This window comes from Nocardia sp. NPDC051900 (genome assembly GCF_044452545.1).
In the GTDB taxonomy this organism is placed as follows: domain Bacteria; phylum Actinomycetota; class Actinomycetes; order Mycobacteriales; family Mycobacteriaceae; genus Nocardia; species Nocardia sichangensis.
This window is the reverse complement of sequence record NZ_JBITBU010000003.1, coordinates 285,247-510,567: the sequence shown is the minus strand read 5'-3', so window position 1 is coordinate 510,567 and position 225,321 is coordinate 285,247. Positions and strand designations below refer to the sequence as shown.

Below are 225,321 nucleotides of genomic sequence, written 5' to 3'. Positions count from 1 at the left end.
CTCAGGGAAATGCCCGCGTGGACCCGGGATATCTAAAAGGGAGGAATGCGCATGTCCACAAACTATGCAGTGGCAATAGTCTAGTTAACATGAATCTAATCCTCTTTATTCGGCCGGGGTGAAGCGGCGGCATTCCACTGGGAGGTCTCCCAACCCTCCCAGCGTGCGCGCTGGCAAGGTCGACAATTGGTCACATGTCCGACTCTGCGCCGTCACGAATCGAGCGGCGCGTCCGCACCAGCGGACAGTTCGGCGAGTACGGCGGTGAGCAGGCGCGCCGCTGCCGCCTTGTCCAGTGGGTGGTTCCCGTTGCCGCACTTGGGTGATTGGACGCAGGAGGGGCAGCCCGCCGCGCAGCCGCACGACTCGATGGCCGACAAGGTCGCCGTAAGCCACTGGCGCAGTTGGGCGAACCCGCGCTCGGCGAATCCCGCCCCGCCGGCTTGGCCGTCGTAGACGAAGACGGTGGGCAGTCCGGTATCCGGGTGCTCGGCGGTGGAGACACCGCCGATGTCCCACCGGTCGCAGGTCGCCACCAGGGGCAACAGCCCGATCGCCGCGTGCTCGGCCGCGTGCAGCGCCCCGGGGACGTCCTGAGGCGCGATCCCCGCCAGCGCCAGCAATTCCGGTGTCACCGTGTACATGACCGCCTTGGTCGGCAGCGTCTGCGGCGGCAGGTCGAGTTCGACCAGGTCGAGCACTTCGCCGGTGAGCAGCGTGCGCAGATAGCCGATCACCTGGCTGGTGACCCGCACCCGGGCCAGGCCGGCCGTCACGTGACCGTGGGCACGGTGCTCGGTCACCGCGTCGATCACGATCGAGGTCACCTGGCGCGCGCTGGTGGTCCACCCGGGCTCGGCGGTGTGCACGAAGGCCACGCCGTCAACGAGATCCAGCTCGTCGACGACATAGGTCTCGCCCTGGTGCAGGTGCACGGCGCCCGGGTGCAGCGTCGCCCTGGCCCGCCCCGCATCGGCGGTGCCGAGCAGCCTGCCGGTCTCGCCGTCCACGATGGCCACCGGTGCGCCGATTCCGCCCCGGACGTCCACCGCGTCGTGCGGCTGCGTCTCCGCGGTCACGTACCAGCGCGCGCGATCTCCCGTTCCACGCCGCCTGATCAGTCCTTTCACGGTCAGCTCGGCCAGTACTTCGCGGGCGCCCAGTTCGTCCACCTCGGCGTCGGTGAGCGGCAACTCCAGCGCGGCGCACAGTAGTTGCGGACCCAGCACATAGGGGTTGCGCGGGTCGGTGATGGTGGCCTCGACGGGCTTGCCGAGCAGCGCTTCGGGGTGATGGACCAGGTAGGTGTCCAACGGATCGTCCCGCGCCACGAGCAGCACCAGTGACCCTTGGGTGCGCCGTCCCGCCCGCCCGGCCTGCTGCCAGAACGACGCGACCGTTCCGGGAAAACCCGAGATGACCACGGCATCCAGTCCCGCGATGTCGACGCCGAGTTCCAGGGCGCTGGTCGTCGCGGCGCCGAGCAGCGATCCGTCCGACAAGGCGGCTTCCAGCTCACGCCGATCCTCCGCGAGATAACCCGCCCGGTAGGACGCCACGCGTGCGGCGAGGTCCGGATCGACCTCGCCCAAGAGCCTTTTGGCATCCATCGCGGTCAGCTCCGCGGCTCGGCGGGAGCGCACGAAGGTCAAGGTCCGCGCGCCTTCGGCCACCAGATCCGCCATGATCCGCGCCGCCTCCGCGGTGGCGGACCTGCGTACCGGCGCACCGTTCTCGCCGGTCACGGCGGTGAGCAACGGTGGCTCCCAGAGCGCGATCGTCCGCGGTCCCTGCGGCGATCCGTCGCGAGTGACCGCGGTGCACGGCGCGCCGATCAGGCGCGACGCGGCCTCCGCCGGTTCGGCGGAGGTCGCCGAGCAGAGCACGAACACGGGATCGGCGCCGTATCGTGCGGCGATCCGCCGCAGCCTGCGCAACACCAGCGCGACGTGCGAGCCGAAAACACCGCGATAGGCGTGGCATTCGTCGACCACCACGTAACGCAGCCTGCGCAGCACCCGCGCCCAGCGCTGGTGCGATCGAAGTATGCCGAGGTGGAGCATGTCCGGATTGGTGAAGATCCAGCGCGCGTTGGCGCGTACCCACTGCCGGATCTCGGCAGGCGTATCGCCGTCGTAAGTGGCCGGATGTATATCGCGCAACGGACCTTCGTGGGTGAGCTCGCCGACCGCGCGCAGCTGATCGGCGCCGAGCGCCTTCGTCGGCGACAGATACAACGCGGTGGCCTTCGGATCGGCTTGCAGCGTCGTGAGCACCGGAAGCTGATAGCCGAGCGATTTGCCCGAGGCGGTCCCGGTGCTCACGACGACGTGCCGTCCGCGGAACGCCTGCTCCGCGGTGTCCACCTGATGCCGCCATGGCGCCGCCACGCCCGTCTCACGCAATGCCGCAATCACTTCCGGCGATGCCCAGACGGGCCATTCGGAGTGTTCGGCGGCTCGTGCGGGCAACTCGGCCACATGCGTGAGCCGGGGGTCGCCATCGAGGCCTCCGGCTAGGACACGATTCAGCAACGATGTCCCGTAGCCGAGCTCGGTTCCCGGCCGTCCGCGCAGCGCGAAGTCGGGCGGATTCACGATCGGAACCCCGCAACACGCTCGGGGAGTGTGAAACGTGTGTGTCCGGGAACCTCCACCTGCCTTTTCGATACCAAATAGCGACCTGGGTCACAGCTTCTTTGCTGAACGTCGACTCGGTTATCACCAGGCAAACGAACCCCAAGTCTGGATTCCGCCATTGTGTCCCTCACCTGCGCATTCGCAAGATCAACTTTTTTGCAAATTGTCGGTAACTCGACTGTTGAATTGCCCGAAGACATGGTTCACTGGTTCCTGGTCGCAAGCTTCTGTGTTCGAGGGACGGATCCAAAGTCCAAACCGTCAGCAGGATCGATGTTGCGAACGGTGTGCTTGGTGCTTTCCTGCAGGGGGAACCAACAGTACAGCGGTCACAACGGACCCGGTGGACGAACCCAGTTGTCCGCCGTTCCGGTAAGAAAAGAGAAGGAACAGAATGGCACAGGGAACTGTGAAGTGGTTCAACGCGGAGAAGGGGTTCGGCTTCATCGCGCCGGAGGACGGCTCCGCTGACGTCTTCGTCCACTACTCCGAGATCCAGGGTTCGGGTTTCCGCACCCTCGAGGAGAACCAGAAGGTCGAGTTCGAGGTCGGCCAGGGCACCAAGGGCCCGCAGGCCACCGGAGTGCGTGCGCTCAGCTGAGCGGCGCAAGGATCCACAGCTCGTCCCTCACCACCGGCAACGGGGTGAGGGACGAGCTATATCTGGGGTAGTCACGGCCCGTGTGCGCCGGCGGAAGGGGCCGCCGAGCATGCCGCGGCGCAGGTGTGGCGAAACGGCAAGGCATACTGATTCGAACTCACGGGCGTACGCTCGGTGGTTCGAGTCGCAAGCACTCGACCACACGCGGCGTCACGGTATAAACGTGTCTGGTGCGATGTTCAGCCGTCGCAGCCGCTCACCCCAGCCGCGCGCAGCGGGAAAAGACGCAGCGCGGGTCGATCAGGAAAGGTGTATTCGCCGGTGGCAACACGAGACCTCGGTGCAGCCGACCAGGGCCGTCCCCTGCGTCGTCTCGTGATCGTCGAGTCCCCGACCAAGGCCCGCAAGATCGCGCCGTACCTCGGTCGTAACTACACGGTCGAGGCGTCGGTCGGCCATATCCGGGATCTGCCGCGTGGTGCGGCCGATGTCCCGGCCAAGTACAAGGGCCAGTCCTGGGCGCGTCTCGGCGTGGACGTCGACAACGACTTCGAACCCATCTACGTCGTGAGCCCGGACAAGAAGGCCAAGGTCACCGAGCTCAAGAGTCTGCTGAAGGACGCCGACGAGCTCTACCTGGCCACCGACCCCGACCGCGAGGGCGAGGCGATCGCCTGGCACCTGCTGGAGACGCTCAAACCCAAGGTGCCGGTCCGGCGGATGGTTTTCCACGAGATCACCGAACCCGCCATCCAAGCCGCCGCCGCGGACACCCGTGACCTCGACAACGATCTGGTCGACGCCCAGGAGACCCGCCGCATCCTGGACCGGCTCTACGGCTACGAGGTCAGTCCCGTGCTGTGGAAGAAGGTCATGCCGCGGCTGTCGGCCGGTCGCGTGCAGTCGGTGGCCACCCGGGTGATCGTGCAGCGTGAACGCGAGCGGATGTCGTTCCGTTCGGCCGAGTACTGGGACATCGCCGCCAAGCTCGACGCGGGCAACGGCCAGGCGAGCGACGCCACCAACCCGAGAACCTTCGGCGCGCGACTGGTCACCGTCGACGGCGCACGGGTCGCCACCGGACGCGATTTCGGATCGGACGGACGGCTCAAGTCCACCAACGGCGTCGTCGTGCTGGACGAGGGCTACGCGCGGCGGCTGGCCGAGGCGCTGGACGGCGCCGACCTGGTGGTCTCCTCGGCGGAGGCCAAGCCGTACACCCGCAAGCCCTATCCGCCGTTCATGACCTCGACGTTGCAGCAGGAGGCGGGGCGCAAACTCCGTTTCACCTCCGAGCGGACCATGCGGGTGGCGCAGCGACTGTACGAGAACGGCTATATCACCTATATGCGCACCGACTCGACGACGCTGTCGGAGTCGGCCATCGCGGCGGCGCGCGCGCAGGCGACCCAGCTCTACGGCTCGGAGTACGTGCACCCGACCGCGCGGCAATACAACCGCAAGGTGAAGAACGCGCAGGAGGCGCACGAGGCCATCCGCCCAGCGGGCGACACCTTCGCCACGCCCGGCCAACTGCACGCGCGGTTGGACAACGACGAGTTCCGCCTCTACGAACTCATCTGGCAGCGCACGGTCGCCTCCCAGATGGCCGACGCCAGGGGCACCACGCTGACGTTGCGCATAACCGGCGTCGCTGGCACCGGCGAAGAGTGCGTGTTCTCCGCTTCCGGCCGCACCATCACGTTCCCCGGCTTCCTGAAGGCCTATGTGGAGAGCGTCGACGAGGAGGCGGGCGGCCAGTCCGACGACGCCGAGTCCAGGCTGCCCGCACTCGAGGAAGGCCAGGCGGTCACCGCGGTCGAGCTGAATCCCGATGGGCACAGCACGAATCCGCCCGCGCGCTACACCGAGGCGTCGCTGATCAAGACGCTCGAAGAGCTCGGCATCGGCCGCCCGTCGACGTATTCGTCGATCATCAAGACGATCCTCGATCGCGGCTACGTCTACAAGCGCGGCAGCGCACTGGTGCCGTCGTGGGTGGCGTTCGCGGTGATTGGCCTGCTCGAAGAGCATTTCGGCCGACTGGTCGATTTCGACTTCACCGCCGCCATGGAGGACGACCTCGACGCCATCGCCGGCGGCCGCGAGCAGCGCGGAAACTGGTTGTCCAGCTTCTACTTCGGCGGCGATCACGGCGTGGAGGGTTCGGTCGCGCGGTCCGGCGGTCTGAAGAAGATGGTGGGGGAGCGGCTCGATGACATCGACGCCCGCGAGATCAACTCCATCAAGCTGTTCAGCGATGCCGCCGATCGAGACGTCGTCGTCCGGGTCGGCAAGTATGGGCCCTATCTGGAGCGGATGGTCACCGATCCCGATGACCCCGAAGGCAATGCGGTGTCTCAGCGGGCCAATCTCCCCGACGATCTCCCGCCGGACGAGCTGACCCCTGAGGTCGCCGAAAAGCTGTTCGCCACTCCGCAGGAGGGCCGTTCGCTCGGCGTCGATCCCGAGTCCGGGCACGAAATCGTCGCCAAGGAAGGACGTTTCGGTCCGTACGTCACCGAGGTCCTGCCCGAACCGCAGGCCGAGGAGGGACAAGAGCCCGCCAAGAAGACCGCGAAGAAGGCCGCGGCGCCCAAGCCGCGCACCGGTTCGCTGTTCAAGTCCATGGATCTGGCCACCATCACACTCGACGACGCGCTGAAGTTGCTGTCGTTGCCGCGTGTGGTCGGCACCGACCCGGCCAGCGGCGAGGAAATCACCGCGCAGAACGGACGTTACGGGCCGTACCTGAAGAAGGGCACCGACTCGCGTTCGCTGAACACCGAGGATCAGATCTTCACCGTCACGCTGGACGAGGCGCTGAAGATCTACGCCGAGCCGAAGCGCCGTGGACGGCAGGCATCGAGCGCCGCTCCGCTGCGGGAACTCGGAAACGACTCCGCCACCGGCAAGCCGATGGTGATCAAGGACGGCCGCTTCGGCCCGTACGTCACCGACGGCGAGACCAACGCGACACTGCGCAAGGGTGACGAGATCGAATCGATCACCCCGGAGCGGGCGATGGAACTGCTCGCCGACCGGCGTGCGCGCGGACCGGTGAAGAAGACCGCGAAGAAGGCCGCGGCGAAGAAGGCGCCCGCCAAGAAGACCGCGGCGAAGAAGACCGCCGCCAAGAAGGCGACCACCACCAAGACGGTGGCCAAGAAGACCACGGCGCAGAAGGCGGCGGCGAAGAAGACCGGCGTCGGGAAGTCGTGAGTTCCCGGCTCGTGACCACAGCCGTAGCCTGAGCGCCATGAGTACCGAACAGGAGCGCGAGGATCTGATCGCGATGCTCGCCGACCAGCGCGAGCTTTTCCGGATCACGCTGCGCGGCATCGATGACGAGCAGGCGCGGCGGCGGACCACGGTCAGCGAGCTGACCCTCGGCGGGCTGTTGCACCACTTGGTCAGCTGCGAACGGCACTGGACCTCGGTGATCGTGCGACGGGACGAGAACGCGCAGCTGGATGTCTCGAAGTTCGGCGGCGAGTACGTCATGGCGGAAGCGGAGACCGTGACCGGCCTGCTGGCCAGCTGGGACGAGGTGGCGGCGGAGACGGCCGAGCTGATCCGTTCGGTGGACAGTCTCGACACCTCGATTCCCACGCCCACGGCGCCGTGGGCTCCGGAGCGGATCTGGCAGTCGGTGCGCTACACGGTGCTGCACATCTTGCGGGAGATCGCGCATCACTCCGGGCACGCCGACATCATCCGGGAGGAGCTGGACGGGGCGAACAGCACGCAGCAGCGCGCCTCCTAGTTCCGGAACAGGGCTTGCGGCCGCATGGGCCGACAAGTAGGTAGCGGTCCGACTCAGCCCGCTCCCGCCGAGCTGCGTGTGCACGGCTCAGTCGGACAGCGTGTGACCGGCCGAGCGGTGCGTGGCGGAGTCGGGTGGTGTGGGCTGGCCGGGCCGTGCGGGGGCGAGCCGGACGGTGTGTCCGGGCCTGGTGTATGTGGGCCGTCGACGGTGGCGAGCGTGGTGTCCGAGACCGTCCGGGATCTGTCGGGAGGGGCGGCTAGGGTGTACGACGTGGCGGGAGTCTTCGATCGGTTGGTCGGCCAGGAGGCGGTCGAGTCCGAGTTGACGGCTGCCGCGGTCGCTGCGCGCGGGGGCGTGGTCGAGGGCGCGATGACGCACTCCTGGTTGTTCACCGGCCCGCCCGGATCGGGCAGATCCGTTGCCGCGCTGTGTTTCGCGGCGGCGCTGCAGTGCACGGATCCGGCGACGCCCGGGTGCGGTAGGTGTCACGCCTGCACCACGACTATGGCGGGCACGCACGGCGACGTTCGCCGGGTGGTGCCGGAGGGGCTGAGCATCAGTACCAAGGAGATGCGCGAGATCGTGCAGGTGGCCTCGCGCAGGCCCAGCACGGGGCGCTGGCAGGTGGTGGTCATCGAGGATGCCGACCGCTTGACCGAGGCGGCGGGCAACGTGCTGCTCAAGGTCGTCGAGGAGCCGCCGGACCGGACGGTGTTCCTGCTCTGTGCACCCTCGGTGGACCCGGAGGACATCTCGATCACGTTGCGTTCCCGCTGCCGCCACGTGCATCTGGTGACGCCATCGGTGCCCGCCATCGCGCGAGTGCTCCGCGAGCGCGACAACCTCGACGAGAAGACCGCTACCTGGGCCGCGTCCATCAGCGGCGGACATGTCGGCCGTGCCCGCAGGCTCGCCACCGACGAGGAGGCACGCGCCCGCCGTCAGCGTGCCCTGGCCTTGGTCACCGCGGCCGGGAAGCCCGGTGCGGCCTATGCCGCCGCCGACGAACTGGTGCGCGCGGCCGACGACGAGGCCAAGCAGATGAGCGCGGCCCGCGACGAACGCGAGCGCGAGGAACTCGCGACCGCGCTGGGCGCGGGCGGCACCGGCAAGGGCGCGGCGAGCGCCACCCGCGGTTCCGCGGGCGTACTCAAGGATCTCGAGCGGCGGCAGAAGTCCCGCGCGACCCGCACCGGCCGTGACGCCCTCGATCGTGCCCTGATCGATGTCGCGGGCGTCTATCGGGACGCGCTGGCCGTGCGGTTCGGGGCCACCCGGCTCGGCTCCGGCGTCGCGCTCACCCACCCCGACCTGTCCGACGAGATTCACGATCTGGCCGACCGCGTGCGCCCGGAGGGCCTGCTGAAGTCCATCGAGGCCGTTCTGGCCTGCCGCACCGCGCTCGACCAGAACGTCAAACCCCGTTTCGCCCTCGCGGCCATGGCCGCCGCGCTCATCGCGGCCCGCGCCCAGTGACCGTGACCACCCGTTTTCGCGATCGGGCCCGCGAGACGATAGACTTCCCTGGCCGAAAGGCACGCCGCCTTAGCTCAGTCGGTAGAGCGCTTCACTCGTAATGAAAAGGTCGGGGGTTCGATTCCCCCAGGCGGCTCCATAATTCCTGGTACAAGACGTTTTCTTCGCTTGCGGGATCAACCCTGACTGCCTCGACCCGAATGGTAGTGCCGCAGCCAACACGGCCTCGTTGCCCGAGAACCGTTGTGGTCCTGGTTCGGTCGTCGCCGTACGTCGAGCTTCTGCGCAGTGCGGGGTGAGGAAGCAGCCACCTGCTGCGGGTACCGGGCAGCCGCCGAATAACCTCGGGTACACCGACGATACCGCCTGACTATCGAGCCTCGGCCTGGCTGAATCGATTAGTGTGGAGCTACCTGCTCGCGGGTGCAACTGCAAGCGAGTACGCCGTTAGCCAGACAAGTGGTCACGGGACGGCATCATGGATGACACGTCAGTGAATGGCGGGGACACCGCCCGGGGGTCGGGGCCAGCCGAGGTGTTCGGGCGCTATCGGCTGTTATCGCTGCTGGGTCAGGGCGGCATGGGTCAGGTGTGGCGGGCGCATGATTCGCTGACCAATCGGGTGGTGGCGCTGAAGGTGTTGCCCGAGCGCTTCGCCGATGACGAGCAGCTGCGCGAGCGGTTCCGCCGGGAGTGCCGGGCGGTGGCGCAGTTGACCGAGCCGCATGTGATACCCATCCACGACTTCGGCGATATCGACGGTCGGCTCTATCTGAATATGCGCCTGATCGAGGGCACCGACCTGCGCACGTTGATCGCGCGGGAAGGCGCCTTGTCGCCGCGGCGGGCAGTGGCGATCATCGTCCAGGTGGCCGGTGCGCTGCAGGCGGCTCACGACGCCGGGCTGGTCCACCGCGATGTCAAACCCACCAATATCCTGCTCGGGACCGATGAGTTCGCCTCCCTGATCGACTTCGGGATCGCCCACGCCGCCGATGACCGTACGCTGACCGCGACCGGCGAGACCATCGGCACCCTCGCCTACATGGCGCCGGAGGAGATCGATGCCCAGGTCAAGGCCGACGCCCGAGTGGACGTGTACGCGTTGACGTGCGTGTTGTTCGAATGCCTGACCGGCAGGCCGCCGTTCGCGAGCGAATTCGGGATGCAGGGTGTGATCGCCCATCACCTGCACAGCCCGCCGCCGCGTCCCAGCGCCACCACACCCGACGTACCGACTGCGTTCGATGCGGTCATCGCGAAGGGGATGGCCAAGAACCCCCGCGATCGTTACCAGACTGTGCGTGAACTGGCCGCGGCCGCCCGCGCCGCGCTGGGCGATTCGCTTGTCAGTCCCACCGTGGGCGTGGCTACGCGCGATGGGCGGCGAATCAGGTTGTCGCGCCAGACCGCCGGACTGCTCGCGGTCGCGGTCGCCGTGGTGGTGGCCGCCGTAGCTGTCGTCGTCGGTGTCCAACGGGGATCAGGCGGCGGTGGCAACTCGCCCACACCTATCGCCCCGGGCTATTCAGCACAGACTGTGCTGCCGTTCACCGGCGTCAGCCTGCCTACCGGTGTGGCGGTCGACCCGGCGGGCAACGTATACGTCACCGACATGGGTAGCGATCGGGTGCTGAAATTGGCGGTGGGCGCGTCGACGCCGACCCCGCTGCCCATCACCGGCCTGAAGAATCCCCAGGATGTGGCGGTCGACCCGGCGGGCAATGTATACGTCAGCGACACGAGTAACGATCGGGTGCTGAAATTGGCGGTGGGCGCGTCGACACCTGCCCCGCTGCCGTTCACCGGGCTGAAGGATCCCCATGGTGTGGCGGTCGACAACGCTGGCGACGTATACGTCGCCGACCGGGGGAATGATCGGGTGCTGAAATTGGCGGCGGGCGCGGCGGCGCCGACGACGCTGCCGTTGACGGGGCTCCAAGGTCCCGATGGTGTGGCGGTCGACCCGGCGGGCAACCTATACGTCACCGAATTGGGTACCGAGCAGGTGAGGATGTTGGCCGCGGGCGCGTCGGCACCGACCATGTTGCCATTCACCGGTCTCAAAGATCCCCAGGGCTTGGCGGTCGACACGGCGGGAGATGTGTACGTCGTGGACTGGGGTAACAAATGGGTGGTGAGGTTGGCGGCCGGCGCGTCGACGCCCACCCCACTGCCGTTCACCGGCTTGAAGAATCCCCAGGGCGTGGCGGTCGACTCGGCGGGCAACGTATACATCACCGATCTGGGCCTCGATCCGGTGGTGAAACTTCAGGCCGGCTGACCCCCAGACCGTCCAACGCGGATTCCACCAACCAGAAGCCGAAGCGCCTCACTCCTTCGACGACCCCGCCGGACAGGACCGACGCCGTCGCAGAACCCGGTATCTAGTCGACAAGGAGCTTGGCGGGCATGGAGCGGTAGGCGTGCAGATTCCGCAAGGGATGGGGGACCGGCGGGCCGTCCAGGCTCAAATTCGGGTACCTCTCGAAAAGGGTTCGCAGCGCGACGGCGCCTTCCAGCCGGGCCAGCCTGGCTCCCAGGCAGCCGTGTATCCCGCTGCTGAACGCGAGATGTTCCGTGGCGTTGTCCCTGGTCACGTCGAATTGCTGGGGATCTGGGAAGACCGCGGGGTCGTTGTTGGCGCCGGCCAACGACAGCAGGACCAGGGAACCCGATTTGATGCGCTCACCGGCGATGTCGACGTCGCAGTTCGCAACCCGGCCGGTCATCCGCACGGGACCGTCGTAGCGCAGGATTTCCTCGACTGCGTTAGGCCACAAGTCCGGCTGCGCGATGAGCGATTCCAGCTGGTCTGGATGGCCTGTCAGTAGGACGATTCCGTTGCCGAGCATATTCACTGTCGTCAAGAAGCCGGCGTCCAGCAGCAGGGCCGCGTTGGCCACCTGCTCGCGACGGGTGGTTTCGCCGTCTGTCGCCAGCATGCTGAGTACGTCGTTGTTCGGTTCGGCGGCGAGTTCGTCGAGGTAGTGGTCGAAGTACTGATTGACCTCGACCAAGTCTTCGATGGCGTGGCGGTAGGTGTTCCAGCTCAGGCCACGTTCGAGCAGTGGCGCACCCGTGTCTCCCCATTTCAGCAGGGTCGGATGCATGTCGGCGGGCAATCCGAGGATCTCGGCGATGACCGTGACGGGCAGCTGTGCGGAAAAGTCCTCGATCAGATCAGGGTGAGGCTTCGATTCCAGGCGATCGAGTAAGTCGTTGGTCGCTTCGGTGACTCGTCCCTCCAGCGCCGCGATCGCCTTCGGGCCGAATGCGTGCCGGACCAGGCGTCGGTACCGGGTGTGATCCGGCGGATCGGTCACGAGCATCGAAGGCGGCTCCCCGAGGTTGGGAAGCCCCAGATCCGTTTTGTCCAGCGCCCGGCGGATCGGCTTCGGCAGGGCTGGATGGAATGGGGTGACCACACCGAAGCGTCGATCGCGCAAGATGAGGCGGCACAGTTCGTAGTCTGCCGTCACGTGTACGCCCGACATGCTGGGAATACGGCCGCGCCGCCGGATCTCCTCGATATATGGCGATGAGCCGAGCAAGCGATCCTGGCCGACAGCGATTTGCCCGAGCGGGTCACCCCGGCGTGCCGCCCATCGGAGATAGGTCCGTAACAGGCCATGAGTGAGTAGCCACCGAATCCAGGCGCGAGTCAACATCGCCACCTCCTCACTCCCGACCCACTCCTCATGATAAAGAGTAGCTATTACATTGCTGAACTATTAGCGTTAACGGATGTCGCCGACTAGGCGGTGCCGATGAGCTGGGCCAGGAACGTACTGCGCATGGTCGTCCATGCGGATGCTGAAGTGTTGTGGAGCGACGTTCGGATCGAACGAGGGGCACGATGGACCGGCGTGGTTTCGTCAAGAGTGCCGGCTTGGCCGCGACGATGCTCGGTGTCGCCGGTGCGAGCACGGCCGCGTCTGCGGCGTGGGCCGACGATTTCAGCCCGAGCCCGAGAACATCGATGTACCGCATGTTGGTGCCGGAGATCTTCGCGCCGCTGCCGGATCCCGCCGACCATGTACCCGCGATCGTCATCGGATCGGGGTTCGGGGCGTCGGTCACCGCGCTGCGTCTGGCGCAGTCCGGGATCGAGGTCGCGGTGCTCGAGCGCGGGTCGCGCTGGCCGAACGATCCGTGGCGTGACATCTTCGCCACCGACACGATTCCCGATGGCCGCGGCTTCTGGCATCGCACGACTTTTACCGGGGTGAACCGAATCCCACTGCAGATCGATCCGTTCGGTGGGGTCCTCGATGTCACGAATTACCCGGGCATCGACGTGTGGCGCGGTGCGTGTGTGGGCGGTGGCTCGGTGGTGTTCACCGGGGTGATGATCGAGCCGGAGCAGCGATTCTTCGACCATGTGTTCCGCGGCGTGGTCGACTATCGCGAGATGCACGACGTCTATTACCCCAAGGTCCGAGAAGTATTGCGGCCCAGCGTGATACCCGACGATGTCTACAACTCTTTCGCGTTCGTGCACTCGCGGGCCTGGGACGAACAGGTCCGCGTGGCCGGTTATACGCCGCAACGCATCGACGGCACCTGGAATTGGGATGTCATCCGCGCCGAACTGGCCGGGCGATCGAGGCCGTCGGCGACGGTCGGCTGCTCGAACCTGGGCAACTCCAACGGCGCGAAATTCGATCTGAACCAGAATTACCTGCGCTACGCCGAGGGCACCGGCCGTGCCCGGATCTACCCCGGCCATCGCGTGGATGCCATCGCCGAGGAACCGGGAGCGTCGGGTCGCTATAGCGTCGCGGTGACCAAACTGGACCCGACCGGTGAAGTGCTCCGCACCCGGACGCTGACCTGCGACATGCTGTTCCTGGCCGCGGGCTCCATCGGCACCTCCGAACTGCTGGTGCGTGCGCGGGAAACCGGCGCGCTGCCGAACCTGAACGAGCACGTCGGGGAAGGCTGGGGCAGCAACGGCGATGTCGCCTTGGCGCGGCCGCTCAGCACGCTCGAGGTGGGCACGCAGGGCACACCGTCGGCGAGCCGAATTCTGGATGAGGCGGGCACACCCGTGTCGCTGGAGAACTGGTACATCCCCGGCACGACGCCCTTCGACACCACCCTTCTCGCATCGTTGGGCATCGTGCTCGACGACACCCGCGGCCGGTTCGTCTGCGACCCGGCCGACGGGCGCGTGGATCTGCGGTGGCCGGCCGACGGCGCTGCCGGCTATCTCGCGCGAGCGAGGGAAGTCAACAACAACGCGGCCTGCAACTGTCAGCCCATCTCTCGACCCGCCTTCGACGCGGACGCCTCGTTCACCTCCCATCCGTTGGGCGGAGCGGTGATCGGGCGCGCAACGGACGGATACGGCCGGGTGCGTGGCTATCGGAACCTGTACGTAATGGACGGAGCAGCAGTGCCGGGTAGCACCGGAACGGTGAATCCTTCATTGACGATCAGCGCGCTGGCTGAGCGCAATATCGAAGAGATCATTCGTTCCGGGGGGTAAAGGGCGAGCGCGCCTATCGACGCCGACTCGGGTCCAGTTCGCCATGACACGTGAGTTCTCGGATCAGCCCTTATACAGTCGAGCTGTGAACGAGACTCCGGCCACGAACAGTGGACGGTCACTCGCCGAACGGCTGGCGATCCGGTTGCTGTATCCGACAGCCCGGCCCACCGAGGAAGCGCTGCGGGCGGCTGTCGCAGGCAAGGTGGTGCTGGTGACCGGGGCCTCGCACGGTATCGGCAAGGCCAGTGCGCGGAAGCTGGCCGCGGCGGGCGCGGTGGTGCCGCTGGTGGCCCGGTCCCGCCCGGAACTGGAACAGCTGGCCGCCGACATCGCGGCCGACGGTGGCACGGCCCACGCGTACACGACCGACCTGACCGACCTGGATGCCGTCGACCTGCTCGGCCGCACACTGCTGACCGAGTACGGACGCATAGATGCCGTGATCAGCAATGCGGGAAAGTCGATTCGGCGCCCCATCGCCGAGTCCTACGATCGCTTCCACGATTTCACCCGCACCATCGACATCAACTATCTCGGCCCGGTGCGGCTGCTGCTTACTCTGTTGCCCCATATGCGTGCACGCAAGCAGGGGCATATCGTGAATATCTCCACTTGGGGCGTGCTCCTGCCGCCGAGTCCACGCTGGTCGGCCTACATCGCCTCGAAAGCGGCCTTCGACGTCTGGCTGCGCAGCGTGGCCGCCGAAATCGCCTGCGACGATGTCACCACTACATCGATCTACATGCCCCTGGTCCACACCAGGATGAGCGCCCCCACCGACTTCAGCCGCACCCCCGGTCTGACCGTCGACGAAGCCTCCGACCTCGTCTCGCACGCCGTCACGACCAAACCCCGCGACATCGCCCCCTGGTGGGCGATCCGGGTCCAAGCCTGGTCTGCCGTCCACCGCAACCAAGCCCAGCGCATTCTGGAACGTAGGTTCCGCCGCTGAACACCGGACCGGAGGTGCGGGCCGGGCCTCGGGTGCTACGAACGGGTCACCGAGATCTCGCCCTGGTCGCTGATCACTTCGACAAGCACATCCTTCGAGTGAAGGTACGTCCAGGCCTGACATTTGAACTGGTTGCCTACCTGGACCACAACAGAACCGGGGCAGGTCACTCGACCGGCAGGTTGATCCCCCACGCCTTGCAGCCTGTTCGCCACCTGCTGCTCCAACGCTGTCTGATCGAACACCCGCGGTTGTTGGACCGGGTCGAGATCGGCGCCCATCAGCTTCACCGTCACCGCCACCGCGCAGACGGCGACCACGGCCGAGGAAACCGCTATGACAGTGCGGGCTACGTTCTGTTGATCAACCACGCCGATAGTCCTATCCACCCCTGAAGGACTTGGCAAGACCATCGATTGATCAGTCAGAAAGCGGCCGATCGCGCCAGTGCGCGAGGCGGCGGTCCGCCGTGCCGGATGTCATCCACTCCGCTGCTGCCCGGGAGCCTCACCCGAGCGGGAAAGTATTCCGGCAACCCGGCAAATGATCGGTGGTGGGCGTCAGCGCAGATTTTCTGCGAAGGTGTCTGTGTGGCGGTGTTGAGCAGGAACCACGTGATCGTGCGCGGCAAGATCGGCGCACCGGTGGTCGTGCTCGCCCACGGATTCGGGTGTGACCAGCACATGTGGCGCCTGGTCACACCGGTTCTGGAGCGTGACTTCACCGTCGTCCTGTTCGACCACGTGGGTGCGGGCCGCTCGGATCTCTCGGCGTGGACGCCGTCGCGTTACTCCAGCATGGACGGCTACGTGGAGGATGTGCTGGCGCTACTTCGCGAGCTGGAACTGGGGCCGGTGGTCTTCGTAGGGCATTCGGTCAGTGCGACGATGGGAGTGCTGGCTGCCGCACGCGAGCCCGCGGCATTCGCCGGACTGGTACTGGTGACTCCCTCGCCGTGTTTCATCGATGATCCGGCCACCGGGTACCGAGGCGGTTTCAGCGCCGCCGACATCGAGGAACTGCTGGAGGCGCTCGATGCGAACTATCTGGGCTGGTCGGGCGCGATGGCGCCGGTAATCATGGGCAACCCGGACCGGCCGGAGCTGGCCGAGGAACTCACCAATAGTTTCTGCCGCACCGACCCCGAGATCGCGCGCGTCTTCGCACGCGTCACGTTCCTCTCCGACAACCGGGACGATCTGGACGCGGTGGGTGTACCCACGCTGGTTCTGCAGTGCTCGGCCGACGCCATCGCCCCACCCGAGGTCGGGGCGTTCGTCCATGAACGGATCAGGGGCAGTCGGCTGGTCACGCTCGCCGCGACCGGACACTGCCCGCAGCTCAGTTCTCCCGACGAGACCGCCGCCGCCATCGCCGCCTTCGCTGCGGAAACCGGATGACGAGCGCGGCGGGCGACCGAGACGGCGCCAGCGCTCTCGGAGCGGGGGCGGATGACGACGCGGTGTTCGCCGCGCTACTGGAGGACAGCGCCGAGGACCTGTACGAGAACGCCCCCTGCGGATACCTCTCCACCTCGCTGGACGGCCGCATCGCCAAAGTGAACGCCACGCTGCTGGACTGGCTTGGCTGGCGGCGCGACGAACTGGTGGGACGCAAACACTTCTCCGACCTGCTCACCGTGGGCGGTCGCCTCTATCACGAAACCCACTTCGCGCCTCTGCTGCGGATGCAGGGCGATATCAGTGGCATTGCCCTGGAAATGAAGACCGCCGACGGTCGGCGACTACCGGTCCTGGTGAGCTCACATGTCAAGACCGGCGGTGAGGGGCAACCGCTACTGATTCGCACCACCGTCTTCGACGCCCGCGAGCGCCGGGCTTATGAGACGGAGCTGCTGCGGGCACGGCGCGAAGCCGAGCAAGAGCGCGAACGCCTCCAGCGTCTGAACGCCACTTTGCAGACCACCCTGCTACCGCCCGAACTGCCTCAGGTTCCCGGCGTCGAAGTCGCCGCGTACTACCACATCGCCTCTGCCGACGAGGTCGGCGGCGACTTCTACGATCTGTTCCCCATCACTGCCGACACCTGGGGAATGTTCCTGGGCGACGTCTGTGGCAAAGGAGCTCCTGCCGCGGCACTCACTTCACTGGCCCGTTACACACTGCGCACGGCCACCGCCTACACCCACGACCCGGCCGCAGTGCTGGACACGCTCAACACCACGCTCACCGAGCGATACCACGGTCACAGGCCCCGGTTCTGCACGATCATCTTCGGGCTCATCCGTCCCACTGCCGATCGCGGCGGTTGCGACATCACATTGGCAGGCGGCGGGCACCCGCCGGCGCTGCTCCTGCGTTCCGACGGCGATGTGGAAGAGATGCACACCCAGGGTGGCCAGCTGATCGGGGCGATCCCGCACGCCCGGATCGTCACAAGAAGCTTCCGGCTGGAGGCCGGGGACACGCTGCTGCTCTATACGGACGGACTCACCGAAGCTCGCGTCACGGAGAACGGCGGTCGTTACGGCGACCAAGCCCTCGTCGAATTCGTTCGCGCGCTGGCGCCCGTGACGGCGTCCGGCGGTATCGAAGCCATCCGGGAATTGCTCGACTCTTTCGGACCAGGGGTGGAGGACGACACCGCCCTCCTCGCCATCCACGCGCTACCTCCGCCCCAGGCGTGACGCACTGGAACGCTGCCGCACAGCGCCTGGAAAGTAGGGTCGGCACCGCAATGACAGAATGACGGGCCGGCCATCACAGACCAGAGGAGTTATCTCGGGTGGAACTGCCCGTCGAACTTGTCGAGGCCCTCGACCGGGCATGCGCGGGCGTTCCCCAGCGGCAGCTTGCCACCTCGGTCGACCGGCTGATCTCGCGCTACCGGGACCCGCGTCCGGCGGCGGCGCCGATTCTCGCTTCGACCGCAGATGTCACCGCCTACGCCGCTTATCGCATGCCCGCGACGTGGGCCGCTGTGCACAGTGCGCTCGAGCGGTTCGCCGAGCGGGCGCCCGGCTTTCGGCCGGAGACACTGCTCGACGTCGGCGGGGGCACCGGCGCGGCGCTATGGGCAGCGAGCGAACTGTTCCCCTCCCTGGCCGAGGCGACCGTACTGGATCAGGTGGACGAAGCACTGCTTCTAGGGCGCAAGCTCGCGTCCGACGCCACCTCCGCGGCGATGCGTTCCGCCGTGTGGCGGCGGACCTCCTTCGCCGCTCAGGAAGCATTCGGCGGAGCGGACCTCGTCACGATTTCCTATGTGCTGAGCGAACTCTCCGAGGCAGACCAAGCCGATCTGGTGGCCCGGGCGACCGAGGGGGCGGAAGTGGTAGCCGTCATCGAGCCGGGAACTCCGGACGGCCATCGCAGAATCCTCGCCGCCCGCGACGTCTTGATCGAAGCCGGTCTGACGGTCGTGGCCCCCTGCCCGCACCAACAGATGTGCCCGCTCGCCGCGGGGACGGACTGGTGCCATTTCAGCACGCGAATCAACCGGACGTCCCTGCACCGGCGGTTGAAGGGCGGCGAACTCGGCCATGAAGACGAGAAGTTCTCCTATGTGATCGCCTCTCGGACCGCGCACGCCCCCGCCGCGGGTCGAATCCTGCGACATCCGCTCAAACGTAAGGGCCTGGTCACGCTGGAAGTCTGCACGGCCGATGACGGCGTGCGGCAAACCCTCGTCTCGAAGCGACAGGGCGAGGCGTACCGCGAGGCAAGGAACGCGGAATGGGGCGACGCCTGGCCACCATCCCACCGCTCGGCGGACTGATCGCCACTGCTCGAAGATTGATCCCCGCCTGACCCGCCGCTCGGCAAGCCGCGCCGAGCGTCGCCTGGGGGCCGGAAGGATGCCGGGCTTTAATGAGCCGCCAACTAGTGGCACAATTCACAACGATCCAATATTTACGTAAATCGGGCGTAACCGTGTTCCGCTCAGGCCGTTGAGGAGCGACACCAGTGCAGATGTCGAGGCGCGATCCCGGCTCACGACCGCGCTGTGCTGGGGCTTCCGCGTTCCGGGCGTCGGTCCCGCCCACTGGTCGAGTTCGTGAGGGGGCGAGGTGATCCCTATGTGGCGCTCGGTCGGGGGCTCGGCGCAGGCCCCTCGACGGTCCGGCCTTCTTCTGAAATCGAGGTGATCCGTCAAGTGCTGGAAACGCAAACCAAGGTCGTACGAAGTCTGGTTCCCGCTCGGATGGACCGGCTTCCGTGGACCAAGTTCCACTGGCTCATCGTCGTCGGGCTCGGGGTCTCCTGGGTCCTGGACGGAATCGAGATCCAGATCGTCAGCAGCATGGGTGGACCGCTGCAAGACGTCGAAACGCTGCATCTGACCTCCGGGCAGGTCGGCGCGATGGCCTCGTGGTATCTGGCCGGTCAGGTCGTCGGCGCACTCGTGTTCGGCAGGCTCACCGACCGGCTCGGTCGCAAGAAGCTGTTCATACTGACCCTGGCGATCTATCTGATCGGTAGTGGGTTGGCCGGTTTCTCCTGGAACGCATGGTCGCTGTACTTGTTCCGCTTCATCGCGGGCACCGGAATCGGTGGCGAATACACGGCGATCAATTCGGCGATCGACGAAATCATGCCCTCCAGATATCGGGGCCGGGTCGACATCGCGATCAACGGCACCTACTGGGGTGGCGCGGCATTGGGAGCGGCGGCGAGCCTGATCCTGTTCAACGAGCGATTCGTCCCGACCGGCTGGGGATGGCGTATCGGATTCTTCATCGGACCCGTCCTCGGCTTCATCATCATCTTCCTGCGCAGGCACATTCCGGAGAGCCCGCGCTGGCTGCTCACCCACGGGCGGGCCGAGGAAGCGGAGCGGACCGTCGACGAGATCGAAGGGCAGTTGCGGAGTCGGGGGATCGAGCTCCCCGCGGTCGACGAGAGCAAAGCCTTGGACATCGTGGACGCGGATCGGCTCTCCTACCTGCGGATGGCCCGGATCTTCTTCGGACGATACCCATCGCGTTCCTTTCTCGGATTCACGATGATGGCTACGCAGGCTTTTCTCTACAATGCGATCTTCTTCACCGTCGGCCTGGTGCTGATCAATTTCTACAACGTGCCGGCCGATCACACGGGCTATTATTTCTTCCCGTTCGCGGTCGGCAATCTGATCGGCCCACTGGTACTCGGCCCGCTCTTCGACAGTATCGGCCGCCGGAAGATGATCTGTGCCACCTATGTGGGCTCCGGTTTGTTGCTCTTCGTTTCCGCGTGGGCATTCAATGCGGGCATTCTCAACGCCACCACCCAGACCATCTTCTGGTGTGTCATCTTCTTCTTCGCCTCGGCGGGCGCGTCGTCTGCTTATCTCACGGTCAGCGAGATCTTCCCGCTGGAACTGCGTGGTCAGGCCATCTCGTTCTTCTTCGCCATCGCGCAGGGCGCGGGCGGAGTCGTCGCGCCGTTCCTCTTCGGGCATCTGGTCGGCGGCGCGGACAACCCGAGCCCCGACCGGTTCCCGCTCACGGTGGGGTACCTCATCGGCGCCGGGTTCATGATCTTCGGTGGCCTGGTCGCCTGGTTCTTCGGAGTGAACGCCGAGGGGCAGTCCTTGGAGGACATCGCGGATCCGCTGTCCGTGGCGAAACCAACGGCGACTGCCCCAGGGGTGGCCGTCGACGGTCGACACGAGGAGCCGCCCACGCAAGAGCCGCTGCTCAGCGAGCCGATATCTGGCGGTCCATCAGTTGTCGAATCGATGAAGGGCGATTAGCGACATGGTGCAGCCAACTCCTTGGCGAGCGAATCGAGATCGGCAGCAACAGGCGGGGGCGACGAGCCGCTCGCCGGGCGGTACTCGGAAACGCCGGGTAGACGTCGCCAGACTCCGGTCGCGGTTGCCGAAACTTCGGGGGCGGCCGCCGAAACTCCAGACCCGGTTGCCGCAAATCCGGGCGGCAGCGCAACCGCTGGTGGTCTTGCTCCGGGACAACTCGGGTTATCTGTGTGCCGCGGTCGGAAGCATCGTCACGTTCACCCTGCTGTTCAAGCCGTGGCTCGCCACCGGCGGACCGGATGGCACGATCTGGAGCAACGCCTTCGGCCAGACCCACATCACCACCACGCTCGTGGGGCTCTGGTCGAAGAATCCGCCCGCGCACTCCAATCTCAGCGGTACATGGGCCATTTTCGCCACCATCGCGATCTTCCTCACGGTGCTCGCGGCGTTGGCCAATCTATGGTCCCGCACCGAGGCACTCGCGCGTCTGACGACCGGTTCGGCGGTGGCGGTGGCGCTTTTCATCGCCTTCACGCTGGTCTATCTCAACAGCAAGGGGCCGGAGTTGCGCTCCATGATCGGCTCCGGCCCGCCCACCGACCTCGGCACGCAGGTCGGCTACGTGATCCGATGGGCTTCAGGCAACGGGCAATATCCGCTGCCAGGGCTGCGAAAGGTCGAGTTCGAGACCGCGAAACTCACCGGTACCGCGCTGTTCGCCGGTGCGACGGCGATGTTCTCGGCCGTGGCGGCCATCGCCCAATGGGTTCGGAAAATGAAGTCACGCCGCGGCACCGGCTGAGCCGCCGACTACGTCACGACGAAGACTCCCTTTCCGGGAACGTGGGGAGCGTCCGTCGCGATCAGGACTTCCACGCGGCCCAGACCGGAGGGAATGGGCACCGGTATCCATGAGCCTGCCACGTTCTCCTCGGCCGGTGTGCTGTCGTCGACCCGGATCGGTGGCAGGGTGCCGTACACGCCGGTGTCGGAATTTCGCCAGGAAACCGTGACTTCCACGCCGCAGGAGCCGCCGGGCCGGTCGGGCGCGAAGACGAACTCGGGGCGGATCCACAGCGTGGGCAGACCGGAGTAGTTGCGGTCGGGGTCGTAGTAGGCGGCGATCATGCCGATGCCCGCGCCGCCACCGTCGCAGAGCGTTCGTGCCGGGGGGACGCCGAGAGGAAGCGCGGATACCACCGGGGCGGTCACACCGAGTGTGCCGATGGCCAGAGCTATGACCGCTACACCATGCCGGACATCCACCGCTGCTCCCTTCGTCGGACTCGAACTGTCTGCCTGCTGTGTCGACATGAGTTCGCCGAGTGTTAACGGGAGCGTACGAAGGGTGCGGTGGGCGGCGGCGATCTGGTGTCGGCGCGCCGGAAATTCACGATGCGCGACAGCGTTTTTCGCGGGCGCGAGTCTCCGGGGTCAGCCGACGGCTGCGGAGCGCAGGTGGGCGCGCTCGGCGATGGCGGCCAATTCCGCGTTGAAGCGGTCGGCGGCTTCGATATTGCCCAGATGCCCGGTGGGCCAGACGTGGTAGGCGGCCAAATGACCGGCTTCCGCGAGCGCGTCGGCGATGCGGCGCGACATGCGCTCGGGCAGCAAACGGTCGTGGGCGCCCGCGATCACCGTGGTGGGCACGGTGAGGGAGGCGGCCGCTTCGGCGAGATCCATGTCGGCGAGTGCGGCGGCGTGCCTGCCCCGGGTGAGCGGTCGGCACGAGCGCACGATGCCGAGCGCGAACTCGACCTGGTCCGCGGTTGCGTGCGGGTTCATCACGCGCGCCTTGAGCAGCGCGCTCGTCGGCCAGCCGCCGGGCAGCGGGACGGGGGCGGTGAGCAGCGTCTCGGCGACGATCATGGGCATCCGTACCGTTGCACCGAACACCGTGATCGGGCGGTCCGCCAAGGTCAACGGCTTGTTCAGCAGGGGAAGCAGATCGGTGTCGTAGCGGATGTTGCCCGACGTACTGTTCAACAGGACGGCGGCCGCAGCCTGCTTGCGGACCTGCTCCGGATAGCGAGCGGCCCACGCCTGCACGGTGATACCGCCCATGCTGTGGCCGACCAGCACGGCCCGCTGTCCGGGACGCAGCGTGGCGTTCAGCACGGCCGACAGATCGTCGGCCAGCGACTCCTTGCTGAGGACGGACTTGCCGAGTTCGCTCGCGCCGTGCCCGCGCTGGTCGTAGCAGACCACGCGGTACCGGTCGGCGAACGCGTTGATCTGCGGGTTCCAGTACTCGATGCTGCAACTCCAGCCGTGGATCAGGACGATGACATCGCCCTGTGCCGGGCCGTACGCGTGTACTCGCAAGCGAGCGCCGTCTTTGGTGGTGACCGGAATGACCGCGTGGCGAGCGGTCGGCGCGTTCAACGACGCGGTACGGAAGGTACGGGACCGCAGTCCGGCACGGTAATCGGCGGTGAGCGCACCGTTATGCGCGTCCGCCAGCGTCCTCATCGACTTCACCAGCATCAGGCACTCCTTTGTGTCCACCGTCACCGTACAGTGCAAGCAGCGGTGCTTGCTAGTGTTAGCGCCGTACGACGGTATTCCTGGTCTATATCGGGGAGTACCCCCGGATTCGGTACGGCAAAAGATCATTTCGAAAGAAAAAGTCAGACGCGCTTCGTTTGGGCTGTCGGACCGCGATGCCAAGATCGCGGCATGACCGCTATCGAGTTCGCCGCGCCGATTCCCGTGCTGCGCATGTTCGACGTCGTGCGGACCTACGAGTTCTACCGGGACTACCTGGGCTTCGCAGTGGACTGGGAGCATCGATTCGGTGCTGACTTCCCGCTCTACGCGCAGTTCTCCCGGGCCGAGGCGACCCTTCACCTGAGCGAACACCACGGGGACGGCACCCCGGGCAGCGTCGTGTGGATCGCGGTCGGCGATGTCTTCGCCTGGCATGCCGAGCTCGCCGCGAAGAGTTATCGCTACGCCGACCCTGGTCGTCCGGAAGACGGTCCGGGCGGTCCGGGATTCGACCTTGCCGACCCGTCCGGCAATGTGCTGCGGTTCGCGCAGCCGAAGTAGCGGGGCGCTGCCGTGGCGGCGCGCCTCATCGCCCGGTTACGGTTGACTCGTGGACATCGCGCACCCTGCCTCCGGGCCCGTGACGGACCCGGGAACCGAGCCGAAGACCGGGTGGCGCGGGGCGGCGCTTCCGCTGTTGGTGGCGGGTGTCGGGGTGGGCGTCGGCGTATTGCTGCACCTGCGCGATCCGCACGTCGAGGGCTCCTACGGCACCTGTCCGGTGTACGCGCTGACCGGCTTTTACTGCCCCGGCTGCGGCGGGATGCGCGCCGTGCACAACCTCACCGACGGGCACGTCATCGATGCTCTGCACAGCAACTTGCTCGCGCTTCCGCTGGTTCTCGCGTTCGCGGTGTGGGTGCTGGACTGGACGGTTCAGGGGTGGCGCGGCCGGAAGATGCGGTTGCCGTCGATCAGCCGGACGACCATGTGGACGTTCTTCGCATTGCTGGCGATCTACACGGTGGTACGCAATACGCCGTGGGGAACCCTGTTCACACCGGTGTAACACGCGAATGTACGGGCAGCCCCCAGGTATGAGAGATTCGCTGAAGACCAGGGTGCAGCAGAAACTGCTGCGCCAGCTCATCGAGGACCCGCGGGACACCGAGCACGACGACCCCCGGCAGATCGCCGTGGAGACCGATCTGGACGCGCTGGCCAACGTGCCGGAGGACGATCCGCTGGTCGAGGAACTCGCCGCGCGTTATCTGGTCTTCTGATCAGGCCGTCGATGCGCCGCCGTAGGGAGGCAGCTGCGGTAGTCGCTCGGCGAGCAGCCAGCTGTCCCACAGTGGGCGTAGCGACACCAGGCTGTAGTGCCCGGCCAGGTCGGTGAATTCCTCGGTGGTCACCGACGAGTGGCGGTAGCGAATGGTCCATTCCCGGAGCAGGTCGAAGAAGGTCGAGTCGCCGAGTTCCAGGCGCAAAGCGTGCAGGGTGAGCGCACCCCGCTTGTAGACGCGGTCATCGAACATCCGCTGCGGTCCAGGATCGCCGATGACGATGTCCTGGGGCTCGCGGGCCAGGTTGTGCCGTGCGGCGCGGGCCAGCTGATCGGCGGTCGGCCCGCCCGCGGCCTCCGACCAGATCCATTCCGCGTAGCAGGCGAAGCCTTCGTGCAGCCAGATGTCCCGCCACTGCCGGATGGTCAGGCTGTTGCCGAACCACTGGTGGGCCAGCTCGTGCGCGACCAGCCGTTCCGCGCCGCGGCGGCCGTCGCAGTGGTTGGCGCCGAAGATGGAGATGCCCTGCGCCTCGATCGGGATCTCCAGTTCGTCGTCGGTGACGACGACGGTGTAGTCCGCGAAAGGGTAGGGGCCGAATTTCTCGCTGAAGACCTCGAGCATCCTCGGCTGACGAGCGAAGTCGTGGTCGAAGTTGGCGCGCAGCCGCGCAGGCAGGATCGCCTGCATCGGCACCGCGTGCGAAGGACCGATGCGGTGCTTGCGATAGTGACCGATCTGGATGGTGGCCAAGTAGCTCGACATCGGCTCGGCCTGCTCGTACACCCACGTGGTCTGACTGGACTTCGTCTGCTTGCGCAGCAAGGTTCCGTTGGCCACCGCGTAGTAGGGCGAATCGGTGGTGATCGAGATCCGGTAGCTGGCCTTGGAACTCGGGTGGTCGTCACACGGGAACCAGGACGCCGCGCCATTGGGCTGACTGGCCACGATCGCGCCTTCGGTGAGTTCTTCCCACCCGACCTCGCCCCACGGCCCGCGCACCGGTTTCGGGGTGCCGCCGTACTGCACCACCAGCGCGAGCACGCCGCCCGCCGGAATCCGCTGTTGCGGCGTCACGACCAACTTGCCGTGCTGATGGGCGAATTTCGCGGCCTTGATCCCGTTGACGGACACCTTCGACACGCTCAGCGCCTGGCCGAGATCGAGTGCGAACCTGGTGCGCGCCTCGGTGGTCACGGCGGTGATCTCGGCGCGCCCGGTGAGCCGGTTGGCGGACACCCGATAGGCCAGTTCCAGCTCGTACCGGGAAACGCGATACCCCCGGTTGCCGTTCTGCGGGAGGTACTCGTCGATGGGGGCTTCGTAGAACTTGCCCGCCATCAGCGTGCCCCGGGATCGCCCGTGAACCAGGGCGCGATCGGGTTGCCCCACCAGCGCGTCGAGGCGGGCACCGCGTCGCCGCGCATGACCAGGGAAGCCGGGCCGATGGTCGCGCCGTCGCCGAGCGTCGAGGCGGGCAGTGCCACGCAGTGCGGACCGAGGGTGGCGCCCGCGCCGAGGGTGACGGAGTCCATGGCCATGATCCGGTCGTGGAACAGGTGGGTCTGCACCACACATCCGCGTTCCACGGTCGCGCCGTCGCCGAGAGTCACCAGGTCCGCCTCCGGTAGCCAGTAGGACTCGCACCATACCCCGCGCCCGATGCCCGCGCCGAGACCGCGAAGCCAGAGGTTCAGGACGGGCGTCCCGGTCGCCGCGCGCGCGAACCATGGTGCGGCAACCGTTTCCACGAACGTGTCGGAGACCTCGTTGCGCCAGACGAACGAACTCCACAGCGGATGCTCCTCGGCGCGGATCCGCCCCACCAGCAACCACTTGGCGGCCACCGAGGTCGCCCCCGCGACGCCGCCCGCCGCCAGCAGCACCAGTCCGCTGAGCAGCCCGGCGGTCAGGTGGCCGAAGGTTTGCGCGAGCCACGCGAGGGTGCACAGCACGCCGAGACCGATCGCGAAGGTCACCAGAACCGGGATCAAGCGGCACGTCTCGACGATGCCGCGGGCGACGCGCAGGCGGGCAGGCGGATCGAAGGTGCGCGCCGTGTCGGCGTTCTCCGCGGCGCGGCGCAGCCGGACCGGTGGGCTGCCCAGCCAGGACGAGCCGGGTTTCGCCTTGGACGGCGCCGCCGACAGCACCGCGACCAGCCCGTTCTTCGGGACCCGTCGCCCGGGGGCGGTCATGCCGGAGTTGCCGAGGAAGGCGCGCTTGCCGACCTTGGCCGCACCGATGTGCAGCCAGCCGCCGCCGAGTTCGTAACCGGCGATCATGGTGTCGTCGGCCAGGAACGCCCCGTCGGCGACGGTGGTGAACTTCGGCAGCAGCAGCACCGTGGAGGCCTCGACGCTCTTGCCCACCTTCGCGCCGAGCAAGCGCAGCCACAGCGGGGTGAGCAGGCTGGCATACAGCGGGAACAGGAAAGTGCGTGCGGAATCCAGCAGGCGCTCGGTGGCCCATGCCTGCCAGCCGACCCGGCTGCGCACCGGGTGATAGCCCTCGGTCAGGCCGATGCTCAGCAGCCGGACCGCGACGATGGTCGCCGCGGCGTAGACGCCCAGGCTGAGCAGGGTCGCGAAAGGAAGCACGACGAATGCGCGCGCGACGCCGCCCGCGAGCGTGCGGGTGTCGCGAACGAACCAGGCGAGGAACGCGCCACCGGCGCCGATGCCGAGAATCGGCATGGCGGCCAGCGCCATCGATGTGACACCGAAGACGCCGACCCAGCGCCGGGCTCGAGCCGGCGTGTGCGCGGGCCAGCGGTGCTGGGCCTTGCCCACCTTCACCGCGGGCGAACCGGCCCACTCCTGTTCCGCCTTCACCTTGCCCGCCACCGCGGAGCCGGGCGCCACCTCGGCGTTCCTGCCGATCTTCGTGCCGGGCAACAAGATCGAGCGCGAGCCGACCACCGCGCCGGGGCCGACGGTGATCGGGCCGAGATGCACCACGTCGCCGTCGATCCAGTAGCCGGACAGGTCGACCTCCGGCTCCACGCTGCAACCGTCGCCCAGTTCGAGCATCCCCGTCACCGGCGGGAGGCTGTGCAGGTCGACCCCCTTGCCGATCTTCGCGCCGAGCGCGCGGGCGAACGGCACCATCCAGGGGGCGCCGGACAGATTCTCCGCGCCGCTGGCCTCGGACAGGCGCACGGCCGCCCACAACCGCAGATGCACCGAGCCCCCGCGCGGATAGCGCCCCGGCCGGACGCCGCGCAGCAGCAGCCGCGCGCCGGCCACGCAGATCGTCATCCGGCCGAGCGGCGAGATGAACAGCAGGAACGCGACCACCGTCCACCACCAGGACAGCTGTGGCAGCCATGGCAGCGACCCGGACCAGGCCGCGATGTTGCCGACGATCGCCAGCCAGGTGAGCCACTGCAGGCCGGTGAGGGTGGTGAGCGGGATGGTGGCGAGTACCTGCGCGGCTTGCGCGAGCGGTGGCGTCGGCCGCACCGTCCGGTCGGCGACGGCCACGGTGGGCGTGGTCTGCTCCAGCAGCTCGGCGAGCGCGCCCAGGCGGGGATGGTCGTAGACGTCCGCGACGGCGATCTGCGGATACCGTTCGCGCAAGGCGGTGACCAGCTGGGCCGCCGCGAGTGAACCGCCGCCCAGGTCGAAGAAGTCCGCGTCGAGATCGCCGACCTCCGCGCCGAGGATGGCGTCCCAGAGTCCGGCGATCCACAGGGCCGTGCCGGTCAGGTCGTTGTCGTCGTCGTCCTCGGCGGCGTTGGGCAGCGGCCAGGGCAGCGCGTCGCGGTCGACCTTGCCGGAGGTGCGGGTGGGCAGTTCGTCGACCACCGCGAGCCGGGGCACCAGCGGCGCGGGCAACTGTCCGGCGAGGACCGCGCGCGCGGCCTTGGCATCGAAATCCGGTCCGGGTCCGGTCAGATAGCCGACCAGTAGCTTGTTGCCCGCTTTTGTCGTGCGGATGGCCGTCGCGGCGCCGGTGACTCCGGGCAGGTGTTGCAGAGCGTTATCGATCTCGCCGAGTTCGATGCGCCGCCCGCCCAGCTTGATCTGATCGTCGGCGCGGCCCAGGAAGACCAGACCGGCGCTGTCGTTGCGCACCAGGTCGCCGCTGCGATACGCGCGTTCCCAGCCGACGGAGGCCAGCGGCGCGTACTTCTCGGCGTCCTTGGCCGGGTCGAGGTAGCGGGCCAGCCCGACGCCGCCGATCACCAGTTCGCCGGATTCCCCCTCGGCCACCGGGTTACCCGCCGCATCGACGACGACCAGATCCCAGCCGTTGAGCGGCAATCCGATTCGGATCGGCCACTGGCCGTCCAACCGCGCGGCGCAGGCGACGACCGTGGCTTCGGTGGGGCCGTAGGTGTTCCACACCTCGCGCGCCACATCACCGTTTCCGGCGAGACGCTCGGCGAGTTCCGGCGGGACGGCCTCGCCGCCGAAGATGAGCAGGCGCACCGCCTCCAGCGCCTCGACCGGCCAGGTCGCCGCCAGGGTCGGGACGGTCGAGACCACGGTGATCCGCCGCCGCACCAGCCAGGGACCGAGATCGGCGCCGGTGCGCACCAGCTCACGCGGGGCGGGCACCAAGCAGGCGCCGTTGCGCCAGGCCAGCCACATCTCCTCGCAGGACGCGTCGAAGGCGACCGACAATCCGGCGAGCACACGGTCACTCGGGCCGATCGGGGCGTCCTGAAGGAACAGGTCGGCTTCCGCGTCGACGAAGGCGGCCGCGTTGCGGTGGGTGACGGCAACGCCTTTCGGGGTGCCGGTGGAACCCGAGGTGAAGATGATCCAGGCGTCGTCGCGGGGAGTCGGCAGCGTCGACCAGCTTTCCTCGCGCTGCTCTTCCGCCGCGCGTATGCCCGCGGCGGTGGTCTCGATGCCCGCCGCGGTCACGATCGCGGTGACCTGCGCCTCGCCGAAGACCAGTTGGGCGCGCTCGTCCGGGTCGTCCGCGTCGACCGGCACGTAGGCCGCGCCGGAGTACAGGACGGCGAGGATGGTCACGTAGAGCTCACGGGTGCCCGACGGTATGCGTACGCCGACCCGGTCGCCCGGTCGCACACCAGCGGTGGCGAGACGGGCCATGGTCTTCTCGATCTCGACGACCAGCTCCAGGTAGGAGAGCACTACTCGGCCGTCATCGATGGCAGGGGCGTCGGGGTGGGCGAGCGCCGTCGCGGTCAGGATGTCGACCAGTGTCCTGGCCTCCGGCGCGCGGTCACCGCGCGACAACGGGCCCGCGGGCGCGTCGACGTCTATCTCGAGCATGGTGCTCTGCGCACCTCCCATCGACTCGCCTCACACTTTCCCGTTGTTGTGTCATAGCTGGGTTACCAAAGGGCAAACGCCACGATGGCCAGTTGTCCACGGTACCCGGGGTTGTCGTCGTTCGTTGTTCACCGGAGCGGACGCCGGATCGGCGGGCGCCGTGCGCGTTGTTGCAGGTGGGATCGATATTCGCCGCCGCCACAGGGCAATCGCTGGTCGGTCCGTCGACCCTCGGGTTCGCCGGGAGATCGCTCGTGTGCGGGTGTGATTCCGCTCATCGAAGCGGTGCGGACCTCGGGATGGGCGCGTGCGGCGTCGAGGCTCGTGGCGCCTGCGACCGGTCCGCCGCCTCGGAGCGCGGTCGAAGGCGTCAGTTGCCGAGGGGCGGGTGGGATCCCGAGGCAGCGGCGCGCGTGCTGTCGTCGGGATGCTTGTAAAGGCGCACGCCTGGTGGTTATCTCCACGCGGTGCTCCTGGGGACTCGGGGTCGAACGTGGTTGACAGCGCCGGGGCGCTTCTGCCACCCTCGGGTCAGGTCATGAGTGCCAGCGCGAAGCCCCGGCTTGCTGGCCGGCAACCCTCCTCCGCGGTGGGGTGCTCCGGGTGACGACCCGGCCGCCGCCCGACCGGGCGCGGCAAGCGCGGACTCGACGAATCATGCGATTGCGGGTCCCTGAGCCGACGGGATTCACGTGATGACTACCACTGTCGACAACACCTGTGCCGCTCTCGCCCGGGTCTCCGGCGACGAATTGCTCGTTCCGCTGGTGCAAGGCGGAACGGCCACCTACGCCAACTTCGACTACGCGGCGAGCGCACCGGCGTTGACGCAGGTCACCGACCGGGTGCAGCAGTTGCTGCCGTACTACGCGAGCGTGCATCGCGGCGCGGGCTACGCCTCCCGGATCTCCACCGAGTGCTACGAGGCCGCCCGCGGATCGGTCTCCCGGTTCCTCGACGCCGCCGACGATCAAGTGGTGGTGTTCACCCGCAACACCACCGACTCGCTGAACCTGCTCGCGTCCTGCGTGCCCGGCGACACCGTGGTGCTCGACATCGAGCACCACGCCAACTTCCTGCCCTGGACCAGGCAGGGCAGACGGGTCGTGCAGGCCGCCGACACGGTGGAGGAGACCATCGGCAGGCTGGTGGCCGAACTGTGTAGCAGGCCCGCCGCACTGCTCGCGGTGACCGGTGCGTCGAATGTGACCGGCGAGGTGCTTCCGCTGGAGCGACTGGCCACCGTCGCGCACCAGTGCGGCGCCCGAATCCTGGTGGACGCGGCCCAGCTGGCTCCGCATCGTCGAATCAGCCTGCGCGCCAGCGGAATCGACTATCTGGCGTTCTCCGGCCACAAGCTGTACGCGCCGTTCGGCTCGGGTGTGCTGGTGGGCAGACGGGATTGGCTCGACACGGCGCGGCCCTACCTCGCGGGCGGGGGCGCGGTGCGTGAGGTGAGTACCGACGCGGCCGAGTGGGCGCCCGCTCCGCAGCGGCACGAAGCCGGGTCGCCGAACGTGCTCGGCGCCGCCGCGCTGGCCGCCGCCTGCGACGCGCTCAGCGCCATCGACGCCGAAACCCTTGCCGCGCACGAACATAGGCTCGCCGACCGTCTCCGCGACGGCTTGGCCGAGATTCCTGGCGTTCGGCTGTTGCGCATTTGGACCGACAGCCCCGACTCCGTCGGCATCGTCGCGTTCACGCTGGACGATTTCGCCCCCGGCCAGGTCGCCGCCTATCTTTCCGCCGAACACGGTATCGGTGTCCGCGACGGACGCTTCTGCGCCCACCCGCTGCTCACCCGCCTCGGCTTGGACGGCGCACTGCGCGCGAGCATCGGCCTCGGCACCACCTCCGCCGACGTGGACCGCCTGATCGATGCGATCGCCACCCTCGTGACGACGGGCCCCACCTGGGACTACGCCGCCGAGAACGGCGTATGGAACCCGACCCCGGAAACGCGCCCCTTCACCTCCACCGCCCCCACCGGCGCGGCTCCCTGCCTGGTGGGCTGAAACCACACCGCACCTGATCCGCGCGGTCACGGCGGATACTATCGCCGTATCCGGCAACCCGACCTCGAGGCGGACTCATGAGCACCCTGCCCGTGTGGGCCACCGATCCGGGCGCCCTTCTCATCACAGAGGAGGGCTACACCGCGCTCCCGGAGGACATCCAGCGGCAGATCGAGGTGGTGGACGGCCACGTGATCGTCTGCCGCAGCGGAACTTTCGAGCACAACAATGTGGCCAGGCGACTAGCGAACGCGTTGGAGCAGGCCGCCCCCGAGGAGCCGTGCACCGGTGTGGTGACCGACTTCGAGATGCATTACGTGCGGAGTCGTCCGGCGAGCCCCGGGTTCTCTTTTCGCCGCCCGGACGTCGCCTTACATCGCTGTATCGACGGGGACCGGAAATTGGCGACGGCGGATGTGCTGCTGGTGGTCGAGGTGGTCTTGCCCGGGTCCGAATACACCGACACCGTGGACAAGTGCGCGGAGTACGCGAACGAGGGAATCCCGATCTATCTGATCGTGCATTTGGCCGCTGATCGCAAGGTCAAGATCATCCAGGAATATCGCCTCGACTGGGCCAGCCGAAGCTATCGATTGGCGGAGACGCACCAGGAAGTGCTTCGTCTGACCGACCCGTTCCCGGTCAACGTCGATTTCGCCGTGCTGGACGGGGCCTGAGACGCCCGGCGAGCACAGCCCATCGATGCGTGAAATGGTGCCGAGTCTTCCTGTGGTGAATCAGCTGGCCCGTGTGCTCGACCCGGAGCCGACGGTGCAAGTACGCAAAGAGGGAGCGGAACTTCGGGATCAGTCGCCGAGGGCGGTCGGCCGGTAGTAGCGCCCGTTGTAGTACAGCAGCGGCGCGGCGGACGGCTTCTCGTCGGTGTTGTCATGTACCCGGGTGACCAACCCGACTACGAAGGTGTGGTCGCCGATGGGGATCAGTTGGTGCACGGTGGCGCGCAGCCAGATCGGGGTGCCGTGCAGGACCGGTTCGCCGGTGTCGAGGGCGGTCCACAGCGATCGGTCGGTGAAACGCTCCTCCGCGGTTCGGGAGAACCGGTGGGCCAGGTGCTGCTGGTGTTCGCCGAGGAAATGGATGACGACGGACTCGGCGTCCAGCATGCCGGACAGGCTGGAGGAGGTGTGCGCGATGTTGAACGACACCAGCGGCGGGTCCAGCGACAGCGAGGCGAAGGAAGTCGCGGTGAAGCCGACCGGCCCCTGCGGAGAACGCAGCGTGACGACGGTGACGCCGGCCGGATAGTGGCGCATCGACGCGCGATATTGCTCCGCGGTGATGCCGCTCAGATCGTCCGGAACCTGTAGTTCCGTCTCGGGCCGCGGTGCTTCGGTCACAACACGAAACTACGCGGGTCTCACGGCCCGCGGCGGTGGCACATGTCGAACGCGACCCCGGTCGTCGCTGGACCGGGCGGACATCGAGTATCGAAGTTTCGCGGCCTCCGGCGCGATCTCGCGACGCCGGCGCCAGTTAGTCGACGTCGATCGGCAAGCCCGCGGTGATCCGCAGCAATTCCGGGAACGACGTGCGGAAAATGGTGTTCGGATGCCCGCCCGCCGCCCATACCTCCCGATGGTGCGCCAGCGCGTTGTCGACCCAAGTGGGCAGGTTGGTCGGGTGGCCGACCGGCGCGACGCCGCCGATGGGCTGACCGGTCACCTGGCGCACCATGTCGGCGGGGGCGCGGGTCAGCGTCCCTTCCAGACGCGCGCCGGTCTTCACCAGGTCGACCTGGTGCGCCCCCGAGACCAGCAGCAACACCGGGTCGTCGTCGAGCAGGAACACCAGTGACTTCGTGATCGCGCCCACGTCGACGCCGAGCGCCCGCGCGGCGTCGTCGGCGGTGTGGGTGGGCTCCGGCTGGGCCACGATGAGACCGTGATGGCCCCGGGAGATGAGGGTGTCCGCGACCCGGCAGGCGACCGGTGGCAATGACGACCTGCGCATCCCACCAGGGTAGAGCGATTGCGGTCGGGACGCCGGGGAAGTCACGCGGTCGGCTCAGTATTCCGGATAGCCCTCGGCCGGGCCGAGCATCCCGGCGATCCGCCCACGGGTTATCCGCGCGAGTTCGGTCACGTCTCGCGCCGAGACCGGTTCGTGCGCAATCCCTTCGAAGGCGCGGTCGACGTCCCGCTGGGACAGCGCGAGCAGTTCGACATCGGCCTTGCTCAGCAGCGCGTCCCGATCGGAATAGGGGCGAGCGTCGGCCAGTGTCGCGGCCCACGTGACGTTGCAGCAGCACTCGTACAGCGCGTGCACCGCGCGGCCGCGTGGCATTTCGTTGAAGCGGTCGAGACCGATCCCGCGATGCATCAGCATGACGTCCTCCGAAGCCGGTGAATGAGGTTTGCTGACTTGCTCATGATCCGCTGTTCTGTCCACCGCGGACCAGTACACCATTGCGAATTTGCGCAGGGTTTACACGCGGCGGGGTTTTCTTTCCGAGTCGCGCATTACCGGGTCGGGACACGGGCTCCGATTTGTCTCGATACGCTGTACAAATGACAGATTGGCAGGCTTTCACCGTCGAAACGAAGGATCACGTCGCGCAGGTGACGTTGATCGGCCCCGGCAAGGGCAACGCGATGGGTCCCGACTTCTGGCGCGAGCTGCCGGAAGTGTTCCAGGCGCTGGACGCCGATCCGGAGGTGCGCGCGATCGTGCTGACCGGCTCCGGCAAACACTTCTCCTACGGTCTGGACCTGCCCGCGATGAGCGGCACGTTCGGCCCGTTGCTGGCCGATCGCGCGCTGGCCGCCCCTCGCACCGACTTCCTCGTCGACGTGCGCAAGATGCAGGCCGCGATCACGGCCGTGGCGGACTGCCACAAGCCGGTGATCGCGGCGGTGTCCGGCTGGTGCATCGGAGGCGGGCTGGATCTCATCGCGGCGGCCGACATCCGCTACGCCAGCGCGGAGGCGAAGTTCAGTCTGCGCGAGGCGAAGGTCGCGATCGTCGCCGACGTCGGCTCGCTGCAACGGCTGCCCGGCATCATCGGTGAGGGACACCTGCGCGAACTCGCCTACACCGCCAAGGACATCGACGCCGCGCGCGCGGAGAAGATCGGCCTGGTCAACGACGTCTTCCCCGACCAAGAGGCGGTGCTGGACGCGGCGCACGCCACCGCGCGGGAGATCGCAGCGAACCCGCCGCTGGTGGTGCAGGGCGTCAAGGACGTGCTGGAGCAGCGGCGCAAGGACGAGATCGCCGCGGGCCTGCGCTACGTCTCCGCGTGGAACGCCGCGTTCCTGCCGTCGGAGGACCTCGCCGAGGCGGTCAAGGCCGTCTTCGAGAAGCGCGCGCCCGAATTCCGCGGCCACTGACACCGGCGGCGCGCTCGCATCCGGGCGAGTGCGCCGCCACCGACCCCAAGGGTGGGTATCGAGGGTGGGCAAGGTGATTCGCCTCAGGGTTGCGTTGCCCTCACCCTAGGGGTGGCTGTGCGAGATGCCGATCGCCCATATCGTTTGAGGTGTCAAAAATTTCATCTCGCATTCAGGAGCAAGAGCGATGCGTATCAAGTCCTTCTTCGCCGCTGGTCTGCTGGCCACCGCTGCCGTCGCCGGGGTGTCGACGGCCGCTTCGGCCTCCGCCGCACCGGTTTACCAGGAGGTCGCCTACGGCGGCACCTACGTCGGCACCTACGCCACGCTGAGCGCGTGCCGGGCCGACGGCGAGTCGCCGAGCACCGGCGGCTACTACTGGGAGTGCATCGAGACCTGGGACGGCTACGACCTGTACATCTACTACTGAGCCACCTGTCACAGAGAAGGGGCATCCGGATTCCGGGTGTCCCTTTTCGCCTTTCGTGACCCCGACCGCGAAGCGGGGAGTCCGGTATCTGCCGGACTCCCCGCTTTCGTTGTGCCCGAAGGGCTTCAGTGCCCGCCCTGGTCCTTCAACCGCTGGATGGACGCCTGCACCTCGGCCTCGGCCTCGGCCCGCCCGACCCACTCCGAGCCCTTGACGAACTTGCCGGGCTCGAGATCCTTGTAGCGCTCGAAGAAGTGCTTGATCGCGGCCAGCTCGAACTCCGGGACATCCTTCAGATCCTGGATGTGGTCCCAGCGCGGGTCGCCCGCGGGCACGCACAGGATCTTGTCGTCGCCGCCCGCCTCGTCGGTCATCTTGTACATGGCGACCGGCCTGGCCTCCACGATCACGCCGGGGAACACCGAATCGGGCAGCAGGACCAGCGCGTCCAGCGGGTCGCCGTCCTCGCCGAGGGTGTTCTCGATGTAGCCGTAGTCGGCGGGATAGACCATGGACGTGTACAGGAACCGGTCGAGCCGGACCCGGCCGGTCTCGTGATCGACCTCGTACTTGTTCCGGGAACCCTTGGGGATCTCGATCGTGACGTCGAACTCCACGCCATCTCCTTCGTGCATCGGTGCCGAGTTCTGCCACTCGGCTGCTATTCGGCGACTGCCGACTCGGCCGCTGCGGAGTGCGCCGACTCGCCAGGTTGTTCAGGGGAACGGTTGCGCAACGAGGATAGTGTGGTCGTCGGGGACATGGGTGCGGCAGGCGGCTGCTGCGGGAATCGGTCAGGAGAGCGGCGGCGACGTGTTTGGTGGCAACGAGAACATCGGTGGGCTGGCCGCCCGGCGGCGCCGCAACAGATGGCTGTTGATCTCGACCGTGCTTGTCGTGCTGGCCGTGGCCGCCGCGGTGGCACTGCTCGCGGTGCGGCCGTGGACCGAGGAGTTCCGGCACGGTGGCCTGACCATCGCCGCCCCGCCCGCGCCGACCGAGCCGTCCGGGCAGGTCGCCCCGGCCCGGCCCACCGGTTCCGCGCCGAGTTCCGCCGGGATCGCCGCCGCGCTGGCCCCGGTGATCGCCAATCCGGACCTCGGCGCGTTCGCGGGCCAGGTGACCGACGCCGACAGCGGCACGGTGCTGTGGAGCGGTGACGCGAACCGGCCGATGATCCCGTCGTCCACCGCCAAGATCCTCACCACCGCCGCCGCTCTGCTCACGCTGCCCGCCGAGCAACGGGTGACCACGAAGGTGGTCGCCGGTGCCGCGCCGAACGAACTGGTGCTGGTCGGCGGCGGCGATCCGACGCTCACCGCGCAGCCGGACGGCAAGGGGTACTACCCGAACGGACCGCGTCTGTCCGACCTGGTCACCCAGATCAAGTCCGCGGGCCGCGCGGTGGACACGATCGTCGTCGACCTCTCCGCCTACACCGGCCCGACCATGGCGCAGGGCTGGGACCCGGTCGACATCCCCGAGGGTTCCATCGCCCCGATCGAGCCGGTGATGATCGACGGCGGCCGGTTGCAACCGCTCGTCGAGTACTCGCCGCGCACCGCGACGCCCGCTCTGGACGCGGGACGGCGGCTGGCCACCGAACTGGGGCTCGACCCGGCGCGGGTCCGGGCGGGCGCCGCACCCGCGGGCGCGGCCGAGGTCGCCTCGGTGCGTTCGGCGCCGCTGCGCGACCGGCTGCGCGACATGATGGTCTACTCCGACAACGTGCTCGCCGAGGCGATCGGCCGGGAGATCGCGACCGCCACCGGCGGCGAGGCCTCCTTCACCGGCGGGGTCACCGCAGTGCGCACGGCGCTGAGCAAGGCCGGTTTCGATCTGTCCGGCCTGGATATGCACGACAGCAGCGGGCTTTCGGTAGACGACCGGATTCCCGCGCGCTTGCTCGACCGGGTCGTGGCGACCGCGGCCCAGCCCACCGGCGCCGCGGCGGTGCGACCGGCAGGCGCCAAGGCCCAGCCCGAGAACGGCCGGGTCGTGGCGACCTTGACGCCGATGCTCGACAACCTGCCGGTCGCCGGCGCCACGGGCTCGCTGACCAGCCGCTACGTCACCCGGGATCGTCAGGCGGCGGGCTGGGTGCGAGCCAAGACCGGAACTCTGTCGGTCTCCAGCGCGTTGGTCGGATATGTGCTGGACGCCGATGGGCGGGTGCTGACCTTCGCACTGATGTCGAACGATCGACCACCGGAGGTGAGCAGGCCCGCGTTGGACGCGATCGCAGGCACGCTGCGAAACTGTGGATGCTCGTGACGGGTGGTTGATCATGACCCAGCAAGGTTCCGAGACAGCCGATTTCGGCTCCGCCGGTGCGGTCGAGCGGCGAAAACTCCGCTCGGGCCTGTCCGGCGTGGTCGACTGGCGTTTGGCCGCGCGGACCGGCTCCGTTCTGGTGCCCGCGGGTCCGCGCACGTCGCGCTATTCGGCCGAGCAGGTGGTCGCCGAGCTCGCCGATGCCTCCGTGCGGGCCGAGGCGCCGGTGCGCGAGGTCAGCGGGTTGCTGGACGACCGGCCGGTCCCGGCGGCCAGAATCGTCGACCGGCCGGGGTGGATCACGGCCGCCGCCGACTCGATGGCCCAGCTCACCGGGGCGGATGAGGCACAGGGCGACCGCAAGCTCTTCGCGGGCAAACCCGCCGGGGTGCAGGCGGGCGCCATGCTCGCCTTCCTGTCCACCGCGATCCTCGGTCAATACGACCCGTTCACGGGGCCGGACGGCACTCTGTTGCTTGTCGCGCCGAACATCGTCGCGGTGGAGCGGGCGCTCGGGGTGTCGGCGAGCGATTTCCGGCTGTGGGTGTGCCTGCACGAGGTGACCCACCGGGTGCAGTTCTCCTCCGCGCCCTGGCTCGGCGAATACATGCGCGCGAACGTCGAGGTGCTCGGTGAGGCAGGTGACGAGCCGGTGAGCGACATGCTGTCCCGGCTGGTCGACGAGGTGCGCGACCGCCGTCGCGGAACCGCACCCGACGATCCGGCCGCGCGCGGTGTGGTCGGGCTGCTGCGTGCCACCCAGGCGCCGCCGCAGCGTGCGGCGCTGGACCGGCTGCTCATGCTCGGCACCCTGTTGGAGGGGCACGCCGATCACGTCATGGACGCGGTCGGTCCCGCGGTCGTCCCGTCGGTCGAGCAGATCCGCACCGCGTTCGACCAGCGCCGCAGGCGTCCGACCAACCCGGTGCAGCGACTCCTGCGCGCGCTGCTCGGCGTGGACGCGAAGGTCGCCCAGTACGTGCGTGGCAAGAAATTCGTCGATGAGGTGGTCGCCACCGTCGGGATGACGCGGTTCAACACGGTGTGGACCGAAGCCGACACGCTGCCGCGCACCGACGAGATCGAGCAGCCGCAGCGCTGGATCGAACGAGTACTCGACTGAACGAGGGTTTCCGGCTCGGCGGCGACTCGCCGTGCGCGGTCGGCCGGTAGGCTGCGCCCATGGGGCGTGCGCCAGGAACGACACCCGGGCGCTTCGGGCCGGAGAGCGGGACATCCGGATCCGGGCGGCCGTCCGCCGCCCGGCGATTGCCCGAGACCGCCGCTGTGCTGGCCGTCCGTAGAGCGGTCCGGGATTGGCTGAGCAGGTTCGGGCCGCGTGAGACCGAGGAGCAGGCGGTCGCGGTGGCGCTGTCCGGCGGCGCGGATTCGCTGGCCCTCACCGCAGCGGCAGTGGTCGAGACGAGCGCGGTCGACGCCTTGGTGGTGGATCATCGCCTGCAACCCGGTTCCGGCGCCGTCGCCGCCGAGGCCGCGGCACACGCGCTCGCCCTCGGCTGCCGGTCCGCGCGCGTGCTCGCGGTCCGAGTCGGCACCGAGGGCGGTGTGGAAGCCGCCGCGCGCCGGGCGCGCTATGCCGCGCTGGACTCCGCGCGCCACGGTCTTCCGGTGCTGCTCGGGCACACCCTCGACGACCAGGCCGAAACGGTGCTGCTCGGGCTCGCACGCGGCTCCGGTGGCCGCTCGATCCAAGGGATGTCCGCGTACGCCGAGCCGTGGGGGCGGCCGTTGCTCGGCTTGCGCCGGGAGACCACCCGGCGCGTTTGCGCCGATCTGGGCGTGACGCCGCACGACGACCCGCACAACGCGGCGCCGGAGTTCACCAGGGTCCGGCTACGCACCGAGGCGTTGCCGCTGTTGGAGCAGATCCTCGGCGGCGGGGTGGCCCCGGCGCTGGCGCGTACGGCCGAACAACTGCGGGAGGACGGGGCGGTTCTCGACGCGCTCGCCGCCGAGCTGCGGCACACCGCCGGTGATGGGCGGGCGCTGGTGATCGAGACCCTCGCCACTGCACCCGCGGCTCTGCGGAAACGGGCGATTCGGGCATGGCTGCTCGAGCATGGTGCGAAAGCCCTGACCACCAAGCATTTACAGGCAGTCGACGAACTGGTTACGGCTTGGCGCGGGCAGGGCGGCGTCGCGGTCGGCGGCGGCAGGCCGGGTAGCAGGTTGGTCGCGGGGCGCGAACATGGCAGGCTGACACTGCGGCTGGGTGAGGTTGGCATCGGACCGATGACGCAGACCGAACCGGCCGAACGGGCTCACCACCACGGAAGGAATCCAGCTGACGTGTACGGGGATGACATCGCGTCGGTGCTGATCACCGCGGAACAGATCGCCGCCAAGACCCAGGAGCTGGCCGAACTCATCGCCAAGCGGTATCCACCCGACGCTCCGGAGGGCGATCTGCTGTTGGTGGGCGTGCTCAAGGGCGCGATCTTCTTCATGACCGACCTGGCCAAGGCCCTGCCGATCCCGACCCAGATGGAGTTCATGGCCGTCTCGTCCTACGGGTCGTCGACCTCGTCCTCGGGTGTGGTGCGCATCATGAAGGACTTGGACAAGGACATCGCGGGCCGCAACGTCCTGATCGTCGAGGACATCATCGACTCCGGGCTCACGCTGTCGTGGCTCAAGCGCAACCTGTCCACCCGTAACCCGGCTTCGCTCGAGGTGGTCACCTTGCTACGCAAGCCCGACGCGCTACGCACGCCGGTGGAGGTCGCGCACGTCGGCTTCGACATCCCGAACGAATTCGTCGTCGGCTACGGCCTCGACTACGCGGAGCGCTACCGCGACCTGCCCTACATCGGCACCCTCAACCCCAAGGTCTACGGCGGCTGAGACCTCATCCGGGCAGGATGCCGAAAATCGTTGCCGGCGAACCGGAACCGCCGCGATAGAGCGGTCCGCCCACCAGCACCCACGCCCCGGTTGCGGGCAGCGCCGCCAGGTTCGCCAAGCATTCCAAGCTGATCCGGTGCTCGCCGTAGAGCAGCTTCGACACCGCGTACGTCTCGTCGGTGCCCACGTCGGGGCCGAACGTGTCGATGCCCAGCGCGCCGCGGCGACCGAGCCTGCCGCCGCGCAGCAGCCATTCCACCGTCTGCACCGCGAAACCGGGTTGCCGACCGGCTGATTCGCCCGTGCCGACGAACTCCGGCGTGCCCCACTTGGCGTCCCACCCGGTCCAGGCGACGATCGCGGCGCTGTCCGGGATCCGGCCGTGCTCGGCCTCCCACCGCTTCAGATCGTCGACCGTGATCGCGTAGTCGCGATCGTTCGCGCAGCGCTGCCGGAGATCGATCTTCACCGCGGGCAGCAGCAGATCGTCGAGGTCGAGTTCGTCGGCGGCCAGTCCGTCCGCACGGAAATGAATCGGCGCACCCCAATGGGTTCCGGTGTGTTCGCCCTGCTGGATATAGCGCAGGAGGTAGCCGTCGTTCGCGATCGTGGCCACGATGTCGGTGCGGAATTCCGGATCCTCCGGGTACAGCGGTGTGGTGACCGGATCGTGGACGTGCGACAGGTTCACCAGCCGTCCCAGCGGGCGGGGTGTGGTCATCGCGTCCGCTGGGGAATCGCCCTGGCCAGAGCGAGCAGATCCGCTTCCAGGAGCCGGAACAGTCGATAGGTCAGCACGAATGCCAGGATGCCACCCACGCTCAGCACACGCACCGGAACGATCACCAGCTCCAGGTCGTCGGCCTCGACGAAGGTCGCGCTCGCCACGCCGAGCAGCGGAACCGATGCCGCCACACCGAGGTAGAAGCTGCCGCGCCTGGCCAGCGCGCGGAGCTGGCGTTCGTCGTCGGGACCGATACCGCCGCGCACCAGCAACTGTGGATAGATCGCGCGCACCGAGTAGACCATGATCGGAAAGAACGGATAGGCGAGCGCGATCGCCGCGCACACGATCTGCGCGGCGAAGAAGTGCAAAAAGGTGCCGCGCGGCAGGTCGACACCGGAGAAAGCCAGCCCGAGCGGCCAGACGATGCCCGCGACCAGCCAGAAGCCGAAGGGTATCCACACCGCCCAGTCACCCATCAGCAAGGTGTCGCGGCGTGCTTTCGCGAGCGTGCGCGCGGAGTAGCCGTCGCCACGGCCGAGGCGGTAGGAGATGGCGAGCGGCCGCCGGGTCATGAACAACAGCAGCAGCGCGGCGACCGGGAACGCGATGAGGTTGTTGATCAATCCGACCGCCGTGAACTTCTCCTGGTCCGCGGTCGACATCCGGTCGATGATCAGGGTCTGGTTCAGCTGGATGTTGTAGAAGCTGGCCAGCACGTTCGGCACGCCGACGCACAGCGCCGCGACCGGAAGCAGCCACCCGCGGGCGCGATGGGCGAGACTGCCGGGCGGGGGATCGACCAGGTCGCGCGCGCGGGTGTCCAGGCAGAGGTCGAGTTGTCCCGCGAGTTCGGCGCCGCCGCGCCAGCGCCGCTGCGGGTCTTCGTGCAGACAGTCCAGCAGTACGCGACGCAGCGTGGCCGGCGTGTCTTCCGGCAGGCGCGCGAGCGCCGCGGCCGAGACGCCGCCGCGGCGCTCCGCGAGCATCCGCGTGTACGTCTCGGTGCCGGGGCCGCCCTGCTCCGGTGGCGGATCGTCGAAGGGGGTTGCGCCCGTGAGCATTTCCCAGAGCAGCACACCGAGGGAGTAGACGTCGCTGGCGTCGCCGGGGGCTGGCGCGTCGGGGTCGAGGTAGCGGCTCAGCTGCTCCGGAGAGCGGTAGACCAGTGCGTCGGTCCCGCCGGGGCCGTGCGACGCGGTGCGCCCAGGTACCTCACCGAGGGCGAAATCGGCCAGCTTGGGAATGCCCTCCGCGGTGAACAGCACGTTCGCCGGTTTGATGTCGTGGTGCAGCACGCCATGGTGTGCGGCGTAATCCAGCGCGTCGGCCAGCCGCCTGCCCACCCACGCCACGGTCTCCGGCCAGTTCAGCCGCGCGATCTCGGCGCGCACGCTCGAATCCGACGGCCGGATCTCGCCCTTGGCCTCCATGGCGGTGTCCACCGCGCGCAGCAGCAGGGCGCCGCCGTCGGTCACGGGGCCGCGACGGCGTTGCTCGAGCAGGTCGACCGCCGTGCCGCCGGGGAGGTATTGCATGTAGACCAGACGCGGGAGGGCGGTCGTCCTGGAATCCGGTGCGAGGGGCGGTCGCGGGGGCGCGGATGCGATGTCGTCCGGAGGGACCGCGATGGTCGCGTCCGGATCGCTCGATCGCTCGGTCACCGCGTCCGGATGAGCCGGAACCGCGGCGGCGTCACGAGGTTCGGCCGATCGTCCGGAATCGGGAATCAGAGCACTGCGTGGGCGGACCGCAGCGGTCGTATCGGGCGCGCTGACCACGGTCTCGTCATCGATACCTTCTGGCGCGGTGGCTGTCGCATCACCCGTGACGGTCGGGGCGCGCCTCTCGGCGCCGTGCGTGCGCGGGCCGGGGACCGTTTCGTCGTCGCTAGGGTGGCTCGTCGTTCGGGTTGTCGGCGCCACGATGGTGTCGTCGTCGCCGGGGCGGCTCGTCCGGCTGGACGGGACGGCCGCGGCGTCGAGGTCGCGGCGCGGCGCGGCGATGGCGGCGTTCGCCGCGGTGTGGCGGCCGTTCGCGGGAGGACCCGCGATGGTCAGGGCCTGCGCGGCGTCGGCGCTGAGTACTCGCTGGTCGAAGACCCGCACGATGTGGGCGTGGTCGAGCTGGGCCATCGTGTGCGCCGCGCCCGCCCGGCCCGCCGAGAACCGGACGGCGACCAGCCGTTGCATGGAACGCTGCCTGGCCAGGAAGACCCGGCCGAGCAGTCCCGCGCCCAGGTCGGTGAGCAGGTCGAAGTCATCGATCCGCAGGCCCGGCGCGAGATCGGCGAGCGCGGCGACGGCTTCGCTCGAGTCGGCGTCCGGGTGGGCGTCGTCGGCGGCGAGATCGGCGAGGTGCTCGCGGACCGCGCCGGCGAGGTCCGGGTATTCGGCGAGGAAGTCCTCCAGCGGCAGCGGTCCGCGTCCGCGACGCGCCAGAAATTCCTCGCACAACAGATCGACCAACTCGGGGCTGGTCTCCACATCGGGGAATTCCTCGCGATAGTCGGCGATCCGTTTGCCGATCCCTTCGCGCTCCCAGCGTCGCCGCAGATCCACCCGGATCAGATCGACGAGTACCCCCAAGCGAACTTGCGTGCCGTCGGGTACGTAGTCGCGGATCTGCGGCGGCAAGCGATCACCATGGAGACTGCGCTGCCAGTCGGCGGAGAAACGGGCGACGGCATCGGTGCGGGGCAAACTCACCTGTCGGTCTCCACGACGGTCGCGTGAGCGGTCGATCGGGCGGATCGGCCCTCGTCGGCCCCCGATTCGGCGGATTCCGGATCGACCACCCGCTCCAGCGCCCGTAGGTCCGCTTCCAGCGCACGGAACAGCAGATAGGTGCCCACGAACGCGATTATGCCGCCCACACAGAGCAACCGAACCGCGACGATGACCGAGGGGATGTCGGACGGGGGCAGGAAGGTCACTCCGGTGACCGCGAGCAGCGGCACCGAGGCGGCCACCGCGAGGTAACCGTTGCAGCGCCGGTCCAGGCCGCGCAGCCAGACCGCGTCCTCAGGGCTGATGTCCCCGTGCCGGAGGAACAGGGGATAGACGCACCGCACCAGGTAGAACGTCAGCAGGAAGAAGGGATAGGCGAGCGCGATCGCGCCGCACACCACCAACGAGGAGAAGAAGTGCACCACGGCCTGTGCCGATATATCTCCCGTCGACACCTGTAGCGCGATCGGGAAGATCAGTCCCGCCAGCACCCACAGCGAGAAGGCCACGGCCACGGCCCGATCGCCCATCAGCAACGCGTCGCGTCTGGCGCGCCGCAGGGTTCCCGGATCGTATCTTCGTCCTTTGCGTAGACCGCGCGTCACCGTCAGCACGTATCTCGCCATATACAGCACGAGCGCGATGCCGGTCGGGAAGAAGATCGCGTTCACCACGCCGGTGATGATGAGGAAGGTCTGCTGGGCCTCCTCGGTCATCCGGCTGATGATCAGGTGCTGGTTGTGCTGGATGTTGTACAGCGAGGCGAGCACATTCGGCAGCGCCATCGCCACCAGCGCCACCGGAACGATGTAGGGGCGCAGCCGCAGCCGCCAGCTGTTCGGCGCGGGGTCGACCAATTCTCGCGCGCGTTCGTCCAGGCACATCTCCAGCTGCCTGGCCAGGATCGCGCCGCTGGACCACCGGTCGGCCCGCTCGGGGGCCAGGCAGGTCAGAAGGATGCGCCGCAACGCGGCGGGACAGTCGGCCGGAACCCGCTGCAGCGCGGCCTCGTCCACGCCGCTGCTGCGCCGCTCCAGCATGGCCTCCAGCGTGGTGTCGTCGCCTTGGTCGCCCGCCCCCGCCGTGCGGTCGTCGAACGGCTTCGCACCGGTGAGCAGCTCCCACAGCACCACGCCGAGCGAATAGATGTCGGCGCGGGTATCCAGGTCGGCGGCACTGCGGCCGAAACTGGGGTGGCAGGCCTCCAGTTGTTCCGGTGACATGTAGGCCAGTGATCCGCCGAAGTAGGCCACCGGGCTGGTGCCCTCCACGTTGCGGCTGAAGCTGATATTGAAGTCGGCGAGTTTCGGCACGCCCTCGGCGGTGAGCAGGACATTGGCCGGTTTGACGTCGCGGTGCAACACGCCGTGCGAGGAGGCGTAGTCCAGCGCCTCGGCCAGCCTGCGGCCCAGCCACGCCACCGTCTCCGGCCAGCTCAGCGCCGCGATCTCGGCGCGAACGCTGGAGTCGGTCGGCCGGATCTCGCCCTTCTCCTCCATCGCCGCGTCCACGGCGTCCAGCAGAAGCCTGCCGCTGCGCTCCTCGGGTGGGGTCGCGCGCACCCAGCGCAGCACGCCGAGCAGCGTGCCTCCGGGCAGGAACTGCATGTAGAGGAGCCGCAGCCGGCGCGCGGCGCCCTCGGCGTCGTCCAGCAGCCGCTGGTCGAAGACCCGCACGATGTAGTCGTGGTCGAGCTGGGCCAGCGTCTGCGGCTCGGTGCCGTGATCGCTGGAGATCTTCACCGCGACCAGCCGTTGCAGCGAGCGCTGCCGCGCGAGGAAGACCCGGGCGAACGCACCGCTGCCCAGACCGGTCAGCAGATCGAAGTCGTCGATCCGCTGACCGATCTCGATCCGGTCGAGCGGGTCGGAGCGGCCCGGCCCGGTCCCGATCGTCGTGGGCACGGCGGTGGCCGTACCCGTCAGATCGGCGGCGGTCGTTCTGGTCACCTCGGAATCACGAGCAGACCCCGCGGTTCGGTTCAATACGGTGTCGGCGAGAACGGAGTCGCTGTGCGCGACCGCGGTCAAGACGGAATCCTCCGGCGTCGCGCGACGGGTGCTCTGGTCGATTTCGTCGGCGTTCAGCAACTCGCGCAGTTGCTCCGCCTGCCGCGGATATTCGCGCAGGCATTCGCGCGGATCGACCCGCTCGCCGCTCTGGCGGCGGATGACGAACTCCTCGTACACCAAGCCGGCCGGAATATCGTCGGAAGCGAGTTCGGGGAATTCGGCGCAGTAATCGGTCAGGCGCATGCGCGCGGCCGGTTCCGGCGCGGTGCCCGCGCCTTTACCGCGGCGAAGCAGCCAGCGATGGCGCAGGTCGACGCGGATCAGCTCCAGCAATGCCTCACGACGCAAGGTACTGGCGTCCGGTAGATATTCGGCGATCGCCGGTGGGCGCCGGGTGGATTCCCACTCCGCTGTGAACGCGGCCACCGCGTCGGATTCGGCACGCGACAGGTCGCCACTCCTCGGCCGGGTGGAAATACCCGTGTCGGGGTCGGACCTTCTCTCAGAGTTCGCACTCATGCTCGGACCTAGTGGCTCGGCGGACGCCGCGGAATCCGCACCGGTTGTCGTCCGATGTGCCGAAAATTTTCGCCACACCCGACACCATCATCCCCCGTGCCGTATTCGAAATGATAACTTGCGGCTCGACAGTGGATCACCCGATTTCGACAACGACGCGACGGGGGATGACCAGCACATGTCCGACGAGGCCGCAATCATGGCGGACGGCTCGATCTCAGCGGGAAACGCCGCTCCGCACACCGCCGTTCCGAACGCGAAGACCAGCGAGCCGATGCCCGCCCGACTGCTGGGAGCCGTCGCAGACGCGCGGCCCGACGGAGCTCCGGAAGCCGAGACCGCACTCGAACGCGGCCCGGCCGCCACGATCGCGGCGTGCGTGCGAGACGGCCTGCTGCACCCCGGGCAAGTGGCCGCGGATGCCGGGACGCGGATCGCGGCGGCGGACCGGAAACGACATGCCTTCAGCGTCCTGCGTGCCGAACAGGCGACGGCCGATTCGGTCGGCCTGATGGAACGCGACGACCTCGATGTGCTGCCCTTGGCCGGTGTACCGGTCGTGGTCGAGCACGGTGTTCCCCTCGCGGGCGAGCCGATGCCGTGGGGGCCGGTGGCCGCCGCGGATCACCCCGTGGTGGCCAGGCTGCGCGCCGCGGGAGCGGTGGTCATGGGCCTCGTCGCGGCTCCCGAGCCGAGTCGGTGGGTGACCAGCGCGGGCACCGAGCGTGTCATCCGCAATCCGTGGAACCCCACGCGCTACGCGGGTAGCGCGGCCGGAGCCGCGATCGCGGCCGGACTGGTTCCGGTGGCGCACGGCTGCGACGGCCTCGGGGAGGTGCGGGTCGCGGCCGCGTGCTGTGGGATCTTCGGGATCAAGCCGGGGCAGTACACGGTCCCCGCTGCGGGCCCGTGGTCGAGCCTGGTCGAGCACGGTGTCCTCGCGACAAGCGTGGACGACGCCGCGCTGGCGTTGTCGGTCCTGGCGGCGCGACCGGACCTAGCCGAGGTGGATCCACCCGGCCGACTACGTATCGGGCTGGCGGTGGATCCACCTTCTCGCCTGTTGCGCGTCGACCGCCGCTGGACCGCCGCGGCGCGCAGGGCGGCCTCGGTGGCCGCGGCGGCAGGCCATTCAGTGGAACCGACCGCGCTACCGTACGGAAACGCCCTGCTCGCGGCCTCGCTACGCTGGCTGGCCCTCGGCGCCCGTGAGGCCCCCGCGCTACTCCAACCCGGCCGACTATCGCGGAGAGCCCGGCACCGCCTGGCTCTGGGCCGGACGGTGCATCGGTTGAGGCTCGCGCGTCCCGCCCAGATCGACGGGGTGGAGGCGCGACTACTGGAGTTCTTCGAGCGTTACGACGTGGTGATCACTCCCACGCTCGCCGCCCCGCCGCCGACGGCGCGGGCCTGGCACTTCCGCAATCGTCCGGCCACTCTGCTCGCCGGCGCGCGGTTCGCACCCTTCACTCCGCTGTGGAATCTGGTCGGCTGGCCCGCCGCCTCCGTTCCCATGGGCATGCACTCCTGGTCGGGTACGCCGGTGGCCGCTCAGCTGGCGGGACCACCCGGTAGCGAATCCACCCTGCTACGGCTGGCCGCCCAATTGGAGACGCGCCGTCCGTGGCAGCGCACCGCCCCCGAGACCCCGCCGGGCCGGTTCAGACGCTGACCGGCGACTGCTGCGCCGCGAACCCGCCATCGACGGCCCGTCCGGCGAACTCCAGGATGGTCGGCCGGTTGTCGTCGGCCCGCCAGGCCACGGCGAGCTCGCACGGCGCCAACCCCGACACGGGACGCGCGGTCAGCCCGGGCCAGCGGTACATCGGCACGTTGTTCTCGGCGAGCAGGCACACGCCGAGGCCGAGGCTCACGGCTTCCAGTTTGTCCTCCGCGGTCGCGGCTTCGGCGCCGATCTTCGGCGGACGGCCGCCGCGTCCGTCGTTGCCGAGCCAGAAATCGCGCACCGCACCGGCTTCGGTGGGCAGTGCGACGAACGGTTCGTCGAGCAGATCGGCGAATTCGATGGTCTCCGAGATCGCCAGCGGGTGGTTTTCCGGAAGCAGCACCCAGCGCGGTTCGGTGCGCAGCACCTGCCACCGGTAGCGGCTCTGGTCCGGCAACGGCAGCCAGACCAGGGCGAGATCGGCCTGCCGGCCCGCCAGGCCGCTGGAGGGATCGGTCCAGGAAGCCGCGTGCAGTGCGAGACGATGTCCGCTCGCGCTCTCCAGATCGCTGAGCAGACCGCGCCCGAGTGTGGATTGGATGCCGACGCGCAACACCTCGCCCGCCTCCTGCAGCGAGACGTTGGTGACCTCCCACAACTCCAGGATCTTGCGTGCGCCTTCGAGCAGTTCCTTGCCCGCGACGGTCAGCGCGACACTGCGCTGGTTGCGGTCGAACAGGACCACGTCGAGCTGACGTTCCAGCTGCCGGATCTGACGCGACAGGGTGGGTTGAGCGATGTGCAGCCGCTGGGCGGCGTTGGTGAAATGCAGTTCCTCAGCGACGGCGACGAAATACCGCAGGTCGCGCAAATGCGGGTCCATAGCCCCTTGCTATCAGAATCGGTCCGGAATTTCCAGCCTTATCAGGCCGAAAAGTTCGGATACGGGCGCCGAAACAGTCGGCAGGTTTGTTAGGGACAGCATATTGCCTGCGATGGTGCTGCGCACCAGGCGGATAGCGAATTTTCGGCATGCCGTGGCCGTTTACCGTCGGGTTCTTCGATTTGGGCAGTTGACCAGCATGAACGAGAGTGAACCGGGAGTCTTTGTGGCGGATTGTGGACACGTTTGTGGCCGCCGAGTATGGGCTGAGAATTTGCCGCTGACCGGCTTCGCGATGTCAGCGAGTGCGCGCGTGATTTTCATCACAATGCCGTCGGTGTGTGGGGCTCCCGATGTGCCCCCGAACACGACGGGGCGCCGCGGCCGAGACGAATCCCAGCCGCGGCGCTCCTGCTTCCCGCCGCGCTCACGCGCCGCGCACGCGCTCCTCGTAGGCCTTGCGCTTCTCGGCGTCGACGTCGTCGAGGAAGGCGCGTCCGGATCCGAGCGCGCGGCCGATGCCGTCACCGAGCGATTCCGGCAGCAGGCCGACGAACTGTGCGATGAACCCGGCCACCGCGGTCACCCTGACCTTCGACTTCGGCGCGACGATCAGCTTCGCGACGGCGTCGGCGATCTCCTCCGGCTCCGCGGCCCGCAGCAGCTTGGGCGCGGTGACGCCGGATCCGAGCTCGGTGTTGGTCAGCGTGGGCAGTACCGAGGAGAAGCGCACGCCGGTGCCGCGGTACTCCTCCCGCAGCGTGTCGGTGAAGCCGAGCACCGCGTGCTTGCTGGCGTTGTAGGTGGCCAGGCCGGGGATATGGGTCTCGCCGGCCAGTGAGGCGATGTTGATGATGTGCCCGCCGCCGCGCGGCAGCATCCGGCGCAGCGCCAGCTTGCAGCCCAGGATCACGCCGTAGACGTTGATGTCCAGGATCCGGCGGGTCAGCGGGTCCGGCTCGTCCACCAGCTTGCCGGTCGGCATGATGCCCGCGTTGTTGATCAGCACGTCGATCGGGCCGAGGGTGCGCTCCACCTCGTCGAGGAAGCCGTCGAACGACTCCTGATCGGTAACGTCGAGCTTGCCGTAGAGCTCGAAACCTCGTGCCGTGCCCGACTCCTTCACCGTGGTCTCGTCGATATCGCCGATCGCGATCTGCGCGCCGAGAGCCTGTAGCGCGGTCGCGGTGGCGAGTCCGATGCCGCGTGCACCACCGGTGATCACCACGACCTTGCCGCGGATCTGCTTCGCTTCGGTCACTTGTCGCCCCCTTTGAGCTTCAGCAGGGCCGGAAAGTCGAGGCGGCGCAGCCCGCGGGCGCCTGCCGCGCGCATGGCGCCGAGCGCGAACAGCAGCTTCGGCATCGAGTACGGGTACCAGAACAGTTCCTTCTGCTGCGTCGGCAGGATCGGCGTGGTGATCGCCTGCTGGCGGCAGTACTTGCGCACGCCGTTCGCGCCGCCCCAGCGGGCGCCGACGCCGGACAGCCCCCAGCCGCCCATGGGCAGGGCGTAGCTGAACAGGTTGGCGAAGACGTCGTTGATGTTGACCGCGCCCGCGTTCAGCTGCCGTGCGATCCGTTCGCCCCGCTCTTTGTCGCCGGTCCACACCGAGGCCGACAGGCCGTACACCGAGTCGTTGGCCAGCCGGATCGCCTCGGACTCGTCGGCCACCTTCATCACCGGCAGCGTCGGGCCGAAGGTCTCCTCGGTGACGCAGGACATGGTGTGGTCGACATCGACCAGCACGGTCGGCTCGAAGGCGGTGCCGAATCCGGCCCGCTTGCCCCCGGTGAGCACCTTGGCGCCCGCCGCGACGGCCTCGTCGACGTGGCGCTGCACGATGGCCGCCTGATTCTCGTTGGCCAGCGCTCCCACGTCGTATTTCGACTCGCGCCCGTCCAGGCCTTGGCGTAGCGCCTGCACATTGGCGGTGAGTTTGGCGACGAACTCGTCGTACACCGGCGCTTCGACGTACACCCGCTCCACGGAGATGCAGACCTGGCCGGAGTTGAACATGCCACCGAAGGCGATGCCGTGCGCGGCGCGATCCAGGTCGGCGTCGGCCAGGACGATCGCCGGATCCTTGCCGCCGAGTTCCAGGCTGTAGGGCACCATCCGTTCCACGCAGGCGGCGGCGATCTTGCGGCCGGTCGCGGTGGAACCGGTGAACTGGATGTAGTCGGCGTTGCCCACCACGGCCGCTCCGGTCGCGCCCGCGCCGGTGACCACCGCGAAGATCGGCGGCGCGCCGATCTCCGCCCAGCCTTTGGCCAGTTCGATCGCGGAGAGCGGGGTCACCTCGGAGGGCTTGAGGATGACGGCCGCCCCGGCCGCGAGCGCCGGGATCACGTCCATCACCGGCATGGCCAGCGGGAAGTTCCACGGCGTGATGACGCCGACCACCGGATAGGGTCGGTAGACAGTGGTCAAGCGCTTGACGCGGGCCAGCGGGCTGTGCGGCGACGGGTGGTCGTCGGCGAGGAACTTGGCCGCGCGGCGGGCGTAGTAGCCGATCAGATCGGTCGCGAAACCCGGATCGATCAGGGCGTCCACCCGGGGCTTGGCGGTCTCCGACTGCAGCACGGCGGCAAGGCGGTCGGTGTTGTCGATCAACCAGTCCTGAAACTTCAGCAGCCAGACCTTGCGCCCTTCGGGGCCGATCGCCTCCCACTCCGGCTGGTACAGCCGCAGTTCGCGGACCTTGGCCGCGACCGCGTCCGCGGTCTCGTCCGGCACCGTGCCGACGACCTCGCCCGTGCCGGGATTGCGCACTTCGATGACGGCGGGACCGTCTTTCTTCGCGGTCGTTTCGCGTGCCCGCGCCTTCTCGGTCGCGGGCGCTGGTTCGGTGTTGGTCACTGCTGTTCTCCCACTGACGTCGTGTTGAACCGCGGTCTGCTGACTGCTGTGAGGCAGGCCACTGAACTATGATCGTGACACAATCCGAACAGACTTTCTTGGCCCAGATCGTCAAGGAAAACGGGTGATTTTGTGTCCGTGAGACAAGCGGTGGTTCGGTATCCGCCGAGCCGAAGGAGAGGGCGATGACCGCTGGGCCTTCGCCGGGCGCCGCGGCCAGGCCGAGCCCCGCATCCGACGAAGTTCGCGACTGGCTCGCGGAGTACGTCTACGAGACGACGCGCGCCGAAGTGCTCGAACGCATCGTCACCCGGCTCGACGACGTGATCGTCGCGCGCATCCCCGAACTCGCCGATCGCGATATGCGCCGCGACCTCGCGGCCAGCACCAGGGCGCACGCCAGGATCGTGCTCAGCCGCCTGGCCAGCGATACCTTCGAGTTCTCACTCCCGGAGGAGGCGCACGCGTTCGCGCGCAGCGTGGCCAGGCGTGGTTTCGAGCTGCGGTTGCTGCTGCGGGTCTATCACGTGGGCATGGAGGCGGTGCTGGACTACATGACCGAGGTCGTCGAGCAGCGGCGGGCGACGCCGGAACTCGAACGCATGGTGCTGCTGCGGCTGTTCGAGCGGGCCACCAAGTGGATCAGCACGTCGGTCGAGTTGCTCACCGACACCTACATGGAGGAGCGCGAGCAGGTGCTGCGCGCCGCCTTCAACCGTCGCGCCGAGACCGTCCGAGCGCTGCTGGACGGCGAGCACGTGGACGTCGATCAGGCATCGGTGCGGCTCGGCTACCGGCTCTCCCAGCGGCACCTGGCCTTCGTGCTGTGGACCGACGAGCCGACCGGAGAACCCGCAGGCGCGGAGGCGGAGGCGACCGGACTGCTGGATCGGGTCGCGGCGCGGCTGGCCGCGGCACTTGGCAGCGCGCGGCTGCTCACCGTTCCCTCCGGCGCCAGCGCGATGTGGGCGTGGGCCGGATCGGACGACGGGGAACACGGCGCCGAACTCGCGGTGCCGGGCGAAGCGGAGCGGCTCACCGCGGCGCAGGTCGAGGCGCCGGTACGGGTGGCGTTCGGTGTGCCCGCCGCGGGGATCGCCGGTTTCCGTCGCAGTCATCGCGAAGCGGTCGCCGCGCGGCAGGTCGCGGAGCGCGCACCCGCGGGCGGGCGGCGCGTCACCGGGTATCGAACGGTGGAGATCGCCTATCTGGCCGGTGCGGACGAAGCGGCCATGCGAGGACTGGTCGAGCGGGAACTGGGCGCGCTGGCGGCGCGCGACGGGAACGCCGCACGGCTGCGCGAGACGCTGCACGCCTATCTGCGCAGCCAACGCAGCCCGGAGGCCACCGCGAAGGTGCTCGGCGTACACAAGAACACGGTCCGCTACCGCGTGCAGCGGATCGAACAGCTATTGGGATATCCGATCGAAGAGCGCGGGCTGCCGCTGGAGATCGCGCTGGTGTGCGTCGCCGTCTACGGCGCCGACGCACTGCCCTGAACCGGCCGCCTGTCTACTCTCCCGCCGCGGCCTCCCGTGCGGCGATCCGGCGCAGCGGCGGTTCGGTGGTCGGGGCCACCCTGCGGTCGGGTAACTCGGCGAGCAAGGTGGTGGTCGCGTTTGCGATGGCCGCGACGGCCTTGTCGACGGCCGGTTTGGTGGTCGAGCTCAGGCCGGACACGCCACCGACCTTGCGCACGTACTGCAGTGCGGCGGCATAGATTTCCTGCTCGGTTGCGGCAGGCTCCAGACCACGCAGGACGGTGATGTTTCTACACATGCGAGCACACTAGCCCCAGATCACGACATGCGTCAGCGCAAGAACCAACCGAGTCCGAAATCGATTCGCCCGGCGGACGCGCCCACGGTCCGGCGTCGCGACCGACATAGGTGGCCATCCGCGAATCCCGCGCGTACCCCGCGCGGGATGGGGAACAATCGGGGCATGTCTTCGCGCGGCGTACCCACCTTGACGACCTTTCCGTACGCGGAGCTGGACGAGCGGGAGGAAGACCACTGGTCCGGCGCCGCGGTATCCGACGACGAACTGCGGGCGCTGGCCCTCGGCGCCTTCTACTCCGCGCGCTGGGACGCCTTCCACGACGCGCTGCTGCTCGGCCCGGAACGCGCGCATCCGCTCGGTGACCGGCGTGAACTGGCCATCGACACGCTCACCGGGGCATGGGGCATCACCGATGGCACCGAGGCGCAGGCGTCGATGGAGCAGTTGCTCGACGGCATGCACGCCCCGCTCTACGCGCTGGTGCACCCGCTGGTGACGGCCTCGATCAACGCAAGTGAGCGCGATCGCTTCGGTGAGCGCGCCGACCGGCACCGGGCGTTCCTGCGGCAGGTCGGAGCGTTCCGGGGGATGGACAATCCCGAGGCGCTGGTCCGCGACTACGACATCTGGTCGCAGGCGATCAAGATCGGATTCACCGACCATCTGGCCCGGCCGCTGCCGGGCGACATCCACGCCTGGGATCTGGCCAGGGTCGTCGCGGTGGCCAGGATGGCCTACACGGCCGGGTACCTCGACGCCGACGTGGCCTGGAGTTATCTGGCGCGCGCCCTGCCGCTGGCTCAGAGCAAGTACCGCAACTGGCGCCAGTTCGGCGACGCCTACCTCACCGGCTGGACCTATTGGCAGGCCTGCGAGGACTTGGCCGAGCTGAAGAACGGCGGCGTCGACCGCCGCAAGGAGCTGCTGCGGCTGTGGCTGCGTCCGACCAGCCCGTGGCGGCGGATCGCGCTGAACTCAGCTCCCGTCGGGGAGTGAACGCAGGATTCCGCGACCGTAACGTTGGAACTGCGCGTCGTCGACCATGCCGAGGGAGTGTCGCTCGACCAGCAGTTCCCACTCCGAATACAGCTGCGCCACACCGGGATCCGCAGGGCCCGCGGCGCCGTCGGCGGACTCCCGGCGTACCGCGAAGTTCACCGCGCAGATGACCCGCTCGGTGTCGGCGCGGTCGGCGCCCGCGAATTGCAGCGTGCGACTGCCGTCGTGTACCTCGGCGCCGGTCGCGCCGCGCCCGGGGCCGATCTCGCCGCGCCCCGCGGTGGGGGTATCGGTCACGCGCGCCCATAAGACCACGGGAATCGGGAGTTCGTACGCGTACCGGCTGTCGCCGATCGCGATGAACAGCAACCGCGTCGTCGTGGCGGCGAGCAGGCCGGAGCCGCTGCCCGCCGGAGGGTGCGCGACCGCGACGGCGGTCTCCAGGACGTACTCGTCCGGCGTCACGTAACGATGCAGAGCCGCTATCGCATGCTTCGCCTCACGGCGCGGCGACATCCTGCGCGTCGCCCGTTCCACGTCCGCGCGGGTGGGGCCGCCACGTCCCCAGGTGGGGGTGGGCGGGCGCAGGTCCGGCGCCGCCACGTCGATGCGCTGGGTGGCCAGGATGTGCGCGTTGATGCGGTCGACGATCTCGGTGGCCGCGGGAACGTCGTGCTCGGCGATGATCACCGGAAGGGGCGTGCGGTCCGCGGGGACGCCGGTGAGCACGGGCGTCGGGTAGCGCAGATAGATCTCGATCACCACCGCGTCGTCCGCGCGCCGGTTCAGCCGGACCTTCAGCAGGTCGGAGACCGGGACATCGAGCACGCGCTCGCCGTCGGACCCGGGTCGCAAGACGATCAACCTGCCGCGGCCGTGACGCAGTATCGCTGTGGGTGTTCGTAACTCGACTATGTCCATACCCCCTGCGCTCGTGTCTGGTCTGCGGCGCTCCCGGGGCCTTTCGTGGTGTGCGAGCTACCGCCTACGTGCCCGTCGCTCGCGCCGCGATGTTGTGTCGTCGCTCACGATAGGCCGAACATGCCATGATTGTTGCCACTTGGAGGAAGCCGAACCGGAGACATCGGGAACCACCGTCGATCCCCGGCCGTTTACCTCTTTAACTGCACCTGCAGCCGAACTACGCGATGTATCGAGTAGACCGTACGCGGTAACGTGGCTTGTCCGCATCCGAACCCCTGCGGAACCGGACGCGCCAGACGCATCGCTAGGCAAGAACCGGAGACACCGGAAAGGACTGGCCGCCCCGGCCGACGCTCTATGAACCGCAAGACAGTGTTTCGCACCCTGGCCATAGTCTCGGGCATCTTGCTCGTGATCTATGCGTTCAGCTACTTCGGCAACGACACGCGGGGCTGGAAGAGCGTCGATACATCGGTTGCCCTGAGCCAGCTCGAGAACAAGAGCAACGTCCAGAACGTCCAGATCGATGATCGCGAGCAGCAGCTGCGCATCGAGCTGAAGGACGGCAACGACGCCACCGGCGGACAGAACAAGATCATCGCGAAGTATCCGGGCGGTAGCGAGACCTCCGCCCAGATCTTCTCGGCCGTGAAGAACTCCGGCGCCCCGTACAACACCGTGGTCAAGCAGGAGAGCTGGTTCACCCAGATCCTGCTGTTCGTGCTGCCGATGGTCATCCTGCTCGGCCTGTTCATCTTCGTGATGGCCCGCATGCAGGGCGGCGGCCGCGGCGGCATGATGGGCTTCGGCAAGTCGAAGGCCAAGCAGCTGTCCAAGGACATGCCCAAGACCACGTTCGCCGACGTGGCCGGAGCCGACGAGGCGGTCGAGGAACTCTACGAGATCAAGGACTTCCTGCAGAACCCGGTCCGCTACCAGGCCCTCGGCGCCAAGATCCCCAAGGGCGTGCTGCTCTACGGTCCGCCAGGCACCGGTAAGACCCTGCTGGCCCGTGCCGTCGCGGGCGAGGCAGGCGTGCCGTTCTTCACCATCTCCGGTTCGGACTTCGTGGAGATGTTCGTCGGCGTCGGCGCCTCCCGCGTGCGCGACCTGTTCGAGCAGGCCAAGCAGAACAGCCCCTGCATCATCTTCGTCGACGAGATCGACGCGGTCGGCCGCCAGCGCGGCGCGGGCCTCGGCGGCGGTCACGACGAGCGCGAGCAGACCCTCAACCAGCTGCTGGTGGAGATGGACGGCTTCGGCGACCGCACCGGCATCATCCTGATCGCCGCCACCAACCGCCCCGACATCCTCGACCCGGCGCTGCTGCGTCCCGGCCGCTTCGACCGGCAGATCCCGGTCGGCAATCCGGACCTCGCCGGTCGCCGCGCCATCCTGCGCGTGCACTCGCAGGGCAAGCCGATCTCCCCGGATGCCGATCTGGACGGCCTGGCCAAGCGCACCGTCGGCATGTCCGGCGCGGACCTCGCCAACGTCATCAACGAGGCCGCGCTGCTCACCGCCCGGGAGCACGGCGCGGTGATCACCGGCGAATCGCTGGAGGAGTCGGTCGACCGCGTGATCGGCGGCCCGCGCCGCAAGAGCCGGATCATCAGCGAGCACGAGAAGAAGATCACCGCTTATCACGAGGGCGGCCACACCTTGGCCGCCTGGGCGATGCCGGACATCGAGCCGGTCTACAAGGTCACCATCCTGGCGCGCGGTCGCACCGGCGGCCACGCCATGACGGTGCCCGAGGACGACAAGGGCCTGATGACCCGCTCGGAGATGATCGCCCGCCTGGTCATGGCGATGGGCGGCCGCGCGGCCGAGGAACTGGTGTTCCACGAGCCGACCACCGGCGCGTCCTCCGATATCGACCAGGCAACCAAGATCGCCCGGGCGATGGTCACCGAGTACGGGATGAGCGCCCGGCTCGGCGCGGTCCGCTACGGCCAGGAGCAGGGCGACCCGTTCCTCGGCCGCTCGATGGGCATGGGTTCGGAGTACTCGCACGAGGTGGCGGGCGCGATCGACGTGGAGGTGCGCAACCTGATCGAGGCCGCGCACACCGAGGCGTGGGCGATCCTGAACGAGTACCGCGACGTGCTCGACGACCTGGCCACCGCGTTGTTGGAGCGGGAGACGCTGCACCGCAAGGATCTCGAGCAGATCCTCGCCTCCGTGCAGAAGCGCCCGCGGATCACCGCGTTCAACGATTTCGGCGAGCGCGTCCCCTCGGACAAGCCGCCGGTGAAGACCCCGGGCGAGCTGGCCGCCGAGCGCGGCGAGTCGTGGCCGCCGGAGCCGGTGGTGAAGCCGGTGGCCGCGTCCGCGCAGCGCGAGCCGCAGCCCGCCAACGGGTATCCGCCGCACGAGAGCGGTTACGGCGCTCCGCCGCAGTACCCCCGCCCGTCCGCGCCCGGCTACCCGCTGCCGCAGGCGCCCGCTCCGGCCTATCCGCGCCAGGGCACGCACGGTTCGCGGCCGGACTACGGCGCTCCGGCGGGCTGGTCCGCTCCCGGCTGGCCGCCGCGCGACGAGCCACAGCAGGGTCAGCCCGGCTGGGGCGATCCGCAGCAGCCGCGGCACGGCTATCAGCCGTGGGGTCCGCAGGGTTCGCCCGAAGGCGGCTACGACAGGGACGGGTACGGCGACCACGGCGGTTACGACGAGCCGCGCCGGACGAATCCGAACGGCGAGGGCGACGGTGATTGGGATGGACCGAACGGTCGTCACTGACCTGTGACGATTAGGCTCGACCATCTGGGGTGCCGAGAGATTGCCGGCGCCCGGGGAGTTTGGAGGTGTCCTCGATTGTCGGCCAACGAGTATGGCGGTGGTCACACCCTCGCCGAACTGGACAGTGCGGAGCACAACGGCATCGACATCGGCCTGTCGGAGCCGGGCCTCGTGGCACTGGAAACGGGCAGGTCGTTCGATCAGGCGCGAGCCGAAGCGGCGGTACGGGAGTTGCTGATCGCCGTCGGTGAGGACCCGGACCGGCCCGGCCTGCTCGACACGCCCGCCCGGGTCGCGCGGGCCTACCGGGAGACGTTCGCCGGGCTCTATGTGGAACCGGATTCCGTGCTCAACACCACGTTCGACGAGGGCCATCAGGAACTCGTACTGGTCAGGGACATTCCGATGTACTCCACCTGTGAGCACCACTTGGTGTCCTTCCACGGTGTCGCCCATGTCGGGTACATCCCCGGTCCGCACGGCCGGGTCACCGGCCTGTCCAAACTCGCCCGCCTGGTCGACCTGTACGCCAAGCGCCCGCAGGTGCAGGAGCGGCTGACCAGCCAGATCGCCGACGCGGTGATGCGCAAGCTGGACCCGAGGGGAGCGATCGTCGTGGTCGAGGCCGAGCACCTCTGCATGGCGATGCGCGGCATCCGCAAGCCGGGCGCGAGCACGACCACCTCCGCGGTGCGTGGACTGCTGCAGTCCAACGCCGCCTCGCGCGCCGAGGCGCTCGATCTGATCCTGCGGAAGTGAGCGGGCCCGCGGTGTCCGAACCGAGGCGCTTCGAGAGCCTCGCCGCCCGCGACGGGCGCTCGTGTGTGGTGATGGGTGTGGTGAACGTCACCAGCGATTCGTTCTCCGACGGCGGGCGATACCTCGATCCCGAGCTGGCCATCGCGCACGGCGTTCGGCTGCACGCCGCGGGCGCGGACGTCATCGACGTCGGCGGCGAGTCGACCAGGCCGGGCGCGGTCCGCGTCGACGCGGCGACCGAGACCGCACGGGTGACACCGGTCATCCGCGGACTGGTCGCGGCGGGCGTGCCGACCAGCGTGGACACCATGCGCGCCGCCGTCGCCGAAGCCGCGATCGAAGCCGGGGTGTCGGTGGTGAACGACGTCTCCGGCGGCCGCGCCGATGCCGACATGGTGCGCGTGGTCGCCTCCGCGCGGGTCCCGTGGATCCTCATGCACTGGCGGGCGGGCGCCGACTACCGGCACACCGGACCGGCGGACCACTACGACGACGTGGTCGCGGAAGTGCTCGCCGAGTTGACCGCGCAAGTGGACTCGGCCGTCGCCGCGGGCGTGGAGTCGTCCCGGCTGATTCTCGACCCCGGCTTGGGCTTCGCGAAGAACGCCGAACACAACTGGGCTCTGCTCGGCGCGCTGCCGGAATTGGTCGCGCAGGGGCTCCCGGTCCTGATCGGGGCGTCTCGCAAGCGTTTTCTCGGCTCCCTGCTCGCCGACGAGGCGGGGCCGCGTCCACCGGACGGCAGGGAGACGGCCACCGCGACCATCTCGGCGCTCGCCGCGGTGCACGGCGCGTGGGGTGTGCGGGTGCACGACGTGCGCGCCTCGCTGGACGCCATCACGGTCACCGACGCGTGGCAGAATGCCGCACGGCAGCGCGCCGAACAGCACGACACCGCCCGATCCAGTGCGCAAGGAGCTCGACGATGAGCCGGTCCCCGATCCACGCCGAAGACGAGGCGCCGCCGGGTGATTCGGCGATCCGGCGCGGCGCCGACCGCATCGAGTTGCGCGGCCTGCGCGCCTACGGGCACCACGGCGTGTTCGAGCACGAGCGCCGCGACGGCCAGGAGTTCCTGGTCGACCTGACGGTATGGGTGGACTTCGACGTGGCCGCGGCGTCCGACGACCTGGCGGCCACCGTGGACTACGGCGCGTTGGCCGAACGCGCGGTGCGCATCGTCCAGGGTCCGCCGCGCAATCTCATCGAGACGGTGGTCTCGGAGATCGCCGACGATGTCATGACCGATCCGCGGATCCGGTCGGTCGAGGTGGTGTTGCACAAGCCGTCCGCGCCGATCCCGCACACGTTCGCCGATGTGCGGGTGATCACCTCGCGTCACCGGGGGGAGCCCGTCGGATGAGCGAGCGGAACTGCGGCGCGGTGTTTTTCACCGTGCCGGGCGCCGCGGAGGTGCGCCGATGACCCGTGCCGTGCTGTCCATCGGTTCCAATCTGGGTGATCGGCTCGCGCATCTGCGCAGCGTCCTGGACGGGTTCGGCCATCGCGTGCTGGCGGTCTCCGCCGTGTATTCGACCGCGCCCTGGGGTGGTGTCCCGCAGGGGGACTATCTCAATGCCGCTGTGCTGGTAGAGGATCCGGCCTTCGGCTGCGCCGACTGGCTGCGTCGCGGGCAGGAGCTGGAGCAGGCCTCGGGACGGGTGCGTGAAGTGCGCTGGGGCGCACGCACACTCGACGTGGACGTGGTGTGGTGCGCCGAACTGCGCGGCGGTGAGCCGGTCGCGTGCCGTAGCGCCGACCCGGATCTCATCCTGCCGCACCCGCAGGCGCATCGGCGCGCCTTCGTGCTGGCGCCGTGGCTGGACGTGATGCCGGACGCGGTGCTCGAGGTCGACGGCGTGCCGCACGCTGTCGCGGATCTGCTGGCCGGGCTCGATCCGGACGAACGCGCCGGGGTGCGTCGCACCGAGTTCTCGCTGACGGGCGCGCCGTCGTGAAACTGAAGCCGACTCGCGTACTCGACCTCGTGGCGAACGTGCTGATCGCCGCGATCGTCGCGTGGATCGCCACCCGGGTGGCCTATGACAGCTTCCCGCCGATCTCGATCTTCGCGGGCGCCTCGCTGTATCCGGTGGCCGCGATCGAAGCTGTGCTCGCTTTCGTCATCCGGGCGCGGGTCAACGATCACCAGATCGGCGATGGACGTCACCAGTTGCATCCGATCACGGCGGCCCGCGCCGTCGCGTTGGCCAAGGCGTCGGCGCAGGTCGGTTCGATCGCCGCGGGTATCTGGCTCGGATTCCTGTGCTGGGTCCTCCCGCAGCGCGGCACCTTGCGCGCGGCCGCGGCCGACAGTCCCGGCGCGATCGTCGGGATGCTGGCGGGCTTCGCTTTGGTTGCTGCGGCCCTCTGGCTGGAGTACTGCTGCCGGGCGCCGGAGGATCCCACCGACGATGCGGCAACTACATAGCTAGTTTCACGAACTTAATCACAAAACCGGAATCTGGGCGTGGCCGAAGCAATTGGCTACCCTGGCTGGCATGGTTTCACCCTCCCGTAGCAGCACTTCCCGTGGACGGCGGGACGACGCGGGAAAATTATTCGTCGGCGTCCTGATCGTGCTCGGTCTGGTTGCCAGTGTTTTCCTGATCTTCAGCAACAGTGTCGAGTTCGTACGGGTAGGTCTGGTCGCGGCCCTGTGGGCCGCGGCGATCGGGGCTCTTGCTGCGACGAAGTACCGCAAAGAGGCGACGATCGACAAGGCGAAGGTCCGCGATCTGCAAACCGTCTACGCGTTGCAGCTGGAGCGTGAGGTCACCGCGCGCCGCGAGTACGAGCTCGGTGTGGAGGCGCGGGTCCGCGAGGAGGTGGGCGCCGACGCGACCGAACTCGCGGCCTTGCGCGCGGAGCTCACCGTGCTGCGGCAGAGCCTGCAGCGGCTGTTCGACGGCGATCTGCCGATGGATCGCCCCGCGTTGCGCGCCGACGCGACCAGGATCCAGGAGCTGACCAGCTCCGGCACGGAATCGGGGAACAATAGCTCCGCGAATGCCGGGATGTGGTCGATGTTCGCCGACCAGCAACCGCGTAGCAGTATGACGCCGATCTTCGAGCCCGACCATCCCGAGCCACCGGTCTTCGCCAGCCCCTTCGATGATCCGGTCACCGCGGAGACCGCCGTCGTCTCCCTCGACGACGCCGACCAGGCCGACGCTGAGCGGGCGCGCTACGCCGAGCCGCGCGGCTGGGCCGACGCCTTCACCGAGACGGTGGACGAGGAGCCGCTGGACGAGCCACCCACCCAGCCCGCCGCACGGCCCCAGCCGACGCCGGAACCGGCCTCTCGGCCGGCCTCAGCGCCCGCCATGGGCACGCCGAGCGCGCGCAGGCGCCGCCGGGCGGAAAGCGACGACGAGACGCCGTCGCGTCGTCTCTCGGTCGCGGAGATCATGGCCAACCTGCAATCGGAGGAGCGGGACCGCCGGTGAGCGGAGCCGGGGCCCGGCCCGGTACTGCGGCCTAGATCACGCGGACACCCCGTGGCGGCGGCGAAGCACCTGTAGATATCCTCTTGGCGTACCGTCCGGTACCCGCATGGCGGGACTGGAACGACATCGAGAGGACAACGTTGACCTCGAGAAGCGTGAATTCCGACAACGCTGATTCGGGCTACGACCCCGCGCCCGCACGCCTGACGGTGGGAATCGTCTCGGCGGGACGCGTGGGCTCGGCATTGGGCGTCGCACTCGAGCGAGCCGGACACGTCGTGTTCGGCGTCTGCGCGATCTCCGACGCGTCGGTGCGGCGTGCCCGGACCCGGCTGCCCGATTCGGAGATCCTGCCGATCGAACAGGTGGCCGCCCGCAGCGAGCTGCTGTTGCTGGCCGTGCCCGACGCCGAGCTTCCCGGCCTGGTTCGCGGTCTGGCCGGTGCGGAAGTCGTCCGTCCCGGCACCATCGTCGCGCACACGTCCGGCGCGAACGGCGTCGGCGTACTCGCGCCCCTGGCCGAGATCGGCGCGCTTCCGCTGGCCATCCACCCGGCCATGACCTTCACCGGACACGACGAGGACGTGAACCGCCTCGGCAACGCGTGCTTCGGCATCACCGCCGCCGATGAGGTCGGCTACGCCATCGCGCAGTCGCTGGTGATCGAGATGGGCGGCGAGCCGGTGCGGGTGCCGGAGGAGAACCGGCCGCTGTACCACGCCGCGCTCGCGCACGGCAGCAATCACCTGGTCACGGTGATCGTCGACGCGGTGGCCGCGTTGCGCGCCGCCCTGGCCGGCCCCGGCTTGATGGGCCAGCAGCTGGTGGACGAGCAGCCCAACGGCCTGGCCGAGCGTCTGCTCGCGCCCCTGGCATCGGCGGCGCTGGACAACGCGTTGCGGCGCGGCCAGTCCGCGCTGACCGGCCCGGTCGCCCGTGGTGACGCGGACGCGGTGGCCGCGCACCTGACCGCGCTGGCGTCGGTCGACGCCAGGCTGGCCGAGGCGTATCGCGCGCTGTCGCTGCGCACGGCGGAACGCGCGGGCACCGCCCCCGCCGTCATCGAACTGCTGGAAGGACGCTGATGTTGGACCCGAAACTGCGCGGCGCCTACCGGCCCGGTGCGCTGACCGTCCACCACGATCCCGCCGTGCTCGGCGCGGTGTCCGCCGCGCTGCGCGGCGTCGGCCGTACCGTCGCGCTGGTGCCGACCATGGGTGCGCTGCACGAGGGCCACCTGGAGATCGTGCGGCTGGCCAAGCGGACCAACCAGGTGGTCATCGTCTCGATCTTCGTCAACCCGTTGCAGTTCGGGGCGAACGAAGACCTGGACAAGTACCCACGCACGCTGGACGCCGACGTCGAGTTGTTGCGCGCGGAGGGTGTCGAGCTGGTGTTCGCGCCCAGCGCGTCCGACATGTATCCGGACGGCCCGCGGACCACGGTGCAGCCAGGCCCGCTCGGCGCGGAGCTGGAAGGGGCGAGCCGCCCGACCCATTTCGCGGGCATGCTCACCGTGGTCGCCAAGCTCCTGCAGATCGCGCGGCCGACCGAGGCGTTCTTCGGCGAGAAGGACTACCAGCAGCTCACGTTGATCCGGCAGATGGTCCGCGACCTGAACTTCGACGTGAAGATCACGCCGGTGGTCACCGTCCGTGAGGCCGACGGCCTGGCCATGTCCTCGCGGAACCGTTATCTCGACCCCGTGCAGCGCGAATCGGCGCTCGCCTTGTCGGCCGCCCTGTCGGCGGGCAAGCACGCGGGCGGACTCGGCGGCGACGCGGTGCTCGCGGCCGCCCGTCAGGTGCTCGACGCCGTGCCCGGCGTGGACGTCGACTACCTGGAATTGCGCTCGGCCACCCTGGGCCCCGCCCCGGCCGCGGGCAACGCCAGATTGCTGATCGCGGCCAGGGTGGGCACTACCCGGCTCATCGACAACATCGCCGTCACGCTCGGCGCTCCGATCGACGGCCATCCCAACGTCTCCGGTTCGCGGCCCGCCGTGGACCCCCGGTCCGTTCCGGCGGTGTCGAATCCCGCCCCGCTTCCTCCCGCGAACTAGAAAGGTCGACGCAATGCTGCGCACCATGATGAAGTCGAAGATCCACCGTGCCACCGTGACGCACGCCGACCTGCACTACGTCGGTTCGGTCACCGTGGACCAGGACCTGCTCGACGCCGCCGATCTGCTGGAAGGCGAGCAGGTCTGCATCGTCGACATCGACAACGGCGCCCGCCTGGAGACCTACGTGATCGCCGGTGAGCGGGGTTCGGGGGTGATCGGGATCAACGGCGCCGCGGCCCACCTGGTGCATCCCGGCGACCTCGTCATCCTGATCGCCTACGGCCAGCTGAACGAGCAGGAGCTGAAGGAATACGACCCCAAGGTCGTCTTCGTCGACGAGCGCAACCGCCCGGTCGAGCTCGGTTCGGACCCGGCGCACGCACCGGAGGGCTCGGGCCTGACCTCGCCGCGCTCGCTGTCGTTCGTCTGAACAGCGGCGACCGGACATGTTGCTGACCATCGATGTCCGCAATACGAGTATCGAACTCGGCTTGTTCTCCGGTTCCGGAGAGCATTCGAAACTGGTGCGCCACTGGCGTATCCACACCAATCCGTTGCTGACCGCCGACGAATTCGCCATGCAGGTGCGCGGGTTGGTCGGCGCGCAACTGGACGAGGTGATCGGCGTCTCGGCGCTTTCGACGGTGCCGCCCGTGCTGCGCGAACTGCGCGGCATGCTCGGCCAATACTGGGCACACGTTCCGCACGTGTTGGTGGAACCCGGTGTGCGCACCGGGATTCCGCTGCTGGTGGACAATCCGAAAGAAGTCGGCGCCGACCGCATCGTCAATTGCCTGGCCGCCTACCAGCGGTATTCCGGGCCCGCGATCGTCGTCGATTTCGGCACGGCGATCTGCGTCGATCTGGTGTCGAAGAAGGGTGAGTTTCTCGGCGGGATCATCGCACCCGGTGTGGAGATCTCCACGGAAGCCCTGGTAGAACGCAGTGCGCTGCGGCGGGCGGAGTTGACCAGGCCACGGTCGGTGCTGGGGAAGAACAGCATGGAATGCATGCAGTCCGGCGCGGTATTCGGTTTCGCCGGACTGGTCGACGGCCTGATCGATCGGATTCGTGACGAGTTCGACGCCTTTGCCGGCGACGATGTCGCGGTGGTGGCGACCGGCGCGACCGCGCCGCTGATCGTCCCGGAATCGGAAACGATCGACGACCACGATCCGCATCTCACGTTGACCGGCCTGCGGCTCGTATACGAACGCAACCAGCGGCGCAAGGGAAATGTCTGATATGCGCGGTGTTGGATTCGTCGCAGGCCAGGGACTTGTCGACACCGCGTCGCATGCTGTTAAACTCCCTCTCGTGACTTTCTTCGTGAGCACCCAGGAGTGTTGTCGAGGCTGACGTGCCTCGACCGATCGAGGCTGAGTTCCCGCCCTCGACCGTTACCTTCCTCCTGGAGATTCGCTCATGCGTTCTTCTGTTCTTTCCCTTTCTTCCGCGCGTACGGCGCTGTCGGCTACTCCGCCGGTGGAACGCTCGGTGGCACCCGCTCTGCCCACTCGGCTGCGCCCGGCCGATCTGCTGCGGCTGACCGACGAGGGCGCCGAGGACGTGCTCGCCGGTCGCTATGACCACCTGCTTCCAGCTGACGGGACATGGCCGCACGACGAGCGCTGGGCGACCAGGCTGCTCTCCGACGACGAGGTCGACGTCTGGTTGATCAGCTGGACGCCGGGCAAGTCGACCGAGCTGCACGACCATGCCGGGTCGCTCGGCGCGCTCACTGTGCTCAGCGGCGCGTTATCCGAATACCGCTGGAACGGAACGGAATTGCGTTGCCGTACGCTCGCGGCGGGTGACCAGGCCTCGTTCCCGATCGGCTGGGTGCACGACGTCATGCGGGCGCCCGCCGACGTGCCCGGCGCCGTCGAATCCGCGGGCCCGCTCGATCCGACGCTCAGCGTGCACGCCTATTCCCCGCCGCTCACCGCCATGTCGTATTACGAGGTGACCGGCCACGGCACCCTGCGGCGCACCCGAACCGTCCTCACCGACCAGCCCGAAGGTGACATGTGATGACCCGTTTGACCATCGATCAGATGCTCGAGAACGCACGGGCGCAACTCGACCGGATCTATGCCTTCGAATTGCCGGAAGCCATCGAGCGGGGCGCCATTCTGGTGGATATCCGGCCGCAGGCGCAACGCGGACGCGAGGGCACCTTGCCCGGCGCCTTGGTGATCGAGCGCAATGTCCTGGAATGGCGGCTGGACCCCACCAGTTCGGCCCGCTTGGCGCTGGCCGCCGATCACGACGTGGAATGGATCGTCGTCTGCTCCGAGGGCTATACCTCCAGCTTGGCCGCCGCCGCCCTGCAGCAACTCGGGCTGCACCGGGCGACCGATCTGGTGGGTGGTTACCAGGCGTTGAAGGCGGCCGGGCTGTTGAACGTCGCCGTCGGGGCGTCGCACTTCGTGCGTGAGGCCGAGGCGCTCGCCTCGCTGTAATTTCCCCGCCAACACTTCCATCTCGAAATAGCCGGGCGCGCAGGTGTTTTCGCACACACTATGATGCGCACCGGCTATTTCGGGTCTCCGGGACGTGGACCGGGACGTCCCGGGCGGTGCGCCGCATCGATACCGTTTCGTTACTCCGGGTCGGAGTCCGGGCGGCGCGCAAAACGATTTCCGGTGCACGCTAGGGTTGTTCGATGTGAGCACCCCGAACTCTGCCTCTTCGACCGCATCGACATCGGATTCGCGGCCCGCTGTGGCGCCCGCCGCCGACGATGCCCCGGAGCAGATACGGATTCGCCGGGAGAAGCGGGAGCGGCTGCTCGCGGCCGGTGGCGAGGCGTATCCCGTCGTCGTGCCGCGTACGCATACCCTGGCGGAAATTCGGGCCGCATATCCGGACCTGGCCGCCGACACCTCCACCGGACAAGAGGTGGGCGTCGCCGGGCGCGTCATATTCCTGCGTAATACCGGCAAGTTGTGTTTCGCGACACTGCAGGAAGGCGACGGCACCAAGCTGCAGGCGATGATCAGTCTGAACGGGGTCGGCGCGGACGCGCTTGCCGCCTGGAAGGCGGACGTCGACCTCGGTGACTTCGTTTTCGTGCACGGTGAGGTCATCTCTTCGCGAACCGGGGAACTGAGCGTCATGGCCGATTCCTGGTTCATGGCGGCGAAGGCTCTGCGGCCGCTGCCGGTGGCGCACAAGGAGATGAACGAGGAGTCGCGGGTCCGGCAGCGTTATGTCGACTTGATCGTGCGCCCTGAGGCCAGGGAGATGGCCCGTACCCGCATCGCCGTGGTGCGCGCGCTGCGCAACGCGCTCGAGCGCAGGGGCTTTCTCGAGGTGGAGACGCCGATGCTGCAGACGCTGCACGGCGGCGCCGCGGCCCGGCCGTTCGTCACCCATTCCAATGCCCTCGACATGGACCTCTTCCTGCGCATCGCGCCCGAGTTGTTCCTGAAGCGCTGCGTGGTCGGCGGCTTGGAGCGGGTCTTCGAGATCAACCGGAACTTCCGCAACGAGGGGGCGGACTCCACGCATTCCCCCGAGTTCGCGATGCTGGAGACGTACCAGGCTTACGGCACCTATGACGACTCGGCGGTGATGACCCGGGAATTGGTGCAGGAAGTGGCGCAGGAGGCGTTCGGCACGCAGGTGGTGACCCTGGCCGACGGCACCGAATACGATCTCCGTGGCGAGTGGGCCACCGTCGAGATGTACCCGTCGCTGTCCGATGCGCTGGGTGTGCAGGTCACTCCGGAAACATCGGTCGCCGAATTGCGCGCACTCGCGGATCGGGTCGGTCTGGAAATTCCGGAGGGCAAGGGCTACGGTCACGGGAAACTCGTCGAGGAACTTTGGGAACACCAGTATGGTGACAAGCTGTACGCACCGACTTTCGTGCGCGACTTCCCGGTGGAGACATCCCCGTTGACCAGGCAGCATCGCAGCACCGCCGGCGTCACGGAGAAGTGGGACCTCTATGTGCGCGGCTTCGAGTTGGCCACGGGCTATTCGGAGTTGGTCGACCCGGTGATCCAGCGGGAGCGGTTCGTCGACCAGGCCAGGTTGGCCGCGCAGGGTGACGACGAGGCGATGGTGCTGGACGAGGACTTCCTCGCCGCGATGGAGCACGGCATGCCGCCGACGACCGGAACGGGTATGGGAATCGATCGGTTGTTGATGGCGTTGACGGGTTTGGGAATCCGAGAAACGATACTGTTCCCAATTGTGCGTCCGGTCACCAGGTGACCACTGGATTGCAAAGCAGCGGCTCCGTCTTGGAATTTCCGGAATTCGAGGTATTCTTGCCTCGGGTAATCGGCCTAGTATGCGGGTCGCACGATTTCGAGAGGACGTTCATCTCATGGCAAAGAAGGTCACCGTTAGCCTGATCGACGATGTCGACGGTGAGTCCATCGCAGACGAGACCATCGAGTTTGCGATCGACGGTGTGTCGTACGAGATCGACCTGTCGTCGGCAAATGCGGCTAAGCTGCGCGACGGTTTGGAGGAGTGGGTTTCGAATGCGCGCCGGGTCAGCGGCCGGCGCCGGGTCAAGGCCGCCGCGGCCGCAACGGGCACGCCGAAGAGCCGGGTCTCGATCGATCGGGAACAAAGCGCCGCAATTCGTGAGTGGGCGCGCCGTAATGGACACAAGGTGTCCGCGCGGGGCCGCATCTCCGCCGACATCACCGACGCGTACAACAAGGCCGCGAAGGGATAGTTCTTTTTCCGGCCGCCGTCCCGGCGAATCGTGCGACGTCGGGACGGCGGTCTTGTTTGTGATAGGGCTTCGATATAGCAGCGAGACCGGTTCGCACGGTGGCCCGTCACGGCGGATGAATCGATCTTGCTCGTGGTACCGGGAAGCGGCACCATGGAAGCGTGCGAAGGTCACTGGCGGTATGGAGAGGTGAGGTATCGGCGCAGTGACAGGATTCGTCGGATCATTCTTGCGGTTCACCGATGACGCCGGTCGGCAGCAGGAGCTCACGCTCACGCCCGACCGCGGCCGCGTCACCATCGGTCGCTCCCCGCATGCCGATCTCGCCCTGAGCTGGGACGCAGAAGTGTCCCGGCTACACGCCGCGGTCGAATACCTGGGTGCGCACTGGACCATCGTGGACGACGGCCTCTCCCGCAACGGCACTTTCGTCAACGGGGACCGGCTGGTCGGCCGCCGCAGACTGATGGCGGGCGACGTCATCCGGGTCGGTACGTCTCGGGTGTCCTTTCACGACTTCGGCGGCGTGTCCGACGACATCACCCGCACCTCCACCGGCTCGATACCCACCGCGCGGTCGCTCACCGAAACGCAGCGCTCGGTCCTGGTCGCGCTGTGCCGCCCGTACAAGCACGGCGCGGGTTTCGCCACTCCCGCCTCGAATCAGCAGATCGCCGAGGAGTTGTTCCTCAGCGTCGACGCGATCAAGACCCATCTACGCGCGTTGTTCGCCAAGTTCGGGGTGGAGGATCTGCCGCAGAACCAGAAGCGGGTGCGGCTGGCTGGACTGGCCATGCAGAGTGGGCTCATTTCCGATCGGGACCTGTGAGACGTCCACCGTAGACGCTCGCTCATCCGATCGAGCTTCTCGACCATGGAGAGTCACGGCGGCGACGGCTTGACTCGGAGACGAGCGACCGGGGCGATGGCTCCGGCCGGTTTCCGAAGCAGGAGGAAGTCATGACCGCCACACGTCTCGCCGCACTGGTGCTCGCCACACTGGCTACGGGCCTGGTCGCGGGCCTTTTCTACGCGTACGCCAATTCGGTGATGCCCGCGCTGGCCCGCACCGACGATCGCGCGATGATCGACGCGATGCAGAAGATCAACGTGGTGATCATCAATCCCTGGTTCATGATCGGCTTCCTCGGCACGGTGGGGTTCACCATCCTGGCCGCGGCGCTGCATCTGGGACGTGAGCACCGGAGCACGCTGATCTGGATCGGCCTGGCTCTGGTGCTCAACGTGATCGCCTTCGCCGTGACCTCCGGGCTGAATGTTCCGCTCAACGACCAACTGGCCGCCGCCGGCGACCCGGCGTCGATCGCCGACCCGGCGGCGGTGCGCGCCGATTTCGAATCCGCCTGGGTGCGTTGGAACATCGTGCGTGGCGTCTTCCACACGCTGGCCTTCCTGGTGCTGTGCGGTGCGCTGTTCGTCGCGGGAATCCAGCAGGGGAAGGCATCCGCCGCGGCGGCGCCGGGCCGGATCGCCGCAGGCGAGTACGCGGCGCCGTACCCGTCCGGCGCGTCGGCCTTCGGTCAGAGCTAGTTTCCGCAACGACCCGCCGGAATCTGCGCCGTCTGGGCCACTCCGTGCGGTAGCTTCCCCGAAGACGATCCGGACCGGGAGGCTATCGTGCGGCGTGTCCCAGGCTTTTCGTTGTTCATCGTTCTGCTCGCCGCGGTGTGCGCCACCGCGGGCGCTGCGCACGCGCAGGAGCGATATCCGGTCGAGTTCAACTTCTTCGCGGGCATTCCCGCCGAACTGTCCAATCCGGGTGGTTCGCTGCCCGGCACCAACGACTGGTCGTGCCGGCCGAACTCCGAGCACCCGAACCCCGTGGTCCTCGTCCACGGCACGGGCGGTGGCGCACAGACGAATTGGGGCGTGTACGCGCCGCTGCTGGCCAACGAGGGCTACTGCGTGTACTCGGCCACGTTCGGCGCTTACGACCTGCCGTGGCCCGCGTCGGCCATCGGGGGCATGCTCCCGATCGAGCAGAGCGCGGCCCAGCTCGCCGCCTTCGTAGACCGGGTGCGCGCCGCGACCGGTGCGCACAAGGTCGACCTCATCGGCCATTCCCAGGGCAACTTCATCGGCAACTACTTCGTCAAACGGCTCGCGGGCGCGGGCAAGGTGGACAAGATGGTCGGTCTGGCCCCGCCGTGGCAAGGCTCGAACGCGTACGGCATGGCGGACCTGAACGCGTTCGGCACACGCCTCGGCCTCGGTCCGCTGTTCGACGCCGTGGCCGGATCGCCGTGCAATGCCTGCAGGCAGGTGTTGCAAGGGTCGGAGTTCGTTCGCGAACTCAACGCGGACGGCGTCTACCACCCCGACGTGACCTACACCAATATCGCGACCCAGCTGGACGAACTGGTGGTGCCGTACACCTCCGGCCTGGTCACCGGCCCCCATGTGACCAACATCGTGGTTCAGGACGGCTGCGCGACGGACTACTCTGGGCATACGGGCATAGCGGGCAGCAAGAGGGCCGCGACCTACGTGCTCAACGCGCTCGATCCCGCTCATCAACGCCCGGTGCCCTGCGGTTTCGTCGACCCGTACACGGGGTAGGCAGCCGAGGTCGTACGTGTGCGGCGCAGATCCGGTCGGCGGACGGTTTGTTCGCTGAGGGCAAAACCCGGCCGGAAACGAATCCCGCGACGCCCACGTTATGAGTGAATGACCGTGCTGTCGCCGGTCGGCAATAGGGTGGACCGGCGGCGGTGGCATCCCCCGCCAACTAGAGTGGAGGCGGGGGCCGCAACCCCCGGGCTTCATGGCAGGCTGACGCCCACGGTTGTTGTACACAGCACACTGCGGCGTCTGTTGCCAGAATGTCGGAGCAGGAGAGTGAGGGAGCGATGTTCGAGAGGTTCACCGACCGCGCGAGGCGTGTCGTTGTCCTGGCCCAGGAAGAGGCCCGGATGCTCAACCACAACTACATCGGCACCGAGCACATCCTGCTGGGGCTGATTCACGAGGGTGAGGGCGTCGCGGCCAAGTCGCTGGAGTCGCTCGGCATTTCGCTGGAAGGCGTGCGTAGCCAGGTGGAGGAGATCATCGGCCAGGGCCAGCAGGCCCCGTCCGGTCATATCCCGTTCACCCCGCGCGCCAAGAAGGTGCTGGAGCTGAGCCTTCGCGAAGCGCTGCAGCTCGGCCACAACTACATCGGCACCGAGCACATCCTGCTCGGCCTCATCCGTGAGGGCGAGGGCGTGGCGGCGCAGGTGCTGGTGAAGCTGGGCGCCGATCTCAACCGTGTGCGCCAGCAGGTCATCCAGTTGCTGTCGGGATATCAGGGCAAGGAGCCGGTCGAATCCGGTTCGCGCGGCGAGGCGGGCACACCGTCGACCTCGCTCGTGCTCGACCAGTTCGGTCGCAACCTGACCCAGGCCGCGCTCGAGGGCAAGCTCGATCCGGTCATCGGCCGCTCGAAAGAGATCGAGCGGGTCATGCAGGTGCTCAGCCGCCGTACCAAGAACAACCCGGTGCTGATCGGCGAGCCCGGCGTCGGCAAGACCGCCGTCGTCGAAGGGCTCGCGCAGGCCATCGTCAACGGCGAGGTCCCCGAGACGCTGAAGGACAAGCAGCTCTACACCCTCGACCTGGGCTCCCTGGTCGCGGGCAGCCGCTACCGCGGTGACTTCGAAGAGCGCCTGAAGAAGGTGCTCAAGGAGATCAACACCCGCGGCGACATCATCCTGTTCATCGACGAGCTGCACACGCTGGTCGGTGCGGGCGCCGCCGAGGGCGCCATCGACGCGGCCTCGATCCTGAAGCCGAAGCTGGCCCGCGGCGAGCTGCAGACCATCGGCGCGACCACCCTCGACGAGTACCGCAAGTACATCGAGAAGGACGCCGCCCTGGAGCGCCGGTTCCAGCCGGTGCAGGTGGGCGAGCCGACCGTCGAGCACACCATCAACATCCTCAAGGGTCTGCGCGACCGCTACGAGGCGCACCACCGGGTCTCCATCACCGACGGCGCGTTGGTGGCCGCCGCCACCCTGGCCGACCGCTACATCAACGACCGGTTCCTGCCGGACAAGGCGATCGACCTGATCGACGAGGCGGGCGCGCGGATGCGCATCCGTCGCATGACCGCTCCGCCGGACCTGCGCGAGTTCGACGACAAGATCGCCGAGGCGCGCCGGGAGAAGGAGTCCGCGATCGACGCGCAGGACTTCGAGAAGGCCGCGCGGCTGCGCGACAAGGAGAAGCAGCTCGTCGCCAAGCGGGCAGAGCGGGAGAAGCAGTGGCGTTCGGGTGATCTGGACGTCGTGGCCGAGGTCGACGACGAGCAGATCGCCGAGGTGCTGGCGAACTGGACCGGTATTCCGGTGTTCAAGCTCACCGAGGAGGAGACCACCCGTCTGCTCCGTATGGAAGACGAGCTGCACAAGCGGATCATCGGCCAGGAGGACGCGGTCAAGGCCGTCTCCAAGGCCATCCGCCGCACTCGTGCCGGCCTGAAGGATCCGAAGCGTCCGTCCGGCTCGTTCATCTTCGCCGGCCCGTCCGGCGTCGGTAAGACCGAGCTGTCCAAGGCGCTGGCGAACTTCCTGTTCGGCGACGACGACGCGCTCATCCAGATCGACATGGGCGAGTTCCACGACCGCTTCACCGCTTCGCGGCTGTTCGGTGCCCCTCCGGGCTACGTCGGCTACGAAGAGGGCGGCCAGCTCACCGAGAAGGTGCGCCGCAAGCCGTTCTCGGTCGTGCTGTTCGACGAGATCGAGAAGGCCCACCAGGAGATCTACAACACCCTGTTGCAGGTCCTGGAGGACGGTCGCCTGACCGATGGCCAGGGCCGTACCGTGGACTTCAAGAACACGGTGCTGATCTTCACCTCGAACCTCGGCACCTCGGACATCTCGAAGGCCGTCGGTCTCGGGTTCACCCAGTCGAACAACGAGGGCTCGAACTACGAGCGGATGAAGCTCAAGGTCAACGACGAGCTGAAGAAGCACTTCCGGCCGGAGTTCCTCAACCGCATCGACGACGTGATCGTCTTCCACCAGCTCACCAACGAGCAGATCGTCGAGATGGTGGACCTGATGATCGGCCGCGTCGCCACGCAGCTGAAGAACAAGGACATGGCGATCGAGCTCACCCCGAACGCCAAGAACCTGCTGGCGAAGCGTGGCTTCGATCCCGTGCTCGGTGCCCGGCCGCTGCGCCGCACCATCCAGCGCGAGATCGAGGACCAGCTGTCGGAGAAGATCCTCTTCGGCGAGATCGGGCCGGGCCAGACCATCCAGGTCGACGTCGAGGGCTGGGACGGCGAGGGCTCCGGCGAAGACGCGAAGTTCACCTTCACCGGTAAGGCGAAGCTGACCAAGGCCGCGAGCGAGGAGAAGCCCGAAGTCGTGCTGACGGGCGCGACGGAAGGCTCCACCGAGGCCGCCTCGGGCGAGTAAGCCGCAACCGAAAAGCCCGTGCCCACCTGTGGGCACGGGCTTTTTCGTATTCGGTGTCGCTCGCTGCGCCGGGTCAGGAATCGTGGTCGGCGAAGTAGGCGAGGATCGGTGCGAAGTCAGCGGCGAGTTCAGCGGGCACGATCAGCTCGTCGATGCCGTACTTTTCCCGGCGTCGCTCGAGGATTTCGGCGGCGGCGGACGGTTCCGCGGGAATCATGCCCGCTGCGCCCGCGTCCGCGAGGGCGGCGGCGGTCAGGCCGAGCTTCGTCGCGGTCCAGATCGGTAGCCGTTGCCCGATGCCGACCACCTGATGGGTGAAGCGCAGGGTGCGGTCGGTACCGTCCCGTGCGGTGCGGACCAGCTCGGCCAGCTCCGACTCGGTGGCCCCGGGTGCCGCGGCCAGCAGGATGCAGTCGGCGAATTCCGCCGCGGTCGCCAGCATTCTGGGTCCGTTGGCGGCGACCACGACCGGTGGGGTGGGGTTCACTCCAGCCCGCACGGCGGCGATGGTGGCGACCAGCTGCGCGCGCCGTTGCGCGGGCGAACCCCAGGACGTGCCGAGCCACTGTGCTTCGGCGGCGGCGTCCGGGCGTCCCGAGCCGATTCCGAGTTCGAAACGTCCGTCCGACAGCAGCTGCAATGCCGCGGTCTCCCTGACCGTGGCGGCCGCTGTGCGCAGCGGTGCGGCGAGTACGTTCGGGCGCAGCCGAATGGTGGTGGTGACGGCGGCCGCCGCGGCGAGGGCCGGAAACGGCGAGGGGGTGAACCGGGTGTCCGGCAACAGGATGGTCCGGTAGCCCTGCTGTTCGACGGCGGCTGCCTCGCGCGCCCAGTCCGCTCCCGAACGCGGAGTGAGAACGATGCCGAAGGTCATGCTCATGGTGGGATCTCCCGATCGTGAAGGCAGGCCGGTCAGCGCTTGCGTCGCGGTTCGCTCAGGACGGCGAGCCTGCTGCGGTACTGCTCCTCGGTGATCTCGCCACGGGCGAACGCGATGCGCAGCGCGCCGATACCGCTCACACGTCCGATGAACCGCCTCCGGGCGAAGACCAGCACCGTGACAACGGTCAGCCAGAACAACAGCGGGAAAATCCAGAAGAACGGCCAGGGGTGCCATCCGCCGTCGTAATGGTCGGCCAGAAAACTCACGGCCTCGGGTCGAGTGAAAATATTCATGACGAAAGACTGCGCCGAAGGGCATGCCGGGGGCATCGGTCGCGCGTCGGCACTCGGAATACGCCTGGATACGTACGCCCAGAGCCCGAAGGCTCTGCCCGCGGTGATTTACCAGTTATTTGCTAATCGGCAGCAGGCCGGACAATTAGTGTTCGCTGAGAAATTGCTATCGGCTGATACCGGGAGAAGTCGGACCGTGTCGCCCTGCGCTGGCGCGCCGCGCGAGGAGGAAGAATCTCCGGCTGGGCTGCGGCTGCGCCTGGTCCTGGCCGTAGTCGCGCGCCGAAGAACACGCAAGAAGGGGCGGGACGTTCATTCTGCCGGATGGTCCCACCGCGAATCACGGAATTCGGCGTGGGTTTGCCCACTGACTGGTCGCCGTGCTGCGTCTTTATTCGGAGGATGGGTGCCTGGGTCGCTTGGTTGACGTTCCCATGGCAGTGCGGCGAAGCAGTCCGGCTCCTGGGCAACGATCGGCGGCTCACTGCCAGCCTGGGCGGACGAGTCCGGATTCGTAGGCCATGACCACCAGTTGGGTGCGGTCTCTGGCGTGCAGTTTGGTGAGAATGCGGCTGACATGGGTACGGGCGGTCGCCGGGCTCATGTAGAGCCGTTCGCCGATCTCGGCGTTGGTGAGACCCTCGGCGACCAGCGTCATCACCTCGCGTTCGCGGTCGGTGAGTTCGGCGAGCGTGGCCGTCGGCGGCGTTTTCGCGCGTGTGGAGAATTCCGCGATCAGCTTGCGGGTCACGCCGGGGGACAGCAGCGCGTCGCCGGCGGCGACCACCCGGACGGCGCGAACCAGATCGGCCGGTTCGGTGTGCTTCACCAGGAACCCGGTCGCGCCGGAGCGCATCGCCTCGAAGACGTACTCGTCGAGTTCGAAAGTGGTCAGCACGACCACGCGCACCGCGGCCAGCAGGGGGTCCTCGGCGATCACGCGGGTGGCGGCCAAACCGTCCAGAACGGGCATGCGGATGTCCATCAGCACCACGTCGGGACGCAGATCGCGGGTCATGCGCACGGCCTGCTCCCCGTTGTCCGCCTCGCCGACCACTTCGATGCCGTCCTGGGCATCCAGCAACGCCACGAACCCGCCACGCACCAACGCCTGGTCGTCGGCCACCAGCACCCGGATGCCGCCGGATGGAGCGTGGGCTGGAACCGAATCGTGGTGGTCGTGCATCGGATCTCCTCTGCCGTCGGCCGGCGATCCCGTCAGCGCTGCGCGCGACCGGCCGAGGTGCTCGGTCGTTCGGCCGTATCAGCGGGTCGGTCCGGTGTGGCACGCGACTCGCTCTCGCTCGGGCCGGTCGTGCTCGATGTGGCCTTGCCGGCAGTCTTCGATCCCGCGGCGCTCGATTCGGGTGCGTCTGATGTCGTGCCGCTCTGTTCGGTTTTCGTCGCGGCCGCGACGCCGCGTCTCGGCGTACTCGTCGTCGCGGTGTCCTGATCCGGTGCTTGCGCTGCCGCGTTGTTCCGGCTCGCTGCTGCCGCCCCGGCGCCTCGCACTCCCGGTGACGCCGTGGCCGCGTCGGGTCCGGGTGTTCGCGTGGGCAGCCGGGCGGCGACGCGGAACCCGCCGCTGGGGCGGGGGCCCGCGGTGAGGGCGCCGCCGAGGGCGTGCGTGCGCTCGCGCATGCCGATGATGCCGTTGCCGCCGCCGTTGCCGGAGCGCGACGGGGCACTGGTCGGGCGGCTGTTGTCGACGGTGATGTCGACCGAGTCCGGGGTGTAGCGCACGGTCACCGTTGCGTCGGCGCCGGGTGCGTGCCGGAGCACGTTGGTCAGCGACTCCTGGATGATTCGCGCCGCTGCCACGTCGATGACGCTGGGCAATTGCTGCGGGGTGCCGAGCACTCGCGTGGTGACGGTCAGTCCGGTGCTGCGCGGGCGCTGCAACAGGTCGTCCAAATCGCCGATGCTCGGCGCGGGGGTACGCGGGGCGGGTGGCGGCTCGGCCTCGGTCGTGCGGCCGGTCTCCTCGGCATTCGCCTCGGCTGTGGGTGATTGCTCGCTGGGCGTCGCGGGTGCGCTTCCGGACCGAATCGTGTGCAGGAGCGCGTGCACCTCGGCGAGGGCGTCGCGACTGGCGTTCTTGATCGCCGTGAGCGCCGTCTCGGCCTGCTCCGGGCGCTTGTCGAGCAGTTCCAGCGCCACCGAGGACTGCACGTTGATCATCGACAGACTGTGCGCCAGCACGTCGTGCAGCTCGCGGGCGATGGCGAGCCGCTCTTCGCTGGCCCGCCGCTCACGCTGCGCTTCCTCGTCCCGGCGCGCGGCCTCGGCGCGCTGCCCGCGCGCGACGAGCACGGCCTTGCGCTGCCGGATGCCCTCGGCCACCAGCAGCAGCACGGCCAGCCACGCCATCAGCGCGAACACCTGCCACAGGTTCGCGGGGCGGTCGAGCAGTGCGGGCAGCGGCCAGACCAGCGCCAGGTACCCGAGCGGGACGAGCGGATAAGTCCACCATCGTGATCCGCTGCTCGCGGCGGTCAAGAAGGCGACGACCAACGAGACGAAGATCGGACCGTATCCGTAGCCGCGCAGGAAGTACGCCAGGCACACGGCGAGCACGACGATCAGCACGGGCAGTGGCTGCGCGCGCCGCCGGATCAGCGCCACCGGGCCGGCGAGCAACAGCAGGTAACCGAGCGCGTCGAGGGAGTGCACTCCGGTCTGCCGCATGTTCGCGAAAGTGCCTCCGACCAACTGAACCGCGGCGACGACGAGCGCGACGCCCCAATCCCAGCCGACCGAACTCCGATCTGTCATCCCTGCCACCCGCACCCACGTAGCCTATGCGGCTCGGTCGTGATTCGACGTCCGCCTGGAAACGTATTTCGCGGAAATTGCACCGATTCGGGTGTTCGCAGACCATGGAAGCGGCTGCGCACCAGCTGATCCGACACGGCCACGGATCGATCCGTCGTTCCAGCTACGTATGCGGATCGTCGCCCGGCGACGGATGTCCGCAGGGGGTCGGCGGCGGATTCTCGGTGCATGGCAGATTCGATCGTGGTCACCCGAGGGCTGACCAAACGCTACGGGGAGCACACCGCTGTCGACGACGTGAGCATGAGCGTCACGTACGGCGAGATCTATGGCTTCCTCGGCCCGAACGGTGCGGGCAAGACCACCACCCTGCGGATGCTGGCCGGGCTGATCCGTCCGAGCGAGGGTACGGCCACCGTCGCGGGGCATCGGCCCGGCGATCCAGCGGTGGTGCGCCGGATCGGCGTGCTCATCGAGGGTCCCGGGTTCTATCCCTACCTTTCCGGCCGGGACAACCTGCGCGTGCTCGCCGAATATCGCGGGCTCGGGCGCCCGGAGGTGGAGGACGCGCTCGAGCGAGTCGGGCTGGCGGACCGCGCCGAGGACAAGTACCGGACCTACTCGCTGGGTATGAAACAGCGCCTCGGCGTGGGCGCGGCATTGCTGGGCAACCCCGACCTGCTCATCCTGGACGAGCCGACCAACGGCCTCGACCCCGCCGGTATGGCCGAGATGCGGGAGTTGATCACCGCTTTGGCCGCCGAGGGGCGCACGGTGCTGCTGTCGAGTCACATGCTCAGCGAAGTCCAGGCGATCTGCGACCGGGTCGGCGTGATCTCGCAGGGCAGGCTGCGCACCGAGGCGACGGTCGCGCAGTTGCGCGGCAACTCGTCGCTGGTGGTGCGGGCCGAGCCGGTGGAGGTGGCCCTGCCCGCGGTGCGCGGGCTGGTGGGTGGACGTTCGGCGCTGTTGACCGCGAGCGGCATCCGGATCGAGTCGGACACCGTCACCGCGCCCGCCGTGGCGCGTGCGGTCGTGGCGGCGGGCGCGGATCTACTGGAGCTGCGGGTCGAGGAGAAGTCCTTGGAAGAAGTGTTCTTCGAGATGACGCGACGGGAGGCAGTGCGATGAACGGCATGGCGATCCGGGACCTGATCGCGAGCACGAATGCCGAAATGCTGCGGCTGCGAAAGTGGCCGGCATTCTGGATCGTTCTCGGAACCTGGATTCTGCTGAACCTCACGTTCGCGTATCTGTTCAACTATCTGGCCTACACCTCCGGGGAATCGAGCCGGATGTCCAACGGGCTGCCGCGCGAGGCATTGCTGCGACAGCTGCTGCCCGCGGCGGTTCCCGAAGTATTCACCCAAGGCATGGCCATGTTCGGCGGCGCGCTGATGCTCATCCTCGGCGCGCTGACCGTGGGTAGCGGATACGGCTGGGGAACCTGGAAAACCATTTACACCCAAGGGCCTTCGCGCGTGCAAGCGGTCGCCGCGTTGGTGGTGAGTCTCGCGACCGTGGTGGTGGCGCTGGTGTGTGCGGCATTCGTCGTCGACATCGCGGTCGCCGCGCTGATCGCGGCGTCCCAGTCGCAGGCGCTCACCATGCCCGCACTGGATCGGTCGCTGCTCGGAATTTCCACCGGCGTGGCCATTCTCGGTATGTGGACGTTGGCGGGGGCGCTGATCGGCGCGATCGCCCGTGGGCCCGCGCTCGCGGTGGGGCTCGGCCTGGTCTGGGTGCTGGTGGTGGAGAACCTGTTGCGCGGCGTGGCCGGGATCTTCGCGCCGATCCAGGTGGTGACCGATCATCTGCCCGGCACGGCGGCCGGGTCGCTGGCCGGAGCGATGCGCACCGTTGACGGTCCCGCCACGCCCGGTGTGCTGCAGATTCTTTCGCGGACGGAATCGCTGGTCGTGCTGGCCGTCTATTCGGTGCTGTTCGCGGTCGGCACGATTCGGCTGATGCGCAGACGCGATCTGGTGTGAGCGACGAGGGGTTTCGAAGCCGGTGGTTGTCCACCGCCGGTTTCGTTTTTTCGTGGAATCACCCTGGACCGAGAACGGTTTCGGCGATCATTCGCAACGCGTGGGCGATCTGTCCGGAGGTCAAGCCGCGCTCACGTTGTTGCCGGTAGACCTCCGCTGCCAGCGGCGCGAGCAGCGGGTCGACCAATGCGTCCGGTTCGTGCAGGCCCGCCGCGACCAGCAGTCCTCGTACATGCGCGTACCAGAAGCCGTAAGCACCGGTCGTGAAGCGTGCGCCGCCGATCTCGGCGCCCAGCACCAGATGCGCGTGTGTGTCGAGCAATTCGACCATCGCGGCGTAGAACGCGGCCAGCCGCTGTGCGGGGGGAGCTCCGGGACCGAGCGGCGGAGGACCGGAAAGCAGTTTCTCTTGCAACGCTCGTTCGTGTTCGTCCAGCAGGGCCACCGCCACCGAGTTGGTGTCCGGATAACGCCGGTAGAGGGTGCCTCGGCCGACGCAGGCGGCCTTCGCGATGTCGTCCATCGTCACCGTGCGGGGATCTCGGGCGGCGAACAACTCCGCGGCGGCGGCGAGCACTTTGGCCCGGTTGCGTGCGGCGTCCGCGCGTTCCGGCGGGGTCGCCGACCGGCCCGGCCCGTGACCGGCGAGCAGGTCGGATCGGGGTTCCATGCCCGTGACTGTAGCCGATCCGGCAATAAGTGGACAATCTGTCCACATTCACCGTATCGTCGATCCCGGAAGAAATCGGACGCTATGTCCACTTAATCGGAGGTCGGTCATGAGAACCTTGTTGCATCTGGATGCCAGCGCCCGGCGACGGTCGATCAGCCGGGAATTGAGCGCCGCCTTCGCGGACGCGTGGCGCGCACGGCACCCGGACGGCGGCTACCACTACCGTGACCTCGCGGCCGAGCCGGTGCCGTTCATCGGGGAGGGGTGGACTCAGCTGTGCGACGCTGTGCTCACCCTGCCGAACACGGATGTCGAACGTATCGGTGAATTGGTGCGCACTCCCGAACATGCCGCCGCGTGGGAGATCGTCGAGCCACTGCTTGCCGAGTTGCTTGCGGCGGATGTGATCCTGATCGGCACCCCGATGTACAACTACTCGATTCCGGCTTCGCTCAAGGCCTGGCTGGACCAGGTGACATTTCCGCGAATGTCGCTCGGCCACCGAAAGTTCGTCGTGACCAGCGCACGCGGCGGCGCCTACTCGCCCGGCGCTCCGAAAGCGGCCTACGACTATCAAGAGCGCTTCCTGCGCGACTTCTTCGCGGGCCATTTCGCGGTTTCCGACACCGTTTTCGTGCACGCGGAGCTAGCCAATTCCCGCCAGGACCCAGCGCTGGCACACCTGCGTGCCGAGCACGACACGTCCTACGTCCGCGCTCTGGCCGCCGCGCGCGCTCTGGCCGGGGAGCACTGACGTGAACTGGGTAGTCCTCGCCGCCGCCGGAGTGGTGGAGATCGTCTGGTCGCAGAGCATCAAACCGACCGAGAACTTCACCAGGCTCGTCCCGACCCTGATCTGCTTCGTTCTCGGCGTCACCGCCGTGTATCTGCTGTCGCGCGCCATGCAGACGTTGCCGGTGGGCACCGCCTACGCCGTGTTCACCGGCATCGGCGCGCTCGGCGCGATCACCCTCGGCATCGTCGTCCACAAGGACCCGCTCGGTGCGGGGCGCTTGCTGGCCCTGGCGTTGATCCTCGGCGGCATCGTGCTGGCGAGGATCACGAATCCGGAGTAGAACTCCGCGCGGATTCGTTTGGCGCGCCGCTGCTTTACCGCGCGGCGCGCGTGCCCGGAGCGTCGGGCGAACCCGATCGGCGAACAGGTGGGCCGGGACGAATCGGCCGGGGTAGGTTCGTGCTGAATCGTGAAACGATCATCGGCGAAAGGACCGTGATGCCCACACGTACCGCGCGTACCGCCTGGACCGGCACCCTGCAGGAGGGTTCGGGGCAGGTCGAACTGGCCAGTTCGGGGGTCGGTAAGTACGACGTGTCGTTCCCCAAGCGCTCCGCCGAGGAGGCCGACGGCACCACCAGCCCGGAGGAACTGATCGCGGCCGCGCACTCCTCGTGCTACGCGATGGCGCTGTCGGCGCAGATCGGCAACGCGGGCGGCACCCCGGACAGCCTGGACGTCACCGCCGACGTGACCCTCGGCCCCGATCCGGCGGGCGGCTTTCGGATCACCGGGATCAAGCTGACCGTTCGCGGTCGCGTCTCCGGCATCGACGCCGACGCCTTCCAGGCCGCCGCCGAGGCCGCCAAGGCGGGCTGCCCCGTCAGCAAGGCCCTCGCCGGCGTCGACCACATCACCCTCGACGCCGCCCTCGCGTAGTCCGCGCAGGCTTCGTGCCCCGCACCGTGACAGGTGCGGGGCACGAAACCGTTGGGGGCAGTCAGCGTTTGCGGAAGTAGCGCCGGGCGTGGCGGGTGTAGAGAGCCGGGATGGCGATCAGCACGGCTGTGACGTGCACGGTGCGGAACGTCGCGAGCAGCAAGGACGCGGGTGCGGCGTCCCGGACCAGATCGCGCAATTGGTTCGCGGACATGGCCGCGGCCAGCGGCTCGATGATCAGGGACAGCAGGCCGAACACGCCGATGCCGACGGTGATCAGCAGGCGTGCCCAGCGGTCGCCGTAGGTCATGCGCACCGCGACGGCCAGCACCAGAAGGTAGAGCGCCGCGCGGAACCCCAACCCCGTCGCGAGGCTCGCCGGGTCGGCAGTCGAGAAGGCGCGGACGGCTCGCGTGATCGCCTCGGCGCCACCCGCGACCAACGCGACGACCAGCGCGACGAACGCGACGCGGACGGCGCGCGGCGGTCCACCCGGGTGGACACGCGGCGAAGCGGGCCAGACGGAAAAGGCAGTGCCGGTCATGGGACCGACACTGCCTGAAGGTTTCCGGACGCGAATCACTCCCCGGTAGCGGCGGCTACCGGTACCCGGGTATCGGTCCGCGTCGCGAACTCGGTGAGCGCCGCGAAACCGAGAGCAAGGCAGGCCCACAGGGTCGCGGTCTCGGCCAGCGACGCCACCCGGAACTGCCACAGCAGGGTGGCCGGGAAATCCGCGCTCACCTCGTTCACGCCGGGCAGCAGGACATAGCCGAGGGTGGTGACCAGTACGAACGCGGCGACGCCACCGATCAGCCGGAAAGTGGGCAGTTGCGCGCGCAGCGCGGTGAACGCCGCCACCGCCGCACCGACCGCCACGATGCCGAGCACGACGGCCGCCACCCACAGCAGGGTGCGTTCGTTGATGGTGTCCGGGTCGCCCACCGCCGGTGGGTTGGCCGGGTACTTGAAGAAAGGCACCGCGACGATCGCGGCCCAACCGGCCACACCGAGCGTCAGCGCGAGCCGCGGCCCGGACAGCGTGGTGTGGCGCCGCGCGAAATGCGCGACCGAGGCGTAGATGGCGCCGAGAGCGAGACCGGCCAACCCCAGGGCGAGAAACTGTCCGAACTTCTGGCCGCCGCGGCTCACCAGCGGTTCTTCCTCGTCACCGTGGGAATGCCCGCCAGGAGATTCGGCGTGCTCGCCGTGAGAGTGCCCGTCAGGGGCTCCGGCGTGTTCGCTGTGCGCTTCCTCAATGGCGATGGCCGCTTCCACCTTGGGTTCGCCGACGAAATAACCGACTGTGGCGGCCAGCAGCCCGGCGATCAGACCGGCCAGCAGGCCGCGCAACAGCAGTGTTCGGAGTGAACCGATCAGTGGCACGGAAGCCCCAGCAGGTGGCGTCCGTCGTGCATCAGCTCATGCAGATACATCCCGCTGCGCGAGATGACGCCCTGGTCGAAACCGACCAGGTACAGCGTGAGCAGTGCGAGAAGAACGACACCGACCGTGACGAGCACGGTGGCCAGGGAATCGGTTGCCCGGCTGGGTGAATGCGCGATGGCCATTCGAGTCCTCCTTGGGATACGCGTCCCGTAGGGTGGTGGCGCGACGGTGCCGGTGTCTGGCTTTCCGGCACCGGACTCGGTGCGTGGAACACAGTGGCGCGACCGCTCCGGAATCGCACCGGAATTACCGCGTCACCCTCGCGTTTGTCCTTCGAACTGTGACACCCGCACACCCTCGGCGTCAACCGGGTCCGGCACGGGCGTACCACGGCGTCGGGCGAGTCGCCGGGCAGGCGGGCCTGCCCGGCGGTGAGCCCCGGACTCAGTCGGCGGGCTTCGCGTCCACGTCGAGCACGACCTCGAACTCGAGCAGCGAAGCACCCGTCGATACCGGCTTCTGGCGCTCGCCCGCGTGCGCCTCGCGCGCAGGTCCGTCCCGCCAGGCCGCGAAGGACTCTTCCGAATCCCATTGGGTGACCACGAAATACCGCTTCTCTCCGGCCACCGGGCGCAGCAGCTGGAAGCCGAGGAAGCCGGGGGAGTTCTCGACCGCGTGCGCACGGTGGGCGAACCGCTTCTCCAGCTCGGGGCCCGCGCCCTCGGGAACCTCGATCGCGTTGATCTTCACAACAGCCATGTGTCCAAGCTAGCGGCTGATGCCGAGCAGATGCTCGGTGCCTCGTATTGTCGAACCGATGTTGCACGACGAAGGCGGAGCAGGCGCGCCGATCCTGCTGTTGCACGGCCTGATGGGCAGCGCGCGCACCTGGCGCGATCAGCTGGACTGGCTGCGCGAGCACGGCCACGTCTACACCTTCGACGCCGCCGGGCACGGCAGGCCCGCACCCGAGGAACTGACGACCGAGGCCTTCATCGCGGACCTCGCCGCGGGCACCGCCGCGATCGCGGAACCGATGGTGGTGATCGGGCATTCGATGGGTGCGCTGCACGGCTGGGTGTTCGCGGCGACTCACCCCGACCGGGTGCGGGCGCTGGTGATCGAGGACATCGCGCCGGATTTCACCGGCCGCACCGCGACGCACTGGGCGGCGATGATCGAGGCCTGGCCGCAGCCGTTCCCTGACGACGAAGCCGTGCTGTCCTTCTTCGGGCCGGTCGCCGGGCGATATTTCCTGAACTCTTTCGAACGCGGGCCGGAGGGATACCGGCTGCACGGGCCGGTCGCCACTTTCCGCGATATCTCCGAGGAGTGGGGGACGCGGGATTTCTGGCAGCACTGGCATGCGGTGCGGGTGCCCGCCCTGCTGCTGGAGGGCGAGCACAGCATCACACCGCCGGGGCAGATGCGGCAGATGGCCGCCGCCCATCCGGGCGCCGACTATGTCTTGGTGCCCGGTGCGGGACACCTCGTGCACGACGACCAACCGGAGCGCTACCGAGCGGAGGTCGAGCGCTTCCTGCGGCGGGTCCTGGGCAGCTAGGGCAGGAACCCGTCTCGACGTTCAGCTGTCGGCCCCGGGAGTCCCGCCCTCGCCCGCCAGTGCGAACAACCCGCCGGGCGTTTGTTCGATCAGTCCGTCCACCAGCAGCGAGTCCAACGCGCGGTCGCGCTGGCCCGGGTCGCGAGTCCAGGCCAGATCCAGGCGCACCCGCTCCACCGGACCGCTCGCGGCGCGCAGCACGTCCAACAGCCGACCGCGCGCTTGGCGATCGGTGCCCTCGTACTTCTGCGTGCGGCGGACCACTTCGCTCACCGGCCGCCCGGCGGTGACCCACGCGCAGCTCGGCAGCGGGCAGCGCGAGCAATCGGGGGTGCGGGCGGTGCACACGGTCGCACCCAGTTCCATGAGGGCGGCGGAGAACACCGCGGCGCGATCGATCCGCAGCGGCAGCAGCGCCTCGGTCTCGGGGAGATCGCGCGACGACGGGTTGCCCGCCTCCGCGCGCCCGTGCACCGCCCTGGCAACCACCCGGCGGACGTTCGTGTCCACCACCGGAACGCGTTGTCCGTAGGCGAAACAGGCGACGGCGCGCGCGGTGTACGCGCCGATGCCCGGTAGCCCGAGCAGTACCTCCACGTCGGCGGGCACCTCGTCGCCGTGCTCGCTCGCCAGCACCCTCGCGCACTCGTGCAGCCGCAGCGCACGGCGCGGGTACCCGAGCTTGCCCCAGGCACGCAGCACTTCCGCCTGCGACGAGGCGGCCATCGCCGAAGGGACCGGCCAGCGCGCCACCCATTCCCGCCAGATCGGCTCGACCCGGACCACGGGCGTTTGCTGAAGCATGATCTCGCTCATCAGGATCTGCCACGCCGTGACGCCGGGGCGGCGCCACGGCAGATCCCGGGCGGTCTCCTGGTACCAGTCCAGCAACGTGTCGGCGTCGATGCCGTTCGGTGCGCCGTTCCGCACTGTCCTCACCATCCCCGTACTACTGCCGCCAGACGGTATTTGCCCGCCTGTAACCGGCCGAACTCGCTGGTAACCGTAACTGTCCTGCACAATGGTCGGTATGCCGGATTCCAACCCGATCAGTGCCTGGAAGTCCCTGCGCGAAGGCAACGAGCGCTTCGTCAGCGGTGCGCTGCTGCATCCTAGCCAGGGTGCCGCAGACCGGGCCAAACTCGTCAGCGGCCAGCACCCGCACGCGATCCTGTTCGGTTGCGGTGACTCCAGGGTCGCCGCCGAATTGATCTTCGACCAGGGCCTCGGCGACATGTTCGTGGTGCGTACCGCGGGCCATGTGGTCGACAGCTCGGTGCTCGGCTCGATCGAGTACGGGGTGCAGGTGCTCAACGTGCCGCTCATCGTAGTGCTCGGGCACGACAGCTGCGGAGCCGTGAAGGCCACCATCGACGCGCTCGACGGCGGCGAGGTGCCCGGCGGATTCATCCGCAGCGTGGTCGAGCGGGTCGCGCCGTCCATCCTGGTCGGACGGCGCGAAGGCCTGTCCACCGTCGACGAGATGGAGGCCAGGCACGTGGTGGAGACCAGCCGCCTGCTCATGCAGCGGTCGATGATCATCTCGCAGCGGGTCGCGACCGGTGAGTGCGCCATCGCCTGCGTGACCTACAAGCTGGCCGAGGGCAAAGTGCAGCTGCACCGGGTTGTCGGCAACATCGGCGAGGTGGTCTGAGGCTGCCGCGCGCCCGCCATCGGCCCAGCGTGCCGGCGGAATGTACTCGTCGCCCTCGGGTGCGGGCGGCCGACACGCCGTGCCCCTGAGACGATGCGCCCGATGGTGCCCTTACCGTTGAGGCGTGCTGGAACCGAATGGACCGCTGCCACCGGAGATCTACTGGCGTCGACGCGTGTTCGCCATCGGGATCCTGGTGGTGGCCCTGGCGCTGGTGATCTGGGTCGTGCTCGCGGTCGCGCGTGGCGGCGACTCGCCCGGTGACACCGCGGCCGCCGGGACCAGCTCGGTCGTGACCAAGTCCGCCGACGCGGCGGCCAAGCCGTCGGGCGAGTCCGGCGCGCCGAAGTCCTCCGCGGCGGCCACCAGCGTCGCGGCAGGCCCGTGCCCGGACCAATCGCTGGCGATCAAGGTGACCGTCGAGCAGCCCACCTACAAGACGGGCGAGCAGCCGGTGTTCGGGATCGTCATCACCAACATCTCGGCGGTGGCCTGCACCCGCGATATGGGTTCCGGCCTGCAACAGGTGTCGGTGCACACGCTAGACGGCCAGCGGCGCCTGTGGTCGAGCACCGACTGCTACCCGGACGGCCAGCCCGACGTCCGCACGATGAGCCGCGGCGAGCAGGCCGCGTTCACGGTGACCTGGTCGGGCACCACATCCCAGCCCAACTGCGCGGGCGAACGCGTCCAAGTCCCACCGGGTGCGTACAGCGTTGTCGCGCAATTGGGTTCGGTACGCAGCATGGCCGAGCCGTTCAACATCGCGTGAGAGGGTAGGTCAGCTGGCGGCCTCCTCAGGGGCGGCGCGTAGTTTGCGCAGGCCCGCTATGCGGATGGCGGAGCGGAGGTCGGTGACCTCGTGAATCTTCATGGTGCTTTTCACTGGGGCGAGGCCGGGGGGTACCAGGGCGGTGGTGAAGCCGAGGCGTTCGGCTTCGGCCAGTCTGCGGTTGAGGCCGGTTACCTTGCGGACCTCACCGGCGAGTCCGACCTCCCCGAGGATCACCCAGCCCGGGGGGATCGGGGCGTCGGACTCGGCGCTGGCGATGGCGAGCGCGATGGCCAGGTCGGCGGACGGCTCGACCAGGCGCATGCCGCCGACCGTCGCGGCGTAGACGTCGCTCTTGCCGAGGAACACCCGGCCGCGGCTCTGCAGGACGGCCAGCACCATGGCGACCCGGTTGTAGTCGAGACCGCTCACCGCGCGGCGCGGCTGCGGAATCTCGGTCTTCACGGTCAGGCCCTGCACCTCACCGACCAGTGGACGCTTGCCGTCCATCGCGACGGTCACCGCCGTGCCCGGCACGGAATCCGTTCGATGGTGCAGGAACAGGCCGGACGGGTCGTCGACACAGGCGATGCCGTCCTCGTGCAGCTCGAAGCAGCCCACCTCGTCGGCGCTGCCGAAGCGGTTCTTGATGCCGCGCACCATGCGCAGCGTGGAGTTCTTGTCGCCTTCGAACTGGAGGACGACGTCGACCAGGTGCTCGAGCGTGCGCGGGCCCGCGACGTTGCCGTCCTTGGTGACGTGCCCGACCAGCAGCACCGCGATCCCGCTCGCCTTGGCCAGCGAGGTCAGCGCGGCGGTCACCTCGCGCACCTGGGTGACGCCGCCGATCACGCCGTCCACCTCCGGGGCGAGCATGGTCTGCACCGAGTCGACCACCAGGAGCGTCGGCCGCACCTGCTCGACGTGTCCCAGCACGATCGACAGGTCCGATTCCGCCGCCAGATAGACCCGGTCGTGCACCGCGCCGGTGCGATCGGCCCGCAGCCGGACCTGCCCCGCCGACTCCTCGGCGGTGACGTACAGCGACTTCTCGTCGCGCTGAGCCGCCCAGCGATGCGCCACCTCGAGCAGCAGCGTCGACTTGCCCACCCCCGGCTCGCCGGACAGCAACACCACCGATCCCGGCACCACCCCGCCGCCCAGCACGCGGTCCAACTCGGTGACGCCCGTCGGCCGCGCTCTGGTGACCTTGGAATCGATCTGCGAAATCGGCGCGGCCGCGGTGCTCGGCAACATCGCCTTGCGCCCAGGAGACCCGACCGCGCCCGCCGCGGCGACTACTTCGTCGACGGTGCCCCAAGCCCCGCATTCGGGGCACTTGCCCACCCATTTGGCGACTTCATGCGAACAGGCGGAGCAGCGGAAGGTCGGCTTGGTCTTTGCCACATGGGCACCATACGCACCAGGGCCGACAGTGTTGGATTTGCCGCGACTGCGTCGCGAACACGCAGCGCCGCAGGCGCTGCGAATCGGACACAGCCTCAGTGACCGCCGGTGTGCTCGGCTTCGGCCGGGCCCGACTTATCGGACTCGTGGCGCTCGGTGTGCTGGCCCGCGTCGACCGGGACCTGGACCTGGACGGTGCCGTTCTGCTTGAAGTTGAACGAGACGTTGTAGGTCAGGCCGGGGGCGATGTCCTTGGTCAGGCCGGTGATCTCGATCAGGATCGGGTTGGCCTCCGGGTCCTCGGCGGCGGCCGGGGAGCCGTGCGACTCGGCGGTGGTGGTCGGCGCGGCGGAGCGCGGCGCCGAGGTGGGCGCACCGGCGCTCGTGGTCGGCGCGGCGCTGGTGGTGGTCGAAGCGGCCTCGCGCTTGACCGGCTGGCTCGCCGCGACGACGGTCTGCTGCGGGGCGAGTTCGACGACCGACTTGCCGGAGGCGGGGGTGATCTTGACGGTGCCGAGGTCGGTCGTGATGCTGGTCAGCTCGTCGGGGACGGACTCGCCGTTGTTGATGATGGACAGCGCGATGAGCGCCTTGCCGCCCTTGGCGTTGTTGTACGCGGTGCCCTCGGACGGGTACACGATGTGCACGTTGCGCAGCGCGATGCGGCCCACGTCGGCGTGGTTGCCGTTCACGGCGGCGACCTGTTCGGCGGTCTGCGCGATCTGGCCCGCGCCGCAGCCGGACAGCGCGATCGCCGCTCCGGCGGCGAGTGCGGCAACCGTCACCATGCGACGTCGCGCCCCCTTCGGGGCGGTCACAGCTTTCAGGGCAGTCACGGGTTGTCCCTCCATGTCGACCGGGCTCTGGCTCCGCGCGGGAGCGTAGTAACTAGGCAGCGTAGTAGTTCCCTCGAGAGCCCGGGCGCGGGGGCCGGGTCGAACTCGGGGTTCGGCCCGGGCGCATGCGACGGGGCCACGGGGACGTCCGCGCCGACACCCGGCGTGTCGATAACGGTTCGATCGAACTTCGGAGGTTGCCACGAAGGTGCCAGCGTGTGGGCGGCGAGCGGCGCCGACTCCAGCCGGGAGATAACCCGTTCTGGCACAACGTAATGCACACAGCCTGGCATCTGTCAAGCCCCACGGTTGCCTCGTTGTGGCCCTGACCTGCACAGTTGATCGCGCCGTTATCGAGTCGCATGTTAAACTGTGAACATCGAAAGGGGCACGGGACACATGATTTTTAAGGTCGGAGACACCGTCGTTTACCCCCACCACGGAGCGGCGCTGATCGAAGCAATCGAGACTCGCACCATCAAGGGTGAGCAAAAAGAGTATCTGGTCCTGAAGGTCGCCCAAGGCGATCTCACTGTTCGGGTTCCCGCGGAGAACGCCGAATACGTCGGCGTGCGTGACGTCGTGGGTCAGGAGGGTCTCGATCGGGTCTTCCAGGTGCTTCGCGCGCCGCATACGGAGGAGCCGACCAACTGGTCCCGCCGCTACAAGGCCAACCTCGAGAAGCTCGCTTCCGGCGATGTGAACAAGGTGGCCGAGGTCGTCCGCGATCTGTGGCGCCGGGAACAGGACCGCGGCCTGTCCGCGGGTGAGAAGCGCATGCTCGCCAAGGCTCGGCAGATTCTTGTCGGTGAGCTCGCGCTGGCCGAAGGCACCGATGACGGCAAGGCTGAGACCCTGCTCGATGAGGTCCTCGCAGCGGCTTCCTGACCGTGAACACACCTGACAACGGTGTCCGTTCCACCGACGGACCCGTCGTTGCTCTGGTGCCTGCCGCCGGTCGTGGCGTGCGTCTGGGTGAATCCGCACCCAAGGCGTTCGTCCCGGTCGGCGGCACACCCATGGTCCGGCTCGCCGTCGAAGGCTTGATCGCCTCCGGCGCGGTCGAGCGGATCATCGTGATGGTTCCCGCCGAACTCGTCGACAGCGCCGTTGCCCTGCTGCCGCCCACGAATTCGGTCCAGGTGGTCGTCGGCGGCGCCGAACGCATCGACTCGGTGCGGGCGGGTATCGCCGCGGCGCCCGACGCCGCCTACTTTCTGGTGCACGACGCCGCCCGAGCTCTCACGCCGCCCGAGCTCATCGCCCGGGTCGCGGCGGAACTGCGGGCGGGCCGCCCCGCCGTGGTCCCCGGGCTCCCGGTGGCCGACACCATCAAGTCCGTCGACGCGGTCGGCGCGGTGACCGGCACGCCCGACCGCGCCCGGTTGCGCGCGGTCCAGACGCCGCAGGGTTTCGCGGCCGACTTGCTGCGCTCCGCCTACGCGCCCGAGGGCATCCAGGCGACCGATGACGCGGGCCTGGTCGAGCGGCTGGGCGTCGCGGTCCACACAATTCCCGGCGATCCGCTCGCCTTCAAGATCACCACTCCACTCGACCTCCGGCTCGCTGACGCGGTACTCGACGGCGCGGGCATCGGACGGGCGGTGACGCCGTGACCATGCGCGTCGGCATCGGCAGCGACGTCCATCCGATCGAAGCGGGCAGGCCCTGCTGGATGGCCGGTCTTCTGTTCGACGGCGACGACGGCTGCGCGGGCCACTCGGACGGCGACGTCGCCGCGCACGCCCTCTGCGACGCGCTGCTGTCCGCGGCGGGCCTCGGCGATGTCGGCGCGGTATTCGGCACCGGACGCCCCGAATGGGCGGGCGTCTCCGGCGCGGCCATGCTGAAGGAAGTGCGCAGGCTGCTGGACGAGGCGGGCTTCGAGGTGGTCAATGCCGCGGTGCAGGTGATCGGCAATCGCCCCAAGATCGGGCCTCGGCGCGCCGAGGCGCAACAGGTACTCGGCGAGCTGCTCGACGCCCCGGTCTCGGTGTCCGGCACCACCACCGACGGGCTCGGCCTGACCGGTCGCGGCGAGGGCGTCGCCGCCGTGGCGACGGCCTTGCTGCAAGCCTGTCGTTGATCCAGCTCCGACGGACCCGAGCCGGTCCGTGAACGACCTTATACACCAGCTAGGATCGACTGCCGTGACGCTGCGCCTCTTTGACACCGACACGCGGACCGTGCGCGATTTCGCGCCCTTGGTCCCCGGCCGTGCTTCGGTGTACCTCTGTGGCGCTACCGTGCAGGGCGAGCCGCACATCGGCCATGTGCGTAGCGGAGTCGCGTTCGACGTGCTGCGACGCTGGCTGCTCGCGCATGACATCGACGTCTTCTTCATCCGCAACGTCACCGATATCGAGGACAAGATCCTCACCAAGGCCGCCGAGGCGGGCAGGCCGTGGTGGGAGTGGGCCGCCACGCACGAGCGCGCTTTCGATCGCGCCTACGAACGGCTCGGTGTGCTGCCGCCGTCCGCGGAGCCCAGGGCCACCGGCCACATCACGCAGATGGTCGAGATGATGCAGCGGCTGATCGATCGCGGTCACGCCTACGCTTCGGAGGGCAACGTCTACTTCGACGTGGTCAGTTACCCCGATTACGGCAAGCTGTCCGGCCACAAGCTCGACGACGTGCATCAAGGCGAGAGCGCGGGCGAAGGCAAACGCGATCCGCGTGACTTCACCTTGTGGAAGGCGGCCAAGCCGGGCGAGCCGACCTGGCCGTCCCCGTGGGGCCCCGGCCGCCCCGGCTGGCACCTGGAGTGCTCCGCGATGGCCGAGTTCTATCTCGGTGCGGAGTTCGACATCCATTGCGGCGGAATGGATCTGGTGTTCCCGCACCACGAGAACGAGATCGCTCAGTCGAAGGGCGCCGGTGACGGCTTCGCCAGGTACTGGCTGCACAACGGCTGGGTGACCATGGGCGGGGAGAAGATGTCCAAGTCGCTGGGCAACGTGCTCTCCGTGCCGAACGTGCTGAAGCAGGTGCGGGCCGTCGAACTGCGGTTCTACCTGGGCAGCGCGCACTACCGCTCGATGCTGGAGTACTCGGACAAGGCGCTGCACGACGCGGCGCAGTCCTATCAGCGCATCGAGGCGTTCGTGAACCGGGTGGTGGACCGGGCCGGTGAGCTCCCGGTGGGCAAGTGGACCGACGCGTTCGCCGCCGCACTCGACGACGATCTCGCGGTGCCGAAGGCGCTGGCGGAGATCCATCGCGCGGTGCACGAGGGCAACAAGGCGCTGGAGGTCGGCGCGATCGACTCCGCGCGCGACCTGGCGAGCCAGGTGCGCGCCATGCTCGCCATTCTCGGTGTCGACCCGCTCGATCCGCATTGGTACGCCCCGAGCGATTCCTCGGCCGCGCTCGGCGCTCTTGACGTGCTGGTGCGTGCGGAACTCGACCGCCGCCAGGAGGCGCGGGCCGCGAAGGACTGGGCGGCCGCCGACGCCGTGCGCGATCGTCTACAGTCCGCGGGGATCGAGGTCACCGACACGGCCGGCGGTCCCGAATGGGCGCTCGGTGCGCCGCAATCCGGAAAGGCCAAGTGATGGCAGGCAATTCACAGCGCCGCGGCGCGGTCCGCAAGAGCGGCAGCAAGAAGGGCGCCGTGGTCGGCTCCGGCGGCAAGCGCAGGCGCGGACTGGAGGGGCGTGGCGCCACCCCGCCCGCGGAGATGCGCACCAAGCATCCCGCCGCCAAGCGCGCGGCCGCGAAAACCAAAGCCGCGCAGGGCCGTCCGTCCGCTCGTGGCGCGGCGGCACGGCCCGCCGGACGCAAGACCGAGGACGGGCCGGAGTTGGTGCTCGGGCGCAACCCGGTGGTCGAGTGCTTGCGTGCCGGCGTGCCCGCGACGGCACTGTACGTCGCGGTCGGCACCGAGAACGACGACCGGCTGACCGAGAGCGTGCGGCTGGCCGCCGACACCGGTATCTCCATCCTGGAGGTGCCGCGCACCGACTTGGATCGGTTGAGCGCCAACGGTTTGCACCAGGGTGTGGCGCTCCAAGTGCCGCCGTATCGCTACGCCCACCCGGACGATCTGCTCGACCGGGTGCGCAACGCCGCCGAGCCCGCGTTGCTGGTGGCGCTGGACAACATCTCCGATCCGCGCAATCTGGGCGCGGTGGTGCGTTCCGTGGCGGCTTTCGGTGGCCACGGCGTCCTGATCCCGCAGCGGCGCAGCGCGAGCGTCACCGCGGTGGCCTGGCGCACCAGCGCGGGCGCCGCCGCTCGGCTTCCGGTCGCCCGCGCGACCAATCTCACTCGCACGCTGAAGGATTGGGCGGCCAAGGGCATTCAGGTCGTCGGCTTGGATGCCGGTGGCGATACCACGCTGGACGATTTCGACGGTCGCGAGCCGACCGTGATCGTGGTCGGCTCGGAGGGCAAAGGACTGTCCCGCCTGGTGCGGGAGTCTTGTGACTCGATCTTGTCGATTCCGATGGCGGGCCCGGTGGAATCGTTGAACGCGTCGGTCGCCGCCGGTGTGGTGCTGTCCGAAGTCGCCCGCCAACGCCGCGCCTGAGCACGTTCCCGTGCTGGACTCCCGTTGCCCGGCCCCGGGTATCCCACGTCGTACTGGCACGCTCCGAGCTGCGGACGGCTCGTGGTTCGCGACGAAAAACGCAGCGCAACAATTGATCTAGCCCGAACATGGGTAGCTCACCGGGCACGCCCGGAACCCGAGTACCGCTGAACGCAGGACCTGACCCCGAATCTCGCGACTCCCGACCCGTACGGCCTAAAAACCCGGAGAGGCGGAGGAGCCCAGTAGAATTCGGCTGGTGGTGATACCCAATCAGCCCATTGGCACGCCGGTCGAGCATCCGAATGCGACGGCGGTGTTGTTTCTCGGCGCGGCGAGCGTCCTCTGCTGCGGAGTGCTGGGGCCGGTGGCGTGGGCGCTGGGACGGCGCGCGCTCGACCAGATCGAGGAATCCGGCGGCGCGTACGGTGGTCGCGCTCAGGTGCTGGTCGGCTACGTCCTCGGCGTCATCGGCACCGTCCTGATGATCGTCTTCGCGCTGCTGTTCCTGTTCATCGTGCTCGGCGGTAATGCTTGAGCGGCGCTGACCGAGTCCCGCGTGGGGCGAAGGGGCGCTACCGCCGGCGGTGACATTCGCGGCATCGCACTCAGCCGGGCGAGCCGCCTAGTCCAGACTGGGCCGTTCGCGCCCGGCGGTGTCCCAGGCGGGCCATTCCGTGCTGACGCTGCCCGACCAGCTGGGCTGCCTGCGATCCCGGAACGCGGCCATGGCCTCGCCGCCGTCGATGCTCTTGGTCGCGTGCTGGTTGAGATCGGTTTCCAGTTGACCGACCATGGCCGGGTTCATCCCGAGCCCCTCCCAGAGCAGCCGCTTGGACAGTGCCACCGGTAGCGGCGCCGAGCCGTTCGCGATGTCGTGCGCGACGGCCAGCGCCGTCGGTAGCACCTCGCCCGCGGGTAGCGAGCTGTTGGCCACGCCCATCGCCTTCGCCTCGTCGCCGTCGAAGGTGCGCCCCGTCAGCATGATGTCGGCGGCGTTGGCCATGCCGACCAGCCTGGGTAGCGTCCAGTGCGCGTAGCCGTCGGCCAGCACGCCGCGGCGGACCTGATTCAGCCCGTACACAGCGTCACGTGCCATGTACCGCAGATCGCACTGCAAGGCCAGGGCCAAGCCGATGCCGACCGCGTGGCCGTTGACGGCCGCGATCACCGGTTTGCGCACCCGCCACGGCGGCGGATCGATGGTGGCGCTGACCTCGCCCACCCGATTGGATAGGTCCGCGCCCGCGCAGAACGCGGGCGGGGTGCCGGTGATGATCACGGCACGGATGGCGTCTTCCGAATCGCAGCGCTGCAACGCGGCGCCCAACTCGGCGGCCATCGTGGGGGTGAAGGCGTTCTGCTGGGCGGGCCGGTTGAGCGTGAGCACGGCGACGCCCCGGGAGACGTCGACGTGCAGTTCCGAACTCATGCCACAGGATGTTAGCCGACGCGCGCGGAGCTGACCCGGGGCCGAAAGTCCTCGGCTATCCGCGCAGCACCTTGCGCCCGATGGCGTACTTGTGCACCTCGGTGGGCCCGTCGTAGAGGCGGAAGGCGCGCATGTCCCGGAAGATCATCTCGACGACTGTCTCGTCGCTGATGCCGATGCCGCCGAGCACCTGCACGCAGCGGTCGGCGACCTTGAACAACTCCTCGGACACGAACGATTTGGCGATCGAACTCTCGTGCCGTGCCTTCTCGCCGTTGTCCATCAGCCAGCACGCGTGCCAGATGGTCAGCCTGCACTGGTGCAGGGCGATCTCGTTGTCGGCGAGCATGAACGACACGCCCTCGTGTTCGCCGATCGGCTTGCCGAACGCGGTGCGGGTGCGCGCGTGCTCGACGGCGATGTGCTGGGCGCGTTCGGCCGCGCCGAGCCACCGCATGCAATGGGTCAGGCGGGCGGGGGCGAGCCGGAGCTGGGCGTAGCGCAGCGCCTGGCCCGCCTCGCCGAGCAGCGCTTCCCTGGGCAGAGTCAGGTTGTCGAAGCGGACCACACCGTGCCCGGCGACGTAGTTGCGGTCCATCGTGTTCATCGTGCGTTCGATGACGATGCCGGGTTCCGCGCCGTCGGCCAGGAACAGCGTTGGGCCCTCGGGCAGATGCGGGTTGGCGGCGAGGCGGGCCATGATGATCCAGGTCTTCGCGCCGTTCGCCCCCGTGATCAGCCATTTGCGGCCGTTGATGGTGAAGTTCTCGCCGTCGAAGGTGGCGCTGGTGGCCAGCTGGCCCGGGTCGGAGCCGGCCCCCTCGGGCTCGGTCATGGCGAAGACCGAACGCTGGTGGCCCGCGACCACGGGGGCCAGGTAACGCTGGACCTGGTCGGGATCGGCCACCTTGGACAGCAGGAACATGTTGCCCTCGTCGGGCGCCGCGCAGTTCATCGCGACCGGGCCGAGCGTTGACCAGCCCGCCGCCTCGTAGATCACCGCCTGCTCGATGTGGGTCAGTCCGCGTCCGCCGAGCGACTCGGGCGCCTGCACGGTGAGCAGCTTCTCGGCGCGAGCGAGTTCGACGAGTTCCTGCCGCAGCTCGTCGGTCGGCCCGTGCGCGGTCAGGCGCGGGTCGCGCTCGTAGGGGACGATCTTATCGATGACGAAGCGGCGCACTCGGTCGCGTTCGGCGGCGAGGTCGGCGGGAATCGCGAAGTCGATCATCGTTGGTCACCATTCGTTCGGGGGCGCGATGAGTCGAGCATACGAAAGCATTTGCCAATGACTGAAGGCGGCTGCCATCAAAATCGGTCCGGTTTGCGAGCTAGGCGCTCATCAGCACTGATAGCCGCTGGACTGGCGGTCGCGGCACCGCTGGCCGGCGTTGCGCTCGCCATGAGGTCACCGCCATCACCCGGACGTCGATCGCGAGAACTTTTCGACATGCCGGTGCACCGTCAGTAGACCGGCGCGCGACGCCTTCAGCGGGCGTGCGCGAGCCTGCGGTTGCGGGTGCCGAGCAGGCGGCAGGCGAGGTAGATCAGGAACGAGATCGTGGTGACGAAGGTCGAGACGGGGACGCCCGGCGCGAGCGACAGCAGGATGCCGCCGACGGCGGCGATCTCCGCGAACACCACGGCGAGCACGGTCGCTCGAACCGGGTCCGCGGTGAGCTGGGCGGCCGCGGCGGCCGGGGTGATCAGCAGGGCGAGGACCAGCAGCGCGCCGACGATCTGCACGCCGAACGCCGCCGTGATGCCCAGCAGGACGGCGAACACGATGGACAGCGCCCGCACCGGGACACCGCGCGCCACGGCCACTTCCGGGTCGGAACTGGCGAACAGTAGCGGCCGGTAGACGAAGGCCAGCACCGCGATCACTCCGGCGGTGCAGACGGCGAGCAGGCCGAGCCCGTTGTTGCCGACGCTGACCACTTGGCCGGTCAGCAGGGAGAATTTCGATCCCGCGCGATCGGGGCCCAACCACAGGAACAGCACCGAGAGTCCGAGCCCGAACGAGAGCACCACGGCGATCACCGAATCGCGTTCCCGCGCCCGCGCGCCGAGCAGGCCGAACAACACCGCCGCGACCACCGACCCCGCGATGGCGCCCAGACCCACGCCGACACCGGCCAGCAGCGCGGCGGCGGCTCCGGTCAACGAAAGCTCGCTGGTGCCGTGCACTGCGAACGACATCTGCCTGCTGATGATCAGCGGACCGATCACGCCGGACAGCAGCCCCAGCAGGGCCGCCGCGAGCAGCGCCTGCTGGACGAAACCGTAGGACAGCAGGTTCGCCGTGGTGGCGAAGTCGAGCATCTTGCCGAGGACGCTGGAGAGCTTGTCGGTCACGAACGCGCTCCGCTCTGCTCGGGATCCGCCGTCGGACGGTCGCCGTCGCCTTGGACACGCTCCGCCGACGAGAGGGCCGCCGTCGAACCGTTGCCGGGTATCGAGTGGCCGGACACCGCGTCGCCCGTTGGCGCATTGCCGTTCGCGGGGCTGGGCGATGTGTCGACCGCGGATGCCAGGCCGCTCGATGTCGGTTCGGTCACCGACGCGCTGCGCATCGCCGGTTCGTTCGTCTTCGGGTCGATCGGCGTCGAGCCACCACTCGCCACCTCGGTGGTCGAGGGTGGGCCCGAGTTCGGGCGCATGGCGGTCGTCGGGACCGCCGGTGTTCGTTCGGCAGGAGCGGTGCCGTGGGTCGCCGCGCGGCCGACTCGTGTGCCGGTACCCGTGTCGGTCGAGGTCGCATCGACGCGTGCCTCGTCGGTGGTCGACGATCGGCCTGAAGTGGGGGCGGCGGTCGTCGGGACTGCCGGTGTTCGTTCGGTTGCGGCGCTGCCGTTGGTTGCCGGGCGGCTGGTTCGTGTGCCGGTTTCCGTGCCGGTCGAGGTGGCGGCGACGGCGGCATGCGCTGATGACGGCGCTGCGGGGGTCGACTCTTCGACGGATCCCGTGGTCGAGGTGGAGTCATCGTCCGGTGCGGGGCTACCGGCGGAATCGCCGTGGGCGAACTCGTCGCCGGCCGGGCCGTGGCAGTGGCCGCCCGCGGTGCCGAGCGCGTCCATGGTGTCGCCGGTGCCGACGACCACCAGACGCCCGCGTACCCGTAGTACGTCCACCTGGGTGCGGTACAACTCCGACAGCACCGCCGAGGTCATCACCTCTTCCGGCGTCCCGATCCGGAACCGGCCGTCGACCAGGTACAGCACCCGGTCCACCAGGGGCAGGATCGGGTTGATCTCGTGCGTCACGAAGAGCACCGCGGTGTCGTGGGTGCGCCTGCGGCGATCGATGAGCTCGGCGACGAGTCGCTGATTCGCCAGGTCAAGGCTGAGCAACGGTTCGTCGCACAGCAGCACCTTCGGATCGCCGACCAGCGCCTGCGCCACCCGCAGTCGCTGCTGTTCCCCGCCGGACATGGATTCCAGTGGCGCGTGGGCGAATCGCTCGGCGCTCACGTCGGCGATGGCCGCGGCCACCTTCCGCCTGCGTTCGGCGCGGGAGCGCAGCCCGAGCCCCCAGCGATGCCCGTCGACGCCGAGGCCGACGAGATCGACGCCGCGCAACTGCACCCCGGCGTCGATCGTCTTCTGTTGCGGTATGTAGCCGATGTCGTGATTGCCGGTGCGCGCGGGAGAGCCCGCGATCCGAGCCGCGCCCGAACTCAGGCCGACCTGACCCAACAGCACCTTCAGCAGCGAGGTCTTGCCCGAACCGTTCGGCCCGAGGACCGCGACGAATTCACCCGGCGCGACAGTGAGATCCAGCCCCTCCCAAAGGGTTCGGTCTCCGAACGACAAGCGGGCGGCCTCCAGTCGCACCGCGGCCGATTCGCCGATGGTCGAGCGCCGTTCCACCTCGTCGGCGTGTGCGGTCAGCGCGGCTCCCTTGTTCATCTGCTCAGCCCAGCGCGGCGGCGAGCGCCTGCGCGTTCTTCGTCTGCCACTGAATGTAATCCACGCCGTCGGGCAGGGTCTCGGTCACCTCGACGACGGCGACGCCCGCGCTCCGCGCGGTCGCGCGCAGGTCTTTGGTGATCTTGTCCTCGGTCTGCACGTTGTAGATCAGGGCGCGGACCCGCTTGCCGGTGAGCAGGTCCTGCGTCGCCGCGACGGCCGCGGGGGCCGGGTCGGTCTCCTGCTCGATGGCTTCCTGGAACTCGTGCGGAGTCCGGTCGTCGGCTCCGGTGGCGACCAGGAGATAGTGCGCGAGGGGCTCGGTCTGCAGCACCGGCGTTTTCGGATGCTCGGCGGCGAGTGCGCCGGTGATGGCGGTAACCGCGGCGAGCCGGTTCTTGAACGTCGTCGCGCGCTCGGCGTAGGCCGCGGCCTTGCCCGGGTCCAGTTCGCCGAGTTGGGCGGCGATCCGGTCGGCGACCACGTCGACGGTGCGCACGTCGTACCAGACGTGCTCGTTGTCGTCGCTCTGATCGGCCCGCAGGGCGAACGCGTCCACGGTGCGCTTGTTCGTGCCCGCCACCGCCTTCTCGGCGAACCGGTCGTAGCCGCCGCCGTTGTAGACCACGAGGTCGGCATCGCTGAGCGCCGCCGACTCGACCGCGGAGGTCTCGTGCGAGTGCGGATCGGCGGACGGATCGGTGATCAGCGACCGGACGGCGGCGTCGGGGCCCGCGACGGCGGCGGCGATATCGCCCCAGACGTCGGTGGAGGCGACGACGGTCGGGCGCCCGTCGTCGTTGGAGCCGCCGCAGGCGGTCAGCGTCAGGGCGGAGACGACTCCCACGGCGATACCTGCGCAACTGATGGCGAATCGGGTTCTCACGTGGGGTACTCCTGGCCGTGCTCTAGATCATAATGGAAATCGTTCCCGTTAACTCTAGCAGGGGCCGTCAAGCGTGCGGATGCGACGCCCACCTGGAAACCGAATGCGAAGGGCCCGTGAACGATTCCTCGTTCGCGGGCCCTCGGCTCCTAGGTGGTCAGACCAGCGCGGCCTCCACCGGCTGCCCCAGCAGCTGCGCGCAGCGCAACAGGCCCAGATGGCTGTACGCCTGCGGATGGTTGCCGAGCGACCGTTCGGCCACCGGGTCGTATTCCTCGCTGAGCAGACCGGTCGGGCCCGCCACGTCGACCAGCTGGGCGAACAGCGCCTCGGCGTCGGAGCGCTTGCCGATCAGCAGGTACGCCTCGACCAGCCAGGCCGCACACAGGTGGAATCCGCCCTCGCCGCCGGGCAGGCCGTCGTCGTGGTGGTAGCGGTATACCGTCGAGCCGCTGCGCAGCTCGGCCTCGGTCGCCACGACCGTCGCCGCGAAGCGCGGGTCGGACGGGTCGATCAGGCCGCTCAGCCCGATGTGCAGCGTCGCCGCGTCCAGGTCGGTGCCGTCGTACGCCGCGGTGTAGGACTGCACCTCGTCGTTCCAGCCCTTGGCCTTCACCTCGTCGGCGATGGTGTCGCGCAGCACCGGCCAGGCCGGATCGGCCTCGCGATCGAACTTCTGCGCCAGGGTGAGCGCCCGGTCGACGGTCAGCCAGCCCATCACCTTCGAGTACACGTGGTGGCGGGGGTTGCCGCGGATCTCCCAGATGCCGTGGTCGGGCTCTTGCCAGCGCCGCTGCACCGCCGAGACCATGGCGCACACCAGCTCCCAGTCGGCGTCGGGCAGCACGTTCGCCGGATCGGTGACGCCGCGCAGCTCCCTGGCGTGCGCCAGGGTCGCGATGAGATCCACGATCGGACCGAAGACGTCCAGCTGCACCTGCATGTTGGCCGCGTTGCCGACGCGCACCGGGCGGGAGCCTGCGTAGCCGGGTAGCTGGTCGATCGAGGCCTCCGGCGGCAGGGTCTCGCCGTACAGCGTGTACAGCGGGTGCAGCCGCTCGGGGCCGGGCAAGGTCTCCAGCACGCGGTGCACCCAGCCCAGGTAGTCCTCCGCCTCGGCGAGCGAGCCGAGCGAGACCAGCGACTGCGCGGTCAGCGCCGCGTCGCGCAGCCAGCAGTAGCGGTAGTCCCAGTTGCGCACGCCGCCGATGTCCTCGGGCAGCGAGGTGGTGGCGGCCGCGAGGATCGAGCCGGACGGCGCGTGCACCAGGCCGCGCAGGGTCAGCGCCGAGCGCTTCATCAGGTCGGGCTTGAGCGGCGGCAGTGTGAGCGTCCCCGCCCAATCCGACCAGTACCGCTGCGCCTCCCGCCGCCGCTCCGCCTCACTGGCCGGGGCGGGATCGAGATCGGCGGTGCCGCAGCGCAGTTCGAGCACGACCGGCCCCTTGGACGGATCCACGACGGCCCGCGCCGACTCGTGGGTACCGTCCGAGACGATCTCCCACCGCACGCCGGGTGAACGCAGCACGATCGGGTCGTTGGTGCCGTACACCCGCAGCCCGCCCTCCTGCGCCTCGAGGTTCACCGGCACCTGGCCGAACTCCGGGCGCGGGGCGAAGGTGACCACGGCCTTCGCGTCGCCGGTGATCACCCGGGTGAGGTCGGTGCGGGTCGGGGCTACGTCGTGCGGCAGGTAGTCCGTGACTTGCAGTTTGGCCCAACGGGTTTCGACGGTCATCGTGCCGTCGACGTAACGCTGCGACAGCGGCAGGCCCGGCCGCTCCGGCTCGATGGTGAAGTGGCCGCCCTGCGGGCCGCCGAGCAGGTGGGCGAACACCGCGGCCGAATCGGGCTCCGGATGGCAGAACCAGGTCACCGTGGCGTCCGGGGTGAGCAGCGCGACCGAGCGCGGGCTGGCCAGCATGGTCAGCCGCTCGATGCGCGGCGCGCTCGCGCCGGCCAGCCAGGTCCGGCGCTCCTCCAGCAGGTAGGCCAGCGCGCACGCCACGGCCTCGGTGCTGTCCACCCGGAACTTGGCCAGGCTCTCGCCGTCGCCGACCTTGATGCCGACGTCCGGGCCGGACAGCACGCGGAACGCCTTCTCATCGGTGACGTCGTCACCGAAGAACACCGCGGCCGAGGCCCCCGCCTGATGCCGAACGGTGTCCAGTGCGGTGCCCTTGTCGGTCTGCACCACGGCCAGTTCGATGACCGCCTTGCCCTCGGTGACCTGCACGCCGAACCAGCACGCCGGACCGAGCCGGACCTGCGACAGCGCGCGATGACCGATCTCCGGGCTGGCGTTGCGCACATGCAACGCGACACTGGCCGGTTTGATCTCGACGGTGACGCCGGGGTTGTCCGCGGCGATCTGGTTCAGGGCCGTCTGCACCTCTTGGAGCAGATGCTTGGCGTCGTTGTCGATCGCGTGCACGAAGCCCACGTCGAATTCCGAGCCGTGACTGCCGATCAGTTGCACCTCGACCGGAAGGCGGGACAGCGCCGCGAGATCTCGCAGCGCGCGGCCGGAGATCACGGCGGCAGTGGTCCCGGTCAGGCCGGCGAGGGCTCGTAACGCGCTCACCGATTCCCGATGGGGAAAGGCTTTGGTCGGGTCGGACACGATGGGCGCGAGTGTCCCGTCGTAGTCCGATGCGACCAACAGCCGTGGCACGCGCGCGACCGTCGACAGTGCACGGCGAAGTTCCAGTGGCAGATCCTGTGCGCTCACGCATCCAACCTAGTGATCGGAGGAGTTTTTTCAGGGGGCGGGCAAAACAATACTGTGTTGAATTTGCCGCACAGAAGCGCGCCGGTTCGCGTGCGCACGATAACGCACACCTGAACCGGTGTCCGGTAGATCTGCCCAGCTAACGGCAACGGGATCCGAGCGGGTGAGCTTCGTCGCAGCACAACGAGCTATTCGGGCCCGGTGGGGTGACCGGGCGCTGATTCGCTCGCTGTGTGCTGAGAGATCCCGCTAGAGCTTACTGGTTGCGTTCGCCCAGGAGGAGGTCGACGGTCAGTTCCAGTCGTTCGGTCACGTCGGTGGCCGAGGCGCGCCGGGTCAGCCACGCGACCAGATTCGACAGCCACACGTCGCTGATCACCCGCGCGATGGCCAGCTGGCGTTCGGTGGGCTCGCCGTCGTTCATCGCGCGGGCGAAGACGCGGTCCATCACCTTGCCGACCCGGTCCACCTCGGCGGCGGCCGAGGCGTCGGCGAACATGAACGCGCGGGTCATGGCCTCGGTGAGCAGCGGGTCGCGCTGCATCATCCGGGTGATCTGAGTGAGCAGCAGGTGCATGCGCTCCTGTGGGGACTGCCCGGCAAGCGGCTTGCGTTTGCCCTCGATCTGCTCGAACTCGCGCGACAGCGCCGAGACCAGCAGGTGCACCTTCGACGGGAAGTAGCGGTACAGCGTGCCGACCGCGACATCGGCGCGCTCGGCCACCGCGCGCATCTGTACCGCGTCGTAACCGCCCTTGGACGCGAGCGCCAAGGTCGCGTCCAGGATCCGCTTGCGCCGCTCGCGCTGCGCCGCCGAGCTCAGCTCGTCCTCGCTGAGCGTGGTGACCGTGGCGGCGGGCCGTCCCGCGCTCGGGTCGGCTGGCTGCGATCGGGACGGACTGGCCATTGATGAAAGTCCTTTCCGGAAACGTCGTTTCGTCGGCTGCGTGCGCGGTGTGGCCGCGGCGGCGATGGTCTCTTGACTTCCGCCCGGCTAGGATATTAGAACATGTTCTAGGTGTGGGAGTCACGCCGGAAAGGCGGTATGGAGTGTGACCATCGCCACCACTGACGAGCATAAAGCCGTTCAGGAGTCGATGCGCGGATGGGCCGCTTCGGTCCGTCCGATTGCAACAATGCGGGCCGGCGCGGCCGACTTCTGGCGCGCCTACTGGCCCGCGCTGGCCGAGATCGGGATCTTCCGGGTCGCGGTGGCCGAGGACGCGGGAGGTGCGGGCGGGTCGGTCTCCGATCTGGCCGTGCTGGTGGAACAGGCGGCGCACGATCTCGTCGGCGGCCCGGTACTCACGACGGCTCTGGCCAATCTGATCACCGCCGGACAGCTCGACGAGGACCTGCCGTGCGGTGTGGCGCTCGACTTCGTCGTCGGTTCGACGGTGAGCGTACCCGTCGCGAGCGACGGCGTGTTGCTCACGGGTACCTGGGATTCCGTCGTCGGCGCCGCCCCCGGCACCGCCGTGCTGCTGCCGATCGACCAACCGCAAGGACAGCGGTGGTGCCTGGTCGCGCCCGACGCCGATGGCCTGCGGGTGGAAGCGCTCGCGCCGCTGGATCCGAGCACGCCGCTCGCGCGGGTGCACTGCGCCGACCTGCGCGTGCCCGCCGAACGCGTATTCGTCGCGCCGCACGCGGCAGGGGACCTGCTCGTCGCGCTGGTCACCGCCGAACTGTCCGGCCTCGCGGGCTGGTGCCTCGAGACCGCGGTCGAGTACGCGAAGGTGCGCGAGCAGTTCGGCCGCAAGATCGGTTCGTTCCAAGCGGTCAAGCACATCTGTGCCTGGATGCTGTGCCGCACCGAACTCATCCGCGCCGCCGCGGCCGACGTCGCGGCTGCCGTGGACGACGGCGGAGCCGAACTGCCGATCGCGGCCGCCGTCGCGGCCGCCATCGCCCTGGACGCGGCGGTGGAGACCGCCAAGGACTGTATTCAGGTGCTCGGTGGCATCGGCTTCACCTGGGAGCACGACGCGCACCTGTATCTGCGCCGGGCCACGGCCTTGCGCCAACTGCTCGGCGGGTCGGCGCACTGGCGGGCGCGGGTCACCGAACTGACCCGCAGGGGCCTGCGGCGCACGACCGGGGCCGATCGGGTCTTCGCCGAGGAAGGCGTGGCCGCCGTGGACGGCGACAGCGCGCACGAACTCGCCGCCGAGGTCGCGCGGATCGCGGCGCTGCCCGCCGACCGGCAGCGTGCCGCGCTGGTGGACGCGGGCCTGGTCATGCCGCACTGGCCGCGGCCATACGGACGCGCCGCGGACCCGATGACCGGCCTGGTGATCTCCGAGGAGCTGCGCCGTGCCGGACTCACCGCGCCGGACCTGGCCATCGGCGGCTGGGCGATCCCCACGCTGTTGCAGCACGGGACGCCGGAACAGATCGAGCGCTTCGCCTGGCCGACCTTGCGCGGCGAAGTGGTCTGGTGCCAGCTGTTCAGCGAACCAGAGGCGGGTTCCGATTTGGCGGCGTTGCGCACCACCGCGAAAAAGGCCGACGGCGGCTGGGTGCTGCGCGGGCAAAAGGTGTGGACATCGCTGGGCGACAAGGCGAACTGGGCGATCTGCCTGGCGCGCACCGATCCCGACGCGCCCAAACACCGCGGCATCACGTACTTCTTGGTCGATATGCACAGCGCCGGGCTCGAGGTGCGCCCGCTGGTGCAGATCACCGGAGAGGCGCGTTTCAGCGAGGTCTTCCTCGACGATGTGTTCGTGCCGGACGATTGCGTGGTCGGCGCGCTGAACAACGGATGGAAGATCGCCCGCTCCACGCTGTCGACGGAGCGAGTCGCCATGGGCGGCAACGGCATCGGTCCGGTACTCGAAGAGCTGATCGCGAAATCGCCCGCCACCGGCCCGGGCACCGAGCTGGTGAACGACCGGCTCGGTGGATTCGTGGCCGAGGCGATCGCGGGTCTGCTGCTCGAGCAACGCGCCGCGGTGAAGATGCTCGCGGGCGGGGACCCCGGCGCGCAGAGCAGCGTGCGCAAGCTGGTCGGCGTGCGCCACCGCCAAGCGGTCGCGGAATTCGCCGCGGAGGCGGCGGGCCCGCTCGGCGCGCAGGACTCCGAGGTGACCAAGGAGTTCCTGCTCACGCGTTGCCTGTCGATCGCGGGCGGAACCGAGCAGATCCTGCTCACCGTGGCCGCCGAGCGGATTCTGGGGCTGCCTCGTGACGCGGACAGCTAGCCCTACAGCCAATCGGGAGACAAGCGTGGACTTCACCAGGGACGAGGGCCAGGACGCGGTGGCCGAGGTCGTCGTGAGCTTGCTGGAGCGCGAACCGGCGCGCGACATGCGATTGTGGCCGAAGCTGGCCGACTCCGGTCTGCTCGTCGTCGCGTTGCCGGAACGGTTCGGCGGCGATGGGATGGGGCTGCTCGAGGTTTCGGCGCTGCTCACCGAACTGGCCACCGACGCGGTGGCGGTGCCGGCGCTGTCGACGCTGGGGTTGGGCGTGCTGCCGCTGGTGGCCTGCGCGCCGGAGCGCGTGCAGTCGCTCGTGCTGCCGGGGGTCGCCGAGGGCGCGGTGCTCACCGCGGCGCTGAGCGAACCGGGGGCGCCGTTCGTCCTCGAGCCGGAGACCACCGCCGTCGTCAGCGGCGACACGGTGCGCATCACCGGGCACAAGGTGGCGGTGCCGTACGCGGAGGAGGCGAGCTGGCTGCTCGTGCCGACCGACGCCGGTATCGCCGTGGTGGACGCGCAGGCCGTCGGCCTGACCCGCACGCCGACGCCGGTCTCCGGCGGCATTCCCGAGTACACGGTCCGGCTGGACCAGGTGCAGATTCCGGCCGACCAGCTGTGGCCGGTCGGTCTCGCCGATCTGCACCGGCTGGCGCTCGCCTCGATCGGATCGGTGGCCGACGGATTGCTCAAAGGCGCGATCACGCTCACCGCCGAGCATCTGCGCACCCGGCATCAGTTCGGCAGGCCGCTGGCCGAGTTCCAGGCGGTGGCCCAGCAGATCGCGGACCTGTACGTCGTCTCGCGGACCCTGCACGTGGCCGCGGTCTCGGCGAACTGGGCGCTGGCGCAGCCCGACGCGAGCCGGGAGCATCGCGAGCGCACCGACGACGACCTGGAGATCCTCGCCTACACCGTCGCCGCGGAACTGCCCGCGGCCATGCAGAAGTGCCATCACCTGCACGGCGGCCTCGGTGTGGACGTGACCCACCCGATGCATCGCTACTACTCACAAGCCAAGGACATCGCTCGCTGGCTCGGCGGCGCGTCGTTCCGGCTCGACCGATTGGGGGCGAGATGTTCATCGACCTGACCACCGAGCAACGCGGGCTGCGCGACGAATTGCGTGCCTACTTCGCCGATCTCGTGACTCCCGAGGAGGAGGCCGAGATGGCGGTGAACCGGCACGGTGACGCCTATCGCGCCGTGGTGCGCCGGATGGGCCGCGACGGCTGGCTCGGCGTCGGCTGGCCCAAGGAATACGGCGGCCAAGGCTTCGGGCCGGTCGAGCAGCAGATCTTCTTCAACGAGGCGGTCCGGGCCGACGTCCCGCTCCCGCTGGTGACGCTGCTGACCGTCGGACCGACTTTGCAGCAGTTCGGCACCGAGGAACAGAAGCGGCGGTTCTTGCCCGGAATCCTCTCCGGCGACGTCCATTTCGCGATCGGCTACTCCGAGCCGGACGCGGGCACCGACCTCGCCTCGCTGCGCACCTCGGCGGTGCGTGACGAGTCCGGTGACTGGATCGTCAACGGGCAGAAGATCTTCACCACGGGCGCGCACGAGGCCGACTTCGTCTGGCTGGCCTGCCGCACCGGCTCGACCGAGTCGCGCCACCGCGGCATCACGATCCTGATCGTGGACACCACCGACCCCGGCTACTCGTGGACGCCGATCATCACCTGCGACGGCGCTCACCACACCAACGCGACCTACTTCGACAACGTGCGCGTCCCGGCGAACATGCTGGTCGGCGAGGAGAACCGGGGCTGGAAGCTGATCACGACGCAGCTCAACCACGAGCGGGTGAGCCTGGGGCCGTCCGGCAAGATCGAGCAGCTCTACGACCGGGTGCGCGACTGGGCGCAACCGCGCGGCGTGCTCGCCGAACTCGACGTGCGCAGGGCGCTGGGCCGCATCCACGCCATGGTCCGGTTGAACGAACTGCTGAACTGGCAGGTCGCCGCGACTGTGGACGGCGACCAGGCGCAAGTGATCGCCGACGCGTCCGCGACCAAGGTCTACTCCACCGAATCGCTCCAGGAGGCGGGCAGGCTCGCCGAGGAGATCGTCGGCCGCTACGGCGACCCGGCCGACCCGGCCACCGGCGAGCTGCTGACCTGGCTGGACCGTAGGACCAAGCAGAACCTCGTGGTCACCTTCGGCGGTGGCGTCAACGAGGTGATGCGCGAACTGGTCGCCTCGTCCGGTCTGCGGTTGCCGCGAGTACCCCGATAACGAGTGAAGGAGCCGCGCGTGCCGGAAACCACTACTCCGGAAGCGATCGTCGCCGCAGCCGAGGCCATCAAGGCGGCGGGTGCGAGCGCGCCCCGTTTCGGGCGCGATCCGGTGAACCAGCCGATGATCAACAACTGGGTCGAGGCGCTCGGCGACGCCAATCCGATCTATGTCGACGAGGAGGCGGCGCGCGCGGCGGGACATCCAGGCATCGTCGCGCCGCCCGCCATGGCCCAGGTGTGGACCATGTTCGGGCTCAACGGTTCTCGTCCCGCCGACGACCCGATGGGGTCGGCCACGGAACTGCTCGACGCCGCGGGCTACACCTCCGTGGTCGCCACGGATTGTCAGCAGACCTACCACCGCTACCTCGCGGTCGGCGAACAGGTCTCGGTCACCAGCACGCTGTCGGACATCCGCGGCCCGAAGCGCACCGCGCTGGGTGAGGGATGGTTCGTCACCTTCCAGACCACCTGGCGGGTCGGCGACGAGGTGGTCGCCGAGATGCTGTTCCGGCTGCTGAAATTCGCTCCCGGCACCGCCGCGCCGAAAGCCGCGGAGGGCGCGCGGGTCAAGCCGCTGGTCTCCTGGGACACCGAATTCTTCTGGGAAGGGACGAAAGCGGGCGAGTTGCGCATCCAGCGGCTGCCGGACGGCTCGCTGCGGCATCCGCCCATTCCGGCCATCTGGCAGGACAAGTCGAAACCGACCGATTACGTCGTCGCCTCCGGGCGCGGCACCGTGTTCAGTTACGTCGTGCACCACGCGCCGAAGGTGCCGGGGCGGCAGTTGCCGTTCGTGGTGGCGCTGGTCGAACTGGAGGAAGGCGTGCGCATGCTCGGTGAACTGCGCGGCATCGACCCGGCCGAGGTGCGGATCGGTCTGCCGGTCGAGGTGGGCTTCGAGAAGCTCGACGACGAGGCGACACTGCCGGTCTGGCAGGTGGTCTCGTGAGCGCCGCCGTGCGCGTGGGCACGGTGCTGCCCGAGCTGGTGATCGACGCCGACCCCACGTTCGTGATCAGCACCGCCCTGGCCACCAGGGACTTCCAGGACGTGCACCACGACAGGGACAAGGCCGTCGCCCGCGGCTCGAAGGACATCTTCGTCAACATCCTCACCGACACCGGCTTGGTGCAGCGTTTCGTCACCGACTGGGCGGGCCCGCGCGCCGTCGTCAAGTCGATCGCGCTGCGCCTCGGCGTGCCGCTGTACGCCGGGGACACGCTGACGCTGACCGGCACGGTGACCGCGCTGGAGGGCGACGACGTACACATCGACGTGGTCGGCAAGGACAGCCTCGGCGACCACATCACGGCTACGGCCGTCATCGCGTTGCGGAGGGCCGATGTCTGAGCAGAAGATTTCCGGCCGTGCGGCCATCGTCGGCATCGGCGCCACGGATTTCTCCAAGGACTCCGGACGCAGCGAACTGCGCCTGGCCGCCGAGGCGGTCACCGCCGCACTGGCCGACGCGGGCCTGACGCCCGCCGACGTGGACGGCCTGACCACGTTCACCATGGACACCAACACCCAGGCCGCCGTGGCCAGGGCGGTCGGCATTCCGCAGCTGAAGTTCTTCAGCCACATCGGCTACGGCGGCGGCGCGGCCTGCGCCACCATTCAGCAGGCCGCCATGGCGGTGGCCACCGGCGTCGCGGACGTCGTGGTGGCCTACCGCGCGTTCAACGAGCGCTCGGTGTCGCGGTTCGGGCAGTTCTCCACGGCGCTGGCCACCGCGCCCACCTCGTCGGGCATCGACGCGGGCTGGTCCTACCCGCAAGGGCTGGGCACCCCGGCCGCGCAGGTCGCGATGGTCGCCCGGCGCTACATGCACGTCTACGGGGCCACCAGCGAGGACTTCGGCCGCGTGGCCGTCGCCGACCGCAAGCATGCCGCGGTGAACCCCGCGGCCTTCTTCTACGGCAAGCCGATCACACTGGCGGATCATCAGAATTCCCGCTGGATCGCCGAGCCGCTGCACCTGCTGGATTGCTGCCAGGAGTCCGACGGCGGCGTCGCGATCGTGGTCACCAGCGTCGAGCGGGCTCGCGACCTGCCGCAGCGGCCCGCCGTCATCGCCGCGGCCGCCCAGGGTTCCGGCGCCGACCAGTACGTGATGACCAGCTACTACCGCGACGCCATGACCGGCCTGCCGGAGATGGGCCTGGTCGGTGAGCAGCTGTGGGCGCAGAGCGGGTTGCGTCCGGAGGACATGCAGGCCGCCATCCTGTACGACCACTTCACCCCGTTCGTCCTCATGCAACTGGAGGAACTCGGGTTCTGCGGCCGGGGCGAGGCGAAGGAGTTCATCGCCGACGGCGCCATCGAGGTCGGCGGACGCCTGCCCCTCAACACGCACGGCGGCCAGCTCGGCGAGGCGTACATCCACGGCATGAACGGCATCGCCGAGGCGGTGCGTCAGATCCGCGGCGTCTCGGTCAACCCGGTCGCCGACCTGACCAACATCCTGGTCACCGCGGGCACCGGCGTGCCGACCTCCGGCCTCGTCCTCAGTGCGGACTGATCAGGTCGGCCGCGCCTGCCTGCTTCAGCACTCCGGCACCCGTCATGGTGGGTCCGGAGTGCTGACGGGTGTGCGAACCGCCGCCGGTGCGGGGGTGGCGCGTAGCTTGGGGCAAGTGGTGGCCAGGCATTTGGTGGATGTGCATGTGTTGCTGCTGCGCGGCGCGGAATTATTGCTGAGCAGGCGGCGCAGCGCGGACGAGTTCGACGGGCTGTGGCACCTGCCCGCCGGGAAGCTCGAGGTGGGGGAGTCGGTGCTCGCCGCGGTGGTCCGCGAAGCGCACGAAGAGGTCGGCGTGGTGATCGATCCGGCGGATCTGCGGCACGTCCATTCCGCGCATGTCGTCGAGTCCGAACGGGAAGCCCGGGTCGGGTTGTTCTTCGAGACGCGCCGCTGGTCGGGCGAGCCGGTCAACCGCGAGCCGGACAAGTCCTACGAGCTGCGGTGGTTCTCGCTCGCGAACCTTCCGGAAACCCTCATTCCGTATCCGGCCGCCGGTATCCACGGCTACCTCACCGGCGTGACCTACAGCCAGCGGGGCTGGCCCAGCTGATCACACACGCAAGTGCGCGGCGAGAACGCGGGCGAGCTGCTGGACGCTCTCCGGCGTGTCCGGGCGCAGGGCGGTGCGATTGCCCGCGAAGCGGTCGAAGACGGCTCCCTCGATGACAGCGACGAAATCCGCGGCCCGGATATCCGGATCGGGCGCGCCCATGGCGCGGAACAGGTCGCGGGCGCGGTCGACGGAGAACAGGCTGCGCACCAGCCGGGGATGCAGGTCGGGATCGTCCAGCAGATCGATCAGCAGAGCGTGCCGTGCGATCAGGTGACCGCGCCGTTGCGCGAGTAGCCGGTCCAGCCAGGCCGCGATGGCTTCCGCGACCGGTGGCCGGTCGGCGGTCGGCGTCAACGCGGCAGCGGCGAAATCGTCGCGGGAGCGGGTGGTGATCCGCTCCACGATGGCCTCGATGAGGGCGCGTTTGGTGCGGAAGTAATAGGAAGCCGAACCGGCGGGCAGGCCCAGTTCGGTGTCCAGCGCGCGGTGGGTGAGCGCGCGCAGGCCGCGTGCCGCGATCACTTCGATGGCCGTGTCGACGAGGAGCACGCGCCGGTCGCCTGTGGACATGATCACCCTTCCTGGCCGCCGCGCGGCCTCCTCCTCTACAAATGTAGAGGACTTTGGAGGTGCCGTGGAACTACGGTGGGATGCCGAGCAGGCGCGGGCGGCGGCGCGGTTGCGCGAGTTGGTCGATCGGCGCGGCAGGCCGAGCCGACGGAGCCGTGGCGTCTACCTCCACGGCAGGCCCGGGCGCGGCAAGACCATGCTCATGGACCGGTTCTTCGCCGAGGTGGCATCGGAACGCAAGCGGCGCTACCACTTTCACCAGTTCTTCGCGAGCCTGCACGCCGCGGCGCACGCGTCCGGCTCGATCGATGCCGCGGTGGACGCGCTGCTCGGCGACGCCCTGCTGGTCTGCTTCGACGAATTCCACGTCCACGACATCGGCGACGCGATGCTGTTCGCCCGGCTGCTCGACGCGCTGTTCGCCCGCCGCGTCGCGCTGGTGGTGACGTCGAACTATCCGCCCGCCGAGCTGCTGCCGAATCCGTTGTTCCACGACCGGTTCGTGCCGACGATCGAGCGAATTCTCGCGAACATGGACGTGGTCGCTGTCGACGGCGCGATCGACTATCGGACCCTCGGTTCCAGGGGCGCCGGTTCCGGATTCGCGGCCGGGCGATACGTCATGGCGCCCCGATGGCACATGGCCGTGGAAGCGTTGTCAGCTTCGTCCTCCCGCAATAATGATGCGGCACAACAGGAAATCGAATCGATCGTCGAGATATCTCTCGGTGCTAGAAGTTTGCGGGCGATTGCGACGGACGGAGGCGCACTCGTCATCGACTTCGCCGCATTGTGCGGGACCCCAACTTCCGCGGCGGATTATGTTGCGCTGGCCCAACGTTTTCCGCGGTGGGAAATCCGGGATGTACCACCGCTGCGTGCGGTTCCGCCCGACTGGACGATGCGTTTCGTGAACGTCGTCGACGTGCTCTACGACGCCGATCGTGCACTCACCGTCATCGCGTCCGCAGCGCTCGGCGAGCTGGTGCGGGAGGTGCGGGAAGTGCCGGATATCTCACGTTTGACGAGTCGGCTTTGTGCATTGTCCCAATCCTCGGCCGAAATCGTCCGGTAGTCACCGTCGCGATGGCCGACCCGCCGCCTCCCCGCACAGTTGCGGTTTAGGAGCAGGGACTGCGAAGTATTCCATTCCATCCCGAGCGGACCGCCCGGCATGTAACTATGTGGCTGTTTTGTGGAGTACTCAGATTTGGTGGTAACGCAGTGGCCAGGGCGCGAGCGCCGATATCGCGCGTGATCGTGCTGATCACGCTGCTGGCTTTTGCCGCCATCGCATTGCACGGATACATCCCAGGAATCACGGAGAGCGAGTCGCGCAGGCAAGTCCCGTCCGCGTTGTCGGTCGCTCTGATGCCCGTGTTGCTGACCGTATCGATCGTCATCCTGCTGGCGGGCGTCATCGCGAGCCAGCACCGGTTGCCGCTGGCCATGCCGGAGCCCGAACGCGCGGACGAGCGCAAGCAGTGGCGGCTGGGGCGCGTGGGCCTGGCAGTGCTCGGTGCGCTCGCGCTGCTCGGCGTGCTGTTCGCGGCCGTGACGGCGATCTACTTCATCGGCGCGGGCAGGCCGAGCGAACCCGCGCGCCCGGCGACCCCCGCCACCACCACGGGCGCCGCGCCGGAGCAGGGGACCCCGCCGCCCGCCGAACGCGAGCCCAGGTCGGCGGAGTTGACCGGAACGGCGCTGGTGCTGGCCGGAATCGCGGCCGCGGGCCTGGTGACGGTGGCGATGAGCGGTTTGGTCGTGGTCGCGGTGTCGTCCCGGCGCAAGCCCGTCCCGGCGCAGGCGCCCGGGGTCGCGCCGACGCCCACCGTGGCCGACTCGCTGGCCCGCGCGGCCGAGCTGGGCTTGGCCGCGATGAACGCCCCGGGCCAGGACCCGCGCACCGCGATCATCGCCTGCTACGTCGCGATGGAGCGCGGCCTCGCCTCCGACCGCGCCGCCGCTCCGCTCGCCTCGGACACCCCGATGGAAGTGCTGGCCCGCGCGTTCGAACGCGGCGCGCTGCACGACGCGTCCGCCCGCGAACTGGTCGCCTTGTTCGAGGAGGCCAGGTTCAGCCCGCACGCCATGCTCGAATGGCAGCGCATGCGAGCCGAGCAACTGCTGCGCATCGTGCTCGCCGATCTGCAAGGGGAGGTGCCCGCGTGACCGGCCGGGTGAGAAAGGACATCGCGTGAATCGGATGGGGGTGGTGATCACCGGGGTGATCGTCATCGCGGTGATCGAGCTGGTCGCCGTCGAGCGCGCCCGCGGGCTGCTGCTGATCGTCGCGGGCATCCCGGTCGCGGTGGCGCTGGGCTGGCTGATCTGGTCGCTGCTCGAGCGCGCCGAGGCCGGGGACGCCGACGAGTTCGACGACATGGAGAACGGCCCGGCCGAGATGTTGCAGCGCTGGCACGCCAGGGCGGAGATGCTCGCCGACCGGGCGGACGGCAGTCGTGCCGATTGGGACCGGCACCTGCGTCCTCTGCTGGCCAAGGAGTTCGAGCTGTCCAGCGGCCAGCGGGTGGCGAAGAACCGCAGAGCGGTCGAGGCGGCGGGTGTCCACCAGTTCGGGCCGGAACTGTGGCGCTGGGTGGACCCGGCCAATTCGGCCCTTCGTGATCAAGCCGGCAGGGCACCGGGACGTGCGGCGCTGGACGAGATCCTGAGCCGCCTGCAGAGAATGTGAAATGGGTTGAGGCAAGTGCGGGTACACACATGACCATGCCGATGGACATGACCATCCAGCGCAGCGAGGCCGTGCTCCGGGAGTTGTCCCGGGTCGTGGTCGGCAAGCAGGACGAGTTGCAGTTGATCATGATCGCGGTGCTGTCCGGTGGGCATGTGCTGATCGAGGACTTACCCGGTCTCGGCAAGACGCTCATCGCGAGATCGTTCGCGGCCGCGCTCGGGTTGCAGTTCACCCGGGTGCAGTTCACCCCGGACCTGCTGCCCGCGGATCTGCTCGGTTCGACGATCTACGACATGTCCTCGGGCCGGTTCACCTTCCGTCGCGGGCCGGTGTTCACCAACGTGCTGCTGGCCGACGAGGTGAACCGCACACCGCCGAAGACACAGGCCGCGCTGCTGGAGGCGATGGCCGAGGGACAGGTCAGCATCGACGGCGAGACGTTCCTGCTGCCGCAACCGTTCGTCGTGCTGGCCACCGACAACCCGATCGAGTACGAGGGCACCTACCCGCTGCCGGAAGCGCAGCTCGACCGCTTCGCCATCCAGCTGCGGTTGGGCTACCTGTCCGAGCACGACGAGACGCAGATGATCCGCCGCAGGCTGGAGCGCGGGGCGCAGGTGCCGCAGGTCAACCAGGTCGTCGACGCCAACGGTTTGCTGGAGATGCGGCAATCCGTCGAGTACGTGACCGTGCACCCCGACGTGGTGAGCTATGTCGTCGCGCTGGCGTCGGCGACCCGAGGGCACCCTCAGGTCGAGGTCGGCGCCAGCCCTCGCGCGGAACTGGACCTGGTGCAGATGTCCCGGGCGCGGGCTCTGCTGCTCGGCCGCGACTACGTGATTCCCGAAGACGTCAAGGCGCTGGCGATCCCGGCCATGGCGCACCGGATCACGCTGCGGCCGGAGATGTGGGTGCGCCGCATCCGCGGCGAGGACGTGATCACCGAACTGCTGCGCCGTCTGCCGGTACCGCGCGCCACCGTGACATGAGGCACCGCGACGCCAGCTCCGCGGTCGACGCCGAATTGCGGTGGCGACCCGCACCGCTGGTCTTCATGCTCGCGGGCTGCGCCGCCGCGGCCCTGGTGCTCGCGGTGGTCCTCGGCCGGTGGCAACTGCTCGTGTTCGCCGCGCCGCTGCTCGGCGTGCTGGCAACCGCGCCGTGGCAGCAGTCCTCGACCAGGATCCAGGTCGACGGCGGCGGCACGCTGCGCTGTTTCGAGACCGAGGAAGTGACGCTGACCGTCGCCGCCTTCGTGGAGAAAGGGCATGCGCTGCTGCGCTTGAAGCCGGAGCGTTCGGCCGGCTTGGAGATCCAGGTCGAGGAGGCCGGCGATTCCGGAATCGCGCCCGCCGGGTTGCGGCTCGCGCTCTCGGCGGCCAGGTGGGGGCGCTACCCGATGTCGGTGCGGGTCTCGGCCCTGAGCCCCGCCGGGCTCGCCGTCGCCACCGCGGTGCTGCCCGCGGGGCAGCTGTTCGTGTACCCGATCACCGATCCGCAGCGAATGCGGTTGCCGCGCACCGAACTTCCCGAGCGGCTCGGCACCCACCTGACCCGCAGGCACGGTCCCGGCGTCGAGTACGCGGACATCCGCGCCTACGCCCCCGGCGACCAGTTGCGCATCGTGAACTGGCCGGTGAGCGCGCGGCGCGGGCGGCTGTACGTCACCGAGCGGCTGACCAATCGTTCGGCGGACGTCGTTGTGCTGGTGGACACCTCGCAGCAAGCGCCGGGACCGGCGACCGATTCGCTGGAGCTGTCGGTGCGCGGCGCGGCGCAGGTGGTGCAGTCGACCTTGCAGGCGGGCGACCGGACCGCGGTGGTCTGCTTGGGCCAGGCGCCGCGCTGGCTGCGGCCGGACATCGGGCGGCGTCAGTTCTACCGCATCGTGGACACCGTGCTCGACGTGGGCGACGAACACATCCCGACCACCGGCACCCTCGCGCCGCACTCCGCCGTGCCGCTCGGCGCGATCGTCGTGGCCTTCTCCACCCTGCTGGACACACAGTTCGCGCTCGCGCTGATCGATCTGCGCAAGCGCGGGCACGTGGTGGTCGTGGTGGACGTCCTGCGCGGCACGCCGTTCCGCGAGGACCTCGACCCGATCCTGGCCAAGATGTGGCAGCTCGAGCGCGCGGCGATGTACCGGGACATGGGCACCGTCGGCGTCGACATCGTCGCGTGGCCGGAAGACGCGCGCCTGGACCAGATCATGCGGGTGCTGCCGGAGCACCGCAGGACCGTACGGGTGCGCCGATGACCAGATTCCTCGCCGTTCTCTCCGGGGTGCTGCTGGTGGCCTCGGTGGCGCTGCTCGAGCCGTGGATCGGCATTCCCGCCCTGGTCTTCGTCGCGCTCGGCTGGTGGCTGCGGCCGCTGGCGGTCTGCGCGGTGCTGCTCGCGCTCGCCGTGCTCGCGGTCGCCGACGCGGGTGTGCTCGCTTCCGCGGCGACGGGTCTGGTGGCCACGACCTATCTGCTCAACGCGGCCACGGTGACCGCGCCGCACGGCGTGGTGCCGACCACGATCCCGTCCGTGACCGGTGCGGTCGGCTTCACGGCGGTCGCCGTCGTCGCCGCTCTCGTCCCGCTGCGCTTGGCTTGGGCGCCGCTGGCCGCGCCGGTGCTCGTGCTGCTTTTGTACGCGCTGGTGATCCAGGGCGCCGCCGCCCGGCGCGGGCGCGGCGATCGCGAACTTCCGACGACGGGCGAAGCCTGACGCGGAGGCGACAGCCCTCGGCGCCGAGACCGTGCCGGTATGAACCGCGAAAGCCGCACGGTCGTGCGCGTACCGTTCGGTAGTGCGAGGGCGGTCCCGACGGACGAGGTCCCCCGCTGAGGCTCCGCAGGCGTGATCGAGGAGATGGACAACCGCGGGAGGTCTTATGACGTTCGCCGAGTTCGATCGAATGACCGCCACGTCCACGACCTTGTGCGGGCCGCGTCGGTCGCCTGGGCGCGCAGCGCTGTCGGCTCGGCTTCGGAGCGGCTCGTGGTGACATTGGACCGGTTGGCGAACGTGCTGAGTGGCTACGGAATCCGCTTGCGGTTGGGTTCGGTGCCCCGGTCCACCCGATTGCGCAGCGTGGTGATCCACGGGGCCGATCAGGGGCCCGTGGAGGCGGGCGACGTGCTGCTGGGGATCGGGGCACGCTCGCTGTCGGAGGTGGTGGAATGGGCGGTCTCGGCGGGTGCTGTCGTCGCAGTCCTTCGTGGGGGTGCGGAGACCGAGCACGAGCCGGATATCGATGGCGTGGCGGTGCTGGTGGTCGATCCCGCGGTGGCCTGGAGCGAGCTGGCCGCGGTGGTTTACGGATTGGTGCTGGAAGGACGCGAGACCGAGGCCGGTCGCGGCCCGACCGATTTGTTCGCCTTGGCCGACAGCGTGGCCGACGCTGTCGGGGGCGCGGTGACGATCGAGGACCGGCGGTCTCGGGTGCTGGCGTATTCGAAGCCGAAGCAGCACCTCGATCCCGCCCGCGTCGAGACGATCCTCGGTAGGGAGATGCCGCCGTGGTTGCGGGCCCTGTTCGACGCGCGCGGTGTCTTCGCGCATTTGGCCGCCTCGGATGAGCCGTTGTTCGTCGCCGCGGACGCCGAACGCGGTGTGACGGGGCGGATGGTCGTGGCCGTGCGTGTGGGCGGGCAACTGCTGGGGTCGATATGGGTGTCGTGCCCGGCGCCGTTGCGCGGGGCGCGGCGCACGGCCTTGGCCGATGGTGCGCGCACGGTGGCCTTGCACCTGTTGCGGTCGCGAGCCAGCGCCGACCTGGAGCGTCAGGTGGAAGCCGATCTGGTCATTCGTCTACTGGAGGGTGCGGCGGACGCGGCGACGGTGGCCAGCAGACTGGGGCTGGCGCCGGAGAACTTGCGGGTGATCGCGCTGCGGGATCGAGACGCGCACGAGCGGCACGCCGCGCTGCTGTTGATCTTCGAGCGAGCGACGACCGGATTCGGCTGGTCCCGTTCGACCCGCAGCGCCTTGGTCGGCGACACCGTCTACACCGTGCTCCCCGCTGATTCCGCTGCGGCGGCCCGCCGCTGGGTCGGTGAGCTACAGGCCGCGCTGCCCGTGGGGATGACATTGACGGCCGGCGTCAGCGGTCTCGCACATGCAACGGAATTGGCGTCGGCGCGCCGAGAAGCCGACGAGTGCCTGGCGCTGCACGAGGCCCGGCCCGCGGCGGCCGAGCCTCCCGCCTACGACGAGTCGTGGGACGAGATCCTGCTACAGCGATTGCGCACCGCAGGACTTTCCGGACGCACGCCGGCGCGGGGACCGGTGTCGGAATTACGGCGCCACGACCGCGCGCACTCCACCCAGTACGTGGCTACGCTGCGCGCCTGGTTGCAGGCGCAGGGCGACTCGGCCCAGGCGAGCGCGCGGCTCGGCGTGCACGAGAACACCGTCCGCAACCGGCTGCGCAAGATGGCGGAGGTGACCGATCTCGGCTTGGACGATCCGCGCAAACGTCTCGCCATGATGATCGAACTCGCCGTCGCCGACACCGACTGACCCGGCCCGCTGTGCCGTCGCCACAAATCTCCGCCCTCCGATTGTCCGATCAGCGCAAGCGATCGCCTTGCCGCCACGCCACCATGAGGTTGAGCCGGAAAGGAGGTATCGGAGTGAGGAACATGCAGGTACGTGAGGTGATGCGGAGGCCGGTCACCACCGTCCGGCGCGAGGATACGGCGCGCGAGGCGGCGCTGATGCTCGCCGAACTGCGGTACGCGGCGCTGCCCGTGCTCGACGGGGACGACCGCCTCATCGGAATGCTCACCAGCGGTGACCTCTTGCGGTCCGGAGAACTCGACGACGCGGTCGGCGCGGTGATGACCACGCCGGCGGTCGCCCTGCCCCAGACCGCGGCACTGGCCGAGGGTATGAGCAGGCTGGTGACCCACGGACTGCGCAGCCTGCCGGTCGTCGACGCCGAGGACCGCGTGGTCGGCATGTTCAGCCGCGGCGACGCGCTGCGGCTCATGCTCACCCCGGACGACGCGCTCGCGGCCGATGCGCAGCGCCTGCTCGATCAATATCGCGGCGCGCGGCGCTGGCAGGTCACCGTCGACGACGGCGACGCCACCGTCTACGGCCGGTTCGCCGACGAATCCGAACGACGCATCGCCGTCGCCTTGACCCGCACCGTGCCCGGCATCCGCACCGCGAGCATCGCGCTCACACCCGCCGCGGCCGAGCATTGACCACCAACCAGCCCTGGAGTCGACGATGACCCACGCACACCCCGTTTCACGCGCAAGCCTCAGCGAACAGCTACCCGTGCTGCGCGCCGCCCTGTTGCAGCAACGCCGCTTCCGCCTGCAACAGCTGGCCGAACTCGAAGCCGCAATCGCCCGCGCAGGTGAACCCGCCGACACGGCTGACGCGGCCAGACGCGAGGTCGACAGCAAACTGGCCGCGGCAGCACGGCAAGCGCTGGCGGACATCGAGGCAGCTCTCCTGCTCATCGCCACCGGAGGTTACGGCCGCTGCCGCCGCTGTGACGCCGAGATCTCGGTTCGCCTGCTGCGCACCATTCCCACTACACAGTGGTGCTTGCGGTGCCGTCGGCATCTCCCTTCCGCCGACGGATCCCGCGTGATACGCGGACAGCGGCCGGGACAACCCTCCCCAGCGCCGCGACGCGACCTGCCGACCAAACGTGAGACGCTCGCGTGCCGTTGACCGCCCGCCGTTCGGGCGAGTGCTGCCGGACGCGCCCCGCCGGGGGCCGCTCGAGTGAAGCTGTGTAGTGATTCCTCAGGCGGAGCGGAATCGCAGCTTGACGTCGCCGAGGACCGCTGCGTCGTCGCGTTCGACCACGGTGGCGGCGATGGTGAGTTCGTCGTCCTCGCGCCAGATCCGGGTGCGGATCGTCTCGCCCGGGTAGAGCACCCCGGCGAACCGGGCGCGGAAACCGGTGACGCGGCTCGTGTCGGAGTCGAGCACGATGTCGGTCGCGGTCTTGCAGACGATGCCGTAGGTGCACAACCCGTGCAGGATGGGCGCGGGAAATCCGGCGGCGCGGGCGAATTCGGGGTCGGAGTGCAGCGGGTTGCGGTCCCCGGACATCCGGTAGAGCAGCGCCTGCTGCGGCAGCGTCGGGGTGGTGACGTCGAAATCCGGGGCGCGGTCGGGCAGTTCGGTCTTGGTGCTCGGTCCGCGCTCGCCGCCGAAGCCGCCCTCGCCCTTGGCGAAGATCGAGGAGCGCTCGGTCCACAGCGGCGCTCCGTCGGAGCCGGTGACGGTGTGCTCCTGCACGATGACCGCGGCCGAGCCCTTGTCCCAGATCTCGGCGATCCGGCTGACCTTGGTCGCCTTGCCCGCGGCCGGGATCGGCCGGTGCACCTCGACCTCCTGATGACCGTGCACCACCTTCGCCAGATCGATCTCGACGCCGGGGAAGCTCACCCTGGGCGGCTCGGTCTCGTGCACGGTGGCCGCGACGGTGGCGAAGGTCGGCAGCACCTGGGGTTCCCGATCGTCGAGGTAGCGCAACTCGGCAGGCTCGGTCCAGCGCGTGCCTGCGCCGAGGCCCAGTTGGTAGAGCTGCACGTCCGACGGGGTCCAGGCGAACTCCCGGCTCGGCAGTTCCGCGCCGAGCGCGATCTTCGGGTCGATGGGCATCAGTTCTCCTTGTGCATGAATGTGGATCGATCCGGATCTACCGCGCCGCGCCCGAGTCCGCGCCGGAAATAGCTGCGCCTTCGGTTCGATCCTGCTCGGCGCGCCCGCGGCTCGCCAGTGCGCCGTCCGGTCGGTGGGATGGGCGTCGCGGTATGGCTCGTGCTCGGCGCCCCAGTTGTGGCCGAGGGCGACCGTCAGGCCTCTGCCGCGGCGACTGCGGGCTGCTCCTTCTTGCGCTTGACGATGTCCAGCACCGCGAGGTAGCCGAAGGCGATCGCGGGACCGATGGTGGCGCCGGGCCCGGCATAGGTGTGGCCCATCACCGGTGTGGAGCAGTTGCCGGAGGCGTACAGCCCCTCGATGACGCTGCCGTCCTCGCGCAGCACCCGCCCGGCGGTGTCGGCCACCAGTCCGCCCTTGGTGCCCAGATCGCCCGGCACGATCTTGGCGGCGTAGTACGGGCCCTCCACCAGCGCGGCCAGGCACGGGTTGGGCCGCACGGTCGGATCGCCGTAGTACCGGTCGTAATGGCTGTCGCCGCGGCCGAAGTCCTCGTCCTTCCCGGTCTCGGCGAAGCCGTTGAAGCGGGTGACGGTAGCGGCCAACTCGTCGGCGGGCACGTCGATCTTGCCTGCCAATTCCTCGATGCTGTCGGCCTTGACGATGTAGTCGTTTTCCATCCACCGGGACGGAAAACGCTGACCGGGCTGTAGCCCGGCGAAGATGTAGCGGTTCCGGTAGCGCTGGTCGAACACCAGCCACGCGGGGATGTTCTCGCCCGGCCCCTCGCCCTGCCCGTACTCGCCGCCGTACATGGTGTGCACCGCCTCGACGTAAGGAGCGGACTCATTTCCGAATCGCTTGCCGTCGGCGTTCACCATGATGCTGCCGGGCAGGTTCCGTTCGGCCAGCGCGAACCACGGTTTGCCGCCCTTGAAGATGGTCGGCCCCCACCAGGCGTCCTCCATGAAACCGATGGCCGCGCCCGCCGCCATGCCCGCTTGGATGCCGTCTCCGGTATTGGCGGCCGCGCCGGTGGTCCACTCGGTGGTGATGGGCTGGCGCTGGTATTTGGTGCGCATTTCCGCGTTGTGCTCGAAACCGCCGCTGCCCAGGACGACGCCGTAGCGGGCGGTGAAGGTGACCGGCTCGCCGTCGTGCAGCGCGTTGACGCCGGTGACGACGCCGTTCGTCACCATGAGGTCGGTCATCGGGGTGTTCAGCAACAGCGGCACGTTCGCGTCCATGAGCCCCTTGCGCATGCCCGCGATGATGGCCTGCCCCATGCCGACGATGTGTTTGCGGGTGAACTTGGCCCAGTAGGTGCGCGCGCCGACGCGCATCGCCCGGAGCATGCCCTTCGGATGCCGCCGAATCAGATTGAGCCGGACGAAGTCGGCCTGCATGACCACCACGTTCAGCGGAGCCTTCGCGTACGGCGGCTCCAGGTTGAACCGCTCGTCGCCGAGGATCTTCGTGTCGAACGGCTTGGGCTCGCACGAGCGTCCCTCGGGCCGCCCGCCCGGCGCTTCGGGATGGTAGTCGGAGTAGCCGGGCACCCACGTCATCTTCAGGGGCGAGTGATCGAGCACGAAGTCCAGCGCTTCGGCCCCGCGATCGATGAAGGTGTCGACCCGTTCGGAGGGGACGACGTCGCCGATGATGCTGTGCAGGTAGGTCCGTGCGTCCTCGCGGTCGTCGGGCCGACCGGACGCGCGCAGCGCCTTGTTGCCCGGGATCCACACGCCGCCGCCGGAGCGCGCGGTCGACCCGCCGTAGTGCGCGGCCTTCTCGATGACCACCACGCTCAGGCCGTTGTGGGCCGCGGTGAGGGCGGCGGTCATGCCGGCGGCGCCGCTGCCGACCACCACCACGTCGTATTCCCGATCAGTCATGTAGAACACGTTATAGAATGGACGCGCCATTGGTCTATGTTGTGTGGCAGAAGACTTGCTCGACGTTCCGTTTGTCGAGGAAACTTGTTTCAGTTTCAGACCGGAGTTAAGAACATGGGCCTCGAATGGGACCTGGCCACCGACGTTGTCGTGGTCGGATACGGCGCCGCGGGGGCGGCGGCCGCGCTGGAAGCGACCGAGGCGGGCGCGCAGGTGCTCGTGCTCGAACGCTTCGCCGGAGGCGGGACGTCGGCGCTTTCGGGCGGCATCATCTACGCGGGCGGCGGCACCTCCGTGCAGCGGGAGGCCGGGGTGGAGGACACCCCGGAGGCCATGTACGCCTACCTCGAGCGCGAGGTCGGCGACGCGGTCGCCCCCGAGACGTTGCGCCGGTTCGTCGACGAGAGCCCGGAACTGATCGAGTGGCTGAAGGCGCACGGCGTTCCGTTCGAAGCCTCGCTGTGCCCGTACAAGACTTCCTACCCCAACGACCGCTACTACCTGTACTACTCCGGCAGCGAGATCTCCGGCGCGTTCCGCGACATCCCGCCCGCCCAGCGCGGACATCGGGTGAAGGGAAGGGGCACTTCGGGAAAGAAGCTCACCGGCCCGCTCGCCGCCGCCGCGTCCAGGGCGGGCGTGCGCGTGGAGACCCTCACCCGGGTGACCCGACTGATCACCGACGGCGCGGGCGCGGTGATCGGCGTCGAGTGCCGCACCCTGCGCGACGCGCCTGGCCGGGTCCGCGACCGTTACACCCGCATGGCGAAGGTCGCGGCAAAGCCCGGCATCTACTACCCGCCGCTGCGACGGGCACTGGAACAGCGGCTGGACCTGCTGGAACGCCGGTACGGCAGCACGATCCGGGTCCTCGCGCGGCGCGCAGTGGTGCTCAGCGCGGGCGGGTTCATCGCCAATCGCGAGTTGGTGCGACAGTACGCGCCCGCCTTCCACGGCGGTCTCGCCCTCGGCACCACCGCCGACGACGGCAGCGGCATCCTGATGGCCGAGCAGGTCGGCGCGGCCGTGGATCACATGGACAACGTCTCCGCATGGCGATTCCTGCTCCCGCCCAGCGCGTTCACCGCGGCGCTGCTGGTGGACGCCGATGGCAGGCGGGTGATCGATGAGACGCGCTACGGCGCCGCGGTCGGCAACAAGCTGATCACCGAGCACGGCGGCAAGGGGTGGCTGCTGGCCGACAACGCACTGATGCGCACCGCGATCGGGCAGATCGGCAAGCAAGGAGCCTGGTTCCAGCGCGGGCAGTTCGAGACTATGCGTCGCACCGCGATTCGCGGCGCCACGCTGGAGGAAGCCGCGGCGAAGGCGGGCATCGACCCGGCCGGGCTGCGCGCGACGGTCGACGCGCACAACACCGCGATCGAGACCGGCGCCCCCGATCCGGTCGGGAAACCCGCCGAGTTCACCGAACCGGTGCTTACCGGCCCCTTCTGGTTGTTGGATGTGGGCATCAAACCGAGCCTGACCAACCCGTGCCCCATGCTCACCCTCGGCGGCGTCGTCGTGGACGAGCGCACCGGCGCGGTCAAGACGACCGAGGGCGCCGACATCCCTGGGCTCTTCGCGGCCGGGCGCACCGCGGTCGGCGTCTGCTCCAAGTCCTACGTCAGCGGGCTGTCGCTGGCCGACTGCGTCTTCTCCGGCCGCAGGGCGGGGCGGTCGGCCGCGGGCGAGCAGGTCTCGGCGCTGGAAAACGCAACAGTGGAAGGAAATTAGCGTGCTGTCCGACGCGGTACGAACCGAACTGGCCGACGAACTCGAGCGCGCCGAGCGCGACCGGGTGGCGATCGATCCGCTGATCGCCCGCCACCCCGACATCGACATGGTCGACGCCTACGAGATCCAGCTGATCAACATCCGCCGCAGGCTCGACGCGGGCGCGCGCGTGGTCGGGCACAAGGTCGGCCTGTCCTCGAAGGCCATGCAGCAGATGATGGGCGTGGACGAGCCCGACTACGGGCATCTGCTCGCGGAAATGGAAGTCTACGAGGACGTTCCGGTGGAAGCGGGCCGGTATCTGTTCCCCCGGGTCGAGGTGGAGGTCGGGTTCGTGCTCGGCGCCGACCTGCCCGGCGCGGAGTGCACCGAGGAGGACGTGCTCGCCGCCACGGTCGCCTTCGCGCCCGCGATCGAGCTGATCGACTCGCGGATCAAGGACTGGAACATCGGTCTGGCCGACACCATCTCCGACAACGCGTCGTCGGCGGGCTTCGTGCTCGGCGCGCAGCGTGTCGCGCCGAGGGACATCGACATCAAGGCCATCGACGCGGTGCTCACCCGCAACGGCGAGGTGGTCGCCGAGGGCCGCAGCGACGCGGTGCTGGGTGATCCGGTGATCGCGGTGGCCTGGCTGGCGCGCAAGGTCGCGAGCTTCGGTGTCCGGTTGAAGGCAGGTGACATCGTGCTGCCCGGCTCGTGCACCCGCGCCATCGACGCCCGTCCGGGCGATGACTTCCACGCCGAGTTCGCCGGACTCGGCTCTGTCCGTTTGCAATTCACCTAGGGAGGCTGTCGTGTCCAACGGGACCGTCACCGCCGCGATCGTCGGGTCCGGCAACATCAGCACCGATCTGCTCTACAAACTGCTGCGCTCGCAGAAGATTCAGCCGCGCTGGATGATCGGGATCGACCCGGACAGCGAGGGGCTGAAGCGGGCGCGCGGGCTCGGGCTGGAGACCTCGCACGAAGGCGTGGACTGGCTGCTCGGACAATCCGAACTGCCCGACCTGATCTTCGAGGCGACCTCGGCGTATGTCCACCGCGCCGCCGCGCCGCGCTACGCCGAAGCGGGCATCCGCGCCGTCGACCTCACCCCCGCCGCCGTCGGCCCCGCCGTCGTGCCGCCGGTGAACCTGGGCGCGAATATCGACGCGCCGAACGTCAACATGATCACCTGCGGCGGCCAGGCCACGATCCCGATCGTCGCCGCGGTGTCGCGGGTCGTCCCGGTGCCGTACGCGGAGATCGTCGCGTCGGTGTCGTCGGTCTCCGCGGGCCCCGGCACCCGTGCGAACATCGACGAGTTCACCAAGACCACCAGTCGCGGCGTCGAGACCATCGGCGGGGCGCGGCGCGGCAAGGCCATCATCATCCTGAATCCGGCCGAGCCGCCGATGATCATGCGCGACACCATCTTCTGCGCCATCCCCGACGACGCCGACACCGACGCGATCGCCGACTCGATCCACCGGATGGTCGCCGACATCCAGCAGTACGTGCCCGGCTACCGGCTGCTCAACGAGCCGCAGTTCGACGAGCCCTCGGTGGTCTCCGGCGGCATGGCCAAGGTGTCGGTGTTCGTCGAGGTGGAGGGCGCGGGCGACTTCCTGCCCCCGTACGCGGGCAACCTCGACATCATGACCGCCGCCGCTACGCAGGTCGGCGAGGTCATCGCCGAGCAGATCGTCACGGCCCGGGTGTAAGGAGCTTTCGACATGGCCTACTCAGCAGAACTCGACATCCGCGTCACCGACACCTCGCTGCGCGACGGATCCCACCACAAGCGCCACCAGTTCACCGCCACCGAGGTCCGCGACATCGTGGCCGCGCTGGACGGCGCGGGCGTGCCGGTGATCGAGGTGACCCACGGCGACGGTCTCGGCGGTTCGTCGTTCAACTACGGCTTCTCCAAGACGCCGGAGCAGGAACTGGTCACCATCGCCGCCGAGACGGCGAAGCGGGCGAAGATCGCCGTGCTGATGCTGCCCGGCGTCGGGGTGAAGGAAGACATCAAGATCTCCCAGGACAACGGCGCGTCCATCTGCCGGATCGCCACACACTGCACCGAAGCCGACGTGTCGATCCAGCACTTCGGTCTGGCGCGGGAACTCGGACTGGAGACGGTCGGGTTCCTGATGATGTCGCACACCCAGCCGCCGGAGGTGCTCGCCAAGCAGGCGCGCATCATGGCCGACGCCGGCTGCCAGTGCGTCTACATCGTCGACTCGGCCGGTGCGCTGGTGCTCGAGCAGGTTTCCGACCGCGTCGCGGCACTGGTGGCCGAACTCGGCGACGACGCGCAGGTCGGCTTCCACGGTCACGAGAACCTCGATTTGGCCGTCGCCAACTCGATCTACGCCATCCGCGCGGGTGCCAAGCAGATCGACGGCAGCGCACGGCGTTTCGGCGCGGGCGCGGGCAACACCCCGGTCGAGGCGCTGGTCGGCGTGTGCGACAAGCTGGGTGTGAAGACGGGCATCGACTTCTTCGCCATCGCCGACGCCGCCGAAGACGTCGTCCGCCCGGCCATGCCCCAGGAATGCCTGCTAGATCGCCAGGCCCTGATGATGGGCTACGCCGGCGTCTACTCCAGCTTCCTCAAGCACGCCGAACGGCAAGCCGAGCGCTACGGCGTCTCGGCCGCCGAGATGCTCGTGCGAGCGGGCAAGCGCAAACTGGTCGGCGGGCAGGAGGATCAGCTGATCGACATCGCGCTGGAATTGCAGCGGGAGAAGGCGACCGTCTCCGCCTGAGCGGCCTGACCACAGCGGGGTCGCGAACATGCGTTCGCGACCCCGTTCGTCTGCGGGAACCACGATCAACCAAGTCCCTGCTTGTCGATGGGTGGTACATCACTCGTCTCCGAGTACCCGGCGAGGAACTCGAGTACATTTGGCCAGGCGGCAGCAACGATCCCTTCGTGATCGGTGTCGAGCCGTGAAACTCGTATCTCGTTCCGCCAAGCACGTACTGAGCGAGTAGCGCCGGTCCATCATTGGGGACGACGTGGTCGGTCGTGCCGTGTGTGATCAATAGCAGGCTGCGGTACCACGAAGTGGTGGACTCGGACCGCTATGGAGCGAACGGTTGGGGAGGCGTACTGCTAGGGTCTCGAATACCAAGGGCGGAGGGGGTTCTCACTGATCGGTATGCAGCACCACCGGCTCGTCAGCCTTCGCGCGATACCCACGTTTCGAAGCCCACCGGATCCAGCACAGTCCGGTGCGGTTGTTTCGAGTCATAGCGAAACATAGATCCCACATGAGGACGACCATGAACGAAGACTTCCTCGATGAACTCGCACGATTCCACGCCTACACCCAAGCGATCTCCGGACTGATGCAGGAAGTCACTCAGGCCGGACCACAGCGCACCACCGGGCGCGACAGCACCGGAACAGTCGAGGCCACCATATCCTCAGTCGGAGAACTGATCGACATCGCCATCGCCGAGAACTGGTCTCGGCACCTGGAACGAGACCAAATCGGGCAGGCGGTAGTGAGCGCGATCAAAGATGTCGAACGCCGGCGCTTCGAAGCGGCTATGACCGCCGCAGTCGACAAGGGCACCATCGATCGGCTCGAAGCACTGAGCCTCGATGATGTGACACCCAGTCACCTCGAACTACCGAAGCCACCGCGTTACCCGACAGTCGGAACTACGCAACTGCTCGACGAGACCCTCCAGGCCATCAACGTCGGAACAGTGCTCGAGCCGAAGGAATTCGTCGGCGAAGCCGAAACCGAAGACCAGCTACACGCAGTTATCACTCTGAACAGCAGTGGTATCGCCGACTGCGAAGTCCGACTGCCGTGGGGAATCGACGTCAGCGGCAACGCGATCGCCTGGACGATCAAGCAGGCGCACGGTGAAGCACGTCAGCGACTGCTTGCCGCCGGAACACGTAGCGGTGCAACCGATTTCGACATGCTGATTACCGATGCCATTCAGTCTCTCGCCGCGATACAGAATCGCCCACAAGGAGTGAACTAGTGGCTCCCACAGCACAAGAAATCAAGGTCGCCACCGACACTCTCCGCAAGGACGCAGCGGTCTGGGATCGCGAATCGGCCACCATGTCGAATTTGAAGAGTACGGTCGACGGCCTGACATTCGGCCGCCTCGAGGCCGGAATCTTCCAAGCCATCGTCGATGCCAACAACAAGTTGGCTATCAAAATATCGGAACGCTGCGACCAGGCGTCGAAACGTTTTGCTGAGATCGGAGACACGCTCATGCATTGCGCAGACACGTACGATGCCGAAGACGCCGCGGGAAAACACCGGATCGACGGTCTCTGGTAAATAGAGGGGTAACAATGTCATTCGATATATCGTCGTACAATTCTGTCGTCGATGGCCTGGAAAAATTCCTTGACGACATCGATGGCAAAGTCAGGGTGGCGATACCACAAGCTGAGCAGGAAGCCCTCGACCTACCGTACGTCAGACTGATTCCGCCCGTTCAGCGCGCAGTCAAAACGTGCGCCGACAAGCTCATCGAAATATGCAAATGGCTATGGGACAAGGTCATCGAAATCATGAAGGGGATTCGTGCCCCGTACGACATGTACCTGCGCAGCCGCGATTGGACCGATGTACGCGATTCCGTATCGAGCATCCAGGGCGAAATCGATCCGAACAACTTGGCGGTAAACCGCGTCTGGAAAGGTGCGGCGCAGTTGGCCTACATGAAGGCGAACACGGCGCAGAGCGCAGCATCAGGCAAAGTCGGCGACATCGCCGACAAGACTAAAACCGTCCTCATCGAGTCGGCCGTGGCAGGGCTTGCCTTCTATGCAGGCCTATTGAGCATCTGCTGGCAGTTCCTTGCGAACCTCGCAGCGGCAATTGCTGCCCTGGCCACCGGAGTAGGGGCGCCCATCAGCCTCGCGGATATCGCAGCCGACTCGGGGATCACCACCGCGCAGATCTGGGTAGCGGTCGGTCTCCTGAGTGCCTTCGTGGGGCAGCAGGCCAGAAGCTTCGGTGACCTCCACTCGGCAGCATCGGATAACAGCAGCTTCCCGGGCGGGAGATGGCCGGATCCGATTTCTTCAACGTTCAGCGACGCGTCGGTCGGCGGCGATAACGAATCCAAGTGGAGGCTGAACTGAGCAAAAAGTATATTGGGCAGCGGTTACCTCCCGAGCAGGAAGCGCTGAAACGTCCCAGCAGTTTGGTCGGACTCGCGATGGTGCCGCTATTCTTCGGTCTATTTCTGATAGTGACCAGTGTGAGTAGCTCGGCTGTCGCTGGAGGTGTGGCCTCCGCAGTGCTGCTCGGGGTAGCGATCGCTGCGCAACCGGTTGGAATCACTCTCAGTTGGAGGAAACCACCGACCGGTAGGTCGCGAATAGTCGTGAGTTCGGTTTTCATCTGTTCCGGGTCGGCGATTATAGGCCTATTCGTGGCGAGCCTTGCCGCCGGTGTGAATACCTTTCAGGTGTACTATTGCTATCCAATCCTACTGGTGTCCACGGCAATACTCGGCCATCAATGCCTCAATCATCACCGTTATCTATTCCAGAAATCCTCACGAAACGAAGACCGAATCGAATCGGAATGAAGAATGACCTTGTGACTCGCCGATGGTTGTTCTGAGCCACCGTGGTCACAGGGGTAAACGCGTTACGAGCCCAACGGTTGATGTGGCCGCGTGACCGGGTGGCCTGCGAATCATCCGGCCCGGCCGACCGGAGCGCTTGTCTGCTCACTGTGAACCAGCGCGAAGGACGGCGAGCAGCTGCTCGGCCGGAATGGTGTGGGGGCGGTCGCTCACTTGGCCGTCACCTAGTTCGACCAAGCGCCAGGCCCCGTCGTCGCGCAACGCGAAGTCGGCTGTCACGAACGGGAGGCCGAGGGCGGCGATGGCGTCTTCGACGGATGTTGGGTCGAACTCGACGTCGGGCATGTCCTCCGGAGTGTCCGGGTGTGGGCCGATCAACCGGCACTTGCCGTCCGCCCACCAGGTGCGCACTTCGGCCGATCGGAAATGTTCGAAGCGGCGCAGGACGAATCCGCCGGTCAGGTCTTCGCCGCGGAGTTCACGGAATCTGCTCGCGACCCGCCAGGCGGCGTCCGGGTCCGCCGCGTCGGGGATGAACGCCGCTTCGTGCCAGTAGTGCTTCATCGACTTGGTGTAGTCGCGCAGGACGACGGGGCCGGTTCCCAGCTCCCGACGCGCGTGATCGAACGCGGCGCGATCGCCCCCGCTGGTCCATACCGATCGAGGCGTCATCTCGGCGAGTGCGGAATACCACCCCGGCAACTCGTGCGCCCGCCGGTATTGTTCGGCGCTCGTGCGCAGCGTGACGCCCCGCTGCCGCAAGCTACGTTCGAACGCGGCGTACTCAGCACTGCGCAACATCCAGCCGCGGTAGACAGCCACCCCGCTGGAACGGACGCATCGAACGGCCTCTTCCGCGCCGTCAGCGCGGGTCAGCGCGTCGTGATCGACCACGGCGACTTCCAATCCGACGGCACGAGCCGCGTCCGCCTCCGGGGCGAAATGCTCGTCGACGCGTTGGGGGCGAAGTACATCGGCCGGAAAAAGAAGCAGCACAACACATATCCTCGCGTCGGTACACACTATTCCCAACCGATTTTCGCCTCGCCGCTATCGGTGATCATCGATGCCGCAGTCGACTTGGACTACGCCGCTGGCTGATTCAACTCATCGAGGATGCGCCGCAGTTGCCCAGCCCGCTCGGCGGAACTCCGTGTCTTCATCAGCCGCAGGAAGCGCGCATACTGCGCGGTGCGGTCGAGCAGTTCGAATCTCCTCCGTGCGCGTGGATTCGCGCTGAGCGCTTCGAGCAAGTCGGCCGGACAGGTGGCGGTCCGCTGGGATTCATAGGCGGCCGCCCAGCGTCCATCGGACTGCGCGGCGGCGATGGCCGCGAAACCGGCTGCCCGCATGCGACCTGCGGCGACGAGAGCTTCGGCTTTGGCGACATTGATCTGCGACCACGGACTCCTCGGACGGCGCGGCGAGTATCGCTGCAGGTAGTGCTCGGCGTCGAGGCCGCGGCGGTGACTGTCGATCCAGCCGAAGCAGAGCGCGCCGTCGAGCGCCTCCCCGTTGCTGATCGTCCGGTCCGCTGCCCCCTTCTTGGCGATCTTCAGCCAGACATCGGCGGCCCCGTGATGATTGGCCGCCAGCCACTCCTCCCACTGCGCGCCGTCGGCACAAGTGAGGATTCCTGTCCCATCGAACTGACCCATGATGCCCTCCAAAAACGCGGTGCTGCCTGCGCACCTCATCCTCCGCCCCAAAGTGCTCATCAATTGAGCACTTCACGAGTGGCACATGAGCGTGTGGCGCTCTCGCGTTTCGCCGCGCTCATGTGCCACTCGCGAAGCCGCCATCTACCGCGGACGTCAGACGGGGCCGTGGAGGCTGGGTCGGGGTGGCTGGAGTGGAAGGACTGTACGGTCGCTTGTGAGAGCACGACGTCGGATACCAGTCCGGATCGTCGCGGGCTTCTTCGCAACAGTCGAGAGGAGAGACGAATGACCATCGACATTCGCAAGGTGACCGTCCTGGGCACCGGGGTGCTTGGTTCGCAGATCGCCTTCCAGACGGCCTTCCACGGTTTCGAGGTGACGGCTTACGACATCGACGACAAGGCGCTGGCCGCGGCCGGGGAGCGACTCGACAAGCTGGTGGCGGTCTACCGTGAGCAGGTACCCGGCGGCGAGGACGGCAAGGCGGAGCAGACGGCGGCGGGCATCGCGCTGACTTCCGATCTGGCTCGCGCGGCGCAGGACGCGGATCTGGTCATCGAGGCCATTCCCGAGGTGCTGACCATCAAGCAGCAGACGTACGAGAAGCTCGGCCAGGTCGCACCGGAGCGCACCATCTTCGCCACCAACTCCTCCACCCTGCTGCCCAGCGCCATCAAAGACTTCACCGGCCGCCCGGACCGATTCCTCGCGCTGCACTTCGCGAATCAGGTGTGGCACTTCAACACCGCCGAGATCATGGGCACCGCCGACACCGACCCGAACGTGTACCAGGCCGTGGTCGACTTCGCCTCGAAGATCGGCATGGTACCGATCGAAATCCACAAGGAGAAGGCCGGTTACGTCCTGAACTCGCTACTGGTGCCGTTGCTCAACGCGGGCATGAACTTGGCGGCGGGCGGCTACGCCGATCCCGAAGCGGTGGACAAGACCTGGCAGATCGGCACCGGCGCACCGGCCGGGCCGTTCCGCATCCTCGACATCATCGGCCTGACCACGCCTTACAACATCCTCGTCAACAACGAGGACGAGGAGTCCCAACGGCTGGCCCAGTGGTTGAAGGAGAACTACATCGACAAGGGAAAGCTCGGCATCGCCACCGGCGAGGGTTTCTACAAGTACTGACCCGCGAGGGCGCCGAGCGCCACGGAATATGGAGGCGTCGAAGTGACAGCACTCATCGGAGGTGTGTCATGACTTGGACCGTAATCGACCTCGATGTCCAGCTGGCTGATGTCTCGAAGGTGCTGGGCACCGGAACGAAAACGGAGACGGTGAACGCGTCGCTTCGTGAGGTGCTGGAGACCCGCCGCCGCGCGCTTGCCCGCACCCGTCTGCAGGATGGGTAGTTTCCGCCGGCCCGGGCCACTTACCACGGATCGATTCGGCTCGGTCAGCGCTGACCATCTGTTTCGCTGTCGGTATGTCCGACCAACCGGTCACGACCCATCTCCACTACGGCGCACGTCTTCAACAGCGGCACGATCTCGCAAAGATGCGCTGTGCACAGCTCGAGCAGCGCCGCGTTGGTGATGTTCCCGGTGGCGATGATAAGCAGCGACCGGGGGGACCCGCGCAGGACATGGCTGACCCAGAAATCACGGTCCTTCGTGACGACCACGCGGTCTTCCCGATCCGCTCGCATCGCGATCTGATGATCCGTAGTGCGATTTCCGAGCAGGAAGTCGGAAGTATGCACCGCATCGTGACCTGCCTCGGACAACAGCACGGCGAGCCGGCGCGGCAGCTGCGCATCGACCAGGAACTTCACGCTGCGTCGAAGGGGATCGTGGTCCGTTGCGCAGTCACCACGGCAGCGTATTCGAGCGCTGCCAGAATGTCCTCGTGTTCTAGATCCGGATAGTCGCCCAAGATCTCATCGGGCCGCATCCCTGAGGCGAGCAGTTCCAGCAGCATCTCGACCGGATACCGCAAACCCCGCACCACGGGCTTGCCGTGGCAAATTTCGGGGTCCGTGGTGATACGGCCTAATAGCGACATGTCTCTACTGTATCCAGTGCCCTCGATCAGCGCGTCCATTGCCGATCGCGGCGCGGGCGAAGGACGCGAGCCGCACCGGATTGCAGCTACAACCAGGTGTCCAGTGTGGTCGTCGTGAGGAAGTGCTCCAGGTCCGCGCGCCACGGGGCAGGTGTGGTCTTCTCCGGTTCGATGGCGGTGTACTGGCCGCGGTAGAAGAGCAGGGGGCGGCCGGTAGTGGTCGATTCGGAGAGGGTTTGGACTCGCCCGATCACGATGTAGTGGTCGCCGCCGTCGATGACGTTGTCCACCTTGCACTCGATGGTGGCCAACGCTTCGTCCAGCACCGGGAGTTCCAGGTCGGAGGTGTGCCAGGCGGCGCCGGCGAACTTGTCGGGTTCGCGGGAGCCGAAGCGGGCGCACAGTTCGCGCTGCTGTTCGGCGAGGACGTTCACGCAGAAGCGCCCGGATTTCTCGATCGCCGCCCAGGACCGGGACGCCTTGGTAGGGCAGAACAGCACCAGCGGGGGTTCGAGGGAGAGGGCGGCGAAAGACTGGCACGCGAAGCCGATCGGCACTCCGTCGTCGTCGAAAGTGGTGATCACGGTGATGCCGGTGCAAAACTGCCCCAGCACATTCCGGAACTGCCGTGGATCGATCTCGGATCCGTCCGCGGTCATCGCTTCGCTCGCCCTCTCGGTCACTGCTGCCGTTGCCCGACGGTGAAGTCGTGGCCCCACAGGCTCACCGCGGTCGATTCTCGCGCGATCCAGTCGTGGTCGTCCACTTCCAAGCCCTCGCAGCCGAATTCGACGTCGAATCCGCCCGGCGTCTTCATGTAGAAGGAGAGCATCTTGTCGTTGACGTGCCGTCCGAGCGTCGCCGACATCTTGACCTTCTTGCGCAGCGCGCGGTCCAGGGTCAGGCCGACGTCGTCGGCGTTCTCCACCTCGAGCATCAGATGCACAATGCCGCTCGGCGTCGGCATGGGCAGGAACGCCAGCGAGTGGTGGCGCGGATTGCAGCCGAAGAAGCGCAGCCAGGCGGGCTCGCCGTCGGCCGGGCGACCGACCATCTGCGGTGGCAGCCGCATCGAGTCGCGCAGCCGGAAGCCCAGCACGTCGCGGTAGAACTCCAGCGCCGCTTTGTCGTCCTTGGTGCTGAGCACCACGTGCCCGAGCCCCTGCTCCTCGGTGACGAACCGGTGCCCGTATGGACTGACGACCCGGCGATGCTCCAGCGCCGCGCCGTGGAAAGCCTCGAGCGTGTTGCCGGACGGGTCGTCGAACTTGATCAGCTCGTACACCCGGCGATCGGCCAGTTCGGTGGCCGTGCCCTCCTTGTAGGGCACGCCCGCCGCGTCGAGTCGGTTGCGGACGTCCTGCAACTCCTCGGCGTTCGCGGTCTCCCAGCCCGAGACCTGTAGCCGGTCCTTCTCGCCGGGAACGATCACCAGCCGGGCCGGGAACTCGTCCATGCGCAGGTACAGCGCTTCGGGGTCGGTGCCCTTGCCCTCGACCATGCCGAGGACCTTCAGGCCGTACTCCCGCCAGGCGGCCATGTCGGTCGCCTCGATACGCAGATATCCCAGTGAGCGGATGCCCATCACTTCTCCTTGACGCCCGCGAGGAAATCGATCGCGAGCCGGTTGAATTCGTGGAACTTCTCCAGCTGTGCCCAGTGCCCGCAGCCACCGAAGACGTGCAGCTGCGCGCGCGGGATCACCTTGGTCGCCACCAGCGCGCCGTCGAGCGGGTTGACCCGGTCCTCCCGGCCCCAGATCAGCAGCACGGGCTGACGCAGTTTGTAGGCGTCGCGCCAGAGCATGCCCTTCTCGAAGTCCGCGCTCGCGAACGACTTGCCCATCGCCCTGGTCGCGGCCAGCGCCTCGGGCGTGCTCGCCGAGGCGAATCGCTCCTCGATCAGCTCCTCGGTGATGAGCGACTGGTCGAAGACCATGATGCGCAGGAACGCCTCCAGGTTCTCCCTGGTCGGCTCGAAATTGAACTTGGAGAGCAGCTTCACGCCCTCGGTCGGGTCGGGCGCGAACAGGTTGGTGCTCAGCCCGCCCGGCCCCATCAGGATCAGCTTCCCGGCCCGATCCGGGTAGTCCAGTGCGAACCGGACCGCCGCGCCGCCGCCGAGCGAGTTGCCCAGCAGGTGCACCCGGGACGTGATCTCCAAATGGTCGAGCAGGTCCTTCAGCGCCGAGGCGCTGTGCACGAAGTACTGCGGATGCTCGGTGGGTTTGTCCGAGCGGCCGTAGCCCGGCTGGTCGACCGCGATCACGTGGAAGTGCTCGGCCAGCACCGGGATGTTGCGCGCGAAGTTCGACCAGGAGGACGCGCCAGGCCCGCCGCCGTGCAGCAGGACGATCGTCGGCCCGCTGCCGACGCCCGCCTCGTGGTAGTGCAGCCGCAGATCGGGCCGCACCTGCGCGTAGCGCGAGGTCGATTCGGCGGTGAGTTCCGCGGTAGAGGTCACGGTCGTCCTCCTAGACCATGCCGTCGGTGACGGGCAGGCCGAACTCGTGCGTGCCGTACATCAGGTAGGCGCGCTCGGGATCGTTGGCCGCGTGCACCCGGCCCGCGTGCGCGTCACGCCAGAAGCGTTGCAGCGGTGTGCCGTTGGCCAGTGCGGTGGCGCCGGAGCTCTCGAACAGCTTGTCGATCGCGGCGATCGAGCGGCCGGTGGCGCGCACCTGGTCGCGCCGCGCCCGCACGCGCAGGTCGAACGGGATCTCCTTGCCCGCCGCCAGCAGTGCGTACTCGTCGGCGACGTTGCCCGACAGCTGCCGCCACGCGGCGTCGATGTCGCTGGCGGCCTCCGCGATGCGCACCTTGGCGAACGGGTCCTCCTTGGCCTTCTCGCCCGCGTAGGCCGCGCGCACCCGCTTGCCCTGGTGCTCGACGTGCGCCGCGTAGGCGCCGTAGGCCATGCCGACGATCGGCGTGGAGATGGTAGTGGGATGGATTGTGCCCCAAGGCATCTTGTAGACCGGATCGGTATTCTGCTCCAGACCGGGCGATTTCAGTTCGCTCATGGCACGGAAGCTGAGGAACCGGTGCGAGGGCACGAAGACGTCCTTCACCACGACGGTGTTGGAGCCGGTGCCGCGCAGGCCGACCACGTTCCACACGTCGTCGATGCGGTAGTCGTCGCGCGGGATGAGGAAGCTGCCGAAGTCCACCGGCTTGCCGTCCTTGATCACCGGGCCGCCGAGCACCGCCCAGGTGGCGTGATCGCAGCCGGACGACCAGGCCCACGCGCCGTTGACGAGGTAGCCGCCGTCGACGACCGTGCCAGCGCCCATGGGCGCGTAGGAGGAGGAGATCCGCACTTCGGTGTCCTCGCCCCAGACGTCCTCCTGCGCCTGCTGCGCGAACAGCGCGAGGTGCCAGTTGTGCACGCCGACAATGCCGGCCACCCAGCCGGTGGAGCCGCACGCGCCGGCGATCTTGCGCACGGTGTCGTAGAAGACCACCGGATCGGCGGCGTGACCGCCCCACTGCTTGGGCTGGAGCAACCGGAAGAAGCCGGTCTCCTGCAACGCCTTCATGCTTTCGTCGGGGATGCGCCGCAGGTCCTCGGCCTCCTGTGCGCGTTCGCGCAACGTCGGCAACAGCGCTTCGACCCGTTCGGTCACTTCTTGCGTCATCTCGGGACCTGCTCCTGCCTGGTCGGTTGATGTCCGGAATCTCATTTGCCTCTGAGACTAGAACACGTTCCTATTTATGTCGAGAACCGGTGTTCACCCTCGCGCGGACATGCGCTCATGCAGGAAGTGAGGTGAATCGCTGGCGTCGAGGACGCCAGTTTTGTAACGTGTTCTAGTACAGATGGAGGAGGAAACGCGATGGCAGTTACCCCACAGGGCGGCGCGAAGGTCCGGGAGCTGGATGTCGGCACCGCACCGACCCGCTATGCGCGGGGATGGCATTGCCTGGGTCTGGCCAAGACGTTCCGCGACGGCAAGCCGCACGCGGTGAACGTTTTCGGCACCAAGCTCGTCGTCTGGGCCGACAGCAGTGGTGAACTGCGGGTGCTCGACGCCTACTGCAGGCACATGGGCGGCGACCTGAGCATGGGTGAGGTCAAGGGCGACGACATCGCCTGTCCGTTCCACGACTGGCGCTGGTCGGGGACCAACGGCAAGTGCACCGCGATTCCGTACGCGCGGCGGGTGCCGCCGCTGGCGCGCACCAGGAAGTGGACCACGCTGGAGCGCAACGGCCAGCTGTTCGTCTGGCACGACCACGAGGGCAGCCAGCCGCCGCCCGAGGTCACGATCCCGCACATCAAGGGCCCCTACACCGACGCCGACGGCAACCCCAGCGAGCAACTCGACAGCGGGTGGACCGACTGGACCTGGAATTCGATGCTGATCGAGGGCGCCAACTGCCGCGAGATCATCGACAACGTGGTCGACATGGCCCACTTCTTCTACATCCATTTCGCCTTCCCGACGTACTTCAAGAACGTCTTCGAGGGTCACATCGCCACCCAGTTCCTGGAGACCAAGGGCAGGCCGGACATCGGCATGGCCTCCAAATACGGCGGTGACACGCTGCTGAAGTCCGAGGCCTCGTACTTCGGGCCCTCGTACATGATCAACCCGCTGATCAACATCTACAGCGGTTACGAGGTCAAAAGCGTCCTGATCAACTGCCACTACCCGGTCACGCAGGACTCCTTCGTCCTGCAATGGGGCATCACGCTGGAGAAGCCCAAGGGCGTCGAGGGCGAGATGGCGACCAAGCTGGCCGAGAAGATGACCGAGGGCATCAGCGTCGGCTTCCTGCAGGACGTCGAGATCTGGAAGCACAAGTCCAAGGTCGAGAACCCGCTGCTGTGCGAGGAGGACGGGCCGGTCTACCAGCTGCGTCGCTGGTACGACCAGTTCTACGTCGACCTGGCCGACGTCACCGAGAAGATGACCCAGCGCTTCGAGTTCGAGGTCGACACCACCAAGGCGAACGAGGCGTGGGAAGCCGAGGTCGCCGAGAACCTGCGGCGCAAGCGCGAGTCCGAGGAAGCCGAGGCGAGCGTCTGATGGCGGCCACCTGGGCGAAGGCACCCGATTTCGCCGATCAGCCCGCTCGGCGAGCCGAAGTGCGCGCCCAGACGGTGGTCGACAAGCAGCGGTATCTGGAGGACGGCCTGACACCCCTGCGGTGCCGGGCCTGCCAAAGTCATGTGCTGGTGCGCAAGAGCAGCACCCACCAGACGTCGGTGCAGTGGACCGGCAACCCCGCCGAGCACTGCCCGGTTTTCGCCGCACTGAGCGCGACCGGTCACGGGCCGGGTCGCCCTGACTCGTGTCCGGATCTCGAGCGCACCATCGCCTGGGCCGTGGACGAGGGCGTGCTCGAAATTCCTGAGTGATCAGGCTGTTCGGGATCGGCGGGCGGCGATCGATTCGCCCGCCGATTACCGCGGCGGTGACCGCGCTGTCGCGGCCGAGCCGTGCTCCGACTACGTTGACGGGAACAAAAGAGACCTTCGTGCCGAAACGGATCAGTCCGATTCGGCGCCGCAGGAGGGAGTTTCCGCGATGCTGGTGCGGCATCTGGACTGCGCGACCATGTGCCCGGTCGGCGGACGAGCGCTGCTCGGCAGCGGTGGTCTGCTGACCGGCGGGCTGGTCGGCCATTGCCTGCTCGTCGAGTCCGATGACGGGCTGGTGCTGGTGGACACGGGCTTCGGCATGGCCGACGTGCTCGACCGGGGCAGGCTCGGTTTCGGTACCTCGCGGTTGCTGCGTCCCCGGTTGCGCCCGGAACACACCGCGCTGCACCAGATCCGCGGGCTGGGCTATCGGCGCGAGGACGTCCGGCACATCGTGCTCACCCATCTCGATCTCGATCACGCGGGCGGGCTGTCCGACTTCCCCGACGCCACCGTGCACGTCTTCGCCGACGAACTCGACGCCGCGACCCAGCGCCCCACCCTCGGGGAGAAGATGCGGTATCAGCCGCGCCAGTGGGAACACGGCCCCCGCTGGCTGGCCCACGAGACCGGCGCGGACACCTGGTTCGGCTTCACCGCCGTCCCGGTGCTCGAGGACATCATGCTGATCCCGCTGGTCGGCCACACGCGCGGGCACAGCGGCGTCGCGGTCCGGCAGAGCGACGGATGGTTGCTGCACTGCGGCGACGCTTATTTTCACCACCGGCAGCTGGCGGCGGGGAAGGCGCGTCCCCCGGTCGGCCTCGGCGTGTTCGAGGTGTTCGCGAGCACGCTCGGACGAGAGCGGGTGGAGAACCTGGAACGGCTGCGCACGCTGCACGCCGACCACGGCGAGCGGGTGCGAATGTTCTGCGCGCACGATCCGCACGAGCTCGAGCGATTCGCCGCCGTGCCGGTGCGCTGAGCCCGGTCAGTCCAGCCGGAAATCCGCGAAGTCGAATCCCGGCGCGACGATGCAGCTGACCAGCACGTATTCCGCAGTCGCAGGCCGCGCCGACTGGCTGACCCCGCCCGGCACCACCGCTTGGAGCGCCTGACCGTGCTCCAGGTCGGGGCCGAGGATCACCTCCTCGCCGCCGATCTCCAGTGCCAGCGGTCCGCCACGGTGCCAGAGCCACAGCTCGTCGGAGCGCACCGTGTGCGGGGCGGACCGCTCGCCCGGCAGCAGCAGGAAATGGATCGCGGTGGCGGCGGCGCGCGGGCCCGGATAACCCTCCGGTGTGAATTCCACCGGGCTGCGCCAGGTTTGGCGGTACCAGCCGCCTTCGGGATGCGGCGCGAGATCGAGGGCGACAGCGAGCGGCGGTCGATTGTCGGTCATCGTTCGACTATGCCCGATCCTTCGCCGACGCTCGGCTTTCCTCGATACGCCAGGTGATACCGAAAGGCGCCAGCGCGTCCAGGAAATCGGCGGGGTCGAACGCCTCCGCCGGCGCGAGGGCGCCGGGCGCCGCGGCTCCGCCGGCCAAGCGGACCGCCGACTCCACCGCCATCAACGCCGAATCGCGGTAGGAGTCGACGCCGCTGAGCACGCCGCGGACCTGCCGCCCGTCCGCGCCGAACGCGTCGACGACGAGGTCGTAGCGCAGGTCCGCGCCGGGCGCGTCGGGCAGCGTGTCGATCAGTTCGGCGGTGAACCCGCTGAGTGTGTCGAGGATCGAGGTGGCGAGGACGCCCTCGACGTAGGAGACGTCCGAGTGCCGCGGGATGGTCAGGACCGGGGGCTGCGGGAATTTGGCCACGGTGGTCGGCTCGGTGTCACCGGGGAAGGTCATCTTCTCGCGGCGCGCCGTCGCGCCGGTGCGCAGTTCGCCGTCGGCGTAGTGCCAGCCGCCGCCGCGGAACCAATCCAAACTGGCGAGCACCGTCTTCGCGCTGCCTTTGGAACCATTGCCGCCGCTCTTGCTCAGATGGCTCAACACCACCTCGGCCGACCCGGGCACCCGGCGCGTGATGAGGTGTGCCAGCAGGTCGCCGGGGAGGTTGCTGTCGGTGACGCCGGAGACCACGGTGACGCCGCCCGCCGCCGCGCGTGGTCCGAACTCGTCGAGCACGCGCTTCAGGAAAAGCTGCTCGCCGGACATGTCGGTGTAGTGCGCACCCGCGTCGATCGCGGCGGCCAGCACCGCCGAGCCGTGCTCGACATAGGCGGGCAAGCTGCTGATCACCACATCCGCTCCGGTGAACGCGGTGACCAGAGCCGTGTGATCGGACAGGTCGGCTACCCGGATGTCGGCTTCGGGCAGGTCCGCGGCAGCGGCTCGGACGCGATCGGCGTCGCGGCCCACGAGGATCGGGTCGACGCCGCGGCGGCGCAGTTCGGCGAGCAGGTAGCCGCCGGTGTGTCCGGTCGCGCCGTAGACGGCGATGGTGGCGGTGGTTTCGGTCGATGTCATGAATAGAAAGCTATTGGCTTCTTGTGAGCCGGACAATGCGTAGAGCGCTCGATACTTTGTCCGAAACACTCAACTGCAGAGTGCTACGGTGAACGGGTGGATATTCTCAGCGAGACCATCGCGGCCATCCGCACCGGCAGTCCCACCTCCGGCCTGTTCATCCGGCACGCTCCGTGGGGTCGGCGGTACCCGGTAGTGCCGGGCGCGGGTTTCCACGTGGTCTTACAGGGCTCTTGCTGGGTGGTGCCGCCGGACGGCGAACCCATTGCACTCGGCGTGGGGGACGTGCTGTTCATGCCGCGCGGGGCCGACCACGACTTGGTGGACAGTCTGGACACCCCGGTCACCGAGAGCGCGCAGCCCGGTGAGCCACGGGAGATCGTAGGGCCGGGCGTGCGGACCGCTCTGCTCTGCGGCGCTTATGAACTCGGCCGCAGCCGCACCCATCCGATCCTCGACGAGCTGCCCGAGTTCATCCATCTGCCCGCGCGTCCGGGGCGACATCCCGCGCTGCGCGGCGCGGTCGACCTGCTGGCCGCGGAGATCGCCGAGCCCCGTCCGGGCAGCGACGCGGCCGTGCCCGCGATCCTCGAGACGTTGCTGCTGTTCATCCTGCGGGCCTGGTTCGACGAGCAGTCCGACCTGTGCTCCTCCGGCTGGGCGGGCGCCTTCGCCGATCCCGCGGTCGCGGCGGCGCTGCGCGCGGTGCACGAGGAACCCGCCCGCGCCTGGACCGTCGCCGACCTCGGTGACATCGCGGGCGTCTCCCGCGCCACCCTCGCGCGTCGCTTCATCGCGACGGTCGGCGAACCGCCGCTGGCTTACGTGACCCGCTGGCGCATGCTGACCGCCGCTCGCCTGCTCCGCGACACCGACAGCAGTCTCGGCGCGCTGGCGCGGCGGGTCGGATACACCTCGGAGTTCGCCTTCGCGAAGGCCTTCAAACGCGAATACGGCGTGGCGCCGGGCCAATACCGCCGTGCGGCCGACAGTCCGCCATTGGTCGCGGTCTGACCGGGCCGCCGCCGCATATCGCTCGACCGGACCGGCAAGTGCGCGGTCACGGCGCGAGGACTGATCCCTGCCCGCGCCGTATGACGTGGTGACCGAGGGGAACGCCGCCGAAAGGGGCGAGACTCGCGGGCTGTCTCCGAACTCAGCTGAACGGCGAGCGTGGCCTTTCCTGGAGTTCACCGTCGACGTAGATGTCGACCTTCTCGTTGTAGAAGCAGACCAGCCCGGCGACCTTCTGGCTCTCCGGAAGCGGCGTGCGGTAGCCCCACACATAGTCGGGATACTCGTTGCCGCCGACGCGGACGGTCCAGTAGTCGGCGGTGCCCTTGTACGGGCAGCTGGTGTGGGTGGCCGACGGATACAGCAGATCCATGCGGACGTCCGTCATCGGCAGGTAGTACCGCGCGGGCAGACCCGTTTCGAAGAGGATGCGCGGCCCGTGCGAGTCGGCCACGGTGACCCCGTCGATCTCCACCCGCACATGCCGGGAGCTGGCCAGGATGTCGACGCGCGAGTACGGGTTGCGCGGGTGGACGTAGATCGGTTCGTCCTCCTCGAACCACTCGTCCATCGCGCCCCACTCCAAGCGAACCAGCTCGCGCAATTCGGTCAGCGGCGAGTCGTGGTAGCGCAGCGCCGCCCCGCCCGCTGTCGTGCCGTCGACCACGAGGTCGTAGACCGTCGCGTCGCCGCGGCTGGTGGAGTGCTGGGTCTGCCCGTTCGGTTCGAGCTTGGCGCGCAGGTCGGTGACGGGCAGATAGTAGGTCGGATAGTGCGGGTTCTCCCAGACCAGCACCGGCCGCACGCTGTCGGCCACCAAGTGCCCGCCCAGATAGACGCGCACACGCTTCTGGCTGGTCTCGACGCTGACGCGCCCCCGCTTCGCTTCGGTCATATCTCCTGACCGTACTCCTCGCACCGGCCCGCGCCAGCGTGCGGAAACGGCGAAGGCAGCCACGCTGGCGGCTGCCTTCGGTGCGCTCGGGGATCAGTCGTCGCCGACCGTGATGGCCTGGGCTTCCTCGACGCTGTGCGGTGCGGGATCGTGGTCGTCGAGGTGGGCCAAGGCGGCGCGCCCGGCGAGCAGGACGACGACCGCGGCGGCGGTGCACGCCGCGCCCACCCAGAACGGCAGCGAGACGCTGTGCTCGCCGAGCTTGCCCGCGAGGTAGGGCGCCGCGGCGCCGCCCGCGAAGCGGACGAAGCTGTAGGCCGCCGAGGCGGTGGACCGCTCCACCGGCGCTGAGATCATCACGGCCTCGGTGATCAGCGTGTTGTTCACGCCGAGGAACAGGCCTGCCAGCACGGTGCCGACGATCAACACCGGCTTGTGCTCGGCGAACACGGCCATCATCGCCAGGTCGGCGGCGAACAGGCCCAGGGAGAGTCCCATCATCGGCAGCGAACCGAACCGGCGCTGCAACCGGGGAGCGAGGAAGACCGACGCGATCGCCAGCAGTACACCCCAGCCGCAGAAGATGAAGCCGATCGCATAGGTGCCCATATCCAGCGGGAACGGGGTGTAGGCGAGCAGGGTGAAGAAGCCGAAGTTGTACAGCAGGGCGGTGATGCTCACGATCAGCAGCCCCCGATAACGCAAGGCGCGGAACGGCGCGGCGATCGAGGTGTGATGCGTCGGCTTGGGACCTTCCGGCAGCAGGACGACGATGCTCACCAGCGCGATGGCCATCAGCACCGATACGCCGAAGAACGGTCCGCGCCAGCTGATTCCGCCGAGCACGCCGCCGACCAGCGGACCGGTCGCGATGCCGATGCCGAGCGCCGCCTTGTAGAGGATGATCGCGCGGGCCACGCCGCCGCTGGCCGCGCCGACGATGGTGGCCAGCGCCGTGGCGATGAACAGCGCGTTGCCCAGGCCCCAGCCCGCGCGGAAGCCGACGATCTGCGCCACCGTATTCGACATACCGGCCAGCGCCGCGAACACGATGATGATCGTCAACCCCGCCAGCAGCGTCTTCTTCGCGCCGAAGCGGCTGGACACCACGCCGGTGACCAGCATGGCCACGCCGGTCACCAGCATGTAGCTGGTGAACAGCAGCGACACCTGGGACGGGGACGCGTTCAGTTGCTCGCCGATCGGTTTGAGGATGGGATCGACCAGGCCGATGCCCATGAACGCGATCACGCTCGCGAACGCGACCGCCCAGACGGCTTTCGGTTGCTTGGTGTTGTCCGCGACCGGTGCGCGGGTGGGAGCCAAAGTGCTCATCAGTGTTCCCTCGAGATCGGATCGTGCTGTCGCGTAGCCGTTTTCAGGGCCTCCAGCAGGTCGTGCAGTTCGGTGTCCAGCCGGGCCAGTCGCTCGGTGTCGAAGCCGGGCAGGTGTTCGCCGATCGCGGTGGCGAATGCGCGGCGGAACTCGGCCAGCCGGGTCCGCCCGGCCGGGGTGAGTTCGACGATCACGGCCCGGAAGTCCTCCGGGTCCTTGCGCCGGGTCGCGTAGCCTTCCGCGACCAGCTTGCCGATCAGCGCCGTTGCCGCCGGCTGTGAACATCGGTCGATCCCGGCGAATTCGCTGACGCGCAGCGCGCCGTGTTCGTCGAGCACCGCCAGCGCCCGCAACATGGCCCGCGGCAGGTCGTCGCCGCTGATCACCCCGGCCAGCCGAGTGAGCCTGCCCGCGGTGACGAGAAGGTCGACGACGATGTCATCCGCTATGTTCACCTGAGCTTGCCGCACGAGAAATATTATTACATAGGCTAACTATCTATTTACGGTGAAGTCGGCCACATGAGGTGGATCCCGGCGGAACGGTGGGTTCCGCCGGGTTGCCCAAGTCGGCGGTGAGGGAGTCAATCCACCTGTCCGGCAATGGTATTCGTCGATTCTTCGTAGTGGATGTCATATGCCGCCGCGATGGGATTGATCTTCACCGGATCCAGCACGCCCTCGGTCAGCACCGATGCTCCGGCTTCGAAAAGGTCCTCCAGATAGCACTCCCAGCCGCCGGGTGAGGAGATCTGCAGCACTCGTGGCGGCGGCTGCGATCCGCAGCGCAGGGCATGCGGCACGCCGTGTGGCAGCAACACGAACATGCCTTCCGTCGCGGAAAGGGTTCGGTCGTCGAACTCGATGTCGAGCGTTCCTTCGAGCACGTAGACGCATTCGTCCGCGATGTGGTGTGTGTGCCGGGGGATGTCGCGCGCGAGGGTCACTTCCAGCAGGGAGAACCTGCCCTCGGTGTCGGCGGTGGTGGCCTTCACCGCGAACGCGGGCGGCAGCGGCACTCGGCCGGGCCGTGCCTCGCCGGGGGTCAGAACGCGGAAACGATTGTGGGACATGAAGTGCTACCCTTCGAAGCGATGAAACGGAATCGGAATCCGATTCCGTTTGAAGCGTAAACACGGAGGGATCGTCAGTGTCAAGGCCACCATCGGCCCGCAAGCAGCGCGCCGACGCCACGCTCAACCGCGCCCGCATCGTGTCCGTGGCGCGCACGCTGTTCGCCGAGCACGGCAGTGCCGTGCCACTGACCGAGATCGCGCGCGCCGCCGGAGTCGGCGTCGGAACCGTCTACCGTCATTTCCCCACCCATGCCGACCTCATCGAGGCCGCGGCCGAGCAGCGCTTCGCCGAGATCGAGGAGTTCGCCCGCACCGAATGCCTGCGCGCCGAGCCCGGCGAGGGGCTCGCACGCTACCTGCTTCATGTCGGCGAGGTGCTGGCGGCCGACCGGGGCTTGTCGGCGGCGATCGAGACGTCGCGGCAGTCGGCGGGCAGCGAGCCGAGGGGCGAATCCCGCGGCAGGCTCGAGGACGTGATCGGCGAGCTCGTCGAGCGGGACCGAGCCGCGGGAACATTGCGTGACGACTGCACGGTGGCGGACGTCTACATGATCGTCGGCGCGTTGTCCGCCACCATCGGCAGCGGCAGCGGTGATTGGCGCAGGCTCGTGCGGATCGTTCTGCACGGCCTGCGCCCCGATGCGGCCCGTGGACGCTCGGACGAGTGAACTCGGAGGTCAGCCGGGGGCTATGTTGGCGTTGCGGTGGAAGACGTTGCCCGGGTCGTAGTCGGCTTTGATGTGCGCCAGCTTCGCGTATTTCGTGCGTCCGTACGATTCGCGAACCCGGGCATGGTCCGGGTCGGCCATGAAATTGACATACCCGCCCTGGTTGGAAGCCAATGGACGCAGCGCATCCCACGTCGTGCGCACCCATTCCCGGTCCAGCGCGAGCGTCTCGGTGTCGGGAGTGATCGCGGTGATGTTGCACTCGTAATGCGAACGGCGCGTGCCGCCGAATGCCGTGTCGTCCTCACCGACAGTGCTGAACGTGCCGCTGAGCGGGAAGATCGGCATGAACGACAGCGGCGCGGTTTTCCTGGCCGCGTTCGCGATCAGCACCGCGATGGCGTCGTTGGAGAAATCGTCGAGGTCGAGCGCCTTCTCGTAGCCGTACAGGCCCCACGGCGCTGCCGCGTCGAGCATTCGCTGCAATCCGGCATACGGCATCGGGGTGCGGAATTCGAACAGCGGCGGCAGGGCGTTCCGGATCGGCGCCACCGCGGCGGCGTGCTCCTCGGCCGTGCCGAAACCGGCGACGATCAGGGCATGGCCCGCGTGGCCGTGGTATCGCTCCGGGACGAAAGGCGCGGGCGGCGCCGACATCGCCAGCGCGATCAACGCTCCCGACCGGCGCGGCAGAGTGGGGATGAACTCACGGATCAGGCGGAGTGCGTCGGTGCCGTCCGGCATGTCCCAGAAGAGCAAGCCGAGGTGGATTTCCGGCCCGACGTGATGCAGGCGGTACTCGAATTCGGTGACCACTCCGAAATTTCCGCCGCCGCCGCGCAACGCCCAGAACAATTCCGCGTTCTCGGTCTCCGACGCCCGTACCACCTGGCCGTCGGCGAGCACCACCTGCGCCGAGACGAGGTTGTCGATGGCCAGCCCCGCCATGCGGGTCAGCCAGCCCATGCCGCCGCCGAGGGTGAGGCCGCCGACGCCGGTATCGCTGATCACTCCGCCGGTCACCGCCAACCCGTACTTCTGGGTCGCGGCGTCCATGTCCGCCATCGTCGCTCCGCCGCCGACCCGGGCCCGCTCGGCTTCCGGATTCACCACGACGCCCTTGAGGGCGCTCAGGTTGATCATCAGGCCGCCTTCGCCGACCGCGGTCCCACTGTAGGAGTGGCCGCCGCCGCGAACGGATATCTCCAGCCCCCGGTCCCGGCCGAAGGCCAACGCCGCGGCCACGTCACGCGGTGACAGGCACTGGGCGATCACGGCGGGGTGCCGGTCTATGTCCCCGTTCCAGATGGCGCGGGCCCGGTCGTACCCGGTATCCGCTGGGCCGTACACCGGCCCGTCCATGGTGGACCGTAATGCTTCGAGATCGGAATGCACTGTTTGCGTCATGGCATCCTCCCGGCTGGTGGGCCCCGACGACTTTTGGGAGGCGAGCCGGCATATCGACTCGCTACGGCACCGATTCCGACCTGCGGTGCCACTCGAAAACGCATCCCCCGGCATGCGCGTGTGGCGCTTGTCACATCTTAGTGCATCGGGACCATGCCGGACAGCCTATCGAGGAAGGGCGCGCCGCCGACCAGGTCGGCGCGCCCTGACCCGGCTCAGGCGGGCTGCGTCATCGGGCGGTGCGCGGCCCCGAAGAGCTGCGCGTCCGCGTGGGCGCGCTTGAAGAACAGATGCGCGTCGTGTTCCCAGGTGATCGCGATGCCACCGTGCAACTGGACGGTCTCGGCCGCGATGGCGGCGAGCGCCTCCGAGCAGTGCACGCGGGCGACCCAGACGTCCTCGGCGGCCGAGGGGCTGTTCGCCGCCACCGCCGCGGTCGCCGCGACGGACGCGGACCGGGCCGATTCCAGCAGCACGTACATGTCCGCCATGCGGTGCTTGAGCGCCTGGAAACTGCCGATCACCCGGCCGAACTGCACGCGGGATTTGGCGTAGTCGACCGTCGTCTCCAGGCAGCGGTCGGCGGCGCCGACCTGCTCCGCCGCCACCGCCGCCCACGCGATCTCGCGCAGCCGGGCGACCGTCCCGGACTGGTCACCCGAGCCGAGCCGTCGCGCGTGCGCGTCGGCGAAACCGACTTCGGCCAGTTTGCGGGTGGGGTCCATGGTGGGCGCGGGCCTGCGGGTGACGCCCGGTGCGGTGGGTTCGATCTCGAACAGACCGGTCGGCGTGACGACGACGAAGGTGTCGGCCGACATACCGTCGAGCACGTAGTGCGCGGTCCCGGTGAGGGCGCCGTCCGTCTCGTGCACACCCGGCTCGTCCCAGCCGCGCTCGTCGGCCCAGCAGACCGCGATCGTGCGCGTGCCCTCCGCCACCTCGGGCAGTAGCCGTGCGCACGCTTCGTCGTCGCCCGAAAGCAGCACCGCCTGTCCACCGAGAACGGCGGAGCCGAGCATCGGAACCCCGGCGAGCGTGCGACCCAATTCGCCCACCACCAGCAGGGATTCGACCAGGCTCGCACCGAAGCCGCCGTATTCCTCGGGAATCGCCAGCGCCGCGACGCCGATCTGCTCGCACAGCAGCCGCCACAGCGCCGGGTCGTAGCCGAGTTCGCTGTCCATCGCGGCGCGCACCGCCGCGGACCCGGCGTGCTTGGTCAGCAGTGCACGCACCGAGGCGAGGAATTCCTGGTGTTCGGCGGTCATGCGATGCCTCGCTCGGCGCGTTCCTGGTCGGTGTCCTCCCGCAGCGCCCGTGCGATCCGGGCGCGATGCAGGTCCGGTGTGCCCCAGGCCGAACGCAGCGCGGTCACCTTGGTCAGCCACAGCGACAGGTCGTACTCGGCGGTGTAACCGATCGCGCCGTGTACCTGGAGCGCGGTGCGGGCCGCGCGGTAGGCGGCGTCGCCGCAGGCGATCACGGCGGCCGAGACGTCGCGGCTCCGAGTTGGTCCGGTCATGGTCAGCGCGGCCCGGTAGAGCAGCGGCTCGGCCAGGTCCAGCGCGATGAGCACGTCGGCCAGCTTCTGCTTCACAGCCTGGAACTCGCCGATCGGTTTACCGAATTGCTTGCGCTGCTTGGCGTATTCGGTGGACGCGTGCAGCAGGGCCTTTCCCGCGCCGAGCAGCTGGGCCGCGCAGGCCAGCGCGCCGGTGTCGAAACCGGCGGCCACGGCCGCGGCGACCTGCCCACCCTCGGCGACGGGCTCGGCCGCGGCGACCGTGAACAGGCGGCGGGCGGGATCGACCGATCGCACCAGGCCGCTGCGGTGCCCGAGGGACAGCTGCTCACCGGCCAGCAGGACCACCTCGGCGGTGTCGGCGTCCAGCGCGACACCGCTCGCGAAGGCGACGGTGCCCAGCGCCGTGCCCTCCGCGAAGCCGGGCAGCCAGCGCTCGGCCGGATCACGGCCCGGAAGCGCTTGCAGCAGAGCCGGAATCGCGGCGGCGGTCTCCAGCACCGGTCCCGGCACGGCTGCCCGGCCGATCTCCTGGAACGCCACGACCAGATCGATCGGTTCGGCGCCGATGCCGCCGTGCTCCTCCGCCACGGCCAGACCCAGCACACCGGCCTCGGCCAGTTGCCGGATCAACGCGCGACCGGGCCCGCTGTCGCCGGACGCCCACGCGCGCACGGCGGAGGGCGCGCGGCCCGCCTCCAGCAGTTTGCGCAGGCTGGCGGCGAAATCGAGTTGTTCGGGACTGAGCGCGAATCTCATCGGCTGCTTCCTCTCGGTAGTCCGAGCAGCCGCTCGGCGATGATGTTGCGCTGGATCTCGTTGGTGCCCGCGTAGATCGGTCCCGACAGCGCGAACAGGTATCCGTCCGTCCACGGCCCGGAACGTTCCGCCGCCGGACCGAGCACCTCGAGCGCGGTCTCGTGCATGGCGATGTCGAGTTCGGACCAGAACACCTTCGTGATCGAGGATTCCGCGCCGAGCTTGCCGCCTTCGTTGAGCCGGGTGACCGTGCCGAACGTGTGCAGCCGGTAGGCCTCGCTGCCGATCCAGGCGTCCACCACCGCGTCGCGCTGCGCGGTGTTGTCCTCGTCGCCCGCCTCGCGCCACAAATCGATCAGCCGTCGCGCGGTGGCGCTGAACCGCCCGGGGCTGCGCAGCGAGAGGCCGCGTTCGTTGCTGGAGGTGCTCATCGCGACGCGCCAGCCCTCGCCGGGCGCGCCGATGACGTCGCGGTCGGGCACGAACACGTCGTCGAGGAAGATCTCCGCGAAGCCGGGTTCGCCGTCCAGCTGCGGGATCGGGCGCACCGAGACCCCGTCGGCGGTCAGCGGGAACATCACGTAGGTGAGGCCCTTGTGCCGCTCGGCCTCCGGGTCGCTGCGGAACAGTCCGAAGGCCCAGTCCGCGAAGGCGGCGCGCGAACTCCACGTCTTCTGGCCGCTCAGCAGCCAGCCGCCGTTGGTGCGCCGGGCGGTCGAGCGGATACCGGCCAGGTCGCTGCCCGCTTCGGGCTCCGACCACGCCTGCGCCCAGATGTCGTCGCCGCGCGCCATCCGCGGCATGATCCGTTCCAGCTGTTCCGTGGTGCCGTGCTCGAAAAGGGTTGGCGCCAGCAGGAATATGCCGTTCTGGCTGACCCGCCCCGGCGCGCCCGCCGCGTAGTACTCCTGCTCGAACAGCACCCACTCCAGCAGCGAGGCATCGCGCCCGCCGAACTCCTCCGGCCATGCCACCACCGAGAGCCGGGCGTCGGCGAGGGTGCGCTCCCACGCGCGGTGCGCCTCGAATCCCGCCTTGGTGTCCATGGAGGGCAGCGGTTTCGCGGGTTTGTTCGCGGCCAGGAATTCGCGGACCTCCCGCTGGAATTCCTGGGTCGTCAGATCGAGATCCAGATCCACTAGGTCGTTCCGTTCTGTTCTGCGGTGCTCGCGGAGGCCTTCATCGACTTGGCGTTCATGCCGCCCAGCGAGTCGGCGCCGACCTCGGCGTTGTGCGCGTGCGCGAAGTGGTGCAGGCCGAAGACCGAATCCATGCCCGAGCGCATGCCCATCAGGTCCTCGGCCTGATTGACCGCTTTCTTCGTCAGCGCGAGACCGAATTGCGGCATGGTGGCGATCTTCTCGGCCAGCGCGAGGGTTTCGGCCTCCAGTTCGGCGCGCGGCACCACCCGGTTGACCATGCCCCACTCCTTGGCCTGCGCGGCTCCGAACCGGTCGCCGGTGAACAGGAACTCCTTGGCCGCGCGCGGACCCATCACCCACGGGTGCGCGAAGTACTCGACGCCCGGAATGCCCATGCGGACCACGGGATCGGAGAAGAACGCGTCGTCGGAGGCGATGATCAGATCGCACACCCAGGCCAGCATGAGCCCGCCCGCGATGCAGGCGCCCTGCACCATGGCGATGGTCGGCTTGGGGATCTCCCGCCAGCGCCTGCACATGCCGAGGTAGACCTCGAGCTCGCGGGCGAAGCGCTGGTCGCCGCCGGCCCGGTCCACGTGGTCCCACCACAGCGCGGCCTTGTTCTGGTACCGCACGTGGTGGTCGCGGCCGGGCGTGCCGATGTCGTGCCCGGCGCTGAAGTGTTTGCCGTTGCCCGCGAGCACGATCACTCCGACCTCGGGGTCCTCCACGGCGCGCTCGAACGCGGCGTCGAGGGCGTAGGTCATCACCGAGTTCTGCGCGTTGCGGTAGTCCGGCCGGTTCAGCGTGACGATCGCGACGCGTCCGCGCCGCTCGTAGGTGACGACCTCACCTTCGTCCGGGATCGCCGGACCCTCGTCCGGGGTTGCCGGTTCCGACATTACGACTTCTCCTCACGTAGTTGACGCTTGAGCACTTTCCCGGCGGCGCTGTAGGGCAGCTGGTCGCGGAACTCGACGAACCGCGGCACTTTGAAATTGGCCAGCACGGTGGTGGCGTGGGCGAGCACCTGGTCCTCGGTGAGGCCCGAGCCGGGCTTGCGCACCACGTACGCCTTGCCCACCTCGCCCATCCTGGTGTCGGGCACGCCGATGACCGCCGACTCCGCGACGCCGTCCAGCCGGGCCAGCGCCTGTTCCACTTCGGCGGGGTAGACGTTGAAGCCGCCGGAGATGTACATGTCCTTGAGCCGGTCGGTGATCGTCAGGTATCCGCGGTCGTCGACCGTGCCGATGTCGCCGGTGTGCAGCCAGCCGTCCTCGTCGATCGTCTCCGCGGTGCTTTCCGGGTCGTCCAGGTATCCGAGCATCACGTTCGGCCCGCGCAGCAGGACCTCGCCCGCCTCGCCGAGGCGCAATTCGAAATCCGCGATCGGCCTGCCGCAGGTGTTCGCGATGGTCTCGGCGTCGTCATCGACGCGGCACATGGTGCCGAAACCCGCGCTCTCGGACAGGCCGTAGGCGGTGATGACGACGTCGAAGGCCAGTTCCGAGCGCATCCGCTCGATAAGCACCACCGGCACCGTCGCCGCTCCGGTGACGGCCACGCGCAGGGAGCTCAAGTCGAATTCGGCGCGGCGCGGGAAATCCAGGATCGTCTGGTAGATCGTCGGCGGACCGGGCAGCACGGTGATCCGCTCCGCGCCGATCCGCCGCATCGTCTCCGGTACGTCGAAGGTGACCTGCGGGATGATCGTGGCGCCCGTGACCAGGCAGGCGAGGATGCCCGCCTTGTATCCGAAGTTGTGGAAGAACGGGTTCACCACCAGATACCGGTCGTCGCCCCGCAAGCTGGCGCACTCCGCCCAGGCCCGCACCACCGAAAGCGCCTGCCGGTGCGCGACCAGCGTGCCCTTGCTGCGGCCGGTGGTGCCGGAGGTGAACAGGATGTCTGAAATGTCGTCGGGGCGGACCGACTCGGCGCGTTCCTCGGCTTCGGCCACGGTGACCGGCGCGGCGACGGTCGCGAGTTCCGACCAGTCCAGCGCGGCGATGTCGGTGTTCTCCGTGCCGGGTTCGACCGGGATCACCACCACCGTGTCGATGGCCAGATCGGACGTGCGCAGTTCGGCCAAACGGTCGCGGCCGAGGAAGGGCCCCGCGATGAACAGGGCCTTCGCGTCCACCCGTCCGAGCACGTCGGCGGCCTCGTCGGCCACGTAGCGGGTGTTCAGCGGCACCAGCGCCGCGCCCGCGTAGTGCGCGGCGAGCGCGGCGATCACCCAGTGGTGGGTATTGGGCGCCCACATGGCCACCCGGTCGCCCGTCCGCACCCCGCGTGCGATGAGCGCCCGTGCCACTTCCTGGACCGCCTCGAGCAACTGGGCCCAGTTCAGCCGCACCTCGCCGTCGGCGATCGCCGGGGCGTCGCCGAAGGTCCGAGCGGCGTGGTGCAGTGCCATCGGTGTCGTCTGTGCAGGGGTTGTCACGGTTGTCCTTACCGTCCGCGAGCGAGTTATGCGTGCACTCTACAAAGCAAGTGCTTGGTAGGTTATCCTACCGGCGTGGGTGCGATCCAGACCTCAGAATCCGACACCGCCGCTCCGGCCGGGCGGTTTTCCGCCGTGCAGGACGAGCGATTCGCCGCCGAAGTGCGCGAGTGGCTGGAGGAGAACCTCAACGGCGAATTCCGCGCGCTGCGCGGCCTCGGCGGTCCCGGCCGCGAACACGAGGCGTTCGACGAACGCCTGGCCTGGGACCGGCACCTGGCCGCGGCCGGGTGGACCTGCCTGGGCTGGCCGAAGGAGTACGGCGGCCGCGAGGCCACGGTGCGCCAGCAGGTCATCTTCCACGAGGAGTACGCCAAGGCGAACGCCCCCGCGCGGGTGTCGCACGTCGGCGAGGAACTGCTCGGCCCGACCTTGCTCGCGTTCGGCACCCAGGCCCAGAAGGACCGCTTCCTGCCCGGCATCCGCAACGTCAGCGAACTGTGGTGCCAGGGTTATTCGGAGCCCGGCGCAGGCTCCGACCTGGCCGCCATCACCACCTCGGCGCACCTGGACGGCGACGAGTGGTCGATCAACGGGCAGAAGATCTGGACCTCGCTGGCTCACGTGGCCGACTGGTGCTTCGTCGTCGCCCGCACCGAGCGCGGCTCCGCCAGGCACAAGGGTCTGTCCTACCTGCTGGTCCCGATGCGGCAGCCGGGCATCGACGTGCGTCCGATCATTCAGCTGACCGGGACCTCGGAATTCAACGAGGTCTTCTTCGACAACGCCCGCACCGCGGCCGACCTGGTGGTCGGCGAGCCGGGCGACGGCTGGCGGATCGCCATGGGCACGCTCACCTTCGAGCGCGGCATCTCCACCTTGGGTCAGCAGATCCGGTTCGCCCGCGAACTGGCCGACATCGAGGCTCTGGCCCGCCGCACCGGCGCGGCCGACGACCCGCTGATCGCCGACCGGATCGACCGCGCCTGGGTCGGGTTGCGCGTGCTGCGCGCGCACGCCATGCGCACGATGGAGGGCGCGGGCGTGGACGACGGCGCTGGCCAGGCCTCGGTGGCGAAACTGCTGTGGGCCAATTGGCATCGCGGGCTGGGGGAGCTGGCGATGGCCGTGCTCGGCGCCCGCGGCCTGGTGGCGGGCGAGAACGATCTCAACGAATGGCAGCGGCTGTATCTGTTCACCCGCGCCGACACCATCTACGGAGGTTCGAACGAAGTGCAGCGCAACATCATCGCCGAGCGGGTGCTCGGCCTGCCGCGCGAGGCCCGCCCGTGACCGGGCCGCTGTCGGTCGCCCCCGCGCCCGTTCCTGGGCACGGCCTGCTGACCGGACGTTCGGCCGTGATCACCGCGGCGGCGGGCACCGGCATCGGCTCGGCCACCGCGCGCAGGCTGCTGGCCGAGGGCGCGGACGTGGTGGTCTCCGACTGGCACGAGCGGCGTCTGGCCGAGACCGCGACCGAGCTGGCCGCCGAGTTCCCGGACCGGCGGGTCGCCTCGATCCCGTGCGACGTGCAGAGCACCGAACAGGTGAACGCGCTGATCCGCGGCGCCGCCGAGGCCGTCGGCCGCATCGACGTCATGGTCAACAACGCCGGGCTGGGCGGGGAGACGCCCGTGGTCGACATGACCGACGAGCAGTGGGACCGCGTCCTCGACATCACCCTCAACGGCACCTTCCGCTGCACCAGGGCCGCCCTCGGTTACTTCCGCGACGCGGGCCACGGCGGCGTGATCGTGAACAACGCCAGCGTGCTCGGCTGGCGCGCGCAGTACGGCCAGGCGCACTACGCGGCGGCCAAGGCGGGCGTCATGGCGTTGACCAGGTGCAGCGCAATCGAGGCTGCCGAACTCGGCGTCCGGATCAATGCGGTGGCCCCGAGCATCGCCAGGCACGCCTTCCTGGATAAGGTCAGCTCGACCGAGCTGCTCGACCGGCTGTCGGAGCGCGAGGCGTTCGGCCGCGCGGCCGAGCCCTGGGAGGTCGCCGCCACGATCGCGATGCTGGCCAGTGACTACACCACTTACCTGACCGGCGAGGTGGTCTCGATCAGCAGCCAACGCGCCTGAGCCACGGGCTTTTCGGGCTCGTCCGCTCTGCATGAGGCGGACGAGCGCACCCCGGCGACCATCGAGCAGCCGTTCGTCCGCCACGCCCGGAGAGATCTTCCACGCCGTATTGCGATCGCCTTCTCGTATCGCGGCTGCCGCGTGAAATGGGCGGCTGATCAGGTGGAAAAGGACGAGCCGGAGCGTGGCGCGGTGTGCCATGCTGGATGAGATCGGATCAGCGCTCTTCAAGGGGGCGATGGCTATGGGTCGCGATCGCCCACCTGCCCGCGAACAACTGGAACTCGATGTGGTGCGCGAAGTCGTGCTGGCCAGGCGGCGGCTCGACAGCCTCGTCCTCTCGGCCCTCACCCTCGGCGCCGAGCTCATCGAGCACACCTCCGAAAGCGCGGTCGCCACGGCGGCCGAGCGGATTCTCGAGCAGCACGCCGTCGACGAGGGAGAGGTCGCCCGCGATCCGCGGGGCGCCCTGCGGGCCGATCTGGCGCGCGATCGCGAGCGCGCCCGGCGCATCGGACTCAGCGCCGACAGCACGGAGAGCGAGCAGGAGCAGCGCAGGCAGCGCCAGACGGACTTGCTGTGCGAGGTGCGCGCCGACTTGCTCGCGGTGGTCGCGAAATGCCGGAAATTCCGTTTCGACCAGGTGACCTTCTCGGACGAGATCGCGCAGGGCCTGTGCGCGGCCACCGACAAACTGGTGATCGGGGCCGACATGGACACCTACCACGCCTGGCAGCGCGGCATGGTGCTCAAGCTGAGCGAGGAGCCGGTGCGCGGCGGCCCGCCGCGGGTGATGGCTACGGTGGACGCCGGTCCCGATCGCGGTCAGCTCACCGTGGAGTGGGACAGCTGCGAACGTCGTCTCGCGCTCGTCGCCAGGATGGCGCGCGCGGGCGTCTCGCCGGTGATCATCTGCGATCGCCTGCTCGCCGATCTCTCGGTGTCCTCGCCGCTGCGCTATTCGGCCCGTTGAACGGGGCCGCTGTACCAAGCAAATGCTTGGTTGTATGATGGCCGTGTGCCCGCACCAGACGCCTCTAAATCAGCACGGCGCAGCGAGTTGCTCGCCTTGGCGGCCGAATTGTTCGCCGAGCGGGGATTGCGCGCGACCACAGTGCGCGACATCGCCGACGCGGCCGGGATCCTATCGGGGAGCCTCTATCACCACTTCGATTCCAAGGAGTCGATGGTGGACGAGATCCTGCGCGGGTTCTTGGACGAACTGTTCGGCCGCTACCGCGAGATCGTCGCCTCCGGTCTGAGTTCGCGAGACACCTTGGAAGCCTTGGTGCTCGCGTCCTACGAGTCGTTCGACCGCTGGCACGCCGCGGTGGCGATCTACCAGGCCGAGGCGAAGCGGCTGCGCGACTCGGAGCGGTTCACCTACATCGCCGCGTACAACCGCGAATTCCGCGAGCTGTGGCACCGGGTGCTGACCAACGGCGTCCAGGACGGCAGTTTCCGGCCGGAGCTGGATGTCGAACTGGCCTACCGGTTCCTGCGTGACACGGTGTGGGTCGCGGTGCGGTGGTACCGCCCCGGCGGCTCGGTCACCGTCGAGAACCTCGCGAAGCAGTACCTGACCATCGTGCTCGACGGGCTCACCGCCGGCGAGCGCACCACGTAGGAGTCCTTACATGTCAGCACCTTCCGCGTCCCGTCGTCCGTATGCCCCGCTGCGGGACGCCTACGTGATCGATGCGGTACGCACCCCGGTCGGCAAGCGCGGCGGCGCACTGGCGGGCGTGCACCCGGCCGATCTGGGCGCGGCCGCGCTGCGCGGCCTGCTGGACCGCAACCCGATCGACCCGGGGAATGTGGACGACGTCATCGTCGGCTGCGTCGACAACGTCGGCCCCCAGGCGGGCAACATCGGCCGCACCATGTGGCTGGCCGCGGGCTATCCCGAAGAGGTGCCCGGCGTCACGGTGGACCGGCAGTGCGGATCCAGCCAGCAGGCCATCAATTTCGGCGCCCAAGCCATCATGAGCGGCACCGCCGAGGTGATCGTCGCGGGCGGCGTGCAGAACATGAGCGCGATCCCGATCTCCGCGGCCATGTTCGCGGGCAAGGAGTACGGCTTCGACTCGCCGTTCGTCGGATCGCAGGGCTGGGATCACCGCTACGGCACCGCCGAGGTGACCCAGTTCCGCGCGGCCCAGCTGATCGCCGAGAAGTGGGACATCAGCCGGGCGGAAATGGAACGCTGGGCGCTGCGCAGCCACGAGCGGGCCCGCGACGCGATCAAGAACGGCCGCTTCGACAACGAGATCGTGCCGGTCGGCGATTTCTGGATCGACCAGGGCCCGCGCGAGACCAGCCTGGAGAAGATGGCTTCGCTGCCCGCGCTGGCCGAGGGCAGCCCGCTGACCGCCGCGGTGGCCAGCCAGATCTCCGACGGCGCCAGCGCCACCCTGCTCGCTTCGGACTGGGCGGTGCGGGAGTACGGCTTGACGCCGCGAGCGCGCATCCACCACGTGAGCGCGCGCGGCGCGGACCCGATCTACATGCTCACCGCGCCGATCCCGGCGACCAAGTGGGCGCTGGAGAAGTCCGGTCTCACCATCGATGACATCGACGTGATCGAGATCAACGAGGCGTTCGCGCCCGTGGTGCTGTCCTGGCTGAAGGAGACCGGCGCGAATCCCGAGAAGGTCAACGTCAACGGCGGCGCCATCGCCCTCGGTCACCCGCTCGGCGCGACCGGCGCGAAGCTTTTCGCGACGCTGCTCAACGAGCTCGAACGGATCGAGGGCCGCTACGGCCTGCTCACCATCTGCGAGGGCGGCGGCACCGCCAACGCCACCATCATCGAGCGCCTGCCGCGCTGATCCGCGCGAGCGAGCGGCACGCCGAGAAGTTCGACATGCCGCTCGTATGTCGCGGATGGCGACGGGTCGTGGTCAGTCGGATTGCACCTCGTGATCCGACTGCCCCTGAGTCGACCCATCATTGATGGCGCCACGGCTCTGGTGGACCCGCCGTTCGCGCGGTCCTTATCGCTGTGAGCGCAGGTACTCGTCGTGTTCGCGGTCCTCGCGGTAGTAACGCTGGGTCAGCACGGTGAGACGGTTGATCTCGGCCGCCATAGCGGCGGGGGCGAGCGGTTTGGCGACGATGGGGTCGCCCGTTCTCACGTAGTAGCGGCCATCCGTGTAGTCCATCCACCAGAAACCGCGCCCGAAACTCGGGCGGGCGTCGACGGCCGGGCCGGCGAACACCGTGACCTCGCCCAGCCCGAGGCGTTCCCGCTTGAAGATCTGGTCCAGCCGCGCCACGGTGCCGACCTCGTACGGCTTGCGCACCGGCCGTTCCCGATCGGCGGTTACTTCTTCGCGGCGCACTTCGATCGGCGGATGCGTGCCCGCAGGCATCTTCGGCAGCGCGGCCACCGCTTTGGCGGCGACTCGCCCCGCGGCGCAATAACTCACGATCACGTCAGCTCCGGTGTCCGGTGCGTGGCCGGGGAGCTGGACCAGGGTGGCCCCGGCCTGCCCGCGTACCGCGCCGTGGAAACGGAACACGATCGACATGTCCGGGCCGCCCATGCCTTTGGACTCGACCCGTACCTCCGGCTCCAGCAATACGTCCAGCGCCTGTTCCAGCTCGACGGCGTATCGCCCGAGCAGCGCGTCGACCGCTTCCTCGCGTTGACGCTTCAGATCGGCGAAATCCATCTCTTCCGGACGATATTGCAGCGGGTACGGCAGACGGTCGCGACCATAGGCGGACCAAAGGATTTCGAATTCCTGCCCGGTGAAGCGCCAGTCAGCCATGCGGGTTGTCTCCGATGACCGGAGGAACGGCCTTCGGCAAGGAATCCAGACCGGTGAGTTCCTCGCCGTGGTGCTGGCTGATCAGATAGTCCTTGACGCCCGATGTCTCGCGTTCGTCGTCCTTGCCGCGAGACCCCATCCCCGGGGCGATGCCGCTCGTTCCGGTCGTGCCGGTTCGCGCCGTCTGGGCTCCGGTCGCCGTGGCGGCCCGCAGCGCGTTCGGCTGCTGCGGACCGGCCGGGACGTTGCGGCCCGGTGCGGGAGTTCCGGTGATGTTCGGTGCACCGGATACGACGGGGGCGCCGGGACGCCCGGGTGTATTCGGGCTCGTCGTCCCGGGCCGACCAGGCGTCGCCGGAGCGGTGGTGAAGTTCGGGCTCGGCGTAGTGGTGCTGCTCGGTGTCGTCGACGGCGTGTTCGATGTCGTCGGTTGTACGCCGGTCGACTGGTCCGCACCCGCCGGGGTGACTGCCTGCGGAGTGGTGGCGGGGTTGTTCTCGGGCGATTGTCGCGGGCCGTCGTCGGATCGGTCGGTGGTCTCCGGTTGCGCGGCTTCGGGCTGGTTCGACTCGGTAGTCGTCGTCTGCGGTGCGGAGGTATTCGAAGCGCCAGGTGACGAGATACCCGGCTGCTGCCCGGGATCTGCCACGATCTGCGGGGCCGTGGGCAGGACGGGCACACCGTGGTCGGTCTGATTCGCGACTTGGCCGTACACCGTCCGCAGAATCCGCCTCGCTTCCTGCGTCGCCTCCTCTTCGGTGTAATCGCCCGCCTTCATGACACCGTCTTGGGGCAGCGTCTTATCCCTCAGGTCCGGGCGTTCGGTGGCCTGCGGCATCAATGCCTGCGTCTGCTCGAGACCGGTATGCATCTCCGACAGCTTGAAACTCACCAGACACGCGGCATCCGCGAGATTCCCCGACTGATTCCGGTAGTTCGTCACCGCGTCCGCGGCCGCTTTCCCGGATTGCCCGGTCCAGCCCGGATTCGTGCCGTCCCCGGTCACGGTGCGGCCGAACTGCTCGTTGAACGCCTGAATCGCACCGGTCAGATTCATCCCGATGTTCAACCAGGCCTCCGACGCCTCGCGCACCGTACCCGGCCGCATCGCGTTCACGGCGTCGACCATCTGCGCCAACGTCATGCTGTCGTAGTTGTCCGGTCCCGGAATGCGCGGCGGCTCGTATTCCCCCTGGAACGACGTGCCCAACCGGCTGGTGAAGTCGTAGATCGTGTCACGCTCCCGATTCCACTGCTCCTGCGCGGCGATGATCCGGGCACGGTACTCCTCGTAGGTCATGGTTGCGCGTCCAAGCCGGTGAACTGGTCGGCTCTCGACTGGTCCAGCTCGACGAAGTTGGCGATTGCTTTGGCGACAACCTCTTTCGCGATCTTTACCGCGTCGATGTGCTGCATGAGTACGGCGTCCAAGGATTGCTCGGTGCCGGTCGATTTCAGGCTGAACTTCTCTTGCAGGGCATTGCTCGAAGGAAAACCGCCGAACCCACTCACGAGTCTGACGCGCCGCGTCATTTGCAGCAATCCGTCGAGCCGGTTCAGGTAATCGTCGCAGGCCTTGTCCAGCCCACGTCCCACGTCGGGATGTAAGGCGATCTCACCCGAGTTGGCCAGGTCCAGAACCCTTCGCCATTCTTGCCCGTCTGCGCCCGATATCATGGCTTCTCCTCAGCTTCCGGGCAGGTACTTCGCCAAATCGTCTACGTGGCGGTGAACTTGGACGCACGGATCGCCCTGCTTGCCAACTGAATACCGGGTGAGGACACCGAACGACACCGTTCCTCCCCGCACTGCGATCGCGATGCTGCAACCGAGACGTTGAGTGTCGCCGACATCCAAGAATTCGACGGCGCGACGTGAGCCGACGGTCTGTGGCACGAAGTGCTCGAAGTCAGGACGCTGCATGTACTCGTCGAGTGTCGGCGTCCCGGAGAAGATCGTCAGGTCGTACCAGCGTGAGCTCGCTCGCCAGCCACACACCTTCCAACCGGTGAAGTCCACCCCAGCAACGTCTTTTTCTTTGCTTGCCGGGTCCAAGCCTGTCCCCGATATCGCTGACTCAGGCAGATCGCAAGGATTCCACAGCGCGGCATCGGGATCGGGCGACTTCGTGGCCGAGCTCGTCGGGGGCGCCGACGTGGTCTGAGTCGGTGTGCCCCCGGTGGTGTCACTACACCCAGCCAGCGCTACCACCGCGCTGGTGGCGAGCACCGCGCCGCGCAAGACTTTCCCCCAGCTCGTCATCGGTTCCTCACCGCCGGGGCCGTAACGCATCGACGGGGGCCGGACCGGCTCCTCCGCCCCCTGCAAGCTGGGATCGACGCTACTGGGCGGTTCACGGGGTCGCAACAGTCGCCGACGGGTGAGGCCGAGCGCGGCGGAAACCGGAGCATAGTGGCGCAGGTGAGCGGAATCCTGACACGCTCGCGCTTCCGGGCGGTCGATAACGCCGAATTGGAAGTTCCACGTATTCGAAATGTTCGTAACGTTCGACTGTTCAATTATTAGTGACCATCTTTTCTGTACAGTTCGGGGGTGGCGAACATCGTTGAGCTCGTGCTGCTTTGGCTCGATGATGCTGCCCTGCATCCGATCGGTGGCAGTGGAGCGCTGATTAGATGAGGGGTCCGGGGGCCAATGCTGTCAGGGAGTTGTTCAGGCGAGTCCGTGACGATCTGCGCGGAATGCTGCGGCGCCAAGCCGAGGGTCACAATGCCTGGATACACGGCAAAGCCGAAGGCGTCAGAGAAACCGACCGCGTCATCCGAAGAAGCGACCAGGACGGATACGACCGGATCGCGGGCACCCGAGAACCGAGCGAGGCCGCGGGCGGTTCGGCTCCTGTCGCCGCACGCTCCGGGCGGACACCGCTCACCGATCTGTCGCATATGCGGCCGCTGGGTGACCTCTTCGACGGCGCTCGGCGCGGCGATCTCGACGACTACGACCTGACCCGGGAGTTGGGAGGACTACAGCGCAAGTACGGTCCCTATCACCTCGAGGATCTCGGCGCCTGGTACGAACGGCCTTGGGAACGCGAGGACGGAAGCATTCACCCCGACAACGTGGGGTTCACCGCGAAGATCTCCGGTCCCGGCGGAGAAGACGCCGGCTCGCTGCTCTACAGCTTCACGCGCGACAACGACGGGAGGCTCGTAGTCACCCATGACCTCACCGAACTGAACGAAGGCTTCACGGGCAAGGGATTCTCCACTGCCTTCGCCGCATCCACAGAGGACTACTTCCGTCGATCGGGTGTGGACAGAATAGAGTTGACCGCCACGAGACTGCGGCAAGACGACTCACTCGACGGCGCGGTCGCCTGGGCCAAGGCCGGCTACGACTGGAACCCGGATCCGGTGAAACTGGCGAAGTCCGTCAACAGCATGAGATCGAGGATCGACTCACTGCTCGACGGGGAAATTGGCACGCTGAGCCCCGCCGACACAGCGCTACTTCAGGACATGCGCACACGATTCGACGGACCGCCGGTGGGATATCCCTCACCCCAGGAACTGGTCATGCTCACCGGTGACAAGCTGAAACTCGGCGAGGAACTGATGAAAGGATCGTCATGGCACGGGATGAAGAAACTGTGACTCCCACCCCGGAAGAACGTGAGTTCATCGAGGCCCGCGGCAAAGCCACCTCCACCCATTTCATGCGGTTCGTCACCGAACGTGGCCTCGACACCGACCCCGATACTTGGCCCGCGGCCGACCGGGAAGAATTCGACCGGCAAGCACGCCGGCTGATCGAGGAATGGAAAAACCGCGCACGCGAAACCTTCGGCCTGTGAACGTCACCCGGCCCGCCTACCGCGCGGCGCCCCACCGTGGGTGACGCACGAGTTCGCTCACGGCACGGCGGTGAACAACTCGTAGCCGAGTACCCGGATCTGATGCTCCGGTTCACAGCGCACACATAGACACGGCCCAGCGCACACACGGCATGCAAGCCTCCGCTGTGGGCCTCTCGCGCCGATCGAAGGCGGAGAGCGCCGCAAGGTAGGCACCCGTCAGTCGAGTGGTACATGGCTGAGGCGAACCGCGAGTAGACCCTCCGTTATGTGCCACTCGACGAGGCGTCAGGCGGGGCGCACCCTCGCCTGGCGGGTGAGGTGGCTAGTCGACGGTATAGGTGCCGATGAGCTGGCCGTCTCCGATGCTCGCGTCGACGATCGCGGACCTCGCGTCGTTCGCCGACGTCCGCGCGTCCACCTTCACGGGACGCGAGAGCGCGTAGACGATGAATCGGTAATGGTGGACGCCGGTGCCTGCGGGTGGGCACGGTCCGAAGTATTCGGCGCGCTTCGCGCTGTTGAGGCTGACCACCCCGCCCGCGGGTGTCTGCCCCTCCGCGCTGGACGTGGTGGTCGTCGGGATATTGCTGACCACCCAATGGGTGAACAGGCCGCTCGGGGCGTCCGGGTCGTCGACGATCAGCGCCGATGTGGCGGCTTCCGGGGGCATCGTCCAGTTCAGCGGCGGCGGCTCGTTCCTGCCCTTGCAGGTGTAGACCACTGGAATCGGGTCGCCATGGTCGAAAGCGGTACTGCGCACGGAGATCTCGTTCGTCGCGGGCATCGCGGCCTCCGCTCGAGTCGAGGGATGGTGATCGAGTCCGACGGTTCGCCTGTCGCACGGCGGGCTGGCGCAATGTGGCGATCGACAGGCGAACCCTTTTATGTCGTTGTCAGTCCAGCGTAAGACGCTGTTGCGGGACCATCCAGATTATGGGCAAATCAGCCGTTATCACTGCATGTAGGCGGTCGGCCACCGCGAGGTCGGCTTCGAGGTCATGGCTCGCTTCGCCCGGCCGGCTATGCGGGGGGTCGCCCGATGTCGGTCCCTTTCGAGTTGGACACGGGCAGGGCGGCACCAGGGCGAACCGGCGGCCGCAATCCCTCAGTCCGACCCTGTTCCCGCCGACTGCTTGTCTCCGGCCAGCGCCGCGATCGTCTCGATCCGCTCCACCGCGTCGGTGACGATCCGATCGATCAGTTCCTTGCACGTGGGCAGGTCGTCGATGATCCCCGTGACCTGTCCCGCCGCGAGCACGCCCGCCTGGGTGTTGCCCTCGACCAATCCGGCGCGCAGGAGCATCGGCGTGTTCGCGGCCATGACGACCTGAGACCAGCTGAGGTCCTTGGTCTTTCGCATGGCCAAGCCGTCGCGGACCATCGTGGACCATTTCATGCCGGTCATGCTCTTGAACCGGGCCGCGTTGCCCACCGCTGCGGTGAGGCCGCGCCAACGGCCCGAATGCTCAAGCCGCTGAACCAGTTCGGTGTTCAGCACGCGGTGCGGCATGCCGTCGACCTTGAGCGACACCACCGTGTCCTGGAGCTGTCGCCGCAGGTACTCCTGCTTGACCGCATCGGGGACGGTGCTCTCCTGGGTGAGCAGGAACCGCGTGCCCATCGCGACACCCGCCGCGCCGTACGCCAGGGCGGCGGCCAGACCACGCCCGTCGAAGAATCCGCCCGCGGCGACCACGGGAATGTCCACCGCGTCCAGCACCGAGGGCAGCAGCAGGGTGGTGGCCACCGGGCCGGTGTGTCCGCCGCCCTCGCCGCCCTGCACGATCACGGCGTCCGCACCCCACGATGCGACTTTGACCGCGTGCTTGGCCGCGCCGATCGACGGAATGACCACCACCCCGGCGTCTTTCAGCTTCGCGATCAGGTCCTGCTTCGGCGCGAGCGCGAACGACGCGACCGCCACCTTCTCCCGGATCAGCAGATCGATCCGCTCTGACGCGTCCGCGGCGTCGGCGCGGATGTTCACGCCGAACGGTTTCGCGGTGTGCGCTTTGGTCTTCGCGATGGCCGCCTCGAGCTCGGCGAAGGTCATGGTGGCGGAGGCGAGGATGCCGAGTCCGCCCGCTTCGGCGGTGGCCGACACCAGGCTCGGGCCCGCGACCCAGCCCATGCCGGTCTGCACGATCGGGTGTTCGATGCCGACCAGATCGGTCAGCGGGGTACGCAAGCGCGGGCTCATGACGGGACCTCGGTTTCGCGAATCTTCTTGGGGTCGAGCACCTCACGGATCAACCGCAGCTCCTCGGCCGTGGGCTGCCGCGTCTCGCCCGCTTCGGCGAGCCCGGCGATCTCGAACGAGGTGTTATCCGCGACCTCGTCGGCGGTGACGCCGGGGTGCAGGCTGCGTGCGCGCATGGTGTGGCCTGGACCTTCGAAATCGAAGACGCCCAGATTGGTCACCACGCGGTGCAGGTGATGGAAGCGGTAGGCCGGGTCGGCCGCGTCGACCTTGTCGTATCCCACCCCGGAGACGATGTCGACCTTCTCGGTGAACACGCGCTCGGTGTGCCGCGCGACCCAGTAGCTGGTGGCGTGATTGATCGTGTTTCCCGGCGCGCCACGCACACCGAACATCTGCCGGGTCGGCTGCTGCAATGAGCCGAACGCCGAAAGGTTCTGGTTGCCGAACCGGTCGATCTGATTGGCGCCCATCACCACGTGCCTGCGCCCGGACGCCACCACGTCGAAGACTCTCCGGAACGGGATCCAGCCTTCGATCGGCGCTTTGCCGCCCAGCGGGGGAGTCTCGGCGAACAGCAGCGCCTCGCCGTCGGACAGCAGCAGATCCGGTTCGGTGGTGAGCTTGGCCAGCCGCGCGCCGATGATGGACATGGGCGACATGGGGCTGGCCATGATCTCGCCCGCGCCGCTGAAGATCTCCGCGCAGGCGATGGCGCAGATCTCGGCGCGGGTGACGGTCTCGGTGCTGGTCATCACGCCTCCTCGGCGAATCGGCGGACGGCGGCCTGGTACTGCTCCTCGGAGCCGGCCAGATAGGTGTCGACGAACCGCTGCCACGACTCCGGCGTCTTCGCGGACTCCACGTAGTGCTTTTGGAACTTCTCGTCCCGGCCGTAGTCGTCGGCCGCCAGGGTGAAGTGCGCGCCGCCGGGGGCCTCGACCACGCCGTCCACCATCATGCGGTTGAGCAGCAGCGATTGCAGCGGGACGGTTTTCACCAGTTCGTCGGTCTCCACGACGCGCTCGACCGAGACGTAGCGGCGCTGCGCCGCCAGGCAGAACAGATCGTCGAAGTAGGGGTCGACGCCGGTGTAGGCGGCGTTGCCGTGCGCGTCGCCGAGATTCAGGTGTACCAGCGCCGCGTCGAGATTCAGGGCGGGCATGGCGATCAGAGTCTCCGGCGTGCCGTCGACGGGGTAGGGCGATTCGACCGTCTTCAACTCGCCCTCCCAGAAGTTCGGAACGTCCGAGCCGAGCCCGGCGCGGATCGGCAGGAACGGCAGTCGCGCCGCCGCGGCCTCCAGCCCGCACTTGAGCATGCCTTCGTCCATCTCACGGGCGACCAGCGCCCCCGCGGTGCGCGCCTTGGCGAACCACGGGTCGTAGAACGGCGCCGAATCCAGCGACACGAAGCCGTAGTACGCCTTGCACACCTTCCCCGCCGAACACAACAGCCCGAGATCTGGCCCGCCGTAACCGACCACGGTCAGGTCTGTGAGGTCCGAACGCAGAATGGCTCGCACCAGCGCCATCGGCTTGCGCCGTGACCCCCAGCCACCGATGCCGATGGTCATCCCGCTGCGCAGCTCGCCGACGACCTCGTCGAGCGACATCCGCTTGTCTCGCATGGGTAATTCCTCTCTCACTGCCCGCTCTTGCGCGCCGCGAGGTCGTCGTCGAACCGGGCGCGGATCTCGTCGGCGACGCCGGCGAGGTTGAGTTCGAAGGTGAATCCCTGCTCGTACCGGTAGCTGCGGTGCACGTCCTGCACGTCGATGCCGTTCAGCGCCCGCTTGGCCGCCCGGATCACCCGGCCGTCCTTGGCCGCGATGTTCTTGGCCAGCTCCAAGGCGGCGGCGTCGAGTTCGGCGCGCGGCACCACCTGGTACACCGAGCCGTAGTGGTGCAGCTGCTGGGCGGTGATGGTGCTCGCGGTGTAGAACAGCGCGCGCATCAGGTGCTGCGGCACCAGCCGTGCCAAGTGGGTGGCCGCGCCGAGCGCGCCGCGATCGACCTCGGGCAGCCCGAAGGTCGCGTCGTCGGAGGCGATCACGACATCCGCGTTGCCCACCAGACCGATGCCGCCGCCGAGGCAGAAGCCCTGTACCACCGCGATCACCGGAACCTGGCACTCGTACACCGCCGCGAACGCCTCGAAGCAGCCGTGATTGGCGTCGATGAGCGCCTGATGGCCGGGCTTGCTCTGGATCTCCTTGATGTCCACACCCGCGTTGAAACCGCGGTTCTCCGCGCGCAGCACCACCACCTTGGTGTCCGGGTCGCGGCCCGCCGCGCGCACTTCGTCGGCGATGGCGAACCAACCGTCCGTGGGGATGGCGTTGACCGGCGGATAGTCGACCGTGACCACGCTGATTCCGGTCGATTCGGAGTGGCGGTTGATCCCCATGGCAAGTCCCATCGTGTGTGAACGCATTGGCAAAGCAAGCAGTTGCTTGGTAGGTTAGCACGGTGCCACTCGAAATCGATCTGTCCGGCCGCGTCGTTCTGGTGACGGGCGGTGTGCGCGGTGTGGGCGCGGGCGTGAGCAAGGCGTTCCTTGCCGCCGGCGCCACCGTCGTGGCCTGTGCGCGGCGACCGGCTGACGCGCCCGTCGAAGTCGACGGCCGCTCGATCGACTACGTGCCGTGCGATGTGCGGGACGAGGACGCGGTGCGCGCCCTGATCGACACGATCACCGAGCGCCACGGCCGCCTCGACCATCTGGTGAACAACGCGGGCGGCGCTCCGTTCGCACTCGCCGCCGAGGCGAGCAAGAAGTTCCACGCCAAGATCGTCGAGCTGAACCTGCTCGCTCCGCTGCTGCTGGCGCAGGCCGCCAACGCGGTGATGCAGCGGCAGGACGAGGGCGGTTCCATCGTGAACATCTCCAGCGTCAGCGGGCACCGTCCGTCGCCGGGCACCGCCGCCTACGGCGCGGCGAAAGCTGGCGTGGACAGTCTCACCGGCTCGCTCGCCGTCGAGTGGGCGCCGAGGGTTCGGGTGAACTCGCTGGTGGTGGGACCGGTCGACACCGAGCTGAGCCGACTGCACTACGGCGATCAGGACGGCGTCGACGCGGTGGGCCGGACCATTCCCCTGGGTCGCATGGCCCGACCCGACGACGTCGGCCGCTGCGCCGTCTTCCTGGCCTCGCCGCTGGCCGCATACGTCAGCGGCGCGACCCTGCTGGTGCACGGCGGCGGCGAACGGCCCGCCTTCCTCGCCGCTTCCAATGCCGACCAGCAGTCCTGAACAAGACCGCACACGAAGAAGGACACATATGGACACCGAGCAGATCTGCGCCGGGCGCGTCGTCATCGTCACCGGCGCGGGCCGGGGCATCGGCCGCGCGCACGCCCTCGCTTTCGCCGCGGCGGGCGCCAGCGTGGTGGTCAACGACATCGGTTCGACCCTCGACGGCGCGGCCACCGCGGAAACGCCCGCCGCGCAGGTGGTCGCCGAGATCGAGGCGCTGGGCGGCCGGGCGGTGGCCAACGGCGACGACGTCGCCGACTGGGAAGGCGCCCGCAGGCTCGTCCGCCAGGCCGTCGACACCTTCGGCAAGCTGGACGTGCTGGTCAACAACGCCGGGTTCGTGCGCGACCGGATGTTGGTCAATCTCAGCGAGGACGAGTGGGACGCGGTGGTCCGCGTGCACCTGAAAGGCCACTTCGCGACCATGCGGCACGCGATCGAATACTGGCGTGCGGAGGCCAAGGCGGGTCGTCCGGTCGACGGACGGATCATCAACACCAGCTCCGGCGCCGGACTGCAGGGCAGCGTCGGACAGAGCAATTACGGGGCGGCCAAGGCCGGTATCGCGGGCCTGACGCTGACCGCCGCCGCCGAATTCGCCCGCTACGGCGTGACGGTGAACGCGATCGCCCCGTCCGCGCGCACCAGGATGACCGAGACGGTGTTCGCGGACATGATGGCGGCGCCGGAAAGCGGCTTCGACGCGATGGCGCCGGAGAACGTGTCTCCGCTGGTCGTATGGCTGGGCAGTGCGCAGTCGGCGGCGGTGACGGGGCGGGTCTTCGAGGTGGAAGGCGGCAAGGTGGCGCTGGCCGACGGCTGGCGGCACGGTGAGCCCGCCGACCGCGGCGCCCGCTGGGATCCGGCCGAGCTCGGACCGGTCGTGGCCGACCTGATCGCCAAAGCGACTCCGCCGGAGCCGGTATACGGCGCCTGAGCGGCCTTGGCCCGTCGACGGGCGCGTTCGCGGGCCGGGGTCTAGTATGGGCACCCGTCCGTTCGGAAAGTCCCGTGTGAGAGTGGCGACCGGGCACAGAACTGCGCTTCGACTGATGAGGGGAAGGCTCGGCGCATGAGAGTAGGTCGCGCGTTCCGTGTGCAGGCAGCGTCCGGCGCCGTCGCGGGCCGCGCTCTGCGCGGCGGCAGGGTTTCCGCCCACGTGCCACTTTCCCGCCCATCGTGCGCGGTGGATCCCGAGTCGCTGCGCGACGACAGCGGCGATCCCTGGCTTCCGCTGGCCGTGCCGGGGCAGCGGTCGGAGGTCGATGCGGCCCCTGCCCGGCCGACCGCTGAAACGGGTTCGGCCGCAGTGGGTTCGGCGGCCGCCGGGTCGTCCGGTCTGGGCGTGCGCTCGGCAGCGGGTCGGCCGTGCAATCGCGCTCTACCCGGCGGGCATCGTGGTGCTCGCGGTACCGGCCGTGGATCGGATCCGGCGCGCGGCCCGGGTCGCGACCGGCAGTCCGGCCTTGGCTCGGCCCGCGTGGAAGGTCGCGACCCTGCTCATCGCAGATCGGCGACATGCTGACTCGCCGCCCGGCGGCGGCCTCGTGCTGGCGGAACGCGCACCGACCGCCTCGGTGGTGGTCCGGACCGACCGGGTGAGCGCGGTGGATTGCTCCGTCCGAAGGCTTTAGTCCGGGCGGAGCGTGCAGGCACGTCTCGCGCGCCTATCGGACCACCGCGCCCGGCTGCGCTCGAAATTGATCGACCTCGCGCAAATACGATCAATCCGGCGCAATAGCCGAACGCGGACTATTCGGACAGACCGGTTGGGCCGGGAATCCTCTTCGACATGAACGACTGTCGGCGAACCGCGCCGAAAGTGCATATGTAAGCACATCATAGGGAGGGCGGCACTAACCGGCCTGCGGTGGCGGCCCCAATTTCTCTGGGCACGACCGCACGCCGGTTGCGTGCTTCGCCCGCTTACGCGTGCGCAAAACACAGCACAGTGCGACCCGATGGGTCGCACTGTGCTGCCGTGCAGAAGAACCTATTCGGTTCCATCCGGAGGAATTTCGGGCAAGCCCTCGCTTGCCCGCAACTTCTCCGCCATGGATGTGAGGAGGTTCTGTGATTCTTCGGACAAGTCGAACGCTCTACTCGACAGCCGTCGCAGTCCATAGCCCTGCAGCTGGGACAGCAGCTCCAGATCGTGATCGATCTTGGCGGCATAGATGTCGTTGAAGAAGTAGTCCGGCTTGACTTTGAAGAACTTCGCCAGGGCGGCCACCGTCTCATCGGACGGGTTCGTCCGTTGTCCCGACCGCAACTGCGACAGGTACGGTTTCGAGATCGGATGTCCGGAGGCCGTCAGCGCCGCCGCGACCTCCGCGTTGGTGTGCGGCTTACGCCCCGGGGGATGCACGGTTTCGAACAGCTTGTTCAGCCGCGCCGCGAAATCAGCCATTGTGAGCCGCCCAATTCCCTTCGCTGTACTAACAGTCGTTATCTCGGATACGTATCATTGATATTAGCGGCTCAGTAACTGAAAACCTACGCCTGATTCCGGATTTCCTTGAAGCTTCTAGGTCGGAAGGCGGCGAAGGCACTGGGACGGTCGCGTTTGCGGGTCACGCCAAGGCCTCTCGAGAAGCCGCGGTACGAACCGGTTCTGGCCCGTCGCTGCGGTCTCTACGCAAGGGGTCTTGATAGCCGCAAGATAGCTGACATCTCATGGACTCGGCGGTACATGGGTTTGTGTGGCGTACGACACGTTTGCGCGCCTAGGGGATGAACGTTCAACAAACGCGCATGAAATGGTTGAACTCACAAACGTTCGATGATCGTTCCTGTCGCGAGTGCGCCACCGGCGCACATGAGAACCATTGCGGTGCTGCGGTCGGAGCGCTCCAGTTCGTGCAAAGCCGTTGTGATCAGGCGGGATCCGGTGGAGCCGACCGGATGCCCGAGAGCGATGGCGCCGCCGTTGACATTAACCCGATCCATGTCCGGCTGGTGTACAGAAGCCCAGGAAAGTGCGACCGACGCGAACGCTTCGTTGATCTCGAAAAGGTCGATGTCGCCGATATTCATGCCGGACCGCTCCAGCAGCCTGGTGCACGCCTGCACAGGGCCGTCGAGGTGGAACTCCGGCTCCGCGCCGACCACCGCCTGCGTGACGATCCGCGCCCGCGGACGCAAACCCGCTCGCTGCGCGGCCTTCTCGTCCATCAGCAGCACCGCGGCGGCGCCGTCGGAGATCTGTGAGGAGGATCCGGCGGTGTGCACGCCGCCCTCCAGGACCGGCTTCAGCTTCGCCAGACCTTCGACAGTGGTCTCGCGCAGGCCCTGATCCCGTGACACATCGAGCTTTTCGCCGGTGAAGTTGCCCTCTTTGTCGGCTGCGGGGGCGGTGACGGTGAGCACCTCGCGATCGAACCGGCCCTCTGCCCACGCCTGCGCGGCCAGGCGCTGCGAGCGTGCGCCGAACGCGTCCACGTCCGCGCGGGTGATGCCGCGCCGCTTGGCGATTCGCTCGGCCGCCTCGAACTGGTTGGGCAGGTCGATGTTCCACGACGCGGGCCTGCGCGGCCCCGCGTTCTCGCCGACATTGGCGCCCAGCGGAACCCGGCTCATCGCCTCCACGCCACAGGCCATGCCGATGTCGATGGCGCCGGCCGCGATCAGGCCCGCGATCAGATGATTGGCCTGCTGAGCGGAGCCGCACTGGGTGTCGATCGTGGTGGCGCCGACCTGCCACGGCAGGCCCGCGTGCAGCCACGCGACCCGGGTGACGTTGTTGGACTGCTCGCCCGCCTGGGTGACGCAGCCGCCGATGACCTGTTCGACCTGCGCGGGGTCCAGGTGTGCGCGCTCGAGCAGCCCGCGCTGGGCCGCGCCGAGCAGTTCGGCCGCGTGCAGGCCCGACAGCCAGCCGCCGCGCTTGCCGATCGGGGTCCGTGCGGCCTCGACGATCACGGGTGTGCCCATGTCCAACCTCTCTTTATGGGACAGAAAACTGAAACGCGTTCATGGCACTTGTCAGGGGCGGATCTATCCGGTTTCTTTCCTCGTTCTCCCGCCTGTGCTTCAATGATTATAGAACGTGTTTCAGTTTGTCGAAGGAGACATCTGGTGGTAGACACTCGGAATGCCCGGCCGAATCTTCCGGACGGGTTCGACGTCACGGACCCGGACATCTACGCCGAGCGTGTTCCGGTCGAGGAGTTCGCCGAACTGCGCCGGACGGCGCCGATCTGGTGGAACCCGCAGTCCCCGGACGTCAGCGGCTTCCACGACGACGGCTTCTGGGTGGTGAGCAAGCACGCCGACGTCAAAGAGGTCTCGCGGCGCAGCGACGTGTTCTCCAGTTACGAGAACACCGCCATCCCGCGGTTCAACGACGACATCGCCCGGGAGCAGATCGAGCTGCAGCGGATCGTCCTGCTGAACATGGACGCGCCGGAGCACACCAAGCTGCGCAAGATCATCTCGCGCGGCTTCACCCCGCGCGCCATCAACGGCCTGCGCGCGGAGCTGTCGGCCCGTGCGGAGTCCATCGTGAAGGCGGCGGCCGAGTCGGGTTCCGGCGACTTCGTCACCCAGATCGCGTGCGAACTGCCGCTACAGGCCATCGCCGAGCTGATCGGCGTCCCGCAGGAAGACCGGATGAAGGTCTTCTCCTGGTCCAACGACATGACCGGCTACGACGACCCGGAGAGCACCGCCGACCCGGTCGCGGCTTCCGCCGAGATCCTGGGCTACGCCTACCAGATGGCGGCCGCGCGCAAGCAGTGCCCGGCCGACGACATCGTCACGACGCTGATCGAAGCCGATGTCGACGGTGACAAGCTCACCGAAGAGGAGTTCGGCTTCTTCGTGATCATGCTCGCCGTCGCGGGCAACGAGACCACGCGCAACGCCATCTCGCACGGCATGATCGCGTTCCTGGAGAACCCGGACCAGTGGGAGCTGTTCAAGAAGGAACGTCCCGCCACGGCCGCCGACGAGATCATCCGGTGGGCCACTCCGGTCACCTCGTTCCAGCGGACCGCGCTGGAGGACACGGAACTCGGCGGCGTGCAGATCAAGAAGGGCCAGCGGGTGGTCATGCTGTACCGCGCGGCCAACTTCGACGAAGAGGTCTTCGACCAGCCGGAGAAGTTCGACATCATGCGCGCGGACAACCCGCACCTGGCCTTCGGCGGCACCGGGGCGCACTTCTGCATCGGGGCGAACCTGGCCCGGCTGGAGATCGACCTGATCTTCAACGCCATCGCCGACCACCTGCCCGACATCACCAAGGTCGCCGACGCCAAGCGGCTGCGTTCGGGCTGGCTCAACGGGATCAAGGAGTTCCCGGTCGACTACAAGACCTGCCCGGTCGCGCACTGAGACATGGAAAAGGCCCTCGCACTTCGGTGCGAGGGCCTTTTCGTCCGGTACCGAGTCAGTCGACCGGACGCGCGGTCTTCATGGCGCGATCGACCTCCCAGAACGCCCGCAGCGCGGCGATCTTGCCGTCCTCGTTCACCCGGTAGGTGAACACGCCGTCGGCGTCGATCCGGTGCCCGCCGAGGGTGCTGCGGATCGTGCCGGTGAAGGCGACCTCGTTGCCGCAGGCGAACGAGTCGCCGAAGAGGAACTCGATCAGATCGGTCTTCGCGATCGCCTTGTCCCAGAACGCGGCGATGGCCTCCGTGCCGCGGTGACCCTTGCCCTCCGGGTCGAAGCCCGACGGGCCGATGGGGTCCTCCACGATGCCGTCCTCGGCGAACAGCGCGACCCAGGCCCGCTTGTCCCGTGCTCGCACGGCGGCCTGTGACGCAAGGCCCGCGGCCCGGGCCGGATGCTCGGCGGTGGTCATACGGCCTCCTTCGACCGATTGAAGGGTCTCACCGCGCGGCGAGCACGGGTTCGGCTATGTACTGTCGCGCGAACTCGCGCAGCGAGTCCTGTTTGGCGGCGAGCTCACCGTCGAATCCGATGCCGTCGGCCAGCCAGGGCACCACGATCGCGTCGGTGACGCCCGCGTCCGCGAGGTCCTGATAGCCCGACCGTCCGAAGCGATCGACGCACACCGCCTGGATCTCGAACGGCTCGTCGGCCCGGTCGTACTCGGCGCGCAGCGTGCCGAGCTTGCCGATGGTGCTCCGGAGTTCGTCATAGGTCATCATGGCCGAGGTCCAGCCGTCGCCGACCCGTGCGGCGCGGCGTAATGCCGCGTCGGTGTGCCCGCCGATATAGAACGGCACCGGCTCGCTCGGGGCCGGGCTGATCTGCAGCGGATCGAAGTCGAAGAACTCGCCGTGGTATTCGACCATGCCACCGGCGAGCACCAGCTTGATCACCTCGATCATCTCGTCCACCCGCGCGCCGCGGCGTGCGAAGGGCACGCCGCACCACTCGAACTCCTCCGGCGCCCAGCCGATTCCGACGCCGAAACCGAAGCGGTTGCCCGACAGGTTGGCCACCGAGCCGACCTGCCGGGCCAGCAGCAGCGGATTGCGCGAACCCAGCTTCAGCACGTTCGTGTAGAAGCGGATGCGGCTGGTGACGGCCGCCATGGCGGTCGCGCCGATGAGCGGGTCGACCCACGGGGTCTCCGGCCCCCAGAACCGGCTGCCGTCGGCGGTGTAGGGGTACTTCGCCGCCGCCGACTTCATGTAGAACAACGAATCCGGCAGGGCGATGGACGAGAAACCGCACTCTTCGGCGGTTTTCGCGAGCTCCGGCAGCTGGTCCAGCGGACTCAGCGCGATGCCGACGGTGAACTTCAGCGCAGTCACCGCCGCTCCGATCCGACCACCCACATCGAGAAGTACTGCGAACCGCCGCCGTACGCGTGTCCCAGCGCCTTGCGCGCGCCCTCGACCTGGTAGTCCCCGGCCCGCTGCATGACCTGCTTGGCCGCCTCGGCGAACCGGATGAGCCCGGAGGCGCCGATCGGGTTGGACGACAGCACGCCGCCGGACGGATTGACCGGAAGAGTGCCGCCGATTTCGGTCTCGCCCTTGTCGGTGAGCTTCCACCCGTCGCCCTGCGGCACGAAGCCCAGGTTCTCCAGCCACATCGGTTCGAACCAGGAGAACGGGACGTAGATCTCGGCTACGTCGATCTCCTCGAGCGGGTTGGTGATGCCGGCCGCCTGCCACAGCGCCGCCGCCGCGTCGCGGCCCGCCTGCGGGTTGACCTGGTCGCGCCCGGAGAATGTGGTCGGTTCGGTACGCATCGCGGTGCCGTGCACCCAGGCGACCTTGCGGCCGGTGGCCTCGACCGCCTCGGCGGCGTCCGCGTCGCCCAGCACGATCGCGCACGCGCCGTCGGAAGAGGGGCAGGTCTCGTCGAAGCGGATCGGGTCCCACAGCATCTGCGAGGCGAGCACCGATTCCAGCGTGATGTCTGGCTGCTTCAGGTGGGCCAGCGGGTTCTTGGCGCCGTTGCGGCGATCCTTCACCGCCACCATGGCGCCGATGTGACCCGGGGCGTTGGAGCGCCGGAGGTAGGAACGTACGTGCGGCGCGAAGTAGCCGCCCGCGCCCGCGCCGACCGGCATGGTGAACGGCACCGGAATCGACAACGCCCACATGGCGTTCGACTCCGACTGCTTCTCCCACGCCACCGCGAGCACGCGCTTGTGCACACCCGCCTGCACCAGATTGGTCGCGACGATGCCGGTGGAGCCGCCGACGGAACCAGCGGTGTGCACCCGCAGCAGCGGCTTGCCGGTGGCGCCGAGCGCGTCCGCCATGAACAGCTCGGGCATCATGACGCCCTCGAACCCGTCGGGCGCCTTGCCGACCACGACCGCGTCGATATCGGCGATGGTGAGACCGGCGTCGGCGAGGGCGCGATCGATGGCCTCGCGGCACATCCCCGACATGGAGACGTCGGTCCGTTTCGTCACGTGATGGGTCTGTCCGGTGCCGAGCACCGCAGCTGGCAAGCTCATCGGTTCTCCGATCCCAAGACGGTCACAAGGTTCTGCTGGAGCGCGGGGCCGCTGGTGGCGTGGGCCAGGGCGCGATTCGCCGAGCCCGCGATGATCGCCTCGGCCGCGAAGCCGATGCGCTCCAGGCCCGCGGCGAACATCGGGTTGGCCGCGAGCGCGCCGCCGGACGGATTCACCTTCGTACCGTTCTTCAGCCCGATCGCCTCGGCGAGGATCAGCTGCTGATGGCTGAACGGCGCGTGCAGCTCGGCGATGTCGAAGCCGCTGACGTCGCCGCCGGTGACCGCGCGGGCGGCGGCGGCCGTCGAAGGCGAGACGGTGAGGTCACGCGCACCGAGCACGGGAGTATCGATCCGATGCGCCATGCCGGTGATCCACGCGGGGCGTTCGCACAGTTCGCGGGCGCGGTCGCCCACGGCGAGCACGATGGCGGCCGCACCGTCGGTGATCGGCGCGATGTCGTGCGCGCGCAGCGGATCCGCGACGTAGGGCTGGTCGAGCAGGCTGTCGGCGTCACCGTCGCCTGCCACGACGGCCGCCATGTCCCGCTCGGTCCAGCGGCCCGCGTCCAGACCGGCGCGCGCCTGCAGGCCGGCGATGGACCAGGCGTCCGGCCACAGCGGCGCGACCAGGTAGGGGTCCAGCTGCATGGTGAGCACCTGGCGCTGCGTGCCCGCGGAGGACTTGCCGAAGCCGTACACCAGTGCCGTCGTCGCCTGCCCGGAGCGCAGTTTCACCCACGCCTCGTACAGCGCCCATGCGGCGTCCATCTCCACGTGCGATTCGTTGATCGGCGGCACCGCGCCGATGGCGTCGATCGCCGAGATGAACGAGAAGGCCCGTCCGGCAAGGTAATCGGACGAGCCGGAGCACCAGAAGTCGATATCGGACTTGGTGATGCCGAGTCGGTCGTAGAGCTGCTGGAAGCAGGGCACCAGCATCTCGACACCGTTGGTGGTGCCGAAGGTCTCCGGCACGTGCGGCGCGTGGGCGAAGCCCACGACCGCGATGTCGGTGGCGTTGTCAGTCAACGTGCGCCTCTCTCAGAGGTGGTGCTTATAGGTCTCGTAGTCGGCGTCCGGCTCGCCGGAGGGACGGAAGTGGTCCACGTTCTCCAGCCCGTAGCCCCACTCCTCGCGCGGCTTCCACACCGCCTGCACCCGCATGCCCATCCGCACCTCGCTCGCGTCGCAGCCGAGCACCAGGTGCAGCACCGGGATGTCCGCGCCGTCCAGCAGCACGTAGGCCGCGACGTAGGGCGGCTTGATCCGCTGGCCCATGAACGGCACATTGACGATGCAGAAGGTGGTCACGGTGCCGTGATCGGACAGTTCGATGAACTCGTCGGTCGGCCTGCCGTCGGTCGGATTCGCGCCGCGCGGCGGGAAGTACACCTTGCCCGCGGCGTCGGTGCGCGCGCCGATCAGCTTGCCTTCGGCGAGTCCACGCAGGTACACGGTCTCCTGCGGCGAGGCGGTGTGCTTGTAGGACAGGTCGACCGGCGTCGTGATCATGGTGACCGGATCGGCCGAGGCGGACTCCACCGGTGCCGAAGCATGCTCGCCCGGCTCGAAGCAGAGGATGTCGCGAATGCTGCCCTCGGTCTGCTCGGCCCAGCGGGCGGTCACCCGTAAGCCTTTGCGGATGTCCTCGGGTGCGGCGACGTCGACGGCGTGCAGCAGCGTCGTGTCCGCGCCGTCCAACCGGATCAGCGCCCAGGCGAACGGGCGGTCGAACGGCTGGCCCGGCAGCGGCTCGCGCACCCAGGTCCAGGATTCGACGGTGCCGGTCTCGGCGACGTCGACGAACTCGGTCAGCGGTTCGGCGGTGATCGGATCGTATTCCGGCGGCGGCACGATCACCCGGCCGTCCGACCCGCGCGCGCCGACGATCTTGTGGTCGCGCAATCGGGTCAGAAAGGTTCCGATGGTGGTGCCGACGGAGCGGGTGTAATCGAAACGCACCCGCAGGGGCGCGCTGAGTACCTCGGGCACGGCGTCCGTGTTCAATGCCGTGCCGCTACCACCAGCGATTGCCGTGGATGCAGTATTCCCCTGAGTCACGATATCGAGTAGAACAGGTTCTAACTCTGGTGGCAAGCAGTTGATCGGAAAGGGGTCCGGCGTGAAGTTCGGATTGCAACTCGGGTACTGGATGGCCCAGCCGCCCGCGAACGCGGGGGAGCTGGTGGTGGCGGCCGAGGAAGCCGGATTCGACGCCGTCTTCGCTGCTGAGTCATGGGGGTCGGACGCCTTCGGTCCGCTCACCTGGTGGGGTTCGGCCACGCGTCGGGTGCGCCTGGGCACGTCGGTGGTGCAGATGTCGGCGCGCACGCCTGCGGCGACCGCCATGCACGCGCTCACCCTGGACCATCTCAGCGGTGGCCGCGCCATTCTCGGCTTGGGCGTCTCGGGTCCGCAGGTGGTGGAGGGCTGGTATGGCCAGCCGTTCGCCAAGCCGTTGCAGCGCACCCGTGAGTACGTCGGGATCGTGCGCCAGGTGCTGGCCAGGCAGGCGCCGGTCACCAGCGACGGCCCGCACTACCCGCTGCCCTACACCGGGCCGGGTTCGATCGGGCTCGGCAAGCCGCTGAAGCCGATCGTCCATCCGCTACGTGCGGATTTGCCGATCTGGCTTGGCGCGGAGGGGCCGAAGAACGTGGCGCTCACCGCCGAGATCGCCGACGGCTGGCTGGCCATCTACTACGCGCCCCGGCTGGCCGGGATGTACGACGAGTGGCTCGACGAGGGCTTCGCGCGGGCGGGCGCGCGGCGCAGTAGGGAGGACTTCGAGATCGCCGCGAGTTGTCAGGTGGTGATCACCGACGACCCGGCGGGCGAGCTGGAGCGGATGCGCTGGATCATGGCGCTCTACATCGGCGGCATGGGAGCGCCGGAGTTGAACTTCCACGCCCAGGTGTACCGGCGCATGGGGTACGACCGCGAGGTCGACGAGATCGGCAAGTTGTTCCAGTCGGGCAAGAAGGCGGAGGCCGCGGCGGCGGTGCCGGACGAGCTGATTCTGGACACCGCGATCATCGGAGACGAGGAGCATGTCCGCAAACAGCTGCGGGTCTGGGAGGCCGCGGGCGTCACGATGATGCTGGTGTCGGTTCCCGATGTCGCCCAATTGCATCGGCTCGCACCCCTTGTCGAACAGTAGAACACGTTCTAGATTCAATGGGGTGACTGCCTCACCCGCCCCGTCGGCTCCGCACAATCCCCCCGTACCGGAGCCAGTGAAAATTCTCGGTCTGTGGAACATCGCCGAAGCCGAACCCGATCGGATCGCGATGGTCGATCCCTGGGGCCGGGAGGTGACGTATCGCGAATTGGCCACGCTCGCCAATCGTTACGCCACCGGCTTGCGCGGGCTCGGCCTGAAAACCGGTGACGTGCTGGTGAGCATGGTGCACAACTGCGTGGAGGCGATCGCGGCGTACTTCGCGGCCTACCAGTCGGGGTTGTACATCGTCGCGGTGAACTGGCATCTCACCGGTCCGGAGGTCGCCTACATCCTGGCCGACAGCGAGGCGAAGGCGTTCATCGCCAGCGATCGTTTCGCCGCCGCGGCCAAGGCCGCCGCCGACGAGGCGGGGTTGCCCGCGACGGCGCGCTTCGCGGTGGGCGAGATCGAGGGCTTCAAGTCGGTGGCCTGGCTCGGCGCGGCCGACACCGGCCGTCCCGCCGACCGCAGCACCGGCGCGCCGATGCTCTACACCTCGGGAACCACCGGACGGCCCAAGGGCGTCCGGCGGCCGCTCACCGGCGCGGACCCGGACGTCGTCCCGCCGCACACCACCGCGTTCTTCGGCCTGTTCGAGCTCGCGCCCTACGACGACCACGTGCACATCTGCGGCTCGCCGCTGTACCACACCGCGGTGCTGAACTTCGCGACCATCTCGATCCAGCTGGGCCACAAGCTCGTGCTGATGGACCGTTGGGACGCCGAGGACATGCTGCGGCTGATCGACAAGCACCGGGTGACGCACAGCCACATGGTGCCCACCCAGTTCCACCGCCTGCTCGCCCTGCCGGAGGAGGTGCGCGCCAAGTACGACGTGTCCTCGCTGCGCAGCATGGTGCACGGCGCAGCGCCCTGCCCGCAGGAGACCAAGCGGCAGATGCTCGAGTGGTGGGGGCCGACGGTCACCGAGTACTACGCGGCCACCGAGGGCGGCGGCACGGTGATCAACGGCACCGACTGGCTGCGCAAGCCGGGCTCGGTCGGCAAGGCATGGCCGTGGTCGGTGATCAAGGTGCTGAGCGAAGAGGATGGCTCCGAGGTGCCGGTCGGCGAACCCGGCCTGGTCTACATGCGCATGGGCGCGTCGAGTTTCGAGTACCACCACGACAAGGCAAAGACCGATGACTCGCGCGTCGGCGACCTGTTCACCGTCGGCGACATCGGCCACCTCGACGAGGACGGCTACCTCTACCTGCACGACCGGCGCTCGGACCTGATCCTGTCCGGCGGTGTGAACATCTACCCGGCGGAGGTCGAGAACGTCCTGATCACCCACCCGAAGGTCGCCGACGTCGCGGTCTTCGGCATCCCGCACCCGGATTGGGGCCAGGAGGTGAAGGCGGTCGTACAGCCCGCCGACGGAACCGAGGGCGACGACGCGCTCACCGAGGAACTGCTCGCCTTCGCCGCCACCCAATTGGCGAAGTACAAGATGCCCAAGTCGATCGATTATCTGCCCGAGCTGCCGCGCGATCCCAACGGCAAGCTCTACAAGCGCAAGCTGCGGGAGCGGTACATTCCCGCCTCCTGAGAGCCGCCGCCCGACGGACGGACGGCGCGACGCCCGCCCCAGGTCCGGCGGAGGCGAGGCTCGCCGTGTAACCGGGCCGCTGGGGCTGTGACCCGGCCACGCGACGACGCCGAAAGCGAGTGCGCCCTTCACGGTTACCGTGAAGGGCGCACTCGCGTCCCCGCGAAGGATCTGCGAGTGTACCGGTGCCCCCAGATCGGACTCTGGAGGATGCTCAAGCCTGTATGCCACCGACCAGGGCAGTTACATAGTCCAGGGTGGGAATCACCCCCACTGGGACGGTGGAGATTCCGCACCTTCTGACCGGGTTCGCCGAGCCGGATACGTTCATCAGCTCCACTATGACCGACACCGGCCGGGGTACCTTGACCGTATCCCAGTCGGCCGATCACCGAGCCGGATGGTTTGGGCATGTTGACCTTGGCAAAGGACGAAACTGCTATCGAGGTCGCGAAGCTAGAAAGGACGTTCTACGGCAATGCTGCTGCGGCCCGACGATGAACCGGACCTGTGGCCGAATCTGTTCCGTGAGCTGAGACGGGATGCGTTCCATCTCGAAGTGCGGGACGAATACCACATAGCCGACGAGGACACCCGGATACGTGCCTTCCTCGGTGGCGAACCAGCCCCGTACACCCGGACGCCCTGGCAAGACCTCATGCTGGAAACCACCAGCCGGGGCGTATCGGTGACCCGTGTTCGTGTGGTCACCGAACCACTGTCGGACTATCAGCGATGGTTGTTGTCGGTCACCGGGTACAATGTGGAAGCTGGGGACGACATCCCTTATGTGCCGAGAAATATCGCGGGAACGGTGCCACCAGACGACTGGTGGTTGATGGATGGCGAGAGGGTTGTTTACAACCTCACCGATCCGGCCGGGGCGCCGGCCGGTCTGGCAGTGACCACAGACCCCGGAATCGTGGCGTACTGCCAAGAGGTACGGGGGCGGCTCTGGCAGCTGGCTATCCCTTATGCGGAGTATGTTCAGCGGTGACCAACTCCGTTCATAAAGCGCGACAAGCCCTTGGGGCAACTCTCCGGGGGCTTCGTCATGATGCCGGGCTGTCCGGCTGTCAGCTTTCCTCTCTCGCGGTTGGCATGAGTCGGTGGTGTCGAAGATTGAAACCGGGGACCGTAGCCCACGGAGGCGCGGTTAACGAGGTTGCCTCAAATGACGCTCCACCGATTCGACTTTCGATGTGATCGCGTTTGTTGATCCAGGTCGGACATCGCCCTTGAGAATGATGCTGCATCGTGGCGCGACTTCCATTACGGCATCGACCGCTTGCTTGATCACCGCCATTACCTCATCCCATTCACCTTCGATGGTTGTGAACAGGGCGTTCGTCTCATTCGGCAATCCGCTGGCGCGTATAACGCGCACCGCTTCGGCCACTGCGGCACCGACGCTTTCGCCTACTCCAACCGGTGTTACCGAGAAGGCGATGATCACTATGACTCCTTTGTTAGAATATCTAAAATGCCCCGCCGTAATTCGGGCACGCCTGATGCATTCCTGATGCGGTCTTCGCCCGTCACCTGATAGATCTTTGCCAGCTCGTTCAGCACTCGCGCCGACGTTGTGCCCAAAGCGCCTTGGACGGCTCTGGTTCCCAGGGTGACCCCCTCGTCCAAGTCTCCGTGTCGGAGCTGCAGCGCAGCAAGGCGCGCGGTGTTCAATTGCCGCGAGCGAGCGTGGTCGTCCGACAGCTTCAACGCGGCGTGGAGACGTTCAACCGTGTTGGCTATTCGGATGTTTCGCTGATATGCGAGCTCGAATAATCCATGTGTGGCGTCACTGTTCATCAGTTGCTCGTTGTAATAGCCTTTGAAGCCTTCGTACTCCGTATCGGGGTGTTCTTGCCCGGCGGCCTCCGCAAAGAGCTGCTCGGCTTGGCATACAGCTCGAATGCATTCGATATCGTTGCCTAGCTTGCCGAAGGCGCGGGCCTGCACTGCGGCAATATCTGCGCGGCGCAGCAGCGAAATACGATCGGACCGCACCGAGGCAAGGCCGAGCATGGTGAGTGCATCATCGGCATTGCCGAGGAATATTGCCTGACGCGCCATGCAGGTCAGGATTGCGGCGCGTAGCCACCATTCACCAGCCTGTTCCGCGCATTGCCAACCCATATGAAAGTGAGCTCTGGCCGGATCGTGCTGCCCGCGATCGAAATAGGCCCATCCGACGACCCTGAAGAACGTTCCGACCGCCGATTGCATCGCGGTGCGAACGTGTGATGGCATGTCGGCGCTGAGGAATAAGACTGCTGTCCGTAGTTGGGTGGTCATGGCGTCACCCACCCGCAGTCCCGCATCGTCCGCTGCACGGAACAGTCCCGCCCACGCCCGAACCTGATCGACGTGATCCATCCCCACCTTGGCCGGGGCGGATGGCTCCATAGGAGCGCTGGCCACCGTAATGAGATCGTTCGCAAGGGTAGCGGCGGGGAGAGCCAACAATCCGCGTAGGAATTCATTGCGGTTCACGTCGTCCTCAGCTTCCGCGTCAGGTATGCGAAGATCGCTACTGCCTTCGGCCGCGATGATAGGACGATCTTCCGGACCTTCGCTGGGTGCAATCGGCCGCACCGAATCAGCCAGTTCGGCCTGGAACCGTGCCGACTGGTCATCGTCCAGTCGCTTCAGCATGATGTCCATGGCAGCGGCGAAGTCACCAGACAGAGTGATCGTCTCGCCACGTCTTTCCCACTTGCTTACAACCGCTTCGGAGAAACCAGTCATCTCGGCGAACCGAGACTGACTGACTCGCAGAGCTACCCGGCGCAACGCTCGGACTTCCAAGCCGGTCCAACGGGTCACCACGAACATCGCGTACGCCCCTCCGTGTCTGTTGTTCGCGTATAGGAAGCGTAAGCGCTCCGTATGCACCGTGTGACTGCAACAACGTCAAGCGTGACGCCACGCTGATAACCAGCCCCGCCGCCGGGTTGATGCGGTGCCTACATCGACTCCCCGGCGTCGGGTGCTCACCAGCAAAAGCCGACAGACAGGGGTGAAGTGGTGGGGTTCAACTGGTGGAGGGAAGCCGAACCGGACGAGACATCGCCGCAGGCGATCATCGATCGCATACAGGCCGAGTGGCGAGCCGAACGGCGACATGACCGTATCCGCGCCGCCCAGGCCGCCGAATCCGCCGACATGGGCCTATGGCCGACAGGCTGGCCGCATGAGGCACCAGAGCACCCGCTGAGCGTGCCCGAAGCGCACGCAACGATGCAGCGCCATCGCGGATGCCGCGCCGATGGCTGCCCCCGGAAGGCAGCCGCACGGCAAACCTTGATCGACGCCGGACGGATGGTGCCGGATACCGCGCGTCTGTATCCGGACTCGCCACGCATGCACTGAGCAGCGCTTTGAGCATCCCGCACGCAGTTCGCGTCCTCCGACGCTCACCGGTCGGCGTGCGGGAGTGGCCACCGCCCCCCCCACAGCGTCAACTTCGGTCGGGGCGCAGAGATGCACCTCGACGTGGATCACACCGGCGATCACAGCGCACAGCACCGGGACCGCTGGAGTAGCCGCAGCTCCGGCTCCCCCACGCAAGCAGGGTTATCGGGTCTGCAACGACGAAACCCCCGGACCTTCTCGGTCCGGGAATTTCGTGGTTCGCGAGTCGGGTCAGCGGGCCGACAGCGCGATATGTTCCTGCCGGATGTCGCCACTTGGCGACGGCGACGAGACGCTCCTGGTCATCGAGCGGCATCGCGAAAAAGCGCATCCCATAGTGCGGTTCACCAAGCTCAGCGGCATCGACCTCGACGGACCGCCGCGTCGTCTCGACCAGGATGCCCGCCCGATCCTGCGCCACCCGGACGGCAACGATCTCAGGGAAACCGTCACGACCGCCGACGCAGTACCGCAGTTGCTCGCCGGGCTCGCGAACACCGCCGATGCCGCCGGAATCCAGGCGGCCCTCGCCGTTGGTGACCTCCACGAAGGTTGCCAGGAAATCTGCATCCTCCGGCCAGCCCATGAGATCGGCTTCCGGTGGCCGTCGTGCGTCGCACCAGACGCGCCATGTGAATTCACCGCGGGAACCAACCGGCGTGACCGGCTCCCAACCTTGATCGCGGAGGGTCATTCGTGCGTTCCGGATCAAACGTTCTCGCGCAGTTCAGGCGCGAGGCCGAACAGGGGGAACAGCTTGTCGGTGTCGAGGAAGAAGTTCAGTCCGGCGATGGTGTCGCCGTCGAGTTCCAGCACCGTGATCGACCACGGCACCCACACGCCCGGCGCGTCGCTCGGCTTGTAGTGGCCGAAGGCGGGCAGGCCGTTGGCGCCTTCCAGCCGGACCAGTCGCGAATCCCGGCAGGCGCTTCCGTGGCCGAGCATGAACGCGGCCACGTTCTCCGGGCCGGAGATCCACAGCTCGATCGGCGGCATGGACAGTGCCACATCGGCTTTCAGCAGTGAGGTGAGGGTGTCCATGTCGTAGGCCTCGAACGCCTTGACGAAACCGTCTACGAGTTTGCGCTGGTCCTCGTCGGTCTCGTCGTAGGTGTCGGTGGCCGCGGGCTGGACCTTGGACATGGTGGCGCGCGCTCGTTGCAGCGCGCTGTTGACCGACGCGGGCGACATGGTGAGCGCCTCGGCGGTCTCGTTGGCGGAGAAGCGCAGCACCTCGCGCATGATCAGGATCGCGCGCTGGGTGGCGGGCAGGTGCTGGCAGGCGGCGACGAAGGCCAGGCGCAGCGTGTCCTTGGCGCTGGCGTGCTCGGCCGGATCGGCGCCGAAGGCCAGCGCGTTCGGGATCGGCTCGATCCAGACGTAATCCGGTTGGGGCGCGGGCAACGGCGAATCCGGCCGCGACGGACCGCACAGATCCATCGGCCGGGCGCGGCGCTGCGGACCGTCGAGCATGTCCAGGCAGACGTTCGTGGTGATCTTGTACAGCCAGGAGCGGAGGCTGGCGCGGCCCTCGAACGAGTCGTAGGACTTCCACGCCCTGGTGAGGGTCTCCTGCACCGCGTCCTCCGCTTCGAAGGACGAGCCGAGCATGCGGTAGGCGTACGCGCAGAGTTCCCTGCGATGGGTCTCGAACGCGGCGAGCAGATCGGGAGCGAGGCCGGCGGGGGAGGCTGGCGAGTCGGTCATGGGGGTCACCCTGCCACAGGCCACCGACAAGAAACAGGCTCTTCAACTCGAGCGCCGCGCTGATCAAGATCATTAAACCTGTGCGGCCTGTGGGACGTGTCACGATCGTCGCGGCGATGAATCGACCGCTCGCGGACCGTCATATCCGGTGACACGAAAAGAATTTGCTCGAGAGGAAGAGGCCATGAGCAGCAAAATGATCTTCATCAATCTCCCGGTCGCCGATCTGCACCGATCGATGGCGTTCTACGAGGCGCTGGGCTGGAAGGTCAACCAGGAGTTCACCGACGACAACGCGGCCTGCATCGTGGTGGACGACAACATCTGCCTGATGCTGCTCATCAGGGATTTCTTCACCACGTTCAGCAAGCGTCCGGTGGCGGACACGAAGGCGGCGATCAACGCCGCGTACGCGCTCGCGCTGGGCAGCGCCGAGGAGGTCGACAGCCTGACCGAGGCCGCGCTGGCCGCGGGCGCGACCGAAGAGGTGAACGAGGACAAGCGGGCGCAGGAGGCGCAGGTGGGCATGCACGGCCGCACCTTCATCGACCCGGACGGTCACCAGTGGGAGCCGTTCTGGATGGATTACCCGGGCGCGAACTGAGCCCGGCGAGGGGTCGCCCCCGATGCGCGTGCACTGGTCGCGCATCGGGGGCGTAAGGCTCGATCCGGGAATTCAGTTTCCGGTGAAAGAGGGATTGCGCTTCTCCGCGAACGCGCGCGGCCCTTCCTTGGCATCGGCCGAGCGGAATACGGACATGCCGAGCTTGGCGTCGATCTGGAAGGCGTCCTCCTCCGGCATGGCCTCCGTCTCGCGGATGGTGCGCAGGATGGCCTGCACGGCCAGCGGGCCGTTGGCGGCGATCTGCCCCGCGATCTCCAGCGCTTTGTCCAGCGCCGTGCCGTCCGGCACCACGTGCCCGATCAGGCCGATCTCCTTGGCCTCGGCGGCGGTCAGGTGCCGTCCGGTGAGCAGAATCTCGGCGGCGACGGTATAAGGGATCTGGCGGACCAGCCGCACCGCCGAGCCGCCCAGCGGGAACAGGCCCCAACGCGCCTCGGACACGCCGAATTTCGCGCTCTCTCCGGCCACGCGGATGTCGGTGCCTTGCAGGATCTCGGTGCCGCCCGCGATGGCGGGGCCTTCGACCGCCGCGATCAGCGGCTTGGTCAGCCTGCGTCCTTTGAGCAGCGCCTCGAGCTTGGCCGGATTCCAGCCGCCGCCGTCGATGGTGTCGCCGGGGTGCTCGGAGGTCATGCCCTTGAGATCGGCGCCCGCGCAGAACGCGCCACCCGCGCCGGTCAGGATCGCGACCCGGATGTCCGGATCGTCGTCCACCTGGTTCCAGGCGTCTTTCATGATCGCCATCATCTCGCCGGACAGCGCGTTGCGCGCCTCGGGCCGGTTCATGGTGACGATGAGGACGTGGTCGCGCTTCTCGACGAGGCAGTGCGGCATCGCTGATTCTCCTGACTTCGAGCCTTGTCAGAAACAGTAACACGTTCTATTTTTATGGCTGTGAGCTACAACATAGCGGACCTTGTCGAACATGCCATCGACCTGATGCCCGACCGCGTCGCGCTGGCCGACGACGGCCGCGAGGTCACCTACGCCCAGTTGGAGGAGCGGGCCAACAGTCTCGCTCACTACCTGCAAGAACAGGGAGTCCAGCCGGGCGACAAGGTGGGTATCTACTCACGCAACACGATCGAGGCCGTCGAGGCCATGGTCGCGGTCTTCAAGGCGCGGGCCGTGATGATCAACGTGAACTTCCGTTACGTCGAGAACGAGTTGCAATACATCTTCGACAACTCGGACATGGTCGCGCTGATCCACGAGCGGCGCTACAGCGACCGGGTCGCCGCCGTTCGTTCCAAGACCCCGCAGCTGCGCACCGTCATCGTCGTCGACGACGATACGACCGGCACCATTCCCACCGCAGCCGATTCGGTGGAATACGAAGCGGTGATCGCGCAGTCCTCCGGCGAGCGCGACTTCGGTGAACGCTCCCCGGACGACCTGTACATGGTCTACACCGGCGGCACCACCGGCATGCCCAAAGGCGTGATGTGGCGTCAGGAGGACGTCTGGCGCGTGCTCGGCGCGGGCATCAACTTCATCACCGGCGAATACGTCCAGGACGAGTGGGAGCTTGCCAAGGTCGGTGCGGGCAGCCCGCCGATGGTGCGGTTCCCCATCCCGCCGATGATTCACGGCGGGGCGCAGTGGGCCACGTTTCACAGCCTGTTCGGCGGCGGCAAAGCCGTGATGCTCCCGGAGTTCTCCGGGCACGGCGTGTGGCGGGCCATCGACAAGCACAAGATCAACCTGATCTTCATCACCGGTGACGCCATGGCGCGCCCGATGCTCGACGCGCTGATCGAGGGCAATCCGGAAACCGGTCAGCCCTACGATCTTTCGAGTCTGTACGTGATGGCCAGCAGCGCGGCGCTGTTCTCGCCCGCGCTCAAGGACCAGTTCCTGGAGCTGCTGCCCAACCGGATGATCTCCGATTCCATCGGCTCCTCGGAGACCGGTTTCGGCGGTATCGCCATCGTCGCCAAGGGCGCGACGCACACCGGAGGGCCGCGCGTGAAGATCGACGCGTCCACCGAGGTGCTCGACGAGGACGGCAATCCCGTGCAGCCCGGCTCCGGTGCGGTCGGCATCCTGGCCCGGCGCGGGCACATCCCGCTCGGCTACTACAAGGACGAGGTCAAGACCGCGGCGACCTTCAAGGAGTTCAACGGCGTCCGCTACGCCATCCCCGGCGACTTCGCCCGCGTCGAGGAGGACGGCACGGTCACCATGCTCGGCCGCGGCTCGGTCAGCATCAACAGCGGCGGCGAGAAGATCTACCCCGAGGAGGTCGAGGGCGCGCTCAAGACCCACCCGGAGATCTTCGACGCGCTCGTGGTCGGCATCGACGACGAGCGCTGGGGCCAGCGCGTGGTCGCGGTCGTGCAGTGCCGCGGCGATTCCCGCCCCACCCTCGAGGAGCTGCGCCCCATGCTCACCCAGGAGATCGCGCCCTACAAACTCCCCCGCAGCCTGTGGTTCGTCGACGAGATCAAGCGCTCACCCGCGGGCAAGCCCGACTACCGCTGGGCCAAGGAACAGGCCCTCTCCCGTCCCGCCGACGACAACGCCGTGGCGAGCGGGAAGTAGGTTCATCCGCCCGGTCGGCCACCGTTGTCCGCAACGGTGGCCGACTACGTTTCGCGCCGAATCAGCGGTTGGCGAGTTCGGACAGTTGGTAGGCGAGGCGGTGGCGGAAGGTGGGGATGCGGGACAGGGTGCTGAGGACCAGGTTGCGCACGGTGCGGGCGGGGCGGGCGTGCAGCGTTGCCATCTTGGTCATGCGGTCGGTGAACGAGACGACGCCGAGGGCGACGGGGCGGCGGGTCGTTTCGTAGTCGTCCAGGAGAGCGTCCGGCTCGCCCGCGAGCACGCGGGCCAAGAGCGGGCCGAGGGTGGCGGCGTCCTGGATGCCGGTGTTCATGCCCTGGCCGCCCGCCGGGCTGTGCACGTGGGCGGCGTCGCCCGCGAGCAGGATGCGGCCGCTGCGGTAGTGGTCGGCGACGCGGTGGTGCACGCGGAAGCGCGAGCTCCACAGCACTTCGTGCACGCCCACCGTGCCGCCGGGGCCGCGGGCGTCCAGAAGCTTCTGGATGTCCTCCGCGGTCGAGTGCTCGGGCGCCGTTTCCAGGGTGGCGACCACGCGGAAGCGGTTCGGCTCCTTCTCGTCGGGCAGCGGCGCGACCACCATGACGCCCTCCGGTGAAAGGTGCAGGGCCACTTCGTCGCGCGCGATCGGCCAGTCCATCCGCACGTCGGCGAGGACGAAGGATTCCGGGTAGGTCGCGCCGGTGAATCCGATGCCCGCCTGCTCGCGGACGATGCTGTGCATGCCGTCGGTTCCGATGACGTAGTCCGCGCGGATGCTGCCCGGCGCACCCGCCTCGTCGGTGTATTCGACCGTGACGCCGTCGTTCTCCTCCGCCACCCGGGTGACCTGGTACGGGCGCTGGACCTCCCCGCCCGCCTGCCGCAGTCGCTTCAGCAGCACCGCCTCGGTGGTGTCCTGCGGTGTCATCAAGGTGTAGGGGTAGCGGGTCGGCAGCCCGTCGAACCCGATGGTCGCCAGGGTGTGCCCGCCGTCGTGGACGGTGAAGCGCGCGACGATGTCGCCCGTCGCGACCAGTTCGTCCGCGATGCCGAGCTGCTCGAGTACTTCCAGCGTCCTGGCGTGCACGACCGCGGCGCGCGAGGTGTTCGCGCCTTCGCTCAGCCGGTCCAGCAGGACGAAATCCACCCCCGCGTCGGCCAGGGTGATGGCGGCGGTGAGTCCGGCGGGACCCGCGCCGACGATCACGACGGAGGTGGCGGCGGGCAGCGGGTTCGGGGTGGCGTTCATCGGAACTCCTCAGGTCAACGTTTGTAGGCCAACGTTTGTTGACATAACCGTAGCGCGGCTGGCGCTAGGAAGTCAACAGTTGTTGGCCTACACTTGTTGGCATGACCGTAGAGCCTGATCAACCCCCTGCTCGCCGCTCGGACGCGACGCGTGCGGCGATTCTGGAGGCGGCCCGCGCGCGGTTCGCCGCCGAAGGTTTCCGCAAGGCGACCATCCGCGCCATCGCCGCGGACGCGGACATAGACCCGTCCATGGTCATGCGGTACTTCGGCAGCAAAGACGGCCTCTTCGCGGCGGCGGTCGACGTCCGTCTCGATCTGCCCGACCTCGGCTCCGCGGACCCGGACACCCTGGGGGAGCAGTTGGTGCGCCGCTTCTTCGAGATCTGGGAAGAGCAGCCGAACAGGGAGGTGCTGCTGACGCTGCTGCGCTCGTCGATCACCGACGAGGCCGTGGCCGAACGCGTCCGCGCCATCTTCACCCAGCAGATACTGCCCGCCGTCCTGCGTTTCGGGGATCCCGCCGACGCTCCACGCAGGGGAGGTCTGATCGTCACGCAGATGCTCGGCCTCGCCCTGTGCCGCTATGTCCTGTGCCTGCCCCCGGTCGTAGCCCTGACCCGCGACCAGATCATCGCCGAGGTCGCGCCCACCCTCCAGCGCTACCTGACGTCCATCCCGACTGAGTGAAATCAGCTGGTACGGGGCGGTACGGTCGAATGACGGCCGACGATCCCTGCTGCTCCGCGACAGAGTGGCCGCATGTCCATGGCTGCGGCGCGAATGCGCTCGACCAGCGCCGAGCGGCGTTCGAAGACGCCGCCGACCACGTATTGCGGGTCAGCGCGGAGCTGAACCGGCGAGTCGCCTGAGGCGCAACGAAATCGGCCCGCACGACGTGCTGTCGTGCGGGCCGATCGGTCTGCCGTGCCGCGCTCAGCCTGCCAGCAACGCGCCGAGGGCGCGGAGGTGGTCGGTGCCCGCGCCGAGGGCGAACTCGTTGTGTTTGGCGGCGGTGAAGTAGTTGTGCGCGATGTGGTCGCGGTCGATGCCGACGCCGCCGTGCACGTGGACGACGGTGTGCGCGACGCGGTGGCCCGCGTCGGCGGCCCAGAACTTGGCGGTGTGCACCGCTTCGGCGGCGGGCAGGTCCTCCGACAGCAGCCATGCCGCTTGGGTGACCGCCAGGCGCAGGCCTTGGACGTCGATGTAGGCGTCGGCGAGTCGCTGCGCCACCGCCTGGAAGCTGCCGACCGCCTTGCCGAACTGCTCACGCTCCCTGGCGTAGTCGGCGACCAGCTCGAGCGCCCGTTCCAGAGTGCCGAGCTGTAGGGCGCTCAGACCGAGCCAGGCGCGAGTGAGGATCCAGTCCAGGATCTCCGCGCCACTGTCCACCGTGCCGACGAGTTCGGCGGGGGTATCGGTGAGTTCGACCGCGAATTCGGGGCTACGGTCGACCACCTGCTGCGCGGTCACGGTCGCCGCCGCGGGATCGACCAGGAACACCGCGGTGATCCCTGAGACGGTGGCGGGCACCAGAATTCGCTCGGCCCGGTTCGCGAAGGGCACGGTGGTCTTCGCGCCGGTCAGCCGCCAGCCGTCCTCGGTCTCCACCGCGGTGGTGGTGGGTGCGGCGGGTTCCCAGTTGCGCTCCTCAGCCAGCGCGACCGTCAGGATGACGCTGCCCGCGCCCGCCCGGGTGGCCAGCTCCTGTTGCGCCGCGGAACCGAACCGCGCCAGCGCGCCCGCGCCGAGCGCGATCGACCACAGGTACGGCACGGCCGCGAGGTGCTTGCCCAGCTCGCGCAGGATGGCGGTCTGCTCGAGCGAGCCGAGGTCACTGCCGCCGACCGCCTCGGGCAGCGCGGCCGCGAGCACGCCGGTCTCGGCCAGCGAGTTCCACAGCTGCTGATCGAATCGCTCGTCTGCGGTGTCGAGTTCGCGCAGCCGGTCGGCGGTGACGAGCTTGCCGCACACCTCGCCGGTCAGCCGGCCGAGATCGAGTTGGGCTTCGGTGGGGGTGAAATCCATAGCGTTCTACCTGCTTTCGATCAGCGCGCCGCGGCAGGCTGCTTGAGGGCGGTCATGGCGATGATGTCGCGCTGCACCTCGTTGGTGCCGCCGCCGAAGGTCAGGATGAGCGCGGCGCGGTGCATGCGCTCCAGACGGCCGCGCAGTTCCGCGCCGGGGGAGTCCTGGCGCAGGTAGGCCTGCGGCCCGAGCACCTCCATGAGCAACCGGTACGCCTCGGTGGCCAGCTCGGTGCCGTACACCTTGCAGGTGGAGGCATCCCACGGGCGCGGAGCCGCGTCGCCGCCCGCGTCGGCCCGGCTGGCGATCTCCCAGTTCAGCAGCTTGAGGTACTCGACCTTGGCGTGCACCTTGGCCAGGTTGAGCTGCACCCATTCGCGATCGATCACGCGGGAGCCGTCACCGGCCTTGGTGTTGCTCGCCCACTCGACGGTCTGGCGCAGGGCCAGCGCGAGCGGCGCGGCCGAGGTGAGCGCGACGCGCTCGTGGTTGAGCTGATTGGTGATCAGCGCCCAGCCGCCGTTCTCCTGGCCGACCAGCGCGCTCGCGGGCACCCGCACGTCCTGGTAGTAGGTGGCGCTGGTGTCCGGCCCAGCCATGGTGTGCACGGGCGTCCAGGAGAAGCCCTCGGCGGTGGTCGGCACGATGAGCATGCTGATGCCCTTGTGCTTCTTGGCGGTCGGGTCGGTGCGCACCGCCAGCCAGACGTAGTCGGCGTAGGCGATCAGGCTGGTCCACATCTTCTGGCCGTTGATCACGTAGTCGTCGCCGTCGCGCACCGCGGTGGTGCGCAGGCTGGCCAGATCGGTGCCCGCGCCCGGCTCCGAGTAGCCGATGGAGAAGTGCAGTTCACCGGCCGCGATCTTGGGCAGGAAGAACTTCTTCTGCTCCTCACTGCCGTAGTGCATGATCGTGGGCGCCACCGAGTTGATGGTCAGGAACGGCACCGGCGCGCCCGCGATCGCGGCCTCGTCGGTGAAGATCAGCTGATCCATGGTGGGGCGATCCTGGCCGCCGTACTCCTTGGGCCAGCCCAGCGCCAGCCAGCCGTCGTGGCCCATCTGCTGGACCACCTCGCGGTAGACGTTGCCCTGCCCGTACTCGCCGGTCTGCGCGCTCAGGGCCTCCCGGCGCTCGGGGGTGATGAGCCGCGCGAAGTAGTCGCGCAGTTCCGCGCGCAGCTGCTCCTGTTGCGGCGTGTACGCAATGCGCATGGCTATACCTCATGCTTCGTTGGATCGGGTTCCCCCGATCATTGCATATGGACTGAAACATGTTCCAGTATTGATACTGAATCCTCCCGATGACGCCCCGGTGGAGCGGATCGGCTTGTTAGGCTTCGGCCAGAGTGGTGGTAAAGGAGTTGCCATGAAGATCAGTGTCGATCCAGACCAGTGCGAAGCTAATGGAATATGTGTCGGAATCGCCCCCGACGTGTTCGAACTCGATGACGAGGACGTGCTGCACATCGCGAACGCCGATGTGCCCGCCGATCGGCTCGCCGATGTCCAGGATGCCGTCGCGCAGTGCCCCAAGGCGGCGCTGCGGCTGCAGTGAAGGACTCTTGCCGTAAGTTGGAACACGTTCTAGAGTCGGCCGCGTGAGCAATGATCTGAGCCTGGCGGGCCGAGTAGCGATCGTGACCGGCGGCGGCGCCGGACTTGGGCGGGCCGAAGCGCTCGCGCTGGCCGGGGCCGGCGCGTCCGTGGTGGTCAACGATCTCGCGGAGTCCGACGCGGTCGCCGACACGCTCGGCGCGATCCGGGCGCTCGGCGCCAAGGCGGAGTTCGTCGCGGGCAGCATCGCCGAGCGCGCCACCGCCGACGCGCTGATCCGCGCCGCGGAGGAGTCGTTCGGCTCGGTCGACATCGTGGTCAACAACGCGGGCATCACCCGCGACCGGATGCTGTTCAACATGTCCGACGAGGACTTCGACGCGGTGCTCGCGGTGCACCTGCGCGGCCATTTCCTGCTGTCGCGCAATGCCGCCGCCTACTGGCGCGGCAAGTCGAAGCAGGCGGGCGCGCCGGTCTACGGCAGGTTGGTCAACACCTCCTCGGAGGCCGGCTTGCTGGGCCCGGAGGGGCAGGCCAACTACGGCGCCGCGAAGGCGGGCATCACCGCGCTGACCCTTTCGGCAGCGCGGGCGCTGTCGCGCTACGGCGTGCGCGCCAACGCGATCGCGCCCCGGGCGCGCACGGCGATGACCGAGACGGTGTTCAGTCCCGCGCCGGAGGGGGAGCCCGATCCGCTGTCGCCCGATCACGTGGCCCGGCTCGTGGCCTATCTGGCCTCGCCCGCGGCCGACGCGGTCAATGGGCAACTGTTCGTCGTCTACGGGGGGATGGTGGCGCTCATGGCGGCGCCCGTCGTCGAGCATCGGTTCGACGCGGCCGCGGGGGAGTGGTCGCCGCGGGATCTGGCCGACACGCTGGGCGGCTACTTCGCCGATCGCCCCGATGGGCGGACCTTCTCGGCCTCTTCGCTGACCGAGTTGGGGTGAGCCGCGGCGGCTCGCCGCGAGCGCGCAACTGATCAGCTGTCCAACTGTTGATCATGGGATCGGTGCTTGGTAGACATAGGGACGGGTTATGTCTCACCTCACAAAGGTGGGATCATCACTCGCTGACACCGGTTCCAAATTTATATGCCGATCTTTCGAAAAATTGCACTTCAAATGTGTGAAAAGTGCTACCGGCAACACGGTGAACATGTTCTAATCGTTCCGGCGGTGCGGCCACGGTGAGATTCGCGCCGTGTGCTGTGTCGCCGGTGAGCAAGGAGGATCGCGGATGAACGAGGTCCTTGCCGTGCCGTTGCGGGCCGTCGGCGGATTCTTCGAACTCACCGCCGATGTCGCACGCGCCAGCGTGCGCAGACCCTTTCAATGGCGCGAGTTCATCGATCAGTCGTGGTTCATCGCGCGAGTATCGATCGTGCCGACATTGCTGGTGGCCATTCCGTTCACCGTTCTGGTGAGCTTCACGCTGAACATTCTGTTGCGGGAGATCGGCGCGGCCGACCTCAGCGGAGCGGGTGCGGCGTTCGGTGCGGTCACCCAGGTGGGGCCGATCGTCACCGTGCTCATTGTCGCGGGGGCGGGCGCGACCGCGATCTGCGCCGACCTCGGCGCACGCACCATCCGCGAGGAAATCGACGCCATGCGGGTGCTGGGCATCGATCCGGTGCACCGCTTGGTGGTGCCCCGAGTGCTCGCCTCGATGTTCGTCGCACTGATGCTCAACAGCCTGGTGTGCACCATCGGCATCGTCGGCGGATTTCTCTTCTCGGTGTTTCTGCAGGACGTGAACCCCGGCGCGTTCGTCAATGGCATCACGCTGCTCACCCATCTGCCCGAGCTGATCATTTCGGAGGTGAAAGCCGGATTGTTCGGGCTGATCGCCGGACTGGTCGCCTGCTATCTGGGCCTTAATGTCAAAGGCGGACCCAAGAGTGTCGGTGATGCGGTGAATCAGACCGTAGTCTTCGCTTTTATGGCCTTGTTCGTCGTGAACGTGGTGGTCACCGCCGTCGGCATCAAGTTCACGGCGCGGTGATCCGATGGCCTTCGTAATCGAATCCCGCTTCCCCCGTACCGTTCGACGGGTGCGTCGGATGTCGGACTCGCTCGATTCGGTGGGAAAGCATGCCGTTTTCTATGCCCAGGCGCTCGGCGCCATTCCACGGGCGCTGGTGCACTACCGGACCGAGACCATCCGGCTGATCGCCGAGATCAGCATGGGCACGGGCGCGCTGGCGGTGATCGGCGGCACGGTGGTGATCGTCGGGTTCCTGACCCTCTTCGCGGGCGGCACCATCGCCGTGCAGGGCTACAGTTCGCTGGGCAATATCGGCGTCGAGGCGCTGACCGGCTTCTTCGCGGCGTTCATCAATGTCAGGATCGCGGCGCCGGTGATCTCCGGCATCGGCCTGGCGGCCACCATCGGGGCCGGTTCGACCGCGCAATTGGGCGCGATGCGGGTCGCCGAGGAGATCGACGCGCTGGAGTCGATGGCGATCCGGCCGGTGCCCTACCTGGTGGGCACCCGCGTATTGGCCGGGATGATCGCGATCGTCCCGCTCTACGCGCTGGCGGTAATCGCCTCGTTCCTGGCCAGCCGGTTCGCCACCGTGGTGATCTACGGGCAGTCGGCGGGCGTCTACGACCACTACTTCTCCACGTTCCTCATCCCGAGCGACATCCTCTGGTCCTTCGCCCAGGCGATCTTCATGGCACTGGCGGTCATGTTGATCCACACCTACTACGGCTACAACGCCGCGGGCGGGCCGGTCGGCGTGGGTGTCGCGGTGGGCAACGCGGTGCGTACCTCGCTGGTCGCGGTGGTCACGGTGACCTTGTTGATCTCGCTGGCCATCTACGGCACCTCCGGCAACTTCCATCTCTCCGGATAAGACATGGCGGAATCGAAGCAAACGGAAAACCGCCTGGTGCGGGCGCTGCGCGGCGGGCTCGGCCTGAAACTGGCCGGGGCGGCGATGGTGCTGTCGCTGGTCGCGATCATGGCGGTCGCGCTGGTCATGTTCGTCGGCGGGTTCACGCCCACCGCCACCGTCACGGTGGACGCGCCGCGCAGCGGCCTGGTGCTGGACCCGGACGCCAAGGTGAAGGTGCGCGGTGTCGAGATCGGCCGGGTGGCCTCGGTCGACCACACCGACGAGGGCGCCAGGCTGAAGCTGGCCCTCGATCCGGAACTGCTGAAGCTGGTGCCCTCCAACGCGGACGTCGACATCAGGTCCACCACGGTGTTCGGCGCGAAGTACGTCAACTTCATCGTCCCGCAGCAGCCGGCGGCCACTTCGCTGCAACCTGGCGCGGTCGTCACCGCGCAGCGGGTGACCGTCGAGTTCAACACGCTGTTCCAGCACCTGTCCGACGTGCTCGCCAAGATCGAGCCGGAGAAGCTGAACGCGACGTTGTCCGCGCTGGGCACCGCGCTACAGGGCCGCGGGGAGAAACTGGGCGAACTGCTCGAGCAGAGCGACGCCTACCTGCGCGACATCAACCCGTATCTGCCGACGCTGCAACAGGATCTGGCGAAGACCGGCCAGGTCACCGACCTGTACGCGGACTCGGTGAACGACCTGCTGCGCACCGTGGACAACTTCACGGTCACCAGCAAGACCCTGACCCAGGAACAGGACAGCCTGGACAACGTGCTGGTGAATCTCACCGGCTTGGCCGACACCACCGGATCGGTCCTGCGCGACAACGAGAATCAGCTCGGCACGGCGCTGGATCTGCTGCGCCCGACCACCGGATTGCTCGACGAGTACGCGCCCGCGCTGTACTGCCTGATCGGCGGCCTTGGCAAGGCGTTGCCGATGGGTGAGGCGGTCTTCGGTGGCCTGCAGGAAGGCGTCGCGCTGAACACCGGCTTCATGTACGGCGCGAAGCCGTACACCTACCCGGAGGATCTGCCCAAGGTCAACGCGACCGGCGGCCCGCAGTGCGGAGGCATCCTGGACCGGGTGCCGGGCAGCCACTCGGACTATGTCGTCACCGACACCTCGGAGGGGCATGTGTACACACCGTCGACGACACTGAGTGTCAACCCGCCGAAGATCTTCCAGATCCTGTTCGCCGGACTACCGGGGGTGCCGCGCCCGTGAAGAACACCGCGACCACCGTCAAACTGGCCATCTTCACCCTGGTGATGACGCTGATCTTCGCAGGCCTGGCGGTCGTGTTCAGTCAGATGCGCTTCGCGCGGGAGAACGGCTACCACGCCGTGTTCACCAGTTCCTCCGGCATGCTGCCCGGGGCGAAGGTGCGCATCGCGGGCGTGCCGGTCGGCTCCGTCAAGTCGGTGAAGGTGGGCAAGGACTATCTCGCGCACGTCGAGTTCGATGTCGACCGCAAGTACCGGCTGCTCACCAGCACTCGTGCGGCGATCAAATACGAGAACCTGGTGGGCGACCGCTATCTCGAGCTGTCGGAGGGCCCCGGCTCCAACCGCGTCTTGCAGCCGGGCGGCACCATCGCCAAGGAACAGACCGCGCCCGCCCTCGATCTGGACATGTTGCTCGGCGGTTTCCGGCCGCTGCTGCGCGGACTCGACCCCGGCCAGGTGAACGACCTGACCAACGCGCTGCTGCAGATCTTCCAGGGCCAAGGCGGCACGCTGGTGTCGCTGCTCAACAGCGGCGGCTCGTTCGCCAAGACGCTCGCCGACCGGGACGCCCTGATCGGCAGCGTGATCAACAACCTCAACGCGGTCCTGCAGACCATCGATGAGCGCGGCGACCAGTTCGCCACCACGATCGCCGAATTACAGCGCTTGATCAGCGGATTGGCCGCCGACAAGGACCAGATCGGCGACGCGATCCCGCGCATCGCAGGCGCCACCGGTGACCTGACCGATCTGCTCTCCCAAGCCCGCCCCGATCTGCGGGGCACCATCGAGCAGACCGGGCGCCTGGCCACGAATCTCGACGCCGGGTCGGACACGGTCCAGTGGGTGCTGGACCGGCTGCCGTCGACCTATCGCCAGCTGATCCGCATCGGCTCATACGGCTCCTTCCTCCAGCTCTACGTCTGCTCGACGAACTTCCTGGTGGACGGCCCGAACGGCCAGACGATGAAGATCAACATGCCCGGGGCGCAGACGACCGGAAGGTGTGCGGACAACCGATGAAAGAGCAGCGATCACCCGCCATCACCATCGGCATCGTCGGCCTCGTGCTCGCGGTGGCGGTGGCGCTGTCGGCCCTGCAATTCGACCGGCTGCCGTTCATCCGTTCCGGCGCGACGTTCACCGCCTACTTCGCCGACGCGGGCGGCCTGCTGCCCGGCGACCCGGTCCAGGTGGCGGGCGTTCGATCCGGTCGCGTGGAGGACGTCAGCCTGGACGGCGCGAAAGTGCTCGTCCGGTTCACTCTCGCGGAGTCGATCGTGCTCGGTGAGAAGACTTCGGCGGCGATCAAGACCAACACGGTGCTCGGCCGCAAGTCGCTGGAGCTGACGCCGTCGGGCACCGGCGCGCTGCGCGTCGACGACACCATCCCGCTCGAGCGCACCACATCGCCGTATTCGCTCAACGAGGCGCTGAGCGACCTGGCGGGCACGGTGCACGACCTGGACCTGGACCGGGTCGACCAAACCCTCGACGCGCTCTCGGCGACCTTCGCCGACACGCCCGCGCCGTTGCGCTCGGCGCTGGACGGCGTCACCGCGCTCTCCCGCAGCATCAACGCGCGCGATCAAGCGCTGACGGACTTGCTGAAGCGGGCGCAGAACGTGACGAAGATCCTCGCCGACCGGGGCAACCAGATCAGCGCGCTGCTGCTGGACGGCAACGAGCTGCTAGGCGAGCTGGACCGGCGGCGCACCGCCCTCGGGCAGCTGATCGTGTACGTCAACGGACTCGCCCAGCAGCTCTCCGGCCTGGTCGCCGACAACGAGGCGCAGCTGAAACCCGCCCTGGACAAACTGAATTCGGTGCTGGCGCTGTTGCAGCGCAACAAGCAGAATCTCGCGGAGGCGCTGGACGGGCTCGGACCGTTCGCCGCGGCCCTGGGTGAGCAGGTCGGCAGCGGTCCCTACTTCCAGGCCTACGTGATCAACGCGGCGAGCAAGACGCTGCAACCGCTGGTGGACGCGCTGGTGTGGCCGCAGCACCTGCCGAGTGATCTGCAGAGCTACCTCACGCCGTCCCCATCGATCGAACCCGCGATACAGGAGCCGCCGCGGTGAATATCGTACGGAAACTACCTCGCTGGGCGTTGGTGCTGGCCGGAGTGGTCGTCGCGGCGCTCGTGGTCGCCGTCGCGTGGAACGGCATAACCCGGATCGGGACCACCAAGGTCACCGCCTATTTCACCTCCACATCCGGCCTGTACGCGGGCGACGACGTGCGGGTGCTCGGCGTCAAGGTCGGCCGCATCGACGCGATAGAGCCCGGCGCGGATCGGGTGAAGGTGTCCATGACCCTGAATCGCGGAGTCGACGTCCCCGCCGACCCGAAAGCGGTGATCATCTCGCCTTCGCTGGTCTCGGCGCGTTTCATCCAGATCGCGCCCGCCTACGTCGGCGGTCCGAAATTGAAGGACAACGGCGTGATCCCGGTCGAGCACACCGCGGTGCCGGTCGAATGGGACGACATCAAGGCCGAGCTGTCCAAGCTGGCCACCGCGCTCGGCCCGGTCGGCGACGACAAACAGGGGTCGTTCGGCCGCTTCGTCGACACCGCCGCGAACAACCTCGACGGCAACGGGCAGCGGTTCCGCGACACCCTGCGGGAGCTGTCGGCCACCTTGAACACGCTGTCGGACGGCCGCACCGACCTGTTCGGCACCGTGCGCAACCTGCAGAAGTTCGTCGACGTGCTGTCGGCGAGCAACGAGCAGATCGTGCAGTTCGAAGGCAGGCTCGCGTCGGTGTCCTCGGTGCTGGCCGGGGTCTCCTCGGATCTCGGCGCGGGCCTGGACAACCTGGACGCGGCGATCGTCGACGTGCGCCGGTTCATCGCGGGCAGCGGAGCGGAACTCACCGAGGGCGTGCAGCGGCTGGCCGACGCCACCCAAGTGCTGGTCGACAAGCGACCGGAATTGGAGCGCGTCCTGCACTCCGGCCCGACCGCGCTGGTGAACTTCTACCAGATCTACAAACCGGCCCAAGGCACCCTGACCGGCGCGATCGCGCTGAACAACCCGGCCGACCCGCTCGGCTTCCTGTGCGGCTCGGTCCGCGCGCTGGAGACCAACGACTCCGATCGCAGCGCCGACCTGTGCGCGCAATACCTCGCGCCGGTGATCAACAGCCTGAGCATGAACTACGTGCCGATCATGACGAACCCGGCCAGCGGCGTGACCGCGTTCCCCGACCAGCTGGTGTACTCCGATCCCAGCCTGGCCGGGCGGGTGGCGAGCCAGAATCCGGCGCAGCCGCAGCCCGCTCCGGTGAGCATCCCGGACGGCCTCGCCGGGCTGGCCATCCCTGGCCTGACAGGAGGAGGGCGATGATGCCGAGGCGGCGGATGCGCGGCACCGCCGCCGTCGCGGCGGGGCTGGCGGTGGCGCTCGGCGTCACGGGTTGTCAGTGGGACGGATTGAATTCGCTGCCCATGCCCGGCACCGAGGGCACCGCGCCCGGCTCCTACGAGGTGCGCGTCCAGATGCCGAACGTCACCACGCTGACCAGGAATTCGCCGGTGCGGGTGCACGACGTCGCGGTCGGCACCGTCTCGAGGATCGAGGTGGAGGACTGGCACGCGCTGGTCACCGTCTCGCTGAACCCGGACGTGCACTTGCCCGCGAACGCCGTCGCCAAGATCGGGCAGACCAGTCTGCTCGGCTCCAACCATCTCGAGCTCTCCGAGCCGACCGATCAGCCCCCCGAAGGCCAGTTGAAGGCGGGCGACGTCATCCCGCTCGCGCGCGCCGGAACCTATCCGACCACCGAGCAGGTGCTGTCCTCGCTGTCGGTGGTGCTCAACGGCGGTGGCGTCGCGCAATTGGAAACCATCACCCACGAGCTGAATTCCGCGCTCACCGGGCGGGAGGACGCCATCAGGGACTTGCTGCCGCAGCTGAACGAGCTGGCCACGAACCTGGACCGCCAGACCGGCGACATCATCGCCGCGATGAGCGGACTGGACCGGCTCGGCGGTCAGCTCGCCGAGCAGCGCGACGTGGTGGCGGAGGCGATCGAGCAGATCCATCCGGCGTTGACCGTGCTGGCCGATCGCCGCGCGAACATCACCAGGGCGATCACCGCGCTGGGCGAGCTGAGCGACGTCGTGCGGCGCATCGTCGCGGCGAGCGGCGACGACTTGAAGGCCAACCTGCACAGCCTCGTGCCGGTGCTGAAGTCGCTGTCGGACACCGGCAGCGATCTGACCGAGGCGCTGAAGATCCTGGCCACCTTCCCGTTCCCGATGAAGAACCTGGACCACGCGATCAAGGGTGACTACCTCAACCTGTTCATGACCGTGGACATCACCGGCAAGCGGCTGGATTCGAACTTCCTCACCGGAACGCCGCTGGGCGGACGGTTCGGCGGCGTGGAAGGCGCGCTCGGCAGCTTCGCGCCCGGCACGGCAGCGCAGAACGGCGACCCGGCCACGGGTCCGTTGCAGGCGCCGCCGCCCGCGGCGAGCCAGCCCGCCCCGACCATCCCGGGACTCCCGCCGATCCCCGGCATTCCCGCCATTCCCGGGTTGACCGTGCCCATGCCGGGCAACACCGCGCCGCAAGGGGGTCCGGGACAGTGACACTCACCCGGTTCGTCCGTACCCAGCTGATCATCTTCTCCGTGCTGACGGTGATCGGCCTGGTGGTCATGGGCGGCACCTACGTCAAACTGCCCGCGATGTTCGGCATCGGGCGCTACGAGGTCACCGTGCGGCTGGCCGCGACCGGTGGTCTCTACCCGACGGCCAACGTCGCCTATCGCGGCACGAACGTCGGTGTGGTGAAGGAGGTCCGGCTGACGCCGGTCGGCGTGGACGCGAAGCTGTCCATCGCCAGCGACTACAAGATTCCCTCGGATGTCGACGCGTGGGTGCGCAGCGTCTCCGCGGTCGGCGAGCAGTACGTGGACCTGGTGCCCGCGCAGAACCGCACGGGCGGAAACCTGCGCGACGGCAGCGTGATCCCGGTGGAGCGCACCAAGCTGCCGCAAGACGTCGGCTCGCTGCTCGACCAGGCCGACCGGCTGCTGTCGAGCGTCGCGGACACCCGGCTGAAACAGGTCATCGACGAGGCGTTCCTCGCGTTCAACGGCGCGGGACCGGACCTGCAACGGTTCATCGATTCCGCGTCGTTGCTGGTGCAGGAAGCGCAGGCCAACGCGGAACCGACGAAACAGCTGCTCGACCGGATCGGGCCGCTGCTGGACACCCAGGCCCGCTCGGACGCCGCGATCCGTTCCTGGACCGCTGATCTCGCCACGGTCACCGACCAGTTACGCGGTCACGACCCCGCGCTGCGTGGAATCCTGCGCGAGGGCCCGTCCTCGATGCAGCGGGTGACCAACCTGTTCGAGGACCTGCGCCCGACGCTGCCGCTGCTGCTGTCGAATCTGGTCAGCGTCGGTCAGGTCGCCGTCACGTATCACGCGGGGCTCGAGCAGATCCTGGTGGTGTATCCGCCGCTGGTCGCCGCGCTGCTGACCGCCGTCCGCGGTCCGCTGGAATACGGCGCGCTGGTCGACTTCATGGCGCTGGTCAACGACCCGCCCGCGTGCACGACCGGCTTCCTCCCGCCCGACCAGCGGCGCTCGCCGAGCGAGCTCGACACCCCGGACACGCCGCCGGGCCTGTACTGCAAGGTTCCACAGGACGCACCCGAAGCGGTGCGCGGCATCCGCAACACGCCGTGCGCCGAGGTGCCCGGTGTGCGCGCCCCGACGCCGGAACTGTGCCGCACGGGGTACGTTCCGATCGGTGACAACCCGCCGTTCGGGCCGCCGCGTCCGGTGGCGCCCGCCGCCGCGCCCGCGAGCGAGCCCCCGGTCGTCGCACCCGCGAGTTACGGTGGCGGCACACCAGCCGCCGCACGGTCGTACGACCCGGCCACCGGCGTGTACATCGGCACCGACGGGCGTACCTACCGACAGGGCGATATCGGACCGGGCGGTTCGGGCGCGGTACCGTCGAGCTGGCAGGCGATGCTCGAGGAGCAGCAACGATGAGTGAGAGCAACGGAGAAGGTCACCGCGCGCGACGGCGTGCGGTGCGCTCGGCCGGGCCGCCGGTCGAGGAGAACGCGACCGGTGGCGTGCGGACCGCGGTCGCGAAGGACCCTGCCGCCGCGACCGAAACCGGCGTCGCGGACGGCGGTACGAGTTCGGTTGCGGCCGAGCCGGAGGTCTCGTCCGCTTCGGCGCCGGTCACGGACGACTCGAGCGTCGATGCGGCGAAGCTATCCGTGACGAAAACCGACGCCCAACCCGACTCCGAGGCAACACCGGCCGAGCCCGAAGGGAACAAACGGCGCGGAGTGCCGCGTGTCCTCGCCGCGGCCGCCGCGGCCTTGCTGGTCGTGGCGCTCGTGGCCGGTGCGGTCGTGTCGGTTGTCGCGATGCACGCGACCCACGAACGTGACCAGCGCCGAGCCGAATACGTGGAAACCGCCAGGCAGGCGATCGTCAACCTGACCACCATCCGCGCGGATACGGCCAAGCAGGACATCGACCGGATCCTCTCGCTGGCCTCGGGGGAGTTCAAGACCGAGTTCGACGGCCGGGTCGACCCGTTCACCAGCATCGTGCAGCAGGCCAAAGTGGTCTCCAGCGGCGAGATCGTCGAGGCCGCGCTGGAAAGCGACGACGATCGCTCCGGACGGGTGCTGGTCGCCGCCAAGCAGACGCTGACCAACGCGGGCCAGGCCGAGCCGCAGACCAGGTACTACCGGTTCCGGGTCACCGTGTCGCGCGGCGATTCGGGGCTGTCGGTGTCCAACGTGGAGTTCGTGGCATGAACGGTCAGGCCCGGAGGCGGCAGCGGAGCGTGACCACGGAGGGCCCCGTTCATGCCGGAATCGGACACAGCATGAACGGTCAGGCCCGGAGGCGGCAGCGGAGCGTGACCACGGAGGGCCCCGTTCATGCCGGAGTCGGACACAGCATGAACGGTCAGGCCCGGAGGCGGCAGCGGAGCGTGACCACGGAGGGCCCCGTTCATGCCGGAGAGGACACAGCATGAGTATGAACGGCATTCGCGCCAAGATCCTGCTAGCGGTCCTCGGTGTGGTCGTCGCGGCGGCCGCTGTGGTCGGCGGCGTGAACGGCTACCGCTATTGGGATGACCGGCAGGCCGAGCAATCGCGCAAGGACGCGGTCGCGACGGCGGGCCGCACTCTCGAGGCCATGTTCACCTACAACCCGCAGACCGTGGACACCGAGCTGCGCAAATCCGCCGACAACCTCAGCGGCGACTTCCGCGCCGACTACCTGACGCTGATCGAGAAGCAGATCGCTCCCGGCGCCAAGGAGAAGCAGCTCACCGTCACTGCGACCACCCAGGCGGCCGGCGTCATCTCCGCCGACCGCTCGAACGCGCAGGTCCTGCTGTTTCTGAACCAGGTGATGACGAGCAAGGACACCCCGCAGGGCACCACCACCGGAAGCCGGGTACGCGTCTCCTTGACGAAGTCCGATTCGCACTGGTTGGTGTCGGCGGTGACGCCGGTCTGACGCCGGTCCGCTGGATTCGCTAGGCCGATTCCGATGACACTGTGCGCGGCAGCCGCACCGTGAACGTCGTCCCGGCCTCGGGCGTACTGCGCACGCCCACCTCGCCGCCGTGCGCCGTCACCAGCGCTTGCACGATGGACAAGCCGAGACCCGTGCCGCCGCTGCTGCGGGCGCGGGAGGTGTCGGCACGGTAGAAGCGCTCGAAGACGCGCTCGGCGTCCTCCGCTGTCAGTCCTGGACCGGTATCCGCCACCTCGAGCAGCACATCGTCGGGGCCGGGGGTGAGCGATACCGTCACCTTCGCGTCGGGCGCGGTGTGGGTGAGGGCGTTGTTCAGCAGATTGCTCAGCACCTGGCGCAGCCTCGCCTCGTCCCCGATCACCTCGAGCGTCCCCTCGCCCGGTTCGATCCGCAGCTCGATGGTGCGGACGGGCCCGTCGGAGTGCCCGGCGGAGACCACGGCGCGCGCGTTGTGCACTCCGTCGCTGGCGACGGCGAGCAGGTCCACCGGGCCGAGTTCCAGCGGGCGCTGCGCGTCCAGCCGCGCGAGCATCAGCAGGTCTTCCACGAGCACGCCCATCCGCTGGGATTCGCGCTCGATGCGGTCCATGAACGCGGCGGGATCGTCGGTCGCGCCCTGCCGATACAGCTCCGCGAACCCGCGGATCGTCGTCAATGGGGTACGCAACTCGTGACTGGCGTCGGCGATGAAACGGCGCATGCGGTCCTCGGACCGGCGGGCCGCCTCCTCGGACGCGGCGGTCGCGGTGAACGCGCGCTGGATCTGCGTCAGCATCCCGTTCAGCGATCTGGACAGCCGGTCGACCTCGGTGTTGGTGTCGCGCACCGGCACCCGGCGGTGCAGGTCGCCTTGGGCGATGGCCGCGGCGGTGCTCTCCACTCGGCGTAGCGGCCGCAAGCTGCGCCGCACCATGAAGTACGCGAGCACCGCCAGCACGGCCAGGACGACCGCCCCGACGATCAGCTCCAGCACCACGAGCCGGTGCACCGTGTCGGTGTTCTGCGTGAGCGGCAGCGCCACTGTCGTCGTGCCCTCCGGTGTGCGCAGCGTCAGCACCCGCCACCGGATCGCTCCTCCGTTCGCGGAGTCGACGGTGTACGGGCCCGTCGGCGGCGTGGCAGGCAGCACCGGCTCCGCGTCGACGGCGAACGCCGGGATGAGGAACGCGCGCCCGTCGGTGCGTATCGAACGCACCCAGAACTGGCTCGGGGCGTGGCGCGGGTCGGGTGGCAGCACCGGTGGCGGCGGCCCACGCCGGGACCATTCCATCGCGCCTCCGCGCAACTGCTGGTCGGTACGGGCGGTCAGCTGCTGTTCCAGGGCCGAGGTGACCACCATGCCGGAGACGAGCAAGCCGAGCCCCGCCGTGAGCACCAACAGAACCATCAGCGTCACGCGCAGCGGGACGGCGGACAGCCAGCCGGAAACCTTCGCGCGCGCGCCGACGATCCGGCCCCGGCTCATGAACCGCTCTTGCGGTGGGGCGCGCGCATCACGTAGCCGACGCCGCGCAACGTGTGGATCAGCCGGGTATCGCCGGTGTCGACCTTCTTGCGCAGGTAGGAGACGTAGGTTTCCACGACGCCGACCTCGCCGCCGAAGTCGTAGCGCCAGACGTGGTCGAGGATGCGCGGTTTGCTCAGCACGGTGCCCGCGTTGACCATGAAGTAACGCAGCAGTGTGAACTCGGTGGGCGACAGCGCGACCGGCTCGCCCGCCTTCCACACCTCGTGGGTGTCGTCGTCGAGTTCGATGTCCTCGAAACGGAGGCGCGAGCTTTCCCGCTGCGGCGCGGCGTGCCCGGCGCGGCGCAGGATCACCCGCAGCCGGGCCACCACTTCCTCCAGGCTGAACGGCTTGGTGACGTAGTCGTCGGCCCCGAGGGTGAGGCCGGTGATCTTGTCCTGCACGTCGTCGCGCGCGGTCAGGAACAGCACGGGCGCGTCGATGCCGTCGGCCCGCAACCTGCGCAGCAGGCCGAAGCCGTCCATGCCGGGCATCATCACGTCCACGATCAGCGCCTGCGGACGGAAGCTGCGCGCCTTGTCCAGCGCCTGCGCGCCGTCGGCCGCGGTGTCGACTTCGAAGCCCTGATAGCGCAGACTCACCGCGAGCAGTTCGACGATCATCGGCTCGTCGTCGACCACCAGCACCCTGGCCTCGGGTGTCTGCTGCACGGGGGCGCCACTCATGGCTTTATCGTCCGCTGTTCGCCTGCGAACTTCCTGGACCGAAGCTGGGTGATTCCTGTGAACGTCGGACTCAGCGGTCCTCGGGATAGACGTCGTCGTCGGTCAGCAGCGCGCTGCCGGCGACCTGGTCCTGTGCCAGCGCGTCGAGGAAGGCCCGCGCCCAGCGATCCACATCGTGCGCAAGCACCTGCCTGCGCAGCGAGCGCATCCGCCTGCGTTTGACGTCGCGCTCGTCCTCCAACGCCGCGACGATGGCGTCCTTCACGTCGTCCAGGTCGTGCGGGTTGCACAGGTACGCCTGCCGCAGTTCCGACGCGGCGCCGGTGAACTCGCTCAGCACCAAGGCGCCGTTGAGCCCGCTGTGGCACGCGACGTACTCCTTGGCGACGAGGTTCATGCCGTCGCGCAGCGGCGTGACCAGCATCACGTCGGCGGCGACGAAGAACGCGACCAGCTCGTCGCGCGGGATCGGACGGTGCAGGTAGTGCACCACCGGGTAGCCGACCCGGGCGAACTCGCCGTTGATCCGGCCGACCTGGCGTTCGATGTCGCCGCGCATCTGGATGTAGCTCTCCACCCGCTCGCGACTGGGCGTGGCCAGCTGGATCATGACCGTGTCGGCGGGGTCGATCCGGCCCTCGACGAGCAGCTCCTCGAGCGCGTTGAGGCGGATATCGATGCCCTTGGTGTAGTCCAGCCGGTCGACGCCGAGCAGGATGTTCTTCGGGTTGCCCAGCTCGGCCCGGATCTTGGCGGCGCGCTCGCGCACCGATCTGCGCCTGGAGTGCTCGTCCAGCTCGGCGGAGGCGATGGAGATCGGGAACGCGCCGACGCGCACCGTGCGGAAACCGACCTGGACGACGCCGAGCTTGGAGCGCACGCCGACCGACCCGCGCGAGGTCGGCTGACCGGCCAGCCTGCGCGCCAGATAGAGGAAGTTCTGCGCGCCGCCGGGCAGGTGGAAGCCGATGAGATCGGCGCCGAGCAGGCCCTCCACGATCTCCGTGCGCCACGGCATCTGCATGAACAGCTCGACCGGCGGGAACGGGATGTGCAGGAAGAACCCGATGGTGAGGTCGGGGCGCAGCATGCGCAGCATCTTGGGCACCAGCTGGAGCTGGTAGTCCTGTACCCACACCGTCGCGCCCTCGGCGGCCACCTTGGCGGTGGCCTCGGCGAAGCGCCGGTTCACGGTGACGTATGCGCTCCACCACCTGCGGTCGTAGACCGGCCGCACGATGACGTCGTGGTACAGCGGCCACAGCGTGCCGTTGGAGAAGCCCTCGTAGTAGTCGGCCACCTCGTCGGCCGACAACGGGACCGGATGCAGTTCGAGGCCGTCCTCGATGATCGGATCCACGTCGACGTTGGGGACGCCCGCCCAGCCGACCCACGCCCCCTTGTTGTTGCGCAGGACCGATTCCAGCGCGGTCACCAGACCGCCCGGGCTGCGTTTCCACCTGGTGCTGCCGTCGGGCAGTCGTTCGAGGTCGACCGGCAGCCGGTTGGCGACGACGACGAAACCGGAGCCAGTACCGGAGCCGGTGGTCTCCGCCGCGGCGTCAGCAGTCGAGGTGTCTCTGGCGTGCTCGGAGTCGTCGGACGGATTCATCTGGTCCACTCACGCATCCTTTGCGCGTTGCTGTATCCCGCTGGAGTTGTGTAGTCGACGTCGCCGTTGGCGTCGAGAACGAGATTATTCGCCTCGAGCGTTCGGTCCAATACCCAACATAGACAACAACATCCGGCATTCGTCCGCGTCCTCGGCGTAGGCCGCGACCACTCGCTGCGCCTGACGCGCCGTTTCGTCGGCGAGTGGTTCCAGATCGTCGTCCGCAATGTCGTTGGCGCTGCCCTTCGCGGCCATCGTCAAGTCCTCCCGGCTCGTGCGCTCTTACCCTGCGAAAAGTCAATGGTATGCGACGCTGGGAGGCGCGCCCGCCGGGGCGTTGGCGCAATGGCGGCGCGCGCCGCCAGGACCACCCCGGTCGACGTGCCTTCCTCGCTGGTCCCTATACCGTGGGGAGCGCAGCACCAACTCCACGAAAGGGTCGACATGCCGCTGGCCACGGTGAACGGGATTTCCCTCAACTATCAGGTGAAGGGTGACCGCGCCAAGGGCTCCGCGCCGCTGGTGGTCATGATCATGGGCACCGGCAGTCCCGGCCGGGTGTGGGAGCTGCACCAGGTTCCGGCCCTGGTCGCGGCCGGTTACCGGGTGTGCACGTTCGACAACCGCGGGATCGCGCCGTCCTTCGAGGCCGCCTCCGGCATGACCATCGACGAGCTGGTCGCCGACACCGCCGCCCTGATCGAGTTCCTGGACGAGGGCCCGGCGCTGGTGGTGGGCACCTCGATGGGGGCGCGCGTGGCGCAGGAGTTGGCACTGGCCCGCCCCGACCTGGTCCGCAAGGCCGTGTTCATGGCCGGGCACGGGCGGCTGGACCAGTTCCAGAAGACGCTCTCGCTCGGTGAACACGAACTCGACGCGGGCGGGGTGACACTGCCGCCGAAATACGAGGCGGCGATCACCGCGGTCATGAATCTCTCGCCTGCGACCATGGCCGAGCCGAACGCCGCGCGCGACTGGCTCGACCTGTTCGAGTTCACCGGCGGGCCGGTCTCGCCAGGCATTCGCGCCCAGCGCAGGATGGATCACGATTTCGACCGGGTGCAGGCCTACCGGGCGATCCGGGTGCCATGTCTTTCGGTCGGATTCGCCGACGACCGGATGATTCCGCCGTATCTGTCCAGGGAGATCGCCGAGGTCATTCCGGGTGCGCGGTACCAGGAGGTACCGGACGCCGGGCATTTCGGATATTTGGAGCGGCCGGAGGCGGTGAACAAGATTCTCCTGGACTTCTTTGCGTCCTGATTGCGAGTCGGCCGAGGTGCGGGCATAGGTAACCGCCCAGGCGTAACGTCTTGCTTGCTAGTGTCGAAACAACGCTCGGGTCTGTCGGCGCCAGGGGTTGGAAGCAACCCGGCACCGTGCGAACCAGGAGCGATCCCGTACATAGCGCCAGTATCCAGTGAGGTGAAATTGAGCACCAACCCCTTCGATGATGAAGACGGCCGCTTCTTCGTCCTGGTCAACGACGAGGAACAGCATTCCCTGTGGCCGGCCTTCGCAGAGGTTCCAGCCGGATGGCGAGTCGTGTTCGGTGAGGACAGCCGCGCCGCCTGCGTCGAGTACGTGGAGAAGAACTGGACCGACATGCGTCCGAAGAGCCTGCGCGACGCCATGGCCGCGGACGACGCGGCTCGTCAGGGCTCTGTCTGACCTGCCGCGCCTCCGGCGCGGCGTGTTCGTGGCTCCTTGACGGCTCCCGTCCGAGTGACCGCCGCTCGCGACTTCTTCGCGGACGCGGCGGCCACTCGGCTATGAGCTGGGCCGCGAACGGCACATGCTCGATCTCGCTTCGCTCGAAAGCAGTTGTCGGGCCGGTACGGTCGCGTTCGGTGCCGAACGCGGATTCCGTTGTGATGCGGACGGCGTACCGGGCTATGATGACAACCGCTTTCCCGCCTCCTTAGCTCAGTGGTAGAGCACTCGCCTTGTAAGCGAGCGGTCGTCAGTTCAATCCTGACAGGGGGCTCCGCGGCCGCTGCGCGTCTGTAGCTCAGTGGTAGAGGCCGTGCTCGATGTTGTAAGCGAGCGGTCGTCAGTTCAATCCTGACAGGGGGCTCCGCAGTCGCTGCGCGTCTGTCGCTCAGTGGTAGAGGCCGTGCTCGATGTTGTAAGCGAGCGGTCGTCAGTTCAATCCTGACAGGGGGCTCCGCAGTCGCTGCGCGTCTGTAGCTCAGTGGTAGAGGCCGTGCTCGATGTTGTAAGCGAGCGGTCGCCAGTTCAATAGTGACCGGGACACCATCGGCACCTCTGTGGTTGCAACCCGTGAGGTCTCTGCGGGGCAGGATGCCGCTCGATTCGATCGGCGGCCCCGACACCGTTCGTCGCGGTCGCGGTCGTCTCCGGCTCGAGTTCGGCTGCGTGATTCGGTCGGGCCGGGCGCTCTCGGGAGTCTCCGAGAGGGCGTCACGATCGCGGCAGGCGAGAGCCGAGGCGGACCGGGCGCACCGCTTGCGCTGGCAGTTGGACGATCTGCGGGCTGTGGCGCGGCCAGAGGGAACGATCGCGGTGGCCGCGAAAGACCTGCCGCCGAACGCGCCGATTCGAATTCGGTGCCTGCGGTGAAGAATTCGTCATCCTAGCCCGCTCCCGAGTGCTCAGCGAAAACGGCTGACCAGTTCGAGAGTGACGGCAAACAGTTGGCAAATTTGATTACCGACTGGCGAGCATGTTTCCCGCTACGAGTCCGTTTGTAGTCTGGTGTGCGCAAATATTTCTCGTGCCGAGCATGTTCAGATCACGCGCAAACACCGGATGGGCCACAAACGGGGCATCTCGGCATACTTCGCGCACATTCGGGTGACTCTAGCTCTGTCGGGTTCTCCATCTGCCGAAAGTTGCTTCAGATGTACGAATACAACGCGTTGCCGCCGACCGTTGCGCGGGCTCGTACGACCAGGGGGGCGCGCGATGACTGAGCTGATCGACTTCTCCGCCGCGCTCATCGAGCCGCAAGCGATCAAAGACGCTGGATACGCGGGCGTCATAGGCTACTTCAGCGATTCCCGTCCTGGCACGAATTTCGGTGCGAAGCCGCTGCGGCGGGATTACTGCGACCGATTACGCGCCATCGGGCTCGAGATAGTCACCAATTACCAGTACGGCAAGGGGGAGACGTCGGACTGGAAAGGCGGTTACGACGCGGGCGTGCGCCACGCGCGGATCGCGCTCGGTTACCACCGCGCGGCCGGCGGGCCGGATTCCCGCCCGCTGTATGCCCCCGTTGACGCGAATCCGTCACTGGACGAGTGGAATTCGCTGATCGCGCCGTTTCTCCGGGGCTGGGCATCGGTCGTCGGTCTGGAATGGACCGGCATGTACGGCAACGCCCGGTGCATCGACTGGGCGCTCGAGGACGGCGTCGCCACGTGGTTCTGGCAACACAACTGGTCCGGTGATTCCTCGATCAACGGCGACCATCCCGCCGCGCACCTCCATCAGATCCGCATCGACGCCGACCGGGTCGGCGGCGTCGTCGTGGATGTCGACAAAGTCCTCGCCGCCGACTACGGCCAATGGTCGAAGGCGAATCCGAACTCAGGGGGAACAATGCAGAAGCCCGATTACGTCGAATTGGACCGGATGGGTGACTCCGCGTCCAGCCGCCACGGTGCGCGCGTCGAGAACTTCCTGCTGCATACCCAGGAAGGCAACGGAACCGCCGAAAGCTTGGCCAACTATCTGAACAACCCGGCGAACGGCGTGAGCTACCACTACACCGTCCGCGATGGCGTGGTGGTCGACGTGGTCGACACCGACCTGGCCAGCTGGTCGGTGCTGGACGCGAACTCGTTCACCATCAACCTCTGCTTCGCGGGCAGCCGCGTCGCATGGAGCCGGGACGACTGGCTGCGCATCCGCGACGATATCCGCATCGCGGCCTGGCTCGCGGTGCAGGACGCGCGCAAATACGGCTTCGACACGTATGTCATCACGCCGCCCTACCAGCGGCGCCAGGGCATCTCCGACCACAAGTACGTCACCGAGTGTCTCGGCATCGGCACGCACACCGATGTGGGACCGAATTTCCCCTGGGACGTGTTCGCCGACGACGTGCGTGGCTTCGCCACCGGCGAGCCGAGCGGATCGGAGCCGAACGCGATCAACGATTGCGCGGCGGCGAATCCGTGGCTCGGTACGCGGATCACGGCAGGGGAGATCGCGACACCCGACGGCGCGGGCCGCTTCGCCCAGTTCGAGCACGGGTACATCTATTGGCATCCGGACACCGGCGCGCACGCCATCCCGGAGACGCTGTGGGGAAAGTTCGAAGCATTGGGTTGGGAGGCAGGCCCGCTCGGCTACCCGATCACCGACCGCACCGTCGTGCACGGGGCGGACGGTCAGACGACGGGTGAGGTGCAAGGCTTCCAAGGCGGAGCGCTCTACCGGCGCCAATCGAGCGACAGCGTGTGCTGGGTGCACGGCGCGATCCGCGACCGCTGGAACCGCTCGGGCTACCAGAGCGGCCCGCTGGGCTGGCCGACGACCGACGAGATCCCCTGGGACACGGGTACCTACCAGGACTTCGAGCACGGCCGGATCTACTGGACCCCGCGCCAGACCCTGGCCACCGTCGCGGTCGGCGGAGTCGACACACCCTTGCACGACGTCGCGAGCTGACCGATAGATGCAGAAAGGTAAGGGTCGACCGCGACGAGCGGTCGGCCCTTACCAAAACCGAGGCGACGACTGATCTCGTACGAACATGGGTAACTCACGGGGTACGCCCAAAACTACGTGGCACGCAACGCAGGACCTGAACGCAAATCACGCACCACCCGACCAGTACGGCCTGAATACCCGGAGAGGCGGGCTAGCCTGGGACGTTGTCGCCGTGGCCGAGGTCGCGCAGCGCCTGCTTGATCTTGGCTTGGGCCTCGTCCAGGGACTCCGGACTCGGGTTCGGGTCGGCGCCGGAGATGTCGAAGTCACCCAGCGAGAAGGCCGGGAACACGTGGACGTGCAAATGCGGCACTTCCAGACCGGCGATCAGCAGACCGGCGCGCGGCGCGTCCCAGGCCGCGCGCACGGCCTGGCCGATCTTCTGTGCGACGGCGGTCAACCGGGCGAGGGTGTCGGCGTCGATGTCCTGCCAGTGGTCGATCTCCTTGCGGGGCACCACGAGGGTGTGACCGGGAGTGACCGGGGCGATGGTGAGGAAACCGACGAACTCGTCGTCCTCCCAGACGAAACGGCCCGGGAGCTGACCGGCGATGATCGCGCTGAAGACAGAAGCCATGTCCCGCAGCGTAGACCGGCCCGTGTGCCCAGGCGCCGGACCGCCCCGCGCTACACCGCGACGAAATGCGACAGGATGCCCTGCACCTCGTAGATGTCCACCTGCCGGTTGAACCGCTTCAGCAGCGGCTCGTCGCCGCCCGAGATCCAGATGGCCAGCTCCGCGTCCAGATCGAAGGTGCCCGCGGTCTCCACCGAGAAGTGGGTGATCGCGCGATAGGGAACGCTGTGGTAGCTCACCTTGCGGCCGGTGACGCCCTGCTTGTCGATGAGGATCAGGCGGCGGTTCGTGAACAGCATCGCGTCGCGGACCAGCAGGTACGCGGCATAGACCTGTTCGCCGTTGCCGAGGAGCTTGGCGTACTCCTGTTGCGCCTGTCCCGGATCGATCCGGCCGGCGTTGCCCATCAGTCCGTCGATCAGACCCATCTCAGCACTTCCTTCGGGTGCTCCGGCGGCTCGAGTGGTCAGGCCCCCGCTCGTGCCGGAAAGGACGACAGTGGTCGGTGTGGGCCGTGTCACGCCCCACATCCGTTGTCCCCTTTCATCATCCCCTCCGCGCGCACCGGCAGCGGCGAAGACGCCGAACGGCTCGTTTAGGCTGTCTGCCGTGCGTGTACTCGTCATCGGTTCCGGAGCCCGTGAACATGCCCTCGTCCTGGCGCTGCGCCGGGACCCCGCGGTGACCGCGCTCTTCGCCGCCCCCGGCAACGCCGGGATCGCCCAGCACGCGCAGGTCCGCCCGGTCGACCCGTGCGCCGCCGAGGACGTGGTCGCGCTGGCCACCGAGGTGGACGCCGACCTGGTGGTGATCGGCCCCGAGGTCCCGCTGGTGCTCGGCGTCGCCGACGCGCTGCGGGTGGCGGGCTTCCCGTGCTTCGGTCCGTCGGCCGCGGCCGCCCGGATCGAGGGCTCCAAGGCGTTCGCCAAGGATGTGATGGCCGCCGCGGGCGTGCGCACCGCGCACAGCGAGGTGGTGGACAACCCGGCCGAGCTGGACGACGCGCTGGACCGTTTCGGTCCTACCTGGGTGGTAAAGGACGACGGACTCGCGGCGGGCAAGGGCGTGGTGGTGACCGCCGACCGCTCCGCCGCGCGCGAGCACGGGGCCGAACTGCTCGAACAAGGCCACCCCGTGCTGCTGGAATCGTTCTTGGACGGACCGGAAGTCTCGCTGTTCTGCCTGGTCGACGGCGAGACGGTGGTTCCGCTACTGCCCGCGCAGGATCACAAGCGCGTCGGTGACGGCGACACCGGCCCCAATACCGGCGGCATGGGCGCGTACACGCCGCTGCCCTGGCTGCCCGCGCAGACCGTCACCGCGATCGTCGACGACGTGGTGAAACCCGTTGCCGCCGAATTGGTGCGGCGCGGCAGCGGCTTCTCCGGCCTGCTCTACGCGGGACTGGCGATCGGCGCGGCCGGGCCCGCCGTGGTCGAATTCAATTGCCGCTTCGGCGATCCCGAGACGCAGGCGGTGCTCGCGTTGCTGGAAAGCCCGCTCGGCGAGCTGCTGTACGCCACCGCCACCGGCACGCTGGCGCAGGTCGCTCCGCCGCGCTGGCGCGACGGCTCCGCGATCACCGTGGTGCTCGCCGCGGAGAACTACCCGGGGCGTCCGCGTCTCGGCGACGCGATCTCCGGCGCGGGCGAGGGCGCGTCCGACGAGAACGCGACGGTGCTACACGCGGGCACCACGCAGCGCGAAGACGGCGCCCTGCTCTCCGCGGGCGGGCGGGTGCTGAACGTGGTCGGCGTCGGCGCCGACCTTTCCGAGGCCCGCGCCCGCGCCTACGACCGCATCGCCGCGATCAAACTGCCGGGCAGCCACTACCGCACGGATATCGGCTTGGCCGCCGTCGAGAACCGCATCGAGGTCTGAGCGGGCGGCTCGGTCGGCGCAGGCCTTGGTGGCCGCGCAGCAGAGCCGACGGATCGGGGTCGAACCGGCTCGGTCGGCGCAGGCGCCCTGGTGGCCGTACAGCAGAGCCGACGGATCGGGGTCGAACCGGCTCGGTCGGCGCAGGCGATGGTGGCCGCGCAGCAGAGGCAGTGAATCGGGGGCGAACCGGCTCGGGCGGCGCAGGCCCTGATAGCTGCCCAGCAGACGGCAGTGTGGGGCTCGAACTGCTGAGCCTGCTACTGGTCGGGCCTGGTCCGCGGCGTCGATCTCCTATGCCGCTACGCGGCCGACTGTCGGCCACACCAGCGCAGGGCCGGTCCTCGCCGCAGGTGCGTGGAACCGCTCCTGTGCCGACGGTTGCGCGTGCCCCGATGCCGCTCGAGCCACCGGGTGCGTCGCGGTTCATCCGAACGTGAGTCCGCGCACCGCCAGCCACTGCTGCGGGTCCACGTGCTGTCCGCCGACGATCACCTCGAAGTGCAGGTGCGGGCCCGTCGAGTCGCCTCGGTTGCCCATGCGGGCGATCTGCATCCCCGCGGGCACCCGCTCGCCGACCGAGACGAAGAAGTCGTACATGTGCCCGTAGACGGTGATGCTGCCGTCATCGTGGCGGATTCGCACCCACAGGCCGAAGCCCTGCGCCGGTCCCGCGTCGATGACGGTGCCGTCGGCGACCGCGTAGATCGGGGTGCCGATCGGGCCCGCGATGTCGATGCCGTTGTGGAACGTGCCCCAGCGCGAGCCGAAGCCGGAGGTGAAGACGCCGTGGGCGGGTAGAACGAAGCCCCGGCCGCCCGGCAGCATCGCCCCGGGCTGCACCGGTGCGGTTCCGGTCATCCACGGCTGCTGCGCACCGGCGACGGCGGCGGCGGCCTCGGCCTTCGCGCGTTCGAGGGTCGCGCGTGCGGCGGCCGCGACCACCGCCTGTTCGCGCAGCCGCTCACCGTTGGCGATGGCGTTCAGCAACCTGGTCACCGAGGGCGGAGTGTTCTGCATCTGCGGTGGATATGCGACGGCGACGAGCTGGGCGGCGTCCGGCGCGGGCGTGCGATCGGTGACCGTCCCGGCGAACGACATGTCGCTCGCGGCGAACACCGCGGTCGCGGCGAGCCCGCCGAGCAGCACCTTGTGCTTGCGCGCCAGTCCGAGCAACGCCTCGCCGCTGGGTTTGCGGCGCCACAGGTCACGGGGATCCGGCCTGCGCCGCCACCAGGCCCGCAGGTGGCGGCGGCGCGCCCACAGCGCGCGCGGATCGAGTCTCCCGAAAAGTCGAGGTCGGGAACGTCGCGGTAGGCGCGCACGCCAGTCGCGCGGAATGACGCCTATGCCGGCTACTCCGCGCACTCGGTCGAGTCCGTCTCGTCGAGACTTATCGAGCATCGGGTAGACCATAACCGCGACTGCGCGGTGAAGCGTGCTCTACCGTCTGTCGAGTGTCCAGAGAATCTCGCCGGTCGACCATTCCACCTTTCTACGTGATGGATGTGTGGAAAGCCGCCGCGGAACGCGCCCGGACGCACGGTGATGTGCTCGTGCTCGCGGCGGGGCAGCCGTCGACGCCTGCGCCCGCGCCGGTCCTGCGCGCGACCCAACTGGCCATTCAGTCCGAATTGCTGGGCTATACCGAGACTTTCGGCATCCTGGCGATTCGGGAAGCGATCGCCGAACATCATCGGGAGACCTACGGTTATCAGGTCGATCCGGACGACGTCGTCGTGACGACCGGCTCGTCCGGCGCCTTCTCGCTGATCTTCCTCGCCGCGTTCGACCCCGGCGACACCGTCGTGGTCGCGCGTCCGGGCTATCCGGCCTACCGCAACACGCTCGCCGCGCTCGGCTGCCGCGTGCTGGAGCTGGACTGCGGCGCGCAGACCAGGTTCCAGCCCACCGTCGCCATGCTCGAAGCGCTTCCGGAGCCGCCCGCCGGTCTGGTGGTGGCCAGCCCTGCCAACCCCACCGGCACCATGATCGCCCCGGCGGAACTCGCGGCGCTGGCCCGCTGGTGCGAGGAGCACGGCACGCTGCTGATCTCCGACGAGATCTACCACGGCATCACCTATGACACGGGGGCCGACAGCGCGACCTCGTCGGCGTGGGAAACTTCGCGGGAAGCGGTGGTGATCGGCTCGGTCTCCAAGTACTTCTCCATGACGGGCTGGCGGCTGGGCTGGATGCTGGTGCCGAGCGGGTTGCGCCCCGCGTTGCAGCGCCTGGCCTCGAACCTGACGGTGTGCCCGCCCGCGATCTCGCAGTACGCGGCGCTGCACGCGTTCGGCGCGGAGGCCAAGGCGGAACTCGACGGGCACGTCCGCCGGTACGCGGTGAACCGCAGGTTGCTGCTGGACGGACTGCCGAAACTGGGCATCACCGACCTGGCCCCCGCCGACGGCGCCTTCTACGCCTACGCCGACATCGGCCACCTCACCGACGACTCCCGCGCCTGGTGCGCCGACGTGCTGAACCACACCGGCGTCGCGCTCGCACCGGGAGTGGATTTCGACACCGTCAACGGACACCGAACGGTACGTTTCTCGTTTGCCGGAGCCACCGCCGACATCGAGGCGGCGCTGCTGCGTCTAGGGCACTATCTACGCGTTTGAAAGCTATGCCCGGCAAGAACTTTTCGCAGTTCGGCACCCCGGCCGCGCGGATGCGGTAAAACAACGATGGTTGCTTTTCCTCGCTGATTTCCCCTGGAAGAACTGATGACGACTGGCACGATGGCACGGTGATCACCGCGACGACCCCGAAAGGCGAACGGCGTCGCCAGGCTTTGATAGCCGCCGCTGCCGAGCTGTTGCTCGAAGGCGGATTCGAGGCGGTGCGGCATCGTTCGGTTGCGACGCGCGCTGATCTGCCTCTGGCGTCGACCACCTACTACTTCGAATCGCTGGACGACCTCATCGCGCGAGCGGTCGAGTTCAGCGGCAACGCCGAGTTGGACGCGATGCGCAGGCGCGTCGGCGAGGTGAGCCACCGCCGCCGCGGCGCGGAGGCCACCGTCGACCTGGTGCTCGACCTGCTGGTGGGCAGTGACGGGGCCGACGAGGGCGCGCGCGGGCAGCTCATCGCCCGCTACGAGCGATCGGTCGCGTCGGCGCGGCACCCGGAGCTACGCGAAGTCCAGCTACGGCTGCGGGCCCAGCTGGACGAGCTGCTGGCCGACGTGCTGCGCCGATCCGACCGGATGGTGCGGCCGGAACAGTTGCGCCGACTCGTCGCGGTGGTGGACGGAGCCGTGGTCGCCGCGCTCACCGAGATGGACCCGGAGCCCCGGCGGATGGCTCGCGGCGCGCTGCTGGAAGTGATCGACATCGTCGCGCCCCCGGCGCGGTCGGCGCCCCCGGAGGCGGCGGCATACGCGGCCGCGGACAGCCCCGTGCGTGCCACGCCCCAGCAAGTGGATCTTACCGAGCACTAGACTGACCGGACGTGAGCATCGTCCCCAATGTCCTCGCCACCCGCTACGCCAGTCCCGGGCTGGTGCATCTGTGGTCGCCGGAGCACAAAGTCGTACTCGAGCGGCGGTTGTGGCTGGAGGTGCTGCGGGCACAGGCGGAGCTGGGCGTCGACGTGCCCGACGGGGTGATCGCCGACTACGAGCGGGTGCTCGACGAGGTGGATCTGTCCTCCATCGCCGAACGCGAGCGGGTCACCCGGCACGACGTGAAGGCGCGCATCGAGGAGTTCAACGCGCTGGCCGGGCACGAGCACGTGCACAAGGGCATGACCAGCCGCGACCTCACCGAGAACGTGGAGCAGCTGCAGATCCGGCTCTCGCTCGAGCACGTGCACGCGCACGGCGTCGCGATCGCCGCGCGACTGGCCGAGCGCGCCGCGGAATACCAGGCGTTGGTGATGGCGGGCCGCTCGCACAACGTCGCGGCGCAGGCCACCACCCTCGGCAAGCGGTTCGCCTCCGCGGCCGACGAATTGCTGATCGCGCTCACCAGGCTGCGCGAGCTGATCGATCGCTACCCGCTGCGCGGGATCAAGGGCCCGATGGGCACCGCGCAGGACATGCTCGACCTGCTCGGCGGCGACCCGGCCAAGCTCGCCCGGCTGGAGCAGCAGGTCGCCCGGCACCTGGGTTTCGCGACCGTGCTCACCAGCGTCGGCCAGGTCTACCCGCGCTCGCTGGATCACGACGTGCTGTCCACGCTGGTGCAAGTGGGCGCGGGCCCGTCCTCGTTCGCGCACACCATCCGGCTCATGGCCGGGCACGAACTGGTCACCGAGGGTTTCCAGCCCGGGCAGGTGGGCAGCTCGGCGATGCCGCACAAGATGAACACCCGCTCCTGCGAACGGGTCAACGGTCTGCAAGTGGTGCTGCGCGGTTACGCCTCGATGGCGGCCGAGCTGGCCGGTGCGCAGTGGAACGAGGGCGACGTGTTCTGCTCGGTGGTCCGCCGCGTCGCGCTGCCGGACGCGTTCTTCGCCATCGACGGGATGATGGAGACCTTCCTCACCGTGCTGGCCGAGTTCGGCGCCTACCCGGCGGTGATCGCCCGCGAACTGGACCGGTACCTGCCGTTCCTCGCCACCACCCGCATCCTCATGGCAGCCGTCCGGACCGGTGTCGGCCGCGAGACCGCGCACGAGGTGATCAAGGAGCACGCCGTCGCGGTTGCCTTGGCCATGCGCGAGCAGGGCCGCGAACCCGACCTCCTGGACCGCCTCGCCGCCGACCCGCGCCTCCCGCTCGACCGCCCCGCCCTCGACGCGGCGCTGTCCGACAAGTCCGTCTTCGTCGGCGCCGCCGAAGCCCAGGTCGCCGACGTGATCGGCCAGGTGCAAAAACTCGTCGACCGGTACCCCGACGCGGCCCGATACTCGCCGTCACCGATCCTCTAGCGGACTGCGCCTTTCGCGGCGAATCCTTCGTCGCGCGGGCGGGAACCGGAAGGGATTGCGTAGCACGGAGACACAGACGACCGCATAGGCTGCGAGTCGTGAATCCCTACACGATTTTCGCCGATATCGTCGCCGGGCGAGCGCCGTCGAGCAAGGTCTACGAGGACGACGATGTCCTGGCGTTCATGGATATTCGGCCCATGACGCCGGGGCATCTGCTGGTGGTGCCGAAGGTGGCGGCGCGCAGTCTTGCGGAACTCGATCCGGATGTCGGGGGGAAGTTGTTCCAGGTGGGGCAGCGGCTTGCGGCGGCGTTGCGGGCCAGTGAGGTGGGGTGCGACGGAGTGAATTTCTTCCTGGCGGACGGTGTGACCGCCGGGCAAGAGGTGTTCCATGTGCACTTGCACGTGATCCCGCGTACTCCGGGCGACGGGTTCGGCTTGCGCGGCCGCCCGACCAGTCCGCGGCGGGAGGATCTGGACTACCTGGCCTCCTCGATCCGCGGCGCGCTGGGCTGAGCTCGCCGCCGCTCGGCTCATGGTCGGCGATCATCGCCGAGGCGTCATCGATCGGCGCGGTGATGCCCCGGCCTCTCGGGTTTTCGCGGGACGCGAGGAATCGGCCGCGCCCGCGTTTCCCGTAGTGACGAGTCAGTCGCGCACCAGTTCGGCCGCGGTCCAGTTCGGATAGTCGCTGTAGCCCTCGGCGGTGCGGCCGTACAGGTACTCCTCGCGGATGGGAGCCAGCGGCAGGTCATGGCGAATGCGGTGCACGAGATCGGGATTCGAGATGAACTGCCTGCCGAAGGAAACCAGGTCGGCGTGACCGGCGCGCAGCACCTGTTCCGCGCCCGCCGCCGTGGTCGGCTCGCGGTTCTCGCCGATGTTCGCGATGAGCGTGCCGTGCCAGCGCGGCCGCAGGTCGGCCAGCGCCGGGTAGCGGTCGTTGTCGGTCAGGTGCAGGTAGGCCAACTCGCGCCGATCGAGCTCGCTGACGAGTGCGCGGTAGAGCGGGGCCGGGTCCGCCTCGTACATGTTGAACTGGGGATTACCCGGCGAGAGCCGGATGGCGGTGCGGTGCGCGCCGATGGCCTCGCTCACCGCGTCCACCACCGCGAGGGGCAGCCGCATGCGGTTGGCGATCGAACCGCCGTATTCGTCGTCGCGCAGGTTGGTGTTGTCGGCGAGGAATTGGTGCAGCAGATAGCTGTTCGCGCCGTGGATCTCGACGCCGTCGAAGCCCGCTGCCACGGCATTGCGCGCGGCGGCGGCGTAGTGCTCG

The 225,321-nt window shown here is 68.2% G+C and carries 218 protein-coding genes, 2 tRNA genes, 2 pseudogenes and 2 riboswitches (1 of these 224 only partly in view); of the genes and pseudogenes, 128 read left to right on the top strand and 94 right to left on the bottom strand.

What is annotated here, in order from left to right:
* Positions 1–212 precede the first annotated feature (212 nt).
* Positions 213–2,534, bottom strand: coding sequence for a DEAD/DEAH box helicase (locus ACIA5H_RS07155; protein ID WP_397074526.1), 2,322 nt, complete (start codon positions 2,532–2,534; stop codon positions 213–215).
* 499 nt (positions 2,535–3,033) lie between these two features.
* Here ACIA5H_RS07155 and ACIA5H_RS07150 point away from each other — a divergent pair, with 499 nt between their 5' ends.
* The 6 genes from ACIA5H_RS07150 to ACIA5H_RS07125 all read left to right on the top strand — a co-directional run bounded on the left by ACIA5H_RS07150 (position 3,034) and on the right by ACIA5H_RS07125 (position 10,769).
* Complete coding sequence (locus tag ACIA5H_RS07150) at positions 3,034–3,240, top strand: cold-shock protein (RefSeq protein WP_011206895.1); 207 nt, start codon at positions 3,034–3,036, stop codon at positions 3,238–3,240.
* A 375-nt stretch (positions 3,241–3,615) separates the two neighbouring features.
* Positions 3,616–6,462, top strand: a complete 2,847-nt coding sequence (gene topA, locus ACIA5H_RS07145) for a type I DNA topoisomerase (RefSeq protein ID WP_379250818.1) — start codon at positions 3,616–3,618, stop codon at positions 6,460–6,462.
* 37 nt (positions 6,463–6,499) lie between these two features.
* Entirely contained in the window at positions 6,500–7,006 is a 507-nt protein-coding gene (locus ACIA5H_RS07140; protein ID WP_397074479.1) for a DUF664 domain-containing protein, read from the top strand.
* Positions 7,007–7,279: 273 nt separating this feature from the next.
* Positions 7,280–8,485 (top strand): DNA polymerase III subunit delta', encoded by a 1,206-nt coding sequence (locus ACIA5H_RS07135; RefSeq protein WP_364438381.1) that lies wholly within the window; start codon positions 7,280–7,282, stop codon positions 8,483–8,485.
* Positions 8,486–8,548: 63 nt separating this feature from the next.
* Positions 8,549–8,624: transfer RNA gene (locus tag ACIA5H_RS07130), tRNA-Thr, on the top strand.
* Positions 8,625–8,963: 339 nt separating this feature from the next.
* A complete protein-coding gene (locus ACIA5H_RS07125) occupies positions 8,964–10,769 on the top strand; it encodes a serine/threonine-protein kinase PknD (RefSeq protein ID WP_397074477.1) in 1,806 nt (601 codons plus the stop codon).
* Between the two features lie 103 nt (positions 10,770–10,872).
* Here the strand turns inward: ACIA5H_RS07125 and ACIA5H_RS07120 are convergent, their stop codons facing one another.
* Positions 10,873–12,156, bottom strand: coding sequence for a cytochrome P450 (locus tag ACIA5H_RS07120; RefSeq protein WP_397074475.1), 1,284 nt, complete (start codon positions 12,154–12,156; stop codon positions 10,873–10,875).
* A 188-nt stretch (positions 12,157–12,344) separates the two neighbouring features.
* On the opposite strand from ACIA5H_RS07120, the gene ACIA5H_RS07115 reads away from it, so the two are divergent.
* Positions 12,345–13,979: a GMC oxidoreductase gene (locus ACIA5H_RS07115; RefSeq protein WP_379250189.1), complete on the top strand. Its 1,635-nt coding sequence runs from the start codon at positions 12,345–12,347 to the stop codon at positions 13,977–13,979.
* An 85-nt stretch (positions 13,980–14,064) separates the two neighbouring features.
* A complete protein-coding gene (locus ACIA5H_RS07110) occupies positions 14,065–14,934 on the top strand; it encodes an SDR family NAD(P)-dependent oxidoreductase (protein WP_379250191.1) in 870 nt (289 codons plus the stop codon).
* A 35-nt stretch (positions 14,935–14,969) separates the two neighbouring features.
* Here ACIA5H_RS07110 and ACIA5H_RS07105 read toward each other — a convergent pair whose 3' ends face one another.
* On the bottom strand, positions 14,970–15,305 hold the full coding sequence (locus ACIA5H_RS07105) for a DUF4333 domain-containing protein (protein WP_397074472.1): 336 nt from the start codon (positions 15,303–15,305) through the stop codon (positions 14,970–14,972).
* 219 nt (positions 15,306–15,524) lie between these two features.
* Here ACIA5H_RS07105 and ACIA5H_RS07100 point away from each other — a divergent pair, with 219 nt between their 5' ends.
* The 5 genes from ACIA5H_RS07100 (at position 15,525) to ACIA5H_RS07080 (ending at position 21,439) form a co-directional block, all read left to right on the top strand.
* Complete coding sequence (locus ACIA5H_RS07100) at positions 15,525–16,334, top strand: alpha/beta fold hydrolase (RefSeq protein WP_397074470.1); 810 nt, start codon at positions 15,525–15,527, stop codon at positions 16,332–16,334.
* Complete coding sequence (locus tag ACIA5H_RS07095) at positions 16,331–17,581, top strand: PP2C family protein-serine/threonine phosphatase (RefSeq protein WP_379250195.1); 1,251 nt, start codon at positions 16,331–16,333, stop codon at positions 17,579–17,581. Before ACIA5H_RS07100 ends, ACIA5H_RS07095 begins: the two co-directional genes overlap by 4 nt.
* 98 nt (positions 17,582–17,679) lie before the next feature.
* Positions 17,680–18,672: a small ribosomal subunit Rsm22 family protein gene (locus ACIA5H_RS07090; RefSeq protein ID WP_397074467.1), complete on the top strand. Its 993-nt coding sequence runs from the start codon at positions 17,680–17,682 to the stop codon at positions 18,670–18,672.
* A 378-nt stretch (positions 18,673–19,050) separates the two neighbouring features.
* Complete coding sequence (locus ACIA5H_RS07085; protein WP_397074465.1) at positions 19,051–20,631, top strand: MFS transporter; 1,581 nt, start codon at positions 19,051–19,053, stop codon at positions 20,629–20,631.
* Positions 20,632–20,797: 166 nt separating this feature from the next.
* On the top strand, positions 20,798–21,439 hold the full coding sequence (locus ACIA5H_RS07080) for a hypothetical protein (RefSeq protein WP_379250200.1): 642 nt from the start codon (positions 20,798–20,800) through the stop codon (positions 21,437–21,439).
* Between the two features lie 8 nt (positions 21,440–21,447).
* Here ACIA5H_RS07080 and ACIA5H_RS07075 read toward each other — a convergent pair whose 3' ends face one another.
* The gene (locus ACIA5H_RS07075; RefSeq protein ID WP_356963530.1) at positions 21,448–21,903 is read right to left on the bottom strand and encodes a hypothetical protein; all 456 of its coding nucleotides are present in this window, start codon (positions 21,901–21,903) and stop codon (positions 21,448–21,450) included.
* Positions 21,904–22,071: 168 nt separating this feature from the next.
* Entirely contained in the window at positions 22,072–23,124 is a 1,053-nt protein-coding gene (locus tag ACIA5H_RS07070) for an alpha/beta fold hydrolase (RefSeq protein WP_397074462.1), read from the bottom strand.
* A 192-nt stretch (positions 23,125–23,316) separates the two neighbouring features.
* Between ACIA5H_RS07070 and ACIA5H_RS07065 the strand changes: the two genes are divergently transcribed.
* The 3 genes from ACIA5H_RS07065 to ACIA5H_RS07055 are packed head-to-tail and all read left to right on the top strand — an operon-like array spanning position 23,317 to position 24,410.
* Entirely contained in the window at positions 23,317–23,688 is a 372-nt protein-coding gene (locus tag ACIA5H_RS07065; protein ID WP_355079207.1) for a glyoxalase superfamily protein, read from the top strand.
* Between the two features lie 49 nt (positions 23,689–23,737).
* Complete coding sequence (locus tag ACIA5H_RS07060; RefSeq protein ID WP_356963532.1) at positions 23,738–24,196, top strand: DUF2752 domain-containing protein; 459 nt, start codon at positions 23,738–23,740, stop codon at positions 24,194–24,196.
* 28 nt (positions 24,197–24,224) lie between these two features.
* Positions 24,225–24,410 (top strand): hypothetical protein, encoded by a 186-nt coding sequence (locus ACIA5H_RS07055; protein WP_355079203.1) that lies wholly within the window; start codon positions 24,225–24,227, stop codon positions 24,408–24,410.
* Here the strand turns inward: ACIA5H_RS07055 and ACIA5H_RS07050 are convergent, their stop codons facing one another.
* On the bottom strand, positions 24,411–25,754 hold the full coding sequence (locus tag ACIA5H_RS07050; RefSeq protein ID WP_379250208.1) for a M1 family metallopeptidase: 1,344 nt from the start codon (positions 25,752–25,754) through the stop codon (positions 24,411–24,413).
* The gene (locus tag ACIA5H_RS07045) at positions 25,754–29,665 is read right to left on the bottom strand and encodes a Pls/PosA family non-ribosomal peptide synthetase (RefSeq protein WP_397074522.1); all 3,912 of its coding nucleotides are present in this window, start codon (positions 29,663–29,665) and stop codon (positions 25,754–25,756) included. The genes ACIA5H_RS07050 and ACIA5H_RS07045 overlap by 1 nt, the downstream gene beginning before the upstream one ends.
* A 534-nt stretch (positions 29,666–30,199) precedes the next feature.
* Positions 30,200–30,313, top strand: a riboswitch (SAM riboswitch).
* Positions 30,314–30,360: 47 nt separating this feature from the next.
* On the opposite strand from ACIA5H_RS07045, the gene ACIA5H_RS07040 reads away from it, so the two are divergent.
* Positions 30,361–31,680, top strand: coding sequence for an aminotransferase class V-fold PLP-dependent enzyme (locus ACIA5H_RS07040; RefSeq protein ID WP_397074458.1), 1,320 nt, complete (start codon positions 30,361–30,363; stop codon positions 31,678–31,680).
* A 77-nt stretch (positions 31,681–31,757) separates the two neighbouring features.
* Positions 31,758–32,357, top strand: coding sequence for a Uma2 family endonuclease (locus tag ACIA5H_RS07035; protein WP_397074456.1), 600 nt, complete (start codon positions 31,758–31,760; stop codon positions 32,355–32,357).
* 129 nt (positions 32,358–32,486) lie between these two features.
* Here the strand turns inward: ACIA5H_RS07035 and ACIA5H_RS07030 are convergent, their stop codons facing one another.
* From ACIA5H_RS07030 to ACIA5H_RS07020, 3 genes are all read right to left on the bottom strand, one after another.
* Complete coding sequence (locus ACIA5H_RS07030) at positions 32,487–33,038, bottom strand: flavin reductase family protein (protein WP_355079191.1); 552 nt, start codon at positions 33,036–33,038, stop codon at positions 32,487–32,489.
* Between the two features lie 136 nt (positions 33,039–33,174).
* Positions 33,175–33,651, bottom strand: a complete 477-nt coding sequence (locus ACIA5H_RS07025; protein ID WP_379250216.1) for a YbaK/EbsC family protein — start codon at positions 33,649–33,651, stop codon at positions 33,175–33,177.
* Between the two features lie 54 nt (positions 33,652–33,705).
* Entirely contained in the window at positions 33,706–34,026 is a 321-nt protein-coding gene (locus ACIA5H_RS07020) for a 2-oxo-4-hydroxy-4-carboxy-5-ureidoimidazoline decarboxylase (protein WP_355079187.1), read from the bottom strand.
* Between the two features lie 182 nt (positions 34,027–34,208).
* Between ACIA5H_RS07020 and ACIA5H_RS07015 the strand changes: the two genes are divergently transcribed.
* Together ACIA5H_RS07015 and ACIA5H_RS07010 are read left to right on the top strand one after the other, a co-directional pair.
* Positions 34,209–35,030 (top strand): crotonase/enoyl-CoA hydratase family protein, encoded by an 822-nt coding sequence (locus ACIA5H_RS07015; protein ID WP_397074453.1) that lies wholly within the window; start codon positions 34,209–34,211, stop codon positions 35,028–35,030.
* 187 nt (positions 35,031–35,217) lie between these two features.
* A complete protein-coding gene (locus tag ACIA5H_RS07010; RefSeq protein WP_067794586.1) occupies positions 35,218–35,460 on the top strand; it encodes a hypothetical protein in 243 nt (80 codons plus the stop codon).
* 125 nt (positions 35,461–35,585) lie between these two features.
* On the opposite strand, the gene ACIA5H_RS07005 is transcribed toward ACIA5H_RS07010, so the two are convergent.
* Positions 35,586–36,077: an inorganic diphosphatase gene (locus tag ACIA5H_RS07005; RefSeq protein WP_355079184.1), complete on the bottom strand. Its 492-nt coding sequence runs from the start codon at positions 36,075–36,077 to the stop codon at positions 35,586–35,588.
* A gap of 217 nt (positions 36,078–36,294) precedes the next feature.
* Between ACIA5H_RS07005 and ACIA5H_RS07000 the strand changes: the two genes are divergently transcribed.
* From ACIA5H_RS07000 to hpt, 4 genes and pseudogenes are all read left to right on the top strand, one after another.
* Entirely contained in the window at positions 36,295–37,734 is a 1,440-nt protein-coding gene (locus ACIA5H_RS07000; RefSeq protein ID WP_397074520.1) for a D-alanyl-D-alanine carboxypeptidase/D-alanyl-D-alanine-endopeptidase, read from the top strand.
* 13 nt (positions 37,735–37,747) lie between these two features.
* Positions 37,748–38,857 (top strand): zinc-dependent metalloprotease, encoded by a 1,110-nt coding sequence (locus ACIA5H_RS06995; RefSeq protein ID WP_379250223.1) that lies wholly within the window; start codon positions 37,748–37,750, stop codon positions 38,855–38,857.
* 146 nt (positions 38,858–39,003) lie between these two features.
* Positions 39,004–39,963, top strand: a pseudogene (gene tilS, locus ACIA5H_RS06990) (tRNA lysidine(34) synthetase TilS); the annotation flags it as partial.
* A 24-nt stretch (positions 39,964–39,987) separates the two neighbouring features.
* Positions 39,988–40,599: a hypoxanthine phosphoribosyltransferase gene (gene hpt / locus ACIA5H_RS06985; protein ID WP_397074518.1), complete on the top strand. Its 612-nt coding sequence runs from the start codon at positions 39,988–39,990 to the stop codon at positions 40,597–40,599.
* A gap of 4 nt (positions 40,600–40,603) precedes the next feature.
* Here the strand turns inward: hpt and ACIA5H_RS06980 are convergent, their stop codons facing one another.
* The 3 genes from ACIA5H_RS06980 to ACIA5H_RS06970 are packed head-to-tail and all read right to left on the bottom strand — an operon-like array spanning position 40,604 to position 46,583.
* Complete coding sequence (locus ACIA5H_RS06980; RefSeq protein WP_355079177.1) at positions 40,604–41,320, bottom strand: cyclase family protein; 717 nt, start codon at positions 41,318–41,320, stop codon at positions 40,604–40,606.
* Complete coding sequence (locus ACIA5H_RS06975) at positions 41,317–44,031, bottom strand: protein kinase (protein ID WP_397074450.1); 2,715 nt, start codon at positions 44,029–44,031, stop codon at positions 41,317–41,319. Before ACIA5H_RS06975 ends, ACIA5H_RS06980 begins: the two co-directional genes overlap by 4 nt.
* The gene (locus tag ACIA5H_RS06970) at positions 44,028–46,583 is read right to left on the bottom strand and encodes a serine/threonine-protein kinase (RefSeq protein ID WP_379250231.1); all 2,556 of its coding nucleotides are present in this window, start codon (positions 46,581–46,583) and stop codon (positions 44,028–44,030) included. The genes ACIA5H_RS06975 and ACIA5H_RS06970 overlap by 4 nt, the downstream gene beginning before the upstream one ends.
* Before the next feature lie 178 nt (positions 46,584–46,761).
* Here ACIA5H_RS06970 and ACIA5H_RS06965 point away from each other — a divergent pair, with 178 nt between their 5' ends.
* A complete protein-coding gene (locus ACIA5H_RS06965) occupies positions 46,762–48,255 on the top strand; it encodes an amidase (RefSeq protein WP_397074447.1) in 1,494 nt (497 codons plus the stop codon).
* On the opposite strand, the gene ACIA5H_RS06960 is transcribed toward ACIA5H_RS06965, so the two are convergent.
* The 3 genes from ACIA5H_RS06960 to ACIA5H_RS06950 all read right to left on the bottom strand — a co-directional run bounded on the left by ACIA5H_RS06960 (position 48,245) and on the right by ACIA5H_RS06950 (position 51,994).
* Positions 48,245–49,132: a LysR family transcriptional regulator gene (locus ACIA5H_RS06960; protein WP_355079169.1), complete on the bottom strand. Its 888-nt coding sequence runs from the start codon at positions 49,130–49,132 to the stop codon at positions 48,245–48,247. The two genes, ACIA5H_RS06965 and ACIA5H_RS06960, sit on opposite strands and share 11 nt — an antisense overlap.
* Positions 49,133–49,559: 427 nt before the next feature.
* Positions 49,560–50,393: an SDR family oxidoreductase gene (locus tag ACIA5H_RS06955; RefSeq protein ID WP_397074444.1), complete on the bottom strand. Its 834-nt coding sequence runs from the start codon at positions 50,391–50,393 to the stop codon at positions 49,560–49,562.
* Positions 50,390–51,994 (bottom strand): aldehyde dehydrogenase family protein, encoded by a 1,605-nt coding sequence (locus ACIA5H_RS06950; RefSeq protein WP_397074442.1) that lies wholly within the window; start codon positions 51,992–51,994, stop codon positions 50,390–50,392. Before ACIA5H_RS06950 ends, ACIA5H_RS06955 begins: the two co-directional genes overlap by 4 nt.
* A 185-nt stretch (positions 51,995–52,179) precedes the next feature.
* On the opposite strand from ACIA5H_RS06950, the gene ACIA5H_RS06945 reads away from it, so the two are divergent.
* A complete protein-coding gene (locus tag ACIA5H_RS06945) occupies positions 52,180–53,493 on the top strand; it encodes a PucR family transcriptional regulator (RefSeq protein WP_397074440.1) in 1,314 nt (437 codons plus the stop codon).
* 13 nt (positions 53,494–53,506) lie between these two features.
* On the opposite strand, the gene ACIA5H_RS06940 is transcribed toward ACIA5H_RS06945, so the two are convergent.
* Positions 53,507–53,773, bottom strand: coding sequence for a DUF2277 domain-containing protein (locus ACIA5H_RS06940; protein ID WP_067794607.1), 267 nt, complete (start codon positions 53,771–53,773; stop codon positions 53,507–53,509).
* A gap of 165 nt (positions 53,774–53,938) precedes the next feature.
* On the opposite strand from ACIA5H_RS06940, the gene ACIA5H_RS06935 reads away from it, so the two are divergent.
* On the top strand, positions 53,939–54,772 hold the full coding sequence (locus ACIA5H_RS06935; RefSeq protein WP_355079160.1) for a DUF1266 domain-containing protein: 834 nt from the start codon (positions 53,939–53,941) through the stop codon (positions 54,770–54,772).
* Here ACIA5H_RS06935 and ACIA5H_RS06930 read toward each other — a convergent pair.
* Positions 54,752–55,630 carry a hypothetical protein gene (locus tag ACIA5H_RS06930; protein WP_397074437.1) on the bottom strand — a complete coding sequence of 293 codons (879 nt, stop codon included), beginning with the start codon at positions 55,628–55,630 and terminating at the stop codon, positions 54,752–54,754. The genes ACIA5H_RS06935 and ACIA5H_RS06930 overlap by 21 nt on opposite strands.
* 426 nt (positions 55,631–56,056) lie before the next feature.
* Between ACIA5H_RS06930 and ftsH the strand changes: the two genes are divergently transcribed.
* The 19 genes from ftsH (at position 56,057) to ACIA5H_RS06835 (ending at position 74,842) form a co-directional block, all read left to right on the top strand.
* Positions 56,057–58,441 (top strand): ATP-dependent zinc metalloprotease FtsH, encoded by a 2,385-nt coding sequence (gene ftsH / locus ACIA5H_RS06925; RefSeq protein WP_355079156.1) that lies wholly within the window; start codon positions 56,057–56,059, stop codon positions 58,439–58,441.
* A gap of 117 nt (positions 58,442–58,558) precedes the next feature.
* Positions 58,559–59,200, top strand: a complete 642-nt coding sequence (gene folE / locus ACIA5H_RS06920; RefSeq protein WP_379250824.1) for a GTP cyclohydrolase I FolE — start codon at positions 58,559–58,561, stop codon at positions 59,198–59,200.
* Between the two features lie 71 nt (positions 59,201–59,271).
* Complete coding sequence (folP, locus tag ACIA5H_RS06915) at positions 59,272–60,129, top strand: dihydropteroate synthase (protein ID WP_355079264.1); 858 nt, start codon at positions 59,272–59,274, stop codon at positions 60,127–60,129.
* Positions 60,126–60,563 (top strand): dihydroneopterin aldolase, encoded by a 438-nt coding sequence (gene folB, locus ACIA5H_RS06910; RefSeq protein ID WP_356963547.1) that lies wholly within the window; start codon positions 60,126–60,128, stop codon positions 60,561–60,563. Before folP ends, folB begins: the two co-directional genes overlap by 4 nt.
* A 58-nt stretch (positions 60,564–60,621) precedes the next feature.
* Positions 60,622–61,158: a 2-amino-4-hydroxy-6-hydroxymethyldihydropteridine diphosphokinase gene (gene folK / locus ACIA5H_RS06905; protein WP_355079152.1), complete on the top strand. Its 537-nt coding sequence runs from the start codon at positions 60,622–60,624 to the stop codon at positions 61,156–61,158.
* Between the two features lie 2 nt (positions 61,159–61,160).
* On the top strand, positions 61,161–61,631 hold the full coding sequence (locus tag ACIA5H_RS06900) for a DUF3180 domain-containing protein (protein WP_379250826.1): 471 nt from the start codon (positions 61,161–61,163) through the stop codon (positions 61,629–61,631).
* Positions 61,632–61,701: 70 nt separating this feature from the next.
* On the top strand, positions 61,702–62,649 hold the full coding sequence (locus tag ACIA5H_RS06895) for a DUF6779 domain-containing protein (protein WP_397074434.1): 948 nt from the start codon (positions 61,702–61,704) through the stop codon (positions 62,647–62,649).
* A gap of 140 nt (positions 62,650–62,789) precedes the next feature.
* On the top strand, positions 62,790–63,734 hold the full coding sequence (locus tag ACIA5H_RS06890; RefSeq protein WP_397074432.1) for a Rossmann-like and DUF2520 domain-containing protein: 945 nt from the start codon (positions 62,790–62,792) through the stop codon (positions 63,732–63,734).
* The gene (gene panC / locus ACIA5H_RS06885; protein ID WP_356963551.1) at positions 63,734–64,711 is read left to right on the top strand and encodes a pantoate--beta-alanine ligase; all 978 of its coding nucleotides are present in this window, start codon (positions 63,734–63,736) and stop codon (positions 64,709–64,711) included. Before ACIA5H_RS06890 ends, panC begins: the two co-directional genes overlap by 1 nt.
* A gap of 13 nt (positions 64,712–64,724) precedes the next feature.
* Positions 64,725–65,144 (top strand): aspartate 1-decarboxylase, encoded by a 420-nt coding sequence (gene panD, locus ACIA5H_RS06880; protein ID WP_355079144.1) that lies wholly within the window; start codon positions 64,725–64,727, stop codon positions 65,142–65,144.
* A gap of 16 nt (positions 65,145–65,160) precedes the next feature.
* Positions 65,161–65,958 carry a type III pantothenate kinase gene (locus tag ACIA5H_RS06875; protein ID WP_379250245.1) on the top strand — a complete coding sequence of 266 codons (798 nt, stop codon included), beginning with the start codon at positions 65,161–65,163 and terminating at the stop codon, positions 65,956–65,958.
* Positions 65,959–66,139: 181 nt separating this feature from the next.
* On the top strand, positions 66,140–66,748 hold the full coding sequence (locus ACIA5H_RS06870; protein WP_356963552.1) for a cysteine dioxygenase family protein: 609 nt from the start codon (positions 66,140–66,142) through the stop codon (positions 66,746–66,748).
* A gap of 8 nt (positions 66,749–66,756) precedes the next feature.
* Positions 66,757–67,179, top strand: coding sequence for a rhodanese-like domain-containing protein (locus ACIA5H_RS06865; protein ID WP_355079260.1), 423 nt, complete (start codon positions 66,757–66,759; stop codon positions 67,177–67,179).
* A gap of 262 nt (positions 67,180–67,441) precedes the next feature.
* Entirely contained in the window at positions 67,442–68,941 is a 1,500-nt protein-coding gene (lysS, locus tag ACIA5H_RS06860) for a lysine--tRNA ligase (protein WP_355079258.1), read from the top strand.
* 115 nt (positions 68,942–69,056) lie between these two features.
* Positions 69,057–69,416: an Lsr2 family protein gene (locus ACIA5H_RS06855; protein WP_039794672.1), complete on the top strand. Its 360-nt coding sequence runs from the start codon at positions 69,057–69,059 to the stop codon at positions 69,414–69,416.
* Between the two features lie 229 nt (positions 69,417–69,645).
* Positions 69,646–70,245, top strand: a complete 600-nt coding sequence (locus tag ACIA5H_RS06850; RefSeq protein WP_355079137.1) for an FHA domain-containing protein — start codon at positions 69,646–69,648, stop codon at positions 70,243–70,245.
* Positions 70,246–70,376: 131 nt separating this feature from the next.
* Positions 70,377–70,967: an anthrone oxygenase family protein gene (locus tag ACIA5H_RS06845; protein ID WP_364436058.1), complete on the top strand. Its 591-nt coding sequence runs from the start codon at positions 70,377–70,379 to the stop codon at positions 70,965–70,967.
* Positions 70,968–71,054: 87 nt separating this feature from the next.
* Positions 71,055–71,996: an esterase/lipase family protein gene (locus ACIA5H_RS06840; protein WP_379250250.1), complete on the top strand. Its 942-nt coding sequence runs from the start codon at positions 71,055–71,057 to the stop codon at positions 71,994–71,996.
* Positions 71,997–72,286: 290 nt separating this feature from the next.
* On the top strand, positions 72,287–74,842 hold the full coding sequence (locus tag ACIA5H_RS06835; protein WP_379250252.1) for an ATP-dependent Clp protease ATP-binding subunit: 2,556 nt from the start codon (positions 72,287–72,289) through the stop codon (positions 74,840–74,842).
* 73 nt (positions 74,843–74,915) lie between these two features.
* Here the strand turns inward: ACIA5H_RS06835 and ACIA5H_RS06830 are convergent, their stop codons facing one another.
* The 4 genes from ACIA5H_RS06830 to ACIA5H_RS06815 all read right to left on the bottom strand — a co-directional run bounded on the left by ACIA5H_RS06830 (position 74,916) and on the right by ACIA5H_RS06815 (position 78,793).
* A complete protein-coding gene (locus ACIA5H_RS06830) occupies positions 74,916–75,722 on the bottom strand; it encodes an LLM class flavin-dependent oxidoreductase (protein ID WP_397074426.1) in 807 nt (268 codons plus the stop codon).
* 32 nt (positions 75,723–75,754) lie between these two features.
* Complete coding sequence (locus ACIA5H_RS06825; protein WP_397074424.1) at positions 75,755–76,018, bottom strand: hypothetical protein; 264 nt, start codon at positions 76,016–76,018, stop codon at positions 75,755–75,757.
* 481 nt (positions 76,019–76,499) lie between these two features.
* Positions 76,500–77,204, bottom strand: coding sequence for a response regulator (locus ACIA5H_RS06820; RefSeq protein WP_397074422.1), 705 nt, complete (start codon positions 77,202–77,204; stop codon positions 76,500–76,502).
* 32 nt (positions 77,205–77,236) lie between these two features.
* Positions 77,237–78,793 (bottom strand): histidine kinase, encoded by a 1,557-nt coding sequence (locus tag ACIA5H_RS06815; RefSeq protein ID WP_397074420.1) that lies wholly within the window; start codon positions 78,791–78,793, stop codon positions 77,237–77,239.
* A 228-nt stretch (positions 78,794–79,021) separates the two neighbouring features.
* Between ACIA5H_RS06815 and ACIA5H_RS06810 the strand changes: the two genes are divergently transcribed.
* Together ACIA5H_RS06810 and ACIA5H_RS06805 are read left to right on the top strand one after the other, a co-directional pair.
* Entirely contained in the window at positions 79,022–79,924 is a 903-nt protein-coding gene (locus ACIA5H_RS06810) for an ABC transporter ATP-binding protein (RefSeq protein WP_397074418.1), read from the top strand.
* Between the two features lie 5 nt (positions 79,925–79,929).
* Entirely contained in the window at positions 79,930–80,784 is an 855-nt protein-coding gene (locus tag ACIA5H_RS06805) for an ABC transporter permease (RefSeq protein ID WP_397074416.1), read from the top strand.
* A gap of 58 nt (positions 80,785–80,842) precedes the next feature.
* Here the strand turns inward: ACIA5H_RS06805 and ACIA5H_RS06800 are convergent, their stop codons facing one another.
* Positions 80,843–81,454 (bottom strand): TetR/AcrR family transcriptional regulator, encoded by a 612-nt coding sequence (locus ACIA5H_RS06800; RefSeq protein ID WP_379250265.1) that lies wholly within the window; start codon positions 81,452–81,454, stop codon positions 80,843–80,845.
* A 109-nt stretch (positions 81,455–81,563) separates the two neighbouring features.
* Between ACIA5H_RS06800 and ACIA5H_RS06795 the strand changes: the two genes are divergently transcribed.
* The 3 genes from ACIA5H_RS06795 to ACIA5H_RS06785 all read left to right on the top strand — a co-directional run bounded on the left by ACIA5H_RS06795 (position 81,564) and on the right by ACIA5H_RS06785 (position 83,132).
* Complete coding sequence (locus tag ACIA5H_RS06795; protein WP_356963561.1) at positions 81,564–82,211, top strand: NAD(P)H-dependent oxidoreductase; 648 nt, start codon at positions 81,564–81,566, stop codon at positions 82,209–82,211.
* Between the two features lies 1 nt (position 82,212).
* Positions 82,213–82,533, top strand: coding sequence for a multidrug efflux SMR transporter (locus tag ACIA5H_RS06790; RefSeq protein ID WP_355081674.1), 321 nt, complete (start codon positions 82,213–82,215; stop codon positions 82,531–82,533).
* 158 nt (positions 82,534–82,691) lie between these two features.
* Complete coding sequence (locus ACIA5H_RS06785; RefSeq protein ID WP_355076714.1) at positions 82,692–83,132, top strand: OsmC family peroxiredoxin; 441 nt, start codon at positions 82,692–82,694, stop codon at positions 83,130–83,132.
* 61 nt (positions 83,133–83,193) lie between these two features.
* On the opposite strand, the gene ACIA5H_RS06780 is transcribed toward ACIA5H_RS06785, so the two are convergent.
* The 4 genes from ACIA5H_RS06780 to mhuD all read right to left on the bottom strand — a co-directional run bounded on the left by ACIA5H_RS06780 (position 83,194) and on the right by mhuD (position 85,280).
* Positions 83,194–83,676 (bottom strand): hypothetical protein, encoded by a 483-nt coding sequence (locus ACIA5H_RS06780; protein ID WP_379250269.1) that lies wholly within the window; start codon positions 83,674–83,676, stop codon positions 83,194–83,196.
* A gap of 35 nt (positions 83,677–83,711) precedes the next feature.
* Positions 83,712–84,518 (bottom strand): CbtA family protein, encoded by an 807-nt coding sequence (locus ACIA5H_RS06775; RefSeq protein ID WP_397074412.1) that lies wholly within the window; start codon positions 84,516–84,518, stop codon positions 83,712–83,714.
* Positions 84,509–84,703 carry a CbtB-domain containing protein gene (locus tag ACIA5H_RS06770; RefSeq protein ID WP_039794710.1) on the bottom strand — a complete coding sequence of 65 codons (195 nt, stop codon included), beginning with the start codon at positions 84,701–84,703 and terminating at the stop codon, positions 84,509–84,511. Before ACIA5H_RS06770 ends, ACIA5H_RS06775 begins: the two co-directional genes overlap by 10 nt.
* Positions 84,704–84,732: 29 nt before the next feature.
* A riboswitch (cobalamin riboswitch) is annotated at positions 84,733–84,885 on the bottom strand.
* 80 nt (positions 84,886–84,965) lie between these two features.
* The gene (mhuD, locus tag ACIA5H_RS06765; RefSeq protein ID WP_355076719.1) at positions 84,966–85,280 is read right to left on the bottom strand and encodes a mycobilin-forming heme oxygenase MhuD; all 315 of its coding nucleotides are present in this window, start codon (positions 85,278–85,280) and stop codon (positions 84,966–84,968) included.
* 58 nt (positions 85,281–85,338) lie between these two features.
* Between mhuD and ACIA5H_RS06760 the strand changes: the two genes are divergently transcribed.
* Positions 85,339–86,085 carry an alpha/beta fold hydrolase gene (locus ACIA5H_RS06760; protein ID WP_397074409.1) on the top strand — a complete coding sequence of 249 codons (747 nt, stop codon included), beginning with the start codon at positions 85,339–85,341 and terminating at the stop codon, positions 86,083–86,085.
* A gap of 21 nt (positions 86,086–86,106) precedes the next feature.
* On the opposite strand, the gene ACIA5H_RS06755 is transcribed toward ACIA5H_RS06760, so the two are convergent.
* Positions 86,107–87,027, bottom strand: a complete 921-nt coding sequence (locus ACIA5H_RS06755) for an A/G-specific adenine glycosylase (RefSeq protein ID WP_355076722.1) — start codon at positions 87,025–87,027, stop codon at positions 86,107–86,109.
* Positions 87,028–87,115: 88 nt separating this feature from the next.
* On the opposite strand from ACIA5H_RS06755, the gene ACIA5H_RS06750 reads away from it, so the two are divergent.
* Both ACIA5H_RS06750 and ACIA5H_RS06745 read left to right on the top strand, forming a co-directional pair.
* Positions 87,116–87,739, top strand: a complete 624-nt coding sequence (locus ACIA5H_RS06750) for a carbonic anhydrase (protein WP_355076724.1) — start codon at positions 87,116–87,118, stop codon at positions 87,737–87,739.
* Between the two features lie 124 nt (positions 87,740–87,863).
* Complete coding sequence (locus ACIA5H_RS06745; RefSeq protein ID WP_379250278.1) at positions 87,864–88,511, top strand: hypothetical protein; 648 nt, start codon at positions 87,864–87,866, stop codon at positions 88,509–88,511.
* Between the two features lie 9 nt (positions 88,512–88,520).
* Here the strand turns inward: ACIA5H_RS06745 and radA are convergent, their stop codons facing one another.
* Both radA and ACIA5H_RS06735 read right to left on the bottom strand, forming a co-directional pair.
* Positions 88,521–89,918, bottom strand: a complete 1,398-nt coding sequence (gene radA, locus ACIA5H_RS06740; protein ID WP_397074406.1) for a DNA repair protein RadA — start codon at positions 89,916–89,918, stop codon at positions 88,521–88,523.
* A 95-nt stretch (positions 89,919–90,013) separates the two neighbouring features.
* Positions 90,014–90,754: a hypothetical protein gene (locus tag ACIA5H_RS06735; RefSeq protein ID WP_355076730.1), complete on the bottom strand. Its 741-nt coding sequence runs from the start codon at positions 90,752–90,754 to the stop codon at positions 90,014–90,016.
* Between the two features lie 399 nt (positions 90,755–91,153).
* Here ACIA5H_RS06735 and carD point away from each other — a divergent pair, with 399 nt between their 5' ends.
* The 6 genes from carD (at position 91,154) to ACIA5H_RS06705 (ending at position 95,826) form a co-directional block, all read left to right on the top strand.
* Positions 91,154–91,642, top strand: a complete 489-nt coding sequence (carD, locus tag ACIA5H_RS06730) for an RNA polymerase-binding transcription factor CarD (RefSeq protein ID WP_011206964.1) — start codon at positions 91,154–91,156, stop codon at positions 91,640–91,642.
* A 2-nt stretch (positions 91,643–91,644) separates the two neighbouring features.
* Entirely contained in the window at positions 91,645–92,370 is a 726-nt protein-coding gene (gene ispD, locus ACIA5H_RS06725; protein WP_397074403.1) for a 2-C-methyl-D-erythritol 4-phosphate cytidylyltransferase, read from the top strand.
* A gap of 2 nt (positions 92,371–92,372) precedes the next feature.
* Entirely contained in the window at positions 92,373–92,840 is a 468-nt protein-coding gene (gene ispF / locus ACIA5H_RS06720; protein ID WP_062968866.1) for a 2-C-methyl-D-erythritol 2,4-cyclodiphosphate synthase, read from the top strand.
* Between the two features lie 64 nt (positions 92,841–92,904).
* Entirely contained in the window at positions 92,905–94,311 is a 1,407-nt protein-coding gene (cysS, locus tag ACIA5H_RS06715; protein ID WP_397074401.1) for a cysteine--tRNA ligase, read from the top strand.
* Positions 94,311–95,288 (top strand): 23S rRNA (guanosine(2251)-2'-O)-methyltransferase RlmB, encoded by a 978-nt coding sequence (gene rlmB / locus ACIA5H_RS06710; protein WP_379250284.1) that lies wholly within the window; start codon positions 94,311–94,313, stop codon positions 95,286–95,288. Before cysS ends, rlmB begins: the two co-directional genes overlap by 1 nt.
* A 259-nt stretch (positions 95,289–95,547) precedes the next feature.
* Entirely contained in the window at positions 95,548–95,826 is a 279-nt protein-coding gene (locus tag ACIA5H_RS06705) for a DUF4190 domain-containing protein (protein ID WP_397074399.1), read from the top strand.
* An 87-nt stretch (positions 95,827–95,913) separates the two neighbouring features.
* On the opposite strand, the gene ACIA5H_RS06700 is transcribed toward ACIA5H_RS06705, so the two are convergent.
* The 7 genes and pseudogenes from ACIA5H_RS06700 to kstR form a co-directional block, all read right to left on the bottom strand.
* A complete protein-coding gene (locus ACIA5H_RS06700) occupies positions 95,914–96,720 on the bottom strand; it encodes an enoyl-CoA hydratase-related protein (RefSeq protein ID WP_355076739.1) in 807 nt (268 codons plus the stop codon).
* Between the two features lie 55 nt (positions 96,721–96,775).
* Complete coding sequence (locus ACIA5H_RS06695; RefSeq protein ID WP_397074396.1) at positions 96,776–97,948, bottom strand: acyl-CoA dehydrogenase family protein; 1,173 nt, start codon at positions 97,946–97,948, stop codon at positions 96,776–96,778.
* A gap of 257 nt (positions 97,949–98,205) precedes the next feature.
* Entirely contained in the window at positions 98,206–99,075 is an 870-nt protein-coding gene (locus ACIA5H_RS06690) for a metal ABC transporter permease (RefSeq protein WP_397074394.1), read from the bottom strand.
* Positions 99,076–99,770: 695 nt separating this feature from the next.
* Positions 99,771–100,628: pseudogene (locus ACIA5H_RS06685) on the bottom strand (metal ABC transporter ATP-binding protein); the annotation flags it as partial.
* Positions 100,629–100,632: 4 nt separating this feature from the next.
* The gene (locus ACIA5H_RS06680; RefSeq protein WP_355076745.1) at positions 100,633–101,514 is read right to left on the bottom strand and encodes a metal ABC transporter solute-binding protein, Zn/Mn family; all 882 of its coding nucleotides are present in this window, start codon (positions 101,512–101,514) and stop codon (positions 100,633–100,635) included.
* Between the two features lie 157 nt (positions 101,515–101,671).
* Positions 101,672–104,245 (bottom strand): trehalose-phosphatase, encoded by a 2,574-nt coding sequence (gene otsB, locus ACIA5H_RS06675; RefSeq protein ID WP_379250292.1) that lies wholly within the window; start codon positions 104,243–104,245, stop codon positions 101,672–101,674.
* A gap of 256 nt (positions 104,246–104,501) precedes the next feature.
* Positions 104,502–105,152: a cholesterol catabolism transcriptional regulator KstR gene (gene kstR, locus ACIA5H_RS06670; RefSeq protein WP_039794748.1), complete on the bottom strand. Its 651-nt coding sequence runs from the start codon at positions 105,150–105,152 to the stop codon at positions 104,502–104,504.
* A 145-nt stretch (positions 105,153–105,297) separates the two neighbouring features.
* Here kstR and ACIA5H_RS06665 point away from each other — a divergent pair, with 145 nt between their 5' ends.
* The 7 genes from ACIA5H_RS06665 to ACIA5H_RS06635 all read left to right on the top strand — a co-directional run bounded on the left by ACIA5H_RS06665 (position 105,298) and on the right by ACIA5H_RS06635 (position 112,765).
* Positions 105,298–107,451 carry an acyl-CoA dehydrogenase family protein gene (locus ACIA5H_RS06665; protein WP_397074390.1) on the top strand — a complete coding sequence of 718 codons (2,154 nt, stop codon included), beginning with the start codon at positions 105,298–105,300 and terminating at the stop codon, positions 107,449–107,451.
* 25 nt (positions 107,452–107,476) lie between these two features.
* Positions 107,477–108,541, top strand: a complete 1,065-nt coding sequence (locus ACIA5H_RS06660; RefSeq protein ID WP_379250297.1) for an acyl-CoA dehydrogenase family protein — start codon at positions 107,477–107,479, stop codon at positions 108,539–108,541.
* Positions 108,526–109,686 carry an acyl-CoA dehydrogenase family protein gene (locus ACIA5H_RS06655; RefSeq protein ID WP_356963576.1) on the top strand — a complete coding sequence of 387 codons (1,161 nt, stop codon included), beginning with the start codon at positions 108,526–108,528 and terminating at the stop codon, positions 109,684–109,686. Before ACIA5H_RS06660 ends, ACIA5H_RS06655 begins: the two co-directional genes overlap by 16 nt.
* A gap of 18 nt (positions 109,687–109,704) precedes the next feature.
* Positions 109,705–110,640 carry a MaoC family dehydratase N-terminal domain-containing protein gene (locus tag ACIA5H_RS06650; protein ID WP_364436125.1) on the top strand — a complete coding sequence of 312 codons (936 nt, stop codon included), beginning with the start codon at positions 109,705–109,707 and terminating at the stop codon, positions 110,638–110,640.
* A complete protein-coding gene (locus ACIA5H_RS06645) occupies positions 110,637–111,041 on the top strand; it encodes a MaoC family dehydratase (protein WP_379250301.1) in 405 nt (134 codons plus the stop codon). The genes ACIA5H_RS06650 and ACIA5H_RS06645 overlap by 4 nt, the downstream gene beginning before the upstream one ends.
* Positions 111,034–112,212 carry a lipid-transfer protein gene (locus ACIA5H_RS06640; RefSeq protein ID WP_355076758.1) on the top strand — a complete coding sequence of 393 codons (1,179 nt, stop codon included), beginning with the start codon at positions 111,034–111,036 and terminating at the stop codon, positions 112,210–112,212. Before ACIA5H_RS06645 ends, ACIA5H_RS06640 begins: the two co-directional genes overlap by 8 nt.
* Positions 112,213–112,327: 115 nt before the next feature.
* Positions 112,328–112,765 (top strand): NUDIX domain-containing protein, encoded by a 438-nt coding sequence (locus ACIA5H_RS06635; RefSeq protein WP_397074386.1) that lies wholly within the window; start codon positions 112,328–112,330, stop codon positions 112,763–112,765.
* Here the strand turns inward: ACIA5H_RS06635 and ACIA5H_RS06630 are convergent, their stop codons facing one another.
* Entirely contained in the window at positions 112,766–113,338 is a 573-nt protein-coding gene (locus ACIA5H_RS06630; RefSeq protein ID WP_379250305.1) for a TetR/AcrR family transcriptional regulator, read from the bottom strand.
* Between the two features lie 64 nt (positions 113,339–113,402).
* Here ACIA5H_RS06630 and zapE point away from each other — a divergent pair, with 64 nt between their 5' ends.
* From zapE to ACIA5H_RS06585, 9 genes are all read left to right on the top strand, one after another.
* The gene (gene zapE, locus ACIA5H_RS06625; protein WP_397074383.1) at positions 113,403–114,413 is read left to right on the top strand and encodes a cell division protein ZapE; all 1,011 of its coding nucleotides are present in this window, start codon (positions 113,403–113,405) and stop codon (positions 114,411–114,413) included.
* A gap of 179 nt (positions 114,414–114,592) precedes the next feature.
* On the top strand, positions 114,593–115,510 hold the full coding sequence (locus ACIA5H_RS06620; RefSeq protein ID WP_355076764.1) for a DUF4129 domain-containing protein: 918 nt from the start codon (positions 114,593–114,595) through the stop codon (positions 115,508–115,510).
* A gap of 34 nt (positions 115,511–115,544) precedes the next feature.
* A complete protein-coding gene (locus tag ACIA5H_RS06615; protein ID WP_355077044.1) occupies positions 115,545–116,033 on the top strand; it encodes a hypothetical protein in 489 nt (162 codons plus the stop codon).
* 29 nt (positions 116,034–116,062) lie between these two features.
* A complete protein-coding gene (locus ACIA5H_RS06610; RefSeq protein WP_379250309.1) occupies positions 116,063–117,025 on the top strand; it encodes an AAA family ATPase in 963 nt (320 codons plus the stop codon).
* Positions 117,022–118,296, top strand: coding sequence for a DUF58 domain-containing protein (locus ACIA5H_RS06605; RefSeq protein ID WP_379250311.1), 1,275 nt, complete (start codon positions 117,022–117,024; stop codon positions 118,294–118,296). Before ACIA5H_RS06610 ends, ACIA5H_RS06605 begins: the two co-directional genes overlap by 4 nt.
* On the top strand, positions 118,293–118,754 hold the full coding sequence (locus ACIA5H_RS06600; protein ID WP_397074380.1) for a hypothetical protein: 462 nt from the start codon (positions 118,293–118,295) through the stop codon (positions 118,752–118,754). The genes ACIA5H_RS06605 and ACIA5H_RS06600 overlap by 4 nt, the downstream gene beginning before the upstream one ends.
* A 273-nt stretch (positions 118,755–119,027) precedes the next feature.
* Complete coding sequence (locus ACIA5H_RS06595) at positions 119,028–120,551, top strand: PucR family transcriptional regulator (protein ID WP_397074378.1); 1,524 nt, start codon at positions 119,028–119,030, stop codon at positions 120,549–120,551.
* A 122-nt stretch (positions 120,552–120,673) separates the two neighbouring features.
* A complete protein-coding gene (locus tag ACIA5H_RS06590; RefSeq protein ID WP_397074513.1) occupies positions 120,674–121,243 on the top strand; it encodes a CBS domain-containing protein in 570 nt (189 codons plus the stop codon).
* Between the two features lie 25 nt (positions 121,244–121,268).
* Positions 121,269–121,724, top strand: coding sequence for a TraR/DksA family transcriptional regulator (locus ACIA5H_RS06585; RefSeq protein ID WP_397074376.1), 456 nt, complete (start codon positions 121,269–121,271; stop codon positions 121,722–121,724).
* 75 nt (positions 121,725–121,799) lie between these two features.
* Here the strand turns inward: ACIA5H_RS06585 and ACIA5H_RS06580 are convergent, their stop codons facing one another.
* Positions 121,800–122,666, bottom strand: coding sequence for a MaoC/PaaZ C-terminal domain-containing protein (locus tag ACIA5H_RS06580; RefSeq protein WP_356963584.1), 867 nt, complete (start codon positions 122,664–122,666; stop codon positions 121,800–121,802).
* A gap of 194 nt (positions 122,667–122,860) precedes the next feature.
* Positions 122,861–124,570: a 3-oxosteroid 1-dehydrogenase gene (gene kstD, locus ACIA5H_RS06575; protein ID WP_397074373.1), complete on the bottom strand. Its 1,710-nt coding sequence runs from the start codon at positions 124,568–124,570 to the stop codon at positions 122,861–122,863.
* Between the two features lie 105 nt (positions 124,571–124,675).
* Here kstD and ACIA5H_RS06570 point away from each other — a divergent pair, with 105 nt between their 5' ends.
* From ACIA5H_RS06570 to ACIA5H_RS06540, 7 genes are all read left to right on the top strand, one after another.
* Positions 124,676–126,301: an FAD-binding protein gene (locus tag ACIA5H_RS06570; protein WP_397074371.1), complete on the top strand. Its 1,626-nt coding sequence runs from the start codon at positions 124,676–124,678 to the stop codon at positions 126,299–126,301.
* Between the two features lies 1 nt (position 126,302).
* The gene (locus ACIA5H_RS06565; RefSeq protein WP_397074369.1) at positions 126,303–127,088 is read left to right on the top strand and encodes a 2-keto-4-pentenoate hydratase; all 786 of its coding nucleotides are present in this window, start codon (positions 126,303–126,305) and stop codon (positions 127,086–127,088) included.
* 10 nt (positions 127,089–127,098) lie between these two features.
* Positions 127,099–128,007, top strand: a complete 909-nt coding sequence (locus ACIA5H_RS06560) for an acetaldehyde dehydrogenase (acetylating) (protein WP_379250323.1) — start codon at positions 127,099–127,101, stop codon at positions 128,005–128,007.
* Positions 128,008–128,019: 12 nt separating this feature from the next.
* Complete coding sequence (gene dmpG, locus ACIA5H_RS06555; protein ID WP_397074366.1) at positions 128,020–129,057, top strand: 4-hydroxy-2-oxovalerate aldolase; 1,038 nt, start codon at positions 128,020–128,022, stop codon at positions 129,055–129,057.
* Between the two features lie 520 nt (positions 129,058–129,577).
* Positions 129,578–130,297: a hypothetical protein gene (locus ACIA5H_RS06550; RefSeq protein WP_397074364.1), complete on the top strand. Its 720-nt coding sequence runs from the start codon at positions 129,578–129,580 to the stop codon at positions 130,295–130,297.
* Positions 130,297–130,608 carry a hypothetical protein gene (locus ACIA5H_RS06545; protein ID WP_397074362.1) on the top strand — a complete coding sequence of 104 codons (312 nt, stop codon included), beginning with the start codon at positions 130,297–130,299 and terminating at the stop codon, positions 130,606–130,608. The genes ACIA5H_RS06550 and ACIA5H_RS06545 overlap by 1 nt, the downstream gene beginning before the upstream one ends.
* Positions 130,609–130,622: 14 nt before the next feature.
* Positions 130,623–131,420 carry a hypothetical protein gene (locus ACIA5H_RS06540; RefSeq protein ID WP_397074360.1) on the top strand — a complete coding sequence of 266 codons (798 nt, stop codon included), beginning with the start codon at positions 130,623–130,625 and terminating at the stop codon, positions 131,418–131,420.
* Between the two features lie 596 nt (positions 131,421–132,016).
* Here ACIA5H_RS06540 and ACIA5H_RS06535 read toward each other — a convergent pair.
* Entirely contained in the window at positions 132,017–132,868 is an 852-nt protein-coding gene (locus ACIA5H_RS06535; protein ID WP_397074358.1) for an ATP-grasp domain-containing protein, read from the bottom strand.
* An 89-nt stretch (positions 132,869–132,957) separates the two neighbouring features.
* Positions 132,958–133,530 carry a YdeI family protein gene (locus ACIA5H_RS06530; protein ID WP_397074356.1) on the bottom strand — a complete coding sequence of 191 codons (573 nt, stop codon included), beginning with the start codon at positions 133,528–133,530 and terminating at the stop codon, positions 132,958–132,960.
* A gap of 288 nt (positions 133,531–133,818) precedes the next feature.
* Between ACIA5H_RS06530 and ACIA5H_RS06525 the strand changes: the two genes are divergently transcribed.
* Both ACIA5H_RS06525 and ACIA5H_RS06520 read left to right on the top strand, forming a co-directional pair.
* On the top strand, positions 133,819–134,676 hold the full coding sequence (locus ACIA5H_RS06525) for a 3-hydroxyacyl-CoA dehydrogenase (RefSeq protein WP_397074354.1): 858 nt from the start codon (positions 133,819–133,821) through the stop codon (positions 134,674–134,676).
* Positions 134,677–134,744: 68 nt separating this feature from the next.
* A complete protein-coding gene (locus ACIA5H_RS06520; RefSeq protein ID WP_397074352.1) occupies positions 134,745–134,900 on the top strand; it encodes a hypothetical protein in 156 nt (51 codons plus the stop codon).
* Between the two features lie 44 nt (positions 134,901–134,944).
* Here ACIA5H_RS06520 and ACIA5H_RS06515 read toward each other — a convergent pair whose 3' ends face one another.
* The 6 genes from ACIA5H_RS06515 to hsaA are packed head-to-tail and all read right to left on the bottom strand — an operon-like array spanning position 134,945 to position 139,189.
* Positions 134,945–135,322, bottom strand: coding sequence for a DUF5615 family PIN-like protein (locus ACIA5H_RS06515; RefSeq protein WP_379250331.1), 378 nt, complete (start codon positions 135,320–135,322; stop codon positions 134,945–134,947).
* Positions 135,319–135,591 carry a DUF433 domain-containing protein gene (locus ACIA5H_RS06510; protein ID WP_245548807.1) on the bottom strand — a complete coding sequence of 91 codons (273 nt, stop codon included), beginning with the start codon at positions 135,589–135,591 and terminating at the stop codon, positions 135,319–135,321. The genes ACIA5H_RS06515 and ACIA5H_RS06510 overlap by 4 nt, the downstream gene beginning before the upstream one ends.
* Positions 135,592–135,638: 47 nt before the next feature.
* Positions 135,639–136,211 (bottom strand): 3-hydroxy-9,10-secoandrosta-1,3,5(10)-triene-9,17-dione monooxygenase reductase subunit, encoded by a 573-nt coding sequence (gene hsaB / locus ACIA5H_RS06505; RefSeq protein ID WP_397074349.1) that lies wholly within the window; start codon positions 136,209–136,211, stop codon positions 135,639–135,641.
* A 20-nt stretch (positions 136,212–136,231) separates the two neighbouring features.
* The gene (hsaC, locus tag ACIA5H_RS06500; RefSeq protein WP_356963595.1) at positions 136,232–137,137 is read right to left on the bottom strand and encodes an iron-dependent extradiol dioxygenase HsaC; all 906 of its coding nucleotides are present in this window, start codon (positions 137,135–137,137) and stop codon (positions 136,232–136,234) included.
* Positions 137,137–138,015, bottom strand: coding sequence for a 4,5:9,10-diseco-3-hydroxy-5,9,17-trioxoandrosta-1(10),2-diene-4-oate hydrolase (gene hsaD / locus ACIA5H_RS06495; RefSeq protein ID WP_397074346.1), 879 nt, complete (start codon positions 138,013–138,015; stop codon positions 137,137–137,139). Before hsaD ends, hsaC begins: the two co-directional genes overlap by 1 nt.
* 10 nt (positions 138,016–138,025) lie before the next feature.
* On the bottom strand, positions 138,026–139,189 hold the full coding sequence (gene hsaA, locus ACIA5H_RS06490; protein ID WP_355076804.1) for a 3-hydroxy-9,10-secoandrosta-1,3,5(10)-triene-9,17-dione monooxygenase oxygenase subunit: 1,164 nt from the start codon (positions 139,187–139,189) through the stop codon (positions 138,026–138,028).
* A gap of 198 nt (positions 139,190–139,387) precedes the next feature.
* Between hsaA and ACIA5H_RS06485 the strand changes: the two genes are divergently transcribed.
* The 3 genes from ACIA5H_RS06485 (at position 139,388) to ACIA5H_RS06475 (ending at position 141,904) form a co-directional block, all read left to right on the top strand.
* Positions 139,388–140,584: a Rieske 2Fe-2S domain-containing protein gene (locus tag ACIA5H_RS06485; RefSeq protein ID WP_356963597.1), complete on the top strand. Its 1,197-nt coding sequence runs from the start codon at positions 139,388–139,390 to the stop codon at positions 140,582–140,584.
* Positions 140,584–140,916, top strand: coding sequence for a hypothetical protein (locus tag ACIA5H_RS06480; protein WP_379250339.1), 333 nt, complete (start codon positions 140,584–140,586; stop codon positions 140,914–140,916). The genes ACIA5H_RS06485 and ACIA5H_RS06480 overlap by 1 nt, the downstream gene beginning before the upstream one ends.
* A gap of 169 nt (positions 140,917–141,085) precedes the next feature.
* A complete protein-coding gene (locus tag ACIA5H_RS06475; RefSeq protein ID WP_397074342.1) occupies positions 141,086–141,904 on the top strand; it encodes an MBL fold metallo-hydrolase in 819 nt (272 codons plus the stop codon).
* Between the two features lie 6 nt (positions 141,905–141,910).
* Here ACIA5H_RS06475 and ACIA5H_RS06470 read toward each other — a convergent pair whose 3' ends face one another.
* Positions 141,911–142,321, bottom strand: a complete 411-nt coding sequence (locus ACIA5H_RS06470; protein WP_355076809.1) for a cupin domain-containing protein — start codon at positions 142,319–142,321, stop codon at positions 141,911–141,913.
* Between the two features lie 7 nt (positions 142,322–142,328).
* The gene (locus tag ACIA5H_RS06465; protein ID WP_397074340.1) at positions 142,329–143,396 is read right to left on the bottom strand and encodes a saccharopine dehydrogenase NADP-binding domain-containing protein; all 1,068 of its coding nucleotides are present in this window, start codon (positions 143,394–143,396) and stop codon (positions 142,329–142,331) included.
* Between the two features lie 96 nt (positions 143,397–143,492).
* Here ACIA5H_RS06465 and ACIA5H_RS06460 point away from each other — a divergent pair, with 96 nt between their 5' ends.
* The gene (locus tag ACIA5H_RS06460) at positions 143,493–144,410 is read left to right on the top strand and encodes an AraC family transcriptional regulator (RefSeq protein ID WP_379250345.1); all 918 of its coding nucleotides are present in this window, start codon (positions 143,493–143,495) and stop codon (positions 144,408–144,410) included.
* A 142-nt stretch (positions 144,411–144,552) separates the two neighbouring features.
* On the opposite strand, the gene ACIA5H_RS06455 is transcribed toward ACIA5H_RS06460, so the two are convergent.
* From ACIA5H_RS06455 to ACIA5H_RS06440, 4 genes are all read right to left on the bottom strand, one after another.
* A complete protein-coding gene (locus ACIA5H_RS06455) occupies positions 144,553–145,305 on the bottom strand; it encodes a DUF427 domain-containing protein (protein ID WP_379250347.1) in 753 nt (250 codons plus the stop codon).
* Positions 145,306–145,398: 93 nt separating this feature from the next.
* Positions 145,399–146,640, bottom strand: a complete 1,242-nt coding sequence (locus tag ACIA5H_RS06450) for an MFS transporter (RefSeq protein WP_397074337.1) — start codon at positions 146,638–146,640, stop codon at positions 145,399–145,401.
* Complete coding sequence (locus tag ACIA5H_RS06445) at positions 146,640–147,110, bottom strand: MarR family winged helix-turn-helix transcriptional regulator (protein WP_397074335.1); 471 nt, start codon at positions 147,108–147,110, stop codon at positions 146,640–146,642. Before ACIA5H_RS06445 ends, ACIA5H_RS06450 begins: the two co-directional genes overlap by 1 nt.
* Before the next feature lie 113 nt (positions 147,111–147,223).
* A complete protein-coding gene (locus tag ACIA5H_RS06440) occupies positions 147,224–147,712 on the bottom strand; it encodes a cupin domain-containing protein (RefSeq protein WP_397074333.1) in 489 nt (162 codons plus the stop codon).
* Positions 147,713–147,789: 77 nt separating this feature from the next.
* On the opposite strand from ACIA5H_RS06440, the gene ACIA5H_RS06435 reads away from it, so the two are divergent.
* Positions 147,790–148,383, top strand: a complete 594-nt coding sequence (locus ACIA5H_RS06435; protein WP_397074331.1) for a TetR/AcrR family transcriptional regulator — start codon at positions 147,790–147,792, stop codon at positions 148,381–148,383.
* A 9-nt stretch (positions 148,384–148,392) separates the two neighbouring features.
* On the opposite strand, the gene ACIA5H_RS06430 is transcribed toward ACIA5H_RS06435, so the two are convergent.
* The 6 genes from ACIA5H_RS06430 to ACIA5H_RS06405 all read right to left on the bottom strand — a co-directional run bounded on the left by ACIA5H_RS06430 (position 148,393) and on the right by ACIA5H_RS06405 (position 155,662).
* On the bottom strand, positions 148,393–149,790 hold the full coding sequence (locus ACIA5H_RS06430; RefSeq protein WP_355076821.1) for an FAD-binding oxidoreductase: 1,398 nt from the start codon (positions 149,788–149,790) through the stop codon (positions 148,393–148,395).
* Positions 149,791–150,005: 215 nt separating this feature from the next.
* Positions 150,006–151,058: an acyl-CoA dehydrogenase family protein gene (locus ACIA5H_RS06425; protein WP_397074329.1), complete on the bottom strand. Its 1,053-nt coding sequence runs from the start codon at positions 151,056–151,058 to the stop codon at positions 150,006–150,008.
* A complete protein-coding gene (locus tag ACIA5H_RS06420; protein WP_397074327.1) occupies positions 151,055–152,071 on the bottom strand; it encodes an acyl-CoA dehydrogenase family protein in 1,017 nt (338 codons plus the stop codon). Before ACIA5H_RS06420 ends, ACIA5H_RS06425 begins: the two co-directional genes overlap by 4 nt.
* Complete coding sequence (locus ACIA5H_RS06415; protein ID WP_379250358.1) at positions 152,068–153,210, bottom strand: acyl-CoA dehydrogenase family protein; 1,143 nt, start codon at positions 153,208–153,210, stop codon at positions 152,068–152,070. The genes ACIA5H_RS06420 and ACIA5H_RS06415 overlap by 4 nt, the downstream gene beginning before the upstream one ends.
* Positions 153,210–154,115 carry an enoyl-CoA hydratase gene (locus ACIA5H_RS06410; RefSeq protein WP_379250359.1) on the bottom strand — a complete coding sequence of 302 codons (906 nt, stop codon included), beginning with the start codon at positions 154,113–154,115 and terminating at the stop codon, positions 153,210–153,212. Before ACIA5H_RS06410 ends, ACIA5H_RS06415 begins: the two co-directional genes overlap by 1 nt.
* On the bottom strand, positions 154,115–155,662 hold the full coding sequence (locus ACIA5H_RS06405) for a FadD3 family acyl-CoA ligase (protein ID WP_397074324.1): 1,548 nt from the start codon (positions 155,660–155,662) through the stop codon (positions 154,115–154,117). Before ACIA5H_RS06405 ends, ACIA5H_RS06410 begins: the two co-directional genes overlap by 1 nt.
* A 75-nt stretch (positions 155,663–155,737) precedes the next feature.
* Between ACIA5H_RS06405 and ACIA5H_RS06400 the strand changes: the two genes are divergently transcribed.
* From ACIA5H_RS06400 to ACIA5H_RS06380, 5 genes are all read left to right on the top strand, one after another.
* Positions 155,738–156,955 (top strand): acyl-CoA dehydrogenase family protein, encoded by a 1,218-nt coding sequence (locus tag ACIA5H_RS06400; protein WP_355076830.1) that lies wholly within the window; start codon positions 155,738–155,740, stop codon positions 156,953–156,955.
* On the top strand, positions 156,952–157,749 hold the full coding sequence (locus ACIA5H_RS06395; protein WP_397074321.1) for an SDR family oxidoreductase: 798 nt from the start codon (positions 156,952–156,954) through the stop codon (positions 157,747–157,749). Before ACIA5H_RS06400 ends, ACIA5H_RS06395 begins: the two co-directional genes overlap by 4 nt.
* Before the next feature lie 199 nt (positions 157,750–157,948).
* Positions 157,949–158,722: a hypothetical protein gene (locus ACIA5H_RS06390; protein WP_379250361.1), complete on the top strand. Its 774-nt coding sequence runs from the start codon at positions 157,949–157,951 to the stop codon at positions 158,720–158,722.
* Positions 158,723–158,767: 45 nt separating this feature from the next.
* Entirely contained in the window at positions 158,768–159,376 is a 609-nt protein-coding gene (locus ACIA5H_RS06385) for a TetR/AcrR family transcriptional regulator (RefSeq protein ID WP_355076835.1), read from the top strand.
* A gap of 10 nt (positions 159,377–159,386) precedes the next feature.
* Positions 159,387–160,580, top strand: coding sequence for an acetyl-CoA C-acetyltransferase (locus ACIA5H_RS06380; protein ID WP_397074318.1), 1,194 nt, complete (start codon positions 159,387–159,389; stop codon positions 160,578–160,580).
* A 165-nt stretch (positions 160,581–160,745) separates the two neighbouring features.
* On the opposite strand, the gene ACIA5H_RS06375 is transcribed toward ACIA5H_RS06380, so the two are convergent.
* From ACIA5H_RS06375 to ACIA5H_RS06360, 4 genes are read right to left on the bottom strand one after another with little or no spacing between them, the layout of a single operon-like run.
* The gene (locus ACIA5H_RS06375; RefSeq protein ID WP_355076837.1) at positions 160,746–161,525 is read right to left on the bottom strand and encodes an ESX secretion-associated protein EspG; all 780 of its coding nucleotides are present in this window, start codon (positions 161,523–161,525) and stop codon (positions 160,746–160,748) included.
* The gene (locus ACIA5H_RS06370) at positions 161,518–162,825 is read right to left on the bottom strand and encodes a hypothetical protein (protein WP_397074315.1); all 1,308 of its coding nucleotides are present in this window, start codon (positions 162,823–162,825) and stop codon (positions 161,518–161,520) included. The genes ACIA5H_RS06375 and ACIA5H_RS06370 overlap by 8 nt, the downstream gene beginning before the upstream one ends.
* Positions 162,822–163,202 carry a hypothetical protein gene (locus ACIA5H_RS06365; RefSeq protein ID WP_397074313.1) on the bottom strand — a complete coding sequence of 127 codons (381 nt, stop codon included), beginning with the start codon at positions 163,200–163,202 and terminating at the stop codon, positions 162,822–162,824. Before ACIA5H_RS06365 ends, ACIA5H_RS06370 begins: the two co-directional genes overlap by 4 nt.
* Before the next feature lie 9 nt (positions 163,203–163,211).
* Positions 163,212–164,132, bottom strand: a complete 921-nt coding sequence (locus ACIA5H_RS06360) for a DUF3558 domain-containing protein (protein WP_397074311.1) — start codon at positions 164,130–164,132, stop codon at positions 163,212–163,214.
* Positions 164,133–164,194: 62 nt separating this feature from the next.
* Here ACIA5H_RS06360 and ACIA5H_RS06355 point away from each other — a divergent pair, with 62 nt between their 5' ends.
* Both ACIA5H_RS06355 and ACIA5H_RS06350 read left to right on the top strand, forming a co-directional pair.
* Positions 164,195–165,142: a hypothetical protein gene (locus ACIA5H_RS06355; protein WP_379250366.1), complete on the top strand. Its 948-nt coding sequence runs from the start codon at positions 164,195–164,197 to the stop codon at positions 165,140–165,142.
* Positions 165,118–165,342: a hypothetical protein gene (locus ACIA5H_RS06350; protein ID WP_157106555.1), complete on the top strand. Its 225-nt coding sequence runs from the start codon at positions 165,118–165,120 to the stop codon at positions 165,340–165,342. The genes ACIA5H_RS06355 and ACIA5H_RS06350 overlap by 25 nt, the downstream gene beginning before the upstream one ends.
* Before the next feature lie 325 nt (positions 165,343–165,667).
* Here the strand turns inward: ACIA5H_RS06350 and ACIA5H_RS06345 are convergent, their stop codons facing one another.
* The 5 genes from ACIA5H_RS06345 to ACIA5H_RS06325 all read right to left on the bottom strand — a co-directional run bounded on the left by ACIA5H_RS06345 (position 165,668) and on the right by ACIA5H_RS06325 (position 169,954).
* Positions 165,668–166,129 carry a YbhB/YbcL family Raf kinase inhibitor-like protein gene (locus ACIA5H_RS06345; RefSeq protein WP_355076845.1) on the bottom strand — a complete coding sequence of 154 codons (462 nt, stop codon included), beginning with the start codon at positions 166,127–166,129 and terminating at the stop codon, positions 165,668–165,670.
* Between the two features lie 321 nt (positions 166,130–166,450).
* A complete protein-coding gene (locus ACIA5H_RS06340) occupies positions 166,451–167,545 on the bottom strand; it encodes a nitronate monooxygenase (RefSeq protein ID WP_355076847.1) in 1,095 nt (364 codons plus the stop codon).
* Complete coding sequence (locus tag ACIA5H_RS06335; RefSeq protein ID WP_397074307.1) at positions 167,542–168,300, bottom strand: CoA-transferase subunit beta; 759 nt, start codon at positions 168,298–168,300, stop codon at positions 167,542–167,544. Before ACIA5H_RS06335 ends, ACIA5H_RS06340 begins: the two co-directional genes overlap by 4 nt.
* Positions 168,300–169,175, bottom strand: coding sequence for a CoA transferase subunit A (locus ACIA5H_RS06330; protein WP_397074305.1), 876 nt, complete (start codon positions 169,173–169,175; stop codon positions 168,300–168,302). Before ACIA5H_RS06330 ends, ACIA5H_RS06335 begins: the two co-directional genes overlap by 1 nt.
* A gap of 14 nt (positions 169,176–169,189) precedes the next feature.
* Positions 169,190–169,954 carry an enoyl-CoA hydratase family protein gene (locus tag ACIA5H_RS06325; RefSeq protein WP_039794869.1) on the bottom strand — a complete coding sequence of 255 codons (765 nt, stop codon included), beginning with the start codon at positions 169,952–169,954 and terminating at the stop codon, positions 169,190–169,192.
* Positions 169,955–170,016: 62 nt separating this feature from the next.
* On the opposite strand from ACIA5H_RS06325, the gene ACIA5H_RS06320 reads away from it, so the two are divergent.
* Both ACIA5H_RS06320 and ACIA5H_RS06315 read left to right on the top strand, forming a co-directional pair.
* Positions 170,017–170,799 (top strand): SDR family oxidoreductase, encoded by a 783-nt coding sequence (locus tag ACIA5H_RS06320; protein ID WP_397074303.1) that lies wholly within the window; start codon positions 170,017–170,019, stop codon positions 170,797–170,799.
* A gap of 28 nt (positions 170,800–170,827) precedes the next feature.
* Complete coding sequence (locus ACIA5H_RS06315; protein WP_379250371.1) at positions 170,828–171,739, top strand: SDR family oxidoreductase; 912 nt, start codon at positions 170,828–170,830, stop codon at positions 171,737–171,739.
* 444 nt (positions 171,740–172,183) lie between these two features.
* Here the strand turns inward: ACIA5H_RS06315 and ACIA5H_RS06310 are convergent, their stop codons facing one another.
* From ACIA5H_RS06310 to ACIA5H_RS06300, 3 genes are all read right to left on the bottom strand, one after another.
* On the bottom strand, positions 172,184–172,306 hold the full coding sequence (locus ACIA5H_RS06310) for a hypothetical protein (protein ID WP_397074300.1): 123 nt from the start codon (positions 172,304–172,306) through the stop codon (positions 172,184–172,186).
* A gap of 489 nt (positions 172,307–172,795) precedes the next feature.
* Positions 172,796–173,212 carry a helix-turn-helix domain-containing protein gene (locus ACIA5H_RS06305; RefSeq protein WP_011207048.1) on the bottom strand — a complete coding sequence of 139 codons (417 nt, stop codon included), beginning with the start codon at positions 173,210–173,212 and terminating at the stop codon, positions 172,796–172,798.
* A gap of 359 nt (positions 173,213–173,571) precedes the next feature.
* Positions 173,572–174,735 carry a steroid 3-ketoacyl-CoA thiolase gene (locus ACIA5H_RS06300; RefSeq protein WP_397074298.1) on the bottom strand — a complete coding sequence of 388 codons (1,164 nt, stop codon included), beginning with the start codon at positions 174,733–174,735 and terminating at the stop codon, positions 173,572–173,574.
* A 102-nt stretch (positions 174,736–174,837) separates the two neighbouring features.
* Here ACIA5H_RS06300 and ACIA5H_RS06295 point away from each other — a divergent pair, with 102 nt between their 5' ends.
* Positions 174,838–176,139, top strand: coding sequence for a cytochrome P450 (locus ACIA5H_RS06295; RefSeq protein WP_356963623.1), 1,302 nt, complete (start codon positions 174,838–174,840; stop codon positions 176,137–176,139).
* Positions 176,140–176,194: 55 nt separating this feature from the next.
* On the opposite strand, the gene ACIA5H_RS06290 is transcribed toward ACIA5H_RS06295, so the two are convergent.
* Genes ACIA5H_RS06290 through ACIA5H_RS06270 form a run of 5 tightly spaced genes read right to left on the bottom strand, consistent with a single transcriptional unit; the run spans position 176,195 to position 180,705 of the window.
* A complete protein-coding gene (locus ACIA5H_RS06290) occupies positions 176,195–176,611 on the bottom strand; it encodes a nuclear transport factor 2 family protein (protein WP_355076857.1) in 417 nt (138 codons plus the stop codon).
* Between the two features lie 28 nt (positions 176,612–176,639).
* Positions 176,640–177,524, bottom strand: a complete 885-nt coding sequence (locus ACIA5H_RS06285; RefSeq protein ID WP_397074511.1) for a TIGR03619 family F420-dependent LLM class oxidoreductase — start codon at positions 177,522–177,524, stop codon at positions 176,640–176,642.
* Positions 177,525–177,529: 5 nt separating this feature from the next.
* The gene (locus ACIA5H_RS06280; protein WP_397074294.1) at positions 177,530–178,696 is read right to left on the bottom strand and encodes a thiolase domain-containing protein; all 1,167 of its coding nucleotides are present in this window, start codon (positions 178,694–178,696) and stop codon (positions 177,530–177,532) included.
* The gene (locus ACIA5H_RS06275) at positions 178,693–179,727 is read right to left on the bottom strand and encodes a thiolase domain-containing protein (RefSeq protein ID WP_379250373.1); all 1,035 of its coding nucleotides are present in this window, start codon (positions 179,725–179,727) and stop codon (positions 178,693–178,695) included. Before ACIA5H_RS06275 ends, ACIA5H_RS06280 begins: the two co-directional genes overlap by 4 nt.
* Before the next feature lie 12 nt (positions 179,728–179,739).
* Positions 179,740–180,705 carry a Zn-ribbon domain-containing OB-fold protein gene (locus tag ACIA5H_RS06270; protein WP_379250374.1) on the bottom strand — a complete coding sequence of 322 codons (966 nt, stop codon included), beginning with the start codon at positions 180,703–180,705 and terminating at the stop codon, positions 179,740–179,742.
* Positions 180,706–180,820: 115 nt separating this feature from the next.
* Between ACIA5H_RS06270 and ACIA5H_RS06265 the strand changes: the two genes are divergently transcribed.
* From ACIA5H_RS06265 to ACIA5H_RS06255, 3 genes are all read left to right on the top strand, one after another.
* Positions 180,821–181,858 (top strand): LLM class F420-dependent oxidoreductase, encoded by a 1,038-nt coding sequence (locus ACIA5H_RS06265; protein ID WP_355076864.1) that lies wholly within the window; start codon positions 180,821–180,823, stop codon positions 181,856–181,858.
* Between the two features lie 22 nt (positions 181,859–181,880).
* Positions 181,881–183,473 carry an acyl-CoA synthetase gene (locus ACIA5H_RS06260; RefSeq protein WP_397074291.1) on the top strand — a complete coding sequence of 531 codons (1,593 nt, stop codon included), beginning with the start codon at positions 181,881–181,883 and terminating at the stop codon, positions 183,471–183,473.
* Between the two features lie 478 nt (positions 183,474–183,951).
* The gene (locus ACIA5H_RS06255) at positions 183,952–184,470 is read left to right on the top strand and encodes a DUF6879 family protein (protein WP_397074289.1); all 519 of its coding nucleotides are present in this window, start codon (positions 183,952–183,954) and stop codon (positions 184,468–184,470) included.
* 159 nt (positions 184,471–184,629) lie between these two features.
* Here ACIA5H_RS06255 and ACIA5H_RS06250 read toward each other — a convergent pair whose 3' ends face one another.
* Both ACIA5H_RS06250 and ACIA5H_RS06245 read right to left on the bottom strand, forming a co-directional pair.
* Positions 184,630–184,929 (bottom strand): MTH1187 family thiamine-binding protein, encoded by a 300-nt coding sequence (locus ACIA5H_RS06250; RefSeq protein WP_397074287.1) that lies wholly within the window; start codon positions 184,927–184,929, stop codon positions 184,630–184,632.
* Complete coding sequence (locus ACIA5H_RS06245; RefSeq protein ID WP_397074285.1) at positions 184,929–186,308, bottom strand: hypothetical protein; 1,380 nt, start codon at positions 186,306–186,308, stop codon at positions 184,929–184,931. The genes ACIA5H_RS06250 and ACIA5H_RS06245 overlap by 1 nt, the downstream gene beginning before the upstream one ends.
* Positions 186,309–186,500: 192 nt before the next feature.
* Between ACIA5H_RS06245 and ACIA5H_RS06240 the strand changes: the two genes are divergently transcribed.
* Positions 186,501–186,845 carry a hypothetical protein gene (locus ACIA5H_RS06240; RefSeq protein WP_397074283.1) on the top strand — a complete coding sequence of 115 codons (345 nt, stop codon included), beginning with the start codon at positions 186,501–186,503 and terminating at the stop codon, positions 186,843–186,845.
* An 88-nt stretch (positions 186,846–186,933) separates the two neighbouring features.
* Here the strand turns inward: ACIA5H_RS06240 and ACIA5H_RS06235 are convergent, their stop codons facing one another.
* Entirely contained in the window at positions 186,934–187,581 is a 648-nt protein-coding gene (locus ACIA5H_RS06235) for a hypothetical protein (protein WP_397074281.1), read from the bottom strand.
* A gap of 14 nt (positions 187,582–187,595) precedes the next feature.
* The gene (locus ACIA5H_RS06230) at positions 187,596–188,594 is read right to left on the bottom strand and encodes a sigma-70 family RNA polymerase sigma factor (protein WP_397074279.1); all 999 of its coding nucleotides are present in this window, start codon (positions 188,592–188,594) and stop codon (positions 187,596–187,598) included.
* A 184-nt stretch (positions 188,595–188,778) separates the two neighbouring features.
* Between ACIA5H_RS06230 and ACIA5H_RS06225 the strand changes: the two genes are divergently transcribed.
* Positions 188,779–189,198 carry a VOC family protein gene (locus tag ACIA5H_RS06225; protein WP_379250382.1) on the top strand — a complete coding sequence of 140 codons (420 nt, stop codon included), beginning with the start codon at positions 188,779–188,781 and terminating at the stop codon, positions 189,196–189,198.
* Positions 189,199–189,270: 72 nt separating this feature from the next.
* Here the strand turns inward: ACIA5H_RS06225 and ACIA5H_RS06220 are convergent, their stop codons facing one another.
* On the bottom strand, positions 189,271–190,053 hold the full coding sequence (locus ACIA5H_RS06220; RefSeq protein ID WP_397074276.1) for a crotonase/enoyl-CoA hydratase family protein: 783 nt from the start codon (positions 190,051–190,053) through the stop codon (positions 189,271–189,273).
* Positions 190,054–190,113: 60 nt separating this feature from the next.
* On the opposite strand from ACIA5H_RS06220, the gene ACIA5H_RS06215 reads away from it, so the two are divergent.
* Positions 190,114–191,763, top strand: coding sequence for an acyl-CoA synthetase (locus ACIA5H_RS06215; protein ID WP_379250383.1), 1,650 nt, complete (start codon positions 190,114–190,116; stop codon positions 191,761–191,763).
* Between the two features lie 61 nt (positions 191,764–191,824).
* On the opposite strand, the gene ACIA5H_RS06210 is transcribed toward ACIA5H_RS06215, so the two are convergent.
* The gene (locus tag ACIA5H_RS06210) at positions 191,825–193,012 is read right to left on the bottom strand and encodes an FAD-dependent monooxygenase (protein ID WP_397074274.1); all 1,188 of its coding nucleotides are present in this window, start codon (positions 193,010–193,012) and stop codon (positions 191,825–191,827) included.
* Positions 193,013–193,113: 101 nt separating this feature from the next.
* Between ACIA5H_RS06210 and ACIA5H_RS06205 the strand changes: the two genes are divergently transcribed.
* Entirely contained in the window at positions 193,114–193,701 is a 588-nt protein-coding gene (locus ACIA5H_RS06205; RefSeq protein ID WP_379250385.1) for a TetR family transcriptional regulator, read from the top strand.
* A gap of 246 nt (positions 193,702–193,947) precedes the next feature.
* On the opposite strand, the gene ACIA5H_RS06200 is transcribed toward ACIA5H_RS06205, so the two are convergent.
* Both ACIA5H_RS06200 and ACIA5H_RS06195 read right to left on the bottom strand, forming a co-directional pair.
* Entirely contained in the window at positions 193,948–195,042 is a 1,095-nt protein-coding gene (locus ACIA5H_RS06200) for an acyl-CoA dehydrogenase family protein (RefSeq protein WP_397074271.1), read from the bottom strand.
* A gap of 20 nt (positions 195,043–195,062) precedes the next feature.
* The gene (locus ACIA5H_RS06195; protein WP_356963637.1) at positions 195,063–196,256 is read right to left on the bottom strand and encodes an acyl-CoA dehydrogenase family protein; all 1,194 of its coding nucleotides are present in this window, start codon (positions 196,254–196,256) and stop codon (positions 195,063–195,065) included.
* A gap of 154 nt (positions 196,257–196,410) precedes the next feature.
* On the opposite strand from ACIA5H_RS06195, the gene ACIA5H_RS06190 reads away from it, so the two are divergent.
* From ACIA5H_RS06190 to ACIA5H_RS06135, 12 genes are all read left to right on the top strand, one after another.
* Positions 196,411–196,599: a ferredoxin gene (locus ACIA5H_RS06190; RefSeq protein ID WP_355076896.1), complete on the top strand. Its 189-nt coding sequence runs from the start codon at positions 196,411–196,413 to the stop codon at positions 196,597–196,599.
* Positions 196,600–196,642: 43 nt separating this feature from the next.
* Positions 196,643–197,545, top strand: a complete 903-nt coding sequence (locus ACIA5H_RS06185) for a 3-oxoacyl-ACP reductase (protein ID WP_379250386.1) — start codon at positions 196,643–196,645, stop codon at positions 197,543–197,545.
* Positions 197,546–197,834: 289 nt separating this feature from the next.
* On the top strand, positions 197,835–198,599 hold the full coding sequence (locus ACIA5H_RS06180) for an ABC transporter permease (RefSeq protein WP_355076899.1): 765 nt from the start codon (positions 197,835–197,837) through the stop codon (positions 198,597–198,599).
* A 4-nt stretch (positions 198,600–198,603) separates the two neighbouring features.
* On the top strand, positions 198,604–199,455 hold the full coding sequence (locus ACIA5H_RS06175; RefSeq protein ID WP_355076901.1) for an ABC transporter permease: 852 nt from the start codon (positions 198,604–198,606) through the stop codon (positions 199,453–199,455).
* A 3-nt stretch (positions 199,456–199,458) separates the two neighbouring features.
* A complete protein-coding gene (locus ACIA5H_RS06170) occupies positions 199,459–200,673 on the top strand; it encodes an MCE family protein (RefSeq protein ID WP_379250387.1) in 1,215 nt (404 codons plus the stop codon).
* Complete coding sequence (locus tag ACIA5H_RS06165; RefSeq protein WP_355076905.1) at positions 200,670–201,698, top strand: MCE family protein; 1,029 nt, start codon at positions 200,670–200,672, stop codon at positions 201,696–201,698. Before ACIA5H_RS06170 ends, ACIA5H_RS06165 begins: the two co-directional genes overlap by 4 nt.
* Complete coding sequence (locus ACIA5H_RS06160) at positions 201,695–202,756, top strand: MCE family protein (protein ID WP_379250388.1); 1,062 nt, start codon at positions 201,695–201,697, stop codon at positions 202,754–202,756. Before ACIA5H_RS06165 ends, ACIA5H_RS06160 begins: the two co-directional genes overlap by 4 nt.
* Positions 202,753–204,024 carry an MCE family protein gene (locus tag ACIA5H_RS06155; RefSeq protein WP_397074266.1) on the top strand — a complete coding sequence of 424 codons (1,272 nt, stop codon included), beginning with the start codon at positions 202,753–202,755 and terminating at the stop codon, positions 204,022–204,024. The genes ACIA5H_RS06160 and ACIA5H_RS06155 overlap by 4 nt, the downstream gene beginning before the upstream one ends.
* Positions 204,021–205,274, top strand: a complete 1,254-nt coding sequence (locus tag ACIA5H_RS06150) for an MCE family protein (RefSeq protein ID WP_397074264.1) — start codon at positions 204,021–204,023, stop codon at positions 205,272–205,274. Before ACIA5H_RS06155 ends, ACIA5H_RS06150 begins: the two co-directional genes overlap by 4 nt.
* On the top strand, positions 205,271–206,695 hold the full coding sequence (locus ACIA5H_RS06145) for an MCE family protein (protein ID WP_397074262.1): 1,425 nt from the start codon (positions 205,271–205,273) through the stop codon (positions 206,693–206,695). Before ACIA5H_RS06150 ends, ACIA5H_RS06145 begins: the two co-directional genes overlap by 4 nt.
* Positions 206,692–207,483 carry a hypothetical protein gene (locus ACIA5H_RS06140; protein WP_397074260.1) on the top strand — a complete coding sequence of 264 codons (792 nt, stop codon included), beginning with the start codon at positions 206,692–206,694 and terminating at the stop codon, positions 207,481–207,483. The genes ACIA5H_RS06145 and ACIA5H_RS06140 overlap by 4 nt, the downstream gene beginning before the upstream one ends.
* Positions 207,484–207,703: 220 nt before the next feature.
* Positions 207,704–208,198 carry a h domain protein gene (locus ACIA5H_RS06135; RefSeq protein WP_397074258.1) on the top strand — a complete coding sequence of 165 codons (495 nt, stop codon included), beginning with the start codon at positions 207,704–207,706 and terminating at the stop codon, positions 208,196–208,198.
* 19 nt (positions 208,199–208,217) lie between these two features.
* Here the strand turns inward: ACIA5H_RS06135 and ACIA5H_RS06130 are convergent, their stop codons facing one another.
* From ACIA5H_RS06130 to ACIA5H_RS06115, 4 genes are all read right to left on the bottom strand, one after another.
* Entirely contained in the window at positions 208,218–209,684 is a 1,467-nt protein-coding gene (locus tag ACIA5H_RS06130) for a sensor histidine kinase (protein WP_397074256.1), read from the bottom strand.
* Positions 209,681–210,412: a response regulator transcription factor gene (locus ACIA5H_RS06125; protein WP_067795068.1), complete on the bottom strand. Its 732-nt coding sequence runs from the start codon at positions 210,410–210,412 to the stop codon at positions 209,681–209,683. The genes ACIA5H_RS06130 and ACIA5H_RS06125 overlap by 4 nt, the downstream gene beginning before the upstream one ends.
* 70 nt (positions 210,413–210,482) lie before the next feature.
* Positions 210,483–212,024: a trehalose-6-phosphate synthase gene (locus ACIA5H_RS06120; protein WP_355077052.1), complete on the bottom strand. Its 1,542-nt coding sequence runs from the start codon at positions 212,022–212,024 to the stop codon at positions 210,483–210,485.
* An 84-nt stretch (positions 212,025–212,108) separates the two neighbouring features.
* A complete protein-coding gene (locus ACIA5H_RS06115; protein WP_169334155.1) occupies positions 212,109–212,279 on the bottom strand; it encodes a hypothetical protein in 171 nt (56 codons plus the stop codon).
* Between the two features lie 189 nt (positions 212,280–212,468).
* Here ACIA5H_RS06115 and ACIA5H_RS06110 point away from each other — a divergent pair, with 189 nt between their 5' ends.
* The 4 genes from ACIA5H_RS06110 to ACIA5H_RS06095 all read left to right on the top strand — a co-directional run bounded on the left by ACIA5H_RS06110 (position 212,469) and on the right by ACIA5H_RS06095 (position 216,665).
* Complete coding sequence (locus tag ACIA5H_RS06110; protein WP_379250394.1) at positions 212,469–213,287, top strand: alpha/beta fold hydrolase; 819 nt, start codon at positions 212,469–212,471, stop codon at positions 213,285–213,287.
* 168 nt (positions 213,288–213,455) lie between these two features.
* Complete coding sequence (locus tag ACIA5H_RS06105) at positions 213,456–213,695, top strand: MbtH family protein (RefSeq protein ID WP_067795192.1); 240 nt, start codon at positions 213,456–213,458, stop codon at positions 213,693–213,695.
* A 244-nt stretch (positions 213,696–213,939) separates the two neighbouring features.
* Positions 213,940–214,011, top strand: a tRNA-Thr gene (locus ACIA5H_RS06100).
* 941 nt (positions 214,012–214,952) lie between these two features.
* Positions 214,953–216,665: a glycoside hydrolase domain-containing protein gene (locus ACIA5H_RS06095; RefSeq protein WP_379250395.1), complete on the top strand. Its 1,713-nt coding sequence runs from the start codon at positions 214,953–214,955 to the stop codon at positions 216,663–216,665.
* A 193-nt stretch (positions 216,666–216,858) separates the two neighbouring features.
* Here the strand turns inward: ACIA5H_RS06095 and ACIA5H_RS06090 are convergent, their stop codons facing one another.
* Positions 216,859–217,284, bottom strand: coding sequence for an HIT family protein (locus ACIA5H_RS06090; RefSeq protein WP_356963645.1), 426 nt, complete (start codon positions 217,282–217,284; stop codon positions 216,859–216,861).
* A 50-nt stretch (positions 217,285–217,334) separates the two neighbouring features.
* Entirely contained in the window at positions 217,335–217,712 is a 378-nt protein-coding gene (locus ACIA5H_RS06085; RefSeq protein WP_356963646.1) for a PH domain-containing protein, read from the bottom strand.
* 181 nt (positions 217,713–217,893) lie between these two features.
* Here ACIA5H_RS06085 and purD point away from each other — a divergent pair, with 181 nt between their 5' ends.
* On the top strand, positions 217,894–219,165 hold the full coding sequence (purD, locus tag ACIA5H_RS06080; RefSeq protein ID WP_379250396.1) for a phosphoribosylamine--glycine ligase: 1,272 nt from the start codon (positions 217,894–217,896) through the stop codon (positions 219,163–219,165).
* A gap of 423 nt (positions 219,166–219,588) precedes the next feature.
* Here purD and ACIA5H_RS06075 read toward each other — a convergent pair whose 3' ends face one another.
* Positions 219,589–220,566 carry a M23 family metallopeptidase gene (locus ACIA5H_RS06075; protein WP_379250397.1) on the bottom strand — a complete coding sequence of 326 codons (978 nt, stop codon included), beginning with the start codon at positions 220,564–220,566 and terminating at the stop codon, positions 219,589–219,591.
* Between the two features lie 53 nt (positions 220,567–220,619).
* Between ACIA5H_RS06075 and ACIA5H_RS06070 the strand changes: the two genes are divergently transcribed.
* The 4 genes from ACIA5H_RS06070 to ACIA5H_RS06055 all read left to right on the top strand — a co-directional run bounded on the left by ACIA5H_RS06070 (position 220,620) and on the right by ACIA5H_RS06055 (position 224,558).
* Positions 220,620–221,786, top strand: a complete 1,167-nt coding sequence (locus ACIA5H_RS06070; protein WP_355076924.1) for a pyridoxal phosphate-dependent aminotransferase — start codon at positions 220,620–220,622, stop codon at positions 221,784–221,786.
* Between the two features lie 128 nt (positions 221,787–221,914).
* Positions 221,915–222,607 (top strand): TetR/AcrR family transcriptional regulator, encoded by a 693-nt coding sequence (locus ACIA5H_RS06065; RefSeq protein WP_397074250.1) that lies wholly within the window; start codon positions 221,915–221,917, stop codon positions 222,605–222,607.
* An 11-nt stretch (positions 222,608–222,618) separates the two neighbouring features.
* Entirely contained in the window at positions 222,619–224,040 is a 1,422-nt protein-coding gene (purB, locus tag ACIA5H_RS06060) for an adenylosuccinate lyase (protein ID WP_379250399.1), read from the top strand.
* 98 nt (positions 224,041–224,138) lie between these two features.
* Positions 224,139–224,558 carry an HIT family protein gene (locus ACIA5H_RS06055; protein ID WP_397074247.1) on the top strand — a complete coding sequence of 140 codons (420 nt, stop codon included), beginning with the start codon at positions 224,139–224,141 and terminating at the stop codon, positions 224,556–224,558.
* Positions 224,559–224,690: 132 nt separating this feature from the next.
* Here ACIA5H_RS06055 and ACIA5H_RS06050 read toward each other — a convergent pair whose 3' ends face one another.
* Positions 224,691–225,321 carry the 3' portion of an alkene reductase gene (locus tag ACIA5H_RS06050; protein WP_397074245.1) on the bottom strand. The gene runs 458 nt beyond the window's last position, so the window shows 631 of its 1,089 coding nt (coding positions 459–1,089); its start codon lies beyond the right edge, outside the window; its stop codon occupies positions 224,691–224,693.

Coding starts and splice junctions, on each gene's coding strand:
- ACIA5H_RS07150 (WP_011206895.1), top strand. CDS start 3,034: ATGGCACAGGGAACTGTGAAGTGGTTCAACGCGGAGAAGGGGTTCGGC.
- ACIA5H_RS07140 (WP_397074479.1), top strand. CDS start 6,500: ATGAGTACCGAACAGGAGCGCGAGGATCTGATCGCGATGCTCGCCGAC.
- ACIA5H_RS07125 (WP_397074477.1), top strand. CDS start 8,964: ATGGATGACACGTCAGTGAATGGCGGGGACACCGCCCGGGGGTCGGGG.
- ACIA5H_RS07120 (WP_397074475.1), bottom strand. CDS start 12,156: ATGTTGACTCGCGCCTGGATTCGGTGGCTACTCACTCATGGCCTGTTA.
- ACIA5H_RS07115 (WP_379250189.1), top strand. CDS start 12,345: ATGGACCGGCGTGGTTTCGTCAAGAGTGCCGGCTTGGCCGCGACGATG.
- ACIA5H_RS07095 (WP_379250195.1), top strand. CDS start 16,331: ATGACGAGCGCGGCGGGCGACCGAGACGGCGCCAGCGCTCTCGGAGCG.
- ACIA5H_RS07070 (WP_397074462.1), bottom strand. CDS start 23,124: ATGCTGGTGAAGTCGATGAGGACGCTGGCGGACGCGCATAACGGTGCG.
- ACIA5H_RS07065 (WP_355079207.1), top strand. CDS start 23,317: ATGACCGCTATCGAGTTCGCCGCGCCGATTCCCGTGCTGCGCATGTTC.
- ACIA5H_RS07055 (WP_355079203.1), top strand. CDS start 24,225: ATGAGAGATTCGCTGAAGACCAGGGTGCAGCAGAAACTGCTGCGCCAG.
- ACIA5H_RS07050 (WP_379250208.1), bottom strand. CDS start 25,754: ATGGCGGGCAAGTTCTACGAAGCCCCCATCGACGAGTACCTCCCGCAG.
- ACIA5H_RS07045 (WP_397074522.1), bottom strand. CDS start 29,665: ATGCTCGAGATAGACGTCGACGCGCCCGCGGGCCCGTTGTCGCGCGGT.
- ACIA5H_RS07040 (WP_397074458.1), top strand. CDS start 30,361: ATGACTACCACTGTCGACAACACCTGTGCCGCTCTCGCCCGGGTCTCC.
- ACIA5H_RS07035 (WP_397074456.1), top strand. CDS start 31,758: ATGAGCACCCTGCCCGTGTGGGCCACCGATCCGGGCGCCCTTCTCATC.
- ACIA5H_RS07025 (WP_379250216.1), bottom strand. CDS start 33,651: ATGCGCAGGTCGTCATTGCCACCGGTCGCCTGCCGGGTCGCGGACACC.
- ACIA5H_RS07020 (WP_355079187.1), bottom strand. CDS start 34,026: ATGCTGATGCATCGCGGGATCGGTCTCGACCGCTTCAACGAAATGCCA.
- ACIA5H_RS07015 (WP_397074453.1), top strand. CDS start 34,209: ATGACAGATTGGCAGGCTTTCACCGTCGAAACGAAGGATCACGTCGCG.
- ACIA5H_RS07010 (WP_067794586.1), top strand. CDS start 35,218: ATGCGTATCAAGTCCTTCTTCGCCGCTGGTCTGCTGGCCACCGCTGCC.
- ACIA5H_RS06995 (WP_379250223.1), top strand. CDS start 37,748: ATGACCCAGCAAGGTTCCGAGACAGCCGATTTCGGCTCCGCCGGTGCG.
- hpt (WP_397074518.1), top strand. CDS start 39,988: ATGACGCAGACCGAACCGGCCGAACGGGCTCACCACCACGGAAGGAAT.
- ACIA5H_RS06980 (WP_355079177.1), bottom strand. CDS start 41,320: ATGACCACACCCCGCCCGCTGGGACGGCTGGTGAACCTGTCGCACGTC.
- ACIA5H_RS06970 (WP_379250231.1), bottom strand. CDS start 46,583: ATGAGTGCGAACTCTGAGAGAAGGTCCGACCCCGACACGGGTATTTCC.
- ACIA5H_RS06965 (WP_397074447.1), top strand. CDS start 46,762: ATGTCCGACGAGGCCGCAATCATGGCGGACGGCTCGATCTCAGCGGGA.
- ACIA5H_RS06960 (WP_355079169.1), bottom strand. CDS start 49,132: ATGGACCCGCATTTGCGCGACCTGCGGTATTTCGTCGCCGTCGCTGAG.
- ACIA5H_RS06945 (WP_397074440.1), top strand. CDS start 52,180: ATGACCGCTGGGCCTTCGCCGGGCGCCGCGGCCAGGCCGAGCCCCGCA.
- ACIA5H_RS06940 (WP_067794607.1), bottom strand. CDS start 53,773: ATGTGTAGAAACATCACCGTCCTGCGTGGTCTGGAGCCTGCCGCAACC.
- ACIA5H_RS06935 (WP_355079160.1), top strand. CDS start 53,939: ATGTCTTCGCGCGGCGTACCCACCTTGACGACCTTTCCGTACGCGGAG.
- ftsH (WP_355079156.1), top strand. CDS start 56,057: ATGAACCGCAAGACAGTGTTTCGCACCCTGGCCATAGTCTCGGGCATC.
- folP (WP_355079264.1), top strand. CDS start 59,272: ATGGGTGTGGTGAACGTCACCAGCGATTCGTTCTCCGACGGCGGGCGA.
- folB (WP_356963547.1), top strand. CDS start 60,126: ATGAGCCGGTCCCCGATCCACGCCGAAGACGAGGCGCCGCCGGGTGAT.
- folK (WP_355079152.1), top strand. CDS start 60,622: ATGACCCGTGCCGTGCTGTCCATCGGTTCCAATCTGGGTGATCGGCTC.
- ACIA5H_RS06895 (WP_397074434.1), top strand. CDS start 61,702: ATGGTTTCACCCTCCCGTAGCAGCACTTCCCGTGGACGGCGGGACGAC.
- panC (WP_356963551.1), top strand. CDS start 63,734: ATGTTGGACCCGAAACTGCGCGGCGCCTACCGGCCCGGTGCGCTGACC.
- panD (WP_355079144.1), top strand. CDS start 64,725: ATGCTGCGCACCATGATGAAGTCGAAGATCCACCGTGCCACCGTGACG.
- ACIA5H_RS06875 (WP_379250245.1), top strand. CDS start 65,161: ATGTTGCTGACCATCGATGTCCGCAATACGAGTATCGAACTCGGCTTG.
- ACIA5H_RS06870 (WP_356963552.1), top strand. CDS start 66,140: ATGCGTTCTTCTGTTCTTTCCCTTTCTTCCGCGCGTACGGCGCTGTCG.
- ACIA5H_RS06855 (WP_039794672.1), top strand. CDS start 69,057: ATGGCAAAGAAGGTCACCGTTAGCCTGATCGACGATGTCGACGGTGAG.
- ACIA5H_RS06845 (WP_364436058.1), top strand. CDS start 70,377: ATGACCGCCACACGTCTCGCCGCACTGGTGCTCGCCACACTGGCTACG.
- ACIA5H_RS06835 (WP_379250252.1), top strand. CDS start 72,287: ATGTTCGAGAGGTTCACCGACCGCGCGAGGCGTGTCGTTGTCCTGGCC.
- ACIA5H_RS06830 (WP_397074426.1), bottom strand. CDS start 75,722: ATGAGCATGACCTTCGGCATCGTTCTCACTCCGCGTTCGGGAGCGGAC.
- ACIA5H_RS06825 (WP_397074424.1), bottom strand. CDS start 76,018: ATGAATATTTTCACTCGACCCGAGGCCGTGAGTTTTCTGGCCGACCAT.
- ACIA5H_RS06820 (WP_397074422.1), bottom strand. CDS start 77,204: ATGCACGACCACCACGATTCGGTTCCAGCCCACGCTCCATCCGGCGGC.
- ACIA5H_RS06815 (WP_397074420.1), bottom strand. CDS start 78,793: ATGACAGATCGGAGTTCGGTCGGCTGGGATTGGGGCGTCGCGCTCGTC.
- ACIA5H_RS06810 (WP_397074418.1), top strand. CDS start 79,022: ATGGCAGATTCGATCGTGGTCACCCGAGGGCTGACCAAACGCTACGGG.
- ACIA5H_RS06805 (WP_397074416.1), top strand. CDS start 79,930: ATGGCGATCCGGGACCTGATCGCGAGCACGAATGCCGAAATGCTGCGG.
- ACIA5H_RS06800 (WP_379250265.1), bottom strand. CDS start 81,454: ATGGAACCCCGATCCGACCTGCTCGCCGGTCACGGGCCGGGCCGGTCG.
- ACIA5H_RS06795 (WP_356963561.1), top strand. CDS start 81,564: ATGAGAACCTTGTTGCATCTGGATGCCAGCGCCCGGCGACGGTCGATC.
- ACIA5H_RS06785 (WP_355076714.1), top strand. CDS start 82,692: ATGCCCACACGTACCGCGCGTACCGCCTGGACCGGCACCCTGCAGGAG.
- ACIA5H_RS06780 (WP_379250269.1), bottom strand. CDS start 83,676: ATGACCGGCACTGCCTTTTCCGTCTGGCCCGCTTCGCCGCGTGTCCAC.
- ACIA5H_RS06770 (WP_039794710.1), bottom strand. CDS start 84,703: ATGGCCATCGCGCATTCACCCAGCCGGGCAACCGATTCCCTGGCCACC.
- mhuD (WP_355076719.1), bottom strand. CDS start 85,280: ATGGCTGTTGTGAAGATCAACGCGATCGAGGTTCCCGAGGGCGCGGGC.
- ACIA5H_RS06760 (WP_397074409.1), top strand. CDS start 85,339: ATGTTGCACGACGAAGGCGGAGCAGGCGCGCCGATCCTGCTGTTGCAC.
- ACIA5H_RS06755 (WP_355076722.1), bottom strand. CDS start 87,027: ATGGTGAGGACAGTGCGGAACGGCGCACCGAACGGCATCGACGCCGAC.
- ACIA5H_RS06750 (WP_355076724.1), top strand. CDS start 87,116: ATGCCGGATTCCAACCCGATCAGTGCCTGGAAGTCCCTGCGCGAAGGC.
- carD (WP_011206964.1), top strand. CDS start 91,154: ATGATTTTTAAGGTCGGAGACACCGTCGTTTACCCCCACCACGGAGCG.
- ispF (WP_062968866.1), top strand. CDS start 92,373: ATGCGCGTCGGCATCGGCAGCGACGTCCATCCGATCGAAGCGGGCAGG.
- rlmB (WP_379250284.1), top strand. CDS start 94,311: ATGGCAGGCAATTCACAGCGCCGCGGCGCGGTCCGCAAGAGCGGCAGC.
- ACIA5H_RS06700 (WP_355076739.1), bottom strand. CDS start 96,720: ATGAGTTCGGAACTGCACGTCGACGTCTCCCGGGGCGTCGCCGTGCTC.
- ACIA5H_RS06695 (WP_397074396.1), bottom strand. CDS start 97,948: ATGATCGACTTCGCGATTCCCGCCGACCTCGCCGCCGAACGCGACCGA.
- kstR (WP_039794748.1), bottom strand. CDS start 105,152: ATGGCCAGTCCGTCCCGATCGCAGCCAGCCGACCCGAGCGCGGGACGG.
- ACIA5H_RS06655 (WP_356963576.1), top strand. CDS start 108,526: ATGTTCATCGACCTGACCACCGAGCAACGCGGGCTGCGCGACGAATTG.
- ACIA5H_RS06640 (WP_355076758.1), top strand. CDS start 111,034: ATGTCTGAGCAGAAGATTTCCGGCCGTGCGGCCATCGTCGGCATCGGC.
- ACIA5H_RS06630 (WP_379250305.1), bottom strand. CDS start 113,338: ATGTCCACAGGCGACCGGCGCGTGCTCCTCGTCGACACGGCCATCGAA.
- ACIA5H_RS06615 (WP_355077044.1), top strand. CDS start 115,545: ATGGGGGTGGTGATCACCGGGGTGATCGTCATCGCGGTGATCGAGCTG.
- ACIA5H_RS06610 (WP_379250309.1), top strand. CDS start 116,063: ATGACCATGCCGATGGACATGACCATCCAGCGCAGCGAGGCCGTGCTC.
- ACIA5H_RS06605 (WP_379250311.1), top strand. CDS start 117,022: ATGAGGCACCGCGACGCCAGCTCCGCGGTCGACGCCGAATTGCGGTGG.
- ACIA5H_RS06600 (WP_397074380.1), top strand. CDS start 118,293: ATGACCAGATTCCTCGCCGTTCTCTCCGGGGTGCTGCTGGTGGCCTCG.
- ACIA5H_RS06590 (WP_397074513.1), top strand. CDS start 120,674: ATGCAGGTACGTGAGGTGATGCGGAGGCCGGTCACCACCGTCCGGCGC.
- ACIA5H_RS06585 (WP_397074376.1), top strand. CDS start 121,269: ATGACCCACGCACACCCCGTTTCACGCGCAAGCCTCAGCGAACAGCTA.
- ACIA5H_RS06580 (WP_356963584.1), bottom strand. CDS start 122,666: ATGCCCATCGACCCGAAGATCGCGCTCGGCGCGGAACTGCCGAGCCGG.
- ACIA5H_RS06570 (WP_397074371.1), top strand. CDS start 124,676: ATGGGCCTCGAATGGGACCTGGCCACCGACGTTGTCGTGGTCGGATAC.
- dmpG (WP_397074366.1), top strand. CDS start 128,020: ATGGCCTACTCAGCAGAACTCGACATCCGCGTCACCGACACCTCGCTG.
- ACIA5H_RS06550 (WP_397074364.1), top strand. CDS start 129,578: ATGAACGAAGACTTCCTCGATGAACTCGCACGATTCCACGCCTACACC.
- ACIA5H_RS06540 (WP_397074360.1), top strand. CDS start 130,623: ATGTCATTCGATATATCGTCGTACAATTCTGTCGTCGATGGCCTGGAA.
- ACIA5H_RS06530 (WP_397074356.1), bottom strand. CDS start 133,530: ATGGGTCAGTTCGATGGGACAGGAATCCTCACTTGTGCCGACGGCGCG.
- ACIA5H_RS06525 (WP_397074354.1), top strand. CDS start 133,819: ATGACCATCGACATTCGCAAGGTGACCGTCCTGGGCACCGGGGTGCTT.
- ACIA5H_RS06520 (WP_397074352.1), top strand. CDS start 134,745: ATGACTTGGACCGTAATCGACCTCGATGTCCAGCTGGCTGATGTCTCG.
- ACIA5H_RS06510 (WP_245548807.1), bottom strand. CDS start 135,591: ATGGACGCGCTGATCGAGGGCACTGGATACAGTAGAGACATGTCGCTA.
- hsaB (WP_397074349.1), bottom strand. CDS start 136,211: ATGACCGCGGACGGATCCGAGATCGATCCACGGCAGTTCCGGAATGTG.
- hsaC (WP_356963595.1), bottom strand. CDS start 137,137: ATGGGCATCCGCTCACTGGGATATCTGCGTATCGAGGCGACCGACATG.
- hsaA (WP_355076804.1), bottom strand. CDS start 139,189: ATGACGCAAGAAGTGACCGAACGGGTCGAAGCGCTGTTGCCGACGTTG.
- ACIA5H_RS06485 (WP_356963597.1), top strand. CDS start 139,388: ATGGCAGTTACCCCACAGGGCGGCGCGAAGGTCCGGGAGCTGGATGTC.
- ACIA5H_RS06480 (WP_379250339.1), top strand. CDS start 140,584: ATGGCGGCCACCTGGGCGAAGGCACCCGATTTCGCCGATCAGCCCGCT.
- ACIA5H_RS06475 (WP_397074342.1), top strand. CDS start 141,086: ATGCTGGTGCGGCATCTGGACTGCGCGACCATGTGCCCGGTCGGCGGA.
- ACIA5H_RS06470 (WP_355076809.1), bottom strand. CDS start 142,321: ATGACCGACAATCGACCGCCGCTCGCTGTCGCCCTCGATCTCGCGCCG.
- ACIA5H_RS06465 (WP_397074340.1), bottom strand. CDS start 143,396: ATGACATCGACCGAAACCACCGCCACCATCGCCGTCTACGGCGCGACC.
- ACIA5H_RS06455 (WP_379250347.1), bottom strand. CDS start 145,305: ATGACCGAAGCGAAGCGGGGGCGCGTCAGCGTCGAGACCAGCCAGAAG.
- ACIA5H_RS06450 (WP_397074337.1), bottom strand. CDS start 146,640: ATGAGCACTTTGGCTCCCACCCGCGCACCGGTCGCGGACAACACCAAG.
- ACIA5H_RS06440 (WP_397074333.1), bottom strand. CDS start 147,712: ATGTCCCACAATCGTTTCCGCGTTCTGACCCCCGGCGAGGCACGGCCC.
- ACIA5H_RS06430 (WP_355076821.1), bottom strand. CDS start 149,790: ATGACGCAAACAGTGCATTCCGATCTCGAAGCATTACGGTCCACCATG.
- ACIA5H_RS06425 (WP_397074329.1), bottom strand. CDS start 151,058: ATGACCGCCGAACACCAGGAATTCCTCGCCTCGGTGCGTGCACTGCTG.
- ACIA5H_RS06420 (WP_397074327.1), bottom strand. CDS start 152,071: ATGAGATTCGCGCTCAGTCCCGAACAACTCGATTTCGCCGCCAGCCTG.
- ACIA5H_RS06410 (WP_379250359.1), bottom strand. CDS start 154,115: ATGTCGGAACCGGCAACCCCGGACGAGGGTCCGGCGATCCCGGACGAA.
- ACIA5H_RS06390 (WP_379250361.1), top strand. CDS start 157,949: ATGCTGGATGAGATCGGATCAGCGCTCTTCAAGGGGGCGATGGCTATG.
- ACIA5H_RS06380 (WP_397074318.1), top strand. CDS start 159,387: ATGTCAGCACCTTCCGCGTCCCGTCGTCCGTATGCCCCGCTGCGGGAC.
- ACIA5H_RS06375 (WP_355076837.1), bottom strand. CDS start 161,525: ATGGCTGACTGGCGCTTCACCGGGCAGGAATTCGAAATCCTTTGGTCC.
- ACIA5H_RS06370 (WP_397074315.1), bottom strand. CDS start 162,825: ATGACCTACGAGGAGTACCGTGCCCGGATCATCGCCGCGCAGGAGCAG.
- ACIA5H_RS06365 (WP_397074313.1), bottom strand. CDS start 163,202: ATGATATCGGGCGCAGACGGGCAAGAATGGCGAAGGGTTCTGGACCTG.
- ACIA5H_RS06360 (WP_397074311.1), bottom strand. CDS start 164,132: ATGCAGGGCAGCATCATCGAGCCAAAGCAGCACGAGCTCAACGATGTT.
- ACIA5H_RS06350 (WP_157106555.1), top strand. CDS start 165,118: ATGGCACGGGATGAAGAAACTGTGACTCCCACCCCGGAAGAACGTGAG.
- ACIA5H_RS06345 (WP_355076845.1), bottom strand. CDS start 166,129: ATGCCCGCGACGAACGAGATCTCCGTGCGCAGTACCGCTTTCGACCAT.
- ACIA5H_RS06340 (WP_355076847.1), bottom strand. CDS start 167,545: ATGAGCCCGCGCTTGCGTACCCCGCTGACCGATCTGGTCGGCATCGAA.
- ACIA5H_RS06335 (WP_397074307.1), bottom strand. CDS start 168,300: ATGACCAGCACCGAGACCGTCACCCGCGCCGAGATCTGCGCCATCGCC.
- ACIA5H_RS06330 (WP_397074305.1), bottom strand. CDS start 169,175: ATGCGAGACAAGCGGATGTCGCTCGACGAGGTCGTCGGCGAGCTGCGC.
- ACIA5H_RS06325 (WP_039794869.1), bottom strand. CDS start 169,954: ATGGGGATCAACCGCCACTCCGAATCGACCGGAATCAGCGTGGTCACG.
- ACIA5H_RS06315 (WP_379250371.1), top strand. CDS start 170,828: ATGGACACCGAGCAGATCTGCGCCGGGCGCGTCGTCATCGTCACCGGC.
- ACIA5H_RS06310 (WP_397074300.1), bottom strand. CDS start 172,306: ATGAGCAGGGTCGCGACCTTCCACGCGGGCCGAGCCAAGGCCGGACTG.
- ACIA5H_RS06305 (WP_011207048.1), bottom strand. CDS start 173,212: ATGGCTGATTTCGCGGCGCGGCTGAACAAGCTGTTCGAAACCGTGCAT.
- ACIA5H_RS06300 (WP_397074298.1), bottom strand. CDS start 174,735: ATGGGCACACCCGTGATCGTCGAGGCCGCACGGACCCCGATCGGCAAG.
- ACIA5H_RS06295 (WP_356963623.1), top strand. CDS start 174,838: ATGATTATAGAACGTGTTTCAGTTTGTCGAAGGAGACATCTGGTGGTA.
- ACIA5H_RS06290 (WP_355076857.1), bottom strand. CDS start 176,611: ATGACCACCGCCGAGCATCCGGCCCGGGCCGCGGGCCTTGCGTCACAG.
- ACIA5H_RS06280 (WP_397074294.1), bottom strand. CDS start 178,696: ATGAGCTTGCCAGCTGCGGTGCTCGGCACCGGACAGACCCATCACGTG.
- ACIA5H_RS06255 (WP_397074289.1), top strand. CDS start 183,952: ATGCTGCTGCGGCCCGACGATGAACCGGACCTGTGGCCGAATCTGTTC.
- ACIA5H_RS06245 (WP_397074285.1), bottom strand. CDS start 186,308: ATGTTCGTGGTGACCCGTTGGACCGGCTTGGAAGTCCGAGCGTTGCGC.
- ACIA5H_RS06235 (WP_397074281.1), bottom strand. CDS start 187,581: ATGACCCTCCGCGATCAAGGTTGGGAGCCGGTCACGCCGGTTGGTTCC.
- ACIA5H_RS06230 (WP_397074279.1), bottom strand. CDS start 188,594: ATGACCGACTCGCCAGCCTCCCCCGCCGGCCTCGCTCCCGATCTGCTC.
- ACIA5H_RS06225 (WP_379250382.1), top strand. CDS start 188,779: ATGAGCAGCAAAATGATCTTCATCAATCTCCCGGTCGCCGATCTGCAC.
- ACIA5H_RS06220 (WP_397074276.1), bottom strand. CDS start 190,053: ATGCCGCACTGCCTCGTCGAGAAGCGCGACCACGTCCTCATCGTCACC.
- ACIA5H_RS06210 (WP_397074274.1), bottom strand. CDS start 193,012: ATGAACGCCACCCCGAACCCGCTGCCCGCCGCCACCTCCGTCGTGATC.
- ACIA5H_RS06205 (WP_379250385.1), top strand. CDS start 193,114: ATGACCGTAGAGCCTGATCAACCCCCTGCTCGCCGCTCGGACGCGACG.
- ACIA5H_RS06200 (WP_397074271.1), bottom strand. CDS start 195,042: ATGGATTTCACCCCCACCGAAGCCCAACTCGATCTCGGCCGGCTGACC.
- ACIA5H_RS06195 (WP_356963637.1), bottom strand. CDS start 196,256: ATGCGCATTGCGTACACGCCGCAACAGGAGCAGCTGCGCGCGGAACTG.
- ACIA5H_RS06190 (WP_355076896.1), top strand. CDS start 196,411: ATGAAGATCAGTGTCGATCCAGACCAGTGCGAAGCTAATGGAATATGT.
- ACIA5H_RS06180 (WP_355076899.1), top strand. CDS start 197,835: ATGAACGAGGTCCTTGCCGTGCCGTTGCGGGCCGTCGGCGGATTCTTC.
- ACIA5H_RS06175 (WP_355076901.1), top strand. CDS start 198,604: ATGGCCTTCGTAATCGAATCCCGCTTCCCCCGTACCGTTCGACGGGTG.
- ACIA5H_RS06170 (WP_379250387.1), top strand. CDS start 199,459: ATGGCGGAATCGAAGCAAACGGAAAACCGCCTGGTGCGGGCGCTGCGC.
- ACIA5H_RS06160 (WP_379250388.1), top strand. CDS start 201,695: ATGAAAGAGCAGCGATCACCCGCCATCACCATCGGCATCGTCGGCCTC.
- ACIA5H_RS06150 (WP_397074264.1), top strand. CDS start 204,021: ATGATGCCGAGGCGGCGGATGCGCGGCACCGCCGCCGTCGCGGCGGGG.
- ACIA5H_RS06140 (WP_397074260.1), top strand. CDS start 206,692: ATGAGTGAGAGCAACGGAGAAGGTCACCGCGCGCGACGGCGTGCGGTG.
- ACIA5H_RS06135 (WP_397074258.1), top strand. CDS start 207,704: ATGAGTATGAACGGCATTCGCGCCAAGATCCTGCTAGCGGTCCTCGGT.
- ACIA5H_RS06130 (WP_397074256.1), bottom strand. CDS start 209,684: ATGAGCCGGGGCCGGATCGTCGGCGCGCGCGCGAAGGTTTCCGGCTGG.
- ACIA5H_RS06125 (WP_067795068.1), bottom strand. CDS start 210,412: ATGAGTGGCGCCCCCGTGCAGCAGACACCCGAGGCCAGGGTGCTGGTG.
- ACIA5H_RS06120 (WP_355077052.1), bottom strand. CDS start 212,024: ATGAATCCGTCCGACGACTCCGAGCACGCCAGAGACACCTCGACTGCT.
- ACIA5H_RS06115 (WP_169334155.1), bottom strand. CDS start 212,279: ATGGCCGCGAAGGGCAGCGCCAACGACATTGCGGACGACGATCTGGAA.
- ACIA5H_RS06110 (WP_379250394.1), top strand. CDS start 212,469: ATGCCGCTGGCCACGGTGAACGGGATTTCCCTCAACTATCAGGTGAAG.
- ACIA5H_RS06095 (WP_379250395.1), top strand. CDS start 214,953: ATGACTGAGCTGATCGACTTCTCCGCCGCGCTCATCGAGCCGCAAGCG.
- ACIA5H_RS06090 (WP_356963645.1), bottom strand. CDS start 217,284: ATGGCTTCTGTCTTCAGCGCGATCATCGCCGGTCAGCTCCCGGGCCGT.
- ACIA5H_RS06085 (WP_356963646.1), bottom strand. CDS start 217,712: ATGGGTCTGATCGACGGACTGATGGGCAACGCCGGCCGGATCGATCCG.
- ACIA5H_RS06075 (WP_379250397.1), bottom strand. CDS start 220,566: ATGCTCGATAAGTCTCGACGAGACGGACTCGACCGAGTGCGCGGAGTA.